This window comes from Virgisporangium aliadipatigenens (genome assembly GCF_016863615.1).
GTDB lineage: Bacteria > Actinomycetota > Actinomycetes > Mycobacteriales > Micromonosporaceae > Virgisporangium > Virgisporangium aliadipatigenens.
Window position 1 is genome coordinate 114,160 of record NZ_BOPF01000013.1, and the last position, 168,600, is coordinate 282,759.

A 168,600-nucleotide genomic window follows, 5' to 3' on the forward strand; every position below is an offset into this window, starting at 1 on the left:
GGAAGAGGCCGAATGCCCCGAAGAGGATGAAGAAGGGGGCGATGTAGAGGTACGGCGAGTACTTCATGTCCAGCTTGGTGAGCTTGAACTTGCTTCCTCGCCCGGTGCTGATGCCAGCCGTCGTCATGTACGGGCTCCTTCAGGGGTACGCGGTGCCCGCGCCAGGTTCGACGCGGGCACCGCCTCAAGTCCGGATCAGCCGGCGGCGAGCTTCTTGCCGTCCTCGACGGCCTTGGCCCACGCGGCGGCGGAGGTGGACTTGCCCGATTCGGCAGCCTGCATCTGGGGCTCGAAGACCTTCTCCCAGAGGTTCTGGTGCTGCGGGCCCAGGTGGATCGGCTTGAGCGCCTTGGCGCTGGCACCGAAGATCTGGCCGGTCGGCGCGTTGTTCATGTACTCGTTCTTCGAGTCCTTGAACGCCGGGTCGTCCAGGGCGGCCACGTTGCTCGGCATGGCGCCGGCGGCCTTGTACGCCTCCAGGCCACCCTCCTTGCCCGTGATCCACTTCAGCGCCTCGAAGGCCTGCTTCTTCTTCTTGCTCTGCTCCGGGATCGCCAGGTACGAGCCACCCCAGTTACCGCTGCCACCGGGGATCGTGGCGACGTCCCACTGGCCCTTGGCCTCGGCACCGGCGCGGCCGGAGATGACACCGGTCATCCACGCGGGGCACGGCAGGGTCGCGAAGCTGGCCTTCTTGAACGCGGCGTCCCAGTCCGGGTTCCACCGCACGAGCTTGGCGGTCAGGCCCTTGTCGGACAGCCCGAGACCGAAGTCCCACGCCTGCTTGACGATCGGGTTGGAGTCCCCGATGAACTTGTTGTCCTTGCTGTAGAACCAGGTGTCGGACTTCTGCATGATGTACGGCTGCATCACCGACGTGGCCGAGTCGATCCAGGCGGCACCGGTGTTCTTCGCCTTGAACTCCTCGCCCTTGGCGGCCCACTGCGCCCAGTCGCTCCACAGGGCGCTGACCTTGTCGCGCTCGGTCGGGAAGCCGGCCTTCTGGAAGAGGTCCTTGCGGTAGCACATCGCGAGGCCACCGATGTCGGTGCCGAGGCCGACGAGCTTCTTCTTGTCGGCGGTCTGGCCACCCTCCCACTTGTAGGGGAGGAAGGTGTCCTTCAGGTCCTTGCCGCCGAGGTCGAAGAGGTTCGCGAAGCCCTTCGGCTCAAGCAGGAACTTCTGGAGGTTGCCCTCTTCGAGCATCACGATGTCGCCGGCACCCTGGCCGGTGGCGATCCACTGCGTGAGCTTGGGGTCGAAGTCCTTCAGCTCGCCCATGTTCTGGGCGTCGATCTTGATGTCGGTGTGCGTGCTGTTGAACTTTTCAGCCGCCTCTTTCAAACCGGGCGTGCCGAAGTACTGGAGCGTGACCGTGACGGTCCCGCCTTCGCCCGAGTCCGAGTCGTCCGACTTGCTGCACGCCGTGGAACTCAGGGCGAGTCCGGCGACGAGCGCGGCCGCCGCGTACGTACGCAGCCGGCGCGAGGTGACGCTCATCCTGACCCCTCTCTCAAAGGTCTAGATGTGTGTGCGGTGGGGATGTGGGTCATGCCATGTGAGGTGTGATCAAGCGCATTCCGGAAGGCCCCCGGGAGCGCTCCCATGAAGAGTGGTGGCTGACCCCGCCCCTGTCAACGGGCCATTGGGAGCGTTCCCATTTTGTTACGGCCGTGCTAACGGAATTTCCCTAGCGGATTACGTCGGGTGATCTGGCCGCGTCAGGTCATCCGGCGCAGGAGCGTGCTGATCCGGGCCGCGTCGACGTCGTCCGGGTTGTAGAGCGCGATGAAGTCGCGCAGTCCCCCGCGGTCCGGCAGCGCCGGGTCCGCGATCAGTTCCAGCATCTGGGAGAACGCCACGAGCCCTCCGATGTCCTCCGGCGGCGGCGCCCCCACGGCGTCCACACACGCCGGATAGCGCTCGTCCGGCCGGGCCGGCACCACGGCGTCCACGACGACCTCGTGCTCCCACCAGTCGTCGAAGTCGTACACGTAGGAGAAGCGGTCGCCGGCCTTGGCCACCGCGTCCAGCCGCACGTCGATCTCGTCCTCGTGTTCGGCCAGCGGGTCCGGCACCCCGTACTGCCGCGCGTCGATCTCGAAGCAGTGCAGGTGGTGCCCGTACCAGCCGAACGCCAGTTGGATCGCCCGGCTCACCCGGTCGAGCGTGTACCCACCGGGAACCAGCACCTTCCGCCGCACGGTCGGGTCGGTGCCCACCAGCGTCACGGTCAGTTCGTAGATCCGGCGCGACATGCGTCCTCACCCAGGGGTCGGTCGAGTTTGACCGCGAGGTCGGTCCCAGTGCAGGCTAGCCGGGTGTTTTGCCCGGCGTGCCGCGATCCCCATCTGCCGGGCGCGTCGTGCTGACGGCGCTCGACTCCCTGGACGACGCCGCGCTCGCCGACCTGTACACCGTCGACCGGGACGCCCCCTGGCTCCGGGTCAACTTCGTGACCAGCCTCGACGGCGCGTCCGCGGCGGCCGACGGGCTCTCCGGCGGACTCTCCGACCCTCGGGACAAGCGGGTCTTCGGGATCCTGCGGATGCTCTGCGACGGCCTGCTCGTCGGCGCCGGCACGCTCCGCCGGGAGGGCTACCGCGCACTCCGCCTGGACGAGCCCCGGCGCCGCTGGCGAACGGCGCGTGGGCTTCCCGCGTTCCCCCGGCTGATCGTCGTCTCGGGGTCCCTGGACCTCGACCCGGCGCAGGCGGCGCTGGCCGACGCCCCCGTCCGACCGATCATCCTGACCTGCGAGACGGCGCCCGCGCACCGGCGCGACGCCCTCGCCCCCGTCGCTGACGTCCTGGTCTACGGCGAACGCGAGGTGGACCTGCCGGGCGCGCTGGACGTGCTGCGGCGCACCGGCCTGCCGCAGCTCCTCAGCGAGGGCGGGCCGCAACTGCTCGGCGCGCTCACCGCCGCCGACCTGGTCGACGAACTCTGCCTCACCCTGGCGCCGCTGCTCGTCGGCCCCGGCCCCGGCCGGATCACCGCCGGCGCGCCGGTGCGGGCGGCACGGCGAATGCGCCTCGCGCACACGATCCGCGCGGACGACCTCCTCATCCTCCGCTACACGCGCGACGGTGCGTAACCGCGCATTGCGCGACGGGTCACGGAATGTGCCGGTCCCGGGCCGCTCCCGTGTGGCGACGGGCTTTTTGTCAGTGGGGTGATGCAGGATGCGTAGAACGTACGTGCGATCTTGCCGGAGGCCAGCGTGACGGACCAGACGGTCGGGCGGGTGCTCGGCACCAGTGACGCGACGCCGCTGCAGTTCTGGGTGGCCGTGGCTCCGGGCGCCTACCTGCAGCTCGACGACGTCGTGGTGACCGGCCGCGAGCTGCCCGACGGCTCCACCGTCACCATCGCCGGCGTGGTGACCGCCGTGCGGGCGCGGCACGAGGGGGCGATGTTCGACTCCGACGTGTTCGCGATCGCCGACGGGGCGCTGCCCGCGCAGATCCAGGAGGCGGCCGAGGTCACCACCACCCGGGTCGACCCCGAGGTGTACGTGCCGCCGTCGCCGGGCGCGGTGGTGCGCCGGGCCACCGGGGACGCCCGCGCCGGTGCGCTCTACTTCGACCGGATGGACCGGCGGGTGCCGATGGGCTTCGGGCGCGACGGCGAGCCGGTCTACCTCAATGCCGACTTCCTCGACGGCAGCCGGGGCGCGCACGTGTCGATCTCCGGCATCTCCGGGGTGGCGACCAAGACCAGCTTCGCGACGTTCCTGCTCTACTCGATGCTGCGCTCGGGTGTGCTGGGCGGCGCCGGCGAGGCGGCCAACACGCGCGCCCTGATCTTCAACGTCAAGGGCGAGGACCTGCTCTTCCTCGACCATCCCAACACCCGCCTCGACGAGCGGACCGTGGCGGCCTACGGCAAGCTCGGGCTGCCCGCGGGGGCGTTCCGGGACGTGCGGGTGTACGCGCCGCCGCGTGCGGGCGACAGCTCCGGCACGCCGGACGTGGGCAGCCGGCAGACCGGCATCGACCCGTTCTACTGGACGCTCGCGGAGTTCTGTAAGGACTCGCTGCTGCCGTTCGTGTTCGCCGACGCCGACGACGAGCGGCAGCAGTACACGATGGTCGTGCACGCCGTCACGGCGCACCTGGTCAAGGTAGCGGTGCCCGCCGAGGGCGGGATCTCCGTCGAGGGGCGGCGGATCAACGGCTACGCCGACCTCGTGGACTTCATCGTCGACCAGCTCTCCGACGAGGAGACCCGGCACGCGTGGACCGGGTCGGCGGTCGGGCTCGGCACGGTCAACGCGTTCGCCCGCCGGCTGATCTCCAGCAAGCGGGACCTGGCCCGGCTGATCCGCGGCGACCTGGCGCAGCGCCGGCCGCACTCGATCAACACCGCCGAGAGCGCCCAGCTGACCGTGGTCGACCTGCACAACCTGCCCGACCGCGCGCAACGGTTCGTGGTCGGCGTGACGCTCAAGCGGGAGTTCGAGCGCAAGGAGAAGACCGGCTCGGCCAACCCGAAGCTGTTCGTGGTGCTCGACGAGCTCAACAAGTACGCCCCGCGCGAGGGTGCCTCCCCCATCAAGGACGTGCTGCTCGACATCGCCGAGCGGGGGCGTTCGTTGGGTGTCATCCTCATCGGCTGCCAGCAGACCGCCAGCGAGGTCGAACGCCGCATCGTCACCAACAGCGCCGTGAAGGTGGTCGGGCGGCTCGACCCCGCCGAGGCCTCCCGCACGGAGTACGGCTTCCTGCCGCCGGCGCAGCGGCAGCGGGCGCTGATCGCCAAGCCGGGCACGATGTTCGTGTCGCAGCCGGACATCCCGGTGCCGCTGTGCATCGAGTTCCCGTTCCCGGGGTGGGCCACGCGGCCGGCCGAGGCGGGCACGCCACCGGACTCCGCGCTGCGTTCCGTGGTGCAGAAGACCGATCCGTTCGCCGTCGTGGGTGCCGCGGTCGGTGGCATCTCCGACGACGAGATCCCGTTCTGAGGTCGCTGTGAAGATCCTCCACACGTCCGACTGGCACGTCGGCAAGGTACTCAAGGGCCGGCCCCGGCTGGACGAGCAGATTCAGGTGTTGGCGCAGGTCGTCGAGGTGGCCCGGGACGAGCGACCCGACCTGATCATCGTGGCCGGCGACCTGTACGACACCGCCGCGCCGACGGCCGACGCCACGCGGGTCGTCACCCGGGCGCTCTCCGCGCTGCGGCGCACCGGTGCGGAGCTGGTCGCGATCGGGGGCAACCACGACAACGGGCCGGCGCTCGACGCGCTGCGCCCGTGGGCCGAGTCGGCGGGGATCACGCTGCGCGGCGCGGTTCGCGAGTCGGTCAAGGAACACGTGATCACCGGCACCACGGCCGGCGGCGAGGAGTGGCGCATGATCGCGTTGCCGTTCCTGTCGCAGCGGTACGCCGTGCGGGCCGTGGAGATGTTCAAGCTGACCGACGCCGAGGCCACCCAGACGTATGCCGACCATGTGGCGCGGCTGCTGTCGGTGCTGGCCGCGGAGGCGTTCGCGGACGACACGATCAATCTCGTCACCACGCACCTGACCGTCGTCGGCGGCGCGATGGGCGGCGGCGAACGCGACGCGCACACCATCCTCGGCTACGCCGTCCCGGCGACGGTTTTCCCGGGCAACGCGCACTACGTGGCGCTCGGGCACCTGCACCGGGCGCAGACCGTTCCGGGGCCGTGCCCGGTGCGCTACAGCGGCAGCCCGCTCGCCATCGACTTCGGCGAGGCGGAGAACACGCCGTCGGTGTCCGTCGTGGACGTCAGCGCCGACAGGACGGCCAAGGTGCGCGACGTGCCGATCACGGCGGCCACACCGCTGAAGACGGTGTTCGGGACGCTGGAGCAGCTGGCCGCGCTCGACGCCGGGGAGGCGTGGCTGCGGGTGTTCGTCCGCGAGGCGCCGCGTGCCGGGCTGCGCGAAGAGGTGCAGGAGATGCTGCCGCGCGCGCTCGAGGTGCGCATCGACCCGATGATGCTGCCGGAGGCGGCCGCCACGCGGCCGTCGGCGCGGGCCGCGGGGCGTTCGGCGGGCGAGCTGTTCACCGAGTACCTGGCCGGTAAGGGGCACGACGACCCGGCGACCCGGGACCTGTTCCACCGCCTGCACGGGGAGGTCTCCTAGCCATGCGTCCGCTGCGGCTCGACCTGGCCGGTTTCACGGTGTTCCGGGAGCCGACGACCGTCGACTTCACCGACACCGACTTCTTCGCGCTGGTCGGCCCGACCGGTTCGGGCAAGTCGACGGTGCTCGACGCGATCTGCTTCGCCCTCTACGGGACCGTGCCGCGCTGGGGCGACCGGCGGGCCATCGCCAACGCGCTGGCGCCCTCGACGGCGGAGGCGCGGGTGCGGCTGGCGTTCGAGTCGGGCGGGGTGCGCTACATCCTGACCCGGGTCGTGCGGCGGGACACGCGGGGCGCGGTCTCCACCAAGCAGGCCGGGCTGGAGGCGCTGCCGGCCGGGTTCGACCTGTCCCGGCTGGACGCCGGGCTGTCCACAGAGGACCTCGGCGCCGTGCTGGCGGGCACGCCGTCCGAAGTGGACGAAGCCGTGGCCGACGTGGTGGGGCTGCCGTACGAGCAGTTCACCAAGTGCGTGGTGCTGCCGCAGGGCGAGTTCGCGGCGTTCCTGCACGCCAAGCCCGCCGAGCGGCAGAAGATCCTGGTCAACCTGCTCGGCCTGGAGGTCTACGGCCGCATCCGCGAACGCGCCAACGCGCTCGCCGGCGAGGCGGAGGCGCAGCTCAAGGCGACCGACACCCATCTCGCGTCCTATGTGGACGCCACGCCGGAGGCGCGGGAGCAGGCCGCCGGTCGGGTCGACGCGGCGCGCGCGCTCGCCGCCGAGGTCGACGCGGCCCGGCCGGCCCTGGCGGAGGCGCAGCGCACGGCGGGTGCCGCCGTGGAGGCGTTGACGGCGTTGGACGCCGAGCTGGCCCGCCTCGCCCGCGTGCGGCGTCCGTCCGATGTGGACACTCTCGCGGCGGCCGCCGTGGCGGCACGGCTGGCGACCGCGCAGTCCGGCGCGGTGCTGACCGAGGCGGAGGAACGCGAGGAGAAGCTCCGCGCCGAGCTGGCCGACGGCGGCGACCCGACCGCCCTGCGCCGCCTGCTCGACGCGCACCGGCTGCGGGCCTCGCTGCGGGCCGAGGCCGAGTCGCTGGCCGCCGTGCTCGACGGGGCGCAGCGCGAGCACGACGCCGCCGCGAAGGCGGTCGAGCGGGCGCGGGCCGAGGCGACCGCCGCCACCGCCGACCTGGAGGCGGCGCGCGAGGCCTACCAGGCGGCGCTCGCGCTGGACCGCGCCGCGGAGCTGCGGCCGCACCTGGTCGAGGGCGAGCCGTGCCCGGTCTGCACGCAGCCGGTGACCACCCTGCCGCCGGCGGCGGAGTCGGCGGCCGCGGCAGCGGCCAAGCAGGCGGGTGTCGTGGCGCGCAAGAAGTCCGACGCCGCCGCGCAGCGGCTCGCCGAGCGGGACAGCGCCCTGCGCGCGTTCGACCGCAACGTCGCCGCCGCGCGCGCGAAGGCCGACGACGTGGCCGTTCGGCTCTCCACTGTGGAGGGTCAGCTGGACGGGGCGCCCGCGCCGGAGGCGATCGAACGCACCCTGTCCACCCTGGACAGGCTGCGGCAGCAGTGCGAGAAGGCCGGCACGGAGGTGCGCAAGGCGCGGGAGGCCGCCCGTGCGGCGCAGCGGCGGGCGGAGTCGGCCGAGCACGCCGTCCGGGACGCGTGGCGGGCGTTCGACGCGGCGCGCGACGCGGTGGCGCCGTTCGGGCCGCCGCCGGCCGACCGGGACGACCTGTCGGTGGCGTGGACCGCCCTGGCGGCGTGGGCGTCGGCGGAAGCGGACAGCCGGCGCGGTGCGCGGGCCGCCCGGCAGGCCGAGGTGCACGCCGGCGAGGCGGCCGTCGTGGCGGCGCGGGACCGGCTGCGGGCGCTGTTCCAGGTCGCCGGCATGCCCGGCCCGTCCGAGCGCGGCGCCGGACCCACGGGGGACGACCTCGGTGGGGACGCCTTCGCGCGGGCCGCCGCCGTGGCCGTCGAGCGCGCCGACGCCGCGCACCGCCGCATCACCGAACGCCTCGCCGAGGCCGCCGACCTGCGGGAGCGCCGGGCCGGCTACGAGCGGGACGCCCAGGTGGCCAAGACCCTCGCCGGTCACCTGCGCGCCGACCGGTTCGAGCGGTGGCTGCTGTCGGAGGCGCTCGACGCGCTCGTCGAGGGGGCCAGCGGCATCCTGCGCGAACTCTCCGGCGGGCAGTACGACCTGGGCCACGATAAGGGCGAGTTCTTCGTCGTCGACCACCACGACGCGGGGCTGCGGCGGGCGGTGCGCACGCTGAGCGGCGGCGAGACGTTCCAGGCGTCGCTGGCGCTGGCACTGGCGCTGTCCGAGCAGCTCGCCGGCATGTCCACCGGCACCGCGAGCCTGGAGTCGATCGTGCTGGACGAGGGGTTCGGGACGCTGGACGCCGCCACGCTGGACACCGTCGCGGCGACGCTGGAAAACCTGGCGGCCAAGGGCGATCGGATGGTGGGCGTCGTGACGCACGTGGGCGCGCTGGCCGAACGGATCCCGGTCCGCTTCGAGGTCTCCCGCGACACCCGCACCGCCCGCGTGGAAAGGGTCAGCCTTTGAGCGCGTGGCGGGGCGGGGCGGCGCCGCCTGGACCGAGGAGCCCAGGGAGCGCAGCGACCGGAGCGACGAGGGAAGGCGGCGACACGAGCGCCGCCCCGACGCCTGCGCGGGAAGCATCATGAGGCTCTTCGTGGAGGCGTGGGATCCCGGGTTCGGCGCGGGTGTCGAGTCGTCGGAGTTCGTCAACGGCAACGGCTCCAGCGCCGAGATCGACACCGAGGTCGAACGCCCCGCCGAGGCGTGGGAGCCGCTGAGCCCCGCGCCCGACGTGCGCGCGCCCGACGTGGTGCTGATGGTCGACGGCGTGCGCCGGCGCGACGCCCGCGTCTGGGTCGGCGACGAGACCGACGTTCAGCCCGGCCTCGCGGCCTCCTACGCCGCCGGGGTGGTCCGCTGCGACCTGCGGCGCGGGGCCGCCGAGGTGGTGACGGCACGGGTCGAACGCGGCGTCTTCACGTCGTTCCCGGATGCGACCGAGCTGCTCACCGGCGCGGCGCGGTACACGGTGCACCAGACGAAGAACGGCGACCAGCGGGTGCTCGACAACGCCCTGCAGGCCCGGCTCGCGGCCCTGGAGGCGGCGGTGTGCGCGGAGAGCCGCGACGAGTCCACCGCCGACGAGTTGATCGTCGCCGACGGGCTGCTCGGCTCGCGGGCCAACGCCTCGCGGATGCTGGGCTACATCAAGAGCCAGGAGCAGCCGTACCTGCCGGCGGCGTTGACCCCGGTGATGACCGCGCTGCGGGCCGGGCAGCGCACGCCGGTGTTCCGGCTCGGCACGCGGTTCCGGCACTACACCTGGTACCTGCGGCTGCCCGGCCCGAAGGGCGCGCCCTGGGGCAACCTGGTGCGGGTGGAGTGTTCGACCGAGCTGCCGCCGGTGGCCGCCGTGGCGCTGGCCGACCTGTCGGCGGTGACGCTCCCCCGGTTCGCCGCGACGTCGTACAAGGATCCCCGCGCGCCGCAGAACCTCATGCCGATCGCCGGCCTCGAACGCCGCCTGCGCGCGATGCTCGGTGACGGCCGCCTGCTGCACCGCGCCCTCACCAGGACCGCCAACCAGGTACCGGTATGACGGGTGTCGGTGTGACGCGCACGCTGGCCGTCCCGGACAGGTACGACCTCGCGCGCACGATCAGGCGGCTCGCGGTCATCCAGGGCGATCCGACCGTCCACGCGGATCCTCAGGAGGCGTGGTGGGCGACCAGGACTCCGGACGGGCCGGGGAGCCTGTGCTTACGACGTTCCCCCGGAGGACTGACGGCGACGGGGTACGGACCGGGGGGCGGGTGGCTGCTGGAGCGCGCGGACGCCGTCGCCGGTCTGCGGGACGACGTCAGCGGCTTCGCGCCCGAGCACAGTGTGGTCAGGGACCTGTGGCGGGCGTACCGGGGCTGGCGCTTCCCGGCCTCCGGCCGCGTCTTCCACCACCTGATCCCGTCGATTCTCGGGCAGAAGGTCACCGGGAAAGAAGCCCATCACGGGTACGTGCGGATGCTGCGCCACTTCGCCGAGCCGGTCCCCGGCCCGGCCCCCGCGCGGATGCGCCTGACCCCGGATCCGGCCGCCGTGGCGGCGACGCCCTACTGGGCCTTCCACCCGTGGGGCATCGAACGCAAGCGCGCGGACACGATCCGGCGGGCCGCCGTGGTGGCCGGGACGCTGGAGACCTCGACCGACGCCGCCGAGGCGACCCGCCGGCTGGTGTCGCTGCCCGGGATCGGGGTGTGGACGGCGGCCGAGGTGGTGCGGGCGGCGTTCGGCGACGGGGACGCCGTGAGCGTCGGCGACTACCACATCAAGAACACCGTGTCGTGGGCGCTGGCCGGTGAGGCGCGCGGCACGGACGAGCGGATGCTGGAGCTGCTGGAGCCGTTCCGGGGGCATCGCGGGCGGGTGTGCGTGCTGCTGGAGATCGGCGGGATCGGGGCACCGCGGTTCGGGCCGCGGATGCCGATCCGCTCGTTCGCCCGCTTCTAGCTTGATCTCAAGGTTTGTCGAGGTCCTAGCGTCGCCTCCATGAGCGACACAGACGCCGACATCCGGGCGATCACACAGGTCATCGCCACCGTCGAACACTCGCAGAACAACGAGCTGCCCGACGAGTTCCTCGAGCTGTTCCGCGCGGACGCGATCTGGACCACCGGGCACGGCAGGCGGCTCTTCGGTCGGGACGCGATCGCGGAGTTCACGCGGCAGGTGCTGCCCGGCGGGATGCGGGGCCTGACGGTGGCGTTCACGCTGGAGCACGTGCTGTTCATCCGGCCCGACGTCGCGGCCGTGAAGGTGCGGCAGGTGTACTCGTCGGCGGACGGGCCGGGCGACGAGGGTTCGCCGATGTGGGTCATGGCGCGGGAGAACGGGCGGTGGCTGCTCACCGCCTGCCAGAACACCATCGTGGTCGCCTGACACAGCACCGGCGGCCGCCCCCGTCGGGAGTGGCCGCCGGTGCGGTGCGAACGTCAGATCAGGCCCAGGCGCTGGACCGCGTCGCGCTCCTCGGTCAGCTCGGCCACCGACGCGTCGATCCGGCCCCGGGAGAACTCGTCCACCTCGAGCCCCTGCACGATCTCCCACTTGCCGCCGGCGGAGGTCACCGGGAACGACGAGACCAGCCCGGCCGGCACCCCGTAGGAGCCGTCCGAGACGATGGCCGCCGAGGTCCAGTCGCCCTCCGGGGTGCCGTTGACCCAGTCGTAGACGTGGTCGATGGCGGCCGACGCGGCGGAGGCCGCCGACGAGGCCCCACGTACCTCGATGATCTCCGCGCCGCGCTTGGCGACCCGCGGGATGAACTCGTCCACCAGCCAGCCGCGGTCGACCGCCTCGGCGACGGAACGCCCCTCGACCAGCGCGTGCGACACGTCCGGGTACTGGGTCGCCGAGTGGTTGCCCCAGATGGTGACCTTCTTCAGCGCGGAGACCGACACGCCCAGCTTGCCGGCGAGCTGCGCCAGCGCGCGGTTGTGGTCCAGGCGCGTCATGGCGGTGAAGCGGTCGGCCGGAACGTCCGGGGCGTGCGACTGCGCGATGAGCGCGTTGGTGTTGGCCGGGTTGCCGACCACGAGCACCTTGATGTCGGCGGCGGCGCCGGCGTTGATCGCCTCGCCCTGCGGCTTGAAGATGCCGCCGTTGGCCTCCAGCAGGTCGCCGCGCTCCATGCCCTTGGTCCGCGGGCGCGCACCGACCAGCAGCGCGACGTTGGCGCCGTCGAACGCCGCCTTCGGGTTGTCGAACACGTCAACGCCGCTGAGCAGCGGGAACGCCCCGTCCTGCAGCTCCAGCGCGGTCCCCTCGGCGGCGCGGACGGCGGCCGGGATCTCCAGGAGCCGCAGCCTCACCGGCGTCTGCGCCCCGAGCAACTGGCCCGATGCGATCCGGAACAGCAGGGCGTATCCGATCTGCCCTGCCGCCCCGGTGACGGTTACGTTGACCGGGGTCTCAGCCATGCGAACTCCTCGTTGGTCGGCAAGCATTCGTTCTCGCGACCATATCGCCACCCGGATCCGCCGGTGACGCGGCCGGGCAATGTGTGCCCCCGGACGCGCGATGTACGCCTCAGGCCGCGGCCGTCGTGGCGGAGATGAGGTCGCGGAGCCGGGCCGCGTCCTTCTGCGCCTGGTCGCCGCAGCAGTTGTTCAGCAGAACGTGCACCGCGTCGGACTCCTCCGCGAGCGGCCGGATGCGGCGCACCCAGGCGCGCAGTTCCTGCTCGGTGTACGCGTAGCGGAACTTCTCCTGCTTGTCACCGGTGTCCCAGGCGTGGCTGTGCCCGTGGAAGCGGATCACCACCGGGTCGGCCGTGCCCACCAGGATCGGCGGCACCGACGTCTCCGAGCCCTGCGGCATGTCCACGCAGCAGAACGACGCGCCCAGTTCGACGAGGAACGTCAGCGTCTCCAGCGAGCGCCGCTGATCGGTGAACCACGACCCGTGCCGCAGCTCGACGGCCACCGGCAGCGGCCGGCAGCGCTCGACGGTGTGTGCGATCCTGCGCCGCCCGGCGTCGGTGCACACGAGCCACGGCGGGAACTGCAACAACACCACGCCCAGCTTGCCGGCCGAGGCGATCGGCGCGACGAACTCGTGAAAGCGTTCCCACACGATGTCCACAGTGGACTCGGGCAGGTCGGCCCGGCGGACCGTACGCCGCGACGTGTAGGGGCGCAGGTCGGCGGGGAGCTTGTCGACGGGCGTGGAGTGCCCGGTCAGCAGGCTGAACGCCTTGACGTTGAACGTGAAGTCGTCCGGCGTCCGCTCGACCCACGCGCGGGAGGTCTCCACCGCCGGGATGGCGTAGTAGCTGGTGTCGACCTCGACGATCGGGAACCGCTCCGCGTAGTAGGCGAGCCGCCCCGCCGGGGTGTTCACCGACTTCGGGTACCAGCCGGAGGCGAGCAGCAACCGGTCGGCCCAGGAGGACGTGCCCACGAGAATCTCGCCCATCGGATAATTGCACCGCTGTAATTCGATCCCCGCAACCGGGCGTGTGTCACGCAGGGTCAGCGCGCCGCCCGTCTCGCGCGGTAGGCGTTGACCGCCGCACGATTGCCGCATCCCGCGTCGCAGAAGCGTTTCGAGCGGTTCTTCGACAGGTCCACGAACACGTTGTCGCAGTCCGGAAAGTCGCAGATCCGTAGCCGTCGCAATTCACCCTCACGGACGACATCGACCATCGCCATCGCCGCCTCGACGGCCATCCGGTCGGCAAGCGGCGCGTCGGACGGCGTGGCGTGCAGGTGATACGGCCACGCGTCGTGCCGGACGAGCTGCGGCAGCGCCTTCGCCTCGCGCAGCAACGCGTTGACGATCTCCACGACCTCGTCCTCGTCGGCGTCCCACAGGCGGCGCAGCCGCGGCCGCAGGGCGCGCACGGAACGCAGTTCGGCCGTGGTGCGCTCGTGCCGTCCGGTCCACCCGTTGGCCGCGTAGAACTCGGCCAGAGCGGCCGGGTCGGGCAGCCGCTCCTCGCCCCGGCCGGCCGTGTTGACCAGGTGGGCGGCGGCCACGAGAGCCACCTCCGTGTCATGAGCGAAGACCACGTTGACTCCTGTCACCCGGCCCGACTAGTGTCATGAGTAAAGGACCACTTTGCACATTACACCTCGAGGGGGTTCCGATGCGGGTCGACGGACTGGGCCTGGCGGTGCTCTCCGCCGCGACGTTCGGCACGTCCGGTATCTTCGCGCGTTCGCTCATCGACGCGGGATGGTCCGCCGACAGCGCGGTCGCCGCCCGGATCGGCATCGCCGCGCTGGTGCTCGCCGCGCCGGCCCTCCTGGCACTGCGCGGCCGGTGGGCCGTCGCCCGGCGCGCGGCCGGCACGATCGGGCTGTTCGGGCTGCTGGCGGTGGCCGGCGCGCAGGTCGCGTTCTTCAACGCCGTTCGCTATCTGCCGGTCGGGGTCGCGCTGCTGATCGAGTACTCCGGCATCGTTCTCGTGGTCGCCTGGATGTGGGCCGCACACGGCCACCGCCCGCGCCGGCTCACGATCGGCGGCACGCTCGCGGCGATGGTCGGCCTCGTGCTGGTCCTCGACCTCACCGGCACGGCCCGCGTCGACCCCGTCGGCGTGCTGTGGGGCCTCGCCGCCGCCGTCGGGCTCGCCGCGTACTTCGTGATCTCCGCACGGGTCGACCCCGAGCTGCCCTCCGTCACGCTCGCCGCGGGCGGCATGGCGGTCGGCGCCGGCCTGCTCTTCGCGCTCGGGGCCGTCGGCGCCATGCCGATGACCGCGACCTTCGGCACCGTCGAGTTCGCCGGCGAGCGGGTGAGCTGGCTCGTGCCGGTCCTCGGGCTCTCGCTGGTCGCGGCCGTCGTCTCCTACGTCGCGGGGATCGGGGCCGCCCGGGTGCTCGGCGCCGCGGTCTCGTCGTTCGTCGGGCTCACCGAGGTCGTGTTCGCCGTCCTCTTCGCCTGGTTGATTCTGGGCGAACTCCCGACGCTCGTGCAGGCCGCCGGCGGAGCGCTCATCGTCGCGGGGATCGTGCTCGTGCGGCTCGACGGGCTGCGTGCCACCGCACCCGAGCCCGAGCGCGAGCCGGTGCCGGCCTGAGTCTCACGCGTCGCCGGCCCGGGCGCGCGACAGCACCTCCTCGGTCGTGAGCGGGCTCTTCGGGTGGTGCGTCAGGCACAGCGGCGTGCGCACCTTGCGGAACGGTTCGCCCTCCAGCGCCACGTAGAACTGCCCGCTGCGCAGCTGCGAGATGTCCGGGACGTCGCCGCCCTTCGCCCTGGCCATCTCGCGCGCGGCATCGATCTGGATCGGCGCATTGAGCAGCCCGAAGAACTGCGTCGTCGCGTTCCCCGGGATCTGGTTGTGCAGGCCCTTCGGCGCCTGCGTGGCGAAGACCAGGCCCAGCCCGTACTTGCGGGCCTGCGACACCAGCGACAGCGTGCTGCGCGTGCAGGCGGTCATCGCCCCGGCGGGCGCTAGCGTCTGCGCCTCGTCCATGACGAACAGCCCGCCCAACGGCCGGTCCCCCGCCGGATTCCGCTTCACCCAGGCGAAGAGCGCCATCTGGAGCTGGTTCACGAAGCTCTGCCGCTGCTCGTCGGAGGGCAGCCCGACGAAACTGATCACCGAGACGCGGGCCCGCTTGCCTTCCGGCGGCGACAGCAGCACACCCGGGTCGACCGCCTCCCCGATCCCGCCGAACATCGGATCGTTGACCCGCGCGGCGGTCAGGTTCTGGCCCAGTTCCTTGGCGATGTCGAAGGCCTTGTCGATGTCGCTGACGCCGTCGGGCAGGTCGTTCAGCATCCCGATGAACCCGCGCAGCGTCGTCTCCCGGTGCGACCGTCCGTAGTGGACAAGCGCCTCCTTGAGAACGGCCCTGGCCCGATCCGCCTTCGCGGTGTTCCCGGTGACCTTCGCCCGGGGCGCCAACGCCGCCAGCGCCGCCTCCACCGCCGCCTCGAACTCGTCCGGGTCGTCCACGAAGCTGTGGAAGTCCGGCAGCGGCTGGAAACTGATCGGGCGGCCCGCCTCGCGCCGCGGCGTCCACACGACGACGTCCACGTCGGCGAGGTAGTCGCGCGACTTCCGGGCGTCTCCGTCGCCCCACGCCGCGGGCTCCTGCGGCCAGGCGTCGCCGAGCCTCGCGAGGTCGTTGTTGGGGTCGAGGACGATCGACGAGACGCCCTGGAGTGCGCACTCCTCGACCAGGCGCCGGATGAGCACCGTCTTGCCGGAGCCGGAGCCGGCGAAGATGGCGGTGTGCTTGCGCAGCGCCTCCAGGTCCACGGCGACCGGGGCGGCGTCGTCGAATCCCGCGCCCAGGCGGATCGAGGGGGTCCTTGATTCCGGCGTGCGGTGGCGCCCCCACGTGGCGGCCCGCTCCAATGTGGACATCCCGTCCACGGCGGCCCCCTGCGTCGGCGTCCCCGCCTCCGGCGGAACTGCCCGGGCCTCCGGCGGGACTGTCCCGCCCTCCGGCGCAGCCGTAACGGCCTCCGGCGCGGGCGCGGCCGGCCGTGCTTCCGCGCCCAGCGGCTCGGCGGCCGGCGACTCGGTGACAAACGGCTCGGCGGCCGGCGCCCCGGGCAGGTCGGCCAGCGCTTCCGCCAGTGCCTCGCGCAGGAACGGCAGCTCCCGCGTCGGCCTCCGGGCAACCAGCCAGCCCTGCAGGTCGGCCGGTTTGCTCGCGATCAGGTCCCGAAGGGCGGCCAGGATGCGCAGGTCCTCGGGGCCGACGGCCAGCTTCCGACCGCCGGCCATCTCGAACGCCCGCACCATCTCCGCCGTCTTCTGCCCACCCGGCCACGGGCCGTTGCGCAGGATGAACAGTCGCCGTCGGGAGACCCCCTCGGCGAGTCCGCTCTCCAGGCACGCCTTGCGCAGCCTGTTCTGCACCGCGATGTGGTGTCCGGCCGTGATCGCGCGGAAGGCCCAGTGCGCCTGTTCCTCGGTCTCCTCGACCAGGGTCTTGTGCAGCCGGGCGTGCAACGGCGGCTTCGTGCTGGGCGGGGTGTCCTGCTCGAAAAGGCGGCCCGCGTCGCCGCGTTCGAAGATCCACGCGGCGAGTCCCGCCGAGAGCAGGCGGGGCAGCTCAGCGTCCTCGTTGTCCGGCCTTATTTCCGTGGGAACGTCGGGCCGCCGACGCAGTTCCGCGTACTGCCGGTCGAGGGGGCCGAGATCGTCCACCGGCCGGACGGGCACGAGCGGCAGGTCGTCCCCCTCCGGCGAACCGAGGGACGTCATCTCCCGCACCACGCCGTCCTGGACACAGGCGCTGATGTGCCGGCTGACGTTCTGGAGAAGCTGCCTGGGGCGGAAGTCCTGCGCGGTGTCGAACGCCTCCTCGCGAACCGGCCAGGTCGGGTACGGCGGTTCGAAGTCGACCGTGTCGAAGTGCGCCCTGAGCCGCTTCGCGACGAGCTGCCGACCGACACCCGGCGTGGGGATCTGCCCCAGGTGCTTCGCCTCGGTGAACCGGTCCTGGACGGCGGCGATCGCCTGACTCTTGATCACCTGCCACGAGGTCGGCTGCAGGGCGACCACCGTGACCGTCTTGCGGGTCGCCTCGCGCAGGTCCATGAGAACGGTGGCGATCTGATCGAGCACGTAGGCGTCCTGCGGCTCGACGCCCCGTCCGCCCTCCATCGCGTGCACGTACGGCGTGAGCACACCGTCGATCTGGTCCACCGCGATCACCGACGGGCCCGTCACGGCGAGCAGCCAGGAGATCTCGCTGACCACCGACTCCGGCGGCTTCACGCCTCGGGGCAGGCCCCACGCCATGCGTTCGCCCGGCTCGCACTCGTCGGCCGACGACAGGAACGTGGTCGCGATCTCCACCGCGCGCAGGTCGTCGGAGTGCAGCATGACCAGGGCGCGCGCGGTGTCGCGGCATTTGCGGCCGACCTCCCGCTGGGCCTTGAACAGCGCCGCGGCGAACATGTCGAGCGCCTCCTTGCTCAGCGGTTCGGCCCCGAGGACGGCCTGCCGGGCGGCGAACGGCACCCCGACGAACAGCGTCAGCCGCTGGAGGAACAGCCCCAACTGCGTGGTGTCCGGCCCGTTGGTGCGGTTGAGCCCGTCCACCATCGCCTGAGCGACGCTGTGCCAGAACCGCCGGCCGTCGAGCAGGCTCACCACGAAGAAGTAGCCGTCCCGGTCCTGCACCTGCCGTCGGATCCAACCCAGCAGGTGGGTCTTGCCGGAGCCGCGCTGGCCCTGGACGACGACGCCGGTCGGACTGGGGATCCGCTTGCGGGCGTCGTCTATCGCCGCCACCACCTGGTGAACGACGTTGCGGTGCAGGGTCTCCACGTGGAACGGCGACGGATCCCAGATGTCCTCGTTGCTCGGCGCGAGGTGGATCCGCAGCCCTTCGAGAGCCTTGAGACCGAGATCGTCGCTCACAACGCCGCCGCTCATGACGCCGCCTCGCTTCGCTCCCCGGCGCCCTGAGACACAAGCGCACCCCGCCCCATGATTCGCTCCCGCAAACGTCCGCTCATGACGCGTCGATCGCCAGGGCGTGCTGGTCCCGGTCTCCGATCCGGACGGCCGCTTCGCGGGATCGCGGCGTCAACGCCTTCTGATTGGTTTCCTCCTCCAGGGACACGTCCGGGAAGCGGCTCATCAGCCGCAGCACGCCGTCGAGGTCCCGCCGTGGCACGTCGACGAGCCGCTCGCGCAGGTCGGCGAGTCCCACCCAGGACCCGGCCGGCCGGGCCAACTCCCGGTAGGCCCGACGCACGGACAGTTCGATCTGGTCGGCGGCCGGTGCGGAGGCCCGAACCGGCGCCGGCGCCTCCGCCGCGGGGGCCGTGTCGGGGAGGCCGCCGAAGACCTGGGCGAGGCTGCGCCCGGTGCGGTCCAGGTACCGGCCGAGCCCGTTGAGCACGGCGAAGAGCCCGAGCCCGTACGACCCGCTTCGGGGACCGGCCGCATCGCCGAGACGCTCCCCCAAGAAATGCCAGCCTTTATCCGTGAGTGTGTGTACAAACGGCTTGACATTCGTGTCGGTCTGCATCACCTTGGCGTCGTTGAGCTTCGTCCAGCTGGGCTTCTTCGGCTTGAGGGAGTCCGCATAAAGCTCGCCGATTTCGTTATTCGACAGGCCCCTGTTTTCGATCATGAGGATGAGCAACAGCGCAAACTCGGGCTGCGACAGTTTCAGGTCAGACATCGTTGTTCCCCCTTGGTGACATGATCCGGCGAGTGTCCAGAAAGCGGTGGATCTGGGCGAGTACGCGATCCACGTGGTGGAGCACCTGTTCGTTGGTGAATCGCAGGACGGCATATCCGTCGAGCTGCAGCAGCACGTCGCGTTCGCGGTCGCTGGCGAACTGCACCTCGTCCCGGTGGCCGGGCCCGTCGATCTCGACGACGCAGCGTTCGCGGCGCCACACGAGGTCCAGGCGCACCGGGTTGATCAGAGGGCCGAAGGCGTGCGGCTCGTTCCAGGAGCGGCCGCCGGACCAGTCACACGTGGCGAGCCGGGACTCCAGCAGCCCCTCGGCGGTGCTGCGGGGATGCGGCCGCCCGGCGAGCGGCGGGTAGGCCACCGCGGACGTCGGGGCGGGCGCCGGGGACGGGACGGCGGCACCGGGTGGGCAGAACGGCAGCTCGTCCAGCCAGTCGACCCCGTCGAGCGGCTCGCCGGCGAACCACACCCCGAGGTTGCCGCGGTCCGCGAGCCACCGGCCGGCCGCCGCCAATGCCTGCTGAGCAGGGCCGGAGAGGCCTGCGGGAACGGCCACGAGGAGGGCGGCGTCGCGACGGGCGAAGCTCGCGGCGAGCACTCGCGCCAACCCGGCACACCGAACCTCCGGACCGAACCGTCCGACGACGGGCGGCCGCGACCGCAGGGAGCGCTCGGCGAGGTCGGCGAGGAACGGGGCCGACTGCCGGCGGGCCCGCGCCGCGTGCACGGCCACGAACCGCGCGGCGGCCGCACCGGCACCGGCGGGCGAGTCGATGCCCCGGGCGTCGGGCAGCCACGCCGGATACAGCTCGCGCGCCACCCGGTCGAACTCCGCCAGCACGACCTCGACCACCTCGACCGGCCGGGTGGCCGCCACCGCCGTCCAGGTGAGCACCGCGGGTCCGTCGGCCGGCAGCGGGTCCAACGACAATACGAGTGCCGGCACGGCGGTGCCGGTAATTCTGACCGGACGGCCAATGGGAAGTTTTGCCCAGGACTCAGCCACGCAACATCCCTCGAATACAGGTGCGCCGATTTTGCCGATCGCGTTACTCGCCTGGCAAGGGTCCGCCCGTACTGTCCGATCACACCGTAACAGCCAAAAAATCATCCGGTCCGTGCTGTCAGTTGCCCGACCGCTCTGATATCGAGATCGACAATCGCGGGAAATCGTCCCTAGAATGGCCGCCGTGTCGACGCCTGACATTTCGCGGGAAACGAGTCGCGAGCAGGACGCCGTCCGCATTCTATTGATCATTTCCGCGGCCGCGACGCCGATCCCCGGGGACGGCGCGGGCGGGTCGGACTGGGTCGCCGTCCTGGAGAGCCAGGTGCGGCTGCAGAAGCTCGACTTCTGGGTGCGCAACCCCGACTACTTCTCGATCGCGCTGATGCAGGAGTACCAGGAGACCTCGGACCAGCGGCTGTTCGACCTCGCCCAGTCCATCTTGGACAGTGAGGAGCCGGAGGTGCGCCGCTATCCGATGCTGCGTTACCTCTTCGGCGCATGGGAGCGGCTCGACGACGCGCTGGCCGTGCTGCGCAGCGCCGGGCTGGTCGTTCGGCGGCGGCGCGGGGCGGTCGGCACCCGGGCGCAGAGCTTCTACTACCTGACCCGGCGCGGGCGGGAGGTGGCCGAGCGGATCGTGCGCGAGCATCCGGTGTTCCGCTACTTCGTGGACCGCACGCGACTCGTCGCGGACTTCACCGACGGCCGGTTGGGCACACACCTCAAGGAGCTGCAGTACCGCCAGGAGGAGTACCGGGACACCGAGCTGCGGCAACGGATCAGGCCGGTCACTCCCCGCGCCCGGGCGCTCCTGGAGGAGCTCGGGCGCGCCGACGACGGCGGACGGAGAAGCGCGTGACGGCCACCGACGACCTCGTCGCCCGGGTCGCGGCGGCCACCGGGCACACGCCCGACGAGGTGCGTGCGGTGCTCGACCCGTTCGACCGGGCGGGGGCGGTGGCGCTGCCCCGGCCGGTGCGCGTGCTGCGCCTGCGGATCGCCGGTACGCGCAGCGTCGAGCCGTTGGGGGCGTTCGACCGGGAGTTCCGGCTCGACGCGGGGCTCACGGTGCTCGTCGCCGACAACCTGCGCGGCAAGACCAGCGTGCTGGAACTCATCACGTGGTGCCTGCGCGGCACCCCGCGCGCCGGTCTTCAGGGCGTCGTGCGCTCCTGGCTGTCCACAGTGGAGTGCGACGCGCTGGTCGCCGGCCGGCCGCTGGAGTTCCGGTTGCGGCTGCGCGGTGGCACGCTCGTCGAGGGGCGCGTCGTGTCGGCGGACACCGAGCTGGTGCACGCCACCGACGAGACCTCCTATGGGGAACGGGTCGCCGCGCTGATGATGGAGCTGCTGCACCTCGAGCCGCTGGAGTCCCAGTCGAGCCGTTCGGCCTCAGGGCGCAACACCTACGGCTGGCCGTCGTACTTCGGCGCGATGTACCTGCCCGCCGGCCGTGAGCCCGCGCTGCTCGGCGACGACGTGATGGGCGGGATGCCGGGGCGGCTGCTCCAGGTCTTCCTCGACCTGCCGGGAGCGGCGGTGCTGACCCGGCTGAAGGCGTTCCGGGACAGCGTGGTGAGCGCCGCGCGGGCGGCCGCCGCCGACGCGCAGCGGCTGCGCGACCTCATGGCCCGTAAGCGCGCGGAGGCCGATCGCCGGCTCACCGACGCCCGCGCCGCGCTGGCGGAGCTGGACGGGAAGGAGCCGGTCGCACTGTCCACAGTGGTCGATGACATCACCCGGCTCAGCCGCGCCGTCGTCGCCGCCGAGGCGGAGAGCCGCGATGCGCTGAAGACGTTCGACCTGATCAAGAGACAGCGGCAGCACGACGAGATGAGGCTGGCCGACCTCCGCGAGCACGACGCGGCCCGGCAGCTCTTCTACGCCCTTGACCCGGCGGCGTGTCCGCGCTGTGAGGCGCCCGTGACCGACGAGCGCCGCGCCGCCGAGAAGCGGCACGCGACCTGCGCCGTCTGCGCCCGTCCCCTCGGCGCCCGCGACCACGCCGACGATCAGGAGGTCGAACGGGAGGCGCACTACCGCCTGACGGCCAGCCGCGACGCGGAGAAGCTCGCGCGGGACAACGCCGACGACCACGTGCGGCGCGCCGCACGGCTGCGGGACGCGCTGGCCGACGCGGAGCGGCGGCTCACCGACGCCGACGGCGCCGCCCGAATGGCCGCGCGCAGCGACCTGGCTAGGGAGGTCGCCCGCTGGGAGGGATCCGTCGCGGCGCTCGATTCCACGGCGATCCCGGGCGCACCGACGCACCCGACCGAGCAGTCCGTCCTCGACGCGGCGATCGACGCGCTCGAGGCGGGCCGCAACGCCGCGAGCGAGCGGCTGTTCGACGAACTCGACCGGCGCATCGCCGATCTCGCGCGCCGCTTCGGCTTCCGCGACCTCGAGCGGGTGCAGATCGACAAGCAGGCGCGGCTGAAGGTGTTCAAGACCGGTGGGCCGGTGGAAAACTTCAGCGGCCAGAGCCCGGGCGAACGGCTCCGGCTGCGCATCGCCGTCGTGGTGGCGCTCCTGCAGGTCGGGCACGGGCACGGCAACGCGAGCCATCCCGGGTTTCTGATGATCGACAGCCCGTGCGCCGAAGAGGTGCAGGACGCCGACGCGGCCGCGTTGCTGCACGCGCTGGAGCGGCTCTGCGCGGAGACGCCGGACCTGCAGATCCTGGTCACCACGGCCGACGAAGGGCTGGTCCGGCGCACGCTCAGCGAGGCGACCGTCATCGCGCCGCCGGCACCCGGTGCGCCGCTGTGGTAGGCACGCCCGGCCGTGCGGACACCGACGCGGGCTCCGAGAACGCCGACGCCGGCTCGGACGAACGACTCGAGTGGCTGCTCGCCGGCCTCGCCCGGCAGGAGAGCCTGCTGGCGGTGACCGACAGCATCGACGCCCTGCTGAGCGACGCGGCCTTTGCGACGCGAAAGGGAGAGCACCTGCACGCGGCCTTCACCACCGGACACCGCTCCACTGTGGACGAACGCCCCCTGGTCGCCGCGGCGTTTCTCGAGGGTTTGCTGCGGCTGGCGATCCTCGGCGGATGGCGGCCGTTCGAGGTGCTCGCGATCCTGACCGCACGGAGGCGACCCGGGGCCGACCCGGACTATCTCGAACGCCTGCCGACCCTGCTCGGCGCGGCGCTCGACGTGTGGGGCGCGGAGCCGACGTTCGCGGACGCGATCCGGGCCGCGCTGGCGGGACTGCCGGACGCCGGCTACGAACTCGCGCTGGACGAGTTGCGGCAAGCGGTCGACGCGCCACCGGAAGAGGTGCCGGCCCGGCTGGAGAATGCGCGCACCGGATTCGTCGCCGTGACGGCCGCCGAGGAGGGGCGGCTCGACGCGGACCTGCACGTCGCGGGCATCGACGCGCTGGTCGCTTTTCTTGCCCGGGACCTGCCGGCGCTGCGCCGGGCCTGCCGCGCGGTGGTGACCCTGGTCGACGAGCGCACCAGACTGTCCTGGCCCGCTCCGCCACCACTCTGGCGGGAGCCCCGCCACGCCGCCGAACTCCGCTGGGAACGCCTCGCGATCGTGCTCGACCGCGCGGCGGCCACGATGGCCGAAGAGGTGTGGCTCGACGCGATCATCGCGCTGGGCGAGATCCGGGAGGCGTACGAGTGGGACGCCGTGCCGCTGCCCGGGGCCGGCGACGCAGCCGGGCTCCGCGCGGCGATCCGCGCCACGGTGGAGGAAGCGCTGCGGAGCAACGGGGTGCTGCGGCTCCAGACGCGGCGGGCCGCCGAGGAGGACGGCTCCGGGTGGCTCATCGCGCTGTGCGAACGGCTGGCCTGAGACCCACGGCCCGCCCTACCGGAGACGGGCCGCGGGTCCACGACGGCTACGCCGCCGGTGCGGGTTCCCCGTCGAGCGCCAGATCCTTCTGGACCCGCGGGTCACCCTCGTCGGCCACGTAGTCGTCGTCGCGGGTCTCGTCCTCGCCGTGCGGCACCTTCGCGGCGTTCAGGATCAGCGTCCCGACGACCGCGACGAGCACGTTGACGAGCACCGCCACGATGCCGACGTAGATGGTCCGCTTGGTGTCGAACCCGAACTCCGACAGCGGGAACGCCGAACCGCCGAAGTGCGCGCGCTTCGTGGCGGCGTTCGGGATCTGGTAGAGCATCCACATGCCGAGGCTCATACCGGCGACCCAACCCGCGATCAGCGCACCCCGGTGGAACCACCGGGTGAGCAGCCCCAGCGCCACGGCCGGCAGCGTCTGCAGGATGATCACGCCGCCGATGAGCTGCAGGTCGATGGAGAACTGCGGGTCCAGGAAGATGATGACCAGCACCGCGCCGATCTTCACGACGAGCGAGGTCACCTTGCTGACCTGGGCCTCCTGCGCGGGCGTGGCGTCGCGCTTGAAGTACTCCTTGTAGATGTTGCGGGTGAACAGGTTCGCCGCCGCGATGGACATGATCGCCGCCGGCACCAGGGCACCGATCCCGACGGCCGCGAACGCGATGCCCGCGAACCAGGACGGGAACTGCTGGTCGAACAGCAGCGGCACGACGGTGTTCGAGTCCACGGTGCCGGCCGTGGCGCCGGGCAGCGGCTTCACCTTGGCCGCGATCGCCATGTAGCCGAGCAGGGCGATGAGCCCGAGCAGCAGGCTGTAGGCCGGCAGCGCGACCATGTTCCGCTTGATGACGCCGCGGTTCTTGCTCGCCAGCACGCCGGTGATGCTGTGCGGGTAGAGGAACAGCGCCAGCGCCGAGCCCAGCGCCAGCGTGAAGTACTGGAGCTGGTTGTTGGTGTTGAGCGTGATGCCGTCGTTCGGCGCCGGCGACGCCGTGAACTTCGCGTCGGCCGCATCGAAGATCGCGCCCCAGCCGCCCAGCTTCGACGGGATGTAGATGATCGCCACGATGATCACCAGATAGATCAGCGTGTCCTTCACGAACGCGATCAGCGCCGGCGCCCGCAGCCCCGACTGGTACGTGTACGCCGCCAGGATCACGAACGCGATGATGATCGGCGTGTGCCGGGCCAGCGCACTCTCGCCGGTCAGGCCCATCGTCTTGAGCACCGCCTCGATGCCGATCAGCTGCAGTGCGATGTACGGCATGGTGGCCACGATGCCGGTGACCGCGACGAGCAGCGCGAGCAGCGGCGAGCCGAACCGCCCGCGCACGAAGTCGGCCGGCGTCACGTACCCGTGCCGGTGCGACACCGACCAGAGGCGGATCAGCACCAGGAACACCATCGGGTACATGATCACCGTGTACGGCACGGCGAAGAAGCCGGCCGCACCCGCGCCGAACAGCAGCGCCGGCACCGCCACGAACGTGTACGCGGTGTACAGGTCTCCGCCGACCAGGAACCAGGTGATCCAGGAGCCGAAGTTCCGGCCGCCGAGGCCCCACTCGTCGAGGTGCTGCAGGTCGGTGGGGCGCCGCCAGCGGGCCGCCACGAAGCCCATGCCGGAGACCAGCACGAACAGCAGCGTGAAGATGACGATCTCGGTCATGTGGTCACGCCACATCGTCGGCTCCCTTCGACGGCGCGTCGGTCGCCGAGGCGGCGGCGGTGCGTGGACGGGTCATCCGGTACACGAACGTGGTCGTGCCGACGCCGAGCGCGATGAACGCGAACTGGAGCCAGTAGAAGAACGGAAAGCCGAAGAGCCTCGGTTCCTCCGAGTTGTACAGAAAGGTCAACAGCGGCACGACGACCGGAACGATCAGCAGCCAGTTCCATGGACTGCTGTCACTCCGGCGCACGGGCGGGGGGTTGGTCATCACCACTCCTGGGTGCACGGCGGGTGCAGACGGTAATGACCATGAGTCCAACGTGACCGCCGCCACAGGTCAAGGACATCGATAACCGTTCGGCGCGGCGTACCTACCGGTCAGCGAGAAACCGCAGGTGAGCGGTCTCGTTCACGCCGCGGACCGAAATGCCACCATCGGGGTACAGGTCGACGGTGGAGATCCCGGCCGGGTCCAGATGCGCCCGGTGGAGAAACGCCTCACCCGCCGCCAGCGCGTCGCGCAGGATCAGTTTGATCGGCGAGACGTGGGAGACCACGGCGATGTTTCCCTGGGGGAACCGGGTCCTGATCCGCGAGACCGCCGCCTGCACACGCGTCGCCACCGTCTCGAAGGACTCGCCGCCCGGCGGCGCGACATCGCCCGAGGCGAGCCAGGCGTTCACCCGGTCCGGCCAGCGTTCGCGCACCTCGGCGAAGGTCAGGCCGTCCCAGTCGCCGAAGTCGCATTCGATCAGGTCGGGATCGGTCACGATCGGCGCCTTGAGGAACTCGGCCGTGCGCAGGCAGCGTTCCAGCGGGGAGGAGACGACGGCGTCGATCGCCACGCCGGTGAGGCTGTCCGCGACGGCCCGGGCCTGGGCGAGCCCGCGCTCCGTCAGCGCAACGTCGACCCGCCCGGAGTAGCGGCGCTGCGCCGTCAGCGACGTCTCGCCGTGCCGGATCAGGATCAGCCGCAGCGGCGCGGCCAGCCGCGGCTCCCAACCACCGGCCGGCACCGCGGCTCCCACGGTGCCACCGCTGCCGACCGGCGGGGCGGCGGCACCCCGGGCGGGAGAGGCGCCGGCCGCGATGTCCCGGGCCAGGCGGCGTCCCGGCGAGTCGGGACCGGCGATCTCGGGCCGCGGGAGTGGAGCGGGCTCCGCATCGTCGGCGACGTCCCGCGCCGAGCGGACCGGCTTGCCCGCGGCCGCGTCCATCGCCCGGTTGGCCAGCGCGTCCGCGCGCTTGTTCTGTGCCCGCGGGATCCACGAAAACCGCACCACGTCGAACCGGCGCACCAGGTCGGCCGCCTTCGCGGCGAGCGGGCGCAGGCCCTCGTTCTTGATCTGCCAGCGGCCGGACATCTGCTCGACCACGAGCTTCGAGTCCATCCGCGCGTCGACCTCGGTCGCCCCGAGCGCGACGGCCGCCTCGAGGCCGGCGATCAACCCGCCGTACTCGGCGACGTTGTTCGTGGCGGTGCCGATCGACTCGGCGCGCTCGGCGAGGATCTCCCCCGTGGTCGCGTCCAGCACCACCGCGCCGTAGCCCGCCGGCCCCGGATTGCCCCGCGACCCGCCGTCCGCCTCGACAATGACCCTCACAGGGCTACCCGCTCAGCGCACGGCTCCGCCCCACGGCGGCTTCCCTCCGCTGCGCTCCGGTCCAGGCGCCGTGCTCTGCGCTCGCTCATATACCTGACTCTGCCGTACGGACCAGGATCCGGCGGCACTCCTCGCAGCGCACCACCTCGTCGGGTGCCGCCGCCCGCACGCGGGTCTTCTCGCCGCCGGACAGCTCCAACCGGCACCCGCCGCAGCGGCCGTGCTGCAGCAGCGCCGCGCCCATGCCGGTCGACTCGCGGATCTGCTCGTAGAGCTTCACCAGGTCGGCCGGCAGGTCCGCCACCAGCGGCGCCCGCCCGGCACGCCGGAACTCCACGTCCCGGTCGATCCCGGACAGGGTGGCCGCACGTCGCGACTCGGTCTCCTCCAGCTTGACCTGCAGGGCGGTGAGCCGGTCGGAGACCTCGGTCAAGGCGGCGTCAGCCGCCTCCCGCTTCTCCATCAGCTCCAGCTCGACGTCCTCGAGTTCGCGCTGACGGCGGGCGAGCGTGGCCAGTTCGTGCTGGGTCGCCTCCAGTTCCTTGGCGGTGCCGGTGCCGGCGTCTAGCCGCTTCTGGTCCCGGTCCGCGCGGGTGCGCACCTGCTCGACGTCGCGCTCGATCCGCTCGATGTCGCGGTCGAGGTCGTCGACGGCGACCTGGGCGGTGGCGCGTTCGTCGGCGAGGGCCTGGGCCTCCTTGGTGAGCCGCTCCAACTCGGCGTGCTCCGGCAGGGTGCGCTTCTTGTGCGCGGCCTGCGCCAGCGCCGTGTCCAACGCCTGCAGGTCGAGCAGCCGCCGCTGGGACTCGGGATCAGCCTTCACCGGACCTCTTTTCAGCCTCTGGGGGACGGCGCGTGCACCGTCCACGGATCGGTGTCCACATCGGACACCACGGTCTGCACGGGCACGTCGCCGCGCAGCAGCTCGGCGGCGCCGTCGAGCCAGGGCCGTTCGGTCGCCCAGTGCGCCGCGTCCAGCAGCGCCGGCCCCTCGCCCGACACGTGCTCGCTCGCCGGGTGATGCCGCAGATCCGCGGTCAGATAGACGTCGGCGCCGGCCGCCGAGGCGTCCGCGAGGAACGGATCACCGGCACCTCCGCACACGGCAACCCGTTCGACCGAACGATCCGGATCACCCGCGGCCCGGACACCGATGGTCGTGGGCGGCAGCGCGCGGGCAGCGGATGCGGTCAGCTCGGCGAGGGACATCGGCGCCGATAGCGAACCGATCCGCCCGGTGCCCCGCGACGGGTCGGCCGGCGACGGCCGCAACGGCCGGGTGTCGACCAGCCCGAGCCGCGCGGCGAGCGCGTCCGAGACGCCGGGATTGGCCACGTCGGCGTTGGTGTGCGCGGTGAACAGCCCGATGCCGGCCCGGATCAGCCGGTGCACGATGCGCCCCTTGTACGTCGTGGGCGCCACGCTCGACACCCCGCGCAGCAGCAGCGGGTGGTGCGCGACGATCAGGTCCGCGCCGACCTTCTCCGCCTCGTCCACCGTCTCGGGCACGCAGTCCACGACGAAGAGCACCCGCGCGGCCGGCGCCTCGGGATCGCCGAGCACGAGACCGACCCGGTCCCACGACTCGGCCCAGGCGGGCGGGTACCGCGCTTCCAGCGCGGCGACCACATCAGCGATGCGGGCAGTCACCCGCGCGAGGCTACCAGTGCGTCCGACTCAGGACGGGCTGACCCGCGCACTGATCGCGTCGACCGCGAGCCGCCACGGGAAGGTGTCCACAATGGAGCCTCCGGTGCCGGGCGGGAAGGTCGGGATCTCCCCGTCGCCGTACAGGACCGTCACCCCCCACTCCCGCAGCGCCGCGACGCTCCGGGGGAACGCCGGATGCCGCGCCATCGCCTCGTTGGTGAAGGGCACCGCGACGATCGGGAGCCGCTTGCCCAGCCCCTCCACGATGAGGCCCAACGCGAGCGTGTCGGCGATGCCGGCGGCCCACTTGTTGACCGTGTTGACGGTCGCCGGCGCCACCAGCACGGCGTCGGCCGGCGGCAGCACGTCCGGATCACCCGGGAACTTGTACCGGTGCCGCACCGGGTGCCCGGTCAGCTCGGCGATCTCCGGTACATCGAGCCACTTCAACCCGTCCGGGGTCGACACGACGCACACGTCCCACCCGTCGTCCTGCGCGTGCCGGACCGCCCCGGCCGCTCCGCGGGACGCCGGAGAACCGCACACGACGAGGTAGAGGACCCCTCGCCGGCCCGTCATCGTGGAGTGCCGTCAGACGCCCACCCCCATGTGTTCCGCCAACTCGGCAACCGGCTGGGGTGGCGTTCCACGGGTGCGGCGCAGGATGTCACTGAGTACCTCCCGGGCGAGGGGCCGGCAACGGATCTCCGATGGCGCCAACCTATCCCCTTCCAGGAGCATTTCGCTCGCCCTGCTCACATCGCCCACCAGCGCGTATCCCCGGGCAATGTCGAGGAAATGGTGTGCCCTGCGCTCCGGCAGCAGCCGGGAGAACGCCTCCATGTTCAGCGTCTCGTGCACCTCGATCGCCAGGCGCCCCTCCCCCATCTCGACGGCCGCCGCGGCGCGGTGCAGGTGCACGTTCGTCGGCCCGAACGAGGTCCAGTAGTGGTTCTGGTCGCCGTCGAGCCCACGGGCGGCCTCCTCGGCACCGGTGAGCAGGTCCCGCACGGTCGCCATGTCGCCGATCCGGGCGGCCGCCATGACGCCCTGGAGCAGGAGCGCGCCGTAGACGCTCAGCCGTTCCGCCGTGGTGTCCTCGGGGCCTCCGGGGGCCAGCCGGTTGGCGATGTTGACGTTGACCTCCAGCGCCGGGCGGGCCCGGCCCATCGACAGCAGCGCCAGCGCGACCCGGTACGTGGCGGTACCGGCCAGCAGCGGATCGTTGGCCCGCTGCGACACCGCGATCGAACGGTCGCCGGCCAGCCAGCCCAGCTCGTGCTCACCGAGTTTGCGCAGCGTGCTGGAGGCGATCTGGTACACCTCGCCCAGCAGGTGCGCGGCGTCGGAGGACTGCTCCGTCCCCGCGAACGCCGTGTCCGCCGCCTGCGCGTCGCGCAACAGCTTCGGCAGGGCCCGCGCCAGCACCCCGTACTTGGCGTGCTGGTACGTCAGCCAGGCATGGCCGACGGCCTTGCGCATCTCCGGCAGCGCCGGCGGCTCCGGCGGCGCGTAGAAGAACGCGCTGATCTGGTCGTAGCGCTCGAGTGCGGCCCGGATCTCCTCCACCTCGACCTGGTCGATGCAGTTCACGCTGTCCGGACGCCGCTGCGGGTCCTTGCCCAGCAGCAGTTGCACGTCCAGTTGCAGCACGTCGGCGATCTCGTACACCACCGAGAACTTGTCCAGCCGGCGCACCCCGCGCTCGACCTTGTCGACCCAGCTCTTCGACTTGCCCAGGCGGTCCGCGAACACCTGTTGGGACATCTTCCGTCGAGTCCGCCAGTACGCCACCCGGCGCCCGATCGGCAGCTCGTCCACGTCGGTTACCCCCTTGTCGCGACCGGCCGGCCCAAGGCCGATCGAGGTGATGCCCCGTCCGTGGCACGTCGCACGGTCTGTGCGGTCGTGCCGCCTCTCATCGATCTACCGTCTGTTCTGCAAGTTGCAGAACCCTTCATATGTCGGGTGCAACGACCGGCGTAGGGATCTGTAACGGCGGTCGACGAGAGGACCAGACGTAATGCTGAGCCACCCCCCACCGTTCGGCCCCGGCCGCTACCTCCAACGGCTCATCCTGCGCCGCGCCGCCCAGCGGTACGCCGCCCGCAACTGGCCCGTCGTCCCCGGCGCCACCCTGACCGACGGCCGGTTCGACTGCGGGGAACCGGGCTGTCCGACCATCGCCCAACACCCCGCCCTCACCGACTGGGAAAGCGAAGCCACCAACGACACCGGCCGGATCACCGACTGGTGGCGACTGCAGGATCACGGCGTGCTGCTGGCCACCGGGCGCAGCTTCGACGTCCTGGAACTCGCGGGCCGCGCGGGCCGTCAGGTCTCCCGGGCGGTCCATGGACCGATCGCCGTCGCACCCCGCCTGCGCTGGATGTTCCTCGTCCGCGCCGGCGGGACCCTGCTGGGGGAACTGGCGGAGCACTCCGCGGTCGTCCTGCACCGCTCCGGCTCGTGGATCCCGGCCCCGCCGACGCCCCTGCCGGAAGGCCGGGTGCGCTGGGTACGCACGCCGGAGAGCTGTGACTGGCGCCTGCCGGGCGCGGAGGAGGTGCAGCGCGCGGCGTTGGCCGCCCTGGCGTACGACCGGCAGCCGCGTCAGCTGTGGTGGCCCCAAAATCGAACAGCGTGATCTTGTCGTGACAGTCCGCAAACATCACGCCAAACGTAGGCGACGCCGCTCCACGGGTCGACACCCGCGCGGGTTCCCCCAATTGGTCCGAACGGCTTCCTGATGGGGCTTTTGCGTTTAAGACACGTCGCGGGCCACAGGAGGTGATCCTGAGGCCCGTGACCGGCCGCTACGCGCTCAGCCGATGATCGTCGGGTCGTCGTCGGGTGGCGACGAGGACGAGGTCGGCGGCGGGTCGGGCGACCTCGACGTGGACGAGGAGGTCGACGGCGACGGCGACGGGCTCGGCTGCGTTCCCGGCCCCTGCGTCGTCGGCACCGGCGGCGGCACGTTGGGCCCCCGGGTCGTCGGGCGCGGGCCGTTCGTGGCCTCCGGACTCGGCGAGTCCGAGGTCGACGGCGACGCCGACGGGGACTCCGACGGCGGGTCGACCTGCAGGGTCGGCGGCGGCGGCTGGCTGCTCGGGTCGACCGTCGGCCGCTGCGGCAGCGAACGCCCGTCGCCACACGTCGGCGCGGGACCGCTCGGTGCCGGCGCCCCGGCCAGCGTCACCTTGCCGACCGCGACCTGCGCGCCGGTCGGCTCCACGGTCAGCCGCGCGAGATTCTGCGTCACCACCGGCCCGGCCTGGGTCTGCACCGTCAGCTGGAACGGCCAGAACGCCGAGGACCCGCTGGCGGTGTCCACGAGCATGCGCCCCTTGCCGAGGTTGACCCGCCCGGTCGGCTGGATCGGGTGCCCCGACGGGCTGAACAGCTCACCGACGGCCAGCTGGGTGCCGGCACACAGCACCGCCACCGAACCGCCGCGGAACGTCAGCCGCACCGCCGACCGCGCACCCGTGAGGATCGTGTCGCCGGCCCCGAGGTAGCGGTCCGCACCGGCGGCCAGCCCTTCCGGCGCACCCTCGACGGTCACCTCCGCCGTACCCGACTCCACCTGCACCAGCACGCGGTCGGAGGGCATCTCCGCCCAGGCCGGCGCCGGCCAGAAGTTGGTGCCGGTGAGCAGAACGGCGAATCCGAGCACGAGCACCAGCAGCCAGCGCAGGCGGCGTTCGAAGTGGCCGTCCACGTCGCGGTCGATGTCCTGCGACGGCGGGCCGGGCGGCACCACCAGCGGCGCCGGGGGGCGCACCGAGTGCACGCCGCCGCCGGAGGCCGCGTGCACCGCGCCGGCGCCGGCGAGGGGGTGCGGGGCGGGCGGCAGCGGGGAGACGTTGGCCAGGCCGGGGAAGCGCCACACGCGCACATGGGTGCGGGCGACGGCCGCCTCACCAGGCCCCTCGTTGCCGAACGGGCCGATCACCGAGCCGCGCCGCACCTCCTCGCCGTCGTAGCGCTGCAGGGCACCGGCGGCGACCAGGGCCGCGTCGGCGGGGCCGTCGAGCACCAGCGGCGCACCGGGCGGCAGCGGAACGACCTGCGCCCGCGCCGTGATGCCCAGGTACGCCTCGGCCGACACGGTGGAGAACTGCGGCGTCTCGTCGAGCAGGTCCTCGAGTTCGGCCAGGTCGGCCGGGGGCGGGGAGGGCAGCTCGCCGACGGCGTTGACCACCACACCCGACGGAACGGCAAGCAGCGTCGCCCCGATCGTGTACCACTCCAGGCTGGCCGGGTTGCCGGTGAGCGCGTTGGCGAGACCGATCAGCCCGCCCGCGCCGATCCGCTGCCGGATGACGCCACCCGGGTCGCCCGGCCGGCGCGCCTCGGCGATGCCCTCGACCACCACGAACAGGTCGGAGACGGCCGCGCCGCGGTGCACCAGCGGCTCCCCGTCGCGGGGCCGGACCCAGCGCGCCTCGCGGCCCATCTCGGTCAGCGCGTCCGGGTGCAGCCCGCCCAGGCCGCTCGCCCGCAGGCCGTCCAGCCGGGCCGGCAGGTCCTCGTGTACCTTCGCGTCGGCCCTGCGCCGCTGCCAGCGCCGGACCGACCGCACGGCCTTGCCGCCCAGCACGTACAGCATCGGGGCGAACAGCGCGAGCACGATCACCAGCACGCCGAGCTTGCCCAGGAACCCGCCGTGCCACAGGCCGGTGAACAGGCCGCCCACGCGGTCGACCCAGATCCGCCACACGAGGTTGGCCGCGACGGCGAGCCACGCGACGGCGAGCATCCCGTACAGCGCGATCAGCCGGCCCTCGCCGTCCAGTTCGCGGAACTTGGGCGGCTTGCGCCGCAGCCGGGCCCCCACCCAGGCCAGCGCGCGGGAGCGCAGGTTGGGGATCTCCAGCCAGTCCATCAGCAGGTAGTAGCCGTCGAGCGCGATCAACGGGTTGAGGTTGAACAGCGCGTTCAGGTACCAGACGAACGCCAGCTTGAACGCCAGCGGCGCGACCGGCGGCAGCAGCAGCGCCAGCAGCGACATCGTCCCGGCGAGCACGAGGCCGGCGGCCGGTCCCGCGGCGGTCGTGACGATGCGCGCCCGGCGGCTCGACATCCACACGTCGGTCGTGTCGACGAACACGCTCGGGATGCCGAAGTAGACGAGGAACCCGGCGGCCGGCACCCGGCGCCCGGCGTGCTTCACGGCCAGCGCGTGCGCGAGCTCGTGACAGGCCAGCGCGAAGACGTTGCAGACCAGCAGCACGATCGCGCCGGTGAAGTAGGAGCCGCCGCTCAGGAAGACCGACTGGTCGCCGCGCAGCCACAGCACGCAGAACGCCCCGAGCCCCAGCACCCCCAGCCCGCCGAGGAACAGCGCCACGAGCCGGGTGAACAGCAGCTTGCCGCCGGCCCGGTAGAGGAAACCGACGAGCGGGTCGACGTTGGCCAGCACCATCCGCCGCCCCCGCGCGAACGCCAGTGCGGTCCGCACCAGCCGCCCCTTGGTGCGCACGGCCGAGAGCGTCTTGAACGCGTCGACCGGCAACTCCTCCAGCAGCCGGTTGCCGGCGAGGTCGGCGACGACGCGGGTGACCTGCTCGGGTGCGAGCCGGCCGGTGATCCGCGCGAAGTCGGCGACCAGCCGCGCGACGGAACGCTGCCCGTCCATGCACTCGACCAGCGCCCACTCCTCCGGCGTCAGCCGCAGGTAGCAGGGATCCGCCTCGTCGGGCGAACGCAGCATCACGTACGTCGCGCCGCGGGCGCTCTGCAGCTCGACGACCTCGACGCCGTCGCGCAGGCGCGGGGTGGCCTTCGCGGGGTTGAGACGTTCGGACACCGCACGCCACACGTCCGCGTCGTGCGGACCGACCGGCTTACCGGGGGCCCGCCCCGCGAGCACCTCCCAGAAGTCCGGCCGGGATTCGACGATCGTCACCCTGAACGCTCCTCATGTACCAGCCGACAGCGCAGCGTAGAGCGCGAAGGAGGCACGGCGCCACCATCCCATTGGTCAGGCAACGCTGAGTACACACGTCGATGTCGTCCAGTGACACTCCGCATCGCACCGCCTTCCCGATCACGAAGATCACGAGAAATGACACGACAGCCACCCCTCCGCCAAGAATGGGGTGGCTGTTGTGCCATTCGGTCATTCGTCACCCTGAAGATCCGCCCCGACTCGTGCGGACCGAGTCATCAGGTGCCGAGAGTCGATTCGACGGCTGCGCGCCCTGCGCGTCGACGAGCAAGCCGACGAGGTAGCCAGGTCCGTCTGGTCGCTGCCGCCTCTTCGACCTGCTCCCACGTGCACCCATGCACCAACAGCAGGTTGGCTCGACTCAGGTCGGCACCCTTCATGCAGACTCCGCTCAGGTTTGCCTTCATGAGCCCGGCACCGGAGAGGTCAGCTCGCTCCATGTTGGCACCCGCCAGGTTCGCGCCCCTCAGCGCCGCAGCCGACAGGTCCGCACCCACCAATTGGGCGTTACGAAGCTGGGCGCCGATCAATACCGCAAAGAACAGATCTGCACCGTCCAGGGACGCTTCATCAAGATTTGTACGGTATAAGAACGCATTACGGAGAACAGCACCCACAAGGCTTGATCCAGCCAAGCTTGCCCCACTGAGTTCAGTTCTGACCATTATGGCGCGATCCAAGATCGCACCACGGGCGTCGGCAGACACGAACGACGCCATGGACGCCTCAGCCTCGACTAGGCAAGCCTTTGCCAGATTGGCGGAGCGAAGTGAAGTCATCACCATGCAGCTTCCGTCAAAGCGGGCCTCGGCAAGGTCCGCGCCGTCGAGAATCGCGTGTTCGAGACGAGCCCCTGTCAACCGAGCCCGTCGCAGGCTCGACTCCGCCATCGCGGCTCCCGATAGATCGGCCTGGTCCAATCGCGAACCGGAGAAGTTGACCCGGTCAAGCCACGCTCCGGCCAGGTTCACGCCCCGCAGGTCCAGTCCGCTGAAGTTCAGCTGAACTGGATGCGCCTCCGGCCGTCTCGGCCTGCCGGCGATAACCGTAAGCGCCGCTTGCACGTCAGCGGCAGGTTCTGCCGGCATCGGCCTCCGAGGCCAGATGGGATTGTCAGGGTGACCATCGACTGACGAACGCGGCGATCGGTCACGGACAAACGCCACCAGCACCTCCACGATGTCGGAGTGCAGGGACGCCGCGTCCAGCAGTAGCCGCTGAAGAGAGTGGATACCGCCGATGCGTATGTACAACTCCTCAGAGCCGAGCCGTTCGAGAGCCTTGGTAAACCGCTCGGTCGCCTGGCCTCGGTGCGCAAGACGGTAGTTGACTGCGGTGAAGGCGAGACCGGTCAGCACAACGAGCGCACCGCCGATCGATACCAGCAGAAGACGCGCGTTATGCGTCGCTGTCATCCGCTCACCTGAGGTGAGGTTGGCTCCCGACGGCCCCCGCAGCATCGGGTTGAGCCACTCCGGCGCATGTTCAATCGCGAACGCATACATGATCAGCACGACAACCGTTGCCAGGGAAGCGACGAACCAAGGCGCGCCACGGCGCGCGCCGTACCTCAGCCGTTCATTCATGCGACCAGGGTGATCGAGGATCTTGCATCACATCGGTCACCGGAACGCACGTCATAGGAAGACTTGAGGTGGGATCACCCTGGTGGGTGAAACAGGAGCGGGGTGGGCGCGGCAGGTTTCGAACCTGCGACCCCTCGCTTGTAAGGCGAGTGCTCTCCCACTGAGCTACGCGCCCGCGAACGTGCTCTCTGCCGGCGCGCTTCGCGGCTACGCCACAAAGAACCCGTAAGAGGGTTCGGAACATGATACCCGACGGGGCGGCGCCGTTCTCGACGCCGCCCCGTCCCCGGAGGTCTAGCGGCTACACCGCGGCCAGCGCCTTGCGCCAGACCGCCTGGTCCCGGGCCTCACCGGGCCCGTTCATCTCGGCGAACCGGATGACTCCGCCCGGATCGACGAGAAACGTGCCACGGTTTGCCGCACCGGTCCGCTCGTTGAACACCCCGTACGCCTGCGCGACGGCGCCGTGCGGCCAGAAGTCGGCGAGCAGCGGGAAGTCGAAACCCTCCCGTTCGGCCCAGACCTTGTGGGCGAAGATCGAGTCGACGCTGACCGTCAGCACCTGCGCCGTGTCGTTCTGGTACGTGGCGAGGTTGTCGCGGATCTCGGTCAGCTCGCCCTCGCACGTCCCGGTGAACGCCCACGGGTAGAAGACCAGCAGCACGTGCCGGTCCGCGAAGTCGGCGAGTGCGACCTCCCGCCGGTGCTGGTCGCGCAGCGCGAACGGGGGCGCGGACGCCCCCACGTCGAGCGGCACGTCAGCGCCGGTTGCTCGTGGCGCGCCGGGCGACGAGACGGGCGCCGGTCCAGTCCTTGCCGGCGTTGACCGTGGAGGTCTGCTGGAGGCCGGCCGTCGGCGCGGACTCGTTGACCTCACTGGGCTCGACGTGTCCGGGCCGGCCCGCCTTGGGGGTGAGCAGCCAGACCACTCCGCTGTCGGCCAGCGGGGTCCGGGCGTTGACGAGCGTGTCGAACAGGTCACCGTCACCGTCGCGCCACCAGAGCAGCACGGCGTCGACCACCTCGTCGGTGTCCTCGTCGACCAGTTCTCCGCAGCGTTCGATGAGCGTGTCGCGGAGATCCTCGTCTACGTCGTCGTCGTAGCCCATCTCCATTACGACCATGCCCGGCTCGATCCCGAACCGGTCCGCCAGGCTGCGTCCGTCGGCCTGACCCGCGGTCGTGTTCACCGTCCCTTGCCTCCTTGTCGTCTGTTTTTACTCAATGCAGTATCCACGGATCAGCACCCGTTAGCCGGTTAGTCCACACAGTACGGCTCCGGGACGCAAGTGTCGGGCCGTACGAAAACGGCAGGTCGGCTATCTGGCCAGCAAAGATCTGGCGCCCTGGACGATCTGCTCCTCCGACACAAGGACGTGTTTGGCGGCCGGACCCAGCGGCACGTACGAGTCCACGGCGGCCACCCGGCGCGCCACGCCGACGTATCCCGCGTCGACCAGGGCCGCCAGCACCCCCTCGCCGACGCCGCCCGAACGGCGGGTCTCGTCGACGATCAGCACCCGGCCGGTGGACGCGGCCTCGCGGATGATGTCGGCGACCGGCAGCGGGGACAACCAGCGCAGGTCCACCACCCGGCAGCCGATCCCCTCGGCGGCCAGCGTCGCCGCGGCGCGCAGGGAGAGCCGCACGCCGTTCCCGAACGTGATGATCGTGACGTCCTCCGCGGTGCCCGACTCGTAGACCCGCGCCCGCCCGATCGGCACGTGCCGCGTGGACCAGTCGGCCGGCGCGTCGTACTGGCCCAGCCACTTGTTGTCACCGTCGGCGTACAGGTCGCGCGTGTGGTAGAGCGCGATCGGCTCCAGGAACACGCAGACGCTCCCGTCGACCAGCGCCGCGGCGAGGCAGGTGCGCAGCAGTGGGCCGGCGTCCTCCGCACACGCCGGCACCGCGAGCACCAGCCCGGGGATGTCCCGCAGCGTCGCCACGGTGTTCTCGTTGTGGAAGTGGCCGCCGAAGCCCTGCTGGTAGGCGAGGCCGGCGATGCGCACCACCATCGGGTTGCGGTAGGCGCCGCTGGAGAAGAACTGCATGGTGGCCGCCTCGCCGCGCAACTGGTCGACGGCGTTGTGCAGGTAGGCCAGGTACTGGATCTCGGGGACGGGCAGCAGGCCGCCGGTGCCGGCGCCGAGCGCCAGCCCGAGGATCGAGGTCTCGTCGAGCAGGGTGTCGAAGACCCGTTCCGGTCCGAAGCGGTCGCGTAGTCCCTTGGTCACCCCGTAGACCCCGCCCTTCTCCGCGACGTCCTCCCCGAAGACAAGCGCTTGGGGGAACGCCACGAGCGCGTCGGCCAGCGTCGCGTTGATCGCCTGCGCGAGGGTGAGCCCGCCGGACTGCTCGGGCAGCTTGCCGGAACCGCCGGAGAGGCGTTCCTCGCGCACCTTGGCCAGGGTCTCGGCGGCCGCCGAGACGGCCCGCGTCACGCGTACCGGACGGCGCGGGGCCAGCGGGGAGGTGACCTCCGCGGCAGAGGAGAGCTTGGGCTCGGTGAGCACCTCCTCGGCGACCCGCCGCACCTCCCAGCCGATCTCGTCGTACCTGCCGACGACCTCGTCGGGCGTCATGATGCCGGCGTCGACGAGCAGTCGCGCGGTGGCCACGACGGGGTCGCGGGCGAGGCCGTCCTCGATCTCGGCGGCGGCGCGGTAGCCGATCTCGGCGTCGGCCCCGGCGTGGCCCATCAGCCGGACGGTCGTGAGGTGCAGGACGGCGGGGCGGCGTTCCCGGCGCACCCACTTGGTCGCCTCCACGGCGGCGTCGTAGGTGGCGGCGAGGTCGCAGCCGTCGGCCTCGAAGTAGCGGATGCCCGGCCGGGCCCGCAGCGTCGCGGCGACCCAGCCCTCCGGCGAACGGACGCTGATCCCGAGCCCGTTGTCCTCGCAGACCATCAGCAGGGGCAGCTTCTCGCCGCGGTGCGCGTACCAGCCGACGGTGTTGAGCGCGGCCGTGGCGGTGGCGTGGTTGACCGAGGCGTCCCCGAACGACGCGACGACCACGGTGTCGGTGTCGCCGTCGCGCGCCACGGCGAACGCCAGCCCCACGGCGCGCGGCAGGTGCGAGGCGATCGTCGACGTGGTCGGGATGATCTGCAGCTCGGCGCTGCCGAAGATCTTGTGGCGGCCCCCGGCGATCGGCTCCTTCGCAGAGGCGACCAGCCCCCGCAGGACGTCCCGCAGCGGATCGGTGCCGGGCAGCTGGGCGGCCCGCGCGCAGTAGAACGCCCCGGAGCGGTAGTGCAGCAGCGCCGGGTCACCGGGCCGCAGCGCGGCGGCCACGGCGGCGTTGCCCTCGTGCCCGGAGGAGCCGATCGTGTAGTAGCCCTCGTCGAAGCTGCGTAGCCAGCGGGCCGCGAGGTCGAGGTGCCGGCTGGCCAGCTGCGCGTCGAACAGCTGCCTGGCCCGCTCGCCGCTCAGTCCGGTGCCGGCGCGCACGGGTGCGTCTGGACGCCCGGCGGTCTCGGCGGGGCGTAACGCCGCGAGCTCGGACCGGAACCTTTCGTCGAGATCCTGCGGGGTGGTCACGCGAAACAGCATGTCCGAAACCGGGCGGGGGCTGCCAGTGCACAACGCGGTAACGGTGGACGTTCAGTGCCGAAGGCGCAGCTCACTGTACTGCTCCGAGCCGAGGAAAACGGGCAGGATGAGGGCCGCCGTCACGCCGAGGTCCTTGGCCGTGGCCTCGTCGATCGTGACGAAGACCATCGCCTGCCCCTCGCCGAGCACGACGTCGTCCTGGGTGGCCTCGGTCGTGCCGCAGTACGCGTGGATCTCCACCTCGTTGCCGTTGTCGAAGACGGACGGCCGGTAGAACACGCCGAGCGGGGCGATGTCGTCCACCCGCAGCCCGGTCTCCTCCCACAGTTCCCGGCGGGCGGCGTCGAGCGGCTCCTCGCCCGGCTCGATCTGCCCCCCGGGGAACGTCCACTGGTTCGGCGAGGTGCGCGCGTTCGCGTCGCGGTGTTGCATGAGGATGCGGCCGGCCCGGTCCAGCAGGAGGACCACCGCGACACGTCGTTCGATCACCACTCAGATGGTGCCGTATCAGGTCACCCCGCAAGGAACGACAGGCGGACCGAGCGTGTGGGATTGTCTCCGTTGGGGTCGACCAGGCAGATCGACTGCCAGGTGCCGAGCGCGATCTTCCCGTCGATGACGGGCAGCGTGGCGTACGGCGCCACGAACGCCGGCATCACGTGGTCCCGCCCGTGCCCGGGCGAACCGTGCCGGTGCCGCCAGCGGTCGTCGGTCGGCAGCACGTCGTCGAGGGCGGTCAGCAGGTCGTCGTCGCTGCCCGCACCGGTCTCGATGATCGCCACCCCGGCGGTGGCGTGCGGTACGAACACGTGCAACAGACCGTCACCCCGGCCGGCCACGAACGACTCCGCCTCGCTGGTGATGTCGGCCACGGTCGGCCGGGATCCGGTGCGCACAGTGATCAGTCGGCTGTCCATTCGGGACAGTCTGCCGGGCTCAGAATCCGGAGGAGGACCCGCTGTCCCCACTCGTGTAGTCGGTGCCGCTCACCGTCAGGCCGCCGCTGTCGTCGTAGGTGCGGCGGCGGCGCGGCTCCCGGGGCCGGGTCCGCACGTCGATCCAGGCCATGAGCAGCAGTGCGAGGACCAGCAGGCCGACGCCCACCACGATCGCGACGGTCATCAGCTCCCCCCTCCGCCGCAGCCGCCACCACCACCGCAGCTGGACCCGCCGCCGCAGCCCGAACCGCCGTCGGAACCGGAGCCGCCGTCGGAACCGGAGCCGCCGTCCGAGCCGGAGTCGCCGCCACCGGAGCCGTCACCGACGCCCGAATAGCGGTGCCTACGGGAGCCGTTGGCATGCCGCCGCGCCGTCCCCGCACCGGACGCGATCCCCACCAGAGCCAGGAACATGAGGGCCACCACCCCGCAGCAGAGGGCACCGACGATGCCTGTGTCCGCCGCCGCGAGGAACGCCCCCGAAGCCGTTGCCACCATGAACCGACGCTAGGGAGGCCGGGCGGCGCGGCGGCCACCACCGGCCGCAACCATGGAAAAACTTGAGAATGGACGCCGTCGAACGGCGTGGATCAGTCCGAAGTGGAGCGACCCCGCGGGGCCTCCCCGCCGAACCCGGTCCAGTCGCCGTCGCGCGCCGCCGTTGCGTCGGACGGCCGGTGTGGAGCGCCCCCGCCGAACGCGCCGCCGAGCCCGTTCTTGGCGCGGCGCAGCCCCATCGCCAGGGCCGCCCCGCCGGCGAGCACCACCACGAGGAACAGCCCGGACAGAACGAAGCACCCGACGAAGCTCAGCGTTCCCATGGATCGGGAGGCTATCGACCGCGCACGATCCGGCCCCGCGAGGGGGTCTTTCGTCACCCGTTGTTACCCCCGGGTACGTGGGATGGGTCGCGGTACAGGTGACGGGCCGGGCCGGTAGGGGGCAGGATGGGGTGAACCGCTACTTCGACAAAGGAACGCCTGTGGCCACCGAACGCAAGCGCCCGGTGATCAGCGACGGCCTACCCAGCCAGTTGCCTGACATCGACCCGGAGGAGACCACCGAGTGGGTCGAGTCGCTGGACGGCGTCATCGACACGCTGGGTCCCAAGCGCGCCCGCTACATCATGCTGCGCCTGCTCGAACGGGCCCGCGAGCGCCAGGTCGGCGTTCCGCCGCTGACGACCACCGACTACATCAACACGATCCCGCCGGAGCGGGAGCCGTGGTTCCCCGGTGACGAGCACGTCGAGCGCCGCATCCGCGCCTACATCCGGTGGAACGCCGCGATGCTGGTGCACCGCGCGCAGCGCCCCGAGATCGGGGTCGGCGGCCACATCTCGACCTACGCCAGCGCGGCGAGCCTGTACGAGGTCGGCTTCAACCACTTCTTCCGCGGCCGCAACCACCCCGGCGGCGGGGACCAGATCTTCTTCCAGGGCCACGCCTCCCCCGGCATGTACGCGCGCGCGTACCTGGAGGGCCGGCTGAGCGAGCAGCAGCTCGACGGCTTCCGGCAGGAGCTGTCGCACCCCGGCGGCGGGCTGCCGAGCTACCCGCACCCGCGCCTGATGCCGGACTTCTGGGAGTTCCCGACGGTGTCGATGGGGCTGGGCGGCATCAACGCCATCCAGCAGGCCCGCTTCAACCGCTACCTGCACCACCGGGGCATCAAGGACACCAGCGACCAGCACGTATGGGCCTACCTCGGCGACGGCGAGATGGATGAGCCGGAGACGCTCGGCGCCGTCGGCATCGCCGCCCGCGAGGAGCTGGACAACCTCACCTTCGTCATCAACTGCAACCTCCAGCGCCTCGACGGGCCGGTGCGCGGCAACGGCAAGGTGATCCAGGAGCTGGAGGCGTTCTTCCGGGGCGCCGGCTGGAACGTCATCAAGGTGGTCTGGGGCCGCGAGTGGGACCCGCTGCTGGCCGCCGACACCGACGGCGCGCTGGTCAACCTGATGAACACCACGCCCGACGGCGACTACCAGACGTACAAGGCCGAGTCCGGCGCGTTCGTCCGGGAGCACTTCTTCGGCCGGGACCCGCGCACCCGCAAGATGGTCGAGTCGATGTCGGACGACGACATCTGGAACCTCAAGCGCGGTGGCCACGACTACCGCAAGGTCTACGCGGCGTACCAGGCGGCGCTGGAGCACACCGGCCAGCCGACCGTGATCCTCGCGAAGACCATCAAGGGCTGGACGCTCGGCTCGCACTTCGAGGGCCGCAACGCCACGCACCAGATGAAGAAGCTGACCCCGGCCGACCTGAAGACGTTCCGGGACCGGCTCTTCCTCGACATCCCGGACAAGGCGCTGGAGGAGAACCCCTACCTGCCGCCGTACTTCCACCCGGGTGTGGGCTCCGACGAGCACAACTACATGATGGAACGCCGCAACGCGCTCGGCGGCGGCGTGCCCTCGCGCAACACCACGGTGATCCCGCTGGCGCTGCCGAAGCCGGACGCGTACAAGGACATCAAGCGCGGTTCCGGGAAGCAGAAGGTCGCCACCACGATGGCCGCCGTGCGGCTCATCAAGGACCTGATGAAGGACAAGAAGACCGGCAAGCGCTGGGTGCCGATCATCCCGGACGAGGCGCGCACGTTCGGCATGGACGCGATGTTCCCGACGGCGAAGATCTACTCGCCGCACGGCCAGAACTACACCGCCGTCGACCGCGAGCTGTTCCTGTCGTACAAGGAGTCCACGACCGGGCAGATCCTGCACGAGGGGATCAACGAGGTCGGCTCGGTCGCCGCGTTCACGGCGGCGGGCAGCTCCTACGCGACGCACGGCGAGCCGATGATCCCGGTCTACATCTTCTACTCGATGTTCGGGTTCCAGCGCACCGCCGACGGGCTGTGGGCCGCCGCCGACCAGATGACCCGCGGCTTCCTGCTCGGCGCGACGGCCGGTCGCACCACGCTCAACGGCGAGGGCCTGCAGCACGAGGACGGCCACTCGCTGCTGATCGCGGCGACCAACCCGGCCGTGGTGGCGTACGACCCGGCGTTCGCGTTCGAGGTGGCGCACATCTTCGAGGACGGGCTGCGCCGGATGTACGGCGACACGCCGGAGAACGTCTTCTACTACCTCACCATCTACAACGAGCCGATCCTGCAGCCGGCCGAGCCGGAGGGCATCGACGTCGAGGGCCTGCGGAAGGGCCTCTACCGGTACTCACCGGCCACTGTGGACGGTCCCCGGATCCAGCTGCTCGCCTCCGGTTCGGGGATGCAGTGGGCGCTCAAGGCGCAGCGGCTGCTCGCCGAGGAGTGGGGCGTCGCCGCGGACGTCTGGTCGGCCACGTCGTGGACGGAGCTGCGCCGCGACGCGGTGGAGGCCGAGGAGTGGAACCTCATGCACCCGGAGCAGGAGCCCCGGCTGCCGTACGTCACCAAGGCGCTCGCCGACGCGGCCGGCCCGGTGGTGGCCGTGAGCGACTTCATGCGCGCCGTCCCGGACCTCATCGCCCGGTGGGTGCCGGGGTCGTACACGTCGCTCGGCACCGACGGGTTCGGGCTGTCGGACACGCGGCACGCGCTGCGCCGGCACTTCCACGTCGACGCCGAGTCCATCGTGGTGGCGGCGCTGCGCCAGCTCGCCCGTTCCGGCGAGGTCAGGGCGAGCGCGGCGGCCGAGGCCGCGAAGAAGTACGCCGTGCACGACGTCAACGCCGCGCCGGTCGGCGAGACCGGCGGCGACTCCTAACAGTGGTGGTGCGGCTCCCCGACCCGGCCGAGCACGGTCTGGTCGGGGACCTGGTCGCCTACGCGGGCCGGGTCGCTCCGGCCCGCGTCGGTCCGCCCGCCGTGCTCGGGCACCGTCAGGGTGAGCTGGTGGTGCGCTGCGGCGCGCTCGTGGTGAAGGCGCACTCGACGCGCACCGACACCCACGCGCTGGAACGCCGGCTCGCCCTCGCCACGGAGACCGCCCTCACCGAGGTGCTGCTCCGGCCCGTCCACAGTGGACACCTGCGGACCCGGTTCGTGACGGTGTGGCCGGTCGCCCGCGCACTGCGCCCCGACGCCCAGGAACTCCCCTGGGAGGAGGCGGGCCGGCTGCTCGCCCGGCTGCACACGGCGCGGGTGCCGCAGAGCCGTGTGCCGGAGGCGGGCGGGCCGCGCAAGCTGGCCTCGGCGATGCGGCGGCTGGCCGTTCATCCGGCGGGCGGCGGGGTGCGGGCCGCGATAGTCAAGGCCGCGTACGCCTCGCTCCCCGCGTGGTGCCGCGGTTCGGCGCCACAGCCGCGTTCGATGATCACGCACGGGGACTTCCACTTCGGCCAACTGGTCGAGACGCGCCACGGCTGGCGGCTCATCGACCTGGACGACCTCGGTGTCGGCGATCCCGTGTGGGACCTGGCCCGCCCGGCCGCGTGGTTCGCCGCCGGTGTGCTTCCCGAGGGCGGCTGGGAGCGGTTCCTCACCACGTATCGGGAGCACGGCGGACCGGCCGTCGGCGAGGACGAGTGGGTGGATCTGGACGGTCCGGCCCGCGCGCTGACCGTGCAGACGGCCGCGCTCGCGATCGTCAACGGCGACCTCGACGTGGCAGAGGTGTTCGTCGGCGGCTGCCGTCGGATCGTGGAGCAGGAGCGTAGGCTTCAGGCAACCGTCACGTGAAGGCAGGTCGACCATGTCCGGCTACATGCAGTGCCCCAAGTGCCGCGGTGCGATGCGCACGTACAACCGCAGCGGCGTGCAGATCGAGCAGTGTGACAACTGCCGCGGCATCTTCCTGGACTACGGCGAGCTGGAGGCCCTGACCCGGCTGGAGTCGCAGTGGGGCGGGCAGGCCGTTCCGCCTCCGCCGCCGGCCGCTCCGGCGCCCGCGTGGGGCTCGCACGGCGGTCACGGCTACGGGCACGGCCACGGTCACCGGCGCGGCTTCGGCCATATGCTGTTCTCGTCCTGATCCCCGCCTCGGTATCGTGGGGCCTGTGACCGTACGTGTGCGATTCGCCCCCTCCCCTACCGGCATGTTCCACGTCGGCGGTGCCCGTTCGGCGCTGCACAACTGGATCTACGCCAAGCAGCAGGGCGGCGTGTTCGTGCTCCGGGTGGAGGACACCGACGCCTCGCGCAACCGTCCCGAGTGGACGGAGGGCATCATCTCGGCCCTCGCGTGGATCGGCATCGCGCCCGGCACGTACGAGGGTCCCTACTTCCAGTCGCACAACGCCCAGGCCCACCGTGACGCCGCCGAGAAGCTGTTCGCGGCGGGCCTGGCGTACTACTGCGACTGCACGCGCGAGGACGTCCAGGCCCGCACCGGCAACCAGTACTCCGGCTACGACGGCCACTGCCGCGAGCGCGGGCTGACCGCCGGGCCGGGCCGGGCGTTGCGCTTCCGCACGCCGGACACGGGCACGACCGTCGTGCGCGACATCATCCGCGGCGAGCCGCCGTTCGACAACGACAAGCTCGAGGACTTCGTCATCGCGCGGGCCGACGGTTCCGCGGTCTTTCTCCTGGCGAACGTCGTCGACGACCAGCTCATGGGCATCACGCACGTCATCCGCGCCGAGGAGCACCTGCCCAACACGCCGAAGCAGCAGCTGCTGTGGGAGGCGCTCGGGCACACGCCGCCGGTGTGGTGCCACGTTCCGGTGGTGGTCAACGAGAAGCGGCAGAAGCTGTCGAAGCGGCGCGACAAGGTGGCGCTGGAGCAGTTCCGCGACGAGGGTTACCTCGCCGACGCCATGCGCAACTATCTGATGCTGCTGGGCTGGGCGCCCTCCGGCGACCGCGAGATCGTGCCGTGGTCGGTCATCGAGGAGGAGTTCCGGCTCGAGGACGTCAACGCGTCGCCGGCTTTCTTCGACGAGAAGAAGCTGCGGGCGTTCAACGGGGAGTACATCCGCGCACTGTCCACAGAGGACTTCGTCGCGGCGTGCGAGCCGTGGCTGACGAAGGCCGCGTGGCCGGGGTTCGACGCGAAGGCGTTCGCGGCGGTGGCGCCGCTGGCGCAGACGCGCATCACGCTCCTGGCGGAGATCGTGTCCTATGTGGACTTCCTCTTCCTCGACGCGCCCGACGTCGACGAGGCCGCGTGGGCGAAGGCGATGAAGGAGGGCGCGGCCGACCTGCTGAACGCCACCATCGCCGCCTACACGACGGTCGCGTGGGACGCCGAGACGCTCAAGTCCACATTGGAGGGTCTCGGGACGGAGCGGGGACTCAAGCTCGGCAAGGCGCAAGCGCCGGTGCGGGTCGCCGTCACGGGCCGGTCGGTGGGGCTGCCGCTGTTCGAGTCGCTCGAGGTGCTGGGCCGCGAGCGGACGTTGGAGCGGCTGCGCGCCGCCGTGTCCCGGCTGGGGTAGTGGTGGAGGGACCGGTGCTCACCGCCAGCGCGCTGGAACGCCATATCGGGCTGCTCACCGAGTTCGGGCCGCGGCACGGCTCGAATCCGCCGGCGGTCGACGCCGCGCTTCGGTACATCACCGACGAGTTGACCTCCTACGGGCTCACGGTCGCGGTGCAGCGATGGGGCCCTGAGCCGTTCGAGATAAATCTGACGGCGGCGATCGGCGCGGGTCGGGCACCGGCGATCGAGCTCGGCGCGCACTGGGACACGGTCGCGGAGAGCCCGGGCGCGGACGACAACGCCAGCGGCGTGGCGGGGGTCCTGGTCGCGGCGCGGACGCTGACGGCGGCCGTCGCGTCGGGCGGGTGGCGTCCGGCCCGGCCGGTGCGCTTCTGCCTGTACGGCGGCGAGGAGGACGGTTTCCTCGGCAGCGCCGCGCACGTACGGCGCTCGGCCGGGGTGATCCACGGCGCGTTCGTGCTGGAGATGATCGGCTACCGGGACAACACGACCGGCTCGCAGCGGCTGCCGCCCGGGGCGTCACTGGTGCTGCCCGACGTGCCGCGCACGGCCGACTTCGTCGCGGTGCTGGCCGACCCTGCCTCGGCGGCGCTGGCCGAGGCGGTGGCCCGCAACGCCGAGGACGACCTGTCCGTGCGCGCGGTCGTGGTGCCGCCGCTGCTGCGCCCGGTGGTCAACCGCAGCGACCACGTGCCGTACTGGCGGGCCGGGCTGCCGGCCGTCACGGTGACGGACACGGCCGAGTACCGCAATCCGCACTACCACCGGGTGACCGACACGCTGGGCACGCTCGACCTGGACTTCGCGGCGGCGGTCACCCGCGCGGTCACCGCCGCCGTCGTCGAGGTGACGAGCCGGCTGTTGTAGCCGGCAGAGCGTCAGAGCGCGAGTAGCGCCTTGGAGAGCTCGTCGGGGTGGGTCAGCAACGCCTCGTGCGAGCCGGGGACGACGACCGGTTCGACCCCTACCCGGGCGGCGAACTCGGAGCCGGGCCGGGCGAGCGCGCGGTCGTCGGCGGCGAGCAGGTACGACGCGGGGATCCCGCCGGTGCCCGGGTCCGGTCCGTCGTAGGGGTCCAGGAAGTACCGGCCCGGGTGCGGCATCAGCAGGTCGTGCGCGAGGCGTTGCACCGGCTCCGGCTCGTCCTGCATGAGCAGCTGCTGGACCTGCTCGAACAGCACGTGGACGGCCCGGTCCGGTGACGCCTCGATCGTGGCGCGCACGTAGGCGGCGCCCTCGGCCGGGAGTTCGTCGTTCATCGAGACGCCGGGCCGCGGTACGACGGAACTGAAGTACACGAGGCGGCTGACCCGCTCCGGAACGCGGTACGCGGCCGCGGTCGCCGGGATACCGCCCCAGCTGTGCGAGACCACGACGACGTCGGTGTGCCGGGCGATGACGGCCGTCAGCCGGTCCACCGCGTCGGCGAGCGTGACCGAGGAGACGTCGTCGCCGTGGTCCAGCCCGGGCGGGGTGAACGTCACGGCGTGGTGCCCCGCGGCGCGCAGGCGGGCGGCGACGGGATGCCAGGCCCAGCCCCCGTGCCAGGCACCCGGTACCAGGACAAATGTTGAGCTGTCGGTTGTCACGGGAAAATGGTGTCCTTGCCGACCGGCCGCCGTCAGTGCTATTGATCGCGCATGCCGCAAGAATCCTCGCAGCACCGAGTGATTGCCATAGTCCAGCCGGGCGCGAACCTGTTCGAGGTGGCCTGCGTGGCCGAGGTGTTCGGCGTGGACCATCCCGGCATGGAGGGGCCGCTGTACGACTTCGCGCTGTGCGCCCCGGATCCGTCCACGACGCTGCGCGACGGGCTGTGCACGCTCTCCGGGATCATGCCGATGAGCGCCGCCGACACCGCCGACACGCTCGTCGTCCCGCACTCCCCGGGCGCCGCGGCGCACCCCGAAGTGATCGCCGCGATCCGCCGGGCTCACGCGCGGGGTGCGCGCCTCCTCGCGTTCCACGCCGGCGTGCTGACGCTGGCCGCGGCGGGTGTGCTGGACGGCCGCCGCGCGACGACGCACTGGCAGCTCACCGACGAACTACGCGCGGAGTTCCCGAAGGTGCTGGTCGAGCCCGACGTGCTGTACGTGGACGACGGCGACATCCTCACGGCGGCCGGCAGTTCGGCCGTTCTCGACCTGGCGCTGCATCTCGTGCGGCGGGATCACGGCGCCGACGCCGGCTGCGCGCTCGGCCGGCGGCTCACGTTCTCGGTGCACCGCGACGGCGGCCAGCGGCAGTTCGTCGAACGCCCCCTGCCCGAGACCCGCGACGAGTCGCTGGCACCGCTGCTCTCCTGGCTCACCGGTGTGCTCGAACAGCCGCTGACGGTCGCCGACCTCGCCGCGCGCGCCGGGGTCAGCCCGGCCACGCTGCACCGCCGGTTCCAGGCGCAGCTGTCGACGACTCCCCTGGCCTACCTCAACCGGGTGCGGGTCACCCGGGCGTGCCGGATCATCGAGGGCGGCGAGGCCCGCCTGGAGGTCGTGGCGCGCCGCAGCGGTCTCGGCACCGCCACGAACCTCCGCGCGCTGATGCGCCGCGAGACGGGGCTCAGCCCGTCCGAGTACCGGCGCCGGTTCGCTACGACGGGTTGAGCCGTGCCGAGTACTTGCGCCAGGCCCGGGAGGAGAGCGGCCGCGCGGCCAGCCACAGCAGCTTCGGGACGGCGTCCCGGAACACCGCCTCCATCGCGGCGTCGTTGTGGTGCAGCAGCATGCCGAGCGCGATCGGCCGCTGCGGGCCAGGTATCTTCCGGTTCCCCGCCGCGGCGACCTCCTTCCACTCCCGGTCGGTGACGTACCGGTCGATCAACGCGAGGATGCGTGCCTCTTCCAGGGACAGGTGCTCGTTCAGCAGCGGCAACAGCTCCTCCGCCGTGCGGGCGAGCGCGTCGCGGCCGGCCCGGTCGCCGGTGGTGCCCCAGCGCTTCGCGCCGACGGTCAGTTCGTCGAGCTTGGCGTGGATCCGGTGGTGCTGCTCCTCCATGGTGTGCACGAGCGGCTGCACCTCGTGCGGTGCCCGTTCGTGGAGCTTCGGCCAGAGCAGGTCGTCCTCGCTGGTGTGGTGCGCATCGAGGAGCAGGCTGACGAACGCGATGTGCTCGGCGACGACCGCCGCCCGCCGCGCGTTGTCGGCCGGGACACGGCGGATGAGATCGGGAAGCGCCGCGTACTCGTTGCGGAACGCGTTGTGCACGCCGACCATGTCCCGGCTGTCGGCCATGGTGGTGGAACCCTGTGACATAGCCGCATGATCGAGGTCGGGGCCTACAGCCGGCTTGCAATGGTCATACAGCGCCGCTTGAATCCTGCGGGTGCGAACGTTCGCCGTGCTGGGACCCACCGAGGCGTCGCTCGGGGACGGCCCGGTCGACATCGGCGGACCGTTGCCGCGCCGGCTGCTGGCCGCGCTCGTCGTCGCCGAGCGGCGGCCCGTCCCGGACGACCGCCTGGCGGAGCTGATCTGGGCGGACAGCCCGCCGGCCGAGCCCGGGACCGCGGTGCAGGTGTACGTCTCGCGGCTGCGCCGGGCCCTGGCCGACGGCGACCGCAGCGTGATCTCCCGCGCACCGGCCGGTTACCGGCTCGCCGCCGAACCCGGTGCGACCGACGTCGAGCGGTTCGCGGCCCGGGTCGCCACGGCGCGGGCGCTCACCGGCGCGGCGGCGGTGACTGCGTTCGAGGAGGCGCTGGCGCTGTGGCGCGGCGAGCCGTACCAGGACCTGCCGGACGACGTGGACGTGGCAGCGGCCCGGGCGCGGCTGCGGGAGTTCCACGAAACGGTCCAGGAGGAGCACGTCACGGCGCGGCTCGCGGCAGGCGACGAGGTGGGCGCGATCGCCGCGCTGGAGGGTCTGGTCCGGGCGGCGCCGCTGCGCGAGCGGCGTTGGGAACTGCTCGCGATCGCCCTGTACCGGGCCGGGCGGCACGCCGAGGCCGTGGCCGCGCTCGGCCGGGCGCGCGAGCTGATCGCCGCGGAGCTTGGCGTCGACCCCGGACCCGAGCTGTCGCGGCTGGAGCGGGAGCTGGCGGCGCCGGCGCCGCGGCCGGTGGCCCGACCGACGCGGCCGCTCTCCTCCTTCGTCGGCCGCGACGCCGACCTCGCGTTGCTGTCCGAGCTGGTCGCCACCCGCCGGCTCGTCACCGTCGTCGGCACGCTCGGTATGGGCAAGACGCGTCTGGTGAACGAGTACGCCGCCACGCGGACGGACCACGACGGGCCCTGGCTGGTGCGCCTCGCCGACGTCACCGACCCCGCCGCGCTGCCCTCCGCGATCGCCGGCGCGCTGCGGCTCGCGGAGCGGGCCGGGGAGCCGTTCGAGCCGGTCGCCGCCGCGCTGCGCGGCCGCCACGGGCTGCTGATCCTGGACAACTGCGAGCATCTCGTGCGGCACGTGGCGGCGTTCACCCGCGAACTGCTGGGCCGGGTGCCGGACCTGCGTGTCCTGGCGACCAGCCGGGTGCCGTTGGGCGTCGACGGCGAACACCTGCTGCCGCTGGGGCCGCTGTCCACTGTGGACGCCGCCGCCCTGCTGGCCGACCGGATCGGCGCCGTTCGTCCGCAGTGGACGCCGGACGCGGGCGAGGTGCGTTCGCTGGCGGACGCGTTGGACGGGATCCCGCTGGCCATCGAGCTCGCCGCCGCACGCACGCGGGTGCTGGGCGTGCACGAGATCACCGCGGGGTTGGACGACCGGTTCGAGGTGCTCGGGTCCGCGCTGGAGGCGGCCGTCGCGTGGAGCGTGGGCCTGTTGACGCCGGCCGTGCGCGCGGCGCTGCTGCGGCTGTGGCCGTTCGAGGGCGGGTTCCCGCGCTCGGCGGTCGAGGGGCCGGACGCGCTGGACGCGATCACCACTCTCGTCGAGCACTCGCTGGTCGTCGCCGAGACCGACGGCCCGCAGACCCGGTACCGCATGCTTGAGACGATCCGCGCGTACTGCCGCAAGAACGACCCGGCGCCGGCCGCGAGCCGGGCCGCGCACGCGGCGTGGGTGCACGCGTTCCTGGCGGAGTCGGTGGCGGCGCTGCGCGGCCGGCATGCCGCCGCGGCGATCCGTGCGATCACCCGGGAGCTGCCGAACATCCGCGCGGCGATCGGCCACGACCTCGACGCCGCGCCCACGGCGGCGCTCCGTTCGGCCGGCCTCATGCTCTGGCACTGGGCCCGCTCGGGCCTGCTCGCGGAGGGGCGGCGGCTGCTGGACGCGGCCCTGCGGGCGGCCCCGGACGCGCCCACGGGCGACATCGCGCTGGCCCGCGCCGCCCGCGCCGTGCTCGGCTACGCCGACGGGGAGGTGGCCGGCGCGCACGCGCGGATCAACGCCGCCGCGCGGCTGGTCGACCCGGCCGCCGAACCGGTGCTCTACGGCGAGCTCCGCTTCTATGAGGCGCTGGCCCACCTCCCCGCCGGCGACCCGGAGTCGGCACTCGCCGCCGCCACCGAGGCGCACCGCCACGGCCGCGCCACCGGCGCCGGCTGGCTCATCGCCCAGTCGACGCTGATGTGGGGCAGCGCCCTCGCCCTCGCCGGGCGGACCGACGAGGCGGCGGCGAAGATGCGTGAGGCGAACCGCGTCGCGCTCGACCACGGCATCGGCTGGTCCGCGGCCATCAGCGAGCTGATGCTCGCCCAACTGCTCCTCGACGTGGGCGGACCCGCCGCGGCGGACGAGGCGATCGGGCTGCTGTGCCGCGCGGTCGCGGGGTTCCGGGCCGAGGAGGACATCGTCCAGGCGGTCCTGGTGCTGCACAACGGTGTCATCGCGCTCGCGGCGACCGGCGCGCCGGTGGCGGAGCTGCGGGCCGCCGTGCACCGGCAGGTGGTGCGCCACGGGCTGGTCCTGGAGCAGACCTACGCCTGGGGGCGCACGCCGGAGGGCTGGTACGAGGGGGTCGAGCCGACCGGGGAGCCGCTGAGCCTCGACGACACCGTCGCCCTGTTCCTCGAGCACTCCGGCCACCGGAACCTGCCGCCGGTGCCATGATCGCGGCGGTGGTCGTGCCCTGCGCGTGGGAACGCTTCCTGTCGGTCGGCTGAGCGGCCGCGTTCAGGTGGGCGGGTCCAGCCTGAGCAGGGTGCGGCTGCGGCCCGGGCGGGGGTACGCCTTCGCCGCGTCGGCCAGCCGCGCCGCATGGTCCCGCTGCTTCTGCCAGTGCCCGTACAGCGCACCCCGCTGGGACAGCCGGTCGACCTCGGTGATCATGTCGGGGTCGACGTCGCCGGGCGGCGCGTCCCGCCAGGGGGTGCCCGGCAGCGGCATGAACGTGTGCGCGTGGATGCGGGCGCCGAGGTCGGCGAGTTCGCGGGCCAGGCCCAGGGACGCCGCCGCCTCCTCGGCCGACTCGCCGGGCATCCCGAAGATCATGTCGACGTTGATGCGGAAGCCCTCCGCCACACCGAGGCGCACGGCGCGCCGGATCTCCTCGACCCCGTGGCCCCGCTTGGCGGCGTCCAGCACCCGCTGCGAACCGGACTGCGCCCCGACGATGATGTTGTCGTTGTGGCAGTACTTCCGGACCAGGTGCAGCGCCTCGACGCTCACGTGCTCCGGCCGGATCTCGCTGGGGAACGAGCCGAAGAAGACCCGCCCGTCCGGCCCGATGCCCTCCTTGCACGACGCGAGAAGTTCCTCCACCGCCGCGAGGTTTGGCGACTCGTCGTCGCTGCCGTAGGACATCGCGGTCGGCGTGATGAACCGCACGTCGCGCAGCCCGCGTTCGCGCATCCGATCCACGTGCCAGCGCACGTCGTCGACCGGCCGGTGCCGGAACCGCGCGGAGAACATGAACGGCGTCCCGCAGAACCGGCAGGCGTACACGCAGCCGCGGGTGATCTCGATGGCGTTGTACTTCTGCCAGCGCAGCGAGAACCCGCGGAACGTCCCGAGCGGCAGCCGCTCCGGCTTGCCCGTTCGCACGACGGCGCCGGTGTCGTCGCGGTAGGCCAGCCCGGGCACGCCCACCGGGTCGCCGCCCGCGTCGACGAGCCGCAGCAGCGTCGGCTCACCCTCGCCGACGGCCGCCACGTCCCAGCCGGCGTCGAGGGTCTGCACCGGTTCGGCGCTGGCGTGCACCCCGCCGGCGACGTGCAGCGCACCCGGCGCGGCGGCCTTGATCGCGTTGACCTCCTCGGCGAGCGCGGCCGCGTCCGGCGAGTAGAACGACCACAGCACCAGCACCCGCCTCGCCCGCGGCAGCGCCTCGCGCACAGCGGCGGTCGCCGAAGAAGCGGACTCGGCGAAGACGACCTCGTAGGACGTGCGGGTCTCGTGCTCCTCCAGGGCGCCGAGCAGCACGTGGAACCCGTACGTGACCGCCTTGCGGTAGCGCAGGATCAGGACGAGGTCGACCATCCCGACATCCTGCCAGCCGTGGATCCGAAGGTCAGCAGGCGTCCCGCCTTGTCGCGAGGCAGCGCACCGCGAGCGTGTCCGGGTCGAAGGTGTACGTCACCAGCCGCTCACCCGGCCGTTCGACCTCCACCCAGCGCGACTCGCGGAACTTCGCGGACACCCGCTGGGTGGTCTCCGGCGAGATCACGAACGCCGTGGACTCCCGGCTGAGCCAGCCGTCCAGGGAACGGATCCGCAGCGACACGATGGTGCCGACGCGTTCGCGGTGCTGGTAGCGGACGATGGCGAACCTGCCGTCGCCGGAACGGGCCACCACACCGATCTCGCGGTCCGGCGGCCAGTTGGACCGCGCCGTCGACAGCGGGAACCAGCTCGCCACCAGCAGCACGGTCAGCGCCAACGGGAGCGCGGTGCCGACGTTGACGGCGGCGCGGTGCCGGGCGCCGATCGCCGAGCCTGCGCTGATCAGCAGCAGCGCGGCGACGAGCGGGAGCAGCAGGTGTTCGAGGTGCTCCGCGAGCCCCAGGTGGACCACCGCCACGAAGCGCCCCGGGTTGATCCGGGCGAGCACGACGCCGGCCGCCAGCAACAGCCCGCTCCAGAACAGGATCCGGCCGATCCAGCGGCGCGCCCGGCTGACGGGACGCCACGTGGCACCCGGGGTCGGCAGCGGCCGGTCCGGTCCGGCGGGTTCCCAGGTTCCGTCGATCACCCGTTCCGACATCCGGCCATTGTGGACCGACGGCCGAAGGAAGCGACATCCGTCAATCGGACGGCTCGACGCGGATACCGTCCGGCCGCAGCGCCGATACCGCACCGGTGCGCGGGTCCCGGTCGACCCGCCAGCCCGCCTCGTGCACCAGACCGTGGTGGTACGGGCACAACAGCACCAGATTGTCCACTGTGGACGTTCCGCCGGTGGCCCAGTGCCGGGTGTGGTGCACCAGGCACTCGGCCGGCCGCCGGTCGCACCCGGGGAAGACGCAGCCCCGGTCGCGCAGCTCCAGCGCGCGGCGCACGCCCTGCGGCACCGTGCCGGTCTCCGCGCCGACGTCGAGCACCTCCCCGGCCGCGCCGAGCACCGCCGGCACCACCATCGCGTCGCACGCCAGCCGCCGCGCCGTCTCGGCCGGCACCGGCTCACCCGAGCCCAGCTCGGCGCAGCCGTGATCCGGCCCGGCGGGACCCGGATCCCACGCGGCGGAGCCGATGCCCGGCCCCGCGCCGGCCCCGTCGGCGACCACGCCTTCGCGTGTGCCACCGCCGCGGCTCCGCGGTCGACCGGCCGGACGGCCCGCCGTTTCATCGGAAAGAGCGGAACCGGAGAGGACCGCGAGGGGCACGGTCACGACGACCCGGGCGCGCTCCGGCCCGGCATGGATCTCGGCCCGCAGGGCCGTGCGGCAGACGGCGGCCAGCGCGTCGGCGCGGCGCTGGGCCGCCGACCGCTCCGACCCCGCCTCCGGCCGGTGCGCCGACAGCGCCGTGAGCAGCAGCTCCCCGTCGCCCGCGTCGAGTTGTCCGCGCAGCGTCACCGCCCCCTCGACGGTCCGGGCCGCGTCCAGCCATCTGTCTTCGCGGGAACGTCTCAGCGCGACCAACGAGCTCACCGGCGACGCCCCCGCGCGCAGCCGGCGGGCGGAGCGGCGCACCCGGCCGGGCGGCTCGCGGCGGGCCCGGTCGAGCAGCGCGCCGGCGGCGGCCCGCGCGGTCGGGCCCCCGCCGAGCAGCCACGTCGCGTCGTCGATCGCGGCGACGTGCTCCGCGGAGATCTCGCCGCGCCCGAACGCCTCCGCGGCCGCCGGGTGCTCCCGCAGCGCGCCGGCCACGGCGGCCAGCCGTCCCGCGTCCGTCCCGTCGAGGCGCAGCCGGTGCCGCAACCAGTCCCGCGTGGAACGCGCACCGTCCCGCCCCGCCGCGGCCCGCTCGTCGAACTCCGCGACCCGCCGGGCGAGCTGCGCCTGCACGCGGCACGCCAACGCCCACAGCCGGCGGATGTCCTCGCCCAGCTCGCGATCGCCGCATCCGGCCAGGTCCTCCGCATCGAGGTCGGCGACCGCCTCGGCGAGCCCGTTCGTACGCATGTACGAAAACTAGCGTTCCCGGGAGGGCGACGCCACCCCGTCGTGTATGCCATCGACGGCCGACCGTGAAAGGGTGGGTCGCAATGACCGAACCCGTTCCGTTAGAGGCGAGCATCCGCGCGATCGAACGCGCCGCCGGCGCCCTCGCGACCGCCAGCGTGGCGCGGATGGACGAGACGCTGCCCTGGTTCCGGGAACTGCCCGCCGACCAGCGGGCGTGGGTCATGCTCGTCGCCCAGACCGGCGTGCGCGGGCTCGTCGAGTGGCTGCGCCGCCGCGACACCGGCACCGGCACGCAGGAGGTCTCCGACGAGGTCTTCGACGCGGCGCCGCGGGCGCTGGCGCGTTCGATCAACCTGCAGCAGACCGTGCAGCTGATCCGCATCACCATCGAGGTCTCCGAGGAGCAGGTGCACCGGCTCGCCGCCAAGGGCGAGGAGGTGGCGATCCGCGAGGCGGTGCTGACGTTCAGCCGGGAGGTGGCGTTCGCGGCGGCGCGGGTGTACGCGCGGGCGGCCGAGACGCGGGGCGCGTGGGACGCCCGGCTGCAGGCCCTGCTGGTGGACGCTCTTCTGCGGGGGGACTCCTCCGACGTGCTGGCCAGCCGGGCGGCCGCGCTGGGCTGGGCCGACCCGTCGCCGGTGTCGGTGACGGTGGGGCGTTCGCCCGGGGGCGAGGCCTCGGCCATCCTGCACACGGTGTACCGGATCGCGCGGCGGCTGGGGCTGGAGATCCTCGGCGGCGTGCACGGCGACCGGCTCGTGGTGGTGCTGGGCGGCGTGACGGACCCGTTCGCGGCGACGGAGAAGCTGCTTGTGGGCTTCGGCGAGGGGCCGGTCGTGGTGGGGCCCTCGGTGCCGAGCCTCGACGAGGCGGCGGAGTCGGCCCGGGCGGCCCTCGCCGGCTACCGGGCGGCCCCCGCGTGGCCCGCCGCGCCGCGTCCGGTCGCTGCCGCGGATCTTCTGCCGGAACGCGCGCTGGCCGGCGACGGCGAGGCGCGGCGCATCCTCCGACAGGACGTGTACGGGGCGCTGGCGCGTTCCGGGGGCGAGCTGCTGGAGACGCTCGACGCGTTCTTCGCCGCCGGCGGGGTGCTGGAGGGTGCCGCCCGCGGGCTGTTCGTGCATCCGAACACCGTGCGGTACCGGCTGCGGCGGGTCGGCGAGATCACCGGGCTGACGCCGCTGACACCACGTGACGCGTTCGCGTTACGTATCGCACTCACAATTGGCCGATTGGACCCTTCCGCCACACCGGTCATTGCATCCAGCTAAATTCTTTGTAGGGTTCCTACAAAGATCACGATGCGGTTTGGTGCCCGGCGCTACCCGACCGAACGGGTGACATCGGTCAGGCTGAGATCGTGCTAGCCGTTCTCGCCCCCGGCCAGGGAGCCCAGAAGCCCGGATTCCTCACCCCGTGGCTCGCGCTGCCCGGCGCGGAGGCCCGCTTGCGCTGGTGGTCCGCGCTCGCCAGCGTCGACCTCGTGCACCTGGGCACCGAGGCCGACGCCGAGGAGATCCGCGACACCGCCCGCACCCAGCCACTGCTCACCGCGGCCGCCCTGCTCGCCGCCGAACACCTGCCGATGTACGACGTCACCGTCGCCGCCGGGCACAGCGTCGGCGAGTTGGCCGCCGCGGCGTTCGCGGGCGTGCTGAGCCCCGACACCGCCGTGACCCTCGCCGGGGTGCGCGGCCGCGAGATGGCCGCCGCCTGCGCGCTCGAGCCGACCGGCATGTCGGCGATCCTCGGTGGCGACGAGACCGAGGTGCTGGCCGCGATCGAGGCGTTCGGGCTGCACGCGGCCAACCGCAACGGCGCCGGCCAGATCGTCGCCGCCGGTGCGCTGGACGCGCTGGAGAAGCTCAAGGCCGAGCCGCCGACCCGCGCGAAGATCATTCCGCTGAGCGTGGCCGGGGCGTTCCACACGCCGTTCATGGCGCCGGCGGAGCAGGCCCTCGGCACCGTCGCCGGCGGCATCACCGTCGCCGCGCCGCACAAGATCCTGCTCTCCAACCGGGACGGCAACGCCGTCGACCACGGGCCGACCGTGCTCCGGCGGCTGGTGCGCCAGGTCACCGCGCCCGTGCGCTGGGACCTCGTGATGGCCACCCTCGCCGACCTGGGCGTCACCGCCGTCATCGAACTCCCGCCCGCCGGCACCCTCGCCGGACTCGTCAAGCGGGGCGTCAAGGGCATCGAGATCATCACGGTGAACACGCCCGACGATCTCGACAAGGCCCGCGACGTCATCGCCCGGCACGGGGCACAGCCGACCCACGAGCCGCACCCGGAGTTCCGGGTCGTGGTCTCCGGGGCGGCCGGCACCTTCGAGCCCGCCGAGGGCCTCGACGAGGGCCACGAACTGCGCGACGGCCAGGTCATCGGCGCCGTCGTGTCCCGCCAGGGACCGGTCGAGGTCACCGCGCACGGCGCGGGCACCCTCGCCGAGTGGCTGGCCAGCAAGGACGACCCCGTGGCCCCCGGCCAGCCGCTCGCACGCATCGGAGGCGCGCTCTAAATGGGTTCTCGTATCGCGGCACTCGGCCACTACCAGCCGGCGCGCATCGTCACCAACCACGACCTCGCCGGCATGGTCGAGACCAACGACGAGTGGATCCGGGACCGGGTCGGCATCGTCAGCCGCCGCATCTCCGAGGGCGAGGGCGTGGCCGACATGGCGACGTACGCCGCGGAGAAGGCGCTCGCCGCCTCCGGCCTGAACGCCGCCGACATCGACCTGGTGATCGTGGCGACGTGCAGCGCCGAGGACCGCTGCCCCAACATGGCCACCCGCGTGGCGCGCCGCCTCGGGGTACCCACCCCGGCCGCGTACGACCTCAACACGGCCTGCTCCGGGTTCTCCTACGCGCTGGCCAACGCGGATCACGCGATCAGCGCGGGCGCGGCCCGCAACGCCATCGTCATCGGCGCGGAGAAGCTGTCGGACGTCATCGACTGGCAGGACCGCACGGTCTCGATCATCTTCGCGGACGGCGCCGGCGCGGCCGTCGTGACGCACTCCGACGAGGCGGCGATCGGCCCCGTCGTGTGGGGCTCCGCCCCTGAGAAGGGCGAGATGATCCGCATCGAGGGCTGGCAGCCGTCGGTCAAGCAGGAGGGGCAGGCGGTCTTCCGCTGGGCCACCACCGCCGTCGCGCAGCACGCCCGGCTGGCCTGCGAGAAGGCCGGCGTCGCCCCGGAGGAACTCGCCGCGTTCGTGCCGCACCAGGCCAACACGCGCATCGTCGACGCCATCGCGAAACGCCTCGGCCTGTCCGAGAACGCCGTCGTCGCGAAGGATCTCGTCGAGTCCGGCAACACCTCGGCGGCCAGCGTGCCGCTCGCCCTGTCCAAGCTGGTCGAACGGCATGAGGTGCCCTCGGGCGCACCCGTCCTGCTGTTCGGCTTCGGCGGTGGACTCACATATGCCGGGCAGGTAGTCCGCTGCCCGTGAACGACCCGTCCATTTCGTCGAAGGAGAGCACCACATGAAGGACCGTTCCGAAATCGTCACCGGTCTCGCCGAGATCCTGGAGGAGGTCGCCGGCGTGAACCCGGACGACGTCGCCGAGGAGAAGTCGTTCACTGAGGACCTCGACGTCGACTCGCTGTCGATGGTGGAGGTCGTGGTGGCCGCCGAGGAGAAGTTCGACGTCAAGATCCCGGACGACGAGGTGCAGAACCTCAAGACCGTGGGCGACGCCGTGTCGTACATCCAGAAAAATGCGGCATGAGCGGAGTTGACGTAGTCGTCACCGGGCTCGGCGCGACGACCCCCCTCGGTGGGGACGTCGCGTCGACCTGGGAGGCGCTTGTCGCAGGCAAGTCCGGCGTCGGCGTGCTGGAGCAGGAATGGGCGGCGCCCCTTCCGGTCCGCATCGCCGCACAGCTGGCCGACGACCCGACCAACCACATCGAGCGGGTGAAGACCCGCCGGCTCGACCGTTCGGAGCAGATGGCGATCATCGCCGCCTGGGCCGCGTGGCGGGACGCGGGCGAGCCGGACGTCGAGAAGGAACGGCTGGCCGTCGTGGTCGGCAGCGGAATAGGAGGGGCGACCACGCTCCTCGCGCAGGACGACATCATGGAGGCCAGCGGCCCTCGCCGGGTGTCTCCGCACACCATCCCGATGCTGATGCCCAACGGCCCCGCCGCCTGGGTCGGGCTCGAACTGGGCGCCCAGGCCGGGGTGCACGCGCCGACCAGCGCGTGCGCGACCGGAGCCGAGGCGATCGCCTGGGCGCTGGACATCATCCGTTCCGGCCGCGCCGACGTGGTGGTGGCCGGCGGTACCGAGGCCGTCATCCACCCGCTGCCGATCGCCGGGTTCTCCTCGATGCGGGCCATGTCGACCCGCAACGACGAACCGGAGAAGGCGTCCCGCCCGTGGGACAAGGCGCGCGACGGTTTCGTGCTCGGCGAGGGCGCCGGGATCATCGTGCTCGAACGCGCCGACAGCGCGAAGGCGCGCGGCGCGAAGATCTATGCCCGCCTGGCCGGCGCCGGGATGACCTCCGACGGGTTCGACATCGTGCAGCCGCACCCCGACGGCGTCGGGGCCGTGCGCGCGATCAAGGCGGCGCTGCGCGACTCGGGCTTCGCCAGTTCGGACATCGGTCACGTCAACGCGCACGCCACGTCGACCCCGGTCGGCGACATGGCCGAGATCAAGGCGCTGCACCACGCGATCGGTGAGCAGGCCGTGCTCACCTCGACCAAGTCGATGACCGGGCACCTGCTCGGCGCGGCCGGCGCGGTGGAGTCGATCGCCACGATCCTCGCCCTGCACCACGGCGTGATCCCGCCGACCATCAACCTCGACGACCCGGACGACGCCCTCGATCTCGACGTCGCGGCGCACAAGGCGCGGCACGTGGAGCTCCAGGCGGCGCTCAACAACTCGTTCGGATTCGGGGGCCACAACGCGGCCCTCATCTTCGCCCGGGCGTGAGCGGACGCATGCGGGAGCGAACCATGAAACACAGTGCGCCCGCGTCTCGCGGCGCCGGGGCGCAAAGCGAGCCGGCGCCGTGAGCGTGCCCGACCCGATCGTTCGTTCGGAGGCAGTGATGACCCTGACCACTCCCGCCGGTGCCCAGACCGAGGCGCCCGACTTCCGCGATCCGCAGGTCCGGCTGCGGAACCTCTTCGACGCCGGAACCCTGCGCCTGCTCGCCGCGGCGGACACCTCGGGCGTGCTGGCCGGCCGCGGCGAGATCGACGGCACGCCGGTCATCGCCTACTGCACGGACGCCACCAAGATGGGCGGCGCCATGGGCGTGGAGGGGTGCCGGCACATCGTCGACGCCATCGACGCCGCCGTGCGGGAGCGGGTGCCGGTCGTCGGGCTGTGGCACTGCGGCGGCGCCCGGCTCAACGAGGGCGTCACGGCGCTGGACGCGGTGGGTCAGGTCTTCGCGGCCATGGTCCGGGCGTCGGGTCGGGTACCGCAGATCTCGGTGGTGCTCGGTCCGGCGGCCGGTGGTGCGGCCTACGGACCGGCGCTCACCGACATCGTGATCATGAGCGACCAGGGCCGGATCTTCGTCACCGGACCCGAGGTCGTCCGCAGCGTCACCGGCGAGCAGGTCGACATGGAACGCCTCGGCGGCCCCGAGCCGCACGGCCGGCGTTCCGGCGTCGTGCACGTCACCACCAAGGACGAGGCGGGCGCGCTCGAGAAGGCCCGTCAGGTCGCCGCCCTGCTCGGCCGCCAGGGGCGCATCTCCCCGGCCGACGCCGCGCAGACCACCGACCTCGGTGCCCTGCTGCCGGAGCAGACCAACCGCGCCTACGACGTCAAGCCGCTCATCAAGGGCCTGCTCGACGAGCCGGGTGTGGAGCTGCACGCCAAGTGGGCCCCGAACGTCGTCACGACCCTCGGCCGCTTCGCCGGGCGCACGGTCGGCGTGATCGCCAACAACCCGATGCGCCTCGGCGGCTGCCTCGACGCCTCCAGCGCCGAGAAGGCCGCGCGGTTCGTGCGGATGTGCGACTCGCTCGGCGTTCCGCTGATCGTGCTCGTGGACGTGCCCGGCTACCTGCCCGGCCTCGGCCAGGAGTGGGACGGCGTGGTGCGCCGCGGCGCGAAGCTGCTGCACGCGTTCGCGGAGGCGGTCGTGCCGCGGGTGACGCTGGTGACGCGCAAGGCGTTCGGTGGCGCGTACATCGCGATGAACTCCCGCTCGCTCGGCGCCACGGCCGTGTTCGCCTGGCCGAACGTGGAGATCGCCGTGATGGGTGCTCCCGCGGCGGTGAACATCCTGCACCGCAAGACGCTCGCCGCGACCCCGGCCGCCGAGCGGGACGCCAAGCGCGCGGAACTGATCGAGGAGCAGATCCGCGTCGCCGGTGGCGTCAACCGGGCGCTGGAGATCGGCGTGGTCGACGAGGTCGTCGAGCCGTCCGACACCCGGCGGCGGATCGCCGAGGCGCTGGCGGGCGCACCGGCCGCGCGCGGCGCGCACGGCAACATCCCGCTCTAACCAGTACTAGCAGGACGTCTTGGCCGACAGGCCGGTCACCGGAACGGGTGCCTGGCCTGTCGGCTTCTGCTTTCCGGCCAGCACGGCGGCCAGCCCGATCATCGACGCCTGCCCGCCCGAGAACGTCGCGACCAGCGCCCCCTGCGCGTTCTGCAGGACGAACGGCGTGTCCATCGCGACGGTGATGTCGGCCGGCCCCACCGCCGAGGAACCCTCGCCGTAGCCGATCAGGCGCACCCTCTTGCCGCCGGACTCCTTCACCGGGATCCCCTGGGCGGCGAGCGCCTCGGTGAGCCACTGGCGCGACTGGGCCCACTTGGCGTCGGCGACGATGGTGACGCCGGTCGACGCGGAGACGGTGCACTGTCCCTTGTAGACGGTGATGCCGGCGGCCGCCACGGCCTGCGCCGCCGCCCTGTCCGCGGCGCTGTCCAATGTGGACATGTCGGGCCGGCTGTGCGCGGCGAGCTTGTACCGCAGCGTGAGCACGCGGGTCGCGGCCTCCTTGAGGCGTTCGCGCGGGAGGGCGCCGGACTTGAGCGCGTCGAGCAGTCCCTTGTGGGCCTGCTGCAGGTTGGGCGGCATGAGCAGCAGGTCGTTGCCGGCCAGCAGCGCCTTCACGGCCGCCTCGCCCGGGGAGTACTTCTTGGCGGGCTCCATGTTCATTGCGTCGGTGACCGCCACGCCGGTGAAGCCCATCCTGGTGCGCAGCAGATCGACGAGAACCTTCGAGGAGAACGTCGCCGCGACGCCCGGGTCGACCGCCTTCACGTCGAGGTGACCCGTCATCACCATCGCCACACCGGCCTTGATCCCCGCGTCGAACGGCTTCAGGTCGACGTTCTGCAGGGCGGCCATGTCCTGGGTGAGGGCGGGCAGCACCTCGTGGCTGTCGCCGCTGGTGTTGCCGTGTCCGGGGAAGTGCTTCAGCGAGGCGGCGACGCCGGCGCCCTGGAGGCCCTTGGTGGAGGCGACCACCTGTTCGGCGACGACGTCCGGGTTGTTGCCGTACGAGCGGCTGCCGATGACGGCGCTGCGGGCGCCGAGAACGTCCGCGTCGGGCGCGAAGTCGACGTTGATGCCGAGCGCGGCGAGATTGCCGCCGGCGGCCTTCCACGCGGCCTCGGTCAGCTCCGGCTTGCGCGCCGCCCCGAACGCCATCGCGCTCGGCAGCTGCACCACGCCGCTTCTGATGCGGGTCACCACGCCGTACTCCTGGTCGGTCCCGATCAGCAGCGGCAGCGCGCCGCCGGCGGCCTCGTTGAGCCCCTTGGTGAGCGTGAAGATCTGCTGCGGCGAGTCCACATTGGACGACTTGTTGGTGCTGGAGGTGGGGTCGTTGACGGTCCAGCCCATCAGGATCAGCCCGCCGAGCCGGTACTTCTTCACCATCTCGGCCGGCGTGGCGACCCCGGCGTAGGCGCGGTTCTCCGCCTTGGCGGCGTCCGGCACGGTGTTGGCGTCGCTGCCGTAGGCGTACGGCATGAGCACCTGACCCACCAGGTCCTCGTCGCCGAACTTCGCGATCGCGGCGGCGGCCTGCGCGGCCGGGTCGGCACCGGCGGTCGGGGCGGCGGCCGGTGCCTGCGAGGACGGCGCCGAGGCGCCCGCCGCCGGACGGCCGCCGGACCCGTCGGAGCCGCACGCCGCGCCCAGTGTCGCCACCGCAGCCAGCATCGTCACGAAACCCACCACCCGTCGCACCCCCGCCACATAACCAGACGGGGTCGACGGATGCTAATCGGAGACCTAGCCCACCCTGGTGAGCAGCGGAACGGGCATTCCGTCGGCGGCGTGCCGGTACGGCTCCAGTTCGACGTCCCAGGCGGTGCCCAGTTCCTGCTCGAGGCTGTGGGCGAGGGCCTCGTAGCCGCGGGAGGCGGCCACCAGGGCGCGCAGCCTGTTCTCGTCGATCATGATGTCGCCGTTGGCGCTGGCCGTGGCGCGGAAGAGGCCGCGGTTGGGAACGTGCATGATGCGTTCGCCGTCGCAGCCGTCGCTGGGCTCCTCGGTAACCTCGAACCGGAGCATCGGCCACTGGCGCAGTGCGCCCGCGAGGTCGGCGCCGGTCCCGGGCTTACCCGTCCAGACGTACTCGGCACGCCGGGCACCGCTTTCGACCGGCTGGAGCGTCCACTCCAGTCGGACAGGCGCGCCAAGAACACGCGCCAGAGCCCACTCGACGTGCGGGCACACGGCGAGTGGGGTCGAGTGGACGTAAACAACGCCACGCGTGCGCACGATGCGGACCTCCCGAGTGACCGAGGTGCGTCTTCCCCTACGACCTCGGCGCGGCGGTGCTCGCCCGTGCCCCTGTGCTCTTCAATTGGTGGTGCCTATTTAATTGATGGACCGCAAAGATCCGCGGTCGTCACGTCGACCATGATGCAGGCCAAGAGGCCTGTGCGCCACCGGTTGACCGTACCAACTGGACCAACGCGCATACTCCGGCACGGTTACCGGTCACACGAGTGCCTCAGTACCCATATTCAGCGACGACCCACCTACTTAGCGTAGAAATCTTGCGGATTCCGTAGGTGTTTCGAGAACTTACCCGCGGGTACGATCCGGCCATGCAAGCCGATCTTCAACGGGGCGTCCGAACCTCGGACGGGATCAGGTTGCACGTGGCCGAGTACGGCGCGTCAGCCCACGCCGCCGATGTGACCGTGCTCATGCTGCACGGCTGGACGCTGGATCACCGCCTCTGGTCGCGCCAGATCGACGACCTGCCCGACCGGTTCGGCGGCGCGGTGCGGATCCTGGCGATCGACCTGCGCGGCCACGGCGAGTCCGAGGGCTGCGCCGCCGACGGCACCACGCTCGACCGGCTCGCCGACGACCTCGCGGCCGTCCTGCGCGAACGCGCACCCGAGGGACCGGTGGTGCTCGTGGGGCACTCGCTCGGCGGCATGGCGATCCTGGAGTTCGCGCACCGCTACCCCGAGGAGTTCGGGCGGCGGGTGCGCGGGGCCGCGCTCGTCTCCAGCAGTGCCGAGGGAGCCGCCCACACCAACTACGGACTCGCCCCGTGGCTCAGCACGGCGCTGCGGCAGTTCGAGACGAACGGCGCCGCGCTGCTGGCCAAGCTGGGCCCGTGGCGCCCGCACCGCCCGCTGATGCCCGCGCTGTGGCCCGCCGTGCGCTGGCTCGTCTTCGGTGACCGGGTCAGCTGCGAGGCGATGAAGCTCACGCTCGCGATGATCAGCTGCGCGTCGCTGCGTTCGATCGGCGGCTTCCGACCCTCGATCAGCCGGATGAACCGGGTCGACGCGCTGCGCGCCCTCGCCGACGTGCCCGTCGCGGTGCTCGTCGGCACCCGCGACCGGCTCACCCCGGTGAAGTGCACCGAGGCCATGACGGCCGCCCTCCCGCACGCCGAACTGCAGGTCCTCGACGGCTGCGGGCACATGCCCCCGCTGGAGTGCCCGGACACGGTCACGAACGCCCTGGCCCAGGTCTGCCGCGCGGCCACCCGCGAATCCTCGATCCCGGCTCAGGCCGCCGCAGAAAGCGGATCCTCAATCCCCGCTCAGCCGGTCGCAGTAGGCTGAGAGGCTGCGCGCCCCCGGCGCCCGAGCGTGGGGCCGGTACGGTAGCGGGGCCCGGATCCCGCGCAGTGGAGGTGACCGCGACCGTGGACATGCTCAAGGAGTGGCTCGAGGTGCTCCCACCTCAGGGCATCGCCGCCGTGGTGTGCCTGGTCATCGGCCTGGAGAGCATGGGTATCCCGCTCCCCGGCGAGCTGATTCTGGTGAGCGCGTCGCTGCTGGCCTACACCGCCGACTTCAATCCCTGGTGGGTGGCCATCGGCGCGTCGATCGGCGCCATCGTGGGCGACTCCATCGGATACGCCATCGGGCGTCGGGGCGGTCGCCCGCTCCTCGAACGGCTCGGCCGCCGGTTCCCCAAGCACCTCGGGCCGCCGCATCTGGCCAGGGCCGAGGAGACGTTCGCCAAGTGGGGCGTGTGGGCCGTGTTCTTCGGCCGGTTCGTCGCGCTGCTGCGGATCCTCGCCGGCCCGCTCGCCGGCGCGCTGCGCGTTCCCTATCACAAGTTTCTGATCGCGAACGCGGCCGGCGGCATCGTCTGGGCCTGGGGCACGACGTTCGTCATCTACAAGGTCGGCGAGGTCGCCGAGAAGTACCTCAAGGGCTTCTCCTACGTCTTCCTGATCGTCGCGGTCGTGGCCGGCATCGGGTCGACGTGGTTCTTCAAGCACCGCGCCGCCAAGCGGGCCAAGCAGACCGAGGCCGAGCTGGCGGCCGTCGACGCCGAGGTCGACACCCCCGTGGAGGGCACCGTCGAGGCCGGCACGATCGCCGCGGCGGTCGCCTCCGCCGGCACGCACGCCGCCGCGGACCGGATCGTCCACCCCCACGCGCACGACCAAGAACGGTAAGAACCAGGAGAACGCCCAGATTGTTGAGCGAAGGCGCCGCACCGGCCCGGGCCGCGGCCGGCTCTGAGGTCGAGGCGGCCGAGTTATCGGCCGAACAGCGCTACGTCGACCGGGTCTACCGCCGCCTCGACGCGTTACGGCTGACCGCCGCCGAGTCGGAGAAGGCCGGCTACGGCATCGCCAAGGTCGGCAACCACGGCGCCTACGTCGAGCGCGACGCCATGGTGTACCACGCGGCACGCCGCCGGCTCGCGCTCGACGCCGAGTACGAGGGCCTGGTCTTCGGCCGGCTCGACATGGGCCCCGGCGCCCGCCCGCCGGACGGCGGCCCCGCCTCCGCGCCCGTCGAGCCCGCCGTTCCCGGGGGCGAGGTGCGCTACATCGGGCGGCTGGGCCTGCGCGACGAACGCTACGAGCCGCTCGTCGTCGACTGGCGCGCGCCGGCCGCGGCGCCGTTCTACCGGGCGACGGCAGCGGACGCGATGGACGTGGTGCGCCGGCGCACCATCCGCAGCCAGGGCGAACGCGTCGTGGGCGTCGAGGATGACCTGCTCGACCCCGACGCCGCCCCGGAGGACCTGCCGGTCATCGGCGAGGGTGCGCTGCTGGCGTCGCTGGGCCGGGCGACCGGGCACGGGATGCGCGACATCGTCGCCACCATCCAGAAGGAGCAGGACGACGCGATCCGTTCGCCGGCGGCGGGTGTCACGATCGTGCGCGGCGGTCCGGGCACCGGCAAGACCGCCGTCGCGCTGCACCGGGCGGCGTACCTGCTCTACAACGACCGCAACCGGTTCGAGTCCGGTGGGGTGCTCGTCGTCGGGCCGTCCGAGGTCTTCGTCGACTACGTGGCCCGCGTGCTCCCCTCGCTCGGCGAGGAGGCCGTCACGCTGCGGGCGCTCGGCAAGCTCGTCCCCGGGATCTCCGCCGACCGCTACGACCCGCCGGCGCTGGCCGCCGCCAAGGGTTCGGTGCGGATGGCGCGCCTCCTGGCCCGCGCCGCGCGCGATGAGGCACCGGACGCGCCGGACCGTTTCCGGATCATCTACAAGGGGGAACTCCTCACGCTCGACCGCAAGGCCCTCGCCGACCTGCGCCGCACCGTCCTGCAGAACGGCGCGCGGCGCAACGCGGTGCGCGCCAAGGCCGCCGGCTGGGTCCTCGACGCCCTGTGGAAGCAGACCGACGGGCTCATCCCCAAGGCGATCCGGCCGCCGCGCGAGGAGACCGCGCAGGACATCGCCGAACGGCCGGAGTTCCGGGCGTTCATGGCGAAGTGGTGGCCGGTGCTGCGCCCCGTGGACGTGCTCGGCTGGCTGCGCGACCCGCAGCGGCTGCGCCGCTACGCCGAGGGCATCTACTCGAACAACCAGATCGACGTGCTGACGAAGGCGTTCCGCCGGTTCGACCCGGAAAACCTGACCGTGGCCGACGTGGCGCTGGTCGACGAGCTGGACGAGCTGCTCGGGCGGCCCAAGGTGAAGGCGGCGCCGCGCAAGGACCCGTTCCATGTGATGGACGGGGTGCACGAGGTCTCCACCCACGCGGACCGGATGGCGGCGGCACGCCGGGTCGCCACCGAACGCCCGGCGGACTACCGCGAGTACGCGCACATCGTCGTCGACGAGTCGCAGGACGTCACGCCGATGCAGTGGCGGATGATCGGCCGGCGCGGGGAGTTCGCGAGCTGGACCGTCGTCGGCGACCCGGCGCAGGCCGCCTGGGGCGACGCCGCCGAGGCCACCCGCGCGATGACCGAGGCGGTCGGCACGCGGCGCAAGGAGTTCGCGCTCACCACCAACTACCGCAACGCCGCCGAGATCTTCGAGGTCGCCGCGGCCGTCATCCGCCGGGCCGAACCGGGCATCGCGCTGCCGCGCGCCGTGCGCAAGGCCGGCGTCGACCCGCGGCACGTCGTCACCGCCGACCCGCGCACGGCCACCGTCGAGGCGGTCGAGCGGATCCTCGGCGAGGTCGACGGCACGGTCGGCGTCATCGCCAGCACCGCGCGGCGCGACGAGGTCGCCGGCTGGCTGCCCGCCGAGGAACGGCTCCAGGTCGTTTCCGGGCTGGAGGCCAAGGGCATGGAGTACGACGGCGTGATCGTGGTCGAACCGGGTGCCATCGCGGCCGAGGGGCGTTCCGGGGTGGCGACGCTGTACGTCGCGCTCTCCCGCGCCACGCAGCGGCTCACCACCGTCGGCAAGGACCTGTCGTGGCTGCCCTGATCCGGCGCGCCACAGCCGACGACGTCCAGGGGATCGCCACCGTGCAGGTGCGCTCCTGGCAGGCGGCCTACCGGGGGCAGCTGCCCCAGGCGTTCCTCGACGCGCTCGTGCCGGAGCAGCGCTTCGCGCACTGGGATCACTACGTGGGTCTGGCGGACTGGCCGCGCACCGGCACCCTGGTGGCGGTCGACGGCTCCGAGGTGGTCGGCTTCGTGCAGTTCAGCCCCTCGGCGGAGCCCGACACCGGTGACCTCAACGCGATCTACGTGCTGCCCTCGGCGTGGGGCACCGGTGCGGGGCGCGGGCTGATGGCCGGCACGGTGGCGGCGTTCGCCGAGGCAGGGTTCCGGCGGGCGACGCTGTGGGTGCTGGAGAGCAACGAGCGGGCGCGCCGCTTCTACGCGGCGGCGGGCTGGGCGCCGGACGGCGTCGAACAGCAGGACACCGTCGCCGGTGTGCTCGTCAACGAGGTCCGCTACGCCGTAGACCTGTAGACGTCGACGCGCCGCGGCACCGGCGGCGGCAGTTCGCGCGGGGAGACGCCGTGCCAGCGGTGCAGCACCCACAGCTCGACGCCGGCGAACGCCGCGAGCGACAGCGGGCTACCCAGCCCGACGACGACGTTCCAGGGGGACGGCAGCGTCTGCGACGGCCCGTAGGCCACGAAGACCGCCACCTGCGTGGCCGCGTATCCGAGCGCGCACAGCGCCGGCAGCATCGGGTGCCCGTCCGCCGCCCGGAACCAGTGCCGCACCACCAGGAACCCGGTCACCGACACCGCGGGGAACCCGACCAGCAGCAGGAAGATCAGCCACAGGCTCCAGTAGCCGTGTCCCATCCGCCAGCCGATGAACAGCGTCGTCGCCGCCAGCGCCACCACGCCGAGGAACACGCACACCATCGTCACCGCGGGCAGCAGCAGCGCACGCCCCTGCGCCCGCCGGTCGCGCGCCACCGCCAGCACCGCCGCCATGGCGAGCACGACGGCGGGGATCGCGAACCCGGCGTTGATCGCGGGCGCGAACACGAACCGGTTGAGTGTCCCCTCGAAGTCGATCCCGGTGTAGCGCACGCTCTGGTAGACCACCCAAACGGCGGCCCCGGTCCGCAGCCACTCCAGGGCTTTCACCAGCGCCGCCGGCCGGCCGAAGCGGTACTCCGGCGTCAACGGACGAATCAGCTGCCACAAGCGCCCCCGCACGGGGACACCCTACGCGTCCTTGAGAACGCCCTCCAGCGCGTTCATGGCGAGCTCCACCTCATCGGCGGTGATCACCAGCGGCGGGGCCAGGCGCAGCGTCGAGCCGTGCGTGTCCTTCGCCAGAACGCCGCGCTCGGCCAGGCGTTCGCAGGCGCGGCGGCCGGTCAGCAGGGCCGGGTCGATGTCGATGCCCGCCCAGAGCCCGCGGCCGCGCACCGCCGTGAGGCCGCTGCCGACCATCGCGTCGAGCCGGGTGCGCATGACGGCGCCGAGTTCGCGGGCCCGGGCCTGGTACTCGCCGGTCGTGAGCAGCCGGACGACGGCACGGCCGACCGCGCACGCCATCGGGTTGCCGCCGAACGTCGACCCGTGCTCGCCCGGCTTCAACACCCCGAGCACGTCGGCCCGCCCCACGACGGCCGACACCGGCACCACTCCTCCGCCGAGCGCCTTGCCGAGCACGTACAGGTCGGGCACCACACCCTCGTGGTCGCAGGCGAACGTGTCACCGGTGCGGCCCAGGCCGGACTGCACCTCGTCGGCCACGAAAAGGACGTTCTCCCGAGTGCAGAGCGCGCGCACGGCGGGCAGGTAGCCGGGCGGCGGCACCAGCACACCGGCCTCGCCCTGGATCGGCTCGAGCAGCACCGCGACGGTGGTCTCGTCCACCGCGGCCTCGAGCGCCGCGAGGTCCCCGTACGGCACCACCCGGAACCCGGGCGTGTACGGCCCGAAGTCGGCGCGCGCCTCCGGATCGGTGGAGAAGCTGACGATGGTGGTGGTGCGCCCGTGGAAGTTGCCCTCGGCCACCACGATCGTGGCCCGGCCGTCCGGCACGCCCTTCTTCAGGTAGCCCCACTTGCGGGACACCTTCACCGCCGTCTCGACCGCCTCCGCGCCGGTGTTCATCGGCAGCGTCAGGTCGGTGCGGCACAGCTGCGCCAGCTCCCGGCAGAACGGCCCGAACTGGTCGTGCAGGAACGCGCGGCTGGTGAGCGTCACGCGGTCGAGCTGCTCCCGGGCGGCCGCCACGAGGTCGGGGTGCCGGTGGCCGAAGTTCAACGCGGAGTAGCCGGCCAGGCAGTCGAGGTAGCGGCGGCCGTCCACGTCGGTGACCCAGGCGCCGGCTGCCTCGGCGACCACGACCGGCAGCGGGTGGTAGTTGTGGGCGGTGAAGCGTTCCGCCTCCTCGACCGCCGGGGTGGTCAGGTCCTCGCGCAGCGCCGTCACGGCCCCTCCTCTTGCGGATCTCCACTGTCAGGGTGCCGCACGTCAGCGTGCCGCACGTGCTGAATCATCCACCGCGAATCGTGTGTCCGGCCCGTTCGGACGTTGCGTCCTGTGGCCGTTCGACGGCCCGATGTTGCGTGAAGAGGCTCCCGCCGGGGTACGCGACACGGCATGTATCCAGATTCCGCCGCTCATGGACCTTATGACGACATGGACCCGGCCGCGCGTCGGGAGTTCTTCAGCGAGGCCGGCCGCCGGACCCCGCACGCCGAGGAGCCGACGATCACGCCGGCCCAGGGCAACCTGGCCGACAAGCCGATCACGCCCGACCCGACGTCGGACCACCAGTTCAGCCGTGGGGCCGAAGACCGGCACTAGGCACCAAATCCTTCTGTACGTCACCCCCGTGCCGATAAGGACCGGCGAGTTCTGACACGGGGGTGCCGTCCAGATGGCTGATGCCGTTCGGGTGTGGCTGCAGAATCGGAGGCTGCGCACCAAGCTGGCGCTGATGATCGGCGTCGGTCTGATCGGCGTCGTCCTCAGCTCCGGCATCGGCATGCTCGCCCTGCGGGACTCCGAGACGAAGGCGCACGAGTTGGAGCGTTCGGCCCAGCTCACCCGGGCCGCGCTTGAGGCCGACATGGCGCACGACGCCGTGCGCGGTGACGTCCTGCGCGCGCTGCTCGCCGCCAGCGGCACCGAGAAGAGCGAGGCGGCCAAGGATCTCGACGAGCACAGCGCGATCATGCGGGACAAGCTGACGACGCTCGCCGGGGCCGAGGCCGCTGCCGTCCGGGAGGCCGTCTCCACCGTTCGCCCCCTTGTGGAGAACTACCTGAGCATCGCCTCCGCCGTCGTCTCGGCCGCGCCCGGTGGCGGTGTGCCGGTCGCGCGGATGCCGGCGTTCGCCGACGCGTTCACGCAGGTCGAGGAGGAACTGCCGGCCGTCGGCGACGCCCTGCAGGCCCATGCCGAGCGGGTGGCCGACGGGGTGAGTGCGCAGCGGCGTTCGGCCACCCTGCGGCTGGCCCTCATCGGGCTGCTGTCGGCGGTGTTCCTCGCGCTGCTCGGCGTCGTGTTCGGGCGGGGCATCCTCGCCTCCGTGCGCACCGTCTCGGGCGTGCTGGAGGCGATGGCCGGCGGCGACCTGTCCCGTTCGGCCGCGGTGCGCCAGACCGACGAGATCGGTGCCATGGCGGGCGCGCTGAACCGGGCGGTGGGCGGTGTCCGTTCGACCGTGTCGGCGATGACGGCGTCGGCCGGCTCGGTGGCCGACAACGCCGAACGGGTCGCCCGCTCGTCGCACAGCATCGCGGCCTCGGCGGGCGAGGTGACCCAGCGCGCCGAGGCGGCCGCCGACGCGGCGGAGCGGATCCGCAACAACATCGCCACGACGGCCACCGGCAGCGAGGAGATGGCGGCCTCGATCAACGAGATCGCCCGCAGCGCCAGCGAGGCGGCCCGCGTCGTCGGCGCCGCCGTCGAGCAGGCCAACCGCACCAACACCCTGATGTCCGATCTGGGCACGGCGTCCAGCGAGATCGGCAACGTGGTCAAAATGATCACGTCGATCGCCGAGCAGACCAACCTCCTGGCCCTGAACGCCACCATCGAGGCCGCCCGGGCCGGCGACGCCGGTAAGGGGTTCGCCGTGGTGGCCGGCGAGGTGAAGGATCTGGCGCAGGCGACCTCCCGGGCGACGGACGACATCACCGACCGGGTCTCCGCGATCCAGGCGGGAACGTCCTCAGCGATGTCCGCCATCGGCGAGATCACCGAGGTCATCGAGCAGATCAACGAGTTCCAGACGCTGATCAGCGCCGCTGTCGAGGAGCAGTCGGCGACGACCAGCGAGATGCGGCGCAACGTCGGCGAGGTGGCCGACCGCAGCGGCGAGATCATCGACACGGTCGCCGGGATCACGGCGGCGGCCGGCACGACCTCCCGCGACGCCGGCAGCTCCCTGGAGGCGATCACCTCCCTGGCCGGAACGGCGCGCGAACTCCGCGAACTGGTGTCGCGCTTCCGCTCGTAGCTCCTGTCGGCGGGGACGACCGGTTACGTATGCACCTCCCCAGCGCCTTTTGACGTGCTTCCGTAACCGGTCGTCGAGAGGTTGCGCCACTTCCACCAGCCGCGTAGCCAGTGCGCCACCGCCAGGGGCGGGATCGCGGCGCTGGTCACGAGCATCGCCGACACCTCCGCAGGGGTGCGCGGGCCGGGGGAAATACGCCGCCACGCGAACTCGGCCGTCCCGAGCAGCCAGCCGAGACCCGCGGACGCGGCGACGCGGCGGTGCCCGGTCAGCAGACCCGCCAGCGCCAGCGCACCGGCCGCGGTCACGAACGCGTGCCGGCGCCGGCGGCCGGGCGGGATCTCGAGGCGTTCGCGCCAGGCGGGGCCGTACAGGCGGCGCAGCAGCGCGTCGTCGGCGTTACCCCGCTGGGTACCGATGCTGACCAGCGGCGACTCGGGCCGGACCGGATGGGAGATCCGGCGGGTGCCCACCCGCAGCGCGCCGCCGGCCGAACGCAGCCGCGCGGCCAGGTCCGCGTCCTCCCGGTACGCGCGCGGGAACCGTTCGTCGAACCCGCCGACGGCCTCCAGCGCGGCCCGCCGCACGGCCAGGTCGGCGGTGATCCACTTGGCGGTGGCGAGGCCGGCGGTCGAACGTTCCCAGTCGGTCGGCCGCCGGTCGGCCGGCAGCGGCACCTCGACCAGCCCCTGGACGGCCACGGCGCTCGTGCCGGCCAGGTCGACGCGCAGGTCGTGCAGCCAGGTCGGCGAGGGCACCACGTCGTCGTCGAGGAACGCCACCCACTCCCCCGTGGCGGCCCGCCAGCCGACGTTGCGCGCGGCGGCCGGCCCCCGCCCGGGACCGGCGATCACCCGCGCCACCGCGCGCAGCGGCTCCGGCAGCACCACGCCGCCGGCCCGGTCGTGCACGATGATCAGCTCATCGGGCGGCGCTGCGTGCGGCCCGCCGGATGCCGCCCCGCGAGGCTCACCGGAGGAGGCGAGCGCGCGCAGCAACGTCTCCAGCGACGGCCGGCCGACCGTGGGGACGACGACCGAGATCACCGCGACAGGTCCCCCCGCCGCACCGCGAACGGCCCGATCGCCAGCAGGTCCACCGGCCCCGACCCGAACAGCTCCAGCGCGTCGAACGGCGTGTCCACCATCGGCCGCCCGGCGGTGTTGAGCGAGGTGTTGACCACGACCGGCAGCCCGGTGCGCCGTTCGAACTCGGTCAGCAGCTCGCCGACGAGTGTGCCGTCCGGGACGGTCTGCACCCGCGCGGTCCCGTCGACGTGCACCACGGCCGGGATCCGGTCCCGCCACCCGGGCGCCACCTGGTGCGTGAAGAGCATGTAGGGGCTCGGCAGCGTTCCCGAGAAGATGCCGGCGGCCCGCGACTCCAGCACCATCGGCGCGATCGGCCGGAACTGCTCCCGCCCCTTGACGTTGTTCATGCGCTCGGTGTTGTGCGCGTGTCCGGGATGGGCCAGCAGCGACCGGTGCCCGAGCGCCCGCGGCCCGTACTCCGCCCGCCCCTGGAACCACGCCACCACCCCGTCGTCGGCGAGCACCGACGCCGCTTCCGAGGCGATCGACGCGGGTCGGGTGTAGCGCAGGCCGGCGCGCCGCAGTTCGGCCTCGATCTCCTCGTCGGTGAACCCGCGCCCCAGGTCGGCCCCGGGGAACGGCACGTGCCGCCCGGCCACGTACAGCGCCGCGCCGAGGGCCGTCCCCGCGTCGCCGGCCGCCGGCTGCACCCACACGTTGTCGAACGGCCCCTCCGCCGCCAGCCGCGCGTTGGCGACGCAGTTCAGCGCGGTGCCGCCGGCCAGCGTGATGGAGCTCGGACCGCCGGCCGCCTCGTGCAGCCAGCCGGCCAGCGCGAGGATCATCTCCTCCAGCCGCTTCTGCACGCTGGAGGCGAGGTCGGCGTGCGCGTCGGTGAGGTCGCCGCCCGGCTCGACCGGCTTGGTGAGGGTGGTCCAGTCGATGCGTTCGACGTGGAAGCCGCCGTTGCCGGTGGGGCGCACGAGGTCGCGCAGTTCGCCGAGGAAGCGCGGGGTGCCGTAGGAGGCGAGCGCCATCACCTTGTACTCGTCGGACGAGCGCAGGAAGCCGAGGTGCTGGGTCAGGTCCTCATAGAGCAGGCCGAGCGAGTGCGGGAGTTCCTGGGCGTAGAGGGGCTCCAGGCGTCCGTCGCGGTAGCTGCCCGCGAGGTGGCTCGCCGATTCGCCCCGTCCATCCAGCACGAGAACGGCGGAAGCCCGCTCGGGCGCCACGAAGGCGGCACTCGCCGCGTGCGCCATGTGGTGCGGCACGAACCGCACGATCGCCGGGTCCAGCCCGGGCAGCGCCGACGCCAGGAAACCGGGTGCCTTGCGCGCGTACTCCTGGCGCAGCCAGTCCCACGGGTCGGAGAGGCCCAGTTCGTCCGCCGGGCGGCACAGCGCCGGGTCGAACGAGTACGCCACCGCGTCGAGGTCCCCCGGTTCCAGGCCGGCCTGCCGCAGACACCACGCGGCGGACAGCTCGGGCAGTTCCCACGCGGAGAACGGCACCGGCCGCTTGCCGTGCTTGCGACGGCTGAAGCGTTCCTCCTCCGCGGCGGCGACGATCTCGCCGTTGACGACCAGAGCCGCCGCCGGGTCATGGAAGATGGCGTTGATCCCGAGTACCCGCATGACCGGCCTGCCTACCCGAAGGGGGCCGTGTGTAACGCAGAAGTGCGGGGTATGAGCGACAGGTCAGGACGAAGTCGTCGAGGGGAAACGCGATGCCTGCACCGGAAGACGAGCAGCCACTGGTCCAGACCTTGAAGCGGGTGGCCTACCACCTCAAGGAGGCCGGGATCCCGTTCGCCCTGGCCGGCAGCTTCGCGGTCTACGCGCGCGGCGGCGAGGCCGTCGACCACGACATCGACTTCCTCATCAAGGAGGAAGACGCCGAACGGGTGCTGACCACGCTCGTCGAGGCCGGCTTCCGCGGCGAGGTGCCGCCCGAGGGCTGGCTGGTGAAGGTGTGGGAGGAGGACCGGCTGATCGACCTCATCTTCAAGCCGGTGCAGCGCCCGGTCACCGACGAGACGCTCGCCGACACCGAGATCCTTTCCGTGAACGCCGTCCACATGCCGGTGCTCTCCCCCACCGAGCTGATGATCCACAAGGTGCTCACGTGGTCGCCGCACTACTGCGACTTCGGCCGCGGGCTCCCGATGGCGCGTTCGCTGCGGGAGCAGATCGACTGGGCGCGCGTGCACCGGGAGACGGCGCATTCGCCGTTCGCGTACGCGTTCCTCGTGCTGCTGGACCGGATGGGCGTGATCGATCTGACCGACCTCTCCGAGGGGCCGATCGGTGGCCGCAAGCGTGCGCAGTTGAAGGAGGTCGTGGGGTGAACGAATACACCGAGGGCGAGGTGCAGCAGCTGCTGACCGAGGACCCTCGCACCGCCGAACAGGGCATCCGCGTGGTGCGCACCGACGACGGCGTGGTGCTCGTCGGTGAGGTCGAGAGTCCGGAGCGCTGCGCGCAGATCGAGTCGGTGCTGCACGAGGCGTTCCCGGGGCTGAAGGTCCGGTGCGACCTCGGCGTCACCCGGGTCGGGGTCCCCCAGGAGGTGGAGCAAATATGAGTTCAGGTGTTCGGGTGGCGGCCGTCGGCGACGTGCACGTCGACCGGGATGTCGTCGGGCGTTACCGCCCCGCCCTGGAGGAACTCGGCGACAAGGCCGACGTCCTGCTCCTCGCCGGCGACCTGACCCGGCACGGGACGGCCGACGAGGCGCACTGTGTCGCGGAGGAGTTCGGCAACCTGGCCGTGCCCGTGGTGGCGGTGCTCGGCAACCACGACTACCACTCCGACGAGGTCCATCTCGTCACGAAGATCCTGGAGGACGGCGGCATCACCGTCCTGGAACAGTCCTCGACCGTGCTGGACGTGCGCGGCACCCGGCTCGGGATCGCCGGCGCGAAGGGCTTCGGCGGCGGCTTCGCCGGCAAGTGCGCCAGCGAGTTCGGTGAGCCGGAGACGAAGGCGTTCATCCATCACACGCGGGACGTCTCGAACGGCCTCGCCGCCGCGCTGCAGGCCGTGGAGTGCGACGTGCGGGTGGCGCTCATGCACTACTCGCCGGTCCCGGACACGCTCGTCGGCGAACCGCTGGAGATCTACCCGTTCCTCGGCTCGTATCTGCTGGCCCAGGCGGTCGACTCGGCCCCGACGGCGCTCGCGGTCCACGGACACGCCCACGCCGGTACCGAACGCGGTGCCACGCCCGGCGGCGTCAAGGTCCGCAACGTCGCGCACCCCGTCATCAAGCAGGCGTACAACGTCTACGAGCTGACCCCCTGACGAACGGCAATATCATTGCGCGGTGTCCACGGATGCCGCGCAGTGGTATGCCAGCCTTCCGACGTTCCTCGCGTCGTCGGCGGCCCTCATCACCGACCCCGCCGGGGCGGTCCTTCTCGTCAAGCCCAACTACCGTCCGCATTGGGGGGTCCCCGGCGGTGTGCTGGAGGCCGACGAGTCCCCGCACGCGGGCTGTGTCCGCGAGTGCGCCGAGGAACTCGGGCTGACCCTGGCGGTCGGCGGCCTGCTCGTCATCGACTGGTTCCCGCCCACCCCGGAACGGCGGGGCTGGTTCGGGTTCGTCTTCGACGGCGGCGTGCTGCCCGACGGCGACGGCATCGTGCTGCAGGCGGCGGAGCTCGACGGGTTCGCGTTCGTGCCGCCGGCGGAGCTGGGCTCCTACCTGCCCCCGCACATCGAACGGCGGATGCGCGGCGCGCTGGACGCCCGGGAGGCCGGTGCGCCCGCGTACCTGCACGCGGGTCACCCGGCGCCCTAGTCGGCCAGCAGGTCGCGCACCGCGCGTTCGGGGTCGGCGGCCGGGTCCACCGTCGTGCCGGAGTTGTACAGGTCGACCACCCGGGGGTCCACATAGGACGCCTTCGCCACGGTGGGCGTGTTGCCGAGGTACTCGGCCACCTCGCGCATGGTCGCCGCGATCGCCTTGCGCTTGGCGGTCTTCGTGCGTTCGGGGCGGCCCGCCAGACTCGTCGCGGCGAGCACGGTGGCGTGCCAGGTTCGGAAGTCCTTGGCGCTGATCTCGCAGCCGCCGCTGTGCTCCTTGAGGTACTCGTTGATGTCGGCGCTGCGAACGTCGTGCCACTGCCGGCCGGTGCGGTAGGCCAGCAGTTCGGGGCCGTCGTTGTCGCGCTTCAACAGTCCTTTGAGGACCTTCGCGACGTCGGCGTCGGTGAGCCGCTGGACGCGTTCGATGTTCCCCTTGGCGGGATAGTGGAACTCCATCGCCGCGCCGCGCACGTTCACGTGTTCCCGCAGCAGCGTGGCCAGTCCGTAGGTGGCCGCACCGGAGGGATCGTCGGCGGCCGCGTACGCCTCGCCGCCGATGCGGAACACGCCGATGTCGAGCAGCCGCACGGCCGCGGCGAGCACCCGTTCCCGCCCGAAGCCCGTCCCGGACAGGTCGGACTCGACGTGCTTGCGCAGGTCCGGCAGGCGTTCGGCGACGGCGAGCACGTGGTCGAACTTCGCCGCGTCCCGCTTGGTGCGCCACACGTCGTGGTACCGGTACTGGCGCCGGCCGGCCGCGTCGGTGCCGGTCGCCTGGATGTGCCCGCGCGGGTCGGGACAGATCCACACGTCCTTCCACGCCGGCGGGATGACCAGCGCCCGGATGCGCTGCAACTCGTCGGGGTCGGTGAGCGGCCTGCCGTTCGCGTCGACGTAGCCGAACCCCTTGCCGCGCCGGCGCCGGCCGTAGCCGGGGCCGGACGGGTCAGCCCGCCGCAGCCGCATGTCCCACCGCCTCCCGTGCCGCGTCCAGCACCTCGTCGACCGTGATCGTGTCGAGCCCGCCCGGGCCGTGCCACAGCGTCCGGTGCCACGGGCGTTCCGGCGGCGGGCCCCAGCGCGCCGGGTCCATCGGTCCGAAGAGGACGACCGACGGGGCGCGGTAGGCGGTGGCCAGGTGCGCGACGCCGGTGTCCCCGCAGACCACGAGCGCCGCGCGCCGGACCAGCGCCGCGAGCTGTCCCACGTCGGTGCGGCCGGCGAGGACCGCGTCCGGGGGCAGGCCGGCGCCGAGGGCCACGGCGAACGCGCGTTCCCGCTCGTCCGGGCCGCCGGTCAGCAGCACCCGGTGGCCGTCGTCGCTGAGCGCGCGGGCCACGGCGGCGAAGCGTTCGACCGGCCAGCACCGGTCCGTGCTGCTGGCGCCGGGGTGCACGACGACGTGCTCGCCCGCCGACGTGCCGAGGTCGAGGTCCGCCGGGTCGGCCGGGATGCCGTACGCCCGCAGCATCCGGCACCAGCGCGGTACCTCGTGCTCCGTCGGCCCACCGTCCGTCCACTGTGGACCCTTCAGGTCGAACCCGAGCAGCCGGCCGGGGCGCAGTGCGCGCAGCACGTCGTGGCTCTGCGGGCCGCGGCCGTGCAGGTTGACCGCCACGTCAACCGGCCCGTCCCAGTCCACTGTGGACGGCGGTTCGCGCACGTACGCGGCGGTCGGCAGGTGCCGGTCGACGCCGCCGATCGCCGACACCAGCGGCGCCAGCGCGGGCGGCGTGGCCAGGACGAGCGCGTGCCCGGGAAAGGCCCGGCGCACCGCGCGCACCGCCGGCACGCCGGTCAGCAGGTCACCCAGCCCGAGCGCGCGCAGGACCAGCACGACCGGCTGCGTCACGGGTAGGACGTCTCCCGTTCCGCGCAGACCACCATCTCGCGCACCGCGCAGCCGGGCGGCTGGGTGAGCGCGAACAGCACCGTCTGCGCCACGTTCGCCGGGTCGTTGAGGATCGCGTCCGGCCCGGGCCTGTAGCGCTCCTCGCGGCTGTCGAAGAACGCCGTGCTCATCCCGCCGGGGATCAGCAGCGTCACGCCGACCTCGCCCGCCAGTTCGGCCGCCAGCGCGCGGGTGAACCCGACGACGCCGAACTTCGCCGCGCAGTACGCCGTGGCGTCGCTGACCGCCTTGACGCCGAGCGTGGAGGCCACCGTCACCACCGTTCCGTGCGAACGGCGCAGGTGCGGCACGGCGGCACGCACGACCGCCGCGGTGCCGAGCAGGTTGACGGCCAGGATCCGTTCCCACTCCGGGCCGGGAACGTCCTCCAGCCGGCCCGGCACGTCGATGCCGGCGGCGGTGACCACGCCGTCGAGCGTGCCGACCTGTTCGGCGATCGCCCGGGTCGCCTCCTCGGCGGCGCGGCTGTCGGCGAGATCCACGGCGACGTACGGAACATCGTCGGCCGGCGGCTTCAGGTCCAGCACGAGCGGCGACCCGCCCGCCTCGCTCACGGCGGCCACGACGGCGGCACCCAGCCCGCTCGCCCCTCCCGTGACCAGAACCGTTCCGGGACTACGCATTCAGATCCTCCTTGAGGAATGAGCCTTCGGCCACGTAATCGGTGGCCGCGTCGACCGCCGCCCGGACGGCGTCCACAGTGGACTTGCCGAGCGCGAGAGCCGACACGGCCTCGGCCGCGAACCGGTCACCGGCACCGCACGGGTCGCCGGTGGCGGCGTACGGCGCGGGAATCGTCTCGGCGGAATCCAGATCGGAGCCGGCGAGCACGGCACCCTCCGCGCCGAGCGTGACGGCGACGGCCTGCGCGTCCCACGCGAGCCGCAGCCGTTCCGCCGTGTGCCCGCCGTTCCGCGACCCGTCCCCGTCGTCGGTGGAGGCGGCGGGCAGGAAGTGCGCGGCCTCGGCGCGGTTCGGGGTCACCAGCGCGGCACCCGGCACCGGCGCCGGCCCCTTGGGATGCGGATCCCACACCAGCGGTACCCGCCCGGCGCACCCGGCCAGCAGCGGCCGCAGCGCCGGATGCGCGGCGACGCCCCGCCCGTAGTCGCTGACCAGGATGGCGGCCGCCGACTCCAGCGCCGCGCGGGCCGCCCCCGGAACGTTCCCGAGCCGGCCGCCGCTCTCGCCGCGGTCGAGCCGCAGCAGCAGCTGCTCCCCCGCGCGCAGGCGCACCTTCTCCACGGTCGACCCGTCGTAGGGAATCGGCGCCACGCGTACCCCCGCGTCGGTCAGCAGCGCCCGCAGCGTCCGGCCGCCGGCGTCCGGAGCGAGCCCGCACACCAGCACCACCTCGTCGAAGCGACCCGTCCCGACCGCGAACAGCGCCGCCAGTCCGGCACCGCCGGGCCGGTCGTGCGTGCCGCGTTCGACCAGAACCGGAACCGGCGCCTCGGGGCAGAGCCGGTCGGCCGTGCCCACGATCTCCCGGTCCAGCAACAGGTCCCCGACGACGACCAGCGTCCTCATCGCGCCGGTGCCAGTGCCGCGTCGATCTGCGCACACAGCAGGTGCACCGAGACCAGATGCAGTTCCTGAACGGTGGCCGAATCGGCCGGCACCGCGAGCACGTCGTCGCAGCGCATCGCGAGCGGGTTCGGCAGCGCGCCGGTGAGCGCCCAGCTCGTGACGCCGCGCTCGCGGGCCGTTTCGGCGGCGCACAGCAGATTGGGACTGCGACCGCTCGTCGACAGCAGGATCAGCACGTCGCCGGGGCGGCCGTGGGCCTCCACCTGGCGGGCGAAGACCCGTTCGTAGCCGTAGTCGTTGCCGATCGCGGTGACGCTGGACGACTCGGCCGACAGCGCGATCGCCGACAGCGCCATCCGGTCGTCGCGCATCTTGCCGACGAGTTCGGACGTCAGGTGCTGCGCCTCGGCGGCACTGCCCCCGTTGCCGGCCACCAGCAGCCGACCGCCGCCGACCAGGACCCGGGCGAGGTGCTCGCCCCACCGGACGAGCCGGGGCGTCTCGGCACGCATCAGTTCGACCGCCTCGGCGTGCCGGTCCAGGTGCGCCTCGACGGCCGAGCGGCGCCAGACCGCGTCGAGCGCGATCTGCTTCGCCAGTTCCGTCTCCGGCTCGTTCGACAGGATCGTCATCCGGGAACCTCCGTGAGCGTGTCGGTCTCCAGCCCGGCGACCGACGCGTAGACCCGCCCGACGTCGAGCGCGGCGCGGTCCCAGGTGTAGCGGGAACGGACCCGGTCGACGGCCGCGCTCGCGAAGCTCATCCGCCGCACCTCGTCCTGCAGCACGGAACGCAGCGCCACGGCGAGCGCCCGCACGTCACGGGGCGGCACGTGCAGGCCGGTGACGCCGTCGATGACGCTCTCGGCGAGCCCGCCGACGGCGTAGGTCACGACCGGCACCCCGCACGCCATCGCCTCCAACGGCGTCAGCCCGAACGGCTCGTACCACGGCGGGCAGCACACGACGTCGGCCGAGCGGTACCAGGCCGGCATGTCCGCGCTCGGCACGGATCCCAGCAGTACCAGGCGGTCCCCGACGCCGGCCTTGGCGGCGACGGCGCGCAGCCGCTGCGCCTCCGGGTCGCCGTCCAGCTTCTCGGCGGGCGGGCCGCCGGCGATGACGAGTTCGGTGTCGGGAACGCGGCGCAGTGCCCGGATGAGGTCGTCGTAGCCCTTGCGCTCGACGAGCCGGCCGACGCTGAGCACGCGGCGCAGCCCCTCCCGGCGCGGCATCGTCGGCCCGGCCGGGCTGAACGTCTCGGTGTCCACACCGGACGGTGCGACCACGATGTTGTTGCGGGCGATGCCCATCCGGGCCAGTTCGTCGACCTCGTCGGCGCACTGGGCGATGACCCGGTCGGCGAGCCGGCCGAGGGTGCGCTCGAGGCCGACCCGCCCCTCCGGGCTGGTGTCCTTGGCGCCCTGGTACCGCCGCTTCACCGTGCCCAGCGCGTGGAACGTCACCACGACCGGAACCCGCGCGCCGGCCGTCGCGGTGAGGGCCGCGAGGCCGCTCATCCAGAAGTGCGCGTGCACCACGTCGGGCCGGAAATCGCCGTCGCTCCAACGCTTCTCGAGCCATCGCCCGAAGTCACCCATGAACGGCAGGAGGTCGTCCTTCGGCAGGACGCGGGGCGGCCCGGCCGGCACGTGCTCGACCACGACACCCGGCGCGAAGTCCACTTCGGACGGTGCGGTCCGGTCCTCGCGTCTGGTGTACACGCGCACCTCGTGCCCGCGGGCGGCGACGGCGCGGGCCAGTTCGGCCACGTGTGTGTTCTGGCCGCCGGCGTCCACACCGCCCAACGTCGCGAGCGGGCTGGCATGTTCGGACACCATTGCGATCCTCACGAGATCACCTCCTTCAGCAGGGCGTCCCAGTCGGACAGGAAGCGCGCGAGCCCGTAGCGGCGCAGGGCCGCCTCCCGGGCGACGGCACCGCACCTGCGGGCCGCCTCGTCGTCGCGCATCAGCCATCGGGTCGCGTCGAGCAGTTCGTCGGGGTCCGTCGAGATCGCGCCGGCTTCGGGCGGGACCGCGCGGACCGCTTCGGTCGTGGCCAGCACGACCACCGGCATTCCGATCGTCATCGCCTCCAACAGGGAAAGCCCCAGTGATGTCCATCGATGCGGGTGGAGGTAGAGGCGGCGCCGGGCCATCTCGCGGTGCAGATCCGCCTGGGGCGGGTCCTCGTGCGCCGCGATGCGATCCGACGCCAGTTCGGCTACCCCCATGCCGAACAGGTCAAGCGGCGCCGCGTCTGTGAAAGCTGCCAGGAGGTCGGTGCCGGTGACCCGGCCGCGGCGCACGGGTTCGTTGATGGCGACGGCGATCCGGGACAGCTCGCCGGTCCAGCGCACACCCGGATCGGGGATGCCGTGCTCGATGACCGTCGTGCGGGTGCCGCCGGCGTCCCAGAAGAGCCGGTTGAAGTGGGTCACGTGCACCAGCGTCACGTCGTCCCGGTCGGCCATCGGGTGGCGACTCAGCGGAACGGCGCCGTCCTTGGGCGTGTTGTGCTCGACGTACACCACGGGCACGCGGCGCCCGCCGAGCCAGCGGCGCATCAGCTCGTACTCGTGCGGCCGCTGCAGCACCGCCACGTCGACGTCCATGGTGGACAGTCGCTCGGGCGTCACCTCGACGGCGTTCTCCGGCCAGGGGTACGTGCGGGCGCGGCCGAGGCCGTCCGCGTCCCGCTCGGCGTTGACCGGCACCAGGTACGTGTGTCCACCGTGGACGAACGCGGTCGCCCAGGCGCCGTGCACGTGCCAGAACAGGATGTTCATCGGCCGACCTCGGCCACCGCCGCAACGACCGCCTGGGAGTCCACTGTGGACAGGCATGGGTGGCCCGGGACCGGGCACGCCGTCGCCCGTGTGCTCCGGCAAGCGGCGGACTGATCGCCCAGGCGCGCGGTCGGCACCCCGAACGGCCGCCACCGCTGCCACGGCACCGTCGGCGCGAACAGGCTCACCACCGGCGTACCGACCGCGGCGGCGAGATGGGCCGGGCCGGTGTTGGCCACCACGACGGCGTCCGCGTGGCGCAGCACACCGGCCAGTTCGGCCAGTCCGGTGCGCCCGCCGAGATCCTCGCCACCCGCCTCCGCCACGAACGCCGTCAGCGCCTTCTCGTCCGGCCCGCCGGTGACCAGGACCTGACGGCCGGCGGCGACGAGGGCCGCGACGTGCGCACGCATCCGTTCGGGCGGGCAGGCGCGGGCCGGCACACTCGCGCCGGGGTGCACCACCACGTACGACGCCGGCAGCGGCACCGCGGGCTCGGGCAGGTCCGGCCGCAGCCGCAGCCGTCCGTCGTCCCACGCCGGCAGCGGGAAACCCGCGTCCGCGGCCAACCCCAGCGCACGCTCCGCCTCGGGAACGTCGTCGTCGCGGGTCACCCGCACGTCCAGCAGCGCACCCGGATAGTCCGTCGAGTGCGCCGACACGCGCGGCACGCCGGCCATGCGCAGCAGCAGCGCCAGCGGCAGCGCGGACTGGTGGAACGACGTGAACACGACCGCCTCGTCGAACCCGCCGGCGGCCACCAGGTCGACCACGCGCGCCACGTCGGAGCGGTCGACGACGCCGTCCGGATCGATCCACGGCACCCGCCACTCGAACAGGTCGTCGACGCCCGGCAGCAGTTCGGCGGCGGCCCGCCCGCGGGGACCGCACATCAGCGTGACGTGCGAGGCGTGTTCGGCCACCGCACGGATCGCCGGCCCCGTGACGATGACGTCGCCGGTGGCGTCCGTGCGGGCCACCAGAACGCGCCCACGGGGGACGGGGTGGGGCTGCTGAAGGCGTTCGACCGAAAGAGCGGAAGGAAGGTCGGGGGCGACGATCGGGGCGGCGTCGACCTCGGCGGGCAACGTGGCCGCTGTCGGGACCAGAACGGGCGCGGCACCGGCCGCGAGGGCCGCCTCCACGTCCGCACCGATGTCGCCGACCAGCACACAGTCGCGGGGCGCCACGCCGAGCCGGCGCGCGGCCTCCAGCACCATGCCGGGCCGCGGCTTGCGGCACGCGCAGCGGTCCTCCGCGGCGTGCGGGCACCACACCCAGGCGTCGAACGGCCCCAGCAGCTCCTCGACCCGCGCGTTGACCGCCTCGACCTGCCGCGGCGTGATCAGCCCGCGCGCGACACCCGACTGGTTGCTGACCACGGCGAGCTTGAGTCCCGCGGCGCGCAGCCGGTCCAGCGCCTCGCGCGCACCCGGCACCGGCCGGACCAGAGCGGGATCCCCGTTGTACGGAACGTCGTGCACAAGCGTGCCGTCCCGATCGAGGAGTACCGCTCCGAACCGCAGTGCCTGCCGCACGCACGCCTCCTCCGGGTGAACTGCTCGGGACCACACCGGTACCCGCACGCCTGCGTGGCGGCGGGTCCGATGCCGGCCCGACTACCCGGGAGAAGTGCCCGTAAACAAAAGTCGCTGATCATGCCCCGCCGAGTGAATTAGGGCACCTGACCTGCGGTTATGCGGCACCCACGAGCCGACGCGGACGGTTTCCGTTGATCACCCGCAGCTCGTCGCCGATCAGGTCCGGGCGGGTGTCGCGCACGCAGGCGTTGGCCCCCGCGTCGAGCAGCGCGACCACGTCGGAGGCCGGCGCCGCCGCGTCCATCAGCACCAGGATCGGGGTGGCCGGGTACTCCGCCCGGGTGCGCCGCACCCGTTCACTGCTCGGCCGCACCAGCACGATGGCATCGGCGAACCCCCTGCGGCTGACCCGCCACGAATGCGGCAGGGTCGCCGCGAGCTCCGCGGAAACGAGATCGTCGCCGCCCTGCACCGTCACGTTCCTCGTCATGGGATCTATTACCGCAACCGAAGCTGAATGCTTCCTTAGACCTCGCTGTCAGGACTCTGCGGGTTCTGTGGAGATCTCGTGGGGAGGCTGGAACAGCGGCAGCCGCACCATGAACCGCGCCCCCTCGCCCGGCGCCGTGTCCAGCCACACCTCGCCGCCGTGCGCCTCCACCAGGGCCTGCACGATCGACAGGCCCAGGCCGCTGCCGCCCAGCGTGCGGGTGCGGGCGGGGTCGGTGCGGAAGAAGCGTTCGAAGACCCGGGCGGCGTCCTGCGGCGCGAGGCCGGGACCGGTGTCCGCGACGACAAGCATCGCCGAACCGCCGGCCGTGTCCACGGTGACCGTCACCTCCGTGCCCGCCGGCGTGTGCCGCACGGCGTTGCTCACCAGGTTGCCGACGACCTGGCGCAGCCGCGACTCGTCACCGAGCACGAGCGGCGGTTCCTCGGCGAGCGCCCGCAGCTCCACCCGGTGATCGGTGACCGTCGCCGACGTGTCGTGCACCGCCTCGGCCGCCAGCGACAGCAGGTCCACCGGCGCCATCTCCAGCGGCCGCTGCTGGTCCAGCCGGGCGAGCAGCAGCAGGTCGTCGACGAGCACGCCCATGCGGGTCGCGTTGTGCTCGATGCGGCCGATGATGTGCGCCGGGTCGCCGCCGCCCTGCCGGTACAGCTCGGCGAAGCCGCGGATGGCGGTGAGCGGGGTGCGCAGTTCGTGGCTGGCGTCCGCGGCGAAGCGCCGCATCCGCGCCTCCGACTTGCGTGCCTCGTACTCGCTCGCCGCGCGGGCGCTGAAGGCCATCTCGATCTGGGAGACCATGTAGTTGAACGCCGCTGAGAGCCGGCCGACCTCGGTATCGGGATGTGCCGGTGGGGCGCGCCGGGTCAGGTCGCCGGCGGCGATCGCCTGTGCCGCCCGTTCGACCAGCGTCAGCCGGCGCAGCATCGTGTGCACCACCAGGTAACCGATCACCGCCAGCGCCGCCAGCACCAACCCGTCCACGGCGAACAGCGTGTTGGTCAGCTGCGGCATCGTGTCGTCGACGTCCTCCTGCGTCAGCGCCACGATGATCACCAGGTCCGGCCCGGCGACGGTCATCAGCACCCGCCAGCGGAAGCCCCTGCCGTCCTCGGGACGCACCGTGATCGGCTGACCCGCCAGCTTCTCGGCGTACGCCAGGGTGCGGGCCTTGGTGTCCGGCTCGCCCTGGTTCTCCTCGTTGTTGGGCGGGTCGATGTTGGTGTTGAGCACATTGCCCGCGGCGTCGCCTATCCAGAGGAACGCGCTCGTCGTGCCACGCGTCACCGGAATCGGGATGGTCGCCGGGGTGCGCGAGCTGTAGCTGTTGTTCTGCTGCTGCTTCCTGATCGTCTCGGCCACCTGGTTGGTGGTGGTCGACAGCTGGGCGTCGAGGCGGGAGATCAGGTAGCCGCGCAGGACGTACGTGGCCGTCGCGCCGCTGGCGCCGAGTGCGATCGTGACCAGCAGGAGCAGCGCCGCCACCAGCGTCACCCGCAGCGGCACCCGGTCCTGGAGGGCGCGCAGGGTGCGGATCATGTGCGCGGCTGGCGCATCACGTAGCCGACGCCGCGCAGCGTGTGGATGAGACGCGGCTGGGTCGTGTCGATCTTCTTGCGCAGGTACGACACGTACGACTCCACCACCCCTCCGTCCCCGCCGAAGTCGTAGCGCCATACGTGGTCGAGGATCTGCGCCTTGGACAGGACGCGGCCGGCGTTCTCCATCAGGTAGCGCAGCAGCTTGAACTCCGTCGGCGACAGCGGCACCGAACGACCCCCCTTCCACACCTCGTGCGTGTCGGCGTCCAGTTCGACGTCGGCGAACGAGATGCGGGCCCCCTTGGCCTCGCCGCCCGTGCGCTCCTCGACGCGGCGCAGCACCGCCTGGATCCGCGCGATCACCTCGGCCAGGCTGAACGGCTTCGTCACGTAGTCGTCGCCGCCGAGCGTGAGCCCGTGGATCTTGTCCTCGGTGGCGTCGCGCGCGGTCAGGAAGAGCACCGGCGTCCGGCCCCCGTCCCCCCGCAACCGCCGCACCACCTCGAACCCGTCGAGGTCCGGCATCATCACGTCGAGCACGATGAGATCCGGCCGGAACCGGCGCGCCTCGGTCAGCGCCTGCCGCCCGCTGGTCGCCCCGGCGACCTCGAAGCCGGCGTAGCGCAGACTGGCCGACAGCAGCTCCACGATGTCCGGCTCGTCGTCGACCACGAGCAGCCGTCGCGTGGTGCCGGTGGTGGTGTCGGTCATCGTCGTGCCCCTTCAGCCCTGGTTACCTCTTTAATATGCCGGCCCGGTAGCCAGCTTCGCTGCGAGCCGCCTGGGAACTTCCTGTGAGAAACCCGCGAGGTAGGTCACAGGAGACTCCCAGCTAGGCCCCAGGGCGTTCCCATTCTGGCTTGGCACCTTGAGTGGCATGACAGATCGCGAGTACGCCCGGTCGGACCGCCAGCAACCCCACTGGCCGGCTGCCGCGACCCCGCAGACGGCACCGGCCAACGCGCCGCGCACCGCCGACGACCGGCAGAGCCCCGGGTTCCCGCCGCTCACGCAACAGCGCACGGCAGCGGACGCCCCGAACGACCGCGACGCGATGCCGGCGTGGCCGGACACCGCCGCGTCGGAGCAGCGGTCGGTGGATCCGGTGGCGCCGCCGGCGCGGTTCCCGGCGTTGGCCGGCACCGCTGCCGCCGCCTTCAACCCTTCTGTCCACTCCTCTTCGGGCTCCGGGGTGTCGCTGTCGACCTCGGATACGTCTTTGCCGCCTTCGGGGGCTCGGCCGGCCGGCGCCGGGGCGCAGGCTTCGGGCGGGTCTTCCGCCGGGCACACCGCGTCCTTCTCCGGCCCCGGCAGCGAGCGGTCGCCCTGGGCGGCGCCCGCGCAGTCGTCGGGCTATCCGGCCCCGGCACCCGGCGGCTCCGGTGGGACGGGTGGCCCGGCCGGCTCGGGCGGGCCCGGCGGGGGCTCCTCCTCGGGCGGCTTCGGCTCGTCGACCACGACGTTCGGCCCGTCGCCGACGAGCTACGTGCCGAGCCGTCCGGGCGGCACAGCGAGCTTCCCGGCCGTCGCGCCGCAGCCCGCGACCGGCGCCGTCCCGACGACGTCGGTCCCCTACGCCCGTCCGCCGTACGGCTCCCCCTACGGCGCTCCGTACGGCGGTGCCGCGGCGCCGTTCACGCCGTACCAGCCGGCACAGCGCCCCAGCGGGATGGGCAAGCGGCTCGGCATCGCCGCCGGTCTTCTGGCGCTCACGCTCACCAGCGCCGTCGCGGGTGGCGTCGCCGCCGTCGAGTTCACCTCCGACTCCCCGGCCGTGACGGCGAACCGCGGTTCGACCAGCGTCACGCCGATCGGCTCGATGGCCGACGTCGTCTCCAAGGTCTCCCCGAGCGTCGTCTCCATCAACGTGACGCTGCGCAACGGCGGCGGCACCGGATCCGGCTCGGTCATGGACAAAAATGGCAACATCATGACCAACGCGCACGTGGTCAACGGCGCCACCCGCATCACCGTGCACTTCTCCGACGGCCGCGAACTGCCCGCCACCCTCGTCGGCGCCGACACCACCCAGGACGTCGCCGTCGTCAAGGTGTCCGACACGTCGAACCTGACCCCGGCAGAATTCGGCAAGGACAGCAGCGTGCGGGTCGGCGACCCGGTGCTGGCGTTCGGCAGCCCGCTCGGCCTCGACGGCAGCGTCTCCGCTGGCATCGTCTCCGCGGTCAACCGCCAGGTCGAGGGCCGCAACTCAAACCTCGACGGCATGCTCCAGACCGACGCGGCGATCAACCCCGGCAACTCCGGCGGCCCGCTCGTCAACGCCGCCGGCCAGGTCATCGGCATGAACACCGCCATCGCCACCACCGGCGAGTCCAACGGCAACATCGGTCTCGGGTTCGCGATCCCGATGGACCGGGCCCAGGACGTCGCCAAGAAGATCATCACTGGGTGAGGGGTAGCGGGTCGGTCGGCCGCGAACGTAGGGGACACGGGAGCGGCCGACCGACCCGACAACACACCAGAGCATGACCCTCCGGGAGGAACGCCCGGGCGCACGGCAGCGTCGCCGGACCGCGCCCGGGCGTTCCGCATGTCCGTCTTTACGGGTGCGCGGTGTCGCGTCGAGGTAAGGGGTGGGGCACGGGGAGTGGTTAGGGCAGAATGTCTGCGGCGTTCCTGCACGACGGGGGCGTTTGGGGGCGGTAGCTCAGCAGGTTAGAGCAGGGGACTCATAATCCCTCGGTCGCGGGTTCGAGCCCCGCCCGCCCCACGCGGCAGCTTGATCTATGACCTACGGATCAAGCTGCTCGATCGTCATACCGATGTCGCTGAGGATGCCCCGCAGCGTGCCCTTGGCAACGTCCCGATTGCCATGAACAGGCACCGTTGTACCGCGTCCATCCGGATGCCGCATGATGTGATGACTTCCCGCGACCCGTGCGACCTTGAACCCGTGCCGTTCGAGTGCGCGAACCACGCGTCCGCCTGGCACAGAGGGAACCGGCGGCACTATGCGGCCACGGTGATCGAAAGCTCTCGCGGAACACCGAACTCCTCGATGAGCGCGGTCAGCGCCTCCCGGAGATCTTCGAGGGCGGCCTCTTCAGTGTCGCCCTCACCGTGCGCGCCCACGCCTGGTCGAAGCTGCGCATGGGCGCACCAGACGCCGTCCTCGTCAAGCTCGACCACCACCGGCACCGTAACGACACGAGACTCCGCCACGCCGTCACCATAGCGCGAGGCGGAATCCTAGCGCGCAGCGTTTGCCAGGCGAGACTCATCGACAACAGCCGTACGAGATCACCGCACAAGGTCTCGCGGCAGCGCCGGCCAGACCACCATTACGGCGCGATTCGCACAGCGCAACGTCCACCCCACCGAGTTTGCCTGGGGGCGACCCCCAGACCCCACGTTCCGGCGGTCGCCCTCCGCCGGTCGGTCACGGCTCGGCGGTCGCCAGCCGTCCGGATCCCAGCGACGAACTGCTCGATCGTGGCCATGCGTTCCGCCGGTGTCCGCGGCTACGACCTGGAGCGAATGACCGCGACGGGTCAAGAGGTTGGCGTCGGAGTACGCCGACCGCCCGGCGCCAGGCGTATGGGGACTTCGATCGACGCGCCGAAATGGAACGGTCACGTCGATCCGGCCGACCTCCGCCGCACCGTGCGGAGGGTGCGACGTCAGCGCCTGGTGCCCACGGAACCGAGGCGCCGACAGCAGAACAGCGCCAGGGCAATCCCCACAACCAGCGGCCCAGTGAAGGCAACCGTTCCATGTTCGCGCCACCCGCACGCTTGACCGTTCAAATGCGAGCTCCAGGCGCGGTGGTGCGGGACTCGCGTGGCCACCTGGTTCCACCCGGCATGAGGAACTCCGAACGGGCGATATCCGTCACCGTGGCGACTCTCGTCGAAGACGGACGTTCGACGTCAGGTCTGCGGCTGGATGGTGGCCATGGCCCGGTCGACGGCGTCGTCGAAGGGGCCTTCGGGACCGGAGGCCAGCCAGGAGTGGTGCGCTGCGATGAGGCACCCGAACGCCGCAGCCGTGAGCGCGCGCGGCGTGGGGTCATCGGCGGCGTAGGGACGCCGGGCCGCAACCGCCCTTTCCTGCAGGACGGCGACGACGGAGTCCTGGGCGCGTTGCAGCTTCTCGAGGTACGCGGCCAGGAGTGTGGGCGTGTCGAAGACCAGCCGGACGATGGCCGCGGCGTATTCCGGGTGGTAGGGAACGCCGAAGACGTCGAAGGTGCGGCGCAGTGACGTCCATACGGGTTCGTCGGCCGGGCGTGCGCGCAGAGCGTCGAGCATGTCGGCGACGACCAGGTCGACCTTGCCGATGAGGATTTCGTCCTTGGTGGCGAAGTAGCGGTACACGGTGCGCTGGGACATGCCCGCGGCCGCCGCGATGCCCTCGGTCGTGGTGGCGTCGTATCCATGTTCGACGAAAAGCCCGAGCGCGACCTCGGCGATCTCCCGCTGTACGGCGCGGCGGCTGCGTTCGCGCACCGTGGGCTGCTGGTCGCTCATGACGCCCCCGATCCTAGCTCCCGATTTATGGGTTGCCCTACTTGACAGCCATTGACATAAACGTCGTAGACTGTCAGATGTGTCTAAGATCATCGTGATCACCGGTGCCTGTGACGGAATCGGCGCGCCGGCGTCCGTCAGTTGCACCGACACGGGCATCGGGTCGTCGTCGGTCGTTCGTCGGCAAGACGCGGGCCGTCGCGGACGAAATCGGCGCCGAACACGTCATTGCCCGATTTCGCTCGTCGGGATGACGCACGGCACGCCGGGCACGGATTGGTAGCCCGGCGCCTACTGCGAGAAGCACCGGCCCGCCCGGCGCCACAATCCCCAAGCGCTGGACGTCGACCCGCCCCCGAACCGCGACGCTGCCGGCTCAGTGGTCCGCTGACGGCACATCCGATCCGAAGGAGTAAGGCATGAGCGACCACACCGATTTCATCAAGGAGTACTCCGCGTTCATCGAGTCCACGATGCTCGATGAGCCGGCCTTTGTCGCCGGGATCTCGCGCTACATCACCGACAGCTCAGTCCTGATCGAACCGGACAGCATCTTCGGCCGGCTCACCGGATTCGACGGCTGGAAACAGTGGCGCAAGGCCGCGGCGGACATGGCGCTCCGCACCGGCGTCGAATTCGTCACCAGCGGATCCCAGTTCTTCGAGAACGGCGACACGGTGCTGCACTACTACGAGATCCAGTTCGGCCCCCGCGAAGGCCACCCGGACGGCTGGCAGACCTCGATCATCGAGCGGTACGACCTCGCCGACGGAAGAATCGCGAAACTCTCCGCCTATTACGCAGACACGGTTGCGTTTCTGGCCTACTTCGCCTGACATGTGGCGGGGCTCGCCGGCGTAGTAGCGACGGTCCGCGGCGCGGCCGAGCCGGTCGGTGCGTACGAGGGTGCCGTCGCCCGCCGCCGAAGATGGGCCGTGCCGTGCCGCACACAGCCCATCTCGAAATCGTCAGCCGGCCCCGGCGTTCATTGCTGAGCCTGGAGCACCGCCACGGCCACCCCTGTCGTCCGTCAGGCGCCGGTGCACGACACGCCGCCGGGCGCCGTGTTGGTGCTGGCGTTGACGAGGAATCCGAAGGTGGTCGAAGCGTTCGGCGCCAGGGAGCCGTTGTACGAGGCGTTGCGGACGCCGACCGTACCGCTGGTGCCGGTGTTGATGCCGTTCCAGATGTTGGCCAGGGTCTGACCGCTGGCCAGCGTCATCTGCGCGGTCCAGCCGCCGAGCGGGGCGGAGCCGGTGTTGGTCACGGTGACCTCGCCCTGGAAGCCGCCGCCCCAGCTGTTGACCATGCGGAACGCCGCGGCGCAGCCCGGTTGCCCCGTGACGGGTGGCGAACTCGACGGCGCGCTCGGTGAGGCGCTGGCCGAATGGCTCGGCGAGGCGCTGCCCGGGGTGCTCGGCGGCGTACTGCTGCCCGGAACCATGGTGGTGGCGGCGTTGAGAGCGTTGAGGACGGACGAGTACGCGGCCTTGGGACTGCTGTTGCGGTCGAAGAGCAGCGGGTTTTCGTTGCCGCGCCAGGAGTCGCTGTCGCGGATGCCCCACGTCGTGATGCCGATACAGCGTGGAACGTTCATACAGGCCCGGGTCAGACCCTGGTACTGACTGGTGGAGGCGTTGGTGACGTCGGCCTCGGTCAGCGCCACGTCCACGCCGAGGGCGGCGAAGCTCGACAGCGTCTGCTCGAAGTTGCCCGGAAGCGAGCTACCACCGGTGAAGTGGGTCTGCAGGCCGACGCAATCGATCGGGACCCCACGGGCCTTGAAGTCCCTGATCATGTTGTAGACGCCCTGCGTCTTCGCGTATGTCCAGTTTTCGATGTTGTAGTCGTTGTAACACAGCTTCACGCCCGGGTCGGCGGCCCGCGCGGTCCTGAAGGCGACCTCGATCCAGTCGTTACCGGTGGACTGCAGGTTCGAGGAGCGTCGACTGCCGTTCTCGGCGAAGGCCTCGTTGACCACGTCCCAGGCGGCGAGCTTGCCCCGGTAATGGGCCATGACTCCGTTGATGTGATTGATCATCGCGGTGCGCAGGCTGCTACCACTGAGGCTGCCCCAGAATCTCGGCTGCTGTGCGTGCCAGGCCAAGGTGTGTCCGCGGACCCGCATGCCGTGCTGAACCGCCCAGTTGTAGATCGCATCGCCGGCCCGGAAGTCGAACTGACCTTGGTTGGGCTCGGTCGCGTCGGGCTTCATCTCATTGACGGCCGTCATCATGTCGAACTCACGGTTCGCGATCGCGAGGAATCCGGAGTCGCTGAGCCGGTCGCCGCCCATGGCCGCGCCGAAGTACCGACCACTCCGCTCGGCGGCGGCTTTCAAGGTGGTACCGGGCGGATCAGTGAGATCGGCATAGGCGAATGTCGCTGCCGCCACCGAGGAAGCGATTATCAGCAGGGCACAGATGCCGCCGAGAAGCAGTCGGACACCACCACTATTCCGGCGTCTTGAGTTCGCGGAAGTGTCGTTCATCTGGGCGCCTCCTCTATTTCCTGCCCGTCATCCGACGCACGCGGAACCGCATTGATTCGCGCCGGACGCCATTCCACAGCCGCACGTCAAGGCCGAGCCGATCCGGCTCGCACGATGCCTACGGCCATCGGAAACGGTGCAGCGACACAGAGTTCATAGCATTCTGTTTGACTTCCGTCTATCGAACTGCCAACGGTGAACGAGCGGCAGCCGGTGCGGATCATCCGAGCGGCGTCCCCGCCGGGCCGAGGGAGCCGCCACATGCTCCAGCGCAGGCCGGTTTCGCCGGCGACACGCGCGGCGGGAATCCGCGTCAGCCACCTCAGCCCTGCCCGCCGCGATCCTGATGAACGATTTCAGAGCCGGCGAGCGGCTTACCCACCACGAAGCTGATCGCGCTGCGGCCGGCCACGTCCCTCGCGTACATGGCCGGCCGCTCGACGCGTTGTCCCGCCCCGTCAGCCGAACAGCGCCCCGGGAATATCGGCGTAGAACAGGGCCGGATCGCGGGACAGCGAGGCCTTCACGTTGGCGGTGGGAGGGTCGGCGATGACTTCCAGCTTGCCCGCTTCCAGCCCGTCCAGAGCCGTGGCGATCACCTCGCGGGGCGGGAGCTTGGGAATGTCGTACGCGGCCATCATGTCGGTGTCGGCGATAGCCAACGCCAGGGCGGTGACCTGGGTCTTCTGGTCGGCCAGTTCGAGTCTGATGCCGTTGGTGAGGGACCAGGCCGCGGCCTTGGAGGCGGCGTAGCCGTTGCTACTGGGGGCGAAGGCGTACCAGCTCAACGCCGAGATGACGTTGAGGATGGCGCCGCCGGCAAGGCGCGGGGCGAAGGCGCGTGTGACGTTCAGCGTGCCCCAGAAGTTGGTCTCGAACTCGCGGCGGATGTTCTCCGTGGAGGCGCCGAGCAGCGGCGCGTCGGTGGAGATGCCGGCGTTGTTGACGAGGATGTCGAGGTCGCCCACCTCGGCGGCCGCGGCGTCGATCGACGCCTGGTCGGTGATGTCCAGGTGGAGGGCGACGACGCCGGGGATGTCGATGTTCTCGGGGCGGCGGGCGGTGGCGTAGACGGTGCTGGCACCGCGGGCGAGGAGCCCCTCGGCGAACGCCTTGCCGAGGCCGCGGTTGGCGCCGGTTACGAGGGCTTTTGTGCCGTTGATCTGCATGCCGCAACCGTAAAACCTGACGTTGACGTCAGAGGCAAGTAATGCGAGGCAGCTCACTGTGCGTCGTGGGCATCGCGACCCGGGCGGTGCCGCGCTTCCCCGATAGCGTCGACGGTGTGGAGCGAAGCGGTGCACGGGACCGACCATCGGGGCTATGGGATCGGGCGGCCGTCGAGCGGGCGTTCCACCTGCTCGGGGACCATTTGGTCGAACGCGGCGTGCGCGCGCACCTCTACCTCTACGGCGGCACCGCTCTGGCCCTGACCCACGCCGGACGCCGGCCGACCCCCGACCTCGACGCGGTCTTCCAGCCGCGGCACATCGTCCTGGAGGAGGCCGCAGCCGTCGCCGACGAACTCGGCCTGCCGCACCGGTGGCTCGGCAGGCCGACAACCGCCCGGGTCGCCCCGGGCGGCGACGCCGCGGCGCTCAGCGTCCTGGACCATCCGGGGCTTCGCGTCACGGCCGCCTCGCCCGAGCACATCCTGGCCTCGATGGTGCTCGCCGCCCGGCACCGGGATGCCGAGGACATTCGGTTCCTGGTCGGACGGCTCGGGCTCGCCGACGCCGAGCGGGTCCTCAGCCTGTGCGCCTACGTCTTTCCCGACGACGAGATGCCGGAGCGGGCGCGGGCGGTTCTGCAGGACGTGTTCGACCGTTAGGCCAAGGACCGCTGGGTGTGGGGCGCCCGCCGGAGTTCCCGTCCCGCGGCCGCCGCCGACGCGAGGGCGACGACCAGCAGCATGGCCGCCTCGACCAGATCCGCCGCGAGCAACGCCGACCGATGCGGCAGTTCCGGTGGGAACGCCAGATGCTCGACCGTCGTCGCGACCCGCAGCCCCAGCACGGCGACCCCGAGCACGGCCAGCGCGAGCGCCTGATGCACCGGCGGCGGCGCACCCTTGACGGCGGCCGCCCACAGGTAGGCGATCGCGGCACCGACCACCCCGACGGTCCACAGCGCGGGCAGGTCCACGAACACGCTCCGATCGCCGGCGGGCCCGCCGATCAGCAGGGCCGCGACGGTCAGCACCACGCCGGCCGGCAGCGCGATCAGCCACGGCCGGCTCGCCACCGGCGGCGCGTCGCGGTGGAACGCGGCGAGCGCGAGCACCGGCAGCGCGGCGAAGAACAGCCCGTACAGGCGGGACACCGGCGACGGCCCGCCCGCAACGACCATGTCGACGACAGTGGCCAGCACCGACGGCACGATCAGGATCGCTGCCAGCACCCGCGCGATCCGATGATGCCCGTAGACGACGCAGCCGTACACGGGCAGCCACAGCAGGTCGGCGAGCACCCAGGCGGTTTGCCACGAGTCGGGGCGGTACGCGACGGCCGGCAGCGCGACGCCGGGCAGCCGTCGGGCGGCCCAGACCGCCACCAGAACGGCGACGACGGCCACGACGGCGTGCGCCAGCAAACCGACCAGTGCCACGCGGCGGATCGCCGCTCCCCAGGCCACCGCCCGCGGCGGCGCACCGGCCGCACCCAGGCGCAGGCGCACGGCCGACGCGGCGATGCTGACCAGTTCGGCGGCGTCGGGGCTGCCCAGTTCGACGTCCTCCGGGTCGTCGGGGTTGGCGGCGTAGGCGCGCTCCAGGTAGGTGGCGACCATGTCCTCCTCCCACGCCTGCCGGTACGCGGTGGGCAGCATCCGCAGCGCGCGGCGGTAGCGGACTTCCAGGGGAGTCATGCCACACCCTCCGCGCCGGCGGTGCGGGTCCGGCCGGAGGCGCGGAGCTTCCGGGTCGCCGCCCGCGCGTTGGCCTCCAGACGGGCCGCCTCGGCGACCAGTTCCTCGCGGCCACTGTCCGTGAGGCGGAAGTACCGACGGAGTCGGCCCTGATGCGGCTCCTCGCGGTCCAGTTCCACGTGGCCGTCGGCGACGAGCCGGTCGAGCACGCCGTACAGGGTGCCGACGCGGAGATCCACCCGGCCTTCGGTCAGTTCGGCGACCTCGCCGACGATGCCGTACCCATGTCGCGGGCCGTCGACCAGGGCGGTGAGGATGTAGAACGCCTGCTCCGTCATTACCCGACGCATCATGACGCCTAATATATCGGAAGCCAGGATATTGTGCGCCAGTTGGCGCCAAGATCGATGCAACCCCGTGATCGCTCGGCTCGCTCTATGTGGCGACGAAGGGAGCACGACCGAGTGGATGCCGAAGACCTGGAAGCCTTCCGGGAGTTCGTCCGCGTCCGGTTCGAGCCGCTGCGCGCGCTGGCTTATGTCACGTGCGGTGACTGGCAGGCCGCGGAGGACGCCGTGGCGCGCTCCTTGGCGCAACTGTGCCTGCGTTGGAAACGGATCGCCTCGCCGGAGGCCTACGCCCGCACGACGGTGGTTCGCGCGGCGATCGGTGAGAAGAACCGGCCGTGGCGGCGCGAACGCTCGGTCGGCGACGCGCTGCCCGACGTACCGCGGCCCGACGAGTCCGGGCGGATCGACGAACGGCTGCGACTGCACGCCGCGCTGCAGAAGGTGGCGCCCCGACAGCGCGCCGTCCTGGTGCTGAGGTTCCTCGAGGGTCTCAGCGTCGAGGAGACGGCCGAGATCCTGGGCTGCCGCACCGGCACCGTCAAGAGCCAGAGTGCGCGGGGACTGGACACGCTGCGTGCCGTCCTGGCGGCCGAAGACATCATTTTGCGGGACGAGAAGGGGAACAACCATGTCGTATCACGTCCGGGACGTGCTGGAAACGGTGCAGGGCGCACCACCGCCGCCGCGGCGTACGAGCACCGATGACATCATCGCCACCGCGCGGCGGATGCGGGCCCGCCGGACGGCGGCCGCGGCGGTCAGCGGTACGGCGGCGGTCATCGCCGTCATGGTCGCGGCGGTAGCGGTCCTCAACGGGCCGGCCGCCTCGACCTCGACGGGAACACCGGTGGGTGCGGCACCGTCGGCCTCCGCGCCGTCGGACGGCACGGAGCCGGAGCCGCTGCCCGAGTTCCGGCCGGTGCCCTCGGTCGCCGACGTGCTGCCGCACGTTCCCGCGTCGGATCCGCTGCTCACCATCCCGACCGGTTTCCGGACCGTGTTCGACGAGTACCGCGCCGGCGAGTACCGCATCGGCCCGGCCGGTCAGGTGGCCACCGACCGCCACGAACTGCCGGTGTATCGCGAGGGCCTGACGTGGAAGGACGACGACGGGACGACGTATCCGATGAGCGTCGGTTCCGTCACGTTCTACCGGGCCGGTGTCTACGACCCGGCGCGGCTCGGCGCCGAGGAACCGACCGCCGCGTGGGGCGACGCCTTCGGGGTGACAGTGGCGGGCCGGGCGGGCATCGGACGGGAGACGGCCTACCGGGCGGCCGGCGGCGAGCAGGGCACCGAGATCAGGCGCACGGCGGTGGCGTGGCAGTACGCGCCGGACTCCTGGGCCACGTACGTCCCGCGGCGGCAGGAGGGTGCGCAGTCGCGTGACGACGCGATCCGGATCGCCGCAGCCGTGACCGCCAAGCCGGCCCGCGACATCCGGTTGCCGTTCCGCATCGGCAATCTCCCGAACGGCTGGCAGGTGGTCGCCGCCACCGAGACGCCGGACCGGGACAGCTCGACCATCTCCGAGGTGTACCTGCACCGCGGCGCGCTGCCGGCCGACAAGCGGGCCGCCGAGGTGACCGTCGACCTGCCGGTCCTGCGGATCGCGGCGTTCCACGGCGAACCGAAGAACGAGAGCATCCGCAACCGGAACGGCGTGCACTGCCACGAGACGCAGCCGTCCTGCGCCGTCGTCGCCGGCGCCTACTTCATCGAGGTGGAGGGCCGCTTCGCTGAGGGCATGACCGTGGCGGAGGTGCGGCAGTTCGTCAACGGGCTCATCCCGGTGAACTTCGCCGACCGGGCCACCTGGGTCCCCGTCGGCGGCTGACCGGACCGGTTCGCAGGAGCGGGCTTCGAGGGAGGCCCGCTCCCGTGACCCGACACTCCGGGCCTACTCGTCGGTCGTGAGGTTGCGCGCCACAGCGGTGATGCCGGCGAGACGGTCGTGCGCCCGGTCGCGTTGATTGACGATCCAGTGCTTGCCCTCCGCCGCGATTCCTTCCAGCACGTTGAGGGTGTTGACCAGGCCGGATGCGTCCAGCGCCACCTCGGACAGCTCCCGGGCGTCCTCGCCCGGCAGCGCGTTCTCCAGGCTGGACTCGGTCACCCGCCATTTGATCGGTTCGCCGTTGACAAGCGTCAGTTCGAACGTCTGCTGCGGCGTCTGCAGCCCGTCGATGCGGACGGCGGCGACGGCGTCGAACCGGTAGTTGAGCCGCTGCGTGCCGCGCGAGACCCCGCCCAGGAAGTCCAGGTCGATGTTGACCTGACGCACGCCGTCCCGGGTCAGCAGGAACAGCAGCATGGCGTACCGCGAATAGCGCCACGGGCCACGCGCGACACGCGCCCGCTTGTAGGACTTTCCGGGAGCCTCGATGAAGGCGTGCGCGATCACCTGGCTGGGACTGAGCCGATAGTGGGTCATGGCGTCGTTCACCAGGATCCGGCGGTCGCAGTCGAGCCAGAACGCCATCTCGGCGTCGGACGGCTTGCGGGACAGCTTCTCCGCCCAGCGGTCGAACGCCGCTGTACGCGCGGCCAGTTCCTGCGTGGCTTCCACGGCGTCCGCCTCGGCCCGCCATCGCTCCGCGGCCGTCCGGAAGAACGCGCCGACACCCACGATGGCGGCGATCACCGCGACGGACACCACGAGGGTGCCGCCCAGCGGTGCGTTCCACGCGGTGACAGCACCCACCCAGACGGCCGCCACCCACGCCACGACCAGCCCGGCCGTGCGCTCGGCACGGGTCCGCGGCGGGGTCCGCAACTGATCGCGGTGCGCCAGCAGGGTGCCGTTCTCCCAGCCGCGCCGCACCTCGCTGACCAGGTGCCGGATCAGCCAGTCGACGCGGTCGGCCGATATCCGCGCCTCCCGATACACCTCGACCACCTCGTCGCGCAGATTCCACCGGATGCCGGCGGTCTGCGCGAGCCACATCGCGCGATCCGCGCCGTTCGGCACGTAGCGGTTGAAGTACCGGTCGAAGCTGCGATCCACCCTCCTGGTGAACCCGTCCTGAACGGGCGGAGGCCGCCACGCCCGGGAGATCGCGTAGGCGCGATCCTTCGCCTGTACCCGCAGCTGCCGGAAATTGTGTTCCGCGCCGGCGCGCACGAACACGCCGAAACCCGCCACTCCGAGAACGAACACGATGTCGGAGACGAAGCCGCCGGCGCGAAGGTTCAGCCAGCCCACGCCGCCCAGTGCGAACACCAGCGCGGCGGCGGAGACGATCAGGATGAACCGATCGGCGATCGATACGGCTTCGGGGCGTGGCCGGCGCACCCGGGGCGGCGCCGGAGCCGGGTGAAAGAACATCCAGATGCGATCCGCTCTGTCGTTCGACATCCGCCCTTCCGACGCCCGCAGCGCGGACCGGTACCACATCTGGTCCTCGGCCGTTCCGTCGAGAAGAACTCCGAGATGGTCGAGAATCTTGTTGCGCTGCTCGGCCGGAAGGCGGTCCAGACCCTTCAGGGCATCGTCCGCGTCGGACTCGTCAGAGGCGTCGAGCAGGCGAACGACAACGCGTAGGGCCACCGCCCACGTTCCGCTCCCCTTCAGCGCCCCGATCCCCTCGCACATCGACAGGAGCGCGGCCAGGTCGTTGTCCTCGAGCTGATGCACCGTCCGTCCACTCAGGAGCGCCAGCAGACGGTGGAACTGCACCTCGTCGGTGTCGTGGCCCTGCGAAACGGCTTCTTCGATCAGTTCCCGCGCCTTGGTGGGCATCCGCGCGTCGAGATAGCGCACCCCGACACGGAACCGCTCCTCGGGGGAGGCATCGGACGCCAGTTGGTAGTAGATGTCGCCGTGAACCGTCTCCGCCTGAATCCCGACCTGCGCATGGCCGTCGGCGACGTTCGTCGCGGAGTAGGGCGTCACGACGCGCCTCGCACCGCATCGGCCAGGTCGGCGACCGCACGCGCCACGTCGGGCAGATCGGCGACGAGCCCGCGCAGCCGCATCAGCGACAGGATCGGCTCCCCCGCGTTCGGGTGCCGTGACATGGCGCCGTCGAGTTCCGCCACAGCGGCGCGGTAGACCGCCTCGTCCAGCCGATTCTCCTGGTGCGCATCTCGCAGCCGGTCCCGGAGCGCGTCGACGCCCGCTTCGACGCCACCCGACCGCGCCGGGGCACCGGCGTACACGAGTCCGCCGTGGATGGTGCCGGCCTGCACGCCGACCCGCGCGTTGCCGGTGGCCACGTTGTAATTGCCGGAGGAGACGACCGCGGGTGTTTCGCTGTCGGGAGCGGACTGCGCGACGAGCCCGTTCACGAGTTCCGGGACGAGATCCGCCACGAACTCCACCGCGTGCGCCACGGCCCGTGGCTGCCAGCGTTCCCCGTCGGTGGCGACTTTTGTCCCGTCGGCATGGTCGCTGATCCCGCGGACGACGACCACCGGCAGCGCGTCGTTCAGATGGCAGGCCTGCGCCACTCCGGCGGCCTCCATCTCGATCGCCAGCGCATCGTTGTAATGCGTCCGGACCCACTCGGCCTGCGCCGAGATGCCCGAGTCCAGAACGACTTCCCCGGCCGCGATCGGTCCGAAGTGCGCCGTGGGCGAGGCATCGCCGGGAACGGCGGCGGCCCAGCGCCGCATTCGGATGACGTGTTGGGCGATCTGGCCGGCGCGGTGCGGAATCTCCCACACCCGTGGACGGGCCTTGAGTCCGTCGTCCTCGCTGGTCCCCCCGTGATACGCGTACACGTGGGAGGCGACCACAACGTCACCCAACCCGATGCTCGGCCACAGCCCGCCGGCCACCCCGACAAAAATCACCGCGGACGGCGCGAACTCGGCGATGGCGCGTTCCGTCAGCGCCGCCGCGGAGTGGTTGCCTTTGCCGCTGAGTCCGAGGGCGACCCGGCATCCGTCACCGGCCAGCCGGCCGACCTCGAAACGGGTGCCCTTGGGATGCCAATGAACCGTCGGGCTCCGCAACTTCGCGCGCATGGCGCGGTACTCCAGATCAAGTGCGGTGAGAACCACCGCGCCGGCACGACTCATGCCTCGACCGCCTTCTCGTCTGTGGAATCCACGGGTCTGGTCATCGGGGGACGAAGGGTTTTGTGCGCTCCGGCGCGGAACAGCCGGGCCGGTCGACCGACCTCCGGTTTCCGTCGAGGCCCGACCGGCTCGATGAATCCGTCCACGCTCTGCACCTTGCGGTAGAAGTTCCGGGGGTCGAGCCGCACACTCCACACCGCCTCGTAGACGCCTTGCAGCTCCGCGATCGTGAAGAGAGGCCCGCAGAACGCCGTCGCGAGCGCGGTGCTCTCGAGCTTCGACCGGGCGCGCTCCACGCCGTCGGAGACGATCCGCCGGTGGTCGAAGGCCAGCCGTTCCCCGCCGGACAACACCGCGTCGACCGGGGTCCAACCGGCTTCGAGGGCGTCGGTACCGGCGACCGGCTCCGGAAGCCGCGGAGCGATCGCCAGATAGGCGACGGAGACGACCCGCCCTCGCGGGTCGCGGCCCGGCGCGCCGTACACGCCCAGCTGTTCCAGGTGAACGTGATCGGCGGTCAGGCCGGCTTCCTCCGCCAGTTCCCGGTGCGCCGCGTCGAGCAGGTCTTCGTCGACGTGCCCGAGGAAACCGCCGGGAAGCGCCCGGACGCCGCGAAACGGCTCGACCCCACGCTCCACGAGCAGGACGTGCATCCGGGACTCGCGCAGCGTCAGGATGACGAGATCCACCGCCAGCAATACCTGCGGCGGTACCCATCCATCGTCATTCACGGATGCATCGTAGGCTTACTGTCACCCTGACAGTAAGCCCGCGGACACGCCGCTTCTTTCAGTATCTGCACCGCGTTGACAGCGGGACGGGTCAGGACGCGTCGCGCGGGCCGGCGAGCCCGTACAGCAGCAGATCGGTGAACGCGTCCACCACTCGCGCGTCGTCGGCGTCCGCCGGCATCGCGTGGTTCAGCGTCGAGAGCATCGCCCCCATCGCCGCCGCGACCAGTTGCGGGTCGTCGCCCGCCACGGGGTGTCCCCGCCCGCGCAGCCACTCCAGATGCTCGCGGAACGTGGCCGTGCGCTCGACCAGTTCGGCCCAGGCGCGTCCCGATCCCGGATCCGCGGCGATCATCGATTGGAACGTCGCCACGACCACCGGCCGGTGCGCGCGCATCACCGACCAGGCGATGCCGAGGTGTTCGCGCAGCTGCGTGCGGTCGGTGAGGTCGTGGTCGGCGGGGTGGTCACCGGCGGCGAGCCGATCGTCGGCGGCGTCCTCCAGCTCGGCCATGAGCGCCTTGAGCAGCTGATCCTTGTCGGCGAAGTGCTCATAGAACGACCCCGTCGCACGGCCGGCGGCCGCCGTGATGTCGGTGATCTTCGTGTTGAGGTAGCCGCGTTCGGCGAAGAGGCGGCGCGCCGCGTCGAGGAGGGCCGCCCGCGTCTGTGCGGCACGCGCCTTCCGCGATCCCACCTCGGGCATCCGGCCACCTCCTGTTGACACGCGCAATCTTAGCGAAGACACTTTCACCGAACTCAAGTTCAGTGAATCGAAATTCGGGGAGGATCACATGCGTGCGATCGTCATCGGCGGTGGCGTGGCCGGAGCGGCGGCGGCACTGGCCCTGCGGCGCACCGGCGCCGAGGTGACCGTCTACGAGGCGTACGAGGACCCGGCCGGCGACGTCGGCTCGTTCGTCAGCCTCGCCACCAACGGGCTGCGCGGGCTCGACGCGCTGGGAGTGCTCCCGACCGTTCAGGCGGCCGGCCACGAGGTGCCCCGGATGCGGATGTGGTCGGCGGGCGGGCGGCTCATCGCGGACGTCCCGCGCGGCCGGCGCAGCGGCGACACCCTGCACAGCGTCACGCTCATGCGCGGCCGGCTCGTCGCGGCGTTGCGCGCCGCCGCCGTCGACGCGGGCGCGCGGATCGTCACGGGAGTTCGCCTGACCGGCCTGACCGAGACCGGATCGGGGGTGGTCGCGGCGTTCGGCGACGGGCAGCGGGACTCCGCCGACCTGCTCGTCGCGGCCGACGGGATCTGGTCGACCGTGCGCGGGCTGCTCGATCCCGCCGCACCCACGGCCGAGTACGCCGGGCTCTACAGCGTCTCCGGAGTGTCCACAATGGACGGTGTGAAGCCGGGCGTGTTCCACCTGACGTTCGCGCGCAACGGGGCGTTCATCCACCTCGGGGTGGGCGGACGCGAGGTCTGGTGGTCCGCGCAGGTCGCCGCTCCCGTGCCGCCGCCACCCGGCACGCCGCCCCCGATCGCCGAGCTGTACCGCGACGAGGCCGTTCCGTCGGCGGTCATCGCGGCCACCACGGCGGTGCAGCCCACCGTTCTCATGCACGTCGTCGACCCGGTGGCCACCTGGCACAGCGGGCGCGTCGTGCTCATCGGCGACGCCGCGCACCCCGTGGGCGCCGGGCAGGGCGCCTCGATGGCGATCGAGGACGCGGTCGTTCTCGCGGCCGCGCTGCGCGACGCGCCGTCGGTCTCCGCCGCGCTCCAGGCCTTTTCGGGGGAACGCCGACCGCGCATCACCAAGCTCCTCGGCGCCGCGGAGGACAACCGGCGAGCGAAGAAGGCCGGCGCGCTCAAGCGGCGTCTACAGGCGGCCGGGATGCGCCTGTTCGTGCCGCTCTTCTACGAACGGGCCACCGCCTGGCTCTACGCCTACGAGCCCGACGGCGGCCTGCGGTAGACGCGGTGGCGCCTCACGTGCCGCGCGCCGCCAACTCCGCCCGGTTCGCGACGAACCACACGTGCCGGCCCCGGTTGGACTCGCGCACCAGGTCGCGGAACGCGTTGCTGGCGGCCACGTGCGCGCCGACATCGCCGAGGATCACCAGCCGCAGCCGGTAGTTGACGAACTTCTGGAACATCTCCCCCGCGATTCCGGTCCGCAGGTCGAAGAATGCGGGATCGAGCCGTTCGACGGGAATGACGACGGTCTCGGCCCCCGTGCCGAATGCGTCCCCGATGACGTCGAGCGCGTTGTCGATCACCGGCCCGTCGGCAGGCACCTCGAAGACACTCATGCGACGTTCTCCACGAGGGTCGCGACGATCTGCAGCATGGCGGCCGTCGCCCCGGGATCACCGATGAGAATGAGCTTCAGGTGTGCGCGTTCCCCGTCATAAATGACCTGGACCCGGAGGCCCTCGGCGGCGGCGACCACGGCGGTGCTCACCCGATCGGCGGACGCCCGGGAGATCGCGTCGACCTCGACCACGGCGGACACCTCCACGCGACGCGTGCGCCCGGCGCTCTCCCGGGCGGTCTGCGGCACCTCCCCGCCGGTGAACGCCGCCAGGTCGGCGTGGGCGATCCGGTACTGCTTGCCGATCCGGACCGCCTTCAGCCGGCCGTCCCGCACGTATCCACGAACGGTCCGCACGTGCAGGCCCAGCCGCTCGGCGACCTGCTCCACGGAGTAGAACTCAGATGTCACCAAACGACCGTATCAGAGGTTCGAAAGGGAAGTTTAGGGGTGCTGAGCGGGGTCGAAGTCCTCGTCGAAGAGCGGCTCACCGGCGCCGGCCGCCGCACCGGCCGCCTCGGTCAGCGAGTCCGCGAGGACGCGCGCCTCGTCCGGGTTGACCAGCATGGTCACCACGACCCCGGTGCCGGTCTCCTCGATCGACACGGCGTTGAACCGGTTCTGCGGGACGTGGAACGTCACGGCGACCGCGCCGCGCCTACCGTCGCCGAACGGCATGGCGGTGCCCCGCACCTGCCACGTGGCACCGGCGAGAAAGGCGTCCTTGGCCTCGGAAAGAGAGGGCGGTGGTTGAGTCACCGCCGCAGCCTAGCGAAGCTGGCTGATGGAGCTGTGCTCCCCCGATTGGACTCGAACCAATAACCTGCCGGTTAACAGCCGGCTGCTCTGCCAATTGAGCTACAGGGGACTGTGCTTCGGCCCGTTTCCCGGTGCCGGCACATAGAGTACATGACGCGCCGCGGCACCCGCACAGGGGTTTCCTCCGGCGCGCCGGAGGCTACTCGACAGGGCGTCCGTTCGCGGCAATTCGACGCATCATCGAGGTGTCACCGGCACCATGGACGGGTATATCCGTTCGCGTGTCACACGGCGGCACCGACTGTCGCCTGTTCATCGGCGACACGGGTCGCCCGGAGAAGGAGGTCGCATGCGCGGCAAGCTGTTGTTCCTGGGCGGTCTGGCCGCGGGATTCGTTCTCGGTAGCCGGGCCGGTCGGGAGAAGTACGAGGAGATCGTCTCCAAGGCCCGCCAGCTGCAGGAACACCCCACGGTGCAGGAAGCCCGCGGAGTGGTCCAGGAGCAGGCCAACAAGCTGTTCACCGAGGGCAAGGACCGCCTGAGCCAGTCGAAGCTGGCCGAGACCCGCGTGGGCGAGAAGCTGCTCAACAGCGATTCCAGCAGCACCGGTAGCTCCGGCACCGAGTCGCTGGCGACCGCGAGCACTGCTCCCCGCAGCACCACCACGGCGAGCACCACCACGCCGCGGAGCACGACAAGCAGCAGCAGCGTCAACGGCACCACGGGCTCGGGCTACTGATCCCGGCGCCGAGGACAGGAAGGGCGGGCCGCAGGCCCGCCCTTTCGGCTACTTGAGCAGCAGCCCGCCCATCCGCCGGCCGGCGAAGCGCAGCGTCACGACCAGCAGCGCCACCAGGTAGGCCAGGTGCCAGAGCAGCACCCACTGGAACGTGCCGGTCGTGGCCGCGCGCACCAGTTCGACCCCGTGGTACAGGGGTGTCAGCTCCATGAGCCACCGCGCCACCGTCGGGAACGAGTCGACCGGCGCGAACGTGCCCGAGAAGAGGAACAGCGCGAACTGCGCGGCCATCAGGTAGTCGAAGTCCTGCCAGCCCTTCATGAACGTGGCGAGCAACATCCCCGCCCCGCCGAACGCGAAGCACACCAGCAGCGTCGCCGGGAACGCCAGCAGCGCGCCCCACACCGTCGTGAGCCCCATCGCCACCATGATCACGAGGAACGCCGCGCAGTACATGCCGCCGCGCACCGTGGCCCAGATCAGTTCGCCGACCGCCACCTCGACCGGCGTCACGGGTGTGGCCAGCACGGCGTCGTAGAGCCGCATGTGCTTCATCTTGGCGAAGAGGTTCATCGTCGACTCGGCGATCGCCCCGTTCATCGCCGACGAGGCGAGCATGGCCGGCGCCACGAACTCCGCGTACGGCACCGTGCGCCCGTCCGGCAGCGGCAGCTCGCCCACCAGGGCGCCCACGCCGAAGCCGATCGACAGCAGGTACAGCAGCGGCTCGAAGAACCCGGACGCGAGCAGCCACCAGTAGCCCAGGTGCCGGGCCAGCGTCGCATTGCGGCCGGTCACCGCCAGCGAACGGCGCAGCCCCTCGTCGATCCGTCGGGCGGCGCGCGGCAGCGCGAGCGCAGTCGTCACCATCAGGTGTCCAACCTCCGGGTGAACTGGCGAAGCGCCAGCGGCCAGCCGACGGCGATCCAGAGCAGCAGGTAGCCGACGTGCAGCGGCCAGCTCCACGCGGTGTCGACGCCGAGCGTGGCGCCCCGGGCCAGCTCCACCCCGTGCCACAGCGGCGAGACGTACGCCAGCGCGCGGGCGGCCGGCGGCATCGCGCCCACCTCGAAGAAGACCCCCGCGAAGAGGGTCATCGGGATCACCCCGAACCGCATCACGACGGCGAACATGTTTTCGCTCTTGACGTGCGCGGAGTACCCGAAGATCGGGATCGACGTCGCGCAGCCCACCAGCACCCCCACCGGCAGGGCCAGCGGCGCGAGGGCGGAGTGCACGGCGCCGAAGAGGGTCATCACCAGCAGGAACCCGGCCACCGCGATCAGCGCTCGCAGCTGCACGAACGCCACGTGCCCGAGCAGGATGTCGCGGGTGCGCACCGGCGCGGTGCGCATCACCTCGTAGCGGCGGCTCCACGCGAACCCGTCGAACACCGGCCACATCGCCTCGGAGACCGCCACCTGCAGCGCCGTCGACATGAGCAGCCCGGGCGCGATGAAGTCGAGGTACGGAACGCCCAACGGCCCCTGCCGCTCGTCGACGTAGCCACCCACGGAGATGCCCATGCCGAGCAGGAACAGCACCGGCACCAGGAACGACGTGAAGACCGACCCGCGCCACACCCGCCGGTAGATGGTGAGGTGGTGCCCGAGAACGGCGACGGTGCCGCCCATCAGTCGACCAGCGTCCGGCCGGTGAGGTGCAGGAACACGTCCTCCAACGTGCTGCGCCGCACGAGCACGCTCGACGGGGTGAGCCCCCGGCCGTGCACCTGCGCCACCGCGTCGTCGCCGTCGGCGGCGTAGAGCAGGATCCGGTCGGGCAGCACCTCGAGGCGTTCGCCCACGCCGGCCAGCTTGTCGGCGTAGGTGTCCAACCCGTCCAGCCCGAACCGCAGCTCCACCACCTCGCGGGTCGAGTAGCGCTCGATCAGGGCCCGCGGCGCGTCCTCCGCGACGATCTTGCCGGCGTCCATCACCACCAGCCGATCGCAGAGCTGCTCGGCCTCGTCCATGTAATGGGTGGTGAGCACCAGCGTGACGCCGCGCTGCTTGAGCCGGAACAGCCGCTCCCACACCAGGTGCCGGGCCTGCGGGTCGAGCCCGGTCGTCGGCTCGTCGAGCAGCACGATCTCCGGCTCGTTGATGAGCGCGCGGGCGATCACGAGTCGCCGCTTCATGCCGCCGGAGAGCGGCTCCACGGGACTGTCGGCCCGGTCGCCGAGCTGCACGAAGTCCAGCAGCTCGCGGGCCCGCTCGCGGGCGACCTTGCGCGGGATGCCGAAGTAGCGCGCGTAGACCGTCAGGTTTTCCAGGCAGGTCAGCTCCAGGTCGAGCGAGTCCTGCTGCGGGCACACTCCCAGCCGGGAACGGATCGCCGGCCCGTCCCGCACCGGATCCATGCCGAAGATGCGTAACTGGCCGTCGGTCGGCGGCGAGACGCAACCGACCATGCGCATCGTGGACGACTTACCGGCGCCGTTGGGCCCGAGGAACCCGAACGCCTCCCCCGCCTCGACCCGCACGTCGATGCCATCGACCGCCGTGAAGTCGCCGAAGCGCTTTACCAGGCCCTGAGCCTCGATGAGCGACACCCGGCGACCCTATCCCGGGGGTACGACACTTTCGCCAGTGGTTATCGTCCCGCTCGCCTGCGCCACCAATGCGGCGACCGTCTCCGGATCCGGCGCGGTGTCGGGGTCGTAGCGGACGGCCCAGCTCAGTCCGTCGCGTCCGGGCACCCGGCGGGCCACGACGCGCACGCCACCGCCGGCGGGCAGCGGATGGTGTGACGTGAACGCGACCGACTTCGTCACCCGCGCCCGCACCTGCTCCGGCACGCGGTCCGGGTCGAGCAGCGTCACGGTGCGCCCGGGCGCGTCGGCCGTGACGGCGTAGGTCTCGTGCGTGGCCACCACCTCGGACGGAACGATCGCCAGCGCCCGCCCCGACCAGGTCGCCTTGTGGATCTCGTGCCACCTGAGCCGGGACGGCCCGTCCGGCGCGGGCAGCCACAGCCCGTGGTTGGTCGCCACGACCACGTCGTCGCCGGTGGCGCCGGCCCACGCGACCACCCGTTCGTCGCGGGCCAGCGGCGGCTTGCGGTCGGCCGGCAGCTTGCGTCGGCGGAACAGCACGTCACACCCCTCCTGCGGCGCGCTCGCGCAGGGCCCGCGCGTGCTGCTCCAGGGAGAACAGCTCGCCGACCAGCGCCATGTACTCGTCCCGGTGCGCGACCGGGTTGAGCCGCTGCAGCCGGGATTTCATGTCGCGCAGCCGCTGCAGCACCACCGGCAGCTGCACCTTGGTCAGGATCAGTTCGACGTAGAACGGGTCGGCCTCGCCCCGGTCCAACCGGAACGGCTCCACGGCCAGCTCGGTGACCAGGGCCTGAGCGCCCAGGTCGGTGCACGCGTCGCGCACCTTCTCGGTCCACACCGGCCCGGCGGCGGCCGTCGAGGCGCCTCCCGCGGCGGCGATCGCCTCCCGCAGCGCCGCGTGCACCGGATCGCGGTAGGCCGTCACGTCCACCGCGTCGAACATCGGCCCGGCCAGCGCGGGCGCCTGCAGCGCGAGCTTGAGCGCCTCCCGTTCGACCGTCGCCTCGGCACCGGCCACCGACGGCCGGGACATCCGCTGGGCGGGCGCGGGAGGCTGACCCGCCCCGCGCGCGGCGGAGGCGATCTCCCGGCGGGTGATCTCCACCTCGACACCGAGCATGCCGGAGAGCTTCGCCACGTACCGCTCCCGCAGCGACTGGTCCTTCAGGCGTCCGACCAGCGGCGCCGCGGCCCGCAACGCCGAGATCTGCCCGGGAACGCTGTCCAGGTCGAAGCGCGCCAGCGTGGCCCGGATGGCGAAGTCGACCAGCGGCTCCCGCCCGGCGACCATGTCCTTGACGGCCAGATTCCCCCGTTCGAGCCGCAGCTCGCAGGGGTCCATCCCGTCCGGGCTGACCGCGATGTAGGTCTGCGCGACGAACCGCTGATCGTCCTCGAACGCCCGCAGCGCCGCCTTCTGCCCGGCGGCGTCGCCGTCGAAGGTGAAGATCACCTCGCCGGCCGCGTCGGAGTCGAGCATCAGCCGCCGCAGCACCCCGATGTGATCGGCCCCGAACGCCGTCCCGCAGGTCGCGACCGCCACCGGAATGTCCGCCAGGTGGCAGGCCATCACGTCGGTGTAGCCCTCGACGATGACCGCCTTGCTCTGCTTCGCGATGTCCCGTTTGGCAAGATCGATCCCGTACAGCACGTGGGACTTCTTGTAGATCGGCGTCTCCGGCGTGTTGAGGTACTTCGGGCCGTCGTCGTCGTCGAAGAGCTTCCGCGCGCCGAAGCCGATCACGTCGCCGGAGATGTCCTTGATCGGCCACAGCAGCCGCCGCCGGAACCGGTCGATGAGGCTGCCGCTGCGCGCCTCCCGGGACAGCCCGGCGGTCACCAGCTCCTGGTTGGTGAAGCCGGCCTGCCGCAGGTGCTTGGTGAGCGGGTCCCACCCCTCCGGCGCGAACCCGCACCCGTACCGCTCCGCCGCCGCCCGGTCGAACCCGCGCTGCGCCAGGAACTCCCGCGCCGCCCGCGCTCCCGGCGAGGCCAGCTGCGCCGCGTAGAACTCGGCGGCCGCCGCGTGCGCCGCCACGAGCCGCTGCCGCTGCCCCGTCTGGCGCACCGGCGCCGGCCCGGCCTCGGTGTAGCGCAGCTGGATGCCGGCCTTGTCGGCGAGCCGTTCGACCGCCTCTACGAACGAGAGGTGATCCATCTCCATCACGAACCGGATCGAGTCGCCACCGGCACCGCAGCCGAAGCAGTAGTAGACCCCCTGCGACGGCTTGACGTGGAACGACGGCGACTTCTCGTCGTGGAACGGGCACAGCCCCTTCACGTTGCCGCCGCCGGCCGACTTGAGCGTGACGTGCTCGGAGATCACGTCAAAAACGGACACGCGCTCTCGGACGAGGGCGATGTCCTCGTCGCGGATCCGACCGGCCATCCCCCTATCCTGCCCGGTCGGAGGGAGGGTCCTGCAAGCGGGCGTGAGCAGCAAGGCCCGCAGCTTGCGAGGACCGCCGTCGCGAACCAATGGCACGGTGCCACGCTTCGGCGCCGGGGTCGGTGAGGCTCGCCACCTGGTCGATCACCACCCGCAGCCGAGCCGCGTCGTCGGGCGCCGCCCGCCACAGCGGGGCGAAGACCGGATCCAGCTCGTCCGGCGCGCGCTCGCACAGCGCCGTGACCAGATCACGCAGGATCTCCCGCTGTCGAACGTAGGACGCCTCCGCCCCCGGCCGTCGCATCACGTAGCGCAGCGCCAGCCCCTTGAGCAGCGCCACCTGCGCCTGCACGAGCCGGGGCAGCACCAGGTCGGCCGCGTAGCGCCGGACCGGCTCCGGCCCGTGCACCCGCCGGGTGGCGCTCACCGCGGCGGCCACGAAGCGCCCGGTGAACACGCTCGTCATCCGCTTGAGCGCGGCCTGCGCCCGATGGCTGCCGTCGTAGCCGTCGAGCGGGGCGAGGGCCGGGTCGGCGACCAGGTCGGCGAGGATGCCGCACAGGTCGTCGGCGGTCTCGCCGGAGTAGCTCGCCGCCACGTCGGCGCAGAGCGCGGCCCGCTCGTCGGCGTCGTGCCGCAGCGGCCGCAGGTCGATGTAACCGCCGTGGATCCCGTCCTCGACGTCGTGCACCGAGTAGGCGACGTCGTCGGCCCAGTCCATGACCTGCGCCTCGAGGCACCGCCGGCCGTCGGCCACACCCGCGCGCAGCCACGTGAAGATCTCGGCGTCGTCGGCGTACGCCCCGAACTTCCGCTTGCCCGGCACGGCGAACCACGGGTACTTGCACACCGCGTCGAGCCCCGCCCGGGTCAGGTTGAGCCCCACGGAACGCCCGTCCGGCGCGAACACCTTCGCCTCCAGTCGGGTCAGCACGCGCAGCGTCTGCGCATTGCCCTCGAACCCGCCGCACGGCCCGGCGACCTCGTCCAGCGCGTCCTCGCCGTTGTGCCCGAACGGCGGATGACCCAGGTCGTGGGCGAGTCCGGCGGTGTCCACCACGTCGGGGTCGCAGCCGAGCCGCTCCCCCATCTCGCGGGCGATCTGCGCGACCTCCAGCGAGTGGGTCAGCCGCGTGCGCAGGAAGTCGCCGCTGCCCGCCTCGTGCACCTGCGTCTTGGTGGCCAGCCGCCGGAACCCGGCCGAGTGCAGCACCCGACCCCGGTCCCGCTCGAACGCACCGCGCTCGACCAGCCCGGCGTCCTTGGGCGGCTCGACGACGAACCGCGCCACGTCCGCACCGATCTCGACCTGCGTCACGCGCGCAAGATTAGCCCGGCGGTATGACAGTTATCCGCCGCTCGACCTCGTTCGAATGACCCGGAACTCGTTGCCCTCGGGGTCGGCCAGCAGCACCCGGTCGGGCTCCACCGGCATGGACACGTCCAGGTGCCGGGCGCCCATGTCGACAAGGCGTTCGACCTCGGCGGTCTGGTCCTCCGCGCCGAGATCCAGGTGGATCCGTCCGCCGACCGCGCGGTCCCGCGGCGCAGGGACAAAGACCATTCCGGGGAACGTCTCCGTGTCGCGGCCGATCGCCACCTGCTCCGGTGCCTCGGAGATGATCCGGTAGTCGAGCACCTCGGCCCACCATCGTGCGAGCCGGGCCGGATCGTGTGAGTCCACAACCAGGCCGAACCACCGACTTCCCATGCGCGAAACCTCCTGGGGCGGGGCCTTTCACCCTAACCCCAGGAGGCCTCACGTTCACCTGCTGTCGCTGCCGGACGCACTTGGCGTGGTGGTACCGACGGCCGCGCGGCCGGCCTCCAGGCGCGCCACCGGCACCCGGAACGGCGAGCACGACACGTAGTCCAGCGGCACCGACGCGAAGAAGTGCACCGACTCCGGGTCCCCGCCGTGTTCGCCGCAGACGCCGAGGTGCAGGTCGGGGCGGGCCTTACGGCCCTCCTCGGCGGCGATGCGCACCAGGCGGCCCACGCCGTCCGGGTCGATCGACTCGAACGGCGACACCCCGAAGATGCCGTGCTCCAGGTACCGCGGGAAGAACGACCCCTCGACGTCGTCGCGCGAGAAGCCCCAGGTGAGCTGGGTCAGGTCGTTCGTGCCGAAGGAGAAGAACTCGGCGGCGGTCGCGATCTGGCCGGCGGTCATGGCGGCGCGCGGCAGTTCGATCATGGTGCCGATGGACACGTCGACGCCGGGGTCCACCTCGGCGATCGTCTTCTCCGCGGCGGCGCGCACGATCTCCAGTTCCTGCACGGTGCCGACGAGGGGCACCATGATCTCCGGACGCGGGTCGCCACCGTCGCGCTTCAGCAGCCGGGCCGCCTCGGCGACGGCGCGCACCTGCATGTCGAACAGCCCCGGCACGACCAGCCCGAGCCGCACCCCGCGCAGGCCCAGCATCGGGTTCTGCTCGTGCATGCGATGCACCGCGGCGAGGAGTTCGCCGTCGCGGCCGGGCTCCTTGCCGGTGGCCTCGGCGACGGCGACCGAGACCGCCAGCTTCTCCAGGTCCGGCAGGAACTCGTGCAACGGCGGATCGATCAGCCGAACCGTCACCGGCAGGCCGTCCATCTCCCGCAGGATCTCCACGAAGTCGTCGCGCTGCAACGGAAGAAGTTCCTCCAGCGCCGCCTTACGACCCGCCTCGTCCTGCGCCAGGATGAGGCGCTCGACCAGCGCACGGCGTTCCCCGAGGAACATGTGCTCGGTGCGGCACAGGCCCACCCCCTGCGCCCCGAACCGGCGCGCCCGGGCGGCGTCCGGACCGGTGTCGGCGTTGGTGCGCACACCGAGCGCGCGCAGGCTGTCGGCGTGCGACAGGATCCGGTGCACCGCGCGCACCAGAACGCCGCTGTCCGGCCCGATCTCGCCCTCGAAGTACTGCACGACCGGGGACGGTTCGACCGGCACGGCACCGAGGTAGATGTCGCCGGTCGCGCCGTCGATGGAGACGACGTCGCCCTCGCGCACCACCCGACCGTCCACTGTGAACTGTCCACGTCGGACATCCACCTCCAGCGCGTCCGCGCCGCAGACACAGGTCTTGCCCATCCCCCGGGCCACGACCGCCGCGTGGGACGTCTTGCCGCCGCGGCTGGTCAGCACACCGCGGGCGGCGATCATGCCGGGCAGGTCGTCCGGGTTGGTCTCGCGGCGGACCAGGATGACGTCCTCGCCCTCGCCGGCCAGTTCGACGGCGCGTTCGGCGCTGAACACGACCTTGCCGACGGCGGCGCCCGGCGACGCGGCGACCCCGCGCGCCACGGGCCGGTCCGAGCCGCCCGCCCCGAAATTGGGGAACATCAGCTGTGCCAGTTGCTTACCGGTCACCCGGCACAGCGCCTCGTCGAGATCGATCACACCCTCGTCGACGAGCTGCGTGGCGATGACGAACGCCGCCGCCGCCGTCCGCTTGCCGACGCGCGTCTGCAGCATCCACAGCTTGCCGCGTTCGACCGTGAACTCGATGTCGCACAGGTCCTTGTAGTGATCCTCCAATGTGGACATGGCGCGCATCAGCTCGTCGTAGGAGCCCCGGTCGATGCGCTCCAGATCCTGCAGCGGGACCGTGTTGCGGATGCCGGCGACGACGTCCTCGCCCTGGGCGTTCTGCAGGTAGTCGCCGTAGATGCCGCGCTGGCCCGTGCCGGGATCGCGGGTGAACGCCACTCCCGTGCCCGAGTCGTCGCCCAGGTTGCCGAAGACCATCGCGACGACGTTGACGGCCGTCCCCAGGTCCGCCGGAATCCGCTCCTGTCGACGGTAGAGAATGGCGCGTTCGGCGTTCCATGAATCAAAAACGGCATGGATCGCGAGCCGCAACTGCTCCCGCGGATCCTGCGGAAAATCCTGGCCGGTGTGGTCCTTGAAGATTTTCTTGAACGTGGTGACGAGCGCCCGCAACGCCGCCGCGTCCAATGCGGTCTCCTGTGCGGCCCCGTGCTCGCGCTCCGCGTCGTCCAGCGCCCGGTCGAACGCCTCGCCCGGCACACCGCACACCGTCTTGCCGAACATCTGAATGAGCCGACGATAGGAATCCCAGGCGAACCGCTCGTTGCCGGTCGACGCGGCGAGCCCCGCGACGCTGCTGTCGGTGAGCCCGACGTTGAGCACGGTCTCCATCATTCCCGGCATCGAGAACGCCGCCCCCGAGCGCACCGACACCAGCAGCGGATCGCCGGCGTCGCCGAGCGCGCGGCCCATCGTCCGCTCCAGCGCGGCGAGGTGCGCGTCGACCTCCTCGGCGAGCCCGTCGGGCTCGGTGCCCTCGGCGAGATACTGCCGGCACGCCTCGGTCGTGATGGTGAAACCGGGCGGCACGGGCAGACCCAAATTGGTCATCTCGGCGAGATTGGCCCCCTTCCCGCCGAGAAGATCCTTCATGTCCCGGTTACCTTTGGCGAAGTCATAGACGTACGTAGTTTTCGTCATAGCCGCCTCCAGGCAACGTGGGGAAACGTTAGGGAGTTTGTTACCCGCAGGTTCGCACCCGTTGCCACGAAACGTGAAGCGACCAACACAAAGACGCGCACTAGCGCAATTGGAACCGCTCCCACGTACTCAAACGCGCACTCAGCCGCCCGAGTCCTCGGTTTCCGCCCCCTCCGGAACGGCCAGGTCGTCCCGCCCGTCGAGCCACCCGTGCGGCAACGTCACCTTCGCCGGCTGATTCGTCCGCCCGCGCGGCAGCCCCAGCTCCGACACCGGGAACGGCGTCTCCGGCTCCAACTTCCCCAGCAGATCCTCGAGCTCGGCCAGAGACGACATCATCGACAGCGAACGCCGCAGCTCCGACCCGACCGGGAACCCCTTCAGGTACCACGCGATGAACTTCCGCAGGTCGGTCAGCGCCTCGCGCTCCGCGCCCCACCACTCGGCGAGCAGCACCGCATGCCGGTGGATCATGTGCGCGACCTCGCCGAGGGAGGGCAGCACCCGCTCCGGCCGCCCCGCGAACGCGGCCTCCAGGTCGGCGAAGAGCCACGGCCGCCCGAGGCACCCGCGCCCCACGACAACGCCGTCACAGCCGGTCTCCGCGACCATGCGCACCGCGTCGTCGGCCTCCCAGATGTCGCCGTTGCCCAGCACCGGAACGTCCAGCGCCTCCTTCAGCCGGGCGATCGACTCCCAGTCCGCCTCGCCGCTGTAGCGCTGCGCGGCGGTGCGCGCGTGCAGCGCCACCCACTCCACGCCCGCCTCCTGCGCGATGAGCCCCGCCTCGATGTAGGTCAGATGATCATCGTCGATGCCCTTGCGCATCTTGACGGTGACCGGCAGCCCGTCGGCGGCCGTGACGGCGGCCTGCACGATCGAGCCGAACAGGCGCCGCTTCCACGGCAGCGCCGCGCCACCGCCCCGGCGGGTCACCTTCGGGACCGGGCAGCCGAAGTTCAGATCGATGTGGTCGGCGAGGTTCTTCTCCACGACGATCCGTACGGCCCGCGCCGTGATCTCCGGGTCGACGCCGTACAACTGCACACTCCGGGGGAACTCCTCCGGCGCGAACGCGATCAGCCGCAGCGTCTTCGGGTTCTTCTCCACGAGCGCGCGGGTCGTGATCATCTCGCACACGTAGACACCGGCGCCCTGTTCGCGGCAGAGCTGCCGGTAGGCCAGGTTGGTGATGCCGGCCATGGGGGCGAGTACCACGGGGGTGGTGATGGTGTGCGGGCCGAGGCGGAGCGGAGCGGTCACGTCAACGAGCATCCCACGCCCCCCTGGACGAGTCGCTAGCCCTCCTGGCGCCTCCGCGGCCATTCATAGCCAACCTCCGGAGCGAGCCGCAACGCGTCGGCAGCGAGAGTGAGCCGTCCCGTTTGCGACTGCGTAAAGGCCTTCTCACCGACCCTGAAAGCCCGATCGGGAGTATTCGGATCGGCCGCGGACGACCTCCTCATGCGATTGGTCGTCAAGGCGAAGAGGATTTTCCAGATCTCGGCAACGAAGTCCACCATTTCCGGATCGTCGAAGTAAGTCATGGACGTCGCCCAGCGTCCATGTTCCAGCACGGCGGGAGCCACCTCAACGCTCCTCTGCCACTGAACTACGTAATCACTGTCCGGCAGTTCGATCCTGCCGTCGGCCCGCGATCGCCCCAGCAGTCTCGGTCGAGCCGAGCGGTGCCATAAGCCCACCGTCCGACCACATTCGGTGATGTCATCACTTAGCGGCGGCTTCCCGACACTCTCCCATTGGCGATCGTCGACCAGGGTCGCGTTCGGAAATTTGCGTCGAATGGAATCGAAGACCTGCACCTCGTCGGCCGGAAGAAGGAAGATTTCGACCGCCCGCGGTTTCATCGTTCGAACGGCCATGACGCAAACCCTCCAGCTAGAGCTTCGGAATCAGGATGATCTGACCAGCGCCGTACGTAGCGATGAACTCCGCGTTCAACAACTCCCGGTCGGTAAACGCCCCGTTCTCGAAGTCGGCCGTCTGATAGTAAACCGTCTCGCCTGCGTCGTTGCGGAACGTCAGATCGGGGAATTTCCGGTTCCCGGAGGGATCCTTCACCGCCCGTTGAGGCTTGGTGCCGCCTGCGACATGGGTCCATCCCGGCTCAGCGTCCATGATGTCGAACTGCAGCCCGATGTCCTGCGTCCGTGTTGCCGTGTCACCACGCATGCCCCCGGTGTTACGAACGATTCTGGGCTTTCCACCGGTAGCGCAGGTACAACTGGTCGAGTGCGGCTGCCCGGAGGGAGCCGTTTGCGTCCCACCGCAGTTGTGTACCAACACATCGGCATCGGCGGACAACACAAAGAATGTGTGCAGGTCCGCGACGGTCAGATCGAGGACCGTTGTCGTTTCGGTATGGATCTCAATCGCGGAGACCTGGACCCGCTCGCCGTTCGATGCCAGCAGCCATTGACCGGCGCTCAGTTCGCCCGCCGGCAACCACCTGCGAAGGTCGGGAACCCAGAACGGGTGGTTTGCGGTGGCGTTGATCCGCGTGCCCGTACCCGTCCCGGACGGTCGCACGATGATGGTAACGAGCTTCTTCTGTCCCGCACTGGCAATGGTCGCGGTCACCGGCTTCTCGGTGGGCCTTCCATCCACCGGGTCCGCCGCCAAAACGCGGTCGCCGACCTTGACCTTCTCCAACGATTTCCCGGAACCGTCGGCCATTCGTACCGCTGTTCCGGCAGTAAAGCTACTGGCACTGCACGCTGTGGGCCGGCCACCGGACGAACCCACCGACTTCGCCCCACCGCCCCGCCTGAACCCCGAAGCGATAGCCCGCCCCTCGGCCGCGAACCCTCTCCCCGCGGCCTGCGTGGCGGCCTTCGCACCTACCCCACTGGCCAGCGAGGAGAAGCCCGCCTTGATCCCCGCGCCCACCATCGACCCGAGCCCACCGAGCGCCCCGCCGATCAGCCCACCGATGGCGGCCTGCGCACCGAGCTGCCCCCAGCTGAACTCCCCCTTGCCCTCGACCTTCGTCTCATAGGCATAGGTGACGGCCGACCCCACGGCTCCGGCCAGGGCGCCACAAGCGACAGCCCCCGCACCGGTCCACCCGATCGCGAAACCGCAACCGATCCCGACAGCAGCCCCCGCGACGAACCCGGCGATATCCGCCTTGTGGTCGTCCGCCCAGTTGAGCGCCTTGCTGAAGCCGCTACGCGTCTTGCAGGCGACGTCCCAGGTGGAGCACTTGTTGGTGACCTTCTTGCCGCCCCCGCCGCCGTTCTTCCCGCCGCCGCCCGACCCGCCGGAGGTCTGGGTGTTGTTCGAGCCGGTGGAGCCGGTTCCTTTTGTCTCGTTGGAGTTGATGTAGTTGCCGTAGTACTGGTCGTCGGTGATCGGTTTCAGCCCGTCGGGGTCGCTCGCCGACGTCGGCATGTTGTTGGCGTACGAGTAGCCGTTCATCTGCTGCAGGTCGCCGTAGTCGACGATCGGGTCGACCGAGACGAAGCGGCCGAGCGCGGGGTCGTACTCCCGGGCGCCCAGATGGGTCAGGCCCGTCGGGTCGACCGTTCCGCCGACGAAGCCCTTTTCGTTCACCCAGGTGGGGGCCACACCGCGGGCCAGCCCGAACGGCGTTTCCCGGCGCTGGGTGACGTTCTGCGTCGCGGCGTCGATCGCGATCTGCTGGGTGCCGTGGTAGTCGGTCGTCAGCCAGGTCACGCCCGCGGCGGTCCGCTGCGCGACCGGTCCGCCGCCGAACTCGTAGAAACGCGTGCATGTCTTCGCGTTTGTTGCCTTGTCCCAGCGCAGTTCCGCGCCCGGCAGGTAGAGCGTCTTGCCCTTGGCATCGCGGCGGATCAGGCGCTGGCCGCCGGCGTCGTAGACGTAACTCGTCGAGCCCGTGGCGTCCGAAGTGGTCGCCAGCTTGCCCTCGCGGTCCCACGTGAGGGTCTGTGGTTCGCCGCCCGGCCCGAGGCGGGTGAGGGTGTTGCCTGCGGCGTCGAACGTGAACGCCGTCGTCGTCGAAACCCCGCCGACGCTGCGAGTCTGGCCGGTGAGCGTGTGCGGCTGGCTCCCGCCGTCGTCCGGGTAGTCGTAGGAGGTGACGGTGTCGCCGCCGACGTTCAGCGAGTGGTCGGTCTGGGTCTGCCGGCGGCCCAGCGCGTCATAGGTCCACGACTGCCAGTACGGCGCGGGGCCGCCGAGCGTGCCCGTGGCCCGGGTCTGGGAACAGTCGCCGCTCGCCGGCGTCCACGCCTCGCTGAGCCGCATCTGGCTGTCGTAGTCGTAGCACTGGACATCGGTCGCGCGGCCGGGCGCGGCGTCCGCGGCGCGCAGGACCTTGCCGGCGTCGTCGTATCCGTATGTCACCTCGGAGACGAGGTTCGGTGAGACGCCGTCGCGCTCCGTCCAGGTCTTCGTGAGGCGGCCGGTGCCGAGTTCGCGCTCGAAGTACTGATATACGCGGGAACCGGCACCGCTGAACATGCCCTGATAGAGGGTGTACTGCTCCGGTTGCGCCAGCGCGTTGTAGCGGGTGTCGGAGACGTAGCTCTGGTGGTCCAGCCCGTAGAACGTCGTCAGCCGCTGCGGCAGCCCCAACTCGGTGTACTCGACGGCGAGCGACTCCAGCGTCAGGTCACCGGTCCTCGGCATGGTCAAACTGTTGAGGCTGCCGTCCGGGTTGTACGCGTAGTCGTAGTAGTACGTACCGGCGATCGCGCCCTCGCTCAGCGGGATCGTGATGGCGCTCTGCGTCGGCTTGTAGGAGTTGTCGTAGTAGGTGACCTCGGTCGTGTACCGGTCGGTGCCGTTGTAGCGCACCGACGTGGCCGGCTTCCCCTTGGCGAGCGTGCCGTCCGGCAGCGGCACCGAGTCGTACGTCCACCCGGCCAGCTGTGGCCCGGTCGTACTGTCGCCGCGCAGCGCCGTCTTGCGGCTCAGGTTGTCGTACGACAGGAAAAGCTTCTTGCCGCGCGCGTCCGTCGTGGAGGTGACCCGGCCGGCGTCGTCGTAGGTCGTGCTGCTCGTGCCGCTGTCCGGGTCCTTGGACGAGATTTTCCTTCCTCGAACGTCGTACGTGTACTCCCACCTGTTCCCGGCGGGATCCTGGACGGCCGCCAGCAGGTTCTTGTGGTTGTACGTGTACGTGATCGCGTCGTAGTCGCCGCTCAGGTCCCGGCCCCGGTAGGTGCGCTTCTCCACCGTGTGGCCGCGTCCGTCCACGATGGACGATGTCGCGACTCCGCCGGCCGGCGGCACGACATCGGTGCGGTCGCCGCCGTAGGAGGTCGTGGTGCGCCAGCGCTCGACACCGGCGGGTTTGAAGATGCTCGCCTTGACCCGGCCGGCACCGTCGTACACCGTCGCTGTCTGGTCGGGAACGTCCGTCGGGTCCGGAGCCGCCACCAGGTCCACGCCGGGCGCACCGGTCGAGTAATAGGTGCCGTACTTGAGCTTCACCCGCCCGGCGGTGTCATAAATCTGGTCGGTCAACATCCGGCCGCCCCGCGCGTCGGGCGACGCCGCCTGGGTCTGGCGCGGTCGCAGCAGCCCGTCGTAGAGCGTGTACGTGGAGATGTAGTTCCCGGCGGGATTGAGCTTCTGGGTGGTGACCGCGACGGCGCCATCCTTGCGGATCAGGTAGGCGTACCGCATCGACGGGTCGTTCTCGTGCTGCGCCCGTGGGCGTTCCGGGAGCCACACGTCGGTGAGCCTGCCCAGCCCGTCGTAGCGCAGGTCGGTACGCCGCTGGTTGATGTCCACAGTGGACGTCGCCAGGCCGAACGCCGGCTCGATGGTGCTCGTGTTCGTCCAGCCGCGCACGTTCGTGTCGACGGTCTGCGTGACCGGCCCGCCCTCGCTCGGCGTGTACGCCGTCGCGGAACGGTTCCCGAGCACATCCCACGACTCCGTCACCCGGCCGTACTTGTCGTACGCCGAACGCGACACCGTCAGGTACGTGGCGGCCGTGCCGTTCCAGGTGGCGAGCTGCTCGACCTTGGTGACGTTGCCCTTCTTCGGCGCGACGCCCCAGTCCTGCCCGTCATAAGAAGTGCGTCCGTCGCCGATGATGTCGCCCTCGGCCACGAGCCTCCCGTCGGCCGCGGCACAGGCGAGCCCGACCGAACGCGCCTGATGCGGCAACGACATCAGCCACGCGCCGGTGTTCCGCGGCTCGTACGTGGTGGTGCTGCACTGCTCGTCCCCGGGAACATCCAGATCGCCGGCGTCGTCCACCTTGACGGTCATCCCGTACGCGTCGAACTCCTTGCGCACACCGGTCCGCAGCGGCAGGCGCCCCTTGTCCCGCGCGGTGCGGTTCTGTGTCGCCTGAACGTTCGTGTACCGCGCGGCGACCTTCGCGCCGTTGACGGTGCGGGTGGCGATCTCGCCGGAACTCCACGGTTCGTTGACGACGCCGCTGATCTCGGCGCCGTCGGGGCCGCCGTCGAGCGTGCGCGTCTCCCGGGTCATGCCGGCGAACCAGTCCTCGTCGGGGCCGGCGCCGCCCTGCGAGTCGGTGACCGTGACGGCCCGGGTGCCGGACGGGAGCTTGTCGCCGTTCATGCCGCGGTAGTAGAGCGACTCGGAGTATGTCTGTTCGCCGGGATCGCCGACCAGCTCACCGACCCGCGCGTAGCCGCGCCACTGCGAATACGTCTTGCCGTCCTCGGAGATGAGCCCGTCGTCGTCGGTGAAGTGCCACGCCGGGTCGCCGATGTAGTTGTACCGGTGCACGACCCGGGAGGCGTTGCCCGACCAGTCCGTCTCGATGACCTTGTCGACGCGGTACTTGTGGAAGAAGTCGAGCGTGGACTGCGTGTCCCCGCTGCGCGTCCACTTGACCGGATAGCACCGCAACGTGTTGTTCTGCAGAGCGTTCCGATCGGGCATCAGGCCACCGGCGACGCACTGCGGTTGCGAATACTCCACCTGGACGGAGCCGCCGGTCTCGGTCTCGATCCCGACGAGTCGCCGCCAGTTCATGGAGGGCGCGTTGTCGACCGTGTCGACCCGGTTGTGCATCGGCTCGCCGTGGAGGGTCACGTCCGGCAGCGTCGTCGTTCCGCCGACGAGGCCGACGTGGGAGATCCGGTCCAGCCAGAGACCGGCCCGCGTGCTGTCCTCCGGGTCCGGGTAGCTATGGGTGAACGTCCACCGCTCGACGTCGCGGAAGTCGTTCGCCGCGGCGTTTCGCACCTGCGTGGTGACGGTCTTCAGGCGGCGCGTCGTCCAGAAGGTGGGCGACACGTTGTCGCACGTGCTGCCCTTGCACTCGAGGTCCCACGGGGTGTCGGGCCACTGCGTCTCGCCGTGCGTGGCGCAGTTCTCCTTGCAGCGGTCGTCGTATCCGTAGAGCACACGGGCGGCGGCCGTCCCGGCGAAGACGGTGTCGGTGCCGAGCTGCGGATCGGCGTTGTCGTTGCGGGTGCCGTACTCGACGCGGTCGAGCTGTCCGGCACGCACGTACGACACGGGCGCGCTGGTCTTCAGGTTCTGCGCGTACTTGTTCGACTCGCTCGAGTACCAGAACGACATCGTGTTGCCGTTCGGGTCGACGACGTAGTCGAGGTTCCACCGGTACGCCTGCGTGCACACCGACGCGGCGAACGTCGCCTGATGGCACGGCTCATTGGCGTGGTTGCCGAAGACCGGCGCCGTCCACACCGAACCCGTCTCGGTGTTGCCGCTCGCCCAGCCCGGCAGCCGGTTGCGCCCGAACCAGTACTGCGTCCCGTTCGTGGTCGTGACGACCCACCACTCGCCGTCCTTGGCGCCGTTGGCCTGCCCGTAGCGGCGCTGCACGCGGGACCCGTCGTGGGTGCGCGGGTGCCAGACGTTGGCGTCGCCCGCGTCCTTGATGAGTTCGACCGAACGGCCACCGAGGTTCATCGTGGCGTTGTCGGTCGCCCAGCACTGGTCGCCGGTCTTCTCCGTATTGTTGGCGCCGTTGGCGCGATCCTCGGAGCAGTCCTTGTAGCGCCGTTCGATGTAGCCGCTGGAGTTGAGTTCGAAGCCCTCGCCGACCACGGACGGCTGGTTGTTGGAGGCCGCCATGCGCCCGTCGACGGACTGCGCCGAGTAGCTCAGGCTCACGGTCGGGCTGGGCCCGCCGAGCGCCGGCGGGGTGCGCATCGGGTACGACCACGAGAAGTCGCCGGAGGAACCGCCCGCCGACCACGTCGAGGACGCCGACAGGCTGGTGGCGGCGTAGCTGCCCGCGGCACCCGACGGCCCGGCGGCCAACGCCAGCAGCACTCCGCCGGAGGCGCCGGCACGGGCCCGTTCGTCGCGGTCGGCGCCGCTGACCGATCCGACGCCGACGTCGGCCGACACCCGACGGCTCCGGGTATCGTTGCGCGACGGCAGAACGGTGCCGCGACACGCCTCCGCGCCCGGTGTCGTCAGCGCACACTCCGGCATGGCCACCAGCCGCAGCCGGCTCGCCCAGTCGCCGCCGAACGCGGTGGCAAACTGTCCATAGTCGACGGTCACGCCGAGCGCACCGGTGCCGACCCGGCTGTCGGCCGGCGTCACCCGAAACAGCACACCCGTTGTGCCCGAACGCTTCGCGGCCTCCTGATCGAGCACGTCCACCCGCACCCGCGACGAACCGGCGCCGGCGCTCACGACGTTCGACGAAGAAGTATTGGTGACCGAGACCGGAAGCCCCGCGACGGCGGCCGACGCGTCCGCGGCCCGGGCGGAGGGCTGCGACTGGCGCAGGTCCAGCGTCGCCGAACCGGCCGACGGCCACACCGGCGCCGGTTTCGTGGTGGCATCCTTCGCGGGCGGATACGACGGCCGCCGTGCGGGCACCTTCTCGACCTCGACCGGGTCGATCGGCTTACCGGTCGTCGGGTCGAACGCCTTGGCCGGCGCGGCCAGCGCGGGACCGGTGCCGGCCAGCGTGACGACCAGGGTCGCGCACAGGCCCACGATCGCCGCGCGGGTGCGGCCGAACGGCTTGCTCACCAATGCCTCCGGGAAAGAGGAGCGGCTGTTGCGGAACGGGCGCATCGTCGTCACGCCCCAGGCGGCCGGAACGTGACCGCCCGGCTGTCGGCCAGGATGTCGTGGCCGAATGCGTAGGTGAAGCTCATGAAGATGTCCCAGTCGAGCAGCGTGACGGCCAGCCCGGCGCCCTGATCCGCACCGAGATCCTTGTAATTGGTGGTGATCGAGCCGTCGGCCCGCAGGATCGCGCTGAACGAGATCCGGTAGTTCGGCCCCTCGTCGGGATTTCGCAGCACGTCCCGCCATTCGATGAGGACCTGTTGCGTCGCACCCGATCCCGACACCGCCGTGCGCACGCTCGACTGGCTGTCCAGGCTCAGTGCCCCGTCGTACGCGACATCGATGTACGCGCGGCTGTCCGGGAACTGGAGGAAGCCACGACTGGAGGCCCAGACGGAGTTGAACGTCCGGCCGTTGAACTCGAACGGGAACGGCAGCGGCACGGCGGACCGGAGATCGGACTCAGTTCCGGGCTCGTTCATCGGCAGCACGTTCTGATCGGCCTGTTGGAACGGCAGGTCGCTCACGTCGCAGGTGTAGCCGCCGTGGCCGCGCCGGGCGACGAGCGGTATCGCCAGATCGGTATCGGCCTGGAGGTCCACCGACACCTCGGCACCCAGGCAGCCAACCTCGTAAATCTCCACCGTGTAGGTGGCGGCCTCAAGTCCGGAGACCGAGAACTCGGCGTTCTCGAACCATCCCACCTCACCGACGACGGGATACAGATCGACGCTCTGGAGCCATTCGTCCGTCTGCACACCGCCCGTGCTGCGTCCCGACAGCGTGTACGTCGGGATCGGCTTCGGGTCGGACGGATACGCGAAGACGACCGCCTTGTTGTCGTCCAGCACCGCCTGCATGTAGCTGTACTGGAGGCCGGAAGTGCCGCCCGGGCTCTCCAGTCCGACCACCGCGCCGAGGCCACGCCCCTCGTCGTCGGAAAGGTAGGCGGTGTCGTAGTTGTACTCGATGGTGCCGTCTTCGGAGAGAATCACTTCGAACGACGTGAGGTCACCGTTCAGGCCCCAACCCGACGGCGCCATGAACTTACGCCACTCGATGATGAACTTCCGGTTGGGCGCAGACCCGATAGTGCCCGTCCGGATCGAGCGCTCCTCGTTGTCCAGGAAGTACGGCAGCCAGAACGGTGCGAGCACCCCGTTGGCCCGGTCCAACGCCGGCAGGCTCTGCGGACTCGCGTCCACATGCCGCGCGAAGCTGGCGACACCGGTGTCCTCCACCCAGATCGAGGTGTGGTTCTTGCCGTAGAACGGCACCGGGAAGGGCAGCTGTACCTGACCCGGCTGGATGGCCGGCCCGTCCGCGAGGACGAACGGCTTCGACTCGACCCGGCAGGTGTAGCCGAACTTGTCGCTCTGCGCCGCCAGCGCCAGATTCATCGCGACCGGCGCGTCCACCCGCACGTCGGTGGTCCCTGACTTGCCGCACTCGGTGGAGACCATCGCCGACACCCGGTAATCGGCGGGCTCCAACACCGTGAACGAGTACCTCCCGTCCGCGCCCGTCGTGACCGTCCGCGTGGTCGGCATCAACCGCACCAGCGCACCCGGTAGCGGCGCCCCGTTCTCGTCCGTGACGACGCCCGACACGGCCGGCCCACGGGTGATCGCGACGATGTCGTTCGTGAGTTCGCTCAGCCGCCCGGTGTCGCTGACCGCGGCCGCGAAGACGAACGTCTCCCCCGCCCGGTTCGCCTGCACCGACACTGTCACCTTGCCGCCCGGTGCCGGCAGGTCGACGGTGTTCGGCAGGTCCTGCGTGGTGAGCCCGTAGCGGATCTTCCGCACCGCCGTGTCCCCGTGCGCGTCGAACGTCACCTGCATCGGCCGGTCGTCGTATCCGTGGGTGCCGCCCGGGAAGGCGATGGTCGGCTTGGTCGGCCGCACCTGGTTGGTGAACTCGGTCTCGGTCGCGCCCACCAGCCGCCCGTAGATGCGCACGTCATCGATGGCGCCGTCGAAGAAGTCGGTGTTGACCCCGGCCCACTTCCCGCGGCCGATCAGCACCGCGCCGGTGGCGTTGAACGGCGTGGTGACGGTGGAGGTGGACGCCTGCAGCACCCCGTTGACGTAGAGGCGCACGGCACCCGTGGAGCTGTCGTAGGTGCCCGCGAGGTGGGTCCAGGTGCCGACGACGGCGGGCGAGTCCGAAAGGACGCCGGCGATCGCCGGACTGTCCACATCGGACTTGGCGATGGCGAAGCGCCACTTGTTGGCCGCCCCGCTGTAGCTCAGCTGGAACGCCGAGACGCGTGCGCCGTCCTGGCTGACGATGACCTTCTGGAGGTTTCCGCCCGCGACGTCGAGCCGGACCCACGCCGAGACGGTGTAGTTGGCGTCGGTGCGCAGCGTCCTGAGGGCGTCGGTCGTGGGGTCCTTTGTGGACACCGGGCCGGCGGTGAAGGCGTTGCCCCAGTTCGACGCGCTTACCTTGAGGCCGCTGCCGACACTGCCGCGGCCCGGGGTCCACGCGCTGTTGGCGACGGTGAGGGCGTTGCCGTGGGCGCTGGCGTCGGTGCCGTTGTCGTCGAGGCGCCAGTGCGCGTCCGCTCCGGCACCCGCCCGCACGCCGAAGGTGTAGGACCTCGGGGTGGCCGAGTAGTTGCCGGCCCGGTCCCGGGACCAGACCCGCAGCGTGTGCGCGCCGTCGGTCGGCGGCGTCACGGAGACCGTGGCCGTCTTGTCGCTGGCGGCGTCGGCCTGGAACGCCTGCGCCGGCTGGATCCCCGTGTCGAGGGTGTAGGCGTAGCCGACCACGTCGGACTGCCCCGTGGCAGGCGGCGTGAACGTGAACGTGCCGGCCACACCCGCACCGCCGTTCAGCTGGCCGCCGGTCGGGTAGGTGGTGGAGCTGACCGCGGACGGCACGTTCGGTGGCGTGGCGTCCACGGTGAACTCGCACCGCACCGAGTACTGCCCGTCGTCGATCCCGTCGTAGGTGCGGGCATGGTAGACGTAGCTCTGCCCGTCGACCAACCGTCCGCTGGGGACGGTCGCGACGGCCTGCCCGCCGGAGGTGACGGCGTCCTGCCGCACGGTGTCGTTGCCGTTCGGCGAGCCGCCCAGCGGCCACCACCAGAACGTGCCGGTCAGCGGCGCGGCGAAGCCGTCCGGGTCGGTGAGGCGGGCGCGCAGTTCGGGCGTGAGCGTGCGCACGTAGGGGCGGCTGTCGCCGGTGACGCACGGCCGGCCGCCGGCGGTCAGCTCGTCGGGGGCGTTCGGGTACGAGTTGTACGTGACGGTGAAGCGCGCCGTCGCGGCGTCGAACTTCTTCCAGCCGTTGTGGTTGGACTCGTTGTTGGCCTTCAGGCCGAAGATGGTGTCGCTCCACCACTCCGCGGCGGCCTTCTGCGCGACGCCGGTGAGGCCCCACTCGGTGCGCCGCCGCGCCTGGTTGCACGAGGAGTTGCTGGCCGTGGCGGAGGCACTGCCCCAGGCCGGGGTGTTGTTGCGCCACGTGATGCCGGAGTGCAGTTGGGCGCTGACCACGTGCACGTCGGTCTTGCTGTCGGCGCACATCCAGGAGTGCAGCAGGTCCATGCTGAGCTTGGCGTCCAGGACGTGCTTTCCCCGGTAGTCACCGGCGGAGAACTGGAACAGCGAGCGGTACACCATCGTCTGCCCCTCGTCGGTGTATCCGACCTTGGCGCACTGCTGTCCCCGGTGCGCCTTCGGGCAGTCGTTGCGGTCGTAGGACCAGTAGGACTGGTCGGCGAAGCGACTGTTGATCATCGTCCAGCTGCTGAAGCCGATCGACGGGTCGATGAAGACCGGGTACTTGGTGGCGTTCCCGAGAAGAAGCGTGGAATCGGGACGGACCGCGACCTCGCGGTCGGAGACCTCGAGCGGCATGGCCGCGACCGCCGCGGTCCCCGTCGCCCCGTGCGGCGAGCCGCCGTCCTCGCTCGCCGAGTCCCACATCGTCGGTGTGCCCGAACCGAGCACCGTCGCCCCGCTGCTGTCGCGGACGGTCAGCGTGCCGTTGTCGCCGCGCCGCAGCGACAGGCCGTTCTCCTCGGTCTCGAAATGGATGCGGCGCAACGCCGAGTTGCGCGCGGCCTCCGGCGTGCGGACGACGAGGGTCTCGCCGAAGCCCTCGACGTCGGCGGTGACCACGAGGTCGACGCCCGGGTAGACGTCGGGGTAGGTGAGGGTGCTGCCGGCCGCGGTCGGCTCGGGAAGCCCGGTGGGCCAGCTCATCGAGAGGCTCGACCCTCCCTTGTGGACGGTGGCGAACGGGCCGTCGCCGCCGGCCGAGAAGACCACGTCGACGGCGCTCGCGACCGGCGCGTAGGAGCCGTCGGGCCGGCGCTTCACGGTGGAGTCGGCGCTCACCCAGGTGCCGTCGGTGCGGCGGACCCGCTGCACGCGGGCGGCCTCGACCGAGGTGAAGGTGCCGTCCGCGTTCACGAAGAGCTGACCCTTCTCCGTTCGCGCGGAGAGGTCCTCGACCCGCTTGCGGCACGCGACCGCGGTGGCGTATGCGGTCGAACGGTCCGGACGCTCCGTCGCGCACTCCGGCGCCCGCTCCCGCGCATCGCGTGCCTGCGCGGCAGGCGCCTGCGCGAACGGCGCGCACAGCAGCGCGGCGAGCGTGACGACCGCCGTCGCAAATCCCGTAGGCCCGGTTCGCATCGCGTCCCCTCGATACCTCGCCCGACAACCGGGGCACAGCATCGACGGTCCTTCTCACCAGATCCTTACCGGATCCCGCCCGACGTCCTCCTTCGGGCGACTCGCACGACGCGTCAGATCGAATACCATCGCTGCCGTCATGGAGTTCCTGATATTGGGTCCGATGGAGGCGCACCGCGCCGGCAGCCGGGTCAACCTCGGTCGCAGGCAGGAACGACGCCTACTCGGCGTGTTGCTTCTGACGCCCGGCCGGATCGTCGACACCGACCGGCTCATCGATCTGATCTGGGACGGCAGCCCGCCCGAACGCGCACGCGCGGCGATACACACATACGTCGGCCGGCTACGCACCGTGCTGCGCGACGGCCCGGCACACCTCGCGACGCGACCCTCCGGCTACCAGCTCGACGCGGCACCGGATTCGATCGACGCCCATCGCTTCACCGCCGACGTCGAACGCGCCTGTGAGATACCCGACTCAACGGGTCGGGCCGAGGCACTGGCCGGCGCGCTGAAGGCGTGGCGCGGGCCGCTGATGGCCGATGTGAGCGACGACCCGTTCCGGCGGCGGGTCGGTGCCGCCTTCGACGAACTGCGCCTGTCCGCCCTCGCGCGGCTCGCCGAGGCCTGGCTCGAGGCCGACCGTCCGGATCGCGCGGCCGACGCACTGGCCGGACTCGTGGCCGCCGATCCCGCGCAGGAACGACACGTCGGCCTGCTCATGACGGCGTTGCACCGGGCGGGGCGGCGGCTCGACGCGCTGGAGGCGTTCCGGGTCACCCGCCGGGTGCTGGCGCAGGATCACGGCGTCGCGCCCGGGCCGGACCTGCAGCGGCTGCACTTCCGGATCCTCAGCAACGACCCGGGACTCGACGTGTCCGCGCGGCGGATCGTGGCCCCGGCGGCGCGCGCCACGTTCGTCGGCCGCCACGCCGAACTGCGCCGGCTGGACGACCTGACCGGCAAACCCGGCGCGGTCGTCGGCGTATCGGGTGCGCCCGGGGTCGGCACGACCGCGCTCGTCCTCGAGTGGGCCCGCCGCGCCGCCGAACGCTTTCCCGACGGCCACTGCTACGTCGACCTGCGCGGCAACGTCGAGGAGTGTCCGGCCCAGCCGGCCGACGCGATCGCCCGCACGCTGCGGGCCCTGGGCGTTCCGGCCGAACGCACACCCGACGACGAGAACGAGGGCGTGCGGCTGCTGCGCTCGGTGCTGGACGGCCGGCGCTCGGTGCTGCTGCTGGACAACGCCCGCTCGTTCGCGCACGTCGCATCGATCGTCCACAGTGGAGCGGCGCGGGCGCTCCTGGTCGCCGGCACGGGCCCGTGGCACGGCATCCCCGAACTGCGCGTCGGCCCGCTGGCGCCCGCGGACTCCGTGGCGCTTCTCGCCGGCCTGCTCGACGGCGCGGCGGTGGATCTGCCCCGCCTGGCCGAACGCTGCGGCCACCACCCGCTGGCGCTCCGCCTGGCGGCCACGTGGCTGCGCACCGACCCGGAACTGCCGTTCGACGGCGGCGCACCGGACCCGCTCGAAGCGGTCGTGGGAACGGCCTACCGACGACTGGCACCGCCGGAACGGGCCCTGTTCCGCGCGCTCGGCCCGCTGGCCGTGCCGGAGCTGACCGCGCAGGGCGCCGCACGGCTGTGCCGCACCGATCCGGTCCGGGCCGGAACGACCCTCGGCAACCTGCGCGACGCCGGCCTGCTGGTAGAACTGGCACCCGGGCGCTTCGCCATGCACGAACTCGTCCGCCGGCAGGCGGATCTGTGCTCCAAGCGGGAGGACTCGGCGGAGGTGCGGGAAACGGCCATGCGGCGGCTGTTCCACTGGCACACCGAACGCCTGTCCTGAGACGGCGATGTCAGCACACTCACGGCAACGGCCCGATCATCGACCGCTATGATGATCCATCATGCGGCTCCCCCCGCTCGTCACCCGGATCCGAGCCGCCGCGATGCACGCGTTCGAGCCCCTCCTGGGCGGCCTCGTCCTCAACCTCCTGCACGCCGCCGACCTCACCGGCCCGTATCCACTGTGGACGTTCAACGCGATCCTCGCCGCCTGCGTCGTCTACCAGCAGCCGGCCGTGCAGCAGCGGCTGACCGGCGGCGATCTGAGCAGGTTCCTGTGGCCGCGGCTCGGGTTCCACGTCGCGATGTACACCGCCGTGCTGGTGGTCGTCGGCTGGGGTCCGTTGAGCGGCATGGCGTTCATCGGCACGCTCTTCATCCACCTGCGCTGGGCGGGCTCCGTCGCGTGGCCGCCGGCCGCCGTTCTCGGCGTGACGTCCGTGGTGGTCGGCCAGGTCGCCATCGCCGCCGGGTGGGTCTTCTCCTATCTTCCGATTCCCCAGGGGAACGCCATAGCGGCCATCGTGACCGTCACGGTGTTGCTGGTCTCGCGCCTTCTCGGCCTCACGGTGAAACAGCGGGAGCAGGCCGAACAGAAGCTGCGCAACAGCGAGGAACGCTTCCGCACGCTCATTCAGAACGCCGCCGACGTCATCACGGTCGCCGACACCGGGGGCCGTATCGACTATGTCTCGCCGTCGGCGGCGACGGTGCTCGGCAGCCCGCCGGAGAAGCTGACCGGCTCCAGCATCACGGATCTCGTGCACCCCGACGACAAGGCTCTCGTCGAGGACGGGCGGGAGCGCGTGACCGAGCTGCGGATGCGGCACGCCGACGGTTCGTGGCGGTGGCACGAGGCCTACGTGCGGGACCTGCGCGACCTGCCGTCCGTCAACGGGATCGTGCTCAACCACCGGGACATCACGCGGCGCCGCGACGACCGCGAACGCCTGCTCTACGAGGCGTCCCACGACGCGCTCACCGGTCTGCTCAACCGGGCCGCGCTGTGGCGGCTGCTGGAGGAGTCGCTGCGCAAGCGGCAGGTGGCGCTGCTCTACATCGATCTGGATCGCTTCAAGCACGTCAACGACACCATGGGCCACGACGCGGGCGACGCGCTGCTGACGGCGTTCGCGGCGTTGCTGCGGCGGTGTGTCCCGGCGTCGGACGCGGTCGCCCGCCTCGGTGGGGACGAGTTCGCGGTGCTGCTGACCGGTGTCCGGTCCGCGGACGACGCCACCGCCGTCGCCCGTCGTCTCATCGGGGAACTCACGGAGCCACTGCGCATCAACGACCGCGGCGTGTACGCGAGGGCCAGCATCGGCGTGGCGGTCGCCGGCCGGGACGACGACGCGGGTTCGCTCATGCGCCACGCCGACCTGGCGATGTTCAGCGCCAAGCGCCGCAAGGTGGGCACCTGGCAGTTGTACGTCGACGGGATGGCCGAGGACGAGACCAGCACCGCCGCGCTCGAACTCGACCTGCGGCACGCGATCCGCGACCGTCAGCTGCGGCTGCAGTTCCAACCGATCGTGGATCTGGAGACCGGTGTCCTCAAGAGCGTGGAGGCGCTGGTCCGCTGGCAACATCCGGTGCACGGCAGCCTCGGCCCGGCGGCGTTCGTGCCGCTGGCGGAGAAGCAGGGGCTCATCGCCGAACTCGGCGGCTGGGTCCTGGAGACGGCGTGCACGGAGGCGCTGCGGTGGCAGCGGCACGGCCGGCGGCTGAGCGTGAACGTCAACCTCTCCCCGCGGGAACTGGAGCGCGGCCCCCTGGTCGAACGGGTCCTCACCGTGCTGCGGCGCACCGGGTTCGACGCCGGCAATCTGGTGCTGGAGGTGACCGAGAACGCCCTCGTGGACGAGACGGTGATCCCGCAGCTGGCGACGCTGAGCGCGCACGGCGTGCGGATCGCCCTGGACGACTTCGGCACCGGCTACTCGTCGCTGCGCTACCTGACCCGCCTGCCGGTCGACATGCTCAAGCTCGACCGGTGCTTCGTCGCCGAGCTGAACGGCACCCAGGAGGGCGCCGCCGTCGCCGACGCGGTGAGCCGGCTCAGCACGGTGCTGCGGCTGGACGTGGTCGCCGAGGGCATCGAGAACGCCGCTCAGGCCGACGAGCTGCGCCGCCTGGGGTTCCGGGCGGGGCAGGGCTACCACTTCGCCCGGCCCCTGGACCCGGAACAGGTCGACGCGCTGCTACTCGAAGAGGCGCTGCCCCTGCTGCCAAATCGTCAGCACTGAGAACACCCCGAACAGGGCGATGGACCAGACCAGCGCCGCGATGCGGTAGGAGCGCACGCGGATCGGTTCCGGGAGCTTCCGCCGGTTCAACAGAAGCAACAACCCGGAGTAGACGAACATCATGAAGCCGCCGACGCAGGCCGAGATGACGAGCAGGATCAGCGGCTGGTCGAACCCGGCGGCCAGGATGAGGCACCCGATCAGCACCAGCCCCCACACCAGCCCGAAGTAGATGCGACTCTCCGAGACGCGCGGCAGGTACGCCGTCTTGAGCACGTCGGCCGCGAGCCGGCTGGTGTAGTCGACGATGCCCATGGCGGCGGCGAAGAGCGACAGCGCCCCGACGACCCAGAAGAGCGTGCCGAACCAGGGCGCCACGGCGTCCTTCAGCGCCTCCCCCTCGACCTGGAGGAACTTCACGCTGTTGGCCAGGTCGTCGCGGCCCGACACGGTCGAGTAGGCAAGCATCGACATGAACACGATCGTGATGAACGAGATGGCGCCGAAGGTGACCGCCTGCTCGATGTTCGCGACCTTCCACCAGCGGCGCCAGCGCGCCAGGTTCGCCTCGGTCGGCTCGAACGTGTAGCCCGTCGAGCCGCTCGCCTCCTCCTGGCCGGTGACCGGGCTGACCAGGCGCGGCACGTAGCGGCCCATGCCGAAGCCCTTGTCCCGGATCCAGTTGCTCTGGCACAGGTTCTGCCCGCCGCCCGCGCCGGCGAACGCGAGCGCGGAGAGCATCAGCGCGAAGCCCAGCTCGTCCGGGAACCGGGGCGCGGTGACGGTTCTCGGCAGTTCGGCCCAGGCGTCGGCGGTGATCGCGAAGACCACGGCACCGATGATGAGCAGCACCACGAGCCCGACCTTGAGGAACTGCGTCCGTTCCAGCAGGACGTAGACGACCGGCGCGAGGGTCAGCGAGATGCCGATCACCAGCAGCATGCCGACGGCGATCCAGGTCGCGTTGCCGCCGAACAGGTAGGTGACCAGCGTGGCGGAGCTGGTCGCCCAGCCCGGCCAGAGGTTGGCGAAGTAGGCCAGGATCGCGAAGACGAGACCCCAGTGCCGCCAGAAGCGGGAGAACCCGGTCAGCGCGGTCTCACCGGTGGCGAGCGTGTACCGCTCGATCTCCATGTTGATGAACCACTGCGTCACGATGCCGATCAGCGCGGCCCACAGGAATACGAGGCCCACCTGGGAGGCGATGTACGGCCACAGGATGAACTCGCCGGACGCGAGGCCCACGCCCGCGGCGACGACACCCGGGCCCACCACCCGCCAGGTGGAACGGGGAGCTTCGGGCAGCTCCTTGACCGGAAGAACAGAGGTCACCCGGCGGGGCTACCCGAAGCGCGAAGATCGATAAACCTCAGCAGCCCGGCAGGCGCTCGATCAGGTACGTCTCGATCTGGCCGAGCGACACCCGCTCCTGCTTCATGGTGTCGCGGTTGCGAACCGTCACGGCGTCGTCCTGCAGGGTGTCGAAGTCGACGGTGACCGCGAACGGCGTGCCGATCTCGTCCTGGCGGCGGTAGCGGCGGCCGATCGCGCCCGCGTCGTCGAAGTCGACGTTCCACCGCTTGCGCAGGGTGGCCGCGAGGTCGCGGGCCTTCGGCGACAGCTCCGGGTTGCGCGACAGCGGGAGCACCGCCACCTTGACCGGCGCCAGCCGCGGGTCGAACCGCATCACGGTGCGCTTGTCGACGCCGCCCTTGGTGTTGGGCGCCTCGTCCTCGTCGTACGCCTCCAGCAGGAACGCCAGCACCGCGCGGGTGAGGCCGGCGGCCGGCTCGATGACGTAGGGCATCCAGCGCTCGCCCTTGTCCTGGTCGAAGTAGGACAGGTCGACGCCGGAGTGCTTGGAGTGCGTCGACAGGTCGAAGTCGGTGCGGTTGGCGATGCCCTCCAGCTCCGCGAACTCGCTGCCGCCGAAGCGGAACCGGTACTCGATGTCGACGGTGCGCTTGGAGTAGTGCGAGAGCTTCTCTTTCGGGTGTTCGTAGTAGCGCAGGTTGCCCTCGGAGAGGCCGAGGTCGAGGTACCAGCTCCAGCGCTCACCGAGCCAGTACTCGTGCCACTTCTCGTCGGTGCCCGGCTCGACGAAGAACTCCATCTCCATCTGCTCGAACTCGCGGGTCCGGAAGATGAAGTTGCCCGGCGTGATCTCGTTGCGGAAGCTCTTGCCGACCTGCGCGATGCCGAACGGCGGCTTCTTGCGCGCGGCCGTGGCGACGTTCTGGTAGTTGACGAAGATGCCCTGGGCGGTCTCCGGGCGCAGGAAGTGCATGCCCTCGTCGCTCTCGACCGGGCCGAGGAACGTCTTCATGAGGCCGTTGAACATCTTCGGCTCGGTGAACGTGCCCTTGTTGCCGCAGTTGGGGCAGTTGAGCTCGCTCAACGAGAACGGCTTGTCGGCGCCGTTCTTCTCGACGAACGCCTCTTCGAGGTGGTCCGCGCGGAAGCGCTTGTGGCACGACTGGCACTCGGTCAGCGGATCGGTGAACTCCTCGACGTGGCCGGAGGCGACCCAGACCTGACGGGCCAGCACGACGGCGGAGTCGAGGCCGACGATGTCGTCCCGCTGCTGCACCATCGTCCGCCACCACTGCCGGCGCACGTTCTCCTTGAGCTCCACCCCGAGCGGGCCGTAGTCGTAGGCGGAACGGGTACCGCCGTAGATCTCGCTGGAGGGGAAGACGAAGCCGCGCCGCTTGGCGAGGCTGACGACGGAGTCGATGCGGTCGGCCATGGTTTTCTCCTCCTGGGCGCCGGCTGGCTGTCGGCGCGTTGGTCCGTTTAGGGTTCGACGGGGATTGGTTCGGCGGGATTCACGATCTCAAACGCATACCGAAGCGTACGGTTACGCCGGCACACGGGCACCTACATTACCCATCGATCCCGCGCCGCCCGGTCGCGGATGGCTCACTCGATGTCGCAGATGCTGAGGGTGGCGTCGGCGGTCGGGTTCTCGGCGGTGGCGAAGTAGTACTTCTCGGTGATGTCGCCCCCGTCGGTGACCAGCGTGGCGGTGACACTGATCTCGGCGGCCACCGATGCCGTGCCGACCCGGAAGCTGGTGAACGGCCGGTCGCGGTACCGCGTGGCCAGCCGGGACGTGCTCACTTCGGCCTGCAGTTCCTTGCAGAACAGCGCCCGCGCGGCGCCGTAGTCCTCGCCCTGCACGCGCTTGAGGTACTCCGTGACGAGCGCGGCCGCCTGACGTTTGGTGGTCTCCATGGCCCCGGCGTAGACGACGCCGATGCCGACGACGCTGCCGATGCAGCACAGCACCATCACCAGGCCGCCGACGCCGAGCCCGATCCACAGGCTCCGCTTGTTCTTGTCCGAGGGTGGGGCCGCGAACGGCGGCGCGACGCCGGGCCCGGCCGGAGGTGGCGGGACCCCCACGCCGGGCGGGGCCGTAAACGTACTCACACCGAGAATGTTATCGGCGCTCACGTCCGGTCGCTGGTAGCGGTGCGGACCTCGCCGCCCGGCGCGGCCGACAGGAGCACCTCGTACGCGGAGGGCTCGTCGATCGACTCCGCGAGCAGCGGCGTCGCCGAGATCTTCACGTCGAACGCCGACAGCGCCCGCCGGTACGCCCCGACGGATTCCCACTCGACGGCGAGGCACCAGTAGCGCGGGTCGTCCGCGGCGCGTCCGAAGCGGCCGGCGACGTAACCCGGCCGGGCGGCCAGCGCGGCGAGTGCCGCCTCCGCCCGCGGCAGGAACGTGTCCTCGTCGTCCACGACGAACCGGTTCACCACGAGCACCAGCCACACCACCTCGGAAGATAGGGTCGGAGTTTCCCCCGCCCCGCGAGAGACCCGCAGCGAGGATACGCATGCTGAAGAAGCTGAATCCGACCAACGTCTTCCTGATCACGCTCGCCCTGATCCTGCTGTCGCTCTTCACGCCGGGGCCGCTCGGCGGGCTGCTCCTGCTGGTCGTGGCCGGATTGTCCGGCTGGCTGTTGATGAGCACGTGGTCGCGGCTGGACCCGATGTCGCGCGGCATCCGCCTGGCGATCCTGGGGCTGATTGTGATCATCGCCGTACAGCGGTTCATCTGACCGCCCTCCAGTTGACAACGATTGTCATTAGCGGTCACAGTGGGCTCGTGCGAAACAAGCTCGTAGCCTGCGCCGCCGCGTTCACCCTCCTGGTGAGCGGCTGTGCCGACGACCCCTCCGGCGCCGAGGACGGGAAGCTCTCCGTCGTCGCCGCGTTCTACCCGCTGCGCTACCTGGCCGAGCGCATCGGCGGCGACACCGTTCGGGTGACCGACCTGGCCAAGCCCGGCGTGGAGCCGCACGACCTGGAGCTCGAGCCGAAGCAGGTGGCCACCGTGGGCGCCGCCGACCTTGTCGTGTACCTCGCCGGGTTCATGCCGGCCGTCGACGACGTGATCGCCGACGAGGCGAAGGGGAAGGCGTTCGACGTGGCGGGGGTCGAGCCGCTCGCCGACGCGCCGCCCGGCGCCGAGGAGGAAGAGGAGAGCGGCGAGAAGCACGCCAACGAGGGCAAGGACCCGCACGTGTGGCTCGACCCGACCCGCTTTGCCGCGATCGGTGACAAGCTCGCGGAGCGGCTCGCCACGGCCGACCCCGACCACGCCGAGGCGTACAAGGCCCGCGCGGCGGAGGTCCGCGGCCAGCTCACCGCGCTCGACGGGGAGTACACGAAGGCCCTCGCCACCTGCCAGCGGCGGGAGATCGTCACCTCGCACGCGGCGTTCGGGTACCTCGCGGCGCGCTACCGGCTGACGCAGGTGCCGATCAGCGGCCTGTCCCCCGAGGGGGAGCCGAGTCCGCAGCACGTCGCCGAGGTGGCCACAATGGCCAGGGAGAAGGGCGTGACCACCATCTTCTTCGAGACGTTGGTCAGCCCGAAGATCGCCGAAACCCTCGCCAAGGAGGTCGGCGCCAAGGCGGAGGTGTTGGACCCGTTGGAAGGCATCGAGGCCGGCTCGAACGCGGACTATCTTTCGGTGATGCGCCAGAACCTGGGCAAGCTCACCGCCGCACTGAGCTGTTCATGACGGTCGTTCACATCAGGGACGGGGTGGTCGCCTACGGCGGCCGCCCCGTCCTGCACGGCGTCGAGGCCCGGGTCGAGGCCGGCGAGACCGTCGCGGTCCTCGGCGCCAACGGTTCGGGCAAGTCCACCCTGGTCCGCGCGGCCCTCGGCCTGGTCCCCCTGCAGCGTGGTGAGATCTCCCTCTTCGGAACGCCGTTGCGCCGCTTCCGCGACTGGGGCCGGGTCGGATACGTGCCGCAGCGGCTCGGCGCCGGCAGTGGCGTGCCCGCGACGGTTCGCGAGGTGGTCAGCGCCGGACGGTTGGCCCGCCGGCGGTTGGGCCGGCCGGGGCGCGCCGCCGACCGGGACGCCGTGACGGCCGCGCTGGAATCCGTCGGGCTGGCCGCCCGGGCGGGAGATCAGGTCGACACGCTCTCCGGCGGGCAGCAGCAGCGGGTGCTCATCGCGCGCGCCCTCGCCGGCGGTCCCGACCTGCTCGTTCTCGACGAGCCCACGGCCGGGGTGGACGCCGGGAGCCAGACGGCGTTCGCGGAGGTGCTGCACATCTTCGGCGCGGCCGGCGGCACGATCCTCCTCGTCGCCCACGAACTCGGCCCGCTGGCGCCGCTCGTCGACCGCGCGATCGTGGTGCACGACGGCCGGATCGTGCACGACGGCGACCTCCCCGAACCGGTGGGCCACCACGCCGCGTTCCACCACGAGCACCTCCACCCGCACGCCCCGGAAGAGACGAAGTCCCTCTGGTGAACCTCTTCGCGTACGACTTCATGGTCCGCGCCCTCATCGGCGTGGTGCTGACCGGCCTGATCGCTCCCGCCATCGGCATCTACCTGGTGCAACGGCGGCTGTCGCTGATCGGCGACGGGCTCGGGCACGTGGCGTTGACGGGCGTCGGCGCGGGTCTGCTGTTCGGCCGGTCGCCGGTGATCGCCGCCGTGGTGGCCGCCGCGATCGGTGCCGTCGTCGTCGAACTGGTCCGCGAACGCGGCCGCACCTCCGGCGACGTGGCCCTCGCGATCCTGTTCTACGGCGGCATCTCCGGCGGGGTGATGCTGGTCAGCCTCTCCGCGGGTTCCAGCAACCGGAACCTGATGTCGTACCTGTTCGGCTCGCCGCTCACGACCTCGACCGAGGACCTGTACGTGATCGGTGTGCTCGCGGCGGCCGTGCTCGCGGTGGCGCTGTTCCTGCGGCCGTGGCTCTTCGCGGTCTGCCACGACGAGGAGTACGCGCGGGTCAGCGGGCTTCCGGTCCGTTCCCTCAACATCCTGATGGCGGTGACGACGGCGGTGACCGTCACCGCGGCGATGCGCACGGTGGGCCTGCTGCTCGTGAGCGCCCTCATGGTCATCCCCGTCGCGACGGCCCAGCGGATGAGCCGGGGTTTCGCCGCCACGATGGGGTGGGCGATGGCGCTCGGCGTGCTGACCGGCGTGACCGGCCTGTGGACCGCGTGGCAGGCGGACAGCGCGCCCGGGGCCACCATCGTGCTCGTCGCGATCGCGGCGTTCGTGCTGGTCACCGCCGGCATGGTGGTCAAGGGCCGGCTGGCCGGGCGGGAGCGGCCCGCGCCCGCCGCGGAGACCGAGCCGATCGAGTGCGCCATCGACAGGGCGGCGCAGCGGGATACCGTATCTGGGTGAGCAGCACTGACCACTCCCCCGCGCAGCGCAACACCAAGCAGCGGGGAGCCGTCGCCGCGGCACTGCGCGACGTCGAGGGCTTCATCAGCGCGCAGGACCTGCACGCCCAGCTGCGCTCGCGCGGCGAACGGGTCGGCCTCACCACCGTCTACCGCACGCTGCAGGCCCTCGCCGACGCCGGCGCCCTCGACGTCATGCGCCCGCCCGGCGGCGAACACCTCTACCGGCGCTGCAGCGACGGGCACCACCACCACCTCGTGTGCCGTTCCTGCGGGGCGACCGTGGAGGTGCTCGGCCCGACCGTGGAGACCTGGGCCGACCGGGTGGCCGCCGAGCACGGCTACACCGACGTGGCCCACACATTGGAGATCTTCGGTACCTGCCCAGCGTGTAAACGCTGAAGGGCTCATCCTTCTTGCGTGAAGGTCTATGCCGAACGGCCGGGTGCCGCATTCCGTCAGGTGATCACCGACCTGCTGGTCGCGCTCTGGGTGTACGCCTGGGTGCGCGCCGCGTTCTTCGTGCACGAGTGGATCGACAAGCTGGCCGTGCCCGGGGAGAAGCTCGCGGGCGCCGGGGACCGGATGGCCGAGCAGCTGCGCGACGCGGGCAACAAGGCGGGTCGCGTGCCGGTGGCGGGCGACGATCTCAAGAAGCCGTTCACGAACGCGGGTGACGCCGCCTCGCAGGTCGCCGACGTGGGACGGGAACAGCAGGAGATCGTGCACCAGCTGGCCCTGGTCCTCGCGATCGGGCTGCTGGTGCTGCCGCTCGGCCTGGTCCTGCTCGTGTGGCTGCCCCGGCGGCTGCGCTGGATGAGCCGCGCCGGAACGGCCGCCAAGCTGCGCACCGCCTCCGCCGGCCGGGACCTGCTGGCGCTGCGGGCGTTGGCGACGCAGCCGCTGGAAAGGCTCACCCGCCTCGACCCGGACATCGCGGCCGCCTGGCGGCGCGGCGACGGCGACGCGGTGCGCGCGCTCGCCGAGCTGGAACTGAGCGGCCTCGGCCTGCGCCGCCCGCGCACCAACAGGTAGGCCGCGCACCGCTAGGTAGCCCGGCGCCAAAGTGGTGGGGCGTTACGCAGGTCTCGCCGCACTTTTGACCCGCGTAACGCCCCACCACTTGCGCTCAGAGCTTGCGGCGCACGTCGTCCGAGGTCGAGGCGCCCGGCTGCCACTTCTGCACCCAGTCACCCGTGGCCGGCGGCGGCACGATGCCCTCCTCGAGGAACGCGTACCGCCCCGCCAGCACCCGCTTCGCCGCCTTCACGTCGATCGCGTCGGTGTTCTCCCAGAGCGCGTCGAAGAGCGCCTCGGCGCGCAGCCGCGCCTGCCGGCAGAACAGGTCGGCCAGTTCGACCCCTTCGGGACGGCTCGCCTTCTCGGAACGGGCCCGCACGCAGGCGGCGCTGATGGCGTACAGCTCCGCCCCGATGTCCACGATCCGCCCGAGGAACGCCTGCCGGTGCTCCATCGCGCCCTGCCAGCGGCTCATGCCGTAGAACGTCTCGCGCGCCATGCGGCGGGCGGCCCGTTCGGCCCAGCGCAGGTGCCCGGCCAGCGGCCCGTACTCGCCGTACCCGCCCGGCAGCTGCCCACGGCCGACGGCCAGCGTGGGAAGCCACTTCGCGTAGAACCCGCTCGCCTTGCCGACGGCCTTCGCCTTCTTGCCGAGGTCCGCCTCCGGGTCGATGATGTCGCCGGCCACGGAGAGGTGTGCGTCGACGGCCTCGCGGGCGATCATCAGGTGCATGATCTCCGTGGAACCCTCGAAGATCCGGTTGATCCGCAGGTCGCGCAGCACCTGTTCGGCGGGGATCGGGCGTTCGCCGCGGGCGGCCAGCGACTCGGCGGTCTCGTAGCCCCGCCCGCCACGGATCTGGATCAGTTCGTCGGCGACCTGCCAGGCGATCTCGCTGGCGTACAGCTTGACCAGGGCGGCCTCGATGCGGATGTCGTTGCGGGCGTCGTCGGCGAGCAGGCAGGAGACCTCCAGCATCGCCTCCATGCCGTAGGTCGACGCCGCGATGAACGCGATCTTCTTCGCCACCGCCTCGTGCCGGCCGACCGGGCGACCCCACTGGGTGCGTTCGGCGGCCCACTGGCGGGCCACGTGCAGGCACCACTTGCCGGCGCCGACGCACGAGGCGGGCAGCGAAAGGCGCCCGGTGTTGAGGGTGGTCAGGGCGATCTTGAGGCCCTGGCCCTCCTTCCCGATCAGGTTCTCCTTGGGAACGCGCACGTCGTGGAAGCGGGTCACGCTGTTCTCCAGGCCGCGCAGGCCCATGAACGCGTTGCGCCGCTCGACGGTGACGCCCGGCGTGTCGGCCTCGACGACGAACGCGCTGATCCGGCCGTTCTCCGTCTTGGCCATCACGATCAGGATCGTGGCGAGGGTGCCGTTGGTGGCCCACAGCTTGACGCCGTTGAGCACGTAGTCGCCGTCGGCCGAACGCGTGGCGGTGGTCCCGAGACGGGCCGGGTCGGAGCCGACGTCGGGCTCGGTCAGCAGGAACGCGCTCACCTCCCCGCCGGCGAGCCGGGGCAGGAACTTCGCCTTCTGCTCCTCGGTCCCGAAGAGCTTCAGCGGCTGCGGCGCACCGATCGACTGGTGCGCCGAAAGAAGAGCACCCAGCGCCGGGTTGACCGAGCCGGTCAGCGCCAGTGCGCGGCAGTAGTGCAGGTTGGACAGGCCCAGCCCGTCGTGCTTGTCGTCGATCTTCATGCCGAACGCGCCCAGCTCACCGAGGCCGCGGATGACCTCGTCGGGGATGCGTGCGTCGCGTTCGATGGCGAGGCCGTCGACCTCGCTCTCCAGGTAGCCGCGCAGCCTCCCGATGAACTCCTCGGCGCGCGCGGTGCGCTCCGGGTCGGGCTGGGGCAGCGGGTCGATCAGGTCGAGCCGGAGCCGGCCGAGGAACAGTTCCTTGCCGAAGCTCGGTTTGCGCCACTCGGTCTCGCGCGCGGCCTCGGCGACCTGCCGGGCTTCCTTCTCCGAGACCTGGGCGCCGTGCGGGTCGGTGGTCGTCACGGCAACTCCCTTCGGGCGTTCGTGGCATGCACCTTACCCGCGAGTAGCATTCGGAAACAGGCCCTTGCGCGCGGCTAAGGTAGATCGATGACACGCACAGTCGTCGTATCCGGCGGGGGCACCGGGATCGGCCGGGCGGTGGCGGAGACGTTCGCCGCCGACGGGGACAAAGTGGTGATCACCGGCCGTCGCGCCGACGTGCTCGAACGGGCCGTGGCCGAGATCAAGGGCGACGTGAGCGCCGTACCGGCCGACCTGACCGTTCCCGATGACGTGCGGCGGGTCGCCGAGAGCGTCGACGCCGTGGACGTCATCGTCAACAACGCCGGGGCCGGATCGTCGTTCGGGCCCCGGGAGACCCTCGAGGAGCACGCCGCCGCCTGGCGCCGCGAGCTCGACCTGAACGTCCTCACCGCTGTGCTGCTCACCGAGGCGCTGCTGCCCAAACTGACCCGACCGGGCGGCCGGATCATCGGGATGAGTTCGATCGCGGCGCTGCGCGGGGGCGGCGGGGCGTACAGCGCGGCGAAGGCGGCGCTGCACGGCTGGTGTCTCGCGCTCGCCGGCGACCTGGGCCCGGAGGGCATCACCGTCAACGTCGTCGCGCCCGGGTTCATCGCCGAGACCGAGTTCTTCGGCGGGCGCATGTCGCCCGAGGGCTACGCCTCGCGGGTGCGCAGCACCGTCGTCGGCCGGGCCGGCGCACCCGAGGACGTCGCGGCGATGGTGCGCTACCTGGCGTCGCCCGAGGCCGGGTTCGTCACCGGGCAGGTGCTCCAGATCAACGGCGGCGCGCTCTTCGGCCGCGGCTGATCACACGCTCCGGGTGCGGTCGATGATCGCGCCCGCCAGCGCGGCGGGTGCCTGTTCGGCGATCCAGTGGGTCACGCCGCCCAGCGTCACCATCCGGTAGTCGGCGCTCACGTGCGCGGCGCAGCCGTGTGCGGCCGTCGGGCCGATCGCCACGTCGCCGTCGCTCCACACGAACGTCGTCGGCACCGACACCGGCGTCGGATCACCGGAGACCCGGCGGTTGTAGGCGCGGTACCAGTTCAGGGCGGCGGTGAGTGCGCCCGGCTCGCGCAGCGGCTCCACGTAGCGTGCACTGGAGACCCGGGCGTCGTCGAACAGCCGGCGCAGCCGCGCGGCGTCGTCGGCGAGCAGCACCTCCTCGGCCTTGCCCTGCTGGCGGAACAGCAGGATGTACGAGGAGCGCCGCTGCTGGTCGGGGTCGTCCCGGACGGCAGTGTCGAACGCGGCCGGATGCGGCACCGACACGGCCGTCCAGGTCAGCACGCGCGCGGCGTGGTGGGCGGCGAGCCGCCAGCCCACCACCGCACCCCAGTCGTGCCCGACGACGTGCGCCCGGTCGATGCCGAGGGCGTCCAGGAGAGCGAGCGCGTCGGCGGCCAGTTCGTCCACGTGGTAGGCCTCGACCTCGGAGGGGCGCGCGCCCGGCGAGTAGCCCCGCTGGTCGGGCGCGATCGTGCGCAGCCCCGCCGCGTGCAGGAACGGCACCACCGGCGCCCACATGTGCCGGTTCTCCGGGAAGCCGTGCAGGAGCAGCACCGGCGGGCCGTCCTCGGGACCCGCCACGTCGACGTCGAACGTCAGGCCCCGGGTCGTTACGCGGATCATTCCTCGTACTGGTTGTGCGGGGCCGGGATGGGGTGGGACTCCGTCACGTCGAGGTACGGGATCACCCCGTCGTTGACGACGTCCTTGACGGTGCGGTCGGTGTAGGTCCCGGTGACCTCGAGCCAACTGTCGGCGGCAAGGCCGGCCGGCACCGCACCGGCGAGCCCGATCTTGATCGGCCGGGCGTCGGCGGCACAGCAGCTCAGCACCATGCGGGCCAGGTACGGGGCGCCGTCCTCGCCGATCAGCACGAAGCCGGAGAGCTTGATCTTCCGGTCGCCGAGCGACTTGCCGTCGTCGTACACGGCGCGGGTGGCGTAGTCGATCACGCTGATCCGCACCGGGTCGCCGGCGGGCAGCGGCGGGAACTCCGACACCTCCTGGATGGCGGTGCCGCTGCGGCCGGCCGCGTAGGAGCCGAGCGCCGGCGGCGCGACCAGGAGCAGCGCGAAGACGGGCAGCACGAGCAGCCACGCCACCTTCGGGTCGTGGGAGTGCCCGTGCCCGTCGTGCTCGTCGGCGTGCTCCGCCGCTTCCACGAAGCCGTCCGGAACGGCGCCGCCCGAAGCGGGAACGACCTTGCGCGGGCGCAGCTCGTACCAGAGCGTCGTCACCGCCGCCGCCACCAGCAGCAGCCCGGCCACGATCAGGAACGGCCGCAGCCCCTCCTTCACGTACCGCAGGTAGAGATCGGTCACGCTCGCCCGCAGGATCGCCCCGCCGACGAGTAGGAGCACCACGGCCTGCGCCTGCCGGTTCAAAACAGGATCACCCCAACCACCACGGACACCAGGATCGCGACCCCGAACGTCGCCGGCGCGAACCGCACCGCGAACGACCTCCCGAACGTCCCGGCCTGCATCGCGAACAGCTTCAGGTCCACCATGGGCCCCACGACGAGGAACACCAGCCGCGACGTCAGCGAGAACTGCGACAACGACGCCGCCACGAACGCGTCCGCCTCCGAGCAGATCGACAGAAGAACGGCCAGGAGTGCGAGCCCGATCACCGACAGCACCGGGTTGTCCGCGACCGCCTGGAGCCATCCGGCGGGCACGACGGCCTTGAGCGTGGCGGCCGCCATCGCGCCGATCACCAGGTAACCGCCGGCGTGGATGGTGTCGTGGCGCACCGAGCCCCAGAACGCCGCCGCCCTCCCCTCGCCCTCGAACGACGGCCGGGCCGGCGGGCGCATCCAGTCCGTGCGCCCGAGCCGCAGCCACAGCCAGCCCATGACGGTGGCGACGACGAGGCTCGCGAGGAACCGGGCGACCACCATCTCCGGATTGTTCGGGAAGGCGACGGCCGTGGCGGTGAGCACGATCGGGTTGAGCGCCGGGGCGGCGAGCAGGAACGCCAGCGCCGCGGCCGGCGTCACGCCGCGCCGGATGAGCGCACCGGCGACCGGCACGGACGCGCACTCGCAGCCGGGCAGCACGACCCCGCCGGCGCTGGCCACGGGCACGGCGAGAACCGGCTTGCTGGGCAGCACCTTCGCGAAGAACGACGGCGGCACGAAGACGGCGATGACGGCGGAGAGCACCACGCCGAACACCAGGAACGGCATCGCCTGCGTGACGACGGCGATGAAGACGGTCATCCAGGTCTGCAGCGCCGGCGCCGACATGGCGCGGCTGATCGGCACCTGGAAGAGCACCACCAGCACCAGCACCGCGGCGAGGACCTCGACCGAGCCGGGCCGCCAGCCGCGCGACGGCGCCCCGTCCGCCGGTGGTGGCGGCGGCGTCTCGACAGACGTGTCGGTCGTACTCACCCGCACCTCCCGCCGGTTGGACACAGACGCGGCACAGCCTAGCCGCTCGCGATGGACGTCCGAAGAAGCCCGTGCGACGATCGTCCCGTTCACATCCGACAGGGGAGCGCACAGCGCTGAGAGTGCGGCACCGAAGCCGCAGACCCTTGAACCTGATCCGGGTAATGCCGGCGCAGGGAGATCGGGAGGGCCGTCATGGCTGTCTCTGGTGGTTCCATTAGGCGTTCGTCGACCGGGCGTTGGCGCACCGTCGACATCGTCGTCGCGTCGGTGATCGCCGTGGCGTTCGGTGTCGTGTTCTGGGGGTGGGGGAACCTCTGGACGGCGACCGGTGGCGCGTTCACGTTCTTCCCGCCGGCGCAGGCCGTGATCTACGGCGTGTGGCTGCTGCCGGCCGTTCTCGGCGGGCTGGTGATCCGTAGGCCGGGCGCCGCGCTGTACTGCGAGACGCTCGCCACGGTCGTCTCCGCGCTGCTCGGCACCGCGTGGGGCGGGCTCGTCATCCCGCAGGGCATGGTGCAGGGGCTCGGTGCGGAGCTGGTCTTCGCGGTGTTCCTGTACCGGCGGTTCACGCTGCCGGTGGCGTTGCTCGCCGGTGCCGGTGCCGGGCTGGCCGCGGCCGTGTGGGACACGGTGGCGTACTACGCGGGCACGGAGTGGGTGTCGTTCCGGCTGCCGATGATCCTGATCACCGCGGCCAGTGCGGCGGTGGTCGCCGGGGCGGGCGGGTTCGCGCTGACCGGGGCGCTCGCGCGCACGGGTGTGCTGGACCGGTTCCCGTCCGGAAGGGAACGGGCCGCCGTGTGAGCCGATCGATCGCGGGCCCACCCGTTGAAGTGACAGCGCGCGGGTTCGGGTGGCGGTACGCGGGGCGTCGGGCGTGGGCGGTACGCGACCTGGATCTGACGATCGGGGCCGGTGAGCGGGTGCTCCTGCTCGGAGCGTCGGGGGCGGGCAAGAGCACGGTGCTGGCGGCGTTCGCGGGGCTGCTCGCGGACGACTCCGGGGAGCGCGCCGGGACGGTCTCCGTCGGTGGGCGCGATCCGCGGGAGGCCCGGGCCGAGGTCGGGATGCTGTTCCAGGACCCGCAGACGTCGCTGGTGCTGGAGCGCTCCGGGGACGACGTGGCGTTCGGACTGGAGAATCACGGCGTCCCGACCGCCGAGATCTGGTCGCGGGTCGATTCCGCGCTCGCCGAGGTCGGTTTTCCCTATCCGAGGGAACGCCCCACGCACGCACTTTCCGGCGGTGAGCAGCAGCGGCTGGCGCTGGCGGGCGCGTTGGTGATGCGGCCGGGGCTGCTCCTGCTCGACGAGCCGACCGCCAACCTCGACCCGCTCGGCGCCGACCTGGTGCGCACCCTGCTCAAGGGGCTCACCGGGCAGACCATGGTGCTCGTGGAGCACCGCGTCGCCGAGGCGGTGCCGCTGGTCGACCGGGTGATCGTGATCTCCCCCGACGGGGTGCTCGCCGACGGCGACCCCGAACGGGTCTTCGCCGCGCACGGCGCCGACCTCGCCGCGCAGGGCGTGTGGGTGCCGGGTGCCACGGGCGGCGCGCCGCGCCGGGCGATGCGGCCGCGCGGCGACACCCTGCTGCGCGCCGACGGGGTGGGCTTCCGGCACCGGGGCTCGACGGTGCCCGTTCCCTATGGAATCGATCTGGAGATCGCGGAGGGTGAGGTGCTCGCGGTCCGCGGTCCGAACGGCGCCGGCAAGAGCACCCTCGCGCTGCTGCTCGGCGGCCTGCTGCGGCCGACGCACGGCGACGTGACCGCGACGGCGGCCCTGGCGGGCGGTGACGCCCGGACCCCGCCGTGGCGCTGGCGGGCCGCGACGCTGGCCGGGCACATCGGCTCGGTCTTCCAGTCGCCGGAACATCAGTTCGTGACCTCGCGGGTGCGCGACGAGATCGCCCTCGGCGGCGTCCCGGCGGAGACGGTCGACGACCTGCTCACCCGCCTGCGCCTGGAACGCCTCGCCGAGGCCAACCCGTGGACCCTCTCCGGCGGGGAGGCGCGGCGGCTGTCCGTGGCGACCGCGCTGGCCCGGGCGCCGGGGCTGCTGGTGCTGGACGAACCGACCTTCGGGCAGGACCGGCGCACCTGGTGGGAGTTGATCGAGCTGACGGCCCGGCTACGCGACGACGGCCGCGGCATCGTGGTCGTCACCCACGACGGCGACCTGGTCGACGTCCTCGCCGACCGGGAACTGCACCTGTGAGCGAGCGGGAAGCATGCGGCGCGCTCGCGCGCCGCAACGCGGTGGCGAAGGTGGGGGCGGGGATCCTGCTGTCGCTGCTGCTGCTCGTGGCCGTCGACCCGGTGACGCCCCTCGTCGCGCTGGTGCTCGAGCTGCTGGTCGTGCCGTTCGCGGGGGTGGGCTACGGGCTGCTGCTGCGCCGGTCGTGGCCGCTGCTGGTAGGTGCGGTGAGCGTCTTCGTGATCACGGTGCTGTTCGGGGCGCCCAGCGGCTCACCGGTCGCCGCGCTCGGCCCGTTCGAGATCACGTCGGACGCGCTCGTGGCGGGCCTGGGCTTCGCCGTGCGGCTGCTCGCGCTGGCCCTGCCCGGGATTCTGGCGTTCGCCACGACCGGGGCGACCGAACTTGCCGACGCGCTCATCCAGCAGGTGCGGGTGCCGGCGCGGTTCGCGATCGGGGCGTTGGCGGCGTTCCGGCTGGTGCCGCTGCTGATGGCGGAGTGGCGGACGCTCACGCTCGCCCGGCGGGCCCGGGGCATCGACGCCGGCGCCAACCCGTTCGCCCGGCTGCGGCTGTTCGCCGGCACCGCCTTCGCCCTCCTGGTGGGCGCGATCCGGCGGGGCACCCGGCTGGCGGTGGCGATGGAGGCGCGCGGCTTCGACGCCGGGGTGCCGCGCACCGTGGCCCGGCCGGTGTCGTTCACCCTCGCGGACGCGCTCGTGGTGGCCGGCGCGGTGGCCATCGTGGCCGTATCGATGCTGGTCAGCGTGGGAACGGGTACCTTCGCACCGCTGTGGTGAGATTGCTCCTGCGGCGCGGTGCGGCGCTCCGACCGGGGCCGTGCCGCTGCTGCGCGAGGCGGCGCTGACGGCCCGGAGCGCCGCCATCGACGCGCCCCACCTGCGTTAGACCACCGGCGGGGCGACCGGCTCGGGGAGGCCGCCGAAGCGGCGGTCGCGCTTGGCGAAGATCTCACAGGCGTACCAGAGGTGCCGGCGGTCCATGTCCGGCCACATCGTGTCCAGCGAGATGTACTCCGCGTAGGCGGCCTGCCAGATCAGGAAGTTGGAGAGCCTGTTCTCCCCCGAGGAGCGCAGCACCACGTCGACGTCCGGCATGTCCGGCACGTACATGTACTTGGCCAGGCTCGCCTCGGTGATCCGCTCCGGCTTGATCTTGCCGGCGGCGGCGTCGGCGGCCAACCGCGCGGCGGCGTCGGCGATCTCCGCCCGGCCGCCGTAGTTGATGCACATGGTGAGCGTGAGCTTGTCGTTGTCCTTCGTCAGCTCCTCGGCGGTGCGCAGCTCGCTCAGCACCGAACGCCACAGCCGCGGCGTGCGACCCGCCCAACGCACCTTCACGCCGCGTTCGTGCAGCTCCTCGCGGCGCCGGTGGATGGTGTCGCGGTTGAAGCTCATCAGGAAGCGCACCTCGTCGGGCGAGCGCCGCCAGTTTTCCGTCGAGAACGCGTACGCCGTGACATGGCGCACACCGATTTCCAGTGCCCCCTCGACCACCTCGAACAGGGCGTGCTCGCCGCGCTCGTGCCCGGCGGTGCGGGGCAGCCCGCGGGCCTTCGCCCAGCGGCCGTTGCCGTCCATGATCACCGCCACGTGCCGGGGCAGCGCCTCCGGGGGCAACGCCGGCGGGCGAACCCCCGTCGGGTGCACCGTGGGCGGGCGGTACGTGCGGGTCACAGCGATCTACCTTTCTGTCTGCACAACAGGTTCGGCGGGGCGGCTCCGATCCACCAGCGGCAGCGAGCGTAGCGCGCGTTCCAGATGCCATTGCAGGTGCGCCGCCACGAGCCCGCTGGCCTCCCGCCGAACCGCGACCGGGCTCGAATCCGCGACCGTCCAGTCACCCTCCGACAGCGCACACATCAGCGCCAGCGTCGGCGGACCCGGGTTGGCGGCGCCCGGCGGCCGGCAGTCGCTGCACACGCTCCCACCGGCCGGCACCGAGAACCCCCGATGCGGCCCGGGCGTGGCACACACCGCGCACTCGCGCAGCGCGGGAGCCCAACCGGCGTACGCCATCGCACGAAGGAGATACGCATCCAGCACCAGTGCGGCCTCGTGCTCCCGGGCGGCGAGTGCCTTCAGCGCACCGAGCGTCAGCTGGAACAGCCGCAGCGACGGCTCCTGCTCCTCGGGCGAGAGCCGCTCGGCGGTCTCGGCGATGGCGCTCGCCGCCGTGTACCGCGGGTAGTCGCCCATCAGCCCGCCGCCGAACAGCGCGATGCCCTCCACCTGGCTGATCGAGTGCAGCGACCCGCGCCCCTCGGCGAACTGCACGTCCACGTGCCCGAACGGCTCCAACCGCCCGCCGAAGCGCGACGTGGTGCGCCGCACCCCCCGGGCCACGGCCCGGATCCGGCCGTGCCGACGGGTCAGCAGGGTGATGATCCGGTCGGACTCACCCAGCTTCTGCACACGGAGGACCACCGCGTCGTCGCGGAACAGCCGTCCCCGGAAGCCGGTCACCGTGCCATTGTGCCGCTCCACCCGGCCGATGGCGTCGGCACGGCATGTGGAGAAGTTGTGCTGATTCCCCCGGCGCGGATGGCTAGAAGCCCAGCTTGCGGAGCTGACGGGGATCGCGCTGCCAGTCCTTGGCGACGCGCACGTGCAGATCCAGGTACACCTTGGTGCCGAGCAGGTCCTCGATCGCCGGCCGCACGCGGGTGCCGATGTCGCGCAGGCGGCTCGCACCGGCGCCGATCACGATCGCCTTCTGGCTCTGGCGTTCGACGTAGACGTGGGCGTAGACCTTGGTCAGGTTGCCCTCGCGGATCATCTCCTCGACCACCACGGCGATCGAGTGCGGCAGTTCGTCCCGCACGCCCTCCAGCGCCGCCTCGCGCACCAGCTCGGCGATGAGCACCGCCTCCGGTTCGTCGGTGATCATGTCGTCCGGGTAGAGCCGCGGCGACTCGGGCAGGTGCCCGGTCATCACGTCGGTCAGGACGTCGACCTGCTCGCCGGCGACCGCGCTCACCGGCACGATGTCGGCGAACTCCCCCAGCCGCGACACGTCGAGCAGCTGCTTCGCGAGGCGTTCGCGGGAGACGAGGTCGGTCTTGGTGACCACGGCGACGAGCTTGGCCCGCAGCCCCTTGATCTCGCTCGCGATGAACCGGTCCCCGCGCCCGATCTCCTCGTCGGCCGGCAGGCACAGCCCGATCACGTCGACCTCGCTCCACGTCTCGCGCACGAGGTCGTTGAGGCGTTCGCCGAGCAGGGTGCGGGGGCGGTGCAGCCCCGGCGTGTCGACCAGGACCAGCTGCGCGTCCGGCCGGTGCAGCACGGCGCGGATGACGTGCCGGGTCGTCTGCGGCCGGCTCGACGTGATCGCGATCTTCTGCCCGACGATGGCGTTTGTCAGGGTCGACTTGCCGGCGTTGGGCCGCCCCACGAAACAGGCGAACCCCGCCCGGAACCGTTCACTCACCGCACAAACGCTAGTCGGTGACCGTGTCGACCACTGCGCCGGTAGGCGTCGCGAGGTACACGGGTGCCGCCGCCGACAGGTCCCGCACGGCGGCGAGCCCGGCGTCGTCCACCCCCGAACCCTCGGAGACGACCGCCGCGGCCTCCAGCTTGGCGGCGCCGGACGCCACCGCGTTGGCCACGGCGAGCTGCAGCGCGGAGAGGGTCAGCGACGGCAGCCGCACGTTGGCCGCCGCGTAGGTGCGCCCGTCGCCGTCCCGCACGGCCGCGCCCTCGATCGCGCCGATCCGCCCCCGCGCCGAACGGGCCAGCGTGACCAGCTTCGCGTCCTCGGCCGACAGCTCCTCAGGCATTGATCTCCTCCACCTCGTGGGCCTCCTGATCGGAGGGCTCGATCCGCCGCACCAGCAGTGTGTCGATGCGGTTGCGGCGCCCGGTGGTGCCCTCGGCGAGCAGGTGCAGCCCGCTGATCTCGGCCGTCGCGCCGGGGATCGGCACCCGGCCGATGGTCTGCGCCATGAGGCCGGCGACGGTCTCCACCTCATCGGCTTCCAGCTCCACGCCGAACAGCTCGCCGAGGTCCTCCACGGGCAGCCGGGCGGTGATCCGCACGGAGCCGTCGGGCAGCTTCTCGACCGGCGGGCGCTCGGCCACGTCGTACTCGTCGGTGATCTCGCCGACGATCTCCTCGACGATGTCCTCGATGGTGATCAGGCCGGCCGTGCCGCCGTACTCGTCGACGACGATCGCGATGTGGTTGCGGGCGGCCTGCATCTCCCGCAGCAGGTCGTCGATCGGCTTCGACTCCGGCACGAACGCCGCCTCGCGCATGATCTGCCCCACCGGCACGTCGTCGGCCCGCGGGTCGCCCATCGCGGTGCGCCGTACCAGGTCCTTCAGGTAGACGATCCCGAGCACGTCGTCGACGTTGTCCCCGATCACCGGCAGCCGGGAGAACCCGCTGCGCAGCGCCAGCACCAACGCCTGCCGCAGCGTCTTGTGCGCCTCGATCCAGACCATCTCGGTGCGCGGCACCATCACCTCGCGGGAGATCGTCTCCCCCAGCGCGAACACCGAGTGGATCATGTCCCGCTCGCCGTGCTCCACAACGCCGCGCTGCTCGGCGATGTCCACCAGCTCGCGCAGCTCCACCGTGGTGGCGAACGGCCCCTCCCGGTAGCCCTTGCCGGGCGTCACCGCGTTGCCGATCAGGATCAGCAGCGACGCGAGCGGCCCCAACGCCCGCCCCAGCCAGCGCACCAGCGGCGCGCTGATCCGGCCCACCCGGTACGCGTGCTGGCGGCCGAGCGTTCGCGGACCGACGCCCACGACGACGAAGCTCACCACCGTCATCGACCCCGCGGTCAGCAGCGCGGCGGACCAGTCGGCGCCGTAGGCGCCCATCGTCACCAGCGCGACCAGGGTGGTGGCGACCAGCTCGCAGGCCAGCCGCAGGAGCATCAGCAGGTTGATGTGCCGCGGGATATCGGCGGCGACGAGTTGGAGGGTCTTCGCGCCGCGCGCCCCCTCACGGACCAGCTCGGCCGTGCGGGCGGGCGAGACGGCGACCAGCGCGGCCTCCGTCATCGCGAAGAGGCCGGCGAGCACGATCAACCCGGCCGCGGTGGCGAGCAGGGTCGAGGCGGTCATGGTCAGGACTTCCCGGCCCCGCGCCAGCTGGAGAGGAGCCGGCCCTGGAGTCCGAACATCTCGCGCTCCTCGTCCGGCTCGGCGTGGTCGTAGCCGAGCAGGTGGAGCACGCCGTGCACGGTGAGCAGGGCCAGCTCGTCGGCGGCGGAGTGCCCGGCGGCCGCCGCCTGCTTGGCGGCCACCTCCGGGCAGAGCACGATGTCGCCGAGCAGCGACGGCTCGCCGCCGGTCGCCTCGCCCGGCCCGTGGTCGACGCTGCTCTCGTCCATCGGGAAGGCCAGCACGTCGGTCGGGCCGTCGCCGTCCATCCAGCGGTGGTTGAGCTCAGCCATGTACTCCGCGTCGACCAGCAGGACCGACAGCTCGGCGAGCGGATTGACGCCCATCTCGTCGAGCGCGTGCCGCGCCACCGACTGGATGGCGTCCGAGTCCACTTCCGCGCCGGACTCGTTGGCGATCTCGATCGACACAGGATCTCTTTCTTATCGAACGGTCTGAGTGACTACCGGCGCCGACCGCCGCGCACGTGCGGCGTCGTCGGCACGGCGTGCACGGGCTGCTGGCTCTCCTGCGCGGCGTCCCAGCGGTCGTAGGCGTCGACGATGTTGCTCACCAGCCGGTGCCGGACGACATCCGCGCTGCCGAGCGTCGCGAAGTGCACGTCCTCCAGCCCGTCGAGGATCTCCCGCACGACCCGCAGCCCGCTCTTGGTGCCGCCGGGCAGGTCGACCTGGGTGATGTCGCCGGTGACCACGATCTTGGAGCCGAACCCGAGCCGGGTCAGGAACATCTTCATCTGCTCGGGCGTGGTGTTCTGCGCCTCGTCCAGGATGATGAACGCGTCGTTGAGCGTGCGGCCGCGCATGTACGCCAGCGGGGCCACCTCGATCGTCCCCGCCGCCATGAGCTTCGGGATCGACTCGGGGTCGACCATGTCGTGCAGCGCGTCGTAGAGCGGCCGCAGGTACGGGTCGATCTTGTCGAACAGCGTGCCGGGCAGGAAGCCCAGCCGCTCCCCGGCCTCGACCGCCGGCCGGGTCAGGATGATCCGGTTGACCTGCTTGGCCTGCAACGCCTGCACGGCCTTCGCCATCGCGAGGTACGTCTTGCCGGTACCGGCCGGCCCGATGCCGAACACGATGGTGTGCTCGTCGATGGAGTCGACATAACGCTTCTGACCCAGGGTCTTCGGGCGGATCGTGCGCCCGCGCCGGGACAGGATGTTGAGCGTGAGGACCTCGGCGGGTCGCTCGGAGGTGCCCTCCTCGAGCATGCCGACGATCCGCCGCACGGCGTCAGCGGTCAGTGTCTCGCCCTTCTCGATGAGTTCGAGCAGCTCGGCGAAGATCCGCTCGGCCATGGCGTTGTCGGCCGGCTGCCCGGTGATGGTGATCTCGTTGCCACGGACGTGGACGTCGCTCGCGACGGAGCGCTCGATGAGGCGGAGCATCTGGTCGCCCGCGCCGAGCAGCTTCACCATCACGTGAGGGTCGTCCACCGTGATCCGGGTCTGGACGCTGACCGGGCTCTGCCGGGCGCCGGACTCCGCGGGGGTTTGCGATTCGGTCATGGGTCGGCCACGCGGGCCATATGCTCCTGATCTCGTGGGTTGGAGGTCCCTCCATGCTACGCGCCACGCGCGTGTACGGCCCTCCCGTTTTCCCCTGGGGAATGTCCCCTAACTGGGGTCCGGTTCGCTGGCCGGGACGGTGTCGAACGTCTCCTGACGCCGCGTGAACCGGTACGTGGCCCAGTGCATGCGCACCACCGTGCCGACCGCGTCGCGGGTCAGCCGCAGGAGTTCGCCGGCCTCCCGTCCGGACTCGGTGCGCAGCATGTCCCGACGCCCCTCGACCGGCACGAACGTCGCCGGCGGCCGGGCCGGATCGTCCGCCACCCCGCGGCTGCGCAGCTTGCCGTCGCGCCAGAAGAACACGTACTCGAAGCCCTCGCCCCACCAGCGGCCCAGGATCGAACGCAGGTCGTGCGGCGCCGGTTCGCCGGGGGTCCAGGGCTCGATCTCCACGGGGTCGTGCTCCGCCGCCAGGGTGAGCAGGGTGTGCGGCAGCTGCAGCACGTCCGCGCCGGTGCCCGAGGAGCCCAGGGCGGCCGCCCCGAACGCCCCCGGCGCCCCGTCACCCGGCCGGCGCCCGTAGACCGCCGCGAGGAACCCGGGCATCGCACCGTCGTGCCCCACGTGCACCACCCGGTGCGCCTTCTGCGGGATGGCGAGCAGCCCCAACCCGAACGCCGCACCCCAGCGCGCCTCGTCGGTGACCGTTCGCGGGTAGCGCATCTCGTCGACCGTGTCGGCGGCGAGCACCGCGTGCTCGGGATCCACCGCGGCCGGATCGGCCAGGAACGCCGCCCACTTCGCCATGTCGGCGGCGGTGCTCCAGAGCTGCGCGGCGGGGCTCAGCGCGCGGCAGTCCATGTTCGGCTCGGGGCGGGCGTGATCGGAGTACTCGTCGACGAGGTAGCCGACGGCCGCCTGCGGCGGCGGTTCGAGCGTGGTGGCCGTGAGGCGCAGCGGGGTCAGCACGCGTTCGGTGAGGGCCTTGGCCCAGGTGGTGCCGCGCTTGGTGGCGACAACCTCGCCGAGCAGGGCGAACGCCAGGTTGGAGTAGTGGAAGCGGCGGCCGGTCGGCAGGACCCGTTCGGCGCGGGCCAGGTCGGCCAGCAGCGAGTCCTCCTCCGGCGTGGCCAGGGTGTCCCAGACGTCGCCGTACGGCTCCCGCTGGAGGCCGGCGGAGTGGGAGAGCAGCCGCGCCAGGGTCAGCGTCCCGTGGGTCGGCACGTCGAGGTGCTCGTCCAGCGGGTCGTCGAGGTCGAGCGCACCCTCGTCGCGCAGCTGCATCAGCAGCACCGCCGTGAACGTCTTCGTGACCGAGCCGATCCGGAACCGGGTGTCCGCCCCCGCCGGCAGCGCCTCCCCGGAACCGACCTGGAATGTCCACAGTGGACGATCGTCACGGTGCACCGCCACGGAGACCGCCGGGATGCGCCCGTGCGCCTGCGCCTTCCGGACCTCGCGTTCCAGCCGCCGGGCCGTGGCGCTCATGAAGGCAGCATGCGGCCGAGGGGACGGCCGCCGACGACGTGCGCGTGCACGTGGAAGACCTCCTGACCGCCGTTCGGGCCGGTGTTGAAGATCACTCGGAACCCGTCGTCCCGAAGGCCCTCCGCCGTGGCCACCTCGCCCGCCATCGCCAGCACCTCGCCGGCCAGTGCCGGGTCGGCCGCCGCCAGGCTCGCCACGTCGGCGTGGTGCTCCCGCGGGATCACCAGAACGTGCACCGGCGCCTTCGGGTCGATGTCCCGAAACGCCAGCACCCGATCGGTGGACTGGACGACCGTCGCGGGGATCTCGCCCGCGACGATGCGGCAGAAGAGGCAATCGGCAGTCACGTTCCGCATCGTACGCAGGTGACCTTGATGTCCGGTGCCGACTCCTACCAGCGACCCAGCCGAACGGAGAGCGCCGCCACCGCGGCCGCCCCGGCGGTCGACGTCCGCATCACCGTGGGCCCCATCCGCACCGGCACGGCACCGGCGGCGGTGAACGCGGCCAGCTCCGCGTCGTCGACGCCGCCCTCGGGGCCGACCACGAGCACGATCTCCCCGGCCGGCGGCAGCGGCACCGTGGACAGCGCGACGTCGGCCGCCTCGTGCAGCACGTAGGCGCCGGAGGCCTTCCCCAGGAGAAGTGCGACCTCGGCGGTCTTCGCGCCCGGGCGCACCGGCGGCAGCCACGCCCGCCGCGCCTGCTTGGCCGACTCGCGCGCCGTCGAACGCCACCGCTGGAGCGGCCGCTCGTCCTTCCAGCGGGCCACGCTGCGCGCCGCCGCCCACGGGACGATCGCGTCGACCCCGACCTCGGTCATGGTGGCGACGGCCAGCTCACCGCGGTCGCCCTTGGCGATGCCCTGGACGACCGTGATCGTGGGGTCGGGCGCGGCGACGTTCGACCGCGTGGTGATCCGGGTGTCGAGGGTGCCCTTGCCGACGGCCGTGACCAGCGCGGACGCCGTGCCGCCGCGACCGTCGGCGAGGATCAGCGCCTCACCGACGCGCAGCCGCTGGACCACCGAGGCGTGGTGCCCCTCCGGCCCGTCGAGGCGGCACGAATCCCCGCCGGGCAGCTCCTCGACGAGAAAGACCGGGAGACCCACTAGGCTTCCCGCGCAAGCGTCGTGACGGCGCCTGAGGCACCGTCTTCCCTCGTCGCTTCGCTCCTCAGTCCAGACGGCACCGCACCGCCACGACGCGCGCTCACCTAGTGCCCGTTGAACGCGTCCCGCATGCGGCTGAAGAACCCGCCGTGCTTCGACAGCTCGGCGACCTCCTCGCCGCGCATCCGGGCGAACTCCCGCAGCGCCCGCTCCTCGTCGGCCGACAGCCGCTGCGGCGTGCGCACGTCGAGGTGCACGAACAGGTCACCGCGTCCGGCGCCGCGCAGGTGCGGCACGCCCTTCTCGCGGATCCGCAGCGTGGCGCCCGGCTGGGTACCGGCCTTGACCTCGACCGCCTCCTCGCCGTCGAGCGTCTTGATGGTGAGCCGGGTGCCGAGGGCGGCCGCGGTCATCGGGACGGTCACCCGGCAGTGCAGGTCGTCGCCCTTGCGGGAGAACACGTCGTGCGGGCGCTCCGCGATCTCCACGTAGAGGTCGCCGGGCGGGCCGCCACCGGGGCCGACCTCGCCCTGCTGGGCCAGCCGGATGCGCATGCCGTCCTCGACACCGGCCGGGATCTTGACGGTGAGGCTGCGCCGGGTGCGCACCCGGCCGTCGCCGCCGCAGGTGGAGCATGGGTGCGGGATCACGGTGCCGAACCCCTGACAGGCCACGCACGGCCGGGCCGAGATCACCTGACCGAGGAACGTGCGCTGGACCGACTGCACCTCGCCGCGCCCACCGCAGGCGTCGCAGGTCGCGGGGTGCGTGCCGGCCGCGGCACCGGCACCGCTGCAGGTGGTGCAGAGGACGGCCGTGTCGACCGAGATCGGCGCCTCCACCCCGAACGACGTCTCGTCCAGGTCGAGCTCCAGCCGCAGGATCGCGTCGGCGCCGGGGCGTACGCGGGGCCGGGGCCCACGGGCCGCGCTGGTGCCGAAGAAGGCGTCCATGATGTTCTGGAAGTCGACGAACGACCCGCCACCGGGACCGCCCATCCCGCCGCCCCCGCCGAACGGGTCGCCGCCCAGGTCGTGCATCTCCCGCTTCTTCGGGTCGGAGAGCACCTCGTAGGCCGTGTTGACCTCTTTGAACTTCTCCTGGGCCGACGGGTCGGGGTTGATGTCCGGGTGCAGCTCACGGGCCAGCTTGCGGTAGGCCTTCTTGATCTCGTCGGGGGACGCCTCTCGGCTCACACCGAGGATCCCGTAGTAGTCCTTCGCCACGCCCGCCCTATTCATCATCGCTGTTTGGCCTTACTCAGCTCTGCGCCAGCAGGTCGCCGACGTACCGTGCGACGGCGCGCACCGTCGCGATGGTGCCGGGGTAGTCCATCCGGGTCGGGCCGAGCACGCCCATCCCACCGACGACGGTAGCTCCCGGCCCGTACCCGGTCGTCACGATCGACGTCCCGCGCAGGTCCTCGATTTCGTTTTCGTCCCCGATGCGCACTCTCATGCTGGGCTCGACCGCACCGAAGAGCTTCAGGAGGATGACCTCTTCCTCCAACGCCTCCAGAATCGGCCTCAGCGAGCCCTGCAAGTCAAACACACCGGTGCGAGCGAGGTTGGCCGTGCCGGCCAGCATCACCCGCTCCTCCCGGCGCTCCACCAGCGTCTCCAGCAGCACCGTGGCCAGGGCGATCATCGGCGCCCGCAGCGTCGGGGCCACCTCTTCGACCAGCGCCTGCACCAGCGGCGGCGCGTCGACGAGCCGGCGGCCGGCGAGCTTCTCGTTGATCAGGCGGCGCAGCTCGGTGACGTCGTCGTGCGGCACCTGGTCCGGCAGGTCGACCAGCCGCTGCTCGACCCGCCCGGTGTCGGCGATCATCACGATCAGCACCCGCGTGGTCGACACCGGCACCAGCTCCAGGTGCCGCACGCTCGACCGGGTCAGGCTCGGGTACTGCACCACCGCCACCTGCCGGGTCAGCTGCGCCAGCAGCCGAACGGTGCGGTGCACCACGTCGTCGAGGTCGAGCGCGCCGACCAGGAAGCGCTCGATCGCGCGGCGCTCGGCCGGCGAGAGCGGCTTGACCCGGGACAGCTTGTCCACGAACAGCCGGTAGCCGCGGTCGGTGGGCACCCGGCCGGCACTGGTGTGCGGCTGCCGGATGTAGCCCTCGTCCTCCAGAACGGCCATGTCGTTGCGCACCGTCGCCGGCGAGACTCCCAGCTGGTGCCGCTCGACCAGAGCCTTGCTGCCGACCGGCTCCTGAGTGGACACGTAGTCCTGGACGATCGCGCGCAGCACCTCCAGCTTGCGGTCGTCGAGTGACAACGGGCACCTCCCCCAGGATCCAGACAGCCGGCCCGCCCGAACGGGCAGCCGGCTGGCACTCCACAACGACGAGTGCCAGTCTACTTCGCCGGGCCGTTCAAAGCGACGGCCGAACCCGCCGACGGTCGCGCGACGCGCCGTGATCACGACTGGCGGGGCTGGTCGGACGGTCCTACCGTGACGGCCATGACAGAACCACCTCGCCCGGCAGGCGATCCGGGCGACGATCCCAACAAGCCCGCCGGCTACACCATCCCCGGCGGCACGCCGGAGCAGAGCGGCGCCGCACCGACCAGCGGCGGGTACAGCATGCCGGGCAGCGGCGGCGACTACGGTCCCCCGCCGACCGACCAGGGCGGTTATGGCACACCGTCGGCTCCCGCCAGCGGCGGCGGCTACACCCCGCCGGCGGCACCGGCGAGCGGCGGCGGGTACGCCGCTCCCGCGTCCGACTACACCGCGCAGTCCGGTGGGGCGTTCCCGCCGCCGACCGGTGGACAGAGCTACCCGCCGCCGACCGGTGGACAGAGTTTCCCGCCGTCGAGCGGAGGGCCGGCGTACCCGGACACCGGGGCGTACAGCCAGTCGACCAGCGGCGCCGGCGCGTACGGCGCGCCCGGCCCGGGTGCCTACCCGCCGCCCGGTGGGCCGCAGCCCGGTCAGCCCGGCTACGGCGGCTACGGGCAGCAGGCCTACGCCGGCACCCCGGACGAGAAGAACATGATCATGGTGGCGCACTGGGGCGGCGTCGCGGGCGTTCTCATCGGTGGTGCGCTGTTCGGGTGGGTGGGGCCGCTGATCGCGTACCTGGCCAAGGGGAACACCTCCCCGCTCGTGCGGGCGCACGCGCTGGCCACGCTCAACTTCCACATCACCTGGGTGGGCATCAACGCGATCGCGTGGGTGATCACGATCTGCACGCTGTTCTTCGCGTCGCCGCTGCTGATCCTGACCGGTATCGCGTGCCTGGTGATCAGCATCATCGGCGCGGTGAAGGCGACCAACGGGGAGTACTGGAACTACCCGCTGACGATTCCCATCATCAAGTAAGCAGCCATCAGGTAGCTGTCAGAAGGTCCCGCACCACACCGTCTGCCAGGAGCCGGCCGCGCAGGGTCAACACGACGCGGCCGGCTTCCAGCTTCGCGGGGTCGAGCAGTCCGGCCTCCGCCTGGCGCAGCGCCTCCTTGCGACCCGCCTCGTCGAGGTGCTCCAGCGGGAGGCCGTCGCGCAGGCGGACGCGCAGCATCACGTCCTCGGTGTGGCGTTCGTCGGCGGTGAGGGTCTCCCGGCCGACCGCGGGCCAGCCGTCGGCCACCGCCCTGGCGTACGCGCTCGGGTGGCGGACGTTCCACCAGCGGACGCCGCCGACGTGGCTGTGCGCGCCGGGGCCGAGCCCCCACCAGTCGCCGCCGGCCCAGTACAGCAGGTTGTGCCGGCAGCGGGCCGCGTCGTCGCGCGCCCAGTTCGACACCTCGTACCAGGAAAAACCGGCCGCCGTCAGCGCCCGTTCCGCGGCCAGGTAGCGGTCCGCCGCCACATCGTCGTCCGGATACGGGAGAACGCCCTTACGCATGGCCGTCGCCAGTCGGGTGCCGTCCTCGACGATCAACGCGTAGGCGCTCACGTGATCCACCCCGGCCGCCACCACGGCGTCGAGGGAGGCGGCGAAGTCCTCCGGGCGTTCCCCCGGAGTGCCGTAGATCAGGTCGAGGTTGACGTGGTCGAACCCGGCGTCGCGGGCCTCGAGCGCGGCGGACACCGCCCGCCCGGGGGTGTGCCGGCGCTCGAGCACCTTCAGCACGTGCGGCGCCGCCGACTGCATCCCCAGCGAGATCCGGGTGAAGCCGGCGGCCCGCAGCTCGCGCAGCGACGACGGGTCGACCGACTCGGGATTCGCCTCGGTGGTGATCTCCGCGCCGTCCGCCAGGCCCCAGGTCCGGTCGATCTCGGCGAGGATCCGGCCCAGCTCGGACGGGGCCAGGAGGGTCGGCGTCCCGCCACCGACGAACACCGTGTCGACCCGGCGCGGGGTGACCACCGACGCGGCCCGGCGCAGCTCGGCGAGCACCTGGTCGACGTAACCGTCCCGGCCCGCCTCGTCCGGCGTGTACGTGTTGAAGTCGCAGTACCCGCAGCGGCTCGCGCAGAACGGCACGTGCGCGTACACCCCGAACCCGTGCTCGCCGGCCGGGGTGCCGGGTGGGACGGGGCCGGTGGCCGGGACCGGCTCACCGGACGGGAGAGCGCCGGGCATGGGCACCACGCTAGCGTGCGGGCATGATCCGGCTCTCCGTCGAGGCGGGCGTGGCCACGGTGACGCTAGACCGTCCCGAGGCGCGCAACGCCCTCTCCACCGCCCTGATCGAACGCCTCCTCGACGCGTTGACGCAGGTCACCGAGGATCCGGCGGTGCGCGTGGCAGTGCTGTCGCACACCGGGCCGGCGTTCTGCGCGGGCGCCGACCTCAAGGAGACGGCCGCCGTTCTGGCGTCCGGCGGGGTGCCGGTGGCGCGGCTCGGCGAGGTGCTCACCGCGATCTGGGAGTGCCCCAAGCCGGTCGTGGCGCGCGTGGGCGGGGCGGCCCGCGCGGGCGGGCTCGGGCTGCTGGCCGCCGCCGACGTGGCGATCTGCGCCGACGACGTGACGTTCCAGTTCACCGAGGTGCGCATCGGGGTGGTGCCGGCCGTGATCTCGGCGACCGTGCTGCCCCGCCTGGCCCCGCGCGCGGCGGCCGAACTCTTCCTCACCGGTGCCGTGTTCGACGCGCGGCGGGCCGTGGAGATCGGGCTCGTGACGGCCGCCGTTCCCGCCGCCGAACTGGACGCCACCGTCGCGCGGTACGCCGAGGACCTGCGGCGCGGGGCGCCCGGGGCGCTGGCCGCCACGAAGGCGCTGCTCAACCGGCGGGCCGCCGCCGACCTGCCCGGGCAGTTGGCGGAGCTGACCCGCATGTCGGTGGGCTTCTTCACCGGCGCCGAGGGGCGGGAGGGGATGGCCGCCGCGCGGGAGAAGCGGTCGCCGTCCTGGCTCTCCTGAACCTTTCACCCTGCTTTCCGGGATTCCCGCAGGTGAGGGGCATGCGATCGGGATGGTCGACATCGACCTTCGTTGACGGTCGGCCCGGGCGTTCCTAGCGTCCGCGCCACCCGACTACGGAGGCGACCATGCGTTCCAGCAGATGGCTCGCGGCTGCGGCCGTCCTCACCGCGGCCGCGTCGGTCCTCGTGGCGTGGGGCTACGGCGCCCCCGACGCCGCGGCGGCCGCGGACCCGATCGTGGTCGTCGACGACACCTTCGAGGACGGCACCGTCCAGGGCTGGACCCCGCGCGCCGACGAGACCGTCGCGCACAGCACGGCCGTCGCGCACGCCGGCACCGGCAGCCTCGTCGTCACCGGCCGCACCCGCACCTGGGAGGGCCCGACCAGGAACCTCCTCGACACGATGCGGGCCGGCACCCGGTACACGTTCGGCGTGTACGTGCGGCTGGCCGCCGGCACCGCCGACACCCAGCTGAGCCTCAGCCTCGAACGCCAGTGGCAGGGCACCGCCAACTACGAACAGATCACCGGCAACGCCACCGTAAGCGCCGGCGGCTGGACCCTGCTCACCGGCAGCTACACGCTCGCCAACGACGTCGACTTCCTCTCGGTCTACGTCGAGGCGGTGAGCAGCGCCGACGCGTCGTTCCACCTCGACGACTTCACCGTGTCGTACGTGCCGGAGCTGCCCATCCAGACGGACATCCCGGCGCTGAAGACGTTCCTGGCCGGCGACTTCGAGATCGGCGCGGCGGTCGGCCGGGCGCAGCTGCTCGGCAACCACGCGCAGTTGCTCAACCGGCACTTCGACTCGATCACCGCCGGGAACGCCATGAAGTGGGACGCGACCGAGCCGACCGAGGGCACCTACACCTGGACCGACGCCGACGCGATCGTCAACTACGCCCGCACGAACGGCATGCGGCTGCGCGGGCACACGCTCGTGTGGCACAACCAGACCCCGGCCTGGGTGTTCCAGAACGCCTCCGGCGGTCCCCTCACCGACAGCGCCGCCGACAAGGCGATCCTGCTGACCCGGCTGGAGAACCACATCCGCGCGGTCGCCGGCCGTTACGCCGCCGACGTCGACCACTGGGACGTGGCAAACGAGGTCATCGACGAGAACCAGCCCGACGGCCTGCGCCGCAGCGACTGGTACACCATCGCCGGCCTCGACTACCTGCGCACGGCGTTCCGGGTGGCCCGCGAGGTGGCGCCGAACGCGAAGCTGTTCATCAACGACTACAACACCAACGTCACCACCAAGCGGGACAAGCTGTACGCGCTGGTCGCGCAGCTGCGGGCCGAGGGCGTGCCGATCGACGGCGTCGGTCACCAGATGCACGTCAACATCGACTGGCCGTCGGTGTCGGAGACCGAGGCGATGCTGCATAAGTTCATCCCGTTGGGCGTGGACCAGCAGATCACCGAGATGGACGTCAGCGTCTACACCAACGGCTCGGAGTCGCTGCCGGCCATCCCCCAGGAGCGCCTGATCAAGCAGGCCGACCGGTACCGGGACCTGTTCGCGCTGTACCGCCGGTACAGGGACGACATCAGCTCCGTGACGCTGTGGGGGCTGGCCGACGACGACACCTGGCTGAGCACGTTCCCGATCGCGCGGCTGGAGGCGCCGCTGCTGTTCGACACGCGGCTGCAGGCGAAGCCGGCGTACTGGGGCATCGTCGACCCGTCCCGGGTGACCCCGACGCCCGGCTCCCCGTCGGCCGCCTCGCCCTCACCCAGCCGTTCCGGCGCGTCCCCTTCGCCGAGCCGCTCCAGCGCGTCTGCGTCACCGAGCCGGAGCAGCGCGGCGCCGGGGAACTGCGCCGTCGACTACACCGTCGTCAGCAGTTGGCCCGGCGGCTTCCACGGCGAGGTGCGCGTCGCCAACACCGGCACGGCACCGGTCAACGGCTGGACCCTGCGGTGGACCTTCGCCAACGGCCAGCAGGTCACCCAGGCCTGGGGCGGCACCGCCACCCAGTCCGGCGCGGCCGTCACCGTCACGAACGCCTCCTGGAGCGGCATGCTCGTACCCGGCGGCACGGCCACGGTCGGCTTCCTCGCCACCTGGACCGGCACCAACGCCGAGCCCACGGCGTTCACCCTGAACGGAGGGACGTGCGCGGTCCGCTGAAACGGGCTCCCGAAACCGTGCCGACGGGGACGCCTCTTGACACCTGTCCGACGGCGTCCCGCTTACCCTTGGGCGATGCGTAAGGGCACGGTGGCGATCGGTTTCGTGGCCATGGTCACGATGGCGGCTGTGGGCGGGCACTACTTCGTCCAGCAGTTCGACGACCTGCCGCTGCCCTCGCTGCCCGGGCTCGCCTGCGACGTGCGGGCCGACGGCGACGGGACGATCCCGCTGAGCAACGAGCAGATGGCCAACGCGGCCACGATCTCGGCGGTCGGCATCCGGCGCGGCATCCCTCGCCGCGGCGTGGTCGTCGCCCTGGCCACCGCCTGGCAGGAGTCGAAGATCGAAAACCGGGAGGGCGGCGACCGGGACTCGATCGGCCTGTTCCAGCAGCGGCCGAGCAAGGACTGGGGCACGCCGGAGCAGATCTCCGATCCGCGCTACGCGACGAACGCGTTCTACGACGCGCTGCTCAAGGTGCCCAACTGGCAGAAGCTGCGGGTCACCGAGGCGGCGCAGGCCGTGCAGATCAGCGCCTACCCCGAGGCGTACGAGCAGTGGGCGGCCCGGGCGGAGCAACTGGCGGCCGCGCTCGGCGGCGACCGGACCGGCGCGGTCTCCTGCGAGGTGCGCGACGCCCCGCAGACCACGGGCGCCGCGGCGGTGAAGGCGCTCGCCGCGACCCTGAAGCTCGACTGGGGCGACATCCGCAGCACGTCGCAGGAATCCAGCATCTCCATCACCGTGCGTAACGAGAGTGCGGGCTGGCAGTACGCCCACTGGCTCGTGGCGCACGCCGCGGGACAGGGCGTGCAGCGCGTCAGGTACAACGGGCAGGAGTGGACCGCCAAGTCCGGGACCTGGGAAAAGAGCGCCTCCGAGGCGGCCGGTGCGACGAAACAGGCGGTTTCCGCCGACGTGGCAACCTGACCTGTGGGCCGTTAGGAGGATGCCTCCCCGTCTTCCCCGAAGGCTCTGCCGCGTTACCATCAGTCGTTCTGAAGAGGGGTTCGCGTTTCTGCGGGCGGTTTCCC

The 168,600-nt window shown here is 71.6% G+C and carries 153 protein-coding genes, 3 tRNA genes and 1 riboswitch (1 of these 157 only partly in view); of the genes, 59 read left to right on the forward strand and 97 right to left on the reverse strand.

What is annotated here, in order from left to right; all coding sequences use genetic code 11:
- From Val02_RS19265 to Val02_RS19275, 3 genes are all read right to left on the reverse strand, one after another.
- Window positions 1–127, reverse strand: partial view of a carbohydrate ABC transporter permease gene (locus tag Val02_RS19265; RefSeq protein WP_203900506.1) — the 5' portion only. The gene continues 815 nt to the left of window position 1, outside the view; only the first 127 of its 942 coding nucleotides appear in the window; the start codon lies at window positions 125–127; its stop codon lies beyond the left edge, outside the window.
- 68 nt (window positions 128–195) lie between these two features.
- The gene (locus Val02_RS19270; protein ID WP_239153179.1) at window positions 196–1,500 is read right to left on the reverse strand and encodes an ABC transporter substrate-binding protein; all 1,305 of its coding nucleotides are present in this window, start codon (window positions 1,498–1,500) and stop codon (window positions 196–198) included.
- 221 nt (window positions 1,501–1,721) lie between these two features.
- A complete protein-coding gene (locus Val02_RS19275; protein WP_203900507.1) occupies window positions 1,722–2,258 on the reverse strand; it encodes a plasmid pRiA4b ORF-3 family protein in 537 nt (178 codons plus the stop codon).
- 77 nt (window positions 2,259–2,335) lie between these two features.
- Between Val02_RS19275 and Val02_RS19280 the strand changes: the two genes are divergently transcribed.
- From Val02_RS19280 to Val02_RS19310, 7 genes are all read left to right on the forward strand, one after another.
- Window positions 2,336–3,097 carry a pyrimidine reductase family protein gene (locus Val02_RS19280; protein ID WP_203900508.1) on the forward strand — a complete coding sequence of 254 codons (762 nt, stop codon included), beginning with the start codon at window positions 2,336–2,338 and terminating at the stop codon, window positions 3,095–3,097.
- A gap of 126 nt (window positions 3,098–3,223) precedes the next feature.
- Window positions 3,224–4,966 (forward strand): ATP-binding protein, encoded by a 1,743-nt coding sequence (locus Val02_RS19285; protein WP_373317915.1) that lies wholly within the window; start codon window positions 3,224–3,226, stop codon window positions 4,964–4,966.
- 7 nt (window positions 4,967–4,973) lie between these two features.
- Window positions 4,974–6,119: a metallophosphoesterase family protein gene (locus Val02_RS19290; protein WP_203900509.1), complete on the forward strand. Its 1,146-nt coding sequence runs from the start codon at window positions 4,974–4,976 to the stop codon at window positions 6,117–6,119.
- A gap of 2 nt (window positions 6,120–6,121) precedes the next feature.
- A complete protein-coding gene (locus Val02_RS19295; protein ID WP_203900510.1) occupies window positions 6,122–8,638 on the forward strand; it encodes an AAA family ATPase in 2,517 nt (838 codons plus the stop codon).
- Window positions 8,639–8,753: 115 nt separating this feature from the next.
- Window positions 8,754–9,713, forward strand: a complete 960-nt coding sequence (locus Val02_RS19300) for a hypothetical protein (protein WP_203900650.1) — start codon at window positions 8,754–8,756, stop codon at window positions 9,711–9,713.
- Entirely contained in the window at window positions 9,710–10,618 is a 909-nt protein-coding gene (locus tag Val02_RS19305) for a DNA-3-methyladenine glycosylase family protein (protein ID WP_203900511.1), read from the forward strand. Before Val02_RS19300 ends, Val02_RS19305 begins: the two co-directional genes overlap by 4 nt.
- A gap of 39 nt (window positions 10,619–10,657) precedes the next feature.
- Window positions 10,658–11,047: an SgcJ/EcaC family oxidoreductase gene (locus tag Val02_RS19310; RefSeq protein WP_203900512.1), complete on the forward strand. Its 390-nt coding sequence runs from the start codon at window positions 10,658–10,660 to the stop codon at window positions 11,045–11,047.
- A gap of 53 nt (window positions 11,048–11,100) precedes the next feature.
- On the opposite strand, the gene Val02_RS19315 is transcribed toward Val02_RS19310, so the two are convergent.
- The 3 genes from Val02_RS19315 to Val02_RS19325 form a co-directional block, all read right to left on the reverse strand.
- Entirely contained in the window at window positions 11,101–12,087 is a 987-nt protein-coding gene (locus Val02_RS19315) for a malate dehydrogenase (RefSeq protein ID WP_203900513.1), read from the reverse strand.
- A gap of 109 nt (window positions 12,088–12,196) precedes the next feature.
- Window positions 12,197–13,084, reverse strand: a complete 888-nt coding sequence (locus Val02_RS19320) for a DUF72 domain-containing protein (protein ID WP_203900514.1) — start codon at window positions 13,082–13,084, stop codon at window positions 12,197–12,199.
- Window positions 13,085–13,140: 56 nt separating this feature from the next.
- Entirely contained in the window at window positions 13,141–13,680 is a 540-nt protein-coding gene (locus Val02_RS19325) for a CGNR zinc finger domain-containing protein (RefSeq protein ID WP_203900515.1), read from the reverse strand.
- Window positions 13,681–13,757: 77 nt separating this feature from the next.
- Here Val02_RS19325 and Val02_RS19330 point away from each other — a divergent pair, with 77 nt between their 5' ends.
- Window positions 13,758–14,693 carry an EamA family transporter gene (locus Val02_RS19330; protein ID WP_203900516.1) on the forward strand — a complete coding sequence of 312 codons (936 nt, stop codon included), beginning with the start codon at window positions 13,758–13,760 and terminating at the stop codon, window positions 14,691–14,693.
- Window positions 14,694–14,696: 3 nt separating this feature from the next.
- On the opposite strand, the gene Val02_RS19335 is transcribed toward Val02_RS19330, so the two are convergent.
- From Val02_RS19335 to Val02_RS19345, 3 genes are all read right to left on the reverse strand, one after another.
- Window positions 14,697–18,020 (reverse strand): helicase HerA domain-containing protein, encoded by a 3,324-nt coding sequence (locus Val02_RS19335; RefSeq protein WP_203900517.1) that lies wholly within the window; start codon window positions 18,018–18,020, stop codon window positions 14,697–14,699.
- Window positions 18,021–18,099: 79 nt separating this feature from the next.
- Window positions 18,100–18,777, reverse strand: coding sequence for a hypothetical protein (locus tag Val02_RS19340; protein ID WP_203900518.1), 678 nt, complete (start codon window positions 18,775–18,777; stop codon window positions 18,100–18,102).
- Window positions 18,770–19,741, reverse strand: coding sequence for an endonuclease domain-containing protein (locus Val02_RS19345; RefSeq protein ID WP_203900519.1), 972 nt, complete (start codon window positions 19,739–19,741; stop codon window positions 18,770–18,772). The genes Val02_RS19340 and Val02_RS19345 overlap by 8 nt, the downstream gene beginning before the upstream one ends.
- A gap of 244 nt (window positions 19,742–19,985) precedes the next feature.
- On the opposite strand from Val02_RS19345, the gene Val02_RS19350 reads away from it, so the two are divergent.
- Genes Val02_RS19350 through Val02_RS19360 form a run of 3 tightly spaced genes read left to right on the forward strand, consistent with a single transcriptional unit; the run spans window position 19,986 to window position 23,613 of the window.
- The gene (locus Val02_RS19350) at window positions 19,986–20,663 is read left to right on the forward strand and encodes a hypothetical protein (RefSeq protein ID WP_239153180.1); all 678 of its coding nucleotides are present in this window, start codon (window positions 19,986–19,988) and stop codon (window positions 20,661–20,663) included.
- On the forward strand, window positions 20,660–22,579 hold the full coding sequence (locus Val02_RS19355) for an ATP-binding protein (protein ID WP_203900520.1): 1,920 nt from the start codon (window positions 20,660–20,662) through the stop codon (window positions 22,577–22,579). Before Val02_RS19350 ends, Val02_RS19355 begins: the two co-directional genes overlap by 4 nt.
- Complete coding sequence (locus tag Val02_RS19360) at window positions 22,573–23,613, forward strand: hypothetical protein (RefSeq protein ID WP_203900521.1); 1,041 nt, start codon at window positions 22,573–22,575, stop codon at window positions 23,611–23,613. The genes Val02_RS19355 and Val02_RS19360 overlap by 7 nt, the downstream gene beginning before the upstream one ends.
- A 46-nt stretch (window positions 23,614–23,659) precedes the next feature.
- Here the strand turns inward: Val02_RS19360 and mctP are convergent, their stop codons facing one another.
- The 7 genes from mctP to Val02_RS19395 all read right to left on the reverse strand — a co-directional run bounded on the left by mctP (window position 23,660) and on the right by Val02_RS19395 (window position 30,372).
- Window positions 23,660–25,309, reverse strand: a complete 1,650-nt coding sequence (mctP, locus tag Val02_RS19365) for a monocarboxylate uptake permease MctP (protein ID WP_203900522.1) — start codon at window positions 25,307–25,309, stop codon at window positions 23,660–23,662.
- Window positions 25,299–25,565: a DUF3311 domain-containing protein gene (locus Val02_RS19370; RefSeq protein ID WP_203900523.1), complete on the reverse strand. Its 267-nt coding sequence runs from the start codon at window positions 25,563–25,565 to the stop codon at window positions 25,299–25,301. The genes mctP and Val02_RS19370 overlap by 11 nt, the downstream gene beginning before the upstream one ends.
- A 103-nt stretch (window positions 25,566–25,668) precedes the next feature.
- A complete protein-coding gene (locus Val02_RS19375) occupies window positions 25,669–26,901 on the reverse strand; it encodes a bifunctional RNase H/acid phosphatase (RefSeq protein ID WP_203900524.1) in 1,233 nt (410 codons plus the stop codon).
- A gap of 85 nt (window positions 26,902–26,986) precedes the next feature.
- Window positions 26,987–27,724, reverse strand: a complete 738-nt coding sequence (locus Val02_RS19380; protein ID WP_203900525.1) for a zinc ribbon domain-containing protein — start codon at window positions 27,722–27,724, stop codon at window positions 26,987–26,989.
- A gap of 11 nt (window positions 27,725–27,735) precedes the next feature.
- Entirely contained in the window at window positions 27,736–28,551 is an 816-nt protein-coding gene (locus Val02_RS19385) for a Nif3-like dinuclear metal center hexameric protein (protein ID WP_239153181.1), read from the reverse strand.
- Between the two features lie 27 nt (window positions 28,552–28,578).
- Window positions 28,579–29,130 carry a flavoprotein gene (locus Val02_RS19390; RefSeq protein ID WP_203900526.1) on the reverse strand — a complete coding sequence of 184 codons (552 nt, stop codon included), beginning with the start codon at window positions 29,128–29,130 and terminating at the stop codon, window positions 28,579–28,581.
- 12 nt (window positions 29,131–29,142) lie between these two features.
- Window positions 29,143–30,372 (reverse strand): helix-turn-helix domain-containing protein, encoded by a 1,230-nt coding sequence (locus Val02_RS19395; RefSeq protein ID WP_203900527.1) that lies wholly within the window; start codon window positions 30,370–30,372, stop codon window positions 29,143–29,145.
- A 202-nt stretch (window positions 30,373–30,574) separates the two neighbouring features.
- Here Val02_RS19395 and Val02_RS19400 point away from each other — a divergent pair, with 202 nt between their 5' ends.
- Complete coding sequence (locus Val02_RS19400; RefSeq protein WP_203900528.1) at window positions 30,575–31,198, forward strand: bifunctional DNA primase/polymerase; 624 nt, start codon at window positions 30,575–30,577, stop codon at window positions 31,196–31,198.
- A 177-nt stretch (window positions 31,199–31,375) separates the two neighbouring features.
- Here the strand turns inward: Val02_RS19400 and Val02_RS19405 are convergent, their stop codons facing one another.
- From Val02_RS19405 to Val02_RS19455, 11 genes are all read right to left on the reverse strand, one after another.
- Window positions 31,376–34,462: a cyclic nucleotide-binding protein gene (locus Val02_RS19405; RefSeq protein ID WP_203900529.1), complete on the reverse strand. Its 3,087-nt coding sequence runs from the start codon at window positions 34,460–34,462 to the stop codon at window positions 31,376–31,378.
- A 260-nt stretch (window positions 34,463–34,722) separates the two neighbouring features.
- On the reverse strand, window positions 34,723–36,090 hold the full coding sequence (locus Val02_RS19410) for a pentapeptide repeat-containing protein (protein WP_203900530.1): 1,368 nt from the start codon (window positions 36,088–36,090) through the stop codon (window positions 34,723–34,725).
- A 103-nt stretch (window positions 36,091–36,193) separates the two neighbouring features.
- Window positions 36,194–36,265: transfer RNA gene (locus Val02_RS19415), tRNA-Val, on the reverse strand.
- Between the two features lie 126 nt (window positions 36,266–36,391).
- Complete coding sequence (locus Val02_RS19420; RefSeq protein WP_203900531.1) at window positions 36,392–36,847, reverse strand: peroxiredoxin; 456 nt, start codon at window positions 36,845–36,847, stop codon at window positions 36,392–36,394.
- 1 nt (window position 36,848) lies between these two features.
- Entirely contained in the window at window positions 36,849–37,280 is a 432-nt protein-coding gene (locus Val02_RS19425; protein WP_203900532.1) for a DUF3052 domain-containing protein, read from the reverse strand.
- 129 nt (window positions 37,281–37,409) lie between these two features.
- The gene (locus tag Val02_RS19430; protein ID WP_203900533.1) at window positions 37,410–39,644 is read right to left on the reverse strand and encodes a thiamine pyrophosphate-dependent enzyme; all 2,235 of its coding nucleotides are present in this window, start codon (window positions 39,642–39,644) and stop codon (window positions 37,410–37,412) included.
- Window positions 39,645–39,695: 51 nt separating this feature from the next.
- On the reverse strand, window positions 39,696–40,133 hold the full coding sequence (locus Val02_RS19435; protein WP_203900534.1) for an NUDIX hydrolase: 438 nt from the start codon (window positions 40,131–40,133) through the stop codon (window positions 39,696–39,698).
- Window positions 40,134–40,156: 23 nt separating this feature from the next.
- The gene (locus tag Val02_RS19440) at window positions 40,157–40,561 is read right to left on the reverse strand and encodes a secondary thiamine-phosphate synthase enzyme YjbQ (protein WP_203900535.1); all 405 of its coding nucleotides are present in this window, start codon (window positions 40,559–40,561) and stop codon (window positions 40,157–40,159) included.
- Window positions 40,562–40,580: 19 nt separating this feature from the next.
- Window positions 40,581–40,766: a hypothetical protein gene (locus Val02_RS19445; RefSeq protein WP_203900536.1), complete on the reverse strand. Its 186-nt coding sequence runs from the start codon at window positions 40,764–40,766 to the stop codon at window positions 40,581–40,583.
- The gene (locus tag Val02_RS19450; RefSeq protein ID WP_203900537.1) at window positions 40,766–41,080 is read right to left on the reverse strand and encodes a hypothetical protein; all 315 of its coding nucleotides are present in this window, start codon (window positions 41,078–41,080) and stop codon (window positions 40,766–40,768) included. The genes Val02_RS19445 and Val02_RS19450 overlap by 1 nt, the downstream gene beginning before the upstream one ends.
- A 92-nt stretch (window positions 41,081–41,172) precedes the next feature.
- Window positions 41,173–41,403: a hypothetical protein gene (locus Val02_RS19455; protein WP_203900538.1), complete on the reverse strand. Its 231-nt coding sequence runs from the start codon at window positions 41,401–41,403 to the stop codon at window positions 41,173–41,175.
- 161 nt (window positions 41,404–41,564) lie between these two features.
- Between Val02_RS19455 and aceE the strand changes: the two genes are divergently transcribed.
- The 5 genes from aceE to Val02_RS19480 are packed head-to-tail and all read left to right on the forward strand — an operon-like array spanning window position 41,565 to window position 47,786.
- Window positions 41,565–44,300, forward strand: a complete 2,736-nt coding sequence (gene aceE, locus Val02_RS19460) for a pyruvate dehydrogenase (acetyl-transferring), homodimeric type (protein ID WP_203900539.1) — start codon at window positions 41,565–41,567, stop codon at window positions 44,298–44,300.
- 2 nt (window positions 44,301–44,302) lie between these two features.
- A complete protein-coding gene (locus Val02_RS19465) occupies window positions 44,303–45,214 on the forward strand; it encodes a phosphotransferase family protein (RefSeq protein ID WP_203900540.1) in 912 nt (303 codons plus the stop codon).
- A 13-nt stretch (window positions 45,215–45,227) separates the two neighbouring features.
- Window positions 45,228–45,506 (forward strand): TFIIB-type zinc ribbon-containing protein, encoded by a 279-nt coding sequence (locus Val02_RS19470; protein WP_239153182.1) that lies wholly within the window; start codon window positions 45,228–45,230, stop codon window positions 45,504–45,506.
- 25 nt (window positions 45,507–45,531) lie between these two features.
- Window positions 45,532–46,914 carry a glutamate--tRNA ligase gene (gene gltX / locus Val02_RS19475; protein WP_275415588.1) on the forward strand — a complete coding sequence of 461 codons (1,383 nt, stop codon included), beginning with the start codon at window positions 45,532–45,534 and terminating at the stop codon, window positions 46,912–46,914.
- Window positions 46,915–46,928: 14 nt separating this feature from the next.
- On the forward strand, window positions 46,929–47,786 hold the full coding sequence (locus Val02_RS19480) for a M28 family peptidase (protein ID WP_203900541.1): 858 nt from the start codon (window positions 46,929–46,931) through the stop codon (window positions 47,784–47,786).
- Between the two features lie 11 nt (window positions 47,787–47,797).
- Here Val02_RS19480 and Val02_RS19485 read toward each other — a convergent pair whose 3' ends face one another.
- Entirely contained in the window at window positions 47,798–48,508 is a 711-nt protein-coding gene (locus Val02_RS19485; RefSeq protein WP_239153183.1) for an alpha/beta fold hydrolase, read from the reverse strand.
- Between the two features lie 126 nt (window positions 48,509–48,634).
- On the opposite strand from Val02_RS19485, the gene Val02_RS19490 reads away from it, so the two are divergent.
- The gene (locus Val02_RS19490) at window positions 48,635–49,522 is read left to right on the forward strand and encodes a GlxA family transcriptional regulator (RefSeq protein WP_239153184.1); all 888 of its coding nucleotides are present in this window, start codon (window positions 48,635–48,637) and stop codon (window positions 49,520–49,522) included.
- Here the strand turns inward: Val02_RS19490 and Val02_RS19495 are convergent.
- Window positions 49,509–50,171 (reverse strand): hemerythrin domain-containing protein, encoded by a 663-nt coding sequence (locus Val02_RS19495; RefSeq protein ID WP_203900544.1) that lies wholly within the window; start codon window positions 50,169–50,171, stop codon window positions 49,509–49,511. The genes Val02_RS19490 and Val02_RS19495 overlap by 14 nt on opposite strands.
- A 70-nt stretch (window positions 50,172–50,241) precedes the next feature.
- Between Val02_RS19495 and Val02_RS19500 the strand changes: the two genes are divergently transcribed.
- A complete protein-coding gene (locus Val02_RS19500; RefSeq protein ID WP_203900545.1) occupies window positions 50,242–52,911 on the forward strand; it encodes an AfsR/SARP family transcriptional regulator in 2,670 nt (889 codons plus the stop codon).
- Window positions 52,912–52,974: 63 nt separating this feature from the next.
- Here Val02_RS19500 and Val02_RS19505 read toward each other — a convergent pair whose 3' ends face one another.
- From Val02_RS19505 to Val02_RS19515, 3 genes are read right to left on the reverse strand one after another with little or no spacing between them, the layout of a single operon-like run.
- On the reverse strand, window positions 52,975–54,279 hold the full coding sequence (locus tag Val02_RS19505; RefSeq protein WP_203900546.1) for a TIGR04013 family B12-binding domain/radical SAM domain-containing protein: 1,305 nt from the start codon (window positions 54,277–54,279) through the stop codon (window positions 52,975–52,977).
- Between the two features lie 31 nt (window positions 54,280–54,310).
- Complete coding sequence (locus tag Val02_RS19510) at window positions 54,311–55,003, reverse strand: hypothetical protein (protein ID WP_203900547.1); 693 nt, start codon at window positions 55,001–55,003, stop codon at window positions 54,311–54,313.
- Between the two features lie 40 nt (window positions 55,004–55,043).
- Window positions 55,044–56,363, reverse strand: coding sequence for an HNH endonuclease signature motif containing protein (locus Val02_RS19515; RefSeq protein ID WP_203900548.1), 1,320 nt, complete (start codon window positions 56,361–56,363; stop codon window positions 55,044–55,046).
- 83 nt (window positions 56,364–56,446) lie between these two features.
- Between Val02_RS19515 and Val02_RS19520 the strand changes: the two genes are divergently transcribed.
- From Val02_RS19520 to Val02_RS19545, 6 genes are all read left to right on the forward strand, one after another.
- Window positions 56,447–57,637 carry a PucR family transcriptional regulator gene (locus Val02_RS19520; RefSeq protein WP_203900549.1) on the forward strand — a complete coding sequence of 397 codons (1,191 nt, stop codon included), beginning with the start codon at window positions 56,447–56,449 and terminating at the stop codon, window positions 57,635–57,637.
- Between the two features lie 89 nt (window positions 57,638–57,726).
- A complete protein-coding gene (locus tag Val02_RS19525) occupies window positions 57,727–58,887 on the forward strand; it encodes an acyltransferase domain-containing protein (RefSeq protein WP_203900550.1) in 1,161 nt (386 codons plus the stop codon).
- On the forward strand, window positions 58,888–59,823 hold the full coding sequence (locus Val02_RS19530) for a beta-ketoacyl-ACP synthase III (RefSeq protein WP_203900551.1): 936 nt from the start codon (window positions 58,888–58,890) through the stop codon (window positions 59,821–59,823).
- A 34-nt stretch (window positions 59,824–59,857) separates the two neighbouring features.
- Window positions 59,858–60,103 carry an acyl carrier protein gene (locus Val02_RS19535; protein WP_203900552.1) on the forward strand — a complete coding sequence of 82 codons (246 nt, stop codon included), beginning with the start codon at window positions 59,858–59,860 and terminating at the stop codon, window positions 60,101–60,103.
- Complete coding sequence (gene fabF, locus Val02_RS19540) at window positions 60,100–61,320, forward strand: beta-ketoacyl-ACP synthase II (RefSeq protein ID WP_203900553.1); 1,221 nt, start codon at window positions 60,100–60,102, stop codon at window positions 61,318–61,320. The genes Val02_RS19535 and fabF overlap by 4 nt, the downstream gene beginning before the upstream one ends.
- Before the next feature lie 118 nt (window positions 61,321–61,438).
- Complete coding sequence (locus Val02_RS19545) at window positions 61,439–62,854, forward strand: acyl-CoA carboxylase subunit beta (protein ID WP_203900554.1); 1,416 nt, start codon at window positions 61,439–61,441, stop codon at window positions 62,852–62,854.
- A 6-nt stretch (window positions 62,855–62,860) separates the two neighbouring features.
- Here the strand turns inward: Val02_RS19545 and Val02_RS19550 are convergent, their stop codons facing one another.
- Entirely contained in the window at window positions 62,861–64,531 is a 1,671-nt protein-coding gene (locus tag Val02_RS19550) for a glycoside hydrolase family 3 protein (protein ID WP_239153195.1), read from the reverse strand.
- A gap of 72 nt (window positions 64,532–64,603) precedes the next feature.
- Window positions 64,604–65,095 (reverse strand): DUF3145 domain-containing protein, encoded by a 492-nt coding sequence (locus tag Val02_RS19555; RefSeq protein WP_203900556.1) that lies wholly within the window; start codon window positions 65,093–65,095, stop codon window positions 64,604–64,606.
- 332 nt (window positions 65,096–65,427) lie between these two features.
- On the opposite strand from Val02_RS19555, the gene Val02_RS19560 reads away from it, so the two are divergent.
- The 4 genes from Val02_RS19560 (at window position 65,428) to Val02_RS19575 (ending at window position 69,978) form a co-directional block, all read left to right on the forward strand.
- On the forward strand, window positions 65,428–66,408 hold the full coding sequence (locus tag Val02_RS19560) for an alpha/beta fold hydrolase (protein WP_203900557.1): 981 nt from the start codon (window positions 65,428–65,430) through the stop codon (window positions 66,406–66,408).
- 71 nt (window positions 66,409–66,479) lie between these two features.
- Window positions 66,480–67,256: a DedA family protein gene (locus Val02_RS19565; RefSeq protein WP_239153185.1), complete on the forward strand. Its 777-nt coding sequence runs from the start codon at window positions 66,480–66,482 to the stop codon at window positions 67,254–67,256.
- A gap of 23 nt (window positions 67,257–67,279) precedes the next feature.
- The gene (locus Val02_RS19570; RefSeq protein ID WP_203900558.1) at window positions 67,280–69,484 is read left to right on the forward strand and encodes a HelD family protein; all 2,205 of its coding nucleotides are present in this window, start codon (window positions 67,280–67,282) and stop codon (window positions 69,482–69,484) included.
- Window positions 69,472–69,978: a GNAT family N-acetyltransferase gene (locus Val02_RS19575; RefSeq protein WP_203900559.1), complete on the forward strand. Its 507-nt coding sequence runs from the start codon at window positions 69,472–69,474 to the stop codon at window positions 69,976–69,978. Before Val02_RS19570 ends, Val02_RS19575 begins: the two co-directional genes overlap by 13 nt.
- On the opposite strand, the gene Val02_RS19580 is transcribed toward Val02_RS19575, so the two are convergent.
- Both Val02_RS19580 and rocD read right to left on the reverse strand, forming a co-directional pair.
- Complete coding sequence (locus tag Val02_RS19580; RefSeq protein ID WP_203900560.1) at window positions 69,960–70,685, reverse strand: hypothetical protein; 726 nt, start codon at window positions 70,683–70,685, stop codon at window positions 69,960–69,962. The genes Val02_RS19575 and Val02_RS19580 overlap by 19 nt on opposite strands.
- A 9-nt stretch (window positions 70,686–70,694) precedes the next feature.
- Window positions 70,695–71,906, reverse strand: a complete 1,212-nt coding sequence (gene rocD, locus Val02_RS19585; protein WP_373317916.1) for an ornithine--oxo-acid transaminase — start codon at window positions 71,904–71,906, stop codon at window positions 70,695–70,697.
- A 219-nt stretch (window positions 71,907–72,125) separates the two neighbouring features.
- Here rocD and Val02_RS19590 point away from each other — a divergent pair, with 219 nt between their 5' ends.
- A complete protein-coding gene (locus Val02_RS19590; protein WP_203900562.1) occupies window positions 72,126–72,293 on the forward strand; it encodes a hypothetical protein in 168 nt (55 codons plus the stop codon).
- 73 nt (window positions 72,294–72,366) lie between these two features.
- Entirely contained in the window at window positions 72,367–73,953 is a 1,587-nt protein-coding gene (locus Val02_RS19595) for a methyl-accepting chemotaxis protein (RefSeq protein ID WP_203900563.1), read from the forward strand.
- A 23-nt stretch (window positions 73,954–73,976) separates the two neighbouring features.
- On the opposite strand, the gene Val02_RS19600 is transcribed toward Val02_RS19595, so the two are convergent.
- Window positions 73,977–74,999, reverse strand: coding sequence for a glycosyltransferase family 2 protein (locus tag Val02_RS19600; protein ID WP_203900564.1), 1,023 nt, complete (start codon window positions 74,997–74,999; stop codon window positions 73,977–73,979).
- Entirely contained in the window at window positions 74,996–76,618 is a 1,623-nt protein-coding gene (locus Val02_RS19605) for a carbamoyltransferase family protein (protein WP_203900565.1), read from the reverse strand. Before Val02_RS19605 ends, Val02_RS19600 begins: the two co-directional genes overlap by 4 nt.
- A 92-nt stretch (window positions 76,619–76,710) precedes the next feature.
- Between Val02_RS19605 and Val02_RS19610 the strand changes: the two genes are divergently transcribed.
- From Val02_RS19610 to Val02_RS19625, 4 genes are read left to right on the forward strand one after another with little or no spacing between them, the layout of a single operon-like run.
- Window positions 76,711–77,331: a nucleotidyltransferase family protein gene (locus Val02_RS19610; RefSeq protein ID WP_203900566.1), complete on the forward strand. Its 621-nt coding sequence runs from the start codon at window positions 76,711–76,713 to the stop codon at window positions 77,329–77,331.
- Window positions 77,328–77,567: a hypothetical protein gene (locus Val02_RS19615; RefSeq protein ID WP_203900567.1), complete on the forward strand. Its 240-nt coding sequence runs from the start codon at window positions 77,328–77,330 to the stop codon at window positions 77,565–77,567. Before Val02_RS19610 ends, Val02_RS19615 begins: the two co-directional genes overlap by 4 nt.
- Window positions 77,564–78,286 (forward strand): metallophosphoesterase family protein, encoded by a 723-nt coding sequence (locus tag Val02_RS19620; RefSeq protein ID WP_203900568.1) that lies wholly within the window; start codon window positions 77,564–77,566, stop codon window positions 78,284–78,286. The genes Val02_RS19615 and Val02_RS19620 overlap by 4 nt, the downstream gene beginning before the upstream one ends.
- Window positions 78,287–78,308: 22 nt before the next feature.
- On the forward strand, window positions 78,309–78,785 hold the full coding sequence (locus Val02_RS19625; RefSeq protein WP_203900569.1) for an NUDIX domain-containing protein: 477 nt from the start codon (window positions 78,309–78,311) through the stop codon (window positions 78,783–78,785).
- On the opposite strand, the gene Val02_RS19630 is transcribed toward Val02_RS19625, so the two are convergent.
- The 11 genes from Val02_RS19630 to Val02_RS19680 form a co-directional block, all read right to left on the reverse strand.
- A complete protein-coding gene (locus tag Val02_RS19630; protein ID WP_203900570.1) occupies window positions 78,782–79,759 on the reverse strand; it encodes a DNA topoisomerase IB in 978 nt (325 codons plus the stop codon). The genes Val02_RS19625 and Val02_RS19630 overlap by 4 nt on opposite strands.
- Window positions 79,740–80,645: a glycosyltransferase family 9 protein gene (locus tag Val02_RS19635; protein WP_203900571.1), complete on the reverse strand. Its 906-nt coding sequence runs from the start codon at window positions 80,643–80,645 to the stop codon at window positions 79,740–79,742. Before Val02_RS19635 ends, Val02_RS19630 begins: the two co-directional genes overlap by 20 nt.
- Window positions 80,642–81,328: an SDR family oxidoreductase gene (locus Val02_RS19640; RefSeq protein ID WP_203900572.1), complete on the reverse strand. Its 687-nt coding sequence runs from the start codon at window positions 81,326–81,328 to the stop codon at window positions 80,642–80,644. The genes Val02_RS19635 and Val02_RS19640 overlap by 4 nt, the downstream gene beginning before the upstream one ends.
- Complete coding sequence (locus Val02_RS19645) at window positions 81,321–82,235, reverse strand: bifunctional heptose 7-phosphate kinase/heptose 1-phosphate adenyltransferase (protein ID WP_203900573.1); 915 nt, start codon at window positions 82,233–82,235, stop codon at window positions 81,321–81,323. Before Val02_RS19645 ends, Val02_RS19640 begins: the two co-directional genes overlap by 8 nt.
- A complete protein-coding gene (locus Val02_RS19650) occupies window positions 82,232–82,747 on the reverse strand; it encodes a D-sedoheptulose-7-phosphate isomerase (protein WP_203900656.1) in 516 nt (171 codons plus the stop codon). The genes Val02_RS19645 and Val02_RS19650 overlap by 4 nt, the downstream gene beginning before the upstream one ends.
- A 116-nt stretch (window positions 82,748–82,863) precedes the next feature.
- The gene (locus Val02_RS19655; protein WP_203900574.1) at window positions 82,864–84,087 is read right to left on the reverse strand and encodes a glycosyltransferase; all 1,224 of its coding nucleotides are present in this window, start codon (window positions 84,085–84,087) and stop codon (window positions 82,864–82,866) included.
- On the reverse strand, window positions 84,084–85,025 hold the full coding sequence (locus tag Val02_RS19660; RefSeq protein WP_203900575.1) for a glycosyltransferase: 942 nt from the start codon (window positions 85,023–85,025) through the stop codon (window positions 84,084–84,086). The genes Val02_RS19655 and Val02_RS19660 overlap by 4 nt, the downstream gene beginning before the upstream one ends.
- A complete protein-coding gene (locus Val02_RS19665; RefSeq protein WP_239153186.1) occupies window positions 85,022–86,563 on the reverse strand; it encodes an HAD-IIIA family hydrolase in 1,542 nt (513 codons plus the stop codon). The genes Val02_RS19660 and Val02_RS19665 overlap by 4 nt, the downstream gene beginning before the upstream one ends.
- 157 nt (window positions 86,564–86,720) lie before the next feature.
- Entirely contained in the window at window positions 86,721–87,056 is a 336-nt protein-coding gene (locus Val02_RS19670; protein WP_203900576.1) for a hypothetical protein, read from the reverse strand.
- A 48-nt stretch (window positions 87,057–87,104) separates the two neighbouring features.
- The gene (locus Val02_RS19675; RefSeq protein ID WP_203900577.1) at window positions 87,105–88,613 is read right to left on the reverse strand and encodes a sensor histidine kinase; all 1,509 of its coding nucleotides are present in this window, start codon (window positions 88,611–88,613) and stop codon (window positions 87,105–87,107) included.
- Window positions 88,610–89,326, reverse strand: a complete 717-nt coding sequence (locus Val02_RS19680) for a response regulator transcription factor (RefSeq protein ID WP_203900578.1) — start codon at window positions 89,324–89,326, stop codon at window positions 88,610–88,612. Before Val02_RS19680 ends, Val02_RS19675 begins: the two co-directional genes overlap by 4 nt.
- A 166-nt stretch (window positions 89,327–89,492) precedes the next feature.
- Here Val02_RS19680 and Val02_RS19685 point away from each other — a divergent pair, with 166 nt between their 5' ends.
- Together Val02_RS19685 and Val02_RS19690 are read left to right on the forward strand one after the other, a co-directional pair.
- A complete protein-coding gene (locus Val02_RS19685) occupies window positions 89,493–91,028 on the forward strand; it encodes a S1C family serine protease (RefSeq protein ID WP_203900579.1) in 1,536 nt (511 codons plus the stop codon).
- A gap of 244 nt (window positions 91,029–91,272) precedes the next feature.
- Window positions 91,273–91,346 (forward strand) — tRNA-Ile (locus Val02_RS19690).
- A gap of 21 nt (window positions 91,347–91,367) precedes the next feature.
- On the opposite strand, the gene Val02_RS19695 is transcribed toward Val02_RS19690, so the two are convergent.
- The 3 genes from Val02_RS19695 to Val02_RS19705 all read right to left on the reverse strand — a co-directional run bounded on the left by Val02_RS19695 (window position 91,368) and on the right by Val02_RS19705 (window position 93,105).
- Window positions 91,368–91,553 carry a type II toxin-antitoxin system HicA family toxin gene (locus tag Val02_RS19695; RefSeq protein ID WP_239153187.1) on the reverse strand — a complete coding sequence of 62 codons (186 nt, stop codon included), beginning with the start codon at window positions 91,551–91,553 and terminating at the stop codon, window positions 91,368–91,370.
- A gap of 32 nt (window positions 91,554–91,585) precedes the next feature.
- Entirely contained in the window at window positions 91,586–91,798 is a 213-nt protein-coding gene (locus Val02_RS19700; protein WP_203900581.1) for a hypothetical protein, read from the reverse strand.
- A gap of 707 nt (window positions 91,799–92,505) precedes the next feature.
- Window positions 92,506–93,105, reverse strand: coding sequence for a TetR/AcrR family transcriptional regulator (locus tag Val02_RS19705; protein ID WP_203900582.1), 600 nt, complete (start codon window positions 93,103–93,105; stop codon window positions 92,506–92,508).
- Window positions 93,106–93,524: 419 nt separating this feature from the next.
- On the opposite strand from Val02_RS19705, the gene Val02_RS19710 reads away from it, so the two are divergent.
- Window positions 93,525–93,941 carry a hypothetical protein gene (locus Val02_RS19710; protein WP_203900583.1) on the forward strand — a complete coding sequence of 139 codons (417 nt, stop codon included), beginning with the start codon at window positions 93,525–93,527 and terminating at the stop codon, window positions 93,939–93,941.
- Between the two features lie 194 nt (window positions 93,942–94,135).
- Here the strand turns inward: Val02_RS19710 and Val02_RS19715 are convergent, their stop codons facing one another.
- Both Val02_RS19715 and Val02_RS19720 read right to left on the reverse strand, forming a co-directional pair.
- The gene (locus Val02_RS19715; protein WP_203900584.1) at window positions 94,136–95,596 is read right to left on the reverse strand and encodes an endo-1,4-beta-xylanase; all 1,461 of its coding nucleotides are present in this window, start codon (window positions 95,594–95,596) and stop codon (window positions 94,136–94,138) included.
- Window positions 95,597–96,054: 458 nt separating this feature from the next.
- Window positions 96,055–96,765, reverse strand: a complete 711-nt coding sequence (locus Val02_RS19720) for an SDR family oxidoreductase (RefSeq protein ID WP_203900585.1) — start codon at window positions 96,763–96,765, stop codon at window positions 96,055–96,057.
- Window positions 96,766–96,881: 116 nt separating this feature from the next.
- Here Val02_RS19720 and Val02_RS19725 point away from each other — a divergent pair, with 116 nt between their 5' ends.
- Window positions 96,882–97,427 (forward strand): nucleotidyl transferase AbiEii/AbiGii toxin family protein, encoded by a 546-nt coding sequence (locus Val02_RS19725; protein WP_203900586.1) that lies wholly within the window; start codon window positions 96,882–96,884, stop codon window positions 97,425–97,427.
- Here the strand turns inward: Val02_RS19725 and Val02_RS19730 are convergent.
- Window positions 97,424–98,461 carry a hypothetical protein gene (locus Val02_RS19730; RefSeq protein ID WP_203900587.1) on the reverse strand — a complete coding sequence of 346 codons (1,038 nt, stop codon included), beginning with the start codon at window positions 98,459–98,461 and terminating at the stop codon, window positions 97,424–97,426. The genes Val02_RS19725 and Val02_RS19730 overlap by 4 nt on opposite strands.
- Window positions 98,458–98,799 (reverse strand): PadR family transcriptional regulator, encoded by a 342-nt coding sequence (locus tag Val02_RS19735; protein WP_203900658.1) that lies wholly within the window; start codon window positions 98,797–98,799, stop codon window positions 98,458–98,460. Before Val02_RS19735 ends, Val02_RS19730 begins: the two co-directional genes overlap by 4 nt.
- Before the next feature lie 126 nt (window positions 98,800–98,925).
- Here Val02_RS19735 and Val02_RS19740 point away from each other — a divergent pair, with 126 nt between their 5' ends.
- Together Val02_RS19740 and Val02_RS19745 are read left to right on the forward strand one after the other, a co-directional pair.
- Window positions 98,926–99,516, forward strand: a complete 591-nt coding sequence (locus tag Val02_RS19740) for a SigE family RNA polymerase sigma factor (protein ID WP_203900588.1) — start codon at window positions 98,926–98,928, stop codon at window positions 99,514–99,516.
- Window positions 99,440–100,648 (forward strand): hypothetical protein, encoded by a 1,209-nt coding sequence (locus Val02_RS19745; RefSeq protein WP_203900589.1) that lies wholly within the window; start codon window positions 99,440–99,442, stop codon window positions 100,646–100,648. Before Val02_RS19740 ends, Val02_RS19745 begins: the two co-directional genes overlap by 77 nt.
- Window positions 100,649–100,711: 63 nt before the next feature.
- On the opposite strand, the gene Val02_RS19750 is transcribed toward Val02_RS19745, so the two are convergent.
- From Val02_RS19750 to Val02_RS19765, 4 genes are all read right to left on the reverse strand, one after another.
- Window positions 100,712–102,706, reverse strand: a complete 1,995-nt coding sequence (locus tag Val02_RS19750) for a hypothetical protein (RefSeq protein WP_203900590.1) — start codon at window positions 102,704–102,706, stop codon at window positions 100,712–100,714.
- Window positions 102,703–103,836, reverse strand: a complete 1,134-nt coding sequence (locus tag Val02_RS19755) for a 5'-methylthioadenosine/S-adenosylhomocysteine nucleosidase family protein (RefSeq protein WP_203900591.1) — start codon at window positions 103,834–103,836, stop codon at window positions 102,703–102,705. Before Val02_RS19755 ends, Val02_RS19750 begins: the two co-directional genes overlap by 4 nt.
- Window positions 103,833–104,567: an NUDIX hydrolase gene (locus Val02_RS19760; protein ID WP_203900592.1), complete on the reverse strand. Its 735-nt coding sequence runs from the start codon at window positions 104,565–104,567 to the stop codon at window positions 103,833–103,835. The genes Val02_RS19755 and Val02_RS19760 overlap by 4 nt, the downstream gene beginning before the upstream one ends.
- Before the next feature lie 91 nt (window positions 104,568–104,658).
- Window positions 104,659–105,273 carry a TetR/AcrR family transcriptional regulator gene (locus Val02_RS19765; RefSeq protein WP_203900593.1) on the reverse strand — a complete coding sequence of 205 codons (615 nt, stop codon included), beginning with the start codon at window positions 105,271–105,273 and terminating at the stop codon, window positions 104,659–104,661.
- A gap of 88 nt (window positions 105,274–105,361) precedes the next feature.
- Between Val02_RS19765 and Val02_RS19770 the strand changes: the two genes are divergently transcribed.
- The gene (locus tag Val02_RS19770) at window positions 105,362–106,498 is read left to right on the forward strand and encodes an FAD-dependent oxidoreductase (protein ID WP_203900594.1); all 1,137 of its coding nucleotides are present in this window, start codon (window positions 105,362–105,364) and stop codon (window positions 106,496–106,498) included.
- A 13-nt stretch (window positions 106,499–106,511) separates the two neighbouring features.
- Here the strand turns inward: Val02_RS19770 and Val02_RS19775 are convergent, their stop codons facing one another.
- From Val02_RS19775 to Val02_RS19790, 4 genes are all read right to left on the reverse strand, one after another.
- The gene (locus tag Val02_RS19775; protein WP_203900595.1) at window positions 106,512–106,835 is read right to left on the reverse strand and encodes a DUF4180 domain-containing protein; all 324 of its coding nucleotides are present in this window, start codon (window positions 106,833–106,835) and stop codon (window positions 106,512–106,514) included.
- Window positions 106,832–107,248: a helix-turn-helix domain-containing protein gene (locus Val02_RS19780; RefSeq protein WP_203900596.1), complete on the reverse strand. Its 417-nt coding sequence runs from the start codon at window positions 107,246–107,248 to the stop codon at window positions 106,832–106,834. Before Val02_RS19780 ends, Val02_RS19775 begins: the two co-directional genes overlap by 4 nt.
- Window positions 107,249–107,281: 33 nt before the next feature.
- On the reverse strand, window positions 107,282–107,596 hold the full coding sequence (locus Val02_RS19785) for a hypothetical protein (RefSeq protein ID WP_203900597.1): 315 nt from the start codon (window positions 107,594–107,596) through the stop codon (window positions 107,282–107,284).
- Between the two features lie 36 nt (window positions 107,597–107,632).
- Window positions 107,633–107,705, reverse strand: a tRNA-Asn gene (locus Val02_RS19790).
- A 240-nt stretch (window positions 107,706–107,945) separates the two neighbouring features.
- Between Val02_RS19790 and Val02_RS19795 the strand changes: the two genes are divergently transcribed.
- Window positions 107,946–108,335, forward strand: coding sequence for a hypothetical protein (locus Val02_RS19795; RefSeq protein ID WP_203900598.1), 390 nt, complete (start codon window positions 107,946–107,948; stop codon window positions 108,333–108,335).
- Window positions 108,336–108,383: 48 nt separating this feature from the next.
- Here Val02_RS19795 and Val02_RS19800 read toward each other — a convergent pair whose 3' ends face one another.
- From Val02_RS19800 to Val02_RS19855, 12 genes are all read right to left on the reverse strand, one after another.
- A complete protein-coding gene (locus tag Val02_RS19800) occupies window positions 108,384–109,205 on the reverse strand; it encodes an ABC transporter permease (RefSeq protein ID WP_203900599.1) in 822 nt (273 codons plus the stop codon).
- Complete coding sequence (locus Val02_RS19805; RefSeq protein ID WP_203900600.1) at window positions 109,205–109,969, reverse strand: ABC transporter permease; 765 nt, start codon at window positions 109,967–109,969, stop codon at window positions 109,205–109,207. The genes Val02_RS19800 and Val02_RS19805 overlap by 1 nt, the downstream gene beginning before the upstream one ends.
- The gene (locus Val02_RS19810) at window positions 109,969–110,889 is read right to left on the reverse strand and encodes an ABC transporter ATP-binding protein (RefSeq protein ID WP_203900601.1); all 921 of its coding nucleotides are present in this window, start codon (window positions 110,887–110,889) and stop codon (window positions 109,969–109,971) included. The genes Val02_RS19805 and Val02_RS19810 overlap by 1 nt, the downstream gene beginning before the upstream one ends.
- Window positions 110,890–110,898: 9 nt before the next feature.
- Complete coding sequence (locus tag Val02_RS19815) at window positions 110,899–111,429, reverse strand: hypothetical protein (RefSeq protein WP_203900659.1); 531 nt, start codon at window positions 111,427–111,429, stop codon at window positions 110,899–110,901.
- Window positions 111,430–111,433: 4 nt separating this feature from the next.
- A complete protein-coding gene (gene dnaG / locus Val02_RS19820; RefSeq protein WP_203900602.1) occupies window positions 111,434–113,284 on the reverse strand; it encodes a DNA primase in 1,851 nt (616 codons plus the stop codon).
- A gap of 4 nt (window positions 113,285–113,288) precedes the next feature.
- The gene (locus tag Val02_RS19825) at window positions 113,289–114,602 is read right to left on the reverse strand and encodes a deoxyguanosinetriphosphate triphosphohydrolase (RefSeq protein ID WP_239153188.1); all 1,314 of its coding nucleotides are present in this window, start codon (window positions 114,600–114,602) and stop codon (window positions 113,289–113,291) included.
- 30 nt (window positions 114,603–114,632) lie between these two features.
- Entirely contained in the window at window positions 114,633–114,995 is a 363-nt protein-coding gene (locus Val02_RS19830; protein WP_203900603.1) for a VOC family protein, read from the reverse strand.
- Window positions 114,996–115,049: 54 nt separating this feature from the next.
- Window positions 115,050–117,743: a pyruvate, phosphate dikinase gene (gene ppdK / locus Val02_RS19835; RefSeq protein WP_203900604.1), complete on the reverse strand. Its 2,694-nt coding sequence runs from the start codon at window positions 117,741–117,743 to the stop codon at window positions 115,050–115,052.
- Window positions 117,744–117,884: 141 nt separating this feature from the next.
- A complete protein-coding gene (dusB, locus tag Val02_RS19840; RefSeq protein ID WP_203900605.1) occupies window positions 117,885–119,018 on the reverse strand; it encodes a tRNA dihydrouridine synthase DusB in 1,134 nt (377 codons plus the stop codon).
- 23 nt (window positions 119,019–119,041) lie between these two features.
- Window positions 119,042–119,626: a DUF8467 domain-containing protein gene (locus Val02_RS19845; RefSeq protein WP_203900606.1), complete on the reverse strand. Its 585-nt coding sequence runs from the start codon at window positions 119,624–119,626 to the stop codon at window positions 119,042–119,044.
- A 16-nt stretch (window positions 119,627–119,642) separates the two neighbouring features.
- On the reverse strand, window positions 119,643–126,701 hold the full coding sequence (locus tag Val02_RS19850; RefSeq protein ID WP_203900607.1) for a polymorphic toxin-type HINT domain-containing protein: 7,059 nt from the start codon (window positions 126,699–126,701) through the stop codon (window positions 119,643–119,645).
- 50 nt (window positions 126,702–126,751) lie between these two features.
- Window positions 126,752–131,398 carry an NIDO-like domain-containing protein gene (locus tag Val02_RS19855; protein ID WP_203900608.1) on the reverse strand — a complete coding sequence of 1,549 codons (4,647 nt, stop codon included), beginning with the start codon at window positions 131,396–131,398 and terminating at the stop codon, window positions 126,752–126,754.
- A gap of 139 nt (window positions 131,399–131,537) precedes the next feature.
- Here Val02_RS19855 and Val02_RS19860 point away from each other — a divergent pair, with 139 nt between their 5' ends.
- Both Val02_RS19860 and Val02_RS19865 read left to right on the forward strand, forming a co-directional pair.
- Window positions 131,538–133,253 carry an AfsR/SARP family transcriptional regulator gene (locus Val02_RS19860; RefSeq protein WP_203900609.1) on the forward strand — a complete coding sequence of 572 codons (1,716 nt, stop codon included), beginning with the start codon at window positions 131,538–131,540 and terminating at the stop codon, window positions 133,251–133,253.
- A gap of 61 nt (window positions 133,254–133,314) precedes the next feature.
- On the forward strand, window positions 133,315–135,498 hold the full coding sequence (locus tag Val02_RS19865; protein ID WP_203900610.1) for a putative bifunctional diguanylate cyclase/phosphodiesterase: 2,184 nt from the start codon (window positions 133,315–133,317) through the stop codon (window positions 135,496–135,498).
- Here the strand turns inward: Val02_RS19865 and Val02_RS19870 are convergent.
- The 4 genes from Val02_RS19870 to Val02_RS19885 form a co-directional block, all read right to left on the reverse strand.
- Window positions 135,454–136,830, reverse strand: a complete 1,377-nt coding sequence (locus Val02_RS19870) for an Nramp family divalent metal transporter (RefSeq protein WP_203900611.1) — start codon at window positions 136,828–136,830, stop codon at window positions 135,454–135,456. The genes Val02_RS19865 and Val02_RS19870 overlap by 45 nt on opposite strands.
- Window positions 136,831–136,867: 37 nt before the next feature.
- Entirely contained in the window at window positions 136,868–138,247 is a 1,380-nt protein-coding gene (locus Val02_RS19875) for a glycine--tRNA ligase (protein WP_203900612.1), read from the reverse strand.
- Window positions 138,248–138,420: 173 nt separating this feature from the next.
- A complete protein-coding gene (locus Val02_RS19880) occupies window positions 138,421–138,933 on the reverse strand; it encodes a hypothetical protein (RefSeq protein WP_203900613.1) in 513 nt (170 codons plus the stop codon).
- A 20-nt stretch (window positions 138,934–138,953) separates the two neighbouring features.
- Window positions 138,954–139,274 (reverse strand): antibiotic biosynthesis monooxygenase, encoded by a 321-nt coding sequence (locus Val02_RS19885; protein ID WP_203900661.1) that lies wholly within the window; start codon window positions 139,272–139,274, stop codon window positions 138,954–138,956.
- Between the two features lie 71 nt (window positions 139,275–139,345).
- Between Val02_RS19885 and Val02_RS19890 the strand changes: the two genes are divergently transcribed.
- Genes Val02_RS19890 through Val02_RS19915 form a run of 6 tightly spaced genes read left to right on the forward strand, consistent with a single transcriptional unit; the run spans window position 139,346 to window position 143,217 of the window.
- Entirely contained in the window at window positions 139,346–139,573 is a 228-nt protein-coding gene (locus Val02_RS19890; protein WP_203900614.1) for a DUF6703 family protein, read from the forward strand.
- Window positions 139,574–139,620: 47 nt separating this feature from the next.
- Window positions 139,621–140,541 carry a metal ABC transporter substrate-binding protein gene (locus Val02_RS19895; protein WP_203900615.1) on the forward strand — a complete coding sequence of 307 codons (921 nt, stop codon included), beginning with the start codon at window positions 139,621–139,623 and terminating at the stop codon, window positions 140,539–140,541.
- Complete coding sequence (locus Val02_RS19900; RefSeq protein ID WP_373317917.1) at window positions 140,532–141,287, forward strand: metal ABC transporter ATP-binding protein; 756 nt, start codon at window positions 140,532–140,534, stop codon at window positions 141,285–141,287. The genes Val02_RS19895 and Val02_RS19900 overlap by 10 nt, the downstream gene beginning before the upstream one ends.
- Entirely contained in the window at window positions 141,284–142,183 is a 900-nt protein-coding gene (locus tag Val02_RS19905) for a metal ABC transporter permease (protein ID WP_203900617.1), read from the forward strand. The genes Val02_RS19900 and Val02_RS19905 overlap by 4 nt, the downstream gene beginning before the upstream one ends.
- Window positions 142,180–142,584 (forward strand): Fur family transcriptional regulator, encoded by a 405-nt coding sequence (locus Val02_RS19910; RefSeq protein WP_203900618.1) that lies wholly within the window; start codon window positions 142,180–142,182, stop codon window positions 142,582–142,584. The genes Val02_RS19905 and Val02_RS19910 overlap by 4 nt, the downstream gene beginning before the upstream one ends.
- Window positions 142,585–142,602: 18 nt before the next feature.
- Window positions 142,603–143,217 carry a hypothetical protein gene (locus tag Val02_RS19915; protein WP_203900619.1) on the forward strand — a complete coding sequence of 205 codons (615 nt, stop codon included), beginning with the start codon at window positions 142,603–142,605 and terminating at the stop codon, window positions 143,215–143,217.
- 94 nt (window positions 143,218–143,311) lie between these two features.
- Here Val02_RS19915 and Val02_RS19920 read toward each other — a convergent pair whose 3' ends face one another.
- A complete protein-coding gene (locus Val02_RS19920) occupies window positions 143,312–145,213 on the reverse strand; it encodes an acyl-CoA dehydrogenase family protein (RefSeq protein ID WP_203900620.1) in 1,902 nt (633 codons plus the stop codon).
- Between the two features lie 87 nt (window positions 145,214–145,300).
- Here Val02_RS19920 and Val02_RS19925 point away from each other — a divergent pair, with 87 nt between their 5' ends.
- The gene (locus Val02_RS19925; RefSeq protein ID WP_203900621.1) at window positions 145,301–146,026 is read left to right on the forward strand and encodes an SDR family NAD(P)-dependent oxidoreductase; all 726 of its coding nucleotides are present in this window, start codon (window positions 145,301–145,303) and stop codon (window positions 146,024–146,026) included.
- On the opposite strand, the gene Val02_RS19930 is transcribed toward Val02_RS19925, so the two are convergent.
- Genes Val02_RS19930 through Val02_RS19940 form a run of 3 tightly spaced genes read right to left on the reverse strand, consistent with a single transcriptional unit; the run spans window position 146,027 to window position 148,625 of the window.
- A complete protein-coding gene (locus Val02_RS19930; RefSeq protein ID WP_203900662.1) occupies window positions 146,027–146,848 on the reverse strand; it encodes an alpha/beta fold hydrolase in 822 nt (273 codons plus the stop codon).
- Window positions 146,848–147,612, reverse strand: a complete 765-nt coding sequence (locus Val02_RS19935; protein ID WP_203900622.1) for a TIGR03943 family putative permease subunit — start codon at window positions 147,610–147,612, stop codon at window positions 146,848–146,850. The genes Val02_RS19930 and Val02_RS19935 overlap by 1 nt, the downstream gene beginning before the upstream one ends.
- On the reverse strand, window positions 147,609–148,625 hold the full coding sequence (locus Val02_RS19940; protein ID WP_239153189.1) for a permease: 1,017 nt from the start codon (window positions 148,623–148,625) through the stop codon (window positions 147,609–147,611). Before Val02_RS19940 ends, Val02_RS19935 begins: the two co-directional genes overlap by 4 nt.
- Window positions 148,626–148,715: 90 nt before the next feature.
- Window positions 148,716–148,822, forward strand: a riboswitch (TPP riboswitch).
- 19 nt (window positions 148,823–148,841) lie between these two features.
- Here Val02_RS19940 and Val02_RS19945 point away from each other — a divergent pair.
- The 3 genes from Val02_RS19945 to Val02_RS19955 are packed head-to-tail and all read left to right on the forward strand — an operon-like array spanning window position 148,842 to window position 151,626.
- Window positions 148,842–149,432: an ECF transporter S component gene (locus Val02_RS19945; RefSeq protein ID WP_203900664.1), complete on the forward strand. Its 591-nt coding sequence runs from the start codon at window positions 148,842–148,844 to the stop codon at window positions 149,430–149,432.
- The gene (locus Val02_RS19950) at window positions 149,429–150,847 is read left to right on the forward strand and encodes an ABC transporter ATP-binding protein (protein ID WP_239153190.1); all 1,419 of its coding nucleotides are present in this window, start codon (window positions 149,429–149,431) and stop codon (window positions 150,845–150,847) included. Before Val02_RS19945 ends, Val02_RS19950 begins: the two co-directional genes overlap by 4 nt.
- Window positions 150,844–151,626: an energy-coupling factor transporter transmembrane component T family protein gene (locus Val02_RS19955; protein WP_203900623.1), complete on the forward strand. Its 783-nt coding sequence runs from the start codon at window positions 150,844–150,846 to the stop codon at window positions 151,624–151,626. The genes Val02_RS19950 and Val02_RS19955 overlap by 4 nt, the downstream gene beginning before the upstream one ends.
- A 105-nt stretch (window positions 151,627–151,731) precedes the next feature.
- Here Val02_RS19955 and Val02_RS19960 read toward each other — a convergent pair whose 3' ends face one another.
- From Val02_RS19960 to hrcA, 12 genes are all read right to left on the reverse strand, one after another.
- On the reverse strand, window positions 151,732–152,523 hold the full coding sequence (locus tag Val02_RS19960; protein ID WP_203900624.1) for an isoprenyl transferase: 792 nt from the start codon (window positions 152,521–152,523) through the stop codon (window positions 151,732–151,734).
- Window positions 152,524–152,529: 6 nt separating this feature from the next.
- Window positions 152,530–153,312, reverse strand: a complete 783-nt coding sequence (gene recO, locus Val02_RS19965; protein WP_203900625.1) for a DNA repair protein RecO — start codon at window positions 153,310–153,312, stop codon at window positions 152,530–152,532.
- Between the two features lie 82 nt (window positions 153,313–153,394).
- Window positions 153,395–154,279 carry a GTPase Era gene (gene era / locus Val02_RS19970; protein WP_203900626.1) on the reverse strand — a complete coding sequence of 295 codons (885 nt, stop codon included), beginning with the start codon at window positions 154,277–154,279 and terminating at the stop codon, window positions 153,395–153,397.
- 10 nt (window positions 154,280–154,289) lie between these two features.
- Window positions 154,290–154,631 carry a cytidine deaminase-like protein gene (locus Val02_RS19975; RefSeq protein WP_203900627.1) on the reverse strand — a complete coding sequence of 114 codons (342 nt, stop codon included), beginning with the start codon at window positions 154,629–154,631 and terminating at the stop codon, window positions 154,290–154,292.
- Complete coding sequence (locus tag Val02_RS19980) at window positions 154,624–155,928, reverse strand: hemolysin family protein (protein WP_203900628.1); 1,305 nt, start codon at window positions 155,926–155,928, stop codon at window positions 154,624–154,626. Before Val02_RS19980 ends, Val02_RS19975 begins: the two co-directional genes overlap by 8 nt.
- Window positions 155,929–155,930: 2 nt before the next feature.
- Window positions 155,931–156,398, reverse strand: coding sequence for an rRNA maturation RNase YbeY (gene ybeY, locus Val02_RS19985; RefSeq protein WP_203900629.1), 468 nt, complete (start codon window positions 156,396–156,398; stop codon window positions 155,931–155,933).
- Window positions 156,399–156,430: 32 nt separating this feature from the next.
- Entirely contained in the window at window positions 156,431–157,498 is a 1,068-nt protein-coding gene (locus Val02_RS19990) for a PhoH family protein (protein ID WP_203900630.1), read from the reverse strand.
- Window positions 157,499–157,606: 108 nt separating this feature from the next.
- Entirely contained in the window at window positions 157,607–158,989 is a 1,383-nt protein-coding gene (locus tag Val02_RS19995) for a serine hydrolase domain-containing protein (RefSeq protein WP_203900631.1), read from the reverse strand.
- Window positions 158,986–159,336, reverse strand: a complete 351-nt coding sequence (locus Val02_RS20000) for a histidine triad nucleotide-binding protein (protein ID WP_239153191.1) — start codon at window positions 159,334–159,336, stop codon at window positions 158,986–158,988. The genes Val02_RS19995 and Val02_RS20000 overlap by 4 nt, the downstream gene beginning before the upstream one ends.
- 44 nt (window positions 159,337–159,380) lie before the next feature.
- Window positions 159,381–160,100, reverse strand: coding sequence for a 16S rRNA (uracil(1498)-N(3))-methyltransferase (locus Val02_RS20005; protein ID WP_203900633.1), 720 nt, complete (start codon window positions 160,098–160,100; stop codon window positions 159,381–159,383).
- Between the two features lie 104 nt (window positions 160,101–160,204).
- Complete coding sequence (dnaJ, locus tag Val02_RS20010) at window positions 160,205–161,326, reverse strand: molecular chaperone DnaJ (RefSeq protein ID WP_203900666.1); 1,122 nt, start codon at window positions 161,324–161,326, stop codon at window positions 160,205–160,207.
- A 34-nt stretch (window positions 161,327–161,360) separates the two neighbouring features.
- Complete coding sequence (gene hrcA / locus Val02_RS20015; protein ID WP_203900634.1) at window positions 161,361–162,380, reverse strand: heat-inducible transcriptional repressor HrcA; 1,020 nt, start codon at window positions 162,378–162,380, stop codon at window positions 161,361–161,363.
- 186 nt (window positions 162,381–162,566) lie between these two features.
- On the opposite strand from hrcA, the gene Val02_RS20020 reads away from it, so the two are divergent.
- Window positions 162,567–163,430 (forward strand): DUF4870 domain-containing protein, encoded by an 864-nt coding sequence (locus tag Val02_RS20020; protein ID WP_203900635.1) that lies wholly within the window; start codon window positions 162,567–162,569, stop codon window positions 163,428–163,430.
- 7 nt (window positions 163,431–163,437) lie between these two features.
- Here Val02_RS20020 and hemW read toward each other — a convergent pair whose 3' ends face one another.
- A complete protein-coding gene (hemW, locus tag Val02_RS20025; protein WP_203900636.1) occupies window positions 163,438–164,637 on the reverse strand; it encodes a radical SAM family heme chaperone HemW in 1,200 nt (399 codons plus the stop codon).
- A 23-nt stretch (window positions 164,638–164,660) separates the two neighbouring features.
- Between hemW and Val02_RS20030 the strand changes: the two genes are divergently transcribed.
- The 3 genes from Val02_RS20030 to Val02_RS20040 all read left to right on the forward strand — a co-directional run bounded on the left by Val02_RS20030 (window position 164,661) and on the right by Val02_RS20040 (window position 168,496).
- Complete coding sequence (locus Val02_RS20030) at window positions 164,661–165,419, forward strand: enoyl-CoA hydratase-related protein (protein ID WP_203900637.1); 759 nt, start codon at window positions 164,661–164,663, stop codon at window positions 165,417–165,419.
- A 128-nt stretch (window positions 165,420–165,547) separates the two neighbouring features.
- Complete coding sequence (locus Val02_RS20035; protein WP_203900638.1) at window positions 165,548–167,563, forward strand: endo-1,4-beta-xylanase; 2,016 nt, start codon at window positions 165,548–165,550, stop codon at window positions 167,561–167,563.
- A 75-nt stretch (window positions 167,564–167,638) separates the two neighbouring features.
- Window positions 167,639–168,496 (forward strand): hypothetical protein, encoded by an 858-nt coding sequence (locus Val02_RS20040; RefSeq protein ID WP_239153192.1) that lies wholly within the window; start codon window positions 167,639–167,641, stop codon window positions 168,494–168,496.
- Window positions 168,497–168,600 lie beyond the last annotated feature (104 nt).

Bases quoted from the DNA above. Each gene is read 5' to 3' on its own strand.
- Val02_RS19560 (WP_203900557.1), top strand. From the start codon at position 65,428: ATGCAAGCCGATCTTCAACGGGGCGTCCGAACCTCGGACGGGATCAGG.
- Val02_RS19730 (WP_203900587.1), bottom strand. From the start codon at position 98,461: ATGACTCCCCTGGAAGTCCGCTACCGCCGCGCGCTGCGGATGCTGCCC.
- Val02_RS19865 (WP_203900610.1), top strand. From the start codon at position 133,315: ATGCGGCTCCCCCCGCTCGTCACCCGGATCCGAGCCGCCGCGATGCAC.
- Val02_RS19770 (WP_203900594.1), top strand. From the start codon at position 105,362: ATGCGTGCGATCGTCATCGGCGGTGGCGTGGCCGGAGCGGCGGCGGCA.
- Val02_RS19470 (WP_239153182.1), top strand. From the start codon at position 45,228: ATGTCCGGCTACATGCAGTGCCCCAAGTGCCGCGGTGCGATGCGCACG.
- Val02_RS19340 (WP_203900518.1), bottom strand. From the start codon at position 18,777: ATGTCTGACCTGAAACTGTCGCAGCCCGAGTTTGCGCTGTTGCTCATC.
- Val02_RS19660 (WP_203900575.1), bottom strand. From the start codon at position 85,025: ATGAACATCCTGTTCTGGCACGTGCACGGCGCCTGGGCGACCGCGTTC.
- dnaG (WP_203900602.1), bottom strand. From the start codon at position 113,284: ATGGCCGGTCGGATCCGCGACGAGGACATCGCCCTCGTCCGAGAGCGC.
- Val02_RS19620 (WP_203900568.1), top strand. From the start codon at position 77,564: ATGAGTTCAGGTGTTCGGGTGGCGGCCGTCGGCGACGTGCACGTCGAC.
- Val02_RS19430 (WP_203900533.1), bottom strand. From the start codon at position 39,644: ATGCTGTTTCGCGTGACCACCCCGCAGGATCTCGACGAAAGGTTCCGG.
- Val02_RS19390 (WP_203900526.1), bottom strand. From the start codon at position 29,130: ATGACGGGCCGGCGAGGGGTCCTCTACCTCGTCGTGTGCGGTTCTCCG.
- Val02_RS19535 (WP_203900552.1), top strand. From the start codon at position 59,858: ATGAAGGACCGTTCCGAAATCGTCACCGGTCTCGCCGAGATCCTGGAG.
- Val02_RS19315 (WP_203900513.1), bottom strand. From the start codon at position 12,087: ATGGCTGAGACCCCGGTCAACGTAACCGTCACCGGGGCGGCAGGGCAG.
- Val02_RS19685 (WP_203900579.1), top strand. From the start codon at position 89,493: ATGACAGATCGCGAGTACGCCCGGTCGGACCGCCAGCAACCCCACTGG.
- Val02_RS19755 (WP_203900591.1), bottom strand. From the start codon at position 103,836: ATGAGTCGTGCCGGCGCGGTGGTTCTCACCGCACTTGATCTGGAGTAC.
- Val02_RS19550 (WP_239153195.1), bottom strand. From the start codon at position 64,531: ATGCTGGCTGCGGTGGCGACACTGGGCGCGGCGTGCGGCTCCGACGGG.
- Val02_RS19765 (WP_203900593.1), bottom strand. From the start codon at position 105,273: ATGCCCGAGGTGGGATCGCGGAAGGCGCGTGCCGCACAGACGCGGGCG.
- Val02_RS19400 (WP_203900528.1), top strand. From the start codon at position 30,575: ATGCTGAGCCACCCCCCACCGTTCGGCCCCGGCCGCTACCTCCAACGG.
- Val02_RS19855 (WP_203900608.1), bottom strand. From the start codon at position 131,398: ATGCGAACCGGGCCTACGGGATTTGCGACGGCGGTCGTCACGCTCGCC.
- Val02_RS19990 (WP_203900630.1), bottom strand. From the start codon at position 157,498: ATGACCGAATCGCAAACCCCCGCGGAGTCCGGCGCCCGGCAGAGCCCG.
- Val02_RS20040 (WP_239153192.1), top strand. From the start codon at position 167,639: ATGCGTAAGGGCACGGTGGCGATCGGTTTCGTGGCCATGGTCACGATG.
- Val02_RS19875 (WP_203900612.1), bottom strand. From the start codon at position 138,247: ATGGCCGACCGCATCGACTCCGTCGTCAGCCTCGCCAAGCGGCGCGGC.
- Val02_RS19845 (WP_203900606.1), bottom strand. From the start codon at position 119,626: ATGGCCGTTCGAACGATGAAACCGCGGGCGGTCGAAATCTTCCTTCTT.
- Val02_RS19410 (WP_203900530.1), bottom strand. From the start codon at position 36,090: ATGAATGAACGGCTGAGGTACGGCGCGCGCCGTGGCGCGCCTTGGTTC.
- Val02_RS19495 (WP_203900544.1), bottom strand. From the start codon at position 50,171: ATGTCACAGGGTTCCACCACCATGGCCGACAGCCGGGACATGGTCGGC.
- Val02_RS19630 (WP_203900570.1), bottom strand. From the start codon at position 79,759: ATGCGGCTGCGGCGGGCTGACCCGTCCGGCCCCGGCTACGGCCGGCGC.
- Val02_RS19980 (WP_203900628.1), bottom strand. From the start codon at position 155,928: ATGACCGCCTCGACCCTGCTCGCCACCGCGGCCGGGTTGATCGTGCTC.
- mctP (WP_203900522.1), bottom strand. From the start codon at position 25,309: ATGTGGCGTGACCACATGACCGAGATCGTCATCTTCACGCTGCTGTTC.
- Val02_RS19775 (WP_203900595.1), bottom strand. From the start codon at position 106,835: ATGAGTGTCTTCGAGGTGCCTGCCGACGGGCCGGTGATCGACAACGCG.
- Val02_RS19330 (WP_203900516.1), top strand. From the start codon at position 13,758: ATGCGGGTCGACGGACTGGGCCTGGCGGTGCTCTCCGCCGCGACGTTC.
- Val02_RS19715 (WP_203900584.1), bottom strand. From the start codon at position 95,596: ATGAACGACACTTCCGCGAACTCAAGACGCCGGAATAGTGGTGGTGTC.
- Val02_RS19745 (WP_203900589.1), top strand. From the start codon at position 99,440: ATGTCGTATCACGTCCGGGACGTGCTGGAAACGGTGCAGGGCGCACCA.
- Val02_RS20035 (WP_203900638.1), top strand. From the start codon at position 165,548: ATGCGTTCCAGCAGATGGCTCGCGGCTGCGGCCGTCCTCACCGCGGCC.
- Val02_RS19675 (WP_203900577.1), bottom strand. From the start codon at position 88,613: ATGATCCGCACCCTGCGCGCCCTCCAGGACCGGGTGCCGCTGCGGGTG.
- Val02_RS19440 (WP_203900535.1), bottom strand. From the start codon at position 40,561: ATGGACAGCCGACTGATCACTGTGCGCACCGGATCCCGGCCGACCGTG.
- Val02_RS19995 (WP_203900631.1), bottom strand. From the start codon at position 158,989: ATGAGCGCCACGGCCCGGCGGCTGGAACGCGAGGTCCGGAAGGCGCAG.
- Val02_RS19605 (WP_203900565.1), bottom strand. From the start codon at position 76,618: ATGCGGGTACTCGGGATCAACGCCATCTTCCATGACCCGGCGGCGGCT.
- Val02_RS19800 (WP_203900599.1), bottom strand. From the start codon at position 109,205: ATGGTGACGACTGCGCTCGCGCTGCCGCGCGCCGCCCGACGGATCGAC.
- Val02_RS19610 (WP_203900566.1), top strand. From the start codon at position 76,711: ATGCCTGCACCGGAAGACGAGCAGCCACTGGTCCAGACCTTGAAGCGG.
- Val02_RS19805 (WP_203900600.1), bottom strand. From the start codon at position 109,969: ATGGGCGGCACCGTCGCCGTTCTCGGGCACCACCTCACCATCTACCGG.
- dusB (WP_203900605.1), bottom strand. From the start codon at position 119,018: ATGCTCGTTGACGTGACCGCTCCGCTCCGCCTCGGCCCGCACACCATC.
- Val02_RS19860 (WP_203900609.1), top strand. From the start codon at position 131,538: ATGGAGTTCCTGATATTGGGTCCGATGGAGGCGCACCGCGCCGGCAGC.
- Val02_RS19320 (WP_203900514.1), bottom strand. From the start codon at position 13,084: ATGGGCGAGATTCTCGTGGGCACGTCCTCCTGGGCCGACCGGTTGCTG.
- Val02_RS19640 (WP_203900572.1), bottom strand. From the start codon at position 81,328: ATGCGTAGTCCCGGAACGGTTCTGGTCACGGGAGGGGCGAGCGGGCTG.
- Val02_RS19530 (WP_203900551.1), top strand. From the start codon at position 58,888: ATGGGTTCTCGTATCGCGGCACTCGGCCACTACCAGCCGGCGCGCATC.
- Val02_RS19650 (WP_203900656.1), bottom strand. From the start codon at position 82,747: ATGCGTGCCGAGACGCCCCGGCTCGTCCGGTGGGGCGAGCACCTCGCC.
- Val02_RS19545 (WP_203900554.1), top strand. From the start codon at position 61,439: ATGACCCTGACCACTCCCGCCGGTGCCCAGACCGAGGCGCCCGACTTC.
- Val02_RS19705 (WP_203900582.1), bottom strand. From the start codon at position 93,105: ATGAGCGACCAGCAGCCCACGGTGCGCGAACGCAGCCGCCGCGCCGTA.
- Val02_RS19795 (WP_203900598.1), top strand. From the start codon at position 107,946: ATGCGCGGCAAGCTGTTGTTCCTGGGCGGTCTGGCCGCGGGATTCGTT.
- Val02_RS20020 (WP_203900635.1), top strand. From the start codon at position 162,567: ATGACAGAACCACCTCGCCCGGCAGGCGATCCGGGCGACGATCCCAAC.
- fabF (WP_203900553.1), top strand. From the start codon at position 60,100: ATGAGCGGAGTTGACGTAGTCGTCACCGGGCTCGGCGCGACGACCCCC.
- Val02_RS19370 (WP_203900523.1), bottom strand. From the start codon at position 25,565: ATGACCAACCCCCCGCCCGTGCGCCGGAGTGACAGCAGTCCATGGAAC.
- Val02_RS19590 (WP_203900562.1), top strand. From the start codon at position 72,126: ATGGACCCGGCCGCGCGTCGGGAGTTCTTCAGCGAGGCCGGCCGCCGG.
- hemW (WP_203900636.1), bottom strand. From the start codon at position 164,637: ATGCCCGGCGCTCTCCCGTCCGGTGAGCCGGTCCCGGCCACCGGCCCC.
- Val02_RS19445 (WP_203900536.1), bottom strand. From the start codon at position 40,766: ATGACCGTCGCGATCGTGGTGGGCGTCGGCCTGCTGGTCCTCGCACTG.
- Val02_RS19450 (WP_203900537.1), bottom strand. From the start codon at position 41,080: ATGGTGGCAACGGCTTCGGGGGCGTTCCTCGCGGCGGCGGACACAGGC.
- Val02_RS20030 (WP_203900637.1), top strand. From the start codon at position 164,661: ATGATCCGGCTCTCCGTCGAGGCGGGCGTGGCCACGGTGACGCTAGAC.
- Val02_RS19710 (WP_203900583.1), top strand. From the start codon at position 93,525: ATGAGCGACCACACCGATTTCATCAAGGAGTACTCCGCGTTCATCGAG.
- Val02_RS19305 (WP_203900511.1), top strand. From the start codon at position 9,710: ATGACGGGTGTCGGTGTGACGCGCACGCTGGCCGTCCCGGACAGGTAC.
- Val02_RS19720 (WP_203900585.1), bottom strand. From the start codon at position 96,765: ATGCAGATCAACGGCACAAAAGCCCTCGTAACCGGCGCCAACCGCGGC.
- Val02_RS19310 (WP_203900512.1), top strand. From the start codon at position 10,658: ATGAGCGACACAGACGCCGACATCCGGGCGATCACACAGGTCATCGCC.
- Val02_RS19735 (WP_203900658.1), bottom strand. From the start codon at position 98,799: ATGACGGAGCAGGCGTTCTACATCCTCACCGCCCTGGTCGACGGCCCG.
- Val02_RS19595 (WP_203900563.1), top strand. From the start codon at position 72,367: ATGGCTGATGCCGTTCGGGTGTGGCTGCAGAATCGGAGGCTGCGCACC.
- Val02_RS19335 (WP_203900517.1), bottom strand. From the start codon at position 18,020: ATGAGCGGCGGCGTTGTGAGCGACGATCTCGGTCTCAAGGCTCTCGAA.
- Val02_RS19890 (WP_203900614.1), top strand. From the start codon at position 139,346: ATGCTGAAGAAGCTGAATCCGACCAACGTCTTCCTGATCACGCTCGCC.
- Val02_RS19925 (WP_203900621.1), top strand. From the start codon at position 145,301: ATGACACGCACAGTCGTCGTATCCGGCGGGGGCACCGGGATCGGCCGG.
- Val02_RS19505 (WP_203900546.1), bottom strand. From the start codon at position 54,279: ATGGTCGACCTCGTCCTGATCCTGCGCTACCGCAAGGCGGTCACGTAC.
- Val02_RS19520 (WP_203900549.1), top strand. From the start codon at position 56,447: ATGACCGAACCCGTTCCGTTAGAGGCGAGCATCCGCGCGATCGAACGC.
- Val02_RS19295 (WP_203900510.1), top strand. From the start codon at position 6,122: ATGCGTCCGCTGCGGCTCGACCTGGCCGGTTTCACGGTGTTCCGGGAG.
- Val02_RS19645 (WP_203900573.1), bottom strand. From the start codon at position 82,235: ATGAGGACGCTGGTCGTCGTCGGGGACCTGTTGCTGGACCGGGAGATC.
- Val02_RS19275 (WP_203900507.1), bottom strand. From the start codon at position 2,258: ATGTCGCGCCGGATCTACGAACTGACCGTGACGCTGGTGGGCACCGAC.
- Val02_RS19830 (WP_203900603.1), bottom strand. From the start codon at position 114,995: ATGGGAAGTCGGTGGTTCGGCCTGGTTGTGGACTCACACGATCCGGCC.
- Val02_RS19680 (WP_203900578.1), bottom strand. From the start codon at position 89,326: ATGACCGACACCACCACCGGCACCACGCGACGGCTGCTCGTGGTCGAC.
- ppdK (WP_203900604.1), bottom strand. From the start codon at position 117,743: ATGACGAAAACTACGTACGTCTATGACTTCGCCAAAGGTAACCGGGAC.
- Val02_RS19670 (WP_203900576.1), bottom strand. From the start codon at position 87,056: ATGACGAGGAACGTGACGGTGCAGGGCGGCGACGATCTCGTTTCCGCG.
- Val02_RS19270 (WP_239153179.1), bottom strand. From the start codon at position 1,500: ATGAGCGTCACCTCGCGCCGGCTGCGTACGTACGCGGCGGCCGCGCTC.
- Val02_RS19455 (WP_203900538.1), bottom strand. From the start codon at position 41,403: ATGGGAACGCTGAGCTTCGTCGGGTGCTTCGTTCTGTCCGGGCTGTTC.
- Val02_RS19510 (WP_203900547.1), bottom strand. From the start codon at position 55,003: ATGTCGGAACGGGTGATCGACGGAACCTGGGAACCCGCCGGACCGGAC.
- Val02_RS19515 (WP_203900548.1), bottom strand. From the start codon at position 56,363: ATGCGTACGAACGGGCTCGCCGAGGCGGTCGCCGACCTCGATGCGGAG.
- Val02_RS19975 (WP_203900627.1), bottom strand. From the start codon at position 154,631: ATGCCTGAGGAGCTGTCGGCCGAGGACGCGAAGCTGGTCACGCTGGCC.